Raw genomic sequence first — 230,686 nt, forward strand, 5'->3', positions numbered from 1 at the left:
AGCTTTTATTAATAGCCACGTTCAATGCCGTTTCTGAGTTCAACGTCGTTTCTTCGTTTGCCAGAGCTGAAACGCCTTCACTGAACACTGTGTTGTCGGTTAACTGATAAGTATAGTTACCGCCAGCATAGGCTAAGGCTTTCGTCGCACGCCCACCTTCATAAAACTCATCATGGCGAACACCTGGACCAAATTCCACCCGCAGATTATGCAGTGGTGTGGTCATAATCTGACGACCATAACCCGTGGTTAAAACTGAGCGGGAATCAAAACCGTTATAGCGGTCATTCAACCAGCTGGCTTGTCCAAACAGGTAATTTCGATCAGTCAAATTATAGCGAGTACGGCCACCTAACTGATAACGTTCGGAAGAGCGTTCATTGTTGGCGCTGGTATTACGGGCTGCCCCCCACAAGCTATAAGCGGTGTTAGGCTGGAACCAGGTTAACGTTGAGTTGGCAGTCAATGTTGAGTTAGTGGTATTGCCTGACTGGGCGGTATAGCCTGCTTCAACGGTACCATCGAAGCTCTTTTTGGCTGTGGCTGGATCGTCTAAGGCAGTAAAAACAGTCGCGTCAGCAATAACTGAGGTGCTGATGAGAGATAAAGCGAGTGTGCTGATATAGAACGGCAACGCCCTGGTATGACGCAAAGAAAACATAATAGGTCCATGGTGAAGAAAATGATTTTTGTGATGCGGCACGCATTGTAGCAGTTGTGATCCTACTTACTCAGAAGATATTTCGGATTGAATAATTAATTATAATAAGACGGATTTTTTGATGAGTTCATTCTTAAAATGTAATAAACAGCAAAAATCTGCACTTGGATACAAACAAAAGAAATAAATGAAAGGGCCAGAATTGCTCTGACCCCTAATTTAGTACTTACCCGTTTTTACATAAAAGTGGTGACTAACACGTAGCCGGTGATGCATGAACAGATAACACCGATAAGGCCTGGAATAATAAAGCTGTGGTTAATAATAAATTTGCCAATTTTGGTAGTGCCTGAGCGGTCAAAACCGATACAAGCCAGATCACTCGGATAGGTTGGCAGAACAAAGTAGCCATAAGCCGCAGGGAAAAAGGCTATTAGCATTTTAGGATCAACACCCAACTGCAATCCCATTGGTGCAATGGCAGTAAGCGCTGCGGCCTGGCTATTAACCAATTTTGAAACCAGGAATAGAACAATGGCGTAGGTCCACGGATGACCTTTCACCACATCTTCCAGCACGAGTTTCAGATCCCCCATATGGGCCTGGAAGAAGGTATCACTCATCCAGGCAACACCAAATACTGAGAATATGGCGACCATACCGGCTTTGAATACTGCGCCGTTAGAGATATCGCTGGGTTTAACTTTACAACCAATCAGAATAACGGCACCGGCAATCAGCATCATCATCTGAATAACCAGATTCATTGATAATGACTGCATTTTGCCTTTAACTTCAAAAGCAGGGCGCAGGTCTGCAAACGCACCGAGTAATACCACTAACGCGATAGCAACGAAAAATATCCCGGTCGACCAATAAGCTTGTTTCGGGAAAACCTGATTTAACAAAGTATCTGTTGAGCCATAGATAAAGTCGCGCTGTTCAGGGTCTTTGATTCTTGCCTGGAAATCTGGGTCTTTATCCAGATCTTTACCGCGGCGTAGGCTCCACAATGCAGCCATCAAAACACCAACTAAAGAAGCGGGGACTGATACGGCCAGAATCTCCAGAATACTATAAGCCTGACCTATACCGTGATTAGCACCAATAATTGATACTAATGACACCACCGCGACCGATACTGGGGAGGCTGTAATTGCCATTTGCGAGGCAACTGATGCCACCGCCATTGGCCGCTCCGGGCGGATACCTTTTTTAATGGCAATATCGGAAATAATAGGGAACATGGTATAAACAACATGTCCGGTGCCACATAAAAAGGTTAATGACCACGTTGTAAAGGGTGCTAATAGCGTAATGTGCTGAGGATGTTTTCGTAATAATCGTTCAGCAAATTGCATCATTACATTTAAGCCACCGGCAGTTTGTAATACAGCAGCACAACCGATAACGGCTAATATTGTCAGCATCACATCGACAGGGGGTTTACCTGGTTCGAGGCCAAAGATAAAGGTCAGAATAAATAAGCCAATACCACTTATTAACCCCAGCCCCATGCCCCCATAGCGTGTCCCAACTAGCAGACAGAGAATTATAATTATAAATTGTAGTGTTATCATAATATTACCTTGCTTCCAACATGAATGAAATTCCGTTGTATTTAGCCGGTTTTAAGCAATGGACATGGCTCTTACTCATTTTTATCTATCAGAGCACAGGTGAATTGATTAAAACCTTGCTAATATCAAGGCTATATTGTTTAGTTATGTAATTAATTAAATCTGAGATCTGTCTCTGTTTTTATATCAGATCTGACTTTTCTAATTAATTAAAGTGGAATTGGCTGACGTTAATAGAATATAAGATTCGGTTGTGAAAATAATGTATTAATATTGTTTTAAATAAATTCATTAATAGCACAATGGCGCAACATATAAACATATTCCAGGCTGAAATAGTCGCTAGTTAATTCCCAACTTCTCCTTTAGGAGTTTTAAGTAACGTCGACTCACAGGAATATGTTTACCACTGCGGGTAATAACTTCGGCAGAACCGTTATCCATCAGTTGTATCTCGCCCAGCTGTTCAGTATTAACCATATATTGGCGATGGCAGCGGACAAAAGGAGTTTTCTCTTCCAGCGTTTTGAGTGATAGCTGGGTATAACCCGATTGTATGGTTCCGACTACATGCACACCGCTCAGCTCAGAGCTGAGATATTCCACTTCCTCAATTTTCAGCAAAAAAATACGGTTATGACCAGAGCAAGGAATATGGCGTAGCATCGGTTCTGTGATTTTATGTAAATTATTATTTACACTAAAGCTTCTTCTTAGGCGAACGAGCGTTTTGGCTAACCGTTGCTGGTCGAGCGGTTTTAACAGATAGTCAAAGGCATGCTCTTCAAAAGCACGGATAGCATATTCATCGTAGGCGGTAACGAACACGATCTGCGGCATCTTTTCTGGATTGAGCATCGAAGCCAACTCCAGACCATTAATTCTCGGCATTTGGATATCGAGAAATATCACATCGGGTTGCAGGCGTTGGATTGCGGGGATAGCTTCCAAGGCGTTGCTACATTCGGCGACGATCTCAATATCATGTTCTTCACTTAATCTCTCGCGTAAATCTTCACGCGCAGGTTGTTCATCGTCGACGATGATGACTCTTAACATACGGCCTCCACAAATTTTCCGCATTTTATCATGGCCTCAGGGGCAGGTTAGGAGCATCTGCAGAAACTGCGACTTACCGCAAAAGTCAGAACAAAATATGCCTGTAAATATGCGGGTAATTATTTATTTACACATATGGATTGAAATGTTTACACATCGTGATATTGTGGTGGCCTCAAACGACAAACACGCTAAACGACATCCGCTAAACAGAGACAGGTAAAGAATATGATCATGCAAAAAGATGCGCTCAATAATGTCCACATCAGTGCCGAACAAGTACTGATAACGCCGGAAGAACTGAAAAATCAGTTTCCATTGAGCGACAATGATCAGTATGCGATTGCTAGCGCGCGCAAAACCATTGCTGACATTGTTCAAGGACGAGATCCTCGCTTATTAGTGGTATGTGGTCCCTGTTCTATTCACGATGTAGATGCGGCTCTGGATTATGCGCGTCGTTTGAAAACGCTTTCTGCACAATTAAGTGACAGCCTGTACATCGTGATGCGTGTCTATTTTGAAAAGCCGAGAACCACTGTCGGTTGGAAAGGTTTAATCAATGATCCGGCAATGGACGGCTCTTTTGATGTGGAAAGAGGGTTACATATTGCACGTCAATTATTGCTGGATTTAGTCGGCATGGGTCTGCCTCTGGCAACTGAAGCGCTGGATCCGAATAGCCCACAATACTTAGGCGATTTATTCAGTTGGTCAGCTATTGGTGCGCGCACCACTGAATCGCAAACTCACCGTGAAATGGCTTCGGGTTTGTCGATGCCTGTTGGGTTTAAGAATGGTACTGACGGCAGTTTGGGCACGGCTATTAATGCCATGCGTGCCGCCGCTATGCCACACCGTTTCATGGGGATTAACCAGTCGGGCCAGGTTTGCTTATTACAAACACAGGGAAATCCACACGGTCATGTAATTTTGCGCGGCGGTAAAACACCTAATTACAGTGCGCAAGATGTCGCGCAGTGTGAAAAACAGATGCAGGATGCGGGACTCATTCCATCCTTAATGATAGATTGCAGTCATGGTAATTCGAATAAAGACTACCGTCGTCAGACTGCGGTCGCTGAATCTGTGGTTGAACAGATCAAGGCTGGCAATCGTTCTATCACTGGTGTGATGCTGGAAAGTAACATTCATGAGGGTAATCAATCTTCTGAGCAACCACGCGCTGATATGCGCTACGGTGTTTCAGTGACCGATGCCTGTATTGATTGGGACAGTACCGAAACCCTGTTACGAGGCATGCACCAGGAATTACGTTCAGCGCTGGCGGCACGGACTGCAGAGGAAAAGTAAGTATGGTGGCTGAACTGACCGCTTTACGTGATCAAATTGATGAAGTCGATAAAGCACTATTGGATTTGCTGGCAAAGCGCCTGCATTTAGTCGCAGAAGTAGGTGAAGTTAAAAGCCGTTATGGCTTGCCTATTTATGTTCCAGACCGTGAGGCGGCGATGTTGGCCTCACGCCGACAGGAAGCCGAGGCTTTAGGTGTTCCACCTGATTTGATTGAAGACGTATTGCGTCGGATAATGCGAGAGTCTTATACCAGCGAGAATGACAAGGGGTTTAAGACACTATGCCCGCAGCTGCGTCCGGTGGTTATCATCGGTGGAGAGGGGCAGATGGGGCGCTTATTTAGTCGGATGCTCACACTGTCCGGTTATCAGGTAAAAACACTTGAGCAACAGGACTGGGCACAGGCTGAATCTATTCTGGCAGATGCCGGGATGGTGATTGTCAGTGTGCCCATCCATATCACTGAAGAAGTGATAGCCCGATTACCAAAATTGCCGTCAGATTGCATTTTATTGGATCTTGCTTCAGTCAAAAATAAGCCGCTGCAAGCTATGCTCGCCGTTCATGAAGGGCCGGTGGTGGGATTGCACCCAATGTTTGGGCCTGATGTAGGCAGTTTGGCCAAGCAGGTTGTAGTGTATTGCGATGGACGTGACCCTGAAGCCTATCAGTGGTTGCTAGAGCAGTTGCAGGTGTGGGGCGCGAGATTACATCGTATTAGTGCGGTTGAGCATGACCAGAATATGGCGTTCATCCAAGCATTGCGCCATTTTGCGACCTTTGCCTATGGGCTACATTTAGCAGAAGAAAATGTACAGCTTGAACAGCTATTGGCGCTCTCTTCACCCATTTATCGGCTGGAACTAGCAATGGTAGGGCGACTATTTGCCCAAGATCCACAGCTTTACGCCGACATTATTATGTCATCGGAAGATAATCTGGCGCTGATTAAACGCTATTACAAACGTTTTGGTGAGGCGATCACCTTGCTTGAGCAAAGTGACAAACAAGCCTTCGTGCAAAGTTTCCAGAAAGTTGAGCATTGGTTTGGGGATTATGCGGAGCGCTTCTTGGTGGAGAGCCGTTCATTATTGCGTCAGGCGAACGATAACCGCCAGTAAATCGAATCTATCACTTGCCTGTTTCAAAAAGTCATCCCGACAGTATCGGGGTGACTTTTTGCTATTTAAACCCGTCATACTTCAAGCTGCATGTGCGTTGGCTACGCTCGTTACTCGGCCCGTCCATGGGCCTCGCCTCTGCGAGGCCGCTGCAAACAGCGTTCAAATCGGTTCCCGACCGATTTGTCACCCGAATCACTTACTTATGTAAGCTCATCGGGATTAATGAGCCTCATCCTTGAGGCTCACCCTGCGGGCTAGCATAAATGCTGTTCAAATCGGTTCCCAACCGATTTGTCATTCGCTTGCCGCCTTCCTGCAACTCGAATTATTTAGGGTATAAGGAGGGGAGAAGGGGGTTAACTCGGATTGACCGGAACCACGTTTTCACTTGGGTAGCAGCCTAATACTTTTAATGACCGAGTTATCGGCGTCAGATCCGCCAGCGCTTTTTGCATAGATTCAGAACGCAAGTTAGCCTGTACATCGATATAAAACATCTCTTCCCACGGATTGCCATTTATTGGCCGTGATTCAAGCTTCGTCATGATGATACCGTGATCTCTCAGTACCAGTAGCGCTTCAACCAATGCCCCTGATTGTTGCCCTGTCGCCATAATTAAGGTGGTTTTTGCCGGGAGCTGGTCAGAAACATCAATAGCTTTACGGGCAAGAATAATAAAGCGAGTGATGTTCTGCTGCTGATTCGCCAGATTGTGTTCCAACACCTGCAAATTATAAAGCGCACCACCGGCTTCACTTCCTAGTGCCGCTGCATGTGGTGAGTTCAATTGCGCCACTTTTTCCATTGCCGCAGCCGTGCTTTCGCAATACTCGATTTTCCAATGGGGAAAACGGTTTATGAACTGGCTACATTGCTGGAAAGGTTGAGGATGGCTGTAGACGGTTTTAATTTGACTCAGATCTGTTTCAGTCGCGACCAGAACACAGTGATCGATAGGATTAGTTATTTCCCCGACAATCGATAAACTGGTGTGTTGCAGCAAGTCATATACATCATTGATGGAACCTGAGCTGGTGTTCTCTATCGGCAATACGGCGTAATCCGCCTGGCCGGTTTCTACTTGAGTAAAGATATCCTGGAATTTTTGGCAACCACACTCAATCAATTGTTCAAAGTGACGAGCTGCATATTGGCGCGCTGCCAGATGTGAGTAAGAGCCTTTTGGACCAAGGAAGGCGATACGGGCTGAGTGCTGGGCGGTTTGATTTAGCTGGTGTTGTAACAGTGCCTGCTGAGTCAATACTGAATCTTCAATAATCAGCTGGAACAGGCGAGTGATATAGAAGCCATCAAGATCATAAGGTTTGGCGGCGGTAATGAGCGCATCCAGCAAATTACGCTCACGTTCTTTATCGCGGATCGGGCGGTGATGAAGTTGTTTGGCTTTAGCCACATCTACCGCTAATTCACGCCGTTCTGCCAGCAATGCCAGTAGTTTTAAGTCTAGTGCGCTGATGCGTTCACGTAGCACCAGTAATGGATTATCGGTCATAGGGATTTGCCTTATTATTTTTTCTAAATGATTACACCCTAAATAATTCGAGTTGCAGGAAGGCGGTAACTAAGCGAATCCCCAAAAGCTTACATAAGTAAGTGACTGGAGAAGCGAAGGAAGCCAACGCACATGCAGCTTGAAGTATGACGGGTATTTATGCATAAAAAAAGCCTCCCGACGTGGGAGGCTTTGTTGTTCGTCTTCGCATTCTTTATCACACGACGAAACGCCTCCCAATCAGGGGAAGGTAAAAAAGAATGCGAAGAAAAACACTTTATTAATCATTGTTGCTGGCTACCTGTTTTAATTCTGAGTGAGACAATATGTAATAGCTAAAATAATCAGACTCTAAATTAACCGCCAGTCTGAATTGCTGTCAATAAAAAACGCGCTCGAAAGCGCGTTAGATCCGAAATGAGATGGATTATGCCGGCTATTGTTCTTGCTCGGATTCTTCTTCCTCTACATCTACTGACTCCAGATTAGCTTCTTTAACACTGCTTGCTGCGCGACGAGCCTCACCTTTGTGTTGCACTTTATTTAATTGGCGTTCTAGTTTGGTGATCAGTTCATTAATTGCAGCATACATATCATCATGTTTGGCACTGGCAACCAAGGGGCCCATCGGTGTACTGATTGTGGCGTCTGCAACAAATCCTTGCGGATCTTTAGACAGTACAATATGTGGGTTTATCAACTGGGCCTGCCATTTATCCAGTTTGGTGAGACGGTCTTCGACATGTTTACGGATTGCTGGGGTAATATCCATTTGTTTACTGGTGATGTTGACTGTCATATGACTTACCTCTCTGTCTACTCCATCTTGGATAACTTCAGCATACCTCGCTTTTTACCAAAATGTATGATCAAGATCACTAATTTTTGTCACTTTTTGCAAAGGTCGTGGGAACTGTGATTTAACGTCAGTAATAGGCGCAGAGGGCTTGAATCATTGATCAGAATGCCGCATTATCGATAAGTTATGTCGCATGGATATAGTCAAAAACGGCATTATTTTTACGATTTAAGTAGGATCTCAGCGCGATAGTCTGTGGGCATGAATCTCTGCGGTTTGTGGCTATCAAGACGGAATTGAAAGCGGCAGCCTAAGCTGCCGTTTGTTATTTTATCATTCCAGACTTATTTTGTCGCGACAGACTATATCAGGCTGGGTTCGCTGCTATTATCTTGGCAACTTTGTCTGCCTGAGCATTCAGTTGCAATTGTTTATAAGCATTTTCCATCAACGGCAGCGCATCGCGAGTTGCTTGAGTATCAGGATAATCTCTCAACATTTGTTCAACACGGTTAACTACCGCGACGTAAGCGCCTCGTTTAGTGTAATATTGCGCCACGGCCAGTTCATGCTTGGCCAGACGATTTTTCAGGAACATCAGGCGTTTTTGCGCGTCAGTTGCGTATTGGCTGTTTGGATAGCTTTGAATCAACTGGTTAAAATCGCGGAATGCGGCCTTAGCGTGTTGCGGATCGCGGTCTGAACGATCAATCCCGAAGAAGCCTTGCAATGCGCTGTCATCCAGAGCCATGTCAGTCAAACCACGCATATATAATACGTAATCGATGTTAGGATGTGTGGGATTGAGGCGCATAAAGCGATCGATTGAGGCTTGCGCCAACGGGAGATCAGCAGATTTATAATACGCATAAATCAAATCAAGCTGAACTTGTTGGGAGTAAGGCCCGAAAGGATAGCGGTTATCTAACGCTTCTAGTTGCGTAATGGCTCCCTTAAAGTTACCGTCCTGCAGTTTTTGCTGAGCGGTAGCATAGAGCTCAGAAGGCGGGTTATCGGGAACCACGTCCTTGTTACTGGAGCAACCGGTCAGCACCAGGCTCAACGTGGCGGCAGCCACCAGATATTTCATACGCGTCATGACGTTTTGATTATCCTCGAAGTGTTATTCCGGGAGACTGTCCGTTAAGCTCCCGACAAAGATCTAGATACAATAGCACATTATATTAAACGGCATCGCCGTCAAAACCCAACGTTAACGAACAAGAAGCTGCATATGGCACAACAAGTACAACTCAGCGCAACGGTGGCCGAATCACAACTCGGTCAACGGTTAGATCAGGCTTTGGCCGAATTGTTCCCTGATTATTCAAGATCTCGCATAAAAGAATGGATCTTGGAAGACAAGGTGACTGTAAACGGTAAAACAATTAACAAGCCTAAAGAAAAAGTGTTGGGTGGTGAGCTCGTCGCAATTGACGCGCAAATTGAGGAAGATGCCCGCTGGGCGCCTCAAGAAATCCCACTGGATATCGTCTATGAAGATAACGATATTCTCGTTATTAATAAACCCCGTGGCTTAGTCGTGCACCCTGGCGCCGGTAATCCAGACGGCACCGTTCTGAATGCATTGCTCTATTATTATCCAGAAATCATGGATGTCCCACGCGCGGGTATCGTACATCGCCTGGATAAAGACACCACTGGTTTGATGGTGGTGGCGAAAACTGTTCCGGCACAAACTCGTTTGGTGGAAGCGCTGCAAGCGCGTGAAATTACCCGTGAATACGAAGCGGTGGCAATCGGCAATATGACAGCTGGTGGCAGAGTTGACGAGCCTATTTCTCGTCACTCTACCAAGCGGACACATATGGCTGTGCATCCGATGGGTAAACCGGCGACCACGCATTATCGTATTATGGAGCATTTCCGTGCTCATACTCGTTTGCGCTTGCGTTTAGAAACGGGCCGTACACACCAGATCCGTGTGCATATGTCTCATATCAACCATCCGCTGGTAGGTGATCAGCTGTATGGCGGCCGTCCACGTCCACCGCGCGGTGCCTCTGATTCCTTTATTGCTATTCTGCGCGGCTTTGACCGCCAGGCGCTGCATGCAACTATGCTGCGTTTGTATCATCCAATCAGTGGCATTCAAATGGAATGGCATGCGGCATTACCAGAAGATATGGTTGAGCTGATTAATGCGCTGAAAGCCGATACTGAAGAATTCAAAGATCAGATGGATTGGTAATGAACAAGCTGATACTTCCCGACTGGCCGATGCCTGCCACTGTGAAGGCATGTAGCACCACCCGTCATGGTGGTATCAGCGAATTCCCTTATGATTCATTAAACCTTGGCACCCATGTCGGGGATATTGCCGCTAGTGTGGTTGCAAATCGCCAATCTTTAGTGGAGCAAGCAGGATTGCCGCAAATGCCTGTTTGGCTCGAACAGGTGCACGGCACTCGTGTCCTGCATCTGGACGGCAAGACTATTTCTGATGTACAGGCCGATGCGGTATATAGCCGAGTTGCTGGGCAAGTTTGTGCGGTAATGACTGCAGATTGCCTGCCTGTGCTGTTTTGCTGTTTAGCCGGTGATGAAGTAGCTGCCGCCCATGCGGGCTGGCGTGGGCTTTGCGCTGGCGTTCTGGAACAAACGCTCACTCAGTTCAATGCCAATCCTGCTTCTATCATGGCGTGGTTAGGCCCGGCAATTGGCCCGCAGCAGTTTGAAGTGGGTGAAGAGGTTAAACAGGCATTTATCCAAATCGACGGACAATTCGCGACTGCGTTCACACCTTCCGGCTCTAAATATCTTGCCGACATCTATTTATTAGCTCGATTGCGGCTACAGGCCGTAGGTATTCACGCTATATATGGCGGTGATCGCTGCACAGTGACTGAAAAACAACATTTTTTCTCTTATCGGCGTGATGGAATCACTGGACGTATGGCAAGTTTAATCTGGCTGATATAACCTATTGAATTAGGACGATCCGCTGGCGCATGACGTTGTACTTTAAATATAGTGTCGAAATAACCTTGAAAATTTGAGGGATGACCTCATCTAATCTCCAGTAGCAATTTTGACCAATATTGGAGGTGTTATGCGTCTGGATCGTCTTACTAGCAAATTCCAGCTTGCCCTCGCCGATGCCCAATCTTTAGCTCTTGGGCGCGACAACCAATTTATTGAACCGTTACATTTGATGAGCGCACTGCTCAATCAGGATGGGGGGACGGTTCGCCCATTGTTGACCTCGGCGGGTATTAATGTCGCCAGTTTGCGCAGCGACATTGAGCAAGCATTAGGTCGTCTTCCACAAGTTGAAGGGACTGGCGGTGATGTTCAGCCATCAAATGAGCTAGTCCGTGTATTGAATCTTTGCGACAAATTAGCGCAAAAACGTGCAGATAAATTTATTTCGTCAGAACTGTTTGTTCTGGCCGTACTTGAAGATCGCGGTACTTTAACTGACATGTTAAAGGCAGCCGGAGCAACAAAAGATAAAATAAATAAGGCAATCGAAGATATGCGTGGTGGTGACAAAGTTGATGACCAAGGTGCTGAAGACCAGCGTCAGGCATTGAAAAAATTCACTATCGACCTGACTGAGCGGGCGGAGCAAGGCAAGCTCGATCCGGTTATTGGCCGTGACGAAGAGATTCGCCGTACTATTCAGGTACTACAGCGCCGGACTAAAAATAACCCGGTGTTAATTGGTGAACCTGGTGTTGGTAAAACAGCCATTGTTGAAGGTCTGGCGCAACGAATCGTGAATGGTGAAGTGCCAGAAGGCCTGAAGCATAAACGTGTGCTTTCATTAGATATGGGCGCACTAATTGCAGGTGCGAAGTATCGTGGTGAGTTTGAAGAGCGCTTGAAAGGCGTGTTGAATGATTTATCAAAACAAGAAGGTAGTGTGATCTTGTTCATTGATGAGTTGCATACCATGGTCGGTGCCGGGAAAGGCGACGGGGCGATGGATGCCGGCAACATGCTGAAACCTGCATTAGCACGCGGTGAATTACATTGCGTTGGTGCCACAACACTTGATGAGTACCGTCAATATATAGAGAAGGATGCGGCGCTAGAGCGGCGTTTCCAGAAAGTGTATGTTGCGGAGCCAACTGTTGAAGACACTATCGCCATTTTACGTGGGCTGAAAGAGCGCTATGAACTGCATCACCATGTGCAGATAACTGACCCGGCAATTGTGGCTGCGGCAACGCTATCTCACCGCTATATCTCGGATCGTCAGTTACCGGATAAAGCTATCGACCTTATTGACGAGGCCGGTTCTAGTATCCGTATGCAGATGGATTCAAAACCGGAATCATTGGATCGCCTGGAGCGCCGGATTATCCAATTGAAACTGGAACAGCAGGCATTGAAGAAAGAATCTGATGATGCCAGCAAAAAACGTCTGGAAATGCTCAATACCGAATTAGAGCAAAAAGAACGTGAATATTCAGAGCTGGAAGAAGAGTGGAAGGCAGAAAAAGCTGCCCTCACCGGAACTCAGAATATTAAAACCGAACTGGAACAAGCCAAAATCAGCTTAGAGCAAGCTCGTCGTGTGGGCGATTTGGCGCGGATGTCAGAACTTCAGTACGGTAAAATTCCTGAGCTGGAAAAACAGCTAGCAGCGGCAACGGCGCTTGAAGGGAAAACCATGAAGTTACTGCGTAACCGGGTGACGGAAGCAGAAATTGCGGAAGTGCTGGCGCGCTGGACGGGTATTCCTGTATCTCGCATGCTGGAAAGTGAGCGTGATAAGTTGCTGCGCATGGAACAGGATCTACATAAACGCGTGATTGGGCAGGATGAAGCTGTTGAAGCCGTATCCAATGCTATCCGCCGTAGTCGTGCTGGGTTATCAGATCCGAACCGCCCAATTGGTTCCTTCTTATTCTTAGGGCCAACAGGGGTTGGTAAAACCGAGTTGTGTAAAGCGCTGGCAACCTTCCTGTTCGACAGTGATGATGCCATGGTGCGTATTGATATGTCCGAGTTTATGGAAAAACATTCCGTTTCTCGGTTGGTTGGTGCGCCTCCAGGCTACGTGGGTTATGAAGAAGGTGGTTACCTGACAGAAGCGGTGCGCCGTCGCCCTTATTCTGTCATTCTGCTGGATGAGGTAGAAAAAGCGCATCCGGATGTATTCAACATTCTTTTACAGGTGTTGGATGACGGGCGTTTGACTGACGGGCAGGGTAGAACAGTCGACTTCCGTAATACGGTGGTCATCATGACCTCTAACCTCGGTTCAGATTTGATTCAGGAACGTTTCGGTGAAAGAAGTTATAGCGAAATGAAGGAAATGGTGATGGAAGTTGTCACTCACCACTTCCGCCCTGAATTTATCAACCGTATAGATGAGGTTGTGGTCTTCCACCCACTGGGCCGAGCGCATCTGGCTTCAATTGCCAGTATCCAACTGGAGCGCCTGTACAAACGGTTGGAAGAACGTGGCTATCAGGTCACTATTACTCAGCCTGCGTTGGAGTTCTTGGGCGAGACTGGCTTCGATCCTGTTTATGGTGCGCGGCCATTGAAACGTGCAATCCAGCAGGAAATCGAGAATCCACTGGCGCAACAGATACTTTCCGGCAAATTAATACCGGGAGTCCCTGTTACTCTTGATGTGGAAAATGGGCATATCATTGCTAAACAGTAATGGTAAATCCTTGAGGGGGCGAGAAATCGTCCCCTTTTTGTTTTCTTTTTCACCGTATTTCGTGTTTTTGCCGCATTAGTGAGCGGTTGAAAATTTTTTTGAAATTAGGGGTTGCAGGCTGTCAGGAACTCCCTATAATGCGCCTCCACTGACCGGGAACAACGAAACAGACTTCGCCGGGTCAGGAAGAGAAATGATTGAGTTTGACTTCGAAAGAAACCAAATAAACTCTTGACTCTTCAGCGGGAAAGCGTATTATCTGCCTCCCGCGTTACCGTAAGATTCGCCGCAAGGCAAACGGGTAACGAACGCTCTTTAACAATTTATCAGACAATCTGTGTGGGCACTCGCAAGACGATATCGAAGCCTGTTTCGACAGGCAGAAGCAATATCAAAGTCTTGAAGAGTGACCAAAGCAGTACACATTTGAACTTCGGTTCGAATGCATATTTGCAGAAAGTAATCTTTGAGCATCGCTATGTTAATTCATAGCAAATCAAACAAATCTTAAATTGAAGAGTTTGATCATGGCTCAGATTGAACGCTGGCGGCAGGCCTAACACATGCAAGTCGAGCGGCAGCGGGAAGTAGTTTACTACTTTGCCGGCGAGCGGCGGACGGGTGAGTAATGTCTGGGAAACTGCCTGATGGAGGGGGATAACTACTGGAAACGGTAGCTAATACCGCATAACGTCTTCGGACCAAAGTGGGGGACCTTCGGGCCTCACGCCATCGGATGTGCCCAGATGGGATTAGCTAGTAGGTGGGGTAATGGCTCACCTAGGCGACGATCCCTAGCTGGTCTGAGAGGATGACCAGCCACACTGGAACTGAGACACGGTCCAGACTCCTACGGGAGGCAGCAGTGGGGAATATTGCACAATGGGCGCAAGCCTGATGCAGCCATGCCGCGTGTGTGAAGAAGGCCTTCGGGTTGTAAAGCACTTTCAGCGAGGAGGAAGGCCAATAACTTAATACGTTGTTGGATTGACGTTACTCGCAGAAGAAGCACCGGCTAACTCCGTGCCAGCAGCCGCGGTAATACGGAGGGTGCAAGCGTTAATCGGAATTACTGGGCGTAAAGCGCACGCAGGCGGTTTGTTAAGTCAGATGTGAAATCCCCGCGCTTAACGTGGGAACTGCATTTGAAACTGGCAAGCTAGAGTCTTGTAGAGGGGGGTAGAATTCCAGGTGTAGCGGTGAAATGCGTAGAGATCTGGAGGAATACCGGTGGCGAAGGCGGCCCCCTGGACAAAGACTGACGCTCAGGTGCGAAAGCGTGGGGAGCAAACAGGATTAGATACCCTGGTAGTCCACGCTGTAAACGATGTCGACTTGGAGGTTGTGCCCTTGAGGCGTGGCTTCCGGAGCTAACGCGTTAAGTCGACCGCCTGGGGAGTACGGCCGCAAGGTTAAAACTCAAATGAATTGACGGGGGCCCGCACAAGCGGTGGAGCATGTGGTTTAATTCGATGCAACGCGAAGAACCTTACCTACTCTTGACATCCACGGAATTTAGCAGAGATGCTTTAGTGCCTTCGGGAACCGTGAGACAGGTGCTGCATGGCTGTCGTCAGCTCGTGTTGTGAAATGTTGGGTTAAGTCCCGCAACGAGCGCAACCCTTATCCTTTGTTGCCAGCACGTAATGGTGGGAACTCAAAGGAGACTGCCGGTGATAAACCGGAGGAAGGTGGGGATGACGTCAAGTCATCATGGCCCTTACGAGTAGGGCTACACACGTGCTACAATGGCAGATACAAAGTGAAGCGAACTCGCGAGAGCAAGCGGACCACATAAAGTCTGTCGTAGTCCGGATTGGAGTCTGCAACTCGACTCCATGAAGTCGGAATCGCTAGTAATCGTAGATCAGAATGCTACGGTGAATACGTTCCCGGGCCTTGTACACACCGCCCGTCACACCATGGGAGTGGGTTGCAAAAGAAGTAGGTAGCTTAACCTTCGGGAGGGCGCTTACCACTTTGTGATTCATGACTGGGGTGAAGTCGTAACAAGGTAACCGTAGGGGAACCTGCGGTTGGATCACCTCCTTACCTCAGATACGCATTGCGTAGTGTCCACACAGATTGTCTGATGAATGTAAACGAGCAAGAGCACCTGTTGATGAGGGTGATGATTGTGTTGTAAGGCCTCGGTATCGAGTTTTTACTGCATCAGTCGTTCGAATGTGTCACCACATTCTCACCTTTACACAAAAATACTGAATCCATGATTCAGTAGAAATTTTTGTGTCCCCATCGTCTAGAGGCCTAGGACACTGCCCTTTCACGGCTGTAACAGGGGTTCGAATCCCCTTGGGGACGCCACTCCGATAATGAGTGAAAGACATTATCAACCGGTTCTTTATGAACTCAAAAGTATCTTAAAGATGACTTTAACAAGTCGTGTTTAAGATATTGCTCTTTAACAATCTGGAACAAGCTGAAAATTGAAACAATACAGCTGAAACTTATCTCTCCGTAGAAGTACTGAGATAAGGATTAACCTGTATTAGAGTCTCTCAAATAATCGCAATGCCAATGTGTTTATCATTGTTGCAGTGTGAGCGAGAAGATACTCAGCAAGGCGTACAGCGCACAGCAACCGGAGTGAACGCTACGTTCATGAAGATTGCGCGCACTGCACAACGACGCAGAGTGTGTTCGCAGCCACACCAATAAAGAAGAAACATCTTTGGGTTGTGAGGTTAAGCGACTAAGCGTACACGGTGGATGCCTAGGCAGTCAGAGGCGATGAAGGGCGTGCTAATCTGCGAAAAGCGTCGGTAAGGTGATATGAACCGTTATAACCGACGATACCCGAATGGGGAAACCCAGTGCAATTCGTTGCACTATTGCATGGTGAATACATAGCCATGCAAGGCGAACCGGGGGAACTGAAACATCTAAGTACCCCGAGGAAAAGAAATCAACCGAGATTCCCCCAGTAGCGGCGAGCGAACGGGGAGGAGCCCAGAACCTGAATCAGCATATGTGTTAGTGGAAGCGTCTGGAAAGTCGCACGGTACAGGGTGATAGTCCCGTACACAAAAATGCATACGTTGTGAGTTCGATGAGTAGGGCGGGACACGTGACATCCTGTCTGAATATGGGGGGACCATCCTCCAAGGCTAAATACTCCTGACTGACCGATAGTGAACCAGTACCGTGAGGGAAAGGCGAAAAGAACCCCGGCGAGGGGAGTGAAATAGAACCTGAAACCGTGTACGTACAAGCAGTGGGAGCACCTTCGTGGTGTGACTGCGTACCTTTTGTATAATGGGTCAGCGACTTATATTTTGTAGCAAGGTTAACCGAATAGGGGAGCCGTAGGGAAACCGAGTCTTAACTGGGCGAATAGTTGCAAGGTATAGACCCGAAACCCGGTGATCTAGCCATGGGCAGGTTGAAGGTTGGGTAACACTAACTGGAGGACCGAACCGACTAATGTTGAAAAATTAGCGGATGACTTGTGGCTGGGGGTGAAAGGCCAATCAAACCGGGAGATAGCTGGTTCTCCCCGAAAGCTATTTAGGTAGCGCCTCGTGAACTCATCTTCGGGGGTAGAGCACTGTTTCGGCTAGGGGGTCATCCCGACTTACCAAACCGATGCAAACTCCGAATACCGAAGAATGTTATCACGGGAGACACACGGCGGGTGCTAACGTCCGTCGTGAAGAGGGAAACAACCCAGACCGCCAGCTAAGGTCCCAAAGTCATGGTTAAGTGGGAAACGATGTGGGAAGGCACAGACAGCCAGGATGTTGGCTTAGAAGCAGCCATCATTTAAAGAAAGCGTAATAGCTCACTGGTCGAGTCGGCCTGCGCGGAAGATGTAACGGGGCTAAACCATGCACCGAAGCTGCGGCAGCGACACTTAGGTGTTGTTGGGTAGGGGAGCGTTCTGTAAGCCGTTGAAGGTGACCTGTGAGGGTTGCTGGAGGTATCAGAAGTGCGAATGCTGACATAAGTAACGATAATGCGGGTGAAAAACCCGCACGCCGGAAGACCAAGGGTTCCTGTCCAACGTTAATCGGGGCAGGGTGAGTCGACCCCTAAGGCGAGGCTGAAAAGCGTAGTCGATGGGAAACAGGTTAATATTCCTGTACTTGGTGTTACTGCGAAGGGGGGACGGAGAAGGCTAGGCTAGCCGGGCGACGGTTGTCCCGGTTTAAGCATGTAGGCGGAGCGACTTGGTAAATCCGGTTGCTTATCAACGCTGAGGTGTGATGACGAGCCACTACGGTGGTGAAGTAGTTGATGCCAAGCTTCCAGGAAAAGCCTCTAAGCATCAGGTAACATTAAATCGTACCCCAAACCGACACAGGTGGTCAGGTAGAGAATACTCAGGCGCTTGAGAGAACTCGGGTGAAGGAACTAGGCAAAATGGTGCCGTAACTTCGGGAGAAGGCACGCTGGCATTAGGTAAAGGGACTTGCTCCCGGCGCCGAAGCCAGTCGCAGATACCAGCTGGCTGCAACTGTTTAATAAAAACACAGCACTGTGCAAACACGAAAGTGGACGTATACGGTGTGACGCCTGCCCGGTGCTGGAAGGTTAATTGATGGGGTCAGCCGCAAGGCGAAGCTCTTGATCGAAGCCCCAGTAAACGGCGGCCGTAACTATAACGGTCCTAAGGTAGCGAAATTCCTTGTCGGGTAAGTTCCGACCTGCACGAATGGCGTAATGATGGCCAGGCTGTCTCCACCCGAGACTCAGTGAAATTGAACTCGCTGTGAAGATGCAGTGTACCCGCGGCAAGACGGAAAGACCCCGTGAACCTTTACTATAGCTTGACACTGAACATTGAGCCTTGATGTGTAGGATAGGTGGGAGGCATCGAAGTGTGGACGCCAGTCTGCATGGAGCCAACCTTGAAATACCACCCTTTAATGTTTGATGTTCTAACTCGGCCCCATAATCTGGGGTGAGGACAGTGTCTGGTGGGTAGTTTGACTGGGGCGGTCTCCTCCCAAAGAGTAACGGAGGAGCACGAAGGTTAGCTAATCACGGTCGGACATCGTGAGGTTAGTGCAAAGGCATAAGCTAGCTTGACTGCGAGAGTGACGGCTCGAGCAGGTACGAAAGTAGGTCTTAGTGATCCGGTGGTTCTGAATGGAAGGGCCATCGCTCAACGGATAAAAGGTACTCCGGGGATAACAGGCTGATACCGCCCAAGAGTTCATATCGACGGCGGTGTTTGGCACCTCGATGTCGGCTCATCACATCCTGGGGCTGAAGTAGGTCCCAAGGGTATGGCTGTTCGCCATTTAAAGTGGTACGCGAGCTGGGTTTAGAACGTCGTGAGACAGTTCGGTCCCTATCTGCCGTGGGCGTTGGAAGATTGAGAGGGGCTGCTCCTAGTACGAGAGGACCGGAGTGGACGAATCACTGGTGTTCGGGTTGTCATGCCAATGGCATTGCCCGGTAGCTAAATTCGGAAGAGATAACCGCTGAAAGCATCTAAGCGGGAAACTTGCCTCGAGATGAGTCTTCCCTGGGGCTTTAAGCCCCCTGAAGGAACGTTAAAGACTATGACGTTGATAGGCTGGGTGTGTAAGTGCAGCGATGCATTGAGCTAACCAGTACTAATGATCCGTGAGGCTTAACCTTACAACACCAAAGGTGTTTTGTATTTGAGAGATAGATATTGATTTTCAGCGAATGTTCCGAGATTGGGCTGGCTGGCTGTGTGAATGATTGCATAGCGGGTTAGTTTAGACAGAATTTGCCTGGCGGCCATAGCGCGGTGGACCCACCTGAACCCATGCCGAACTCAGAAGTGAAACGCCGTAGCGCCGATGGTAGTGTGGGGTCTCCCCATGCGAGAGTAGGACACTGCCAGGCATCAAATCAAGCCGAGACCCCATGCCAAAAGCGTGGGGTTTTTGCTATGTGGGAAATAAAAAAAACGATAGAAATAGTTTTTTTGCGTGGATTTTTGTGCGTAAAAAGCCAAATAAAAGAGAAGGCTACCCTGTCGGGTGTAATGCCAGTCAGTTAAGCAACTGACTGGCATTTTTGTTCCTGGCTTTTCCATATTTATACGGCCTTTCCTTCACCACCCTCGGGAAGGCTCTTTCTCTTCTTATCGGTAACTTCACCATCTGCGCCATGCTCTCCATATCCCGCATCAGTTCCGGGATACGACCTGGTGAAGCTCCCTGCAGCGTCATCAGCATCCGCATCACCATCCCGCACGATTCTGAGAAGCTCAGCTGATTCGGCCAGTATCCTTTCAGCGCTCCCGTCATCTTAATCATCTGATAACGCACCAGATTATAGCCCAGCAGTACTCCCCATAGCTCCTGCTCAACAAGCTCCGGCTTTTTACTCCGCAGCGTCAGCCTGCTCAGTTGCATTGTCTGTTTGCCAGACCACGCCATCCACGGCCAGCAACGTCAGGCCGCACCAGTGAGGATGGGTGACGGAGCCATGCCACAGCTGCGCCGTTTGTGAGAATACCCGGCGAACAGCCTCGCTTCCCAGCCTTTGCCGTGCCTGGATAACGGCGCTGGGGGCCACGAAGGGGCGGTCGCCCGGCAGCATGATATCCAGCCGGTTAACGATTTGATGAAGAGGTTCTTTACGCTCGAGCGCCATCCCGACAATGCACCAGACCATCATTTCCAGCGGCAGGCGGCGCTTGCGCAGAGTCACCATGCCGGATTCGGCAAGACAACGGGAGATGAGCTGGGGGTCGAGGTAATCTCCCAGTGTGGTCAGTGGGTTACGCAGTGAGTCGTAGCGGGAAACGAGATCAAGAGCCTGTCCGATGTGCATAAAAAAATCCGGAAACGAAGAACATTTCTGGATTCTTACACAACCACTGGATCGGTCAACCGATCCTTAACTGATCGGCATTTTTGTTCCTGGCTTTTCCATATTTATACGGCCTTTCCTTCACCACCCTCGGGAAGGCTCTTTCTCTTCTTATCGGTAACTTCACCATCTGCGCCATGCTCTCCATATCCCGCATCAGTTCCGGGATGCGACCTGGTGAAGCTCCCTGTAGCGTCATCAGCATCCGCATCACCATCCCGCACGATTCTGAGAAGCTCAGCTGATTCGGCCAGTATCCTTTCAGCGCTCCCGCCATCTTAATCATCTGATAACGCACCAGATTATAGGCCAGCAGCACTCCCCATAGCTCCTGCTCAACAAGCTCCGGCTTTTTACTCCGCAGCGTCAGTCTGCTCAGTTGCATTGTCTGCTTGATTTCCCGGTAACCCAGCTCAATTTCCCAACGATGACCGTACAGATCCGCCATCTCTCCCCCGGGATAACGCATCGTATCTGTCATGGATGTCAGCAGGTGGTACACCTTCCCTTTTCGGGTGATGGTCAGCAGGCGGGCTGTCATTTCAGCCCCCAGCTCGGGCCACTTTTTCCGGGCCTGTGGGCTGGTTTTCAACTTCACCAGATGATCGCCTTTTCCCAGTTTCCGTATCTCTTCATACTGTGCGCCTTTCTTCAGCGGGATCATCCAGTGGCGGTGCTCGCCGGCCTGGCTCCAGGCATTCAGAAGCCCCAGTGAGTAGTAGCCTTTATCCATCAACGTCAGTGTGTTATCAGCAGTCTGGTCTATCAGTTGCTCAGCCAGCGTGTATTCGCTTTCTTTCATCGTACCGAAGGCCGCCGCTGTTAACAGGTGGCTGGTCAGTTCCATCTGGCAGACCATTTTCACCTGTGGGTAAAGGCCCGGTTGTCCGGCATAAGTCTGGCGCGGGAAGGCGGTATCGTTCTCTGGCGTATCTGGTGTTCGCCAGACCACGCCATCCACGGCCAGCAACGTCAGACCGCACCAGTGAGGATGGGTGACGGAGCCATGCCACAGCTGCGCCGTTTGTGAGAATACCCGGCGAACAGCCTCGCTTCCCAGCCTTTGCCGTGCCTGGATAACGGCGCTGGGGGCCACGAAGGGGCGATCGCCCGGCAGCATGATATCCAGCCGGTTAACGATTTGATGAAGAGGTTCTTTACGCTCGAGTGCCATCCCGACAATGCACCAGACCATCATTTCCAGCGGCAGGCGGCGCTTGCGCAGAGTCACCGTGCCGGATTCGGCAAGACAACGGGAGATGAGCTGGGGGTCGAGGTAATCTCCCAGTGTGGTCAGTGGGTTACGCAGTGAGTCGTAGCGGGAAACGAGATCAAGAGCCTGTCCGATGTGCATAAAAAAATCCGGAAACGAAGAACATTTCCGGATTCTTACACAACCACTGGATCGGTCAACCGATCCTTAACTGATCGGCATTAACCCTGTCGGGTGGCCTTTTTTGTTTTATGGTTCTGAGACGACCCGAGCATGATATTCGACAAGTAGGGTAACGCTTCAATTGACTGCCTGATAGAGGCTATAGCCAGTCACCGCGCCTGCGACATCCCAGGCAAAGTCTTTCCAACTCCAACCAGTACCACCTTGGCGGCTATCATATAGCTCTTTGCCCGCGCCGATACCTATCGAAAATAACAGGCCGAAATTACGGCTTCTTGCATCAGACCAATTCTGATGTTCGCCATAGGCTGTACCCGCAGCAGCAAGTGCGGCAGAAGCAAAGAAATGTTGTGCTTTATCCTTCCCTGTCCAACTGTCATTGGCCGTATGGGTACATGCAGAACTGGCGAAAAGTAGCGGGGCAAGAATTAAAGGGCGAAGATAAGGTGAGTACCACATGCAGTCTCTCCCTTGGTAAGAGACAGAAAACCCGGCATAGTTGAAGTGAACCCCATTTATTGGACACTTTTCCTGGCGGTTGACATGGCCTGATTTCGGTACTGCACCGGACTCAGGCCGTTTAATTTTACTTTGATCCTTTCGTTGTTGTAGTAATGGATATACTCATCCACCGCTTTTTTCAGTTGTTCTACATCTTCGTATTTTTCATTGTGCCAGCATTCAGTCTTCAGCAGACCAAAAAAGTTTTCTATCACGGCATTATCCAGGCAGTTGCCCTTGCGCGACATACTTTGCTTTACTTCGCCAGACCCCAGCCTTTTCTGATAGCTTGCCATCTGATATTGCCAGCCCTGATCCGAGTGAAGTACAGGTTCATCGCCTGAGTTCAACTTCTGTAGCGCATCATCAAGCATTTTATCAATCAGGTTCATTCCGGGATGCGTATCCATCTGCCAGGCAACGACTTCGCTGTTATACAGATCCAGCACGGGTGACAGATACAGCTTTTTACCCCTGACGTTGAACTCGGTCACATCCGTTACCCACTTCTGGTTAGGGGCTTCGGCAGTAAATTTTCGAGCAAGTATATTAGGGACCACTTTACCGTAGGCACCCTGATATGACTGATATTTTTTACGACGCAGGTTAGATGCAAGCTGCTGTTGCCGCATGAGTTTTCGTACGGTTTTATGGTTAAGACTTCCGCCCTCATTGCGTAGGGCCAGCGTTATTCTGCGGTAACCATAGCGACCTTTATGATGGTGAAACAGGGTTTTTATTCTTTGTTTCTCATCCGCATAAGTCTCTTCACGACCACTGGATTTTACCTGCCAGTAGAAGGTGCTGCGCGGAAGATCGGCCACGTAAAGCAAGGTCGCAAGTTTATACAGATGCCTTAATTCAGTGATTATTCGCGTTTTTTCCGCTGCTTCTCCTGAATCAAGGCACGCAGCTTTTTTAAGTAGGCGTTCTCTGCACGCAGATATTCCAGCTCTTCTTCTATGCTACGGAACTCCGGGTAAGGGGCCGTTGCTTCCTGAGCAGAATGCTTTTTCTTCCCTGACATAGTCGGTCGTCCTCTGGGTTTGTTGCGAAGCGCAATAATACCCCCTTCGCGGTAAAGTCGCGCCCATCTGTTGATGGTGCAGGCTGTCGCAATGTTGAATTTTGCGGCCGCTTTGCGGGAGGACTGATGATTATCCTGCATCCAGAGAAGTACCGACCCTTTGAAGGCAGCGGAATATTTTTTGGTCGTGATGGTGAAGCCATTCTCTCCGCTGGCTTTCCAGTGCTCGGTCCAGAGGCGAACCGTGCCGTGGTCAAGGCCAAATAGTCGGGCGGTACGCCTGGCTCCATCATCACTGTTGAGGAAGTGGAGAACAACCTGACGCTTGAATTCAGTTGTGTATTTTCTTTTACCCATTAAACGCAAAACCCCTACTCGCTGGGTGTCCAACTTTCGGGGTTCACTTCATAGTCCCGGGTTTTTTGTTTTAGATTTACAGAATGCGACTAATCAGCCGGTCGATACGAATTCTGCGTAAGCGACGGATCAGCTTACGTACCTTGACCGGATATTGCTGAATATTCTCAAGTTCAAGGTAGTGTGAAACAATTTTAGTATGAGTTCTAATACATTCCAGCTCTTTTGCACGCTGCTCATGCATCTCATGCTTAGGATCGTGGATCAAAATGGCATTTTCCAGATCCAGACGCCATGCTCGTGGGTTCAGGTTATTACCCGTAATCAACTGCCAGTTATTATCTACCCACATTCCTTTGAGATGATAAGTATTGTCGCCATCTTTCCATAAACGAACAATCAGTTGGCCATTATCCACAAAGCGCTGTAAGCGGCTGAGGAAGCGGCGCAAGTTGATTTCATATAAGTATGGCAATGCGCCTATGATTTTAAACGGTTGATCTTCGGGAATATAAAAATCGTTTGCTGTTTTGTCGCCAACAATAATCTCAACCTGTTTACCTTCGCGCAGCAGATAAATGATATTGCGAACTAACAATGCAGGTAGATTGAAGTAGGGGGTGCAGATAGTGAGGCGTTCATCTGCGGAAGCCATTAAATGATGAATTGTCTTGTTGAGTTGGCTTTTTTTACCTAGCCCAACCAACGGGGTTACTGCTAATTCATCATTACCAGCCTGTGCTGGGAATTGATAACCGATATCTCGCAGTGATGAGCGAAACTGCCGGGTTTCGTTTTTGATCTCGGGATTAGTCGGTCGATCGGTGCGATCGAGACGTTGAACAGCACCTGCGCTCAGAATCCGCTGCTTCACATAATCAACCATAATATTGGCCAATGATGGATTTGTGATTAATTGGTAGCGATCATAGCGATACTTATCATTTTGATAGAGATAGACGTCATTGATGCTGGCACCGCTGTAAATAACGGTGTCATCAATGACAAAACCTTTCAGATGCAATACGCCAAGGGCTTCGCGGGTATTCACCGGGACACCATAAACCGGAACACAGACGTCTGGATGCTTCTCTGCCATCTCACAATACCAATCTGCATTAGTATTAACGGCGGCGGCCCCAATACGGCCACGCTGCGCACGGTGCCAGTCTACTAATACACAAATTTCTAGCTCAGGATACCGCTGCTTCGCCTGATAGAGGGCATTCATCACATCACGGCCTGCATCATCCTGCTCAAGGTAAAGCGCCACCAGATAGATACGTTTGGTCGCCTGGCCTATCAATTCCAGCAGAGTAGAGCGGAAAACCTTGGGGCAATAAAGCGTTTGGACATCATCAACTGGCTGGGGGAGTTTGGGCAGTTGTGCAAGGTGTTGTTGATGTTTGCTACGTTTGAATTTTGACAACATCACAGTGCGCTTCTTCTCTTGTTATTTGATGGCAGAACCGCCATATCCAAAAAAACACTAATCCATAGAGTCGGGCGATAATACCACTACTTTTCCGGATTGTGCGCAAGTTTTGCCAACCGTAGACCGAATCACTTATCTATGTGGGCTATATCACAGTGATTCATGTTATTGAAATCAAAGTGTCAGCTCTAGATTAACGATCCCATCCTCCATCTGCACATCAATACTAAAACCCAGTTTTTTCGCCAACCCTATCATGCCGCGGTTGTTGGGCATAGTGACCGCGGTTAGGCGTGTTAAGCCGTGGCTGCGGGTGTACTGGATCATTTTCTCAAGCAATTCTCGTCCCAGCCCCAGCCCTTTTAGATCCGAGCGCACCAATACGGCAAACTCCGCATCAATATTGTCAGGGTCGGACAGTGCGCGCGTAACGCCAATGATTTCCGGCCCTGCCGCAGTTTGGCGCACAGCAACAAAGGCCATCTCACGATCATAGTCAATTTGGGTCATATTCGCCAAATCGTCGTGACTGAATTCGTTGATTTCGCTGAAGTAGCGATAATAGAGATCTTCTTTAGTCACTTGATCGATAAATAATTTTAGTAGCGGTTCATCTTCCGGCAAGATGGAGCGAAACAGGCAATCAGATCCGTCTTTTAGCACCACGGTTTGTTCTAACTCGTGTGGGTAGGGGCGAATTGCCAGCCGCGCTTGTGGGTCACCAGTAACAGGTGCCAACTGCATTGATACATCCAGTAACGTGAACTCACTGCCAGAAGCAAGCACGGGATGAATATCTAAACGTGAGATTTCAGGGCAATCAAGAATCAGGTTAGAGACTTGCACCAGCAAGCGACTTAGCCCCGGGATATCCAAAGGTTGCAGTGAACCACGGTTACGGATTTTTCCACCTTTGACCGCCTGAATAATCAGGTAGCGGGCTAATGCCATATTCAGTGGCGGTAATGCAACGGCGGCCTGTGTTTCATGGTGCCATTCAATACCGCCTTCCCCTAGCATAATCAGTGGGCCGAAGATGGCATCTTGCTCGACAGCAATCCGCAGCTCCTGTGCTCCAGCACGGTTTGCCATACTTTGTACCAGTAAACCGTCGATACGGGCTTGAGGATAAGTCCGTTTCACGCGATCGAGGATATCGTCTGCGGCTCGTTGCACTTCCATTGCGGTACGCAGGTATAACATGACTCCCTGAACTTCTGACTTGTGCACAATATCTGGCGAGCGGAGTTTGATAGCCACCGGGTATCCTAGCTGCTCGGCGATGTGTACCGCTTCAACACTATCACTGGCAATCCAGGTTGGTAGCATGCTCAGGCCATAGGCTTCAAGAATCGGCTGCACTTCATGGGTATCCAGTTGAGTTGTTCCTTCTGCCAGCGCCTGGCGAATTAACTGGTGTACATGCGCAGTATTGGCAGTGAGGCCGATAGGTAGCGCAGGTGTTTCTTTCAACTGTTTTTGGTTGCGGCGGTATTCTACCATGTGCATAAAAGCAGTAATGGCCCCTTCCGGGGTGCGATAGGTCGGGATACCGGCTTCCGTGAATAAACGCCGGGCATCTTGTGATGAATATTCACCGCACCAGTTAGTTAGCAAAGTAATGCGCTTGCCACGTGGGTGCTGGCGGATGGCCGATATCAATAACTCAGCTGTTTTACTGCCTGGTGCCGCAGCACTCGGTGAGTGGATCAGCAGTAGCGCATCATAATCGGTACTGTCCAATAAGGGTTTAAGCGCCGCTAAATAGCGCTCGGCGCTAGCATCATCTCGCAGGTCTATTGGGTTACGTAAGGAAACAAAAGGAGGTAGCGCTGCACTCAGCGCGGATTGGGTGCTATCAGAGAGTGTAGCCAACTTACCGTTACGGCTAATTAACTCATCTAATGCCATCGCCGCTGGGGCTGCCCCATTACTCACAATTAGTAGCCGCTCACCGCGCAGTGGATGCATATGACTCAGCGTTTCGACTGCCGAAAATAGCTCGTGAGTATCCTGAACCCGTAACAGGCCAGCACGTTGAATAGCGGCATCATAGGCGGCGTCCAACCCTTGCTGACCATTGAGTAACTGTTGGGCGCGTTGGCTGCGGCCACTTTTTACCACCAGAATTGGTTTATTGCGTGAAGCACTACGTGAAGCCGATAAGAAGCGACGTGCATCACTAATATGCTCGATATACAACATGATCGCGCTGGTTTTACCGTCTCGGGCAAGGAAGTCGAGTAAGTCATCGACATCAATATCCAGGCTATCGCCCAGCGCAATAAAATAGGAGAATCCCACTTCCCGTTGCTGTGCCCAGTCCAAAATGGTGTTAGCTACCGCCGCTGACTGGGAGATAAACGCCAGTCGGCCTTTTTTGATAGGAACTGGCGAGAAGCTGGCATTTAACCCTTGCCACGGTGCCAGCAAACCTAAGCTGTTTGGGCCAAGCAGGCGTATGTGGTGACGCTGCGCGCAGGCTTTTAGCTCAGGAAATTGTTCAGTTGCCGCCGACAGGATAATCACAGCCTTACAGCCTCGGGTACCCAAATCCTCCAGCAGAGTGAGGTTACGGCGATCATGGGTACATAAAATGGCTAAGTCAGGCGTGATGGGCAGGCTGGCGATATCGGCGTAAGCCAACACACCGCAAACTGCTTTATGAGTAGGGGTGACAGGGAGGATTGGGCCATTGAACCCGCCATCCAGCAGATTACGCATCATCAGAAAACCTGCACGCTCCGGTTTTTCAGAGGCACCAATAACGGCAATAGACTTCGGGCGTAGTAGTGCTTCTAATCCACGTTGGCTCATATTATCCCCGTCATCTTTCAAGTTGCATAAGTTAGAGGCTGCTTTACTGATTTTATGCGATATCTTCGATACTTGCTGTGACTCGGCCCACTGGATGATGAGGTTTTCCGGCTAAATATTGCTGACGGAAATAATGAAAATGCGCGGTTAATCCATCCGCTGCCTGAATATCACCGGCTTGTTGCAGCAGGGCGGCGGCAACCTCGACAGTACAATGTTGTTCCGGGCGTTGTGCTTCACGCAATAGATAATCCGAGGTGTTGCTGACATTCAGCGACAACATAGGTAGTTCGGAAAGATAAGGGCTTCGGCGGAACATTTTTTTAGCTTCAGTCCAGGTACCATCCAGTAAAATAAATAACGGTGGTTTATCGCTAATAGGTAATTGATTGAGTACCTGCCGGTCAGGGTCGGCATATTTTTCCGGAAAGACCACATAAGGCTGGCGAGAAGAGTCGCGTATTGCGGCTAACAGCTCAGGATCAACTTCTGTTCGCGCCCAGAGGAAGGCTTGAGTGTTTGGCAGAATATCAGCAATTAGGCGGCCGGTATTACTGGGCTTAAGGGGTTCGGTATCAAACATGATCAGGCAAAAGCGGCTGCTGGCCGGTTGTGGTTTGATGGTGTCACACAAACAAAAACGCTCAGTCAGCAGGCAGCCTTGGCAGCGAATAGCGCGGCAACCACGGGCGCGATACGGGCGGGTAGACGCGGATAACCGCTGCTGGCGTAACCGCAGTACTGCATTTCCCGTCGTTATGACCGTAGGCAAAGCCTGGTCGGTAGTAGATGATTCAGTCACGACGGACTCCTGAAGAAATAGCGCTATTCTAATCAACCCCGGTGCTCAGTCATACCATAAAAGAAAAAACAACGCCCCAACAGAAAACTGTCAGGGCGTGGGCTTTATCGGGTAGTTGAACGGCCCCGAATGGTGATAAATGAGTTAAACTAGCTTAGCGGGCAGCGGGTTCCACTGATAATTGCTCATTTAGCCAATTATCAAAAGCTGCCTTTGGCAATGCGCCGCTAAGCATATCGACCATTTTGCCGTTTCGATACAGCATAATGGTGGGAATGCTGCGGATACGGAAACGAGTGCTGAGTGCCGGTTCTGCTTCAGTATTGACTTTAACAAAGCGAACTTTTGCGGCGCGCTCTGCGGCAACTTCTGTAAAAATGGGCGCGAAGCTGCGGCAAGGGCCACACCAAGGAGCCCAAAAGTCGATGACGACCGGCAGGTCATCTTGTAGCAGTTTATCCAGTGTTTCGGCGGTGGCGTTAATGACGCTGCCATCAAATAAAGAGTGGCCGCAGCGCCCACATTTAGCGCCGTCATCAATACGTGCTTCAGGTAGGCGATTCGTCGCCATACAAGCTGTACATACCGTATTCATAAATTAGCCTTTATTTTGTATCTGAGTAGATTAAGAGAAACCAGACAGTCAATATGAGCTGAATTGTTTCGTTGTTGTTATCTATTATGGGTATAAATGAAGTCATTGCCAAAATGGTTTATTCGATGAATACGATAGTTGCTAGCTTTTAGCGCTTGCTTATGGCTAACCGAGCAGACATCAGGTAATCTTCGCGCCCTGCGCGTTGGTGGAGAAGACAATGAACGATTCATTTAGTGGCAAAAACGGCAAAGTTAAAGTGATGTACGTCCGCAGTGACGAAAACAGCAGCGACGACCGTAACAGCAATAACCGGGGTAAAAACCCGCGTCCGGCAGGCAAAGGTCGTCCGGGTGATAATGCAGGTCGGGGCAGTTCACCGCGTAATAATGACTCACGTCGTAACGATTCCGGCCGTAATGAACGCGTGAGTCCTGGCCGTCCGGCGCGTTCTGATAATAATGGCCCTTACGATTCACCGTGGAAAACTGTGTCTCGTGCGCCATCAGAAGAACCTGAGTTTGATCACGGTGGCATCAGTGGCAAAAGCCATGTGGATCCGGCGCAATTGCGTCGTCAGCGGGCTGAAGAAACACGCGTTTATGGCGAAAATGCCTGTAAAGCGCTGTTTGAAAGCCGCCCAGATGCTATCGTGCGCGCCTGGTTTGTGCAGTCAGTTACCCCACGTTTTCGCGAAGCGCTGAAATGGATGGCGGCTAACCGCAAGGCTTATCATGTGGTTGAAGAAGATGAGCTGGCAAAAGCGTCTGGTACTGAACACCACGGTGGCGTGTGTTTCCTGATTAAGAAACGTCAGGGTTTGGATGCAGAAACTTATCTGCAACAGCAAACTCAGGCGAAAGATGGCATTGTAAAAGATTGTGTACTGGCACTGGAAGATGTGGGTAACCCACATAATCTGGGCGGCATTATGCGTACCTGTGCGCACTTTGGTATTAACGGCGTGTTGCTGCAAGACCCAGCGATGCTGGAGTCTGGCGCGGCAGTTCGTACAGCAGAAGGTGGTGCGGAGCATATCAAAGCAATCAATGCTGATGATTTCCTTTCTGTGTTGGATACTTTCCGTAAAGCTGGCTACACCATCGTGACCACCTCAAGCCATAAAGGTGTCAGTCTGGCAAAAGCTGAACTGCCAGCTAAAATGGTGCTGGTTTTAGGGCAAGAAAGTGATGGCCTAACCGACAGCGCCTGGCAGCAGGGTGATGTGAGTGTGTCTATCGGCGGTACTGGCAAAGTCGAAAGTTTGAATGTGTCAGTCGCGACAGGTATTTTGCTGTCGGAGTGGTGGCGTCAAAATCAGGCCTAACCCATTATTCTTTGGGTCTGTGACTGCAATATAAAAATAAAAAGGGCGTTGATGATAAGTCTGCGCCCTTTTTGTTGCTCATGACCCGTCCTAAATAGCGTTGACACATTTAACTCGTACACTGAGGAAAATGTGATGAACCAATATGTTAAACGTACGCAACGCGATTATCCTCTATCCTTTAAATTGGCCGTTGTCGAACAGGTCGAAAAAGGTGAAATGACATACCGCCAGGCGCAAGACCGCTACGGTATTCAAGGCCGTTCTACCGTCCTGACGTGGCTACGCAAGTTCGGTCAACTCGACTGGCTTTCTCCCTCTCCTGCAAGAATGTACGGAATTAACATGCCCAAAATGCCTCTTACTCCCGAACAGCGAATCAAAGAACTCGAACAGCAACTTGCTGAATCAGAAGTCAAAGCGCAGTTTTTTGAAGCGGTTGTGAAGGTCATGAACACGGAGTTCGGAGCCACACTGACAAAAAAGCAGTTGGCCACGTTATCACGCAAGCGCAAACGCCGGGACTCACAGTAACGCGCGCTTGCTGGTTCATGGGGATTAGCCGACAGGCGTGGTATCAGTCTTTGCAGCGTGAACGCGGAAGAGAAAAACAGGCACAGCGCATCGTTGAGCAAGTGACGGCCATCCGGTTACAACAGCCCCGGTTGGGTACGCGTAAATTGCATTACTTGTTGCGACAACAAGCAGAACCGGCGCTGCATGTTGGCCGAGATCGCCTGTTCCAGATACTGCGTTGCTCGCGGTTACTGGTGATGCCTAAACGTGCCTATCATAAAACGACAAACAGCCATCATCGCTTTTACCGTCACCCTAACTTATTGAAGTCAGGAGCAAATCAGGTTATTGCCAGCCACCCGGAACAGGTATGGGTCGCGGATATCACTTACCTTCCCCTGCGGACAGGAACGGCGTATGTGAGTCTGGTCACTGACGCCTGGTCGAGAAAAATCGTGGGATATCATGTGCATGAAAGTCTGCACACCCGCCATGTAGCCGTTGCGCTCAAAATGGCGCTGGTGAGCAGGCGCACAGCATCTGCGCTGATACATCACTCAGACCGGGGTATCCAGTACTGTTCAACAGAATATCAGGCGTTACATCAACGTCACGGTGTCATCTGTTCGATGACGGATGGATATGATTGTTATCAGAATGCGCTGGCGGAGCGGGTCAATGGGATATTAAAACTGGAATATCTGCTGGTTAAGCCGAAAGATATTGGTCAGGCAAGAAAGATGGTCAGGGAGTCAGTGGAAATCTACAACACGCGGCGACCGCATCTGTCGTTAAAATACAAAACGCCCGATGAAGTTCATCAGGCGTTTTAAGGCTGAAAAGTGTCAACCTATATCAGGACTAGTCATCAGCATTGTCTGTTAGTGCGCACCGCCGCCGCCTCCACCGGAGGTAAATGGCGGTTTGGCAAACCACACCAGAGCCAGTAGCAACAGGAACACTCCAGCCGAGAGCCAGAAGATCTCATTGGCAGAGATAATCAGTCCCTGATTGGTAATTTCTCGCGCCAGGTAAGCCGACGCTTGCTGCTGGTTCATCCCCAGCTTCTCTAAATCCTGATACATCTGTGTGGCATTCGGGTTAAACGGATTAACAAACTCCGTCAACTGCGAATGGTGCATCGACTCTCTTTGCGTCCACAACGTGGTGGTGATTGAGGTACCAATCGACCCGGCCAATGTTCGCAGGAAATTAGACAAACTGGATGCTGCCGCCATACGCTCCGGCGGTAAGCCGGACAAAGTAATCGCTGTCAGTGGCATAAAGAAGCAGGCAATAGCAAAACCTTGTACAAACTGCGGCCACGCCGAGGCACCAAAGTCCATTCCCGGTTCGAATGTATATGCTCGCCAGTAGAAACAGACCGCATACATAATGAAACTGAATGTGACTAACTGCCGCATATCAATGCGATGCGAGAAACGTCCAATGATAGGTGACAGCAACACCGGCAAGATACCCACTGGCGCTGATGCCAGACCGGCCCAGGTGGCGGTATAGCCATACACCTCCTGTAGTAGCTGCGGCAACAAGACAATTGCGCCAAAGTACAACATATAGGCCAAGCTGATACACAAACAACCAATAGTAAAGTTTCTCGATTTGAATAATGACAAATCAATCACCGGATGGTCGTCGGTTAGCTCCCACACTATCAGGAAGGTAATGGCAATCACGGCAATGACCGTCAGGACGATTATCTCGGTTGAGTTAAACCAGTCCAGCTCCTTACCTTGGTCGAGCATGATTTGTAAGGCACCGATACCCACCACCAATAATACCAATCCCACGGTATCAATAGGTTTGATTTCGGTTTTGGTCTCTCGTCCTTTCAGCGTACTGCCGGCCATCAAAATGACGACCAGTCCGATCGGGATGTTGATAAAGAAGATCCAGCCCCAGTGATAGTTGTCACTGATATAACCGCCGAGGATCGGCCCAAAGATTGGGGCGACAACAATAGTCATCGACCACAATGCCAGGGCCATACTTCGCTTCGCGGGCGGGTAGTTATTCAGGAGTAAGCTTTGTGACAATGGGATCAATGGGCCTGCGACCAGCCCTTGAATGACCCGGAAGAAGATAAGCATCCCCAGGCTGTTTGACACGCCACATAGCCATGAAGCCAGTGCAAATAACCCGGTTGACCACAGAAACAATCTGACTTCACCGATGCGTTTTGCCAACCAACCGGTGATCGGGATGGAAATCGCATTTGCCACACCGAATGAGGTGATAACCCATGTGCCCTGGGAGTTGGACGAGCCAAGATCTCCGGCAATCGTCGGAATAGCCACGTTTGCAATGGTGGAATCCAGCACCTGCATGAAAGTCGCTAATGATAATGCGACCGTCATCCAGGCTAGTTGGGCACCCTCAAGCGGTTTTTGTGCCACAGAGGCCTCCGGCGCGCTTAACTTGCATTTGCATCAACATTAACCCGCATTCGCATGAACAATGTCGCTAATCATTTGATTAACTGGCGCTAAATCCAATGACAGCGCATTGGTGACAAATGCCGGTTCTTTGCGCACGTTTTGCGCTAACACCTGGCCGTCGGTATCGGCGGTGTCTACCCTAACGGTGGTTGATAAACCAATACGTAGCGGATGTTCAGCCAGCTGTTTGGCATCCAGTTCAATACGCACCGGCAAGCGCTGAACCACTTTGATCCAGTTGCCGGTGGCGTTTTGGGCGGGTAGCAGTGAGAAGGCGCTGCCTGTTCCCATATCCAGACCGACAACTTTCCCTTGGAAGACGACATCGTCACCGTAGAAATCAGTCACTATCGTGGCGGGTTGACCAATGCGCATATTGGCCAATTGTGTTTCTTTAAAGTTAGCGTCAATCCACATTTCATTAGCCGGAATGACCGCCATCAATGGCGCACCATTGGCAATTTCAGCGCCCACTTGCACACTGCGACGCGAAACAAAACCGGTAATTGGGCTGACAACTTTGGTGCGTTGCAGGGCGAGCCAGGCATCACGCAGTTTGGCCGCAGCTTGTTCGACCGCCGGTTGTTTTTCCAAAGGTGTATTCAGCACCAGCGCCTGATTGGCGTTGTATTGCGCAATCGCCACATCCAATGAAGCTTGTGCTGCATCGACGGCATCACGGGCGTGTTGCAGTTCTTCACGACCAATTGCATCAACAGAACCCAGCACCACACGGCGTTTCAGGTCATTTTGTGCTTTACTCAGTTCAGTTTTCTTCAGCGCAATATTGGCTTGATACTGTTTGCTGTTAATTATGAGCTGGTGGGTTTGGCGCACGGTATTTGCCAGTGCAGTTTTCGCCTGTTCGTAAGCTTGTTCCGCATCGGTTGGATCAAGTGTTAATAGCACATCGCCACTTTTGACCAGATCAGTATTTTCAAAATTAACGCTGACCACACTGCCAGGAACCTGTGACATTATCTGTACCTGATTGCCCGAAACATAGGCATTATCAGTCTCTTGGTGATGACGCAGCACCAGGAACCAATAAATAAGGTAAGCCACCCCAATAATAATAAAAATACCCGTCAGTAAGAGCAGCACGCGTTTACGTTGCTTCTTTTTATTCTGCGGTTGTTGCGGCACTTGAGCTTCCGCGTTTGTGCTCATGGTCTTCCCCACATATTATATTGTTTTATTTTGTGAACCATCACTGACGGGGGCCTGATAGCCACCACCGAGTGAACGGATCAAACCAATCTTGGCCTGCAATAAGTTGTTGCTGGCATTGAGTTCTGATTGCTGCTGTTGCAGGTATTGCGACTGGCTAATCAACAGTTCATCGCGCCCGATAATCCCTGCCGTATATCGAGCGTCGGCGACGTTATAAACCTTCTGCATAGATTGCGATGCGGATATAGCTTGCTGTAGCTGGAGTTGACTGCTTTGTTGGATGGTGATGGCATCCGCCGTTTCCCGCACAGCATTGAGGATGGTTTGGTTATAGGATTCAACCGCTTCATCATAAAGGGCTGATTCCTCGCCTAACTTACTGCGCAACGCGCCAGCGTGGAAAATGGGCAGTGAGATGGCTGGAGCAAAGTTCCATGCCTGACTGGCCGCTTCCAACAGATTAGGGTTGGTGCCCTGGAAGTTAGTGGTAGATAGCCCGGCAAATCCGGTAATGGATAAGCTGGGATAAAACTCTTTACGTGCCGCTTTAACTCGCTGGTCATAAGATTCAACCAGTTGGCGCTGAGCAGCAATATCCGGCCGTTTGCCCAATAAATCCGTGGTCAGCTCGCCTTTAGGGGCCAGGCGGGTGATATCTGGTAATGGCACCTGGCGTAAATTTTGTGTGGCATTCGGGCCTTGCCCTGTCAGCGCTGCCAACTGATGTTTCAGTTGTTCACCTTGAGATTGCAGTTGAATGATTTGTTGTTTGGCCGTATCCGCCTGAGCTTTTGTTTGCTGTGGGATTTCAATGCCATAGATGCCCGCCTGATATTGCTTAGTGCGCAGTTCAGCCAGACGATCATTATTATCGACTTCCTGCTGCAACACATTTTGCAGGGCAAAATTACTCTGTAATTGGTAATAAACCGATGCCACTGAGCTGGTTAGTGTCAGCGCGGCCTGCTGCTGTTCTGCACGGGCAGAATTAACTTGTGCATTGGCGGCATTGACCCGATTGCGGTATTTACCCCACCAATCAAACTCATAGCTAAGATTCAGGCCAAGAATATTGGAGGTTTCATACAAGGGCTTGTCAGGATACGACTGCAAGAACGGTTGTAGTGTATTTTGCGAAACCTTTTCTCGTTTACTGCTACCGTTGAGGTCCAGGTTGGGGCCATTTGCTGCATCAGCCTGACCCACTACGCTTTGTGCTTCACGCACCCGTGCCGCCGCTTGTTTAAGCGAAGGCGAGGTTTGTAAGCTTTGGGACATCAAAGCATCAAGTTGGGGATCTTCCAGTACCCGCCACCACTGAGGACTGAGTGCCAACGAGCTGACTTTGGGTTGCGCCAATTGCAGTTGTTGGTTATCCAGCATTTGAGACTGAGGAGCAATATTATCGCTTGAGGCGCAGCCCGCCAGTATGAGTACGACGAGCAGGGGCGCGAGTCTCCAGCTATGTGGGGATGACATAGTGATTTACCTGGATAAAGTTATGTATCTGGATAGAACCGGTGGAATTACTGTTCCGGTATTTCCATTTGGTCCAAACGCGTCAGCAACTTGCGCGTCAGCGTTTCAAGCTGTTGCTGCTCGTCGGCGTCCAGTGTTGACCAAAGAAAATGCAGACACTTATGTTGTGGGGGAAGTAGCTGATTTAAAAACTCAACGCCCGCCTCGGTCAGATGTAAATGCAAACAACGGCGGTCATTGTGGCTTTCACGGCGTTCAATCCAGCCTTTCTTTTCCAACTCGTCAGCAATACGGGTGGCATTGGTGCGTGAAGACCCCAGTGCGGCACTGAGTTCTGACGGCTGAATACTGTGGCTCTCTTGTGCTTCCAGTGTAATTAGCGCCATAAACAGGGTCTCGTTAATCCCTTGTGCTTTCAGCATCTTATTGCGATTTTCCAGCAACTTACTGTGCATATGCATACATAAGCGCGTCAGCAGAATTTCTTGGTAAGGGAAATCTTTCTGACGTTTGGCACGAGAGTTAAGCATCTGTTCGATGGGACTAAAGGAACTTTCCATTATAAGGAGCCTCATTAATTTCAAATGGTACAGTAACGGTAGTGACTAATAATGTAAACGGGTTAATAAGAGAAAAATTTAGCAATTCGTGTTATTCAGTCACTGTGTGTGAATAATTAGTATTATTAATTGTAAGGATATTGTGTTTCAGTTCACAATTCAGGCAAATTGTTATGCCAAAATCATCAGTAATTTGAATGTCAGACCGTAACTGAGTGCTCCCAGTAAGGTGGCGAAGATAATACTGTTGGTTTTATAAAAGCATCCACAGATAACTAAAAAACCAATTAGTGTAGGAATTAATTTCTGTGGGTTATGCACTATCTCCGGGGTACTGGAAACCACCAACAACGCACAGATAGAGGCGATCCCGATGCTGTCTAGCAACAGGGAGACTTTCCCTCGTTGCAGGCCTGCTTGTTTACGGGCAGGCCCCAGGCGCAGCGGCAGATAACGAAACAGGTAATTGACCGTTCCCACCACCAAACCAATGATCACAACATCCATATTCATGGCTTCGGCTCCTCTTTATCACTCTCGTTATTTTCTATAACGGTCTCGGGGACGGGTTGGAGCAGGGCTGCCAGGCATCCGCCGCCAATACCGGCTAAAATAGCCACCGGAATAGAGAACAGCAGCACGCCCAGCAAGGCTCCGGTCAGTGAAGCAATAACGGTAAGGCTGTATTGGCGTTTGAACGAGGCCAATAAGAAGCTGAGGAATAGCGCCGGGAGCATAAAGGAGAGTGATGCTTCAATCGCCGGGTAATTTTCCAGCGGCCCATGACCAAACATCGCGCCGATAGCGGTGCCAGCTACCCAAGACAACCAAGAGGTGAACGCGATGCCAAGCATCCAGTTTTCACTCCAGCGCCGTTGATCTTTCATTAGCTTGGTTGTTGCGGCGGCAAACACTTCATCAGTAAGACCAAAGGCCCACAGCGCCGTTTTTTTGCCAGATAACCTGGTTACAATGCGGTGTTTCAGTGCTGGCCCGTACAAGATATGGCGGACATCCATAGCCATCACGGTCAAGGCGGAAACCCACAATGACATCCCCGCGCTGAGCAGGGCGGTAATAACGAATTGGCTGGCTCCGGCATAAATAATGCAAGAAAAGAAAATAGCTTCCCACGGAGTAAAGCCAAGTTTTACCGAACTCAAACCAAAGGCAAAAGCAACGGGTAGATAACCGATAACAATCGGTAGGCTATCGGTTATTCCTTCAATAAAGGTGGCGGTCGGCTGGGCCGTCGAGGGGGAGTCGGTGGTTTGGCTTTGCATAGGGTCAGCTATCGGTAATTTGGGTTACGGGATAATAAAAGTTAAGTAACATTACCAGAGTGGTAATTGTCTTAATACCCTATAACCCAAATTTATATCTCAATTGATTATTAGTTAGCTAACTAATTAAGATTACTCGACCGGTTGATTAGCAGGGGGATCAAAGCGTTTACCAGCCAACCAGGTGGTGATGTTCAAGATACATAGCACCAGTCCGGCAAGCGCCACACCATACCAGCCTGCATGTTGATAGGCGGCGGCTGAAATCAGGGAACCTAATGCCCCACCAATAAAGTAAGTGGTCATATAACCCGCAGTTAAGCGATTTCTGGCTTCTGGCATCATGCGGTATATCACGCTCTGATTGGTGACATGCACCCCTTGAACGGCCAGATCTAACACGATAATCCCGATTATCAGTGCAGTGATTGAATGCTGTCCCAGGGCTATTGGGATCCATGACAACAGCAATAATATCAAACCCACGCTGGTGGTTATCCGCGCCTTTCCTTTATCTGCCAACTGACCAGCTTTGGTGGCCATTAATGCACCCGCCGCCCCGACCAAACCAAATAGCCCGATCGTGGCTTCTGAATAGCCAAAAGGTGGCGAAGCCAGCAGGAAAGCCATTGACGTCCACAAGACACTAAAGTTGGCAAATGACAGTGCACCCAGTAAGGCGCGGGTGCGCAGCACTGGGGTACGGATAAATAAAGAAAATATTGAGCCGAGCAACTGACCATAATTGAGGCCGGAATGTTGCTTATAGCGCGGCAGATAGCGCCATAGAATCAACGCCATGATTATCATCAATACACTGGCAACCCAATAAATGGTACGCCATCCCCCGATGGAGGCCAATGCGCCCGCCACCGTTCGTGCCAGTAAAATACCCAACAATAGGCCGCTCATGATAATACCGACCACTTTACCGCGTTTTTCCGGTGCAGCTAGTGTGGCGGCTAAGGGCACCAGCAATTGCGCCACCACCGAGAACAAGCCGGTGAGGGCGGTGCCGACAATCATCATCGCGAGGTTTTGCGACATCGCGGTAATCAGCATGCCGCCTGCCGCCAGCAGAGTCATACCGACAATCAACCCGCGCCGCTCAAACATATCCCCCAAAGGAACCAGGAACATTAACCCCACCGCGTAGCCTAACTGAGCCGCCGTTACGATGAAACCGGCCTGATTGACCGAAAGGTTAAAGGCTTGTGCGATGGTTTCCAGCAGTGGCTGGGCATAATAGTTGCTGGCAACCGCCAGTCCGGTAGCGACCGACATCAAGACAATCAATGCTGGGCTTAAACCGGCGTTTTCGGTTTTTTGTGTCATAGCGAATTATTCTGAATTGAAAAGAGCGACAGTATTAGATAAATAAAGGTGATAAACCAATAGATAAATTTTACCTCACTTTAATTCAGTTTAGTTTTGGGTAGGTTTGGTTGATGGTTGATGGTTGATGGTTGATGGTTGATTAAGTGATTTAGTTCGGTTGTTAGAGTATGGGATCTGATTTCGGTTGATAGACGTTCAGTTATCACCTTACCTCTGCGGCTTCAACCGAGCAGGAGGGCATCCCTGCCCAAGCGCGCTTTTCGCCGAGGTATTCGTCCCGTCCTTGGGACTCACCCCTTCGGGGCCACTGCAAGCAGCGTTCAAATCTGCTCCCGGCAGATTTGTCCATGTCCGCTCACTCTACCCTCCATTCTTGTCGGCAATATTCCTGATTGCGCTCAAAATCAAAACCACGGTTTTTGACCTTGATGTTAAAAGCACATTTGAGCCGCCGAGTGAAGAATGAAGGTAGGACGCGAGGCATGGATGCCGAGCGAGGGCCGCTTGAGCATGGATGCGAATCGGCCCGGTCCGTCAGCGAAATGATGAGTGAGGGAACCCACGCAGTGGGCAAGCGATACGGGCGCAAGCGCGGGATTCCACAAGGGGGCCGCAGCCCCCTTTGGCGGTTGAGGCGGCAATGGTTAAGTTGACTCAGGTGCTTTAACAACCGAACCTGATCATCAAACCAAACCAAACCAAACCAAATTCACTCCGAAATTAAACTCACATGCGCTGCCACAATCCGCCAGCCGCAGGGCAGCTTAACCTCGCTAAAATCGGGTAGCAGTTCAATTTACTCTTCTGTCTATCCTCAGCGCTTAAGATTGTGTCGTGGTTAACTTACAACAACAAAAACTTATCGCTATCGTAGAAAGCCGGAAACCTTTCCCGATAGGCCTGTAAGGTTTCTAAAGACAACTCCGCATCCAGTTGCGCCGCTTGCCTTGGTTCTGTCTGGGCCAGAATCTCGCCCAGGGCATCCAAAATCACACTATCCCCCTGATAATGATGACCATTATCATCATCACCAACCCGATTACAGCCAGCGACATAAGCCTGATTTTCTATTGCTCGTGCCGCCAATAGAGTTTGCCAATGTTTAGCGCGGGCGGTAGGCCAGTTAGCGACATACAGAGCTAAATCATAATCTTGCTGATTGCGCGACCACACCGGAAAGCGCAGGTCATAACAAACTTGCGGCAGAATTCGCCAGCCGCGCCACTCAACAACTTTACGCTCTTTACCCGCCAGGTAGTGATGGTGCTCACCAGCCATACGGAATAAGTGGCGTTTGTCATAGTGATGGATTGTCCCATCTGGCTGCACCAACAGAAAACGGTTAACTGCGCCGTCAGGGGTATTCAGAGCTACGCTGCCGCCAATCAGAGCATCGGTGCGCACCGACCAATGGCGTAACCAATCAATGACCTCGTTTTCTGGCAATGCATTTTCAGCGGCATTCATCGCAAAACCGCTGGTAAACATTTCCGGCAATACAATCACATCACGCTGCTGTATGGATTCCAGCAGCATGTCAAAGTGGCGTAGATTCGCCTGAGCATCCAGCCACACCAGCGGTTGTTGCAGCAGAGTTAGTTTTAAAGTTGACACAATCGCTCCGCAGCAGCATCCAGCGTGGCATCCTGTTTGGCGAAGCACAACCGGATCAATTTATGGGGGAACGGGCCTGCGCAGAATACTGATAAAGGTATCGCGGCGACACCTACGTGTTCGGTGAGCCATTTGCAGAACTCTACATCGTCGAGATCAGAAATAGCGCTGTAGTCGGCCAACAAGAAGTAAGTTCCTTCACTGGGTAGAATGTTGAATCGGCTGGCTGACAGCGCATTGACGAATCGATCGCGGCGCGCGCGGTAGAATTCCGGCAATTGTTGCCAATGTTCCGGTTCGCTATTAAGCATGTCAGCCAGTGCAAATTGAACTGGAGTGCACACCGAAAATGTCAAATATTGGTGAATTTTGCGCACTTCGGCACTGATCGCCGCAGGGGCGATGCAATAACCCGCTTTCCAGCCGGTCATATGAAAAGTTTTGCCGAAAGAGGAGACCGCAATAGCCCGCTGGCGCAATTGTGGATGAGCCAACACACTGGCATGGCCTGCCGCGCTGAAGCAGATGTGTTCGTATACTTCATCACTGAGAACATAGATATTGCGCTCAGCAATCACTTGCCACAATTGTTCAAAATCTGCTGCGCGCCAAACTGTTGCCGAGGGGTTATGTGGCGTATTCACAATCACCAATCGGGTGCGTTCAGATATCAAATCAGCAAACTCAGCCCAGTCGGTGTTGAATGCGGGAGGTTTAAGCGCAATGCGTTTGAGTATTCCGCCGGCCAATTTAACTACTGGGGCATAACTGTCATAGCTGGGATCAAAGCAAATAACTTCGTCGCCTGGGCGCACCAGCGCGGTGATGGCGGCAAAGAGTGCTTCGCTGGCACCGGTGGTGACAGTGACTTCGCTATCGGCATCGGGTTGCCAGCCATAGATTTTAGCTGTTTTCTCGGCGATGGCGGTGCGTAGCGGTGCGACGCCGGTCATGGGAGCATATTGGTTTGCGCCCTGACTAACATGATAGGCTAATCGTTGTTTTAAATAATCTGGGCCATCAAAATCAGGGAAGCCTTGCGACAGGTTAATTGCTTGATGTTTTTGCGCCAATGCACTCATTTGCGTAAAGATTGTGGTGCCCTGTGCGGGTAATTTACTGTCTGGAATAAAAGATAAAGTGCTCATGGCAGGTGAATACTCCTGGCGCTGTATGTTGCTGTCAATATAACACGATGTTAAGATTTGGCAATCAAGACGCTTAGATGTTTAAACGGCTAAATGACGAAATTGGCTAAGCATAGATAAAATTATGCTAATGATTTTTTTGCGCTAACAAATGTCGTCATGCCGATTGCAGTGGCAACATGCCATAGCACATCAACACCACAACAGGGATATGCAATGACAGAAAATGTACAACTCGGCGCGCTGCTAGCCGCCTGCCACTGGATTGGCGAGAAGGGCTGGTGCCCAGCGACCGGCGGCAATATGTCCCTGCGGCTAGATTCCGCTCAATGTCTGGTTACGGAGTCGGGCAAAGATAAAGGGAGTTTGACCGCGGATGATTTTTTGCTGGTGGAGACGGCCAATAACCATGTTCCCAGCGGGCGCACCCCGTCAGCGGAAACTGGCCTGCATACCCTGCTTTATCGGCTGTACCCTGAAATCAATGCGGTATTACATACTCACTCGGTGAATGCTACGGTGCTATCGCGCGTCGAGCGTAGCAATGAGTTGGTATTGCACGGCTACGAGATGCAGAAATCCCTCTCGGGGCAACGCAGTCATCTGGATAGCGTGGTGATCCCCATCTTCGATAATGATCAGGATATCCCGGCCTTGGCACAGCGAGTTGCCGCGCTGGCTGATAATCATCCATTACGTTATGGTTTTTTGGTCCGTGGGCATGGTTTGTATTGTTGGGGAAATAGTGTGTCTGAAGCCCGCCGTCATTTGGAAGGGCTGGAGTTCCTGTTCCAGTGTGAACTGCAACGCCGTCTGTTGGATGCCAATTTTAAACTGGGGGCAAAATGATTCAGGCAATAGTGACCGATATTGAAGGCACCACTACCGACATCCGCTTTGTCCAGCAAGTGTTGTTTCCATATGCTCGTGAGCGGCTGACGCCTTTTTTACGTGAACATCAGCAGGATGAAGAGGTTGCGAACGCATTGCTCAGCTTGCGGCGTGAGGTTGAACAACCGGATGCAGATATTGAAACTCTGATTACCACATTGCACAGTTTTATGGATGAAGACCGCAAATCTACTGCGCTAAAAGCCATTCAGGGCATTATTTGGCGCAGCGGTTATCTGCAAGGTGATTTTCGTGGCCATCTGTACCCCGATGTTACGCCGCAACTGGCTGATTGGCAGCAGCAAGGGCTGAAGTTGTATGTCTATTCATCCGGTTCGGTTGATGCTCAGAAATTATTGTTTGGTTACAGTGATGCAGGTGATTTACAGCCATTATTCAGTGGTTATTTTGATACCCATGTTGGGGCAAAGCGCGAAGTGAGCGCTTACCAGAATATTGCTCATCAGCTGGCTATTGCCCCGCAAGCATTGCTGTTTTTATCTGATATCCGCCAAGAATTGGATGCCGCACAGCTTGCCGGTTGGCAGACTTGTCAGTTGATTCGAGATCTTCCCGACAGCGAAAGCCGTCATCTCCAAGTCAGCCGTTTTGATGAAATAGACATAGAGGGTTTTACAGCATGAGCGGATTAACCATTTTTAGTGATGAGCAGCCAGAACAGCCGCTGTGGCAAAGCCGAGATGCTGAGGAAATTCAACAGCAATTGACCGCTATTGGCGTACGATTTGAGCGCTGGCAGGCGGATCGCGAACTGGGCGAGAACCCACAACCGGACGCTGTGATTGCAGCTTATCAGCATGAAATTGACCGGCTGGTAGCGGAAAAGGGCTATCAAAGCTGGGATGTGATCAGTATGCGTCCTGATAATGAGCAGCGTGAAGTATTGCGCGAGAAATTCTTATCAGAACATACCCACGGTGAAGATGAAGTGCGTTTCTTTGTCGAAGGAGCCGGGTTATTTTGCTTGCATCTCAATAGTAAGATTTACCAAATTCTTTGTGAAAAGAATGATTTACTGTCAGTTCCAGCGGATACACCGCATTGGTTTGATATGGGTTCTAAACCGAATTTTACCGCTATTCGGGTATTTGATAATCCAGAGGGTTGGGTAGCGCGTTTTACCGGCGATAAGATAGCTGACTCGTATCCGCGTCTGGATTAATCCCCTTCGTCCTTAAAGCCGCAGGGGTGTTAGCTACGCTCGCTTACCCGAATCACTTACTTGAGTAAGCTCATCGGGATGCGTTCGCTTGCTGCCTACCTGCGACTCCAATGACTTTGGGGATAAAATTTCAAATACTGCTTAATTCTTCGGCTGGAAGAATCCTGCGGCTACTTGTCCTGGCGTGATAACACCGCTATCCAGCACCCAGCCACTGATTAATGCGGCTGGGGTAACATCAAACGCCGGGTTATACACCGGCGCATTCGCAGGTGCCCATTGGCAATGGCCGAAACCGCCTGATACCCCTTTGACTTCGCTGGCATCCCGTTGCTCTATGGGGATGGCCGCGCCATTTGGGCAGTCAGGATCATGAGTGGTATGCGGGGCCGCTACGTAGAATGGAATGCGGTGATAATTCGCCAATACGGCCAAACTGTAGGTACCAATTTTATTCGCTACATCGCCATTCGCCGCAATGCGATCAGCGCCCACCCAGACGGCATCGACTCTGCCCTGAGCCATCAGGCTGGCAGCCATCGAATCACAAATTAATTGATATGGAATCCCTAATTCGCCTAGTTCCCAAGCGGTTAAGCGACCACCTTGCAGCAATGGGCGGGTTTCATCTACCCACACCTGCTTGATCTTACCTTGCTGATGCGCTCTCAGTAACACGCCGATAGCAGTACCAATGCCCGCAGTAGCGAGCCCGCCGGTATTGCAGTGGGTGAGTAAGTTGCTGTCAGGCTTAACCAATTGCACCCCATGCTGGGCAATCCGCTCACATAACTCGCGGTCTTCCTCTACCAGACGCAATGCTTCGTGAGTCATGGCTGCGACCCAGTTAGCCTGCAATAACGCCTGCTGCATCCGCGCTAGATTATTCATTAAATTCACGGCGGTTGGACGCGATTCTCGCAGCGCAATCAGTGCTTGTTCAAGCTGGGCTTGCGGCAAACCGCGCTCTGCCAACAAAGCCAACAGCAGGCTGGCTGATAAGCCAATCAATGGCGCGCCGCGTACGCGCAGCGCTTGAATATGCTCAATCAGCAATTCCACCGTATCGGCGGACAGCCATTCCTGGCGTTGTGGCAAGGTTTGTTGGTCAAGTATCCACAGCTTCCCATCAACAATCTTTAAGCTGGTCGTTTGTAAATCAAGCGTGTTAAGCGTCTGCATTGTCAGTTAAATCCATGTTGCGTTATTGCATCTGGTTTCTTATTCTGCCAACATATCTTACGGATGTGTAGACGTCTATATGGTTTTACGCCTAAATATGGATTTTTTTGCTCGAACAGGGAATAATTTCACGGCTAAGCAAATGGTTGGCGGTGAGTGAATCAGAATCAGATAAAGAATAATGAGGTTGAAGATGTCGCGCTACCATACATTTACTGCTGCGGATGCCGTTGAATATGCTCGCCAATTTGGTCAAATAGCTGATCCATTGGCGCTGGTGACAGCCGACGAAATTGGCGATGGGAATCTCAACCTGGTGTTTAAAATCCGTGATGCTGCGGGGATGAGTCGGGTGATTGTTAAACAAGCACTGCCTTATGTGCGTTGTGTGGGAGAGTCTTGGCCGCTGACCCTGGATCGCGCCAGAATAGAAGCCGAAACTCTGTTAACCCACGGCCAATTTTGCCCACAACATACGGTTAATGTTCTGCATCACGATGCAGAGCTGGCGGTGATGGTTCAGGAGGACTTATCTGATCACGAAATCTGGCGCAGTGAATTGGTGAAAGGAAAATACTATCCGCAAGCGGCGGGGCAATTAGCTGAGTATTTAGCGCAAACTTTATTCCATACTTCCGATTTTTATCAGTCGGCTCAAGCTAAAAAGGCCGCGGTCAGTCGCTATACCAACCCAGAATTGTGCCAAATTACCGAAGATCTGTTCTTTACTGATCCCTACATTGATCATGAGCGTAATAATTTCGATCCGGCTCTATTACCCGAGGTGCTGGCATTACGTCAGGATGATGCACTCAAGTTGGCTGTTGCTTCGCTAAAGCACCGTTTTTTGAGCAAAGCTGAAGCATTGCTGCACGGTGATATTCACAGCGGTTCCATTTTTGTCGCTGATGGCCGCTTGAAAGCCATCGATGCCGAGTTTGGTTTCTATGGCCCGATAGGTTTTGATGTGGGCACCGCACTGGGTAATTTACTGCTCAACTATTGTGGTTTGCCGGGGTTAGCTGGCCCAAGGGACGCCGCGGCGGGCCGTGAACAGCGGTTGAAAGATATTCATATTTTGTGGGAAACCTTCTCCCACCGTTTTCTGGCATTATGCGAGGAAAAAACACAAGATTCAGCGCTGGCAACGGCGGGTTACGCTCGGTTATTTCTCCAGCAGGTTTGGCAAGATGCAGTGGGATATTGTGGCAGTGAATTGATCCGACGTACCATTGGGCTGGCCCATGTGGCTGATCTGGATAGTATCGCTGATGATGAGATGCGCCGGGCATGTCAGCGGCATGCTTTGAGTTTGGGGCGTACTTTGATTTTGGCCGCGTCACGTATAGATAGCATTGATGATTTGATTGCTCGTATTAGACAGAATGGATAGCAAAGATTATTTATAGCCCAACGCGATAGTTATTTGAATGAAAATACAGTAACCCCTTAAGTAATACGGGGTTAATGTTGATGACAAGCCCATGTTATCGCACCGAGACTGGCGGGGCGGCTGTACCGATGGCCGCTCCGACGGCTCACGCCGTTACGACCCATTCGGCACATTTCCCCGCTTATCAACTTTGTCAGCAGTCTGAACCTCGTTAAGTAATACGGGTTTTTTATTATGTGAATTACTATTAGGTATGGTATTTTTAAAAATATAAAATAGCATATTTAACATTTGGATAAAAAATTGATGATTCTGTTATTTTAAAAAAAGTATTAATTTTTTTGCTGTCATGATTGGTTTTATCTATAACTTATAATTTTTATGCAATTAATTGCAATAAATATTATTTAGAAGGTTTGTTCTGTTTTTAGGTTATGTATTTCATTTGGTTGCGTTATTACTCGGCTATTTATAATAAATAAAACCAATCCAATAAGTCGTTTGAATTAAATGTAATTATTATTTTATGTTGATTATGATATATCTACCACAAATAACTATTTGTTATAAATATGAACTGAATATTAGTCTGAAACAATAGAGAACCCTCTTTAGGGTATTTATAATTATTGCAGTTAGCACGTTCTGTTTAATTTTTATAAAAACACAACTAAAAATCGACCCTAATGGGCCAGCGTTAAATAACTTATTTTTTTATTTAAACTGGCATTGTCATCATGCTAAGCAGGCGTATTTTATGCGATATTTTTATTATCCAGAAAAATCACGGCATCAGAATAATTTTAGCTTTACGGTAATAATATCAACCCTTTTTTTTTGTTCGCAGGCAGTTTCCGCTCCTCAGGTAATAAATGTACCTAATGCGGGTACGATTAGTAACGAAATACGGCAAACCACACCGGAAGCATTACTTGCACCACAGAAGGCTGAAGTTAAACTTTCGCCTTTGATTTCGCCCCCTTCACCAGGTCGTACTACAGCGACGGAAACAATCATTTTACGTGAAGTTAGATTTGAGGGGGATACTCAGTTATTACAGACTGCTGCCGGAAATAATAAAGCGCTACGTGGAGTCATTATTCCCTGGCTAGGGCAGAGATTAGCCTTTAACGATTTGCAAGCCATGACTTTGGCGGTCACTCGTTTCTATCGACAACAGGGATTCGTTGCCGCTCAGGCAATATTGCCGCCACAAACTATTCGTGAAGGTATTGTCGTCGTTCGTATTATTGCTGGCCGATTAGATAATCCGGAAGTCAATAATCTGAGTCGGCTGAATACTGACTTTGCTGCTGCTATGATTGAAAGTAATAGTTGTGGTAAAGAAGTGGGAATCTTTGGCAATAAAGATTGTGCGGCTTCCCCAGCTGAATTATCTCGCCTTGAAAGAACCGCCCTCATTCTTAATGAAATACCGGGAGTTGATGCGGCTTTGGCATTAAAGCCAGGAACCCAATCGGGAATGACGAGAATTTATGCTGATATTACCCCAGGACAGGCTGCAATGGGCTATATCGGCATAGATAATCAAGGTAATGATTACTCTGGTCATAATCGGTTATTAGCCGGAGGGGCTGTTAATAATCCAACAGGATGGGGGGATCAATTACGAGCCGATTTTATTTTATCCAGCTCGGCAGATGTATTCAATGGTATGTTGGACTACAACTTTCCCATTAATACCTATGGCACTCGCGCAGCGCTTAATTATAGTTACCTGGATTATACCCTGAAGGGGCCTTTCGAAATATTGGATGCTCGAGGTCATTCTAACAGTTGGGGTATTAGTCTGAGTCATCCGTGGATACGTAATTCAGCGGCGCGGATTGATGCGAATGCGGGTTACCATCAGAGCAGAATGCGTGATGCACTGATTCTATTACCGGAACAAAAACGTAATTTGGATGCCGGTGAGTTTGAGATTGATGGCACTTTTTCCGCAGTGCCACGCGGGTTAAGCCATTTTAATTTACTGGGCACCGCAGGTCACCTTTCATTGGATGACGAATTTAGTCAGAGCACGAATTCATTGACCGGTATTAGCGGTACTTTTGCCCGCTTTAATTATCGCGCGGGTCATGATCAGGGTTTTGGCCCTTATTTCTCTTTCTTCAACCAATTTACCGGTCAAATGGCCAGTAAGAATCTTGATAGCTCACAAAAACTGCTGTTGGGAGGGCCATTGGCGGTTCGGGCTTACGGTATTGGCGAAGGAGCGGTGGATAAAGGCACGCTTTTTACCACCGAATTACGGACTCGTTGGCAACCCCCGTTTCTAGATTGGGCTGGTGCGGGCAATCAAATCACGGTTGCGGCATTTTTTGACCAAGGATGGGGATCCTATTTTCGCCAGCCTATCGAGGGACTGACGGGAAATAATATCAACCTGTCAGGCTTTGGTGCCTATATCGCTCTCTCTCGTCCGGCAGATTATTTCTTGAATCTGACTTGGGCACATCGCACCGGCCAGGCTGCAACTTCTCAACCGGATAACGACCAACTTTGGCTTAGCGCTTACAAGTTGTTTTAGCGCTTATCGGCATATTTGTCAGATTTAATGGACGTGAAGAATGAACAGTAAATTATACAAACTTATTTTCTGCCGTCGGTTGGGATGCTTAATTGCTGTGGGAGAATTTACCCGAACTTACGGTCGATCATTTTCGTCTTTCGGCAAAAAAATTATTAATGATAATCATACGAGGGCTGGAAAATTAAGTCACCTGGCTATCCTGACAGGATTGGCTCTCGGCATATTACCCCTACTGGTATTTGCCCACCCTTCATTGCCGGTGAATGGCAATATTGTGGTCGGTCAAGGGAAGATGGATGTTAATAACACCACTCTTACTATCACTCAGCAAAGCGATAAGTTGGCGATCAATTGGGGCAGTTTTGATATTGCGCAGGGAAACAACGTTATTTATAACCAGCCAGGGCAGCAGAGTATCGCGCTGAACCGGGTACTCGGCCGCGATGCATCACAAATATATGGCAACCTGAAAGCTAATGGTCAGGTTTTTTTACTTAATCCGAATGGCATTCTATTTGGTAAAGGTGCGCAAGTTGATGTCGGTGGTTTAATTGCCAGTACTAAATCAATGTCTAATCAGGACTTTATTAGCGGGTGCTATACGCTGACCAGCCAAAAACAAGAAGGCAAACTGGTTAATCAGGCTAATTTGCGCACCACGGCAGGTGGTTATATCGCATTGATTGGTCAGCAGGTTGATAATCAACCATCCGGTGTTATCAATACGCCGCAAGGGAAAGTGGCATTAGCGAGTGGCAGTCGCGTCATCCTTAATTTGGATCGCGGCAACTTACTCGGGGTGCAAGTTCAAGGTGAGCAAGTCAATACTTTGCTACAAAACGGTGGGTTGATTCGGGCTGATGAGGGGGTTATTCAACTGACCGCGCAGGGTAAAGAAATGTTGATGAATACCGTGATTGATAATACCGGCATTTTGCAGGCGCGTGGTTTGTCAGAAAAAAATGGTGTTATTTACCTTAATGGTGGCAATGAAGGGGTGGTGAGTCAGCAGGGGATGATTAATGTCAACAGTCAGCAGGGACGTGGCGGGAATGTTATCCTAATTGGTGAAAATATACATTTGGTTGCTGCAAGCAAAATTGATGCGCGTGGGGACGAGGGCGGGGGAAAAGTGCTGGTCGGTGGCGACTGGCAGGGCAAAAATAAGCTGATAAAGAATGCTCGTTCAGTTGTGATGGACAAAGGTGCGAATATTGATGTTTCCTCCACACATCAAGGGGCTGGCGGCACCGCAGTTTTGTGGTCTGAACATTACACCGGTTTCTATGGTGATATTCATGCCCGAGGTGGGTCACTATCAGGTGATGGTGGGCAAGTTGAAACATCCAGTCAGCGCAATTTGCAGTCTTTTGGTCGGGTTGATGTCAGTGCGATTATGGGCAACACGGGCAGATGGTTACTCGATCCGGCAGAGGTAAATATTGTTGGTAGTGGTGCTGAAAGTGGAGTATCGGTTCAGATAGGTGATATCCCTGCCGGATATGCAAAGAATGCGCAGGTTTTCACGCCAATGGCCAATGTTACGCAAATATTGAACACCAGTATCAATGCACAACTCGATAAAGGCACCAATGTCACGATTACCACCAGTAATGGCAGTTTAACGAATTGCCGTTGGTGTAATATTACCCTGCAAGCTGATATCAATAAAATAGCCGGTGGCGATGCTACTCTGACTTTACAGGCTGACGGTAATATTGTTAGTAATGGCCATAATATTACGGCGACTACGGGAAAACTAAACCTTAATTTATTATCGGGAGACTCGATAGTAGATTCGATAATTACATTGAATAATAGTGATGTGTTATTAAATGGCGGGGATTTACTGATGAAACATGCCAATGAAAATAATGCCGCGCGCATCAGTATTATGGGGGGGCGATATCAGGTTGGCAATCTAACCCTGGAAGGTAATACCGGGATGGCATCCTACGTGGGCGTCAATATTAGTAATTCCGCTAATATAAGCGTGGCAGGTGAAACTCGTATAAGCGGTGAAAGTAGTAATGCTAATCAGCAAGGATGGCGTGGTATTGATATATCCGGTGATTCAGTTTTTGCTGGGAAAGGTGATATGTCATTTACTATGAAATCTAATTCCAGAAGTTCGTGGATGGGAACATTCACTAATGCAACTATTGCTGGCGATAAGAATATCACCTTCCAGGCTAATGCCAATGGTAGTACCTCAGGAGGAGTCGATTTTACTAATGGAAGCCTTGTTTCTAAGTCTGGCAATATTTCATTTGATATTAATGGCGAAATTATCACTCAGACTAGTTTTGGACTGCGAATTCAAGGTTCAAAAGTTAGTGGCAATAATGTTAACGTTGAAATAAACACTAAAGGAGTTGATGGCTTTTTACTCAGAGATAGTCATATTACGGCAACCGCAGGTAATATTAGTGCAAATGCCACGACTACCCATAAAGGGCTTTGGATTTCAGGTGATACTGATCTGAATGCCAGTAAAAATATCAAGTTGCAAGGCGTGACCACTAATTCGACGACGGTAGGTGCTGATGCAATAAAGATCAACGGTAACTCCAGTAGTGTTCAGGTCAATATGGCTGCCGGTGGCAATATCTCTATGGTGGCAGTTAATAAAGGAACTGAAGTCGGAAGTACTATTTCCGCAGATTATACTAATATAAAAGCTCAGGGCGGGGATTTTAATTTAAATATCAGTGGGGTAAAAGGTAGCCCTTTTAGTAATGTCAATATCAGTGCTGATAATATTATATTGAATGGCAATATCAGCGATAACGATGCGGTAGTAATGACAAATACTTTTCTTGCGGCTAAAGGTGATATTAAAGCTAATTTAAGCTCACCAAACCATAAGGCATTATATTTTAAAGGTAATGGTGGTATGAGTGCAGGGCAGAATTTATCTGTAGCTGTTAATACCTCAGGCGCGAGTGTTGAAGCGGTGACAATTACTGGAATCGCATCTAATAGAATGAACGTTACAGTAGGAAGAGATATATCAATAATAGCCAATAATCATGGGAACATGACAGGGGCTGGTATTGGTGTTGATTATGTCAATTTTGAAGCAAAAAACGGAAACTTCACAGCAAATAACAATGGTTCAAAAAGTATTGGTATTGCCAATGCAGACATTAGAGCAAATGAAGTTAATTTGATATCTAATACGAGTCGCGCTGATGGGATGGTCATCCGCGAAGCTAATATTACGACATTGACGGGAAATATTAATGCCAATGCAACTTCAACGAATAGAGGGATTGTTATCAGGCAAAATACAACCTTAAGCGCACAAAAGGAACTTATGTTAGTGGCTACAAGCAGTGCCGCAAGTGAAGCCATTATAGTCCAAGGGTTATCAGACGAGTCACGTAGTCATTTAGTTGCACAAGGGAATATCAGCTTAAAAGGCAGCAATAGCAAAGGCTCAAACTCGCGTTCATCCGTTAATCTGGCGAATGTTAGTTTGACCTCTGTTGGGAAGAATATTGATATTAATAGTTCATCAGTCGGTGATGGCGATGTTTATTTTAACAATGTCGATCTTAATGCCGCGTTGGGGAATGTTACGGTTTATGGTGAAGCACTATCAGCGTTATCCACTGCCACAAATTCTGTATTAAGTTTGGGCGGAAATAACAGTATCAAAGCGCTAAATGGCTTACTTATTGGCAAAGCGATTAATACTACCCAAGGCGCAGGTACCCTATTTAGAGCCAATGGCAGCTTATCCGTTGCAGGGAATATTGCTATCCAAGGTGAGACCGGTGGCACCGGTGCAATTCGTAATGGTATTGCGTTTTATGGTGCCAATACACTTAATATTGCCAAGGATAGCCAGTTATCTCTTCTCGGTGAAAATACAGGTTCACAAATTACTGCGGGCGGAAATGGTATCAGCTATCTAAGCCCTAAAACATTAACTATTAATAATAATGGTTCTTTAACAATGGAAGGGCGATCAACCAGTGGTACCGGTATTAATTTCCCTATTGGTAATAATACAGTTGTATTAAATGGTGAAGGTGACTCGCTAATTAAAGGTAGCAGTGTTGCTGGCAGTGGGGTGGCTATTTCCGGTATGGTTAATAATAGTAGCGGCCCTGTCACGATTGAAGGAAGCAGTACTGATGGCTCTGGGGTTCATTTGTTCAGTGCCGAGCATCAAATTAACCGTATTAATGTGACTGGCAGTTCAATCCAGGCTGAAGCCCTACGTATCAGCGGTAATGCCACCATCACGGATACTGCACTGAGCGGCAAATCAATTAATGGCAGTGGCATCAAAGTTGATTCATTGCCTGGTTCTGGGGTTATCACCCATGTCGTACTTGATAATGCCGCGCTCAATGGTAGTAGTACTCATGGCATAGGGGTGGAGATAACCAGTGATATAAACGGTATTCATCAGAGTATTATTAATGGCACCACTGATGGTATCGGTTATGGCATTGATATTGATAAGAATTTACATGTTACAGGTACCAGTGAAACGGATCTGCTCACTTTACAAGGGGTTGCGACGATGGGCAGTGGTACTGGGATAAAGCTCAACGGTAATAACGATTTAAGCAATACCAGTTTAAATGGCGCGGCTGTGGATGGTATTGCATTAGATCTTTCCGATTCATTGACTAATAGCGGCAATGCTCGACTAAACGGCACTGCTTCAGGTGATGGCATCGGGGTGCAGATTAATGGAACACTTAGTAACGGTGTCGTCAACGGAACTTCAGCCAGCGGGGTGGGGGTGCAGGTTAGTGGTTCGCTAGATGATAGCCATGTTACTGGCATTTCGGCCAGTGGTAGCGGGGTGAAAGTTGACGCTGAAACTGTTCTTAACAATACGATGCTTAAAGGTACCAGCACTGATGGTATTGGTGTGGAAATCACTGCCAATCTATCAGGTTATTACGGTAGCTCAGTGCAAGGTAATGTTACCGATGGCACCGGGGTGAGGATTGATAGAAATACCCTCCTTGTGGGTGGGGACACGGACGATTTGTTGGTTATCAATGGTAATGCGACCGGGGATCAAGGCCGCGGTATTCAGCTTAATGGCAATAACACCCTGGATAACACCACATTAGCCGGTAATGCCAGCGATGGTACAGGTATTGATATCGACGGCCCGCTGACTAACAAAGGCAATAGCACAGTTGATGGCAAAGCCACGGACGGCGACGGCGTGCAACTGAACGGGGCCATTTCAGGTGGTACGGTCAACGGGACTTCAGATACCGGTTCCGGTATCAAGGTTGATGGTGACAGTGAACTTGATAATGCCACGCTGAACGGTAACAGCCCGGATGGCAAGGGTATCGAAATCGTAGCTAATCTAACCGGCAATCATGGCAGCGCGGTGCACGGTGAGACCGCCGAGGGTAGCGGGGTGGATATTGGCCAGAATGCCACCCTCACTGGCGGTGGAACCAACGATCTGCTGGCTGTCACTGGCAACGCCAGCGGCGATGTCGGTACCGGCGTGCAGCTCGACGGTAATAATACCCTGGATAACACCACATTAGCCGGTAATGCCAGCGATGGTCATGGTATAGAGGTAACCGGCCCGGTATCCAGTACCGGTAATACGACGATTAATGGTAATACTGTTGGTGATGGTTATGGTGTTCATATTGATGGCCCAATGAGTGGCGGTTTGGTAAATGGCAATTCCGCTAATAATCACGGTATTTACCTCAATGATTATGCAGCGATAAATGATATTACGCTCGGCGGGAATGCTGGATCTGGTAAGTCACTGATGTTTATAGTATTGCCGAAAAATATTGGTGGCAATGTCACTATCAATGGCAAACCGATTGATAAAAATAGCGTTGGCGGTAGAACCAAATCTGGCTCAACACTAATATCAACACCTGCATCAACCTCAGCTCCAACCCCAACCTCAGTTCCAACCCCAACCTCGCTCCTGACTCCCATACTGATATCTGGAGAAAATACAATATCAGAGCAGATAACGCAGCCTCAGGAGATAAGTAAACATGGCTCATTAATGATGAAACGAAACCAGATCCTCAGCTCTCTTGACGAACAAATTTTACCGCCGCTTGTGGTGACTGAATCTGAGCGTGATATCGCGGCCAACATCAGTGTCGTGGTTTGTATCCCAGAAGGGGAAACCACTGAGAGTGGGCCTTGCGAGACGCATATTTTAGGTAAATGGAAGCCCTTAACCCAGACCGCTAAGCAGAAGTGACGGGCTTGTTAACTCGCTAAATTTACTCGTAAAGTCGTGATATCAAAGTGACAAGGAGAGCTGATAATGGTGGATAAGACGGTTGAGGTATCACAAGAGGCAGAGAATTCGACAGCTTTTTCATTGCCTTATTTCGAATTTTTAGTGTGTGTACGGCGTTATGAAGAAGCGGGGCGATTACTGATATTAATGCTGGAGCAACTGGACACTCAATATGGTCGCTGGGATGTTTTTTCGCTTAAGCAACAATCGATACAACAACAGGAACATTATTGTAATCGGCTCGCGGCAGCTATTGGCAACTTATTTTCTGATCCTGGATTTGTGTTATCGGAAAAAGGATTCTTACAACTTATTAATTTCCATCGTTGGATTGCATTAATTTTCGCAGCGTCCCCATTTGGTCATGCCGATCACGTCATTACTAATCTTAATCAGGCCGGTGAGGGATGTGCTCATCCTCTTCGCTTTGAGCAGAATAATTTTCTTAAATTTTGTGTCATGTATTTACCAGAATCCGGTATTCCTCTACAACCCGAGATATTATGGCAATTTAATCCCAATGCAGCGGCAGCCTTATTTCTGGCTTTATTGTCCCCGCGAATTTTACCCAGCACAGTGGGGCACGCAAAGCGTGAGCTTTTATTGCGATGGTTACCGGAACGGTTGTTAACTCTCGATAGCCTTGAACATCTACCAGAACGTATCTTGCATGATGTTTATATGCATTGCAGTTATGCTGATATGGCTGAAAAACATGCTATCAAACGCAGTATTAATTTCCACTTACGCAACACACTATTACACAATGGTCTATCTGATAATCACTTATCACCGCCATCACGCGATAAGCCATTGATGCTGGTTATTCTTGAATGGTTTAACAGCGGTCATTCTATCTATCGCACTCATTCCAGTACCTTACGCGCGGCGCGCGAGCAGTTTTCTACTCATGGTGCCACTATTATTGATGCAACCGACGCAATAACCCAGGCTGTGTTTGATGACTTTACTGAGGTTAATCGAGCGGGGGCGGTCGAGGCCATTGTGGCATTAACGCAACAGTTGCTGCCCGATGTTATCTATTTCCCCAGTGTTGGCATGTTCCCGCTCACCATTGCACTGACTAACCTGCGCCTGGCCCCTTTGCAAGTGATGGCCTTGGGGCACCCTGCGACTACTCATTCTGATTATATTGATGCAGTTTTAGTAGAGGAGGATTATTTAGGTGATATTGCGTGTTTCTCAGAAAAAGTTGTCTCATTGCCTAAAGATTGCCTGCCCTACGTGCCGCCCGCCAATATTAGCCAGCCGGAACCCATATTACATTTTGCTGAGCGGCCAGCTGTACATATTGCTGTTTGTGCTTCTGCCATGAAAATTAACCCTCGCTTTTTAGCCACTTGTGCTGAAATCACTCGGCAAACATCAACATCGGTGGTATTTCATTTTCTAGTGGGGTTCTGTTGGGGAATTACCCATCGGGTGATGGAAAAAGCCGTTAATGATATTCTTCCTCAAGCCAGAGTTTATGAGCATTTGGGGTATCTGGATTACTTACAGGTTATTAATCAGTGTGACCTGTTTATCAACCCATTTCCCTTTGGTAATACCAATGGGATTGTTGATACCGTGCGTCAGGGTTTACCCGGTGTGTGTCTAAGCGGCACCGAGGTTCATGAGCATATCGATGAGGGGTTATTTCGTCGTTTGGGGTTAGATGAAGAGTTAATCGCGCATGATTTGGCAGAATATATTGCAGTAACAGTACGGCTGATTTCAGATAAAGAGTGGCGTCAGAGTTTACGCCAACGCTTGTTACAGATTCAGCCTGATAATGTGTTGTTTGCCGGAAAACCTGAGCAGTTCGGACTGATTGTTCGTGGCTTGCTGGCAGATAAAAAAAGCCCCCGGTAAGGGAGGCTGAGGTTAATGACAAAGTGCCCGTAACGGTGAAAACAGGCAGATCGTAAAGACGCCGTAAACCCTTCCCTGGGGGCTCGACCCGCGCCGTCCCTGGCGCGGACGCTTTACTCTTCTACCTGCCTTCACCTTGCAAGATCGAGTTATCGAGGTTTGTCAGCAGTCTGAGCCTCCGGTAAGGGAGGCTTTGGTATAGAGAGTTAGACACTCACATCAATGAGATTAGACCGTTATGCCGCTTCAATTTGCCGTGGTTTCGCCGGCTGTTTTGCCACGGGTTTGGTCGCCAGTGCATCCGCTTCGAATTCATCGACATTAATAGAGCGCAGGCGGCTATGCTCTGCTTTGGTCAGTATTGCGGCTTCCTCAGCATTGATTTTCCCTTCAGCCAGCGCGCGTTTAGCGAGCTTATCCAGTCGGGTAAATGGCAAGCTCTTGCCCGCTTCTTTACTCAGGCGCTTATGAATCGGCTCTGCTGCAATCACATCCTGCAATGCCGCTTCCAGTAAACCAACCGGATTAAACTCGCTCGGTGTCAGATATTGACCACGGCCAATACGGCTGCGGGTGGCTGACGGTATTTGCAACAGTTGCGCCAACTGGTGATCCAGGCGGTCTGATGGGGCCTGATGAGCGCGTCCGAATGGGAAGACAACAAACCGCATTAACCCGGCAATAAAGCCATTCGGGAAGTTACGCAGCAAATCATCCAGCGCTTGTTCTGCCTGATTCAGTGCATCTTGTACCCCCCAATGCACCAGTGGCAGATCTTCTTTTTGACGGCCCTCATCTTCAAAGCGTTTCAAAGTGGCCGAGGCCAGATACATTTGGCTAAGAATATCCCCCAAACGGGCAGAAATTCGTTCGCGACGTTTCAGACTCCCCCCTAGCACACCCATCGAGACATCAGACAACAAGGCCAGGTTGGCGCTCAAGCGGTTCAGATGCTGGTAATAACGACGAGTACTGTCTTTGGTCGGCGTGGCACTGGTGCGGCCATTGGTCAGCCCGAGCCAGAAACTGCGGACTTTGTTGCTACCTACATGACCCAAGTGGCCGAATAGCGCTTTGTCAAAAGCGGCAACATCATTCGATTGCGCAGCCGCCATTTCATCCAGTACAAACGGGTGGCAGCGGATAGCGCCCTGACCGAAGATAATCATACTGCGGGTCAGGATATTCGCGCCTTCCACGGTGATACCAATGGGGGCTCCTTGATAACCACGGGCGACGAAGTTGGCCGGGCCAAGGCAGATACCTTTACCCCCGGCGATATCCATCGCATCCATAACTGCGCGTTGACCACGATGTGTACAGTGATACTTAACAATGGCAGATAACACCGCCGGCTTCTCACCCAACATAATGCCGCTGGTAATCAAGGTGGCTGCGGCATCCATCACATAGGCGTTACCGGCAATGCGTGCCAACGGCTCTTCAATCCCTTCCATTTTACCGATTGAGATTTTGAACTGACGGCGAATATAAGCATAAGCGCCGATACCCATCGCCACGCTTTTCAAGCTACCAGTGGCATTGGAAGGCAAGGTAATACCGCGCCCTACAGACAGGCATTCCACCAGCATCCGCCAGCCCTGACCTGCCATTTTTGGCCCGCCAATAATGTAATCTATCGGTACAAAGATATCGTTACCGCGGGTTGGGCCATTTTGGAACGGTACGTTCAGCGGGAAGTGACGATGGCCGATCTCCACCCCTGGGGTATTGGTGGGGATAAGCGCACAGGTAATCCCTAAATCAACCGTTTCGCCCAGCAGATGCTCAGGGTCAGACAGTTTGAATGCCAGCCCGAGCACTGTGGCGATGGGGGCGAGGGTTATATAGCGCTTGTTCCAGGTCAGGCGCATACCCAGCACCTGTTTGCCTTGCCATTCACCCATACAGACTGTGCCGGTATCCGGAATGGCACCGGCATCTGAACCGGCTTCCGGACTGGTCAGGGCGAAACAAGGAATCTCGTCACCGCGCGCCAATCCTGGCAAATAATGATTTTTTTGCTCTTCAGTTCCGTAGTGTTGCAGTAATTCTCCGGGGCCGAGGGAGTTGGGTACGCCGACGGTGATAGCCAATATGCCAGACACACCGGACAGTTTTTGCAGTACCCGCGCCTGAGCATAGGCTGAGAACTCAAGGCCGCCGTACTCTTTCTTAATGATCATCGCGAAGAAGCGATTCTCTTTCAGATAGGCCCACAGCTCTGGCGGCAGGTCAGCCAGTTCATGGGTAATTTGGAAATCATTAGCCATACGACAGGCTTCTTCAACCGGCCCATCAATAAATGCTTGTTCTTCTGCGGTTAATTGCGGTTTTGGATAGTTGTGCAATTTTTTCCAGTCTGGTTGGCCCTGAAATAAATCACCTTCCCACCATGTGGTTCCCGCATCAATCGCTTCTTTTTCAGTACGCGACATGGCTGGCATGACTTTACGGAACATGCGCAGTGCCGGTGCTGAAAACAGGGATTGGCGCAGTGGTGTGAGTGTCAGAGGCAGCAGAACAATCACCAGTGGCAGTAATGCCCAGTATGACCATAACTGTGCAGCCCCCATCGCTGCGGTATAAACCACAAGAATCAAACTACTGAGGTACAGGTTCACCCGGTGATAGAACAGCACACCAATAAGAACCAGCAAGGCAACAATGCTTAGAACCATCATAATGAAGCTCCTGAGATGTAGGAGGTCTGACCTGTTGAGTGATACATTTGTTGTAGTTCATCTCATTATATTTATCAATACCATTACATGTTATTTACAACTCATCTCACAAATTGGCAGCACTAACCGCTAAAACTGTTTCGGCTAATCCAAAACCGTACTGGCTAATTCATCACAGCGCTTCTCGCAGTTTATGCTATCCGGTACACTGACTGAGGAAGAATAATGATGCCATAGGACTATAAAGAGGCTCCCATGTACCACGATTTAATCCGCAGTGAACTGAATGAAGCAGCAGACACACTGGCAAACTTTTTGAAAGATGATGACAATATCAATGCTATTCAGCGCGCAGCCGTATTACTGGCTGATTCTTTTAAAGCGGGTGGTAAAGTATTGTCATGCGGTAATGGCGGTTCCCATTGTGATGCCATGCATTTTGCCGAAGAGTTGACCGGCCGTTACCGCGAAAACCGCCCAGGTTATCCGGCAATTGCTATTTCAGATGTCAGCCATATCTCTTGTGTCAGTAACGATTTTGGTTATGACTACATTTTCTCGCGTTATGTTGAAGCTGTAGGCCGTGAAGGGGATGTATTGTTAGGTATTTCCACTTCAGGTAATTCAGGTAATATCATTAAAGCCATTGAAGCCGCGCGTGCTAAAGGCATGAAAGTCATCACTCTGACAGGTAAAGATGGCGGCAAAATGGCGGGTTCTGCGGATATCGAAATTCGAGTTCCTCATTTCGGCTATGCAGACCGTATTCAGGAAATTCATATTAAAGTGATTCACATCTTGATTCAGTTGATTGAAAAAGAGATGGTAAAAGCTTGATGTGCCAAGGTGATCAACGATAGTCGTTATCTCGTTGGTCACCTTGAGATTGAGTGAAGGGTTCGGCTATTGCAGCCATATTTAGGTGCTCGGAGGAATATATGTGCGAACTGCTCGGGATGAGCGCAAATGTTCCAACGGATATTTGCTTTAGCTTTACCGGCCTGGTGCAACGGGGCGGGGGAACTGGCCCACATAAAGATGGCTGGGGGATTACCTTTTATGAAGGTAATGGCTGCCGCACGTTTAAAGATCCTCAACCCAGTTTTAATTCACCTATTGCCCGATTGGTACAAGATTATCCGATTAAATCCTGCGCGGTGGTTTCCCATATCCGTCAGGCAAACCGTGGCGAAGTGGCATTAGAAAATACCCATCCCTTTACCCGCGAAATGTGGGGGCGAAACTGGACTTATGCCCATAACGGCCAACTTAAAGGCTATCGCCAATTGGATACCGGAACGTTCCGGCCTATCGGTCAAACAGACAGTGAATATGCTTTCTGCTGGCTGCTGAATCAACTGGCAAAACGCTACCCGCGCACACCGAGTAATTGGCCCGCCGTATTTCGTTATATTGGCACCCTATGTGAGCAATTGCGCGCCAAAGGGGTGTTTAATATGCTGCTCTCGGATGGGCGTTTTGTGATGGCGTTCTGTTCAACTAATTTATATTGGATAACGCGCCGTGCGCCTTTTGGCAAAGCGACTTTGCTGGATAGGGATGTTGAAATAGATTTTCAACGCCAAACCACACCTAAAGATGTGGTTACGGTGATCGCTACTCAGCCTCTAACCGGTAATGAAACCTGGCACAAAATTGCACCAGGTGAGTTTGCATTATTCTGTTTTGGCGAGCGTATTTGATTTCGTCAGCGCATCTGATTTTGTCATCGCATACTGCGATGTCGGTGTACTGGAGGTCGGCGGGCGGCTAAGCACATACTGCCCGTTGATGACAGAAACCGAAGGCGGCATGCGGTTCTTAGCAAAATACTCATAACCCAGCTGCAATTGACGCCAGAAGCTATAATCCGAAGAGTTACGGTGGCGTTGCATATTTTGTTCAGTCATGCGGAAGGGATAGATACTGATATCCACTTTTTCCTGACCAAAGATAAATGCCGTTTGCACGTAGTTAAATATCTCGTCCATATAGGCATCAGTCATTGCATAACAGCCGATTGATTTGCAAGCGCCATGGATCATCAGATATTTCCCTGAATAACCTTGCGACTTATCATAATCATTTGGGAAGCCAATATTGATAGCCCGATAAAACTTACTGTCGGGTTTTAAATGGCGCATATCAATAGTGTAAAAACCTTCCGGGCTCTTAAAATCCCCTTCACGGCGTTTTGGGCCAAGTCCACCTGAGAATTCACAGATACGGTAGCTTTGCACCAAACGATACTCACCTTGTAACCTGGCATATAATTCCAGAGTACGTTCTTCTTTGAAGATTTGAATATAGACCGATGACCCTAGTAATTGCTGTTTTAGCTCTTTGGATACCGCCACCGGCTCACTGGCTGAACTGGTGAAGGAGGCCGCAGGCAAACAAATTATCATCGCAAACATTATCGTCACGAATGACGGCGCGATTTTGCCCATTCTTATTCCTACTTATTTTTATAGATGCCACTGACTTTCTGATTTATAGGCGCAGATTATCAGTCAGAAAATTTTTAGCAATATATGTTTTGTATAAAATAAATACAAAATCGTTAAAGATGAATCAACAATACGATTTTACCGAATATATACAAAATTTAGCAGTAAATTATTTGTGTTTGCTTGACTCAAGTCACTGCATTTATCAGACAGTGCAGGGTGGCAAATGCTAAAATTGCTCACTGCTGATGGCTCGCTCAGTTATTGGCTGTTTCGCTATTTAGGCTTCGATAACATCCAATAAGGGTATCAGATATTAATATCTGCGACTCTTTCGGTCAGTATTTATGTTTGTGTCATGGATTCGGTATTAAGACATCGTTATATGCAAGATCTTATCTTTACGCCGCTGTACGCTTTGGGATTATGTGCAGCATGTGATAAAACTAATAAAGTCGTTTAACCCTATGATAAAAATAAAGAAAGGACTTAACCTCCCCATCGCTGGGGCACCAGTGCAGGTAATCGAAGAGGGGCCAGACATTCATTATGTGGCTTTACTTGGTGAAGAGTATGTTGGGATGCGTCCCTCTATGTTGGTTCAAGAAGGCGATTGGGTAAAGAAAGGTCAGGCGCTATTTGAAGACAAAAAGAATCCAGGTGTGATGTTCACCGCCCCTGCCAGTGGCAAAGTCAGTGCCATCAATCGTGGTGAGCGGCGGGTTCTGCAATCTGTGGTGATTGAAATTGACGGGGACGAGCAAGTTCCGTTTGAACATTATGAGGAGTCTTCTCTCAATCAACTGAGTGATGAACAAGTGCAGCGTCACTTGCTGGCATCGGGTTTATGGACTGCTCTGCGTACCCGCCCTTTTAGCAAAACTCCTGTTCCTAATAGTCGCCCGCGGGCCATTTTTATCAGCGCCATGGATACCCAACCATTGGCTGCCGACCCGCAAGTGATAATTGCCACCGAGTCTGAGGCCTTCAATCATGGTTTAACTATATTGGCCCGTCTGACTGAAGGGAAAGTGCATGTTTGTCATGCGCCGGGGCAGGCCGTTGCCAGCTATCAGAACGCACAGGTGACTTACAATGAGTTCTCTGGCCCGCATCCTGCTGGTTTGGTAGGAACTCATATCCATTTCCTTGAGCCGGTCAGTCTGAACAAAACGGTATGGCATGTGGGCTATCAGGATGTGATTGCCATCGGCAAATTATTTACTCGTGGTGAGCTGTGGACAGATCGTATCGTCTCACTGGCTGGGCCGCAGGTGGAGCAGCCGGTTTTACTGCGAACTCGCCTTGGGGCCAGTTTATCTGAACTGACTGCCGGTCGACTGAAAGAGGGGGATAACCGCATTATCTCCGGTTCCGTGCTCAGCGGTACTGCTTTCTCTGCCACTCATGGCTATCTCGGGCGTTTTCATCAACAAGTGTCTGTCATCCGCGAAGGGCGAGAAAAAGAGCTATTCGGTTGGGTGATGCCGGGGCGTGATAAATATTCGATTACTCGCACCACATTAGGCCATTTCTTCAAGCACAAGTTGTTTGCTTTCTCCACGGATATGCATGGTGGGGAGCGCGCGATGGTGCCGATTGGTAACTATGAGCGCGTTATGCCTCTGGATATTTTGGCCACTCATTTGCTGCGTGATCTGCTAGCTGGCGATACTGACAGCGCCGCAGCGCTTGGATGTCTGGAATTGGATGAAGAAGATTTGGCTCTGTGTACATTTGTCTGCCCCGGTAAGTATGAATATGGGCCGGTATTGCGCGACATACTGACCAAGATTGAGCAGGAAGGATAACCGATGGGCCTGAAAAGTTTTCTTGAGAAAATAGAGCACCACTTTGAAGCTGGTGGCAAGCTTGAGAAGTATTACCCGCTGTATGAAGCTGCGGCCACCATTTTTTATACCCAAGGTAAAGTGACACCGGGTGCCTCTCACGTTCGCGATGCTATTGATCTGAAACGAATGATGATTCTGGTGTGGCTGGCGGTATTCCCGGCGATGTTCTGGGGGATGTATAACGTCGGTGGGCAGGCGATACCGGCGTTAAACCAACTCTACAGCGGCGCAGAACTACAACAGATTATTGCCAGTGACTGGCATTATCGGCTGGCGCAACTACTGGGCGCATCACTCGCCCCCGATGCCAATTGGGTGAGTAAAATGGTGCTCGGCGCTGTTTATTTCCTGCCGATTTATGCCGTGGTATTTGTGGTGGGCGGTTTTTGGGAAGTGGTGTTTTCCATTATCCGCAAACATGAAATTAATGAAGGTTTTTTTGTTACCTCGATTCTGTTTTCCCTGATAGTCCCCCCGAGCTTACCATTATGGCAGGCGGCGCTGGGGATCTCTTTTGGGGTAGTGATTGGCAAAGAGATCTTCGGCGGTACTGGGCGCAACTTCCTTAACCCGGCACTGGCGGGGCGTGCTTTCCTATTCTTTGCTTATCCGGCACAAATATCGGGTGACCTGGTTTGGACTGCTGCAGATGGTTTTTCGGGGGCAACGCCTTTATCGCAATGGAGTGTTAACGGTAGCCACAGTTTGGTCAATACCGTCTCGGGTCAACCTATCACTTGGATGGATGCCTTCCTTGGTAATATTCCCGGTTCGATTGGCGAAGTATCTACGCTGATGATTCTTATCGGTGGGGCCATTATCCTCTTCGGTCGCGTGGCGTCCTGGAGAATCGTGGCTGGGGTCATGATTGGCATGATAGCAACCGCCTATCTGTTTAACTGGGTCGGCTCCACAACCAACCCGTTATTCGCCATGCCGTGGTATTGGCATCTGGTGCTCGGTGGCTTTGCCTTTGGCATGATCTTTATGGCGACTGATCCGGTATCCGCTTCCTTTACCAATAAAGGTAAGTGGTGGTATGGCGGCTTGATTGGTGCGATGTGTGTATTAATCCGCGTCGCCAATCCTGCTTATCCGGAGGGAATGATGCTGGCGATTCTGTTCGCTAACCTGTTTGCGCCACTGTTCGACTATGTGGTTGTTCAGGCCAATATCAAGCGGAGGAAAGCCCGTGGCGAATGATAAACCAAGAAATAATGACAGCATCGGTAAAACACTGCTGGTGGTCATCGTGCTCTGTCTGGTGTGTTCTGTCATCGTGGCGGGTGCCGCAGTAGGTTTGAAAGCTAAGCAACAAGAACAGCGCTTACTTGATAAGCAACGCAATATTCTGGCAGTGGCAGGATTACTGCAACCGAGAATGCCAGCAGAAGAAGTACAGCGTGAGTTTACGCAGCGGATTGAACCGCGCCTGCTGGATTTGCAGAGCGGTGAGTTTATTCAACAAGATCCGGCAACCTTTGATCGCGTGCAGGCACTGCGTGATAACCAAATGAGTATTGCGCTGACACCAGCACAGGATATGGCCGGTATTCGCCGTCGAGCGAATGTGGTTGAAATTTATCTGGTGCGCAGTGAAAGCGGGCAGGTCGATAAAATTGTGTTACCGATTTACGGTTCTGGTTTGTGGTCAATGATGTATGCCTTTGTTGCTATCGACACTGACGGTAAAACCGTACGTGGTATCACCTATTACGATCAAGGTGAAACCCCTGGGCTGGGGGGGGAAGTTGAAAACCCGATTTGGCGTAACCAATGGATTGGCAAGCGGTTATTTGACGATCAAGGGCAACCGGCTATTCGTATTGTTAAGGGGCGAGCGCCTGCTAACGATCCCCATGCAATAGATGGTTTATCTGGTGCGACGCTGACATCCAATGGGGTACAAAACAGCTTTGACTTTTGGCTCGGTGAAAACGGCTTTGGCCCGTTCCTGAAAAAAGTGCGTGAAGGGGGGTTAAAAAATGGCTGATAGCAAAGAGATTAAACGGGTCTTATTGGGGCCGTTATTTGATAACAACCCGATTGCGCTGCAAATTCTGGGCGTGTGCTCTGCTTTGGCAGTCACCACCAAATTGGAAACGGCTTTAGTGATGACACTGGCGGTAACCTTGGTTACAGCATTCTCCAGCTTCTTCATCTCATTGATTCGCAATCATATTCCAAACAGCGTACGTATCATTGTTCAGATGGTGATTATTGCCTCATTGGTCATCGTGGTGGATCAGATTTTGCGCGCTTATGCCTATGAGATATCCAAACAGTTATCAGTATTTGTTGGCCTGATTATCACTAACTGCATTGTGATGGGGCGCGCAGAAGCTTATGCAATGAAATCCCCACCAATCGAAAGCTTTATGGATGGCATCGGCAATGGCTTGGGCTATGGCGTGGTGTTAGTGCTGGTAGGTTTTGTCCGTGAGTTGATTGGCTCCGGTAAATTGTTTGGTGTGACGGTGCTGGAAACTGTCCAGAATGGCGGCTGGTATCAGCCTAATGGATTGTTCCTGTTGGCACCTAGTGCATTCTTTATTATTGGCTTGCTGATTTGGGGCCTGCGAACCCTAAAACCTGCGCAGATTGAGAAGGAGTAATTGATGATGGAACATTACATCAGTCTGTTTGTCCGCGCAGTGTTTGTTGAGAATATGGCGTTAGCATTCTTTCTGGGAATGTGTACTTTCCTGGCAGTTTCCAAGAAAGTCTCGACCGCCTTTGGCCTTGGTATTGCGGTAACCGTCGTCTTGGGAATCTCTGTGCCTGCTAACAATTTGGTTTATAACCTGGTTCTACGGGATGGCGCATTAGTTGAGGGTGTTGACCTCAGTTTCCTGAATTTTATTACCTTTATTGGCGTTATCGCCGCCATCGTACAGGTGCTGGAAATGATCCTGGATCGGTATTTTCCCACTCTGTACAACGCACTGGGTATTTTCCTGCCACTGATTACAGTGAACTGCGCCATCTTCGGTGGTGTGTCGTTTATGGCACAGCGTGATTATAACTTCCCTGAATCCATCGTTTATGGATTTGGTTCCGGTATCGGTTGGATGTTAGCCATTGTCGCGTTAGCGGGTATTCGTGAAAAAATGAAATATGCCAATGTGCCTGCGGGCTTACAGGGGTTAGGGATCACCTTTATCACCACCGGACTGATGGCCTTAGGGTTTATGTCTTTCTCCGGCGTGAACCTATAAAGGCAGGAATAATTCATGGAAATAATTCTAGGCGTAGTGATGTTCACCCTCATTGTCTTGGCATTGACGGTGATGATTTTATTTGCCAAGTCAAAGCTGGTGAATACTGGTGATATTACAATTGATATAAATGAAGATGCAGATAAGAGTTTCACTGCTCCGGCAGGGGACAAGCTGCTCAATATGCTTTCCAGCCATGGCATATTTGTTTCTTCCGCGTGTGGCGGTGGCGGCTCTTGTGGGCAGTGCCGTGTGACGATTAAAGAAGGCGGTGGAGATATTTTGCCCACCGAGCTTTCTCATATTTCAAAGCGGGAAGCCAAAGAAGGTTGTCGGCTGGCATGTCAGGTTAGTGTGAAACAGAATCTGAAAATTGAATTGCCGGAAGAGATCTTTGGGGTGAAAAAGTGGGAATGTGAAGTTATCTCTAATGATAATAAAGCCACATTTATCAAAGAGCTGAAGCTTAAAATATCGGATGGCGAGGTGGTGCCATTCCGTGCCGGGGGCTTTATCCAAATTGAGGCTGAACCCCATTCGGTAAAATACGCTGATTTTGATGTGCCTGAGGAATATCGTGGCGATTGGGATAAATTCAATTTATTCCGGTTTGAATCAGTAGTGGCGGAGCCAACAGTGCGCGCTTATTCAATGGCAAACTATCCGGAAGAGCACGGTATTATCATGCTAAACGTGCGTATTGCCACGCCGCCACCATCAGTACCAGATGCTCCACCAGGAATCATGTCTTCCTATATTTGGTCGCTAAAACCGGGTGACAAAGTGGTGATTTCCGGGCCGTTTGGCGAGTTTTTTGCCAAAGATACTGATGCAGAAATGGTCTTTATTGGCGGCGGCGCGGGTATGGCACCAATGCGTTCGCATATTTTTGATCAACTTAAACGGCTGCATTCAAAGCGCAAAATCAGCTTCTGGTATGGTGCGCGTTCACGGCGCGAGATGTTTTATGAAGAAGATTTTGATCAGTTACAGGCTGAAAATGATAATTTCCGTTGGCATGTGGCTTTGTCTGACCCGCAGCCAGAGGACAATTGGACGGGTTATACTGGCTTCATTCATAATGTGTTATTAGAAAACTACCTTAAAAATCACCCAGCACCTGAAGATTGCGAATTTTATATGTGTGGTCCGCCAATGATGAATGCGGCAGTCATCAAGATGCTGAAAGACCTTGGTGTGGAAGATGAAAACATTATGCTCGATGATTTTGGTGGCTGAGTTGGCACCACTCGGATTTCTACATAAATTGGGGATATTGTGCGAAAACATATAATGCATTGGCTAATGGCTGCTGTGGGGGTTTTGTTGCTAACAGGCTGCGGCCCTGAGCAAATCAACCTCGAAGGTAAAACTATGGGCACCTCATATTCAATTAAGTATGTGAGTGACTCATCAACCTTCAGCCCGAAAAAGTTACAACAGGAAATAGATCGTCAACTGGAGCAAGTTAATGATCAAATGTCGACTTATCGGCCGAATTCCGAACTGAGCCGTTTCAATAAAAGTCAGAAAGTGGATACGCCATTTCCTGTTTCTATTGCTACCGCCAAGGTGGTGCGTGAGGCTATTCGTATTAACCGCCTGACTGACGGAGCGTTGGATGTGACTGTCGGGCCGTTGGTTAATCTATGGGGTTTTGGCCCAGAAGGACGACCCAATGTAGTGCCTACTGATGCTGAGCTCACCAAACGCTGGGAATGGGTTGGTATTGATAAACTTGCCGTAGAAAATGGTGCTTTAATCAAACGTATTCCTGAACTGTATGTTGATCTTTCTGCTATAGCTAAAGGATATGGGGTCGATGTTGTTGCCGAATATTTGGAGGCGCAGAATATCGATAACTATATGGTCGACATTGGCGGTGAGGTTCGGACTCGGGGCAATAATGGGGAGAATAAACCTTGGCGCATTGCTATTGAAAAGCCTGTTGCAGGGTCAGAGCAAAGTGCGCAAGAGATTATCGAACCTGGTCGAATGGCTATCGCAACTTCTGGTGATTACCGTAATTACTTTGAACAGAATGGCGTGCGCTATTCACACACCATTGACCCTGCTACTGGTCGGCCGATTAACCATCGCTTAGTTTCCATTACTGTTTTAGACCCAAGCTGTATGACCGCTGACGGGCTTTCGACTGGATTAGGTGTGCTTGGGCCGGAGCGAGGAATGGCATTAGCTAATTTATTGGGCATTCCGGTATTTATGATAGTGAAAACTGATGATGGTTTTGAAGAACGCTCTTCAGAGTCGTTCAAATCTTATCTGCAAAAGCGGCTGTGACAGGAGAGGGATATGTTAACTGTTTTTATCGCGTCCTTTGTCTTTTTTCTCTTGGTCATTGCTGGGATGTCGCTGGGTTATATCGTAAAACGTAAAACTTTACAGGGCAGTTGTGGAGGCATTGGTGCTTTGGGGATGGAGAAAGTGTGTGATTGCCCCGAGCCTTGTGATTCGCGTAAGAAACGGTTAGCTAAAGAGGCCGCACGCCAGAAAGCTTTGGAACAGTATCGTATTCTATAGTTGGGTTCTAAATTGCCTTTCCGCATGTAAAACCCCTCGCTCAATAAGGATTTTAGCGAGGGGTTTTATTTTTTTATATCCTAAATAATTGAGTGACAGGAAGTCAGCACACATGCAGTTTGAAATATGACGGGTAGAGTTATTTATTGTCGTGGACTATCTTTTTAAATTGGCTTGGAGAGTCGACCATGACACCATTAGCACCTAACTCTTTTGCTTTCTTATAATCTTTAGGAGTATTAATTCCGAAGAAAATAATATGTGCATTTGTATTTTTACGGAAACAATCAACGGCTTCTTTGTCCCAGCTTAAAATAGTTTTAGAACGCCCCTCACCCAGAGAATATTTTTCCACAACTTCGACTTCACGATGTAACTCCAGCCCATACCAACGTTCTTTATTATCATCGGGTAACTGGCATTTATGGTCCATGACAATGTTAGCTAATTCAGTGCGGGTGGTATTACGGCTTTCAAAACGCTTAATTTTTTCGGATTTATCGCTGGCCTCATTGACCTTATCCAGCGCATTTAAATACTTATCTTCGGTTGAATAGACTCGGGTTCTGCCTAGCCTGTTTTCTTCACCTTTAGTGGATGCTTCCAGTGTTTTTTGTAGTGCTTTGGCAAACGCAACAGGATTTGCATCTGGTGATTTAATGTCGAGGTAAAATGTTGTTGTTGGGAATGCTTTCAATACGTCATCCAGCGTAGGAATACCAATGCGTGAAGCTGATTTAGGTTGAATATTATGTTTTTCATTATAATTAACGCTGGCATCAACTTGGGCAAGTTGTTGTGCAGTATAGTCAGAAACCTTCCCCGATTTATTGGTTAATTCCTTAAGATCAGCAGGGCGATACAATACCGGAATATTGTCCTTTGATAACTGTAGTGTTATCCAGATTGCATCTGCGCCATTAGCCAATGCTTTTTTGATGGCTGGAATCGTATTTTCAGGTGCATCGGCTGTTCCACCACGATGGGCAATAATTTGTGGTGACTGGAGGTGTGTTGTTGAGTTGACTGAATTAGCATGTGTTACAAAAGTAGCAGAGAGTAATATAGTTGCCATGATATAATTTCGCATAATATTTAATTTCCATCCATTGACTGGTGATGAGTTGTTGCAGGGTGATGTTAATCATATAGCCAATATTATTCGGCTTTGTCGAATTTAATGATTTTTTATTAAAAATAAATGACAAAAATGGAAAAAAAGCCAATAACAGAATTCAATTCTGTTATTGGCTAATTTGGTTGCCATATTGATTAGGATAATCATGATTATCGGCTATGGCGAATTAACGTCTTATATTATTAAAAGAAGTATTTGGCGCTAATTTCTCTCAGACAAAAGTGGTTTATCCATCTGAACCAGAAAATTCTGTAAGAATCTTAAAAAACATTAGTGAAGCATGCAAAGGTTGTATTAATGTTACCTGTAATTTTATTGGGTGGTCGCGCCCCTAAGTATCAGGTCCTAAGAAGGAATGCAGTGTGTCGAAATTGCGAGTGGGTGTGATTTTTGGCGGTAAATCGGCTGAACATGAAGTGTCATTACAGTCGGCCAAGAACATCGTAGATGCGATTGATAAAGAAAAATTTGATGTAACGCTGTTAGGTATTGATAAACAAGGTAAATGGCATGTTAATGATGCATCTAATTACTTGTTAAATGCAGAAAACCCAGCATTGATTTCTCTGAACCATTCAAATAAAAATGTCGCGCTGATCCCAGGCCAAGAGCATCAGCAGCTGATTGCTACCGATAATGCCTCTGCATTGGCTCAGTTGGACGTCATTTTCCCGATTGTCCATGGGACATTAGGGGAGGATGGATCCTTGCAAGGCCTGCTACGGATGGCAAATATTCCTTTTGTCGGCTCCGGTGTTGTGGGTTCTGCGGTTAGCATGGATAAAGATATCACCAAGCGTTTATTGCGTGATGCTGGGTTGAATATCGCGCCATTTATTACCCTGACACGGGCGAATAAAGATAACTATCGTTTTGAGCAAGTTACGGCAAAACTCGGGTTACCTTTATTTGTAAAGCCAGCAAATCAGGGCTCCTCGGTTGGTGTGAGTAAAGTGCGTAATGCATATGAATATGAGCAGGCGGTAGCATTAGCCTTTGATTTTGACCATAAAGTGTTGGTGGAGTCGGCTATTGTTGGGCGAGAAATCGAATGTGCAGTGATGGGCAATGATAATCCGCAAGCCAGTTTGTGTGGTGAAGTCGTCATTAGCGACGAGTTTTATTCCTATGACACAAAATATATTAATGAAACTGGTGCTAAGGTCATTATCCCTGCATCAATAGACAGTGCCGTCAGTGATAATATTCGGGCAGTCGCTTTAGCGGCTTTTCGCGCACTTGAGTGCCGTGGTATGGCTCGGGTCGATGTCTTTTTAACAGCTGATAACACTATAATTATTAATGAAATAAATACCCTTCCTGGATTTACCAATATTAGTATGTATCCTAAATTGTGGCGCGCTACAGGGGTTGGCTCGACGGAATTGATCACCACACTGATTGAGCTGGCTTTAGAACGTCATCAGCAAGATAAATCGCTAAAAAGTTCTATTATTAAGTAACACTGACTATCAGAATTCAATGATAAAAAGCTGCCGTGCGCAGCTTTTTTATTGAGATGTCATGTGTATACAATCAATTTGACAAAATGTCATAAAGTGACAATACTTCAATTATGAAACTAACAGAAGATCAACTCCTGTTGCGGGAGAGCAAAAAAATCGTTGAAGCACTGGGCAAAACATTTGCACCCTTAGTGGAATTTGTCTTGCACGACCTGACTCAGCCTGAACATGCTATTGCGGCGATTTCAAACAACTTATCCGGTCGGGAAGTCGGCGAACCAGCGACTGAACTGGGCTTGAGCCGTATTGCTGATCCTAACTTCCCTGAGGTCATCCTTAACTATCCGAACCAATTTCCTGATGGCCGTCCGGCAAAAAGCACATCAATTGGCCTGAAAAATAGCAAAGGAGAGTTTATCGGGGCTCTCTGTCTGAATATGGACATCTCCCTGTTTTCTGCCGTTAGTGCCAGCTTGTCACAGCTGACACAAACTATGCCCACCGAAATTCAAGAGTCTTTGGCATCACCTCGCCTTGAGATGTTACGGACTCAGTTGGAACAATTTGCAGCGGCGCACAATACCACGCCACGCGCACTGAATCCGGCACAGCGGCGTGAAATTGTCCGTCAATTGGCACAGGCCGGTTTGATGGATTTGAAAAATGCCCAGACCGTGGTTGCTAATAATCTGGGTGTCGCCCGCTCGACTGTCTATACCTATCTCCCTACTGAAGGAAACTGAAGATGGCCCCATTAGCAATCTGTTACGACGATATTGTTCAAGCACATCAGCGGATTACTGGGGTTGCGCTCAAGACTCCGGTTTTGACCTCATCCACTGCCAATGAGCAGACCGGCGCGCAGCTGTTTTTTAAATGCGAAAATTTCCAGCATATGGGGGCATTCAAATTTCGAGGGGCCTATAACGCGCTGGTGAAATTATCGCCGCAACAGCAAGCAAAAGGGGTTATTGCTTTCTCGTCGGGTAATCATGCACAAGCTATTGCTTTGTCGGCTCGTAAATTAGGGATTCGCGCTGTTATTGTCATGCCTAAAGATTCTCCAGCGGTCAAAATTGCGGCGACCCGTGGCTATGGCGGCGAAGTGGTGCTGTATGACCGCTACCTTGAAGATCGCGAAGCTATTAGCAATAAACTGGCACAGAAACAGGGGCTAACCTTAATCCCGCCATACGATTATCCGGATGTGATGGCCGGCCAGGGGACAGCGGCGAAAGAATTATTTGAAGAAGTGGGTGAGTTGGATGTGCTGCTGGTACCACTTGGGGGCGGGGGGCTGTTGTCTGGTTGTGCCACAGTCGCCAAAGCGCTTTACCCCAATTGTCAGGTGATTGGGGTGGAACCTGCCGCGGGTAATGATGGGCAACAGAGTTTCCGCAGTGGAAAAATTGTTAAGATTGAAACGCCAGTGACCATTGCGGACGGTGCACAAACAGCGGCTTTGGGTCACTACACTTTCCCGGTCATTCAGGAGCGAGTTGATAATATTCTGACTGCGACTGATGATCAGCTAATTTCTGCGATGAAATTTTTCACCAGTCGAATGAAGATTGTGGTTGAGCCCACCGGCTGTTTAGGGGCTGCGGTGGCTTTTGGTGACCAGTTGGATCTGCGCGGTAAACGCGTTGGGGTCATTATTTCGGGCGGTAATGTCGATTTAGCGCGTTTGGCCCACTTTATTGATAAGCTTTGATGATGTCTCAGCCTATCTTGATAAATTCAACATCAGGCCTGCCGCCGGCGGGCCATTATAGCCATGCTGTCTGTGCCGGGGGGATGATCTATCTCTCCGGTCAATTGCCTGTCACGCCACAGGGGATGGCCTTATCAAATCAACCTTTCGATATTCAGGTTAAGCAGGTATTTACCAATATTGAGGGGATACTCGCGGATTGTCATTGTACTGTAAATAATCTGGTTCAGGTGCGCGTTTATTTGTGTGATATCGCACTATGGTCACATTTCAATGCGCTATATGCTGATTGGCTGGGGCCACATAAACCGGCTCGCTGCATAGTACCGGTGCCAGTTTTGCATCATGATCTGGCCTTGGAAATTGAAGTGGTTGCGCTCCTTCCTACCTAGTTTTTCGCCGTCATACCATTGGTGTGATGAGGATTTAGGATAATCTTGAATTTTTCCGATTTAACTGTATTCTTATACAGTGGTTTGGTCGGGGGAATAAACATGCGAAAAATTATTCATGTCGATATGGATTGCTTCTTCGCGGCAGTCGAAATGCGTGACGATCCCAGCTTGCGTGATATTCCTATTGCGATTGGCGGTAGCCGTGACCGACGCGGTGTTATTAGCACCGCCAATTATCCCGCCCGCCGTTATGGGGTTCGCAGTGCGATGCCCACCGCGATGGCATTGAAACTTTGCCCGCAACTGAAAGTGATCCCCGGCCGAATGGCGGCGTATAAAGAAGCTTCGCAGCATATTCGTGAGATTTTTGCGCGCTATACCCCATTAATTGAGCCACTTTCGCTGGATGAAGCCTATCTGGATGTCTCTGATTGTCAGGCATGCAGTGGTTCTGCCACATTAATAGCACAAGAAATCCGCCAAGCCATTGCGATGGAGCTTAATTTAACGGCTTCTGCCGGTATTGCCCCTATCAAGTTTTTAGCCAAGATCGCGTCTGATTTAAATAAACCCAATGGTCAGTATGTGATAACCCCGGATCAGGTATTGCCTTTCTTGCGCGACTTACCGCTAAGTAAAATCCCCGGGGTGGGTAAAGTGACCGCAAAACGTTTACAAGAGCTGGGGCTGATAACCTGTAGTGATGTACAAAACTATTCGCAGGCAGAATTATTAAAGCGTTTTGGTAAGTTTGGTCATGTGTTGTGGGAGCGCAGCCACGGCATTGATGAACGTGAAGTTTCTCCTGATCGTTTACGTAAATCAGTTGGAGTCGAGCAAACGCTAGCCGAAGATATTCATGATTGGGAAAGCTGTGAGTCATTGATTGAAAAGCTTTATATTGAGCTGGAGACTCGCCTTCGCAAAGTCAGGCCAGATCTGCACATTGCCCGGCAAGGGGTGAAACTCAAATTTCATGATTTTCAGCAAACGACACAAGAACATGTTTGGCCACAGCTGAATAAAGCCGATTTATTACAAGTGGCACGGACAGCATGGAATGAGCGGCGCGCAGGGCGTGGGGTTCGACTGGTCGGGTTGCATGTCACGTTGCTCGATCCACAACTTGAGCGGCAATTGTTGCTGAGTTGGGAATAGCGCTGAAAATAGTATGAAAAAAGGCGAACCATTAGGCCCGCCATTATTGGTATTGAAAGTTAGCTAGTTCAGCTTATGCGCGCTCAGGAATCGCTTTCAGCAACGCCGTCAGCAATTGCCAATATTGACCCACGCTTTCGATATGAACTTGTTCATCCGGTGAATGTGGCCCAGTCATGGTTGGCCCAATCGACACCATATCCATATCTGGATAAGGTTTCTTGAACAAACCACATTCCAGACCGGCATGAATCACCATGATATTAGGTGTTTTGTTAAACAGCTTTTGGTAGGTTTCCCGCACCAACGCCATCACCGGTGAGCTTGGATCTGGCTGCCAGCCAGGGTAGCCGCCTTTTGGTGCAGTTTTAGCGCCAGCCAACTGACCAATAGCTGTCAGCATACCGACGACGTAATCTTTACCGCTGTCGATCAGGGAACGAATCAGGCAAATGATTTCTGCTTCGTTTTCATTCATGGTAACCACACCCACATTCAGTGAGGTTTCAACCACGCCTTTCACCGCATCACTCATACGAATGACACCGTTTGGTGTGGCATTCAATAAAGCGATCAGGTGCTGCTGCGTCTCTTTGGTCAGCGCTTTGGCATCAATAGATGTTGGTTCAAGCAGTACAGTCAGATTTTTTTCAACTGCGGCCAGCTCATTTTTCAAGGTGGCCAGGTACTCTTGGCTCAGGCTTTTCAGCTGATCGACTTTGTCTGCAGCAATTGCCAGAGTCACAGAACCTTCACGTGGGATGGCATTACGCAGGGTGCCGCCATTCAAATCCAGTACCCGCAGGTCTAACTCTTTGGCATGATCGAACAGGAAACGAGCCAGCAGTTTATTGGCATTGCCGAGTCCTAAATGGATATCAGCCCCTGAGTGACCACCTTTCAAACCCTTAATTGTCAGTTTCAGCGTCTGATAACCCGCAGGGACTGCTTCGCGCTTCAGGGCCAGAGTGGTGATGAAATCAATACCACCAGCGCAACCCATATAGATTTCGCCTTCCTGCTCGGAGTCGGTATTAATTAAAATATCGGCTTGTAACCAGTTAGGTTGCAGACCAAATGCGCCATCCATGCCGGCTTCTTCGGTCATGGTCAGCAGCACTTCCAACGGGCCATGCTCGACGCTATCGTCAGACAGTACCGCCAGCGCAGAGGCCATACCAATGCCATTATCAGCCCCTAATGTAGTGCCACGGGCTTTAACCCATTCACCGTCGATATAAGGCTGAATAGGATCTTTGGTAAAGTCATGCACCGTATCATTATTCTTCTGCGGAACCATATCCAGATGGGCTTGCAGGGCCACGGGCTTGCGGTTCTCCATCCCCTTAGTAGCAGGCTTACGCAACAGGATATTACCGACCTTATCACGCTCGGCATGCAGACCTTTTTCTTTGGCCCACGTCATAATATGTCGAGCCAGCGCTTCTTCATGGTAAGACGGGTGAGGGATCGAGCAGATTTTTGCGAAAATATCCCACAACGGCTGAGGCGAAAGTTGAGACAGTTCAGACACTGTAAGTCTCCTGTAACAGCATTCTCATATCGGCAACCTCACAGTAGAGATGTCAGAGATGCTATTGGGTTGATGACTAAAGATTTTAAGGGTGGTGATACACCGCCATTAAGATGGCGAGATAGTTTGAGAATATCACTTTCATGGGTATTACGCGCGTATCGCCGCACAATAACTGTAACTAACCTGATTAATTAGCCGGATAATTGCTGGTTTTTATCCGGCTGGCTCTCTATAATCTCGCGCAACCTTTTTTCCCCTTCTGAACCATGGCAAGCCACTTCTATACTGGCTGGGATTACACTTTATGAGCGAAAAATACGTTGTTACCTGGGATATGTTGCAAATTCACGCCCGCAAATTGGCAAGCCGTTTATTGCCTGCTGATCAATGGAAAGGCATCATCGCGGTTAGCCGTGGTGGCTTAGTACCAGCGGGTATTCTGGCGCGTGAGCTGGGTATTCGTTATGTCGACACTGTTTGTATCGCCAGCTATAACCATGATAACCAAGGTGAGCTTAAAGTCCTGAAACGTGCTGAAGGCGATGGTGAAGGCTTTATCGTGATTGATGACTTAGTTGATACTGGCGGTACCGCGAAAGCTATCCGCGAAATGTATCCGAAAGCACATTTTGTCACCATTTTTGCCAAACCTGCTGGACGCCCATTAGTTGATGACTATGAGGTTGATATTCCGCAGGGTACCTGGATTGAACAGCCTTGGGATATGGCGGTAACCTTCGTTGCCCCACTAAGCGCTAAGTAATTTAACCCTTTATATACCCAATAGATTTCGAGATGCAGGAAGGCGGCAAGCGAGAGCGTCCCACTGAGCTTATACGAGTCAGTGATTCGGGTGATTGAGCGTAGTTAACACACCAGCAACTTGAAATATGAAGGGAATAAATGCCCGGTGCCTACCGGGCGTTTCATTTTCCCCGCAGTATGAGTACACTTGACTCCATCTGAGCAGCCCTAAAGGGCTTGAATCACGGCTTATGGAGGCTATTGTTATCATGGCACAAGCCAACCTTTCTGAAATCCTGTTCAAACCAAAATTTAAGCATCCTGAAACCTCAACGCTAGTGCGGCACGCCCACTGCAATCAGGCAATGAATGTTCATTCGGCGCTGGATGGTGACACAACCAGTCATTGGTATCGCATGATCAACCGTCTAATCTGGACCTGGCGTGGTGTTGATCCGCTTGAAATCGAAGAGGTATTGTCACGCATTGCTTGCTCTAAAGCGGAACACAGCGATAACGAACTGCTCGATACCGTGGTGGGTTACCGCAATGGCAACTGGATTTATGAATGGGCCCATCAGGGGATGCAATGGCAGCAAAAAGCCATGGAAGAAGCTGACCCAATGAATGCCGGCCAGTATTGGTTGAATGCGGCAAATTTATACAGCATTGCCGGTTATCCACATCTGAAAGGGGATGAGTTGGCTGAGCAAGTGGAGGTGCTGTCTAACCGCGCACATGAAGAAGCGGCTAAACATCTGCCTTACACCTTGAAAGAACTCAGTTTTGATATTTCTGATGGCGGTACGCTTACCGGGTTCCTGCATATGCCGACTATCGGCAGTGCGCCATTTCCAACTGTACTGATGTGCGGTGGGCTGGATACTTTGCAAAGTGATTATCATCGCCTGTTCCGCGACTATCTGGCCCCCAAAGGAATAGCGATGTTGACCATCGATCTGCCATCCGTCGGGGCTTCATCAAAGTGGAAACTCACTCAGGACACCAGCTTCCTGCATCAGCAAGTGTTGCAAGCATTGCCCAATATTCCGTGGATTGATCACCTACGCGTCAGTGTTTTTGGTTTTCGTTTCGGTGCCAACGTGGCAGTACGTTTGGGTTATCTGGAACCACAACGTGTACGTGCCGTGGCGTGTCTTGGGCCAATTGTGCATCATCTTTTGTGCAACGCGGATAGCCAGCGAAAATTACCTGATATGTATATGGATGTGATGGCCAGCCGCTTGGGCATGGCGGATGCCGCAGACGAAATACTCAGAGCAGAAATGAACCGCTACTCTTTAAAAACCCAAGGGTTATTAGGGCGGCGTTGCCAAACTCCTATGTTGGCTGGTTTCTGGGAAAACGACCCTTTCAGCCCGAAAGAGGAAGCTAAACTCATTTGTTCTTCTTCTGCCGATGGCAAATTATTATCCATATCATCAACACCGCTGTATGACAATTTCCATCGCGCATTATTGCAAACCAGCCAGTGGTTAGAAGATAAAATGCGTTAATGAGTTGCTAATTTTTAACAGTTTGCTAAAAAGGTGAGTCTACATAAGGAGATTTAAGAATGACGTCAACCAGTGCTCATCCTAAAAGCAAGCTTATGAAACGTTTTGCAGCTTTAGGGCCATACCTGCGTGAAGGGCAGTGCCAGAACGACCGATTTTTCTTTGATTGTTTGGCTGTGTGCGTCAATGTGAAGCTTGCTCCAGAAAAGCGCGAGTTCTGGGGGTGGTGGATAGAGCTGGAACCGGCGGCTGATCATTTCACCTATGTTTACCAGCTCGGCCTGTTTAATAAAGATGGCGACTGGAAAGCGGAAAAGATTAAAGATCCTGAAGTACAAGAGAAACTGGAGACCACATTACGTGGTTTCCATAAACGCCTCGCCGAGATGCTGACTTCCATTGAAATGAGATTGGAGCCAGCCCAAGATTTTAGCGAGCAACCGGTTAAGTTGTCGGCATAAATATAGACCTGTTTAACTGGCATTGCAGGCTTGTACTCAACCTGCAATGCCAATTAAGATGCTGATCCGCAAAGTGCTTGGCATAACGTCTCCCACCTGTTAAAAAGACTCCTATACCCTTTCTTTTATTCTTACATCCCAACGGCAGAAAAATTATGAGTGGCAGCCAGACATTGGTTGTGAAATTGGGGACAAGTGTCCTGACTGGCGGTTCCCGTCGGCTTAATCGTGCCCATATTGTTGAACTGGTGCGCCAGTGCGCCCAGCAACACGCAAAAGGTCATCGTATTGTTATTGTCACCTCTGGTGCCATTGCAGCAGGGCGTGAACACCTGGGTTATCCAGAATTACCCGCCACTATTGCTTCAAAGCAATTGCTCGCCGCTGTCGGGCAGAGCCGGCTGATTCAGCTTTGGGAACAACTGTTCTCAATCTATGGGATTCACATCGGCCAGATGTTGCTGACCCGTGCTGATTTAGAAGATCGTGAGCGGTTTTTAAATGCCCGCGATACCATGAATGCTTTGCTGGATAACCGCATAGTGCCGGTTATCAATGAGAATGATGCTGTTGCCACTGCTGAAATCAAAGTTGGCGATAACGATAATCTCTCTGCATTGGCGGCGATTCTGGCTGGTGCCGATAAGTTGCTGCTACTGACAGACCAGGCCGGGCTATACACTGCTGATCCACGTAATAATCCGCAAGCTGAATTAATTCGTGAAGTGCATGGTATTGATGATGCTTTGCGCGGGATTGCAGGCGACAGTGTCTCTGGTCTTGGCACCGGTGGCATGGCGACAAAATTGCAGGCTGCTGATGTCGCTTGTCGTGCCGGTATTGATGTCGTGATTGCTGCGGGTAGTCAAGTGGGTGTTATTGCTGATGTGATTGAGGGAACGCCCGTTGGCACTCGATTCCACGCGCTGGAAACACCACTGGAAAACCGCAAACGCTGGATCTTTGGTGCACCGCCAGCCGGTGAAATTACCGTCGATGATGGCGCGGTAACCGCGATAATGGAGCGCGGCAGCTCGTTGCTACCAAAAGGCATTCGCAGTGTGGTGGGGAACTTCTCTCGCGGCGAAGTTATCCGTATTCGTAATCTCAGTGGGCGCGATTTGGCTCACGGCGTGTCACGCTATAACAGTGATGCCTTACGTATGCTGGCGGGGCACCATTCGCAACAAATCAGTGAAATCCTCGGGTATGAATATGGCCCGGTGGCTGTTCATCGTGACGATATGATTGTCAGCTAAGGAGCAAGCATGAGCATGCTGGAACAGATGGGGAAAGCCGCTAAACAGGCTTCCTGGCAATTGGCAATGTTGAGTACGGCAAAGAAGAATCAAGCTTTGGCGGTGATTGCCAATCTGCTGGAATCTGAAAGTCAGGCTATTTTACAGGCCAACGAACAAGATATGGCGGCTGCCCGTGACAGCGGTATGAGTGAGGCGCTGCTGGACAGATTGTTGCTAAGTCCTGCACGTTTAGCCGCCATTGCTAATGATGTGCGTCAGGTATGTCGCCTGAATGACCCTGTTGGCCGGGTTATTGACGGTAGCTTACTCGACAGTGGCTTAAAACTTGAGCGCCGCCGCGTCCCGCTGGGAGTGATTGGTGTCATTTATGAAGCACGCCCTAATGTGACGATTGATGTGGCCAGCTTATGCTTGAAAACGGGTAACGCGGTTATTTTGCGTGGCGGTAAAGAGACGCACCACACCAATCAGGCAACAGTGAAAGTTATCCAGCAAGCGCTGGAGCAATGTGGTTTACCACCCGCTGCGGTGCAGGCGATTGAAAGCCCGGATCGTGAGTTAGTGACTCAATTACTGCGGATGGACAACTATATCGACATGTTGATCCCACGCGGCGGAGCGGGCTTACATAAATTGTGTCGTGAGCAATCGACCATTCCGGTTATCACCGGCGGCATCGGTGTTTGCCATACTTTTGTCGATGAAAGCGCGGATTTTGAGAAAGCCTTATTAGTCATTGAAAACGCTAAAATTCAGCGGCCAAGTGCATGTAACTCATTGGAAACCTTGCTTGTCCACCAAGAAATTGCCGCGCGTTTCCTACCGATATTGAGTGATAGAATGCATGCCTTTGGTGTGACACTGCATGCCAGCCCGCAAGCTATGCCGTTTTTGGTGGAAGGTAAAGCCAGGGTCGTGGCGGTAGAAGCCGCTGATTATGATGACGAATGGCTATCTCTGGATCTCAATGTGGAGATTGTGGCTGACATCAATGCAGCCATCGGCCATATCCGTGAACATGGCACCAGTCATTCTGATGCTATTTTGACGCGCTCACTCGGCAACGCTGAACATTTTGTTCGCGCGGTTGATTCATCAGCCGTTTATGTCAATGCCAGCACGCGTTTCACTGATGGTGGCCAGTTTGGCTTGGGCGCAGAAGTGGCAGTCAGTACACAAAAACTCCATGCTCGTGGCCCAATGGGGTTGGATGCATTGACAACCTATAAGTGGATTGGTTACGGCGATGATTTAGTTCGTAGCTAATTTATTAGAATCGGCGCTATTCAGTAAAGCGATATTTGGCATCCGCCAATGTCGCTTTATTTTTAAATTTAATCCAGCGGATGGCGTTTAAGATAATAACTTATTTTATAATCAGCCGGGTTAAAGGTAATTACCGAGAAATCCACAATCACCCCATCCGTGGTATTCGATACCGCCAATAATTGCAGTAATAACGTACGCGGATCACAATGGAGCTGCAAAGCGAATTCCTGACTGGCTACAATCGGTAAAAAAGTTTGCCGACAACCTTCAATTTGGTAATTAGCCTGTTTTTCAATAAAGTCATACTTTGATGATTCAAGATGGTGGTAGGTTAAATCTGGCATCAGCGTCACGGGCAAATAACTTTCTTCTATCTGAATGATCTGTTTATCGGCATAGCGTAATCGCTTGATATAATATGTTTTGTCATCTTGTTGGATATTTAATTGGCTGGCAATAGCCTGCGGAGCTCTGATGATTTTGAATTCAGATACCTCCGTATGGGGTGTTTTTCCGAGCATTCTCATGTGTTCAGTAAAACTATTCAGATGATTATTATCGTGTTTAAGATCTTTCCCGATAATAAAGGTGCCACGACCTTGCTGACGCTCTAATAAGCCATCCTGAATTAAAATATCCAATGCCTTTCTGACTGTCATTCGTGACGCACCAAAACGTTCAGCTAACTGAATTTCAGAGGGTAAGCAATCACCCACGGAAACATCCTGATGATTTATTAGCTTTCGGATATTAGTGACTAGATTTTTATATACCATTTTCATACCTATTTGGGTGGAGATACTCATCACGAATGTGTTTTCAACTATTTGATAAATAGCCGATAAAATTCTGTTGGTATAAAAAACATCTCAAATGTCTAACTTTTATGAAAATAATATACAAGTATGACTAGTGATTTAATGCAATCGTGATCACATATTTTTATCAATCGTCAAATCATAACCTGCCGATTCCATAGAGTGATGACTGTTCATACTCAAGAGGGAAGCGGTCATGTTAAGTTCGTTTAATCGGTTTGGCGGGGCAATGCTCGGTGCGGTGCTACTCTTCCCTTTTGCCGGGATGATAGTCGGTCTATCTTTGGTACTGCAAAATCCAACCTTTGCCAGCCCAGATGGTCTATTTTTCCAACTATTGAAAATTATTGAATCCGGCGGTTGGACGGTATTCAATAATATGGGGTTGTTATTTGCTGTTGGCTTACCAATTAAATTGGCAAATAAAGCGCCAGCCTCTGCTTGTTTAGTCTCATTAATTACTTATCTGACCTTTAATGCTTTCCTCGGGGCAATGTGTGAAGTCTGGGGCGCACATTGGGGGGTTAATTTCGCACAAGAGACCGGCGGCACCAGTGGTCTGGCGATGATTGGTGGCATTAAAACGCTGGATACCAGTGTGATTGGTGCAATTCTGTGTGGCAGCCTGGTGACCTGGATACATAACCGCTATTACTCAACTGAATTACCTGACTATATCAGCATCTTCCAGGGCGCAGCTTTCGTTAATATTCTTGGTTTTATTGTCATGCTGCCGCTGGCTTTTATAACATTAATGCTATGGCCAAAAGTACAGTTAGGCATGATTTCATTGCAAGGTTTCATTTTGCATGCCGGTAATTTTGGTATCTGGTGTTATATCTTCCTGGAAAAGATCTTATTGCCTACCGGCCTGCATCACTTTGTTTATAGCCCTTTCCAATATACTGATGTCGCTGTACCTGGTGGTACCACACTGTATTGGCTAACCCATTTGCAAGAATTTAGCCAATCGACCGAACCGTTAAAACAGCTATTCCCGGCTGGCGGTTTTGCCATGCAGGGCAATGGGGCGGTATTTGGTGGTTTGGGAATGGCGTTGGCAATATACAGTACGGCAAAACCAGAAAATAAAGCCAAGGTTGCTGGGTTACTGATCCCGGCGACCATTACCAGCATGTTTATCGGTATTACTGAACCGCTGGATTTTACCTTTCTGTTTATTGCTCCGGCGTTATTTGTAGTCCATGCCATGCTTTCCGCTACCATGACCGTGGTGATGTATAGCTTGGGTGTGGTGGGGAACTTTGGTTCTGGAATACTTGAGTGGGCAACACAAAACTGGATTCCAATGTTCAGTAACCACGCCAATGTCATGATTACCCAAATTATTGTCGGCCTTATTTTTAGCGGTATTTATTTCCTGATATTCCGAGTTTTGATTCTGAAATTTAATTTCAAAACCTTGGGGCGTGAAGATAGCGATCTCAAGCTTTATTCAAAACAAGATTATAAACAAAAAGGCGAAAGTCAGGGTAATGAGTTCCAACAGCGTGCCAGTGCTTATTTAGAAGCCGCTGGTGGGAAAGATAATATCGCGAGTTATACCCACTGCTTTACTCGTTTGAGATTAGTGGTAAAGGACATTAGCCGGGTTCAGCCCAGCACTGCATTCAAAGCCTATTCCGCGATTGAGGTTTATAAAAATGGCAATGATGTGCAGGTGATTGTTGGCAACAATGTGACGCATATTTATGAACAATTTGCTGAGTTGATGAATTAAGGAGTTTTTAGATGAAAAAGTCATCCATTTTGATTGCTGGTGGTGGTTCAACGTATACACATGGCATTATTCTTATGCTACTGGATAATTTACATCGTTTCCCTATTTCGGAAATAAAACTGTATGACAATGACGGCCCACGCCAGGAGATTGTCGCCAAAGCTTGTGAGATTATTCTGCGTGAGCAATCAAGCGGAATAAAGTTCTCCTATACCACCGACCCCAAAGCTGCTTTTAGTAGTGTTGATTTCGTGATGGCACATATTCGGCAAGGCAAACTTCCGATGCGTGAGAAAGACGAAAAAATCCCAATGAAATATGGCTGTGTTGGGCAGGAGACTTGTGGCGCGGGGGGAATTGCCTATGGTATGCGTTCTATTAGCGGGGTGTTGGAGATTCTTGATTATATGACGGAATATTCTCCGAATGCCTGGATGCTAAATTACTCAAACCCGGCTGCTATTGTTGCTGAGGCGACGCGCCGCTTACGGCCGACGGCTCGTATTTATCATATTTGTGATATGCCTATCAGTATTGAAGAGGCAATGGCTAAAATACTGCACTATCCTTCTGCGGCAGATTTAGAAACTCGTTATTACGGACTCAACCATTTTGGCTGGTGGAGTTCGGTACGTGATAAAGCCACTGGCGAAGACTTAATGCCGAAATTGGCCGAACACGTAAGACAATATGGTTATGCTGATGAGCAAGGCGAGGGTAAAGAAGAGATCAGCTGGAATGAAACTTTTGCTAAAGCGCGGGATAGTTTTGCACTAGACCCCAGCAGCTTCCCAAATACCTATTTGCAATATTATTTGTACGGCGACGATATGGTGGCACATACCTCACCTGACCATTCCCGAGCTAATGAAGTGATGGAAGGCCGGGAAAAGTTCGTGTTTGATGAGTGCCGCAAAATTATTGCAGAGAGGAGTGCTGCTAATACTCAACTCAAAATTGATGAACATGCGTCTTATATCGTCGATTTGGCACAAGCTATTGCGTTTAATACCAAGCGTCGCATGTTATTGATTGTGCCTAATAAAGGCGCTATCAGTAATTTCGATAATGATGCGATGGTGGAAGTGCCTTGTCTGGTTGGGTCTGAGGGGGTAGAGCCATTGGCTATTGGTGATATTCCGACTTTCCAGCGCGGCCTGTTATATCAGCAGCATGCGGTAGAAAAATTGGTGGTAGATGCGTGGATTGAAAAGTCCTACCAGAAATTGTGGCAAGCACTGACATTGTCCAAAACTATCCCAAGTGCCAAAGTCGCGAAGCTGATTCTAGATGATTTAATTGAAGCGAATAAATCCTACTGGACCTTGAATTAGCTCTGACAAAACACCGTTACGGTCTATTTAGGCTGTAACGGTGTGCCTAATCAGCGTGTGGCCACACCAGGGACTCACATTTCATTTTATAAAATAATAACTAAAGTTTCGCCAAAATCTGCCGATAACGATGTCTGATATTTATATGCTTATTAATAATAGTCTGGGTAGCCAGAGCAATAAATTAAAGATGGGGATGGCTGGTGAGCGAAACGTCTAAAGAGAATTTTGTAAAAAAAAATAAATTAGCGATCTGTGCAATTCTTCGTGATTTAAAGAAGAATGATACAGCAGTGATGATAGTTCATGCTCGCGGGCAATTTATTAGCCGTATTCTGGATGTCGTTCCTGAGACGAATCAATTTATTTTTGATTTTGGCAGTGTAGCTCATGAGAACATTGCGGCACTTGCTGCCAGCCAACTGACAATCATTGCAGAGCCGACAGGTGCAAAAATTGAATTTACCTGCAATCCACTGAAAGAAATACAGTATTTATCTTTACCCGCTTTTAGTACCTCCATTCCTGACAGCCTTTACTTTATTCAACGTCGGGAATATTTCCGGGTCAATATTCCTCAATGGCCTGCCTATTATTGTGCAGGGAAATTCGCTGATGGTAGTAAATTCTCATACACATTAGCCGATGTTTCTTTGGGAGGAATGGGAGTGTATGCCGTGAAAGGCAGTGAATTCCCAGTCCAAAATTGTGGCATCCTGCGTGATGTGTCAGTCGATTTATGTGGTTTTGGTATTTTTAAGTTGGATTTGCAGTTTATCCGAGCTATCGATAAACAAGTGGTGAATAACAAAGGTGAAACTCTCACGATGCAGCGCCTGAGTTTTAAATTCCCGCGTTTAAGCCCCATCCAGGAAAAAGGATTACAAAGGGCTATTTTTGAACTGGAAAAACAGCAAACGGCCAAAGCGCGAAAATTCCAGGACAATATTTAGTTTCTGAAACACCTGCTGCCTGTGTAATTGTACCCAGACAGCAGAACTGACAATTTCCTCTCTGGTTATGTTTATAACCATTTGTTTTATTTCCCTTATTTTATGCTCTGATCCGTATTTCTTTCTTTGGGCTATAGTTAATACTATTCAGCTTTGTTGCTGCTGTATGTTTATGCATAACGTCAGCCTTTACTCGCCTCTTTTTTGACTGTTCGTTGTTATGTATCAGTCTTTTGCTTTCTACCTTCACTCAGCATCTTTGACAGCATTCTGCCTGTAAGGGGGTTTTCTGTTCAAGACCATGCGGCTATCCCCGATTTTTTGTTACGCAGATTGCCATAAGACTGTATGAGCACCCGACCAGAAAGGTACCTATGAAATCATTTCTAAAGACTATTCTTGGGCAACGATCCATTTTGGGATCACGAACGACAGTCACACCCTGGCATAATTTAGCGCCGGTCAGAGAAGAGTTATTCAGTGTCGAGCGGTTGGAGCAACATGCCGAAAGCCTTGCCAAAGCACAATCGATAACAACTCACCCACCACGGGTGTCTACTTTGCATGCCCGGCTGGATGATAATGCCGATACCTTACTGGCGGCATATCGGGCCAGTGCCGCAGAGTTAGAAAAAGGCCGTGCGGTAGTACCTGCGGCTGAGTGGTTGCTGGATAATTATCATCTGGTTGAAGAACAGATCCGCGAGATCCGCGACGATTTACCGCCGGGCTATTACCGCCAATTGCCCAAACTGGCTGATGGGCCATTTGCTGGTTACCCGCGGGTATTGGGTATTACCTGGGCCTTTGTCGCACACACCGATAGCCATTTGGACCCCGAGGTATTGTGCCGTTTTATTATGGCCTATCAGCGTGTTCAACCGCTGACTATCGGTGAGTTATGGGCGGTCGCGATTACACTGCGTATTGTGCTGATAGAGAACTTACGCCGCCTTGCCGACCAGATTACGCAAGGGCGTAAAGCGCGTGCAGATGCCGAAGCACTGGCAAATCGGTTATTGGCAGCAGGGGATCGCCGGTTAGCTCTAGAGTCCGATATTGCGATGCGTTCAACGGAGCCATTATCTGAACAATTTGCATCTCAGCTGGCAAAACGGCTGCGCGATCAAGACCCGCGCACCACACCAGCACTGGGATGGCTGGAAGACCGCCTGAAGTTACAAGGAGTTACGATCAGCGAAGTGGTACAGCATGCCCAATTACGTCAGGGGGCGTCTAATGTTTCAGTGCGAAATGTGATTACCAGTATGCGGATGATTTCGGATATTGATTGGGCTGATTTATTTGAGAGTGTCAGTCTGGTAGATGAATGTTTACGGCAAGGAAGCGCCTTTGCCAGTATGGATTTTCAAACCCGCAATCTGTATCGCAGCGCCATAGAGCAATTATGCCGTGGCTCGACTTACACTGAACTGGAGATTGCCAACTTTGCCTTACAAGCGGCGCAGAATGCGGTAACCACCGCGGAACCGGAAAATGTCGATCGCTGCCGTGACCCCGGTTATCACTTGATTGGTGCTGGGCGTCGTGAATTAGAGAATCAGATCCGATTCAGCCCCTCAATGCGATTATGGTTCAGCCGCCTAAGTATCAGTCTGGGTGTCGGCGGTTACATAGGGGCGATTTTACTGGTTACGGTGGGATTGCTGGCATTGGCATTGTGGGCGCTCTCTTTCCCAGGTTTGACCGTCGGATGGTTGGTGCTATTTGCCTTAGTCGGGTTTATTCCGGCGACTGAAGTGGCAACAGCGTTGGTTAACCGCGTCATTACCTGGAGCTTTGGTGCCACGATTTTGCCGGGGCTGGAACTGACCAGTGGTGTCCCCGATGGGTTGCGAACCTTAGTGGCGGTGCCCACATTATTGACCAGTAAAGCTGATTTACTGGAGCAAATTGAGCAACTGGAAGTCCATCATTTGTCGGGTACTACCGGCTCTCTGACTTTTGCGCTGCTGCTCGATGGGGTTGATGCTGATACGCAGGTATTGCCGACTGATGGCCCATTATTGGCTTTGGCTGACGAAGCTATTGCCCGACTAAATCAACAATATGGCCCCGGTCCGGCTGGCCCGCGTTTCCTGTTACTTTATCGTCAGCGCATATTTAATGAGAGTGAAAACCGCTGGATGGGCTGGGAGCGCAAGCGAGGCAAGTTGCATGAGCTTAACCGCCTGTTACGTGGAGCAACAGATACCTCATTTATTGCCACTGCGGCTGGTGAACCGCAGGTGCCTACAGGTGTTCGTTATGTGATTACGCTGGATGCTGATACCCGCCTTCCGCGTGATGCGGCGCTGCGTTTAATCGGTAAAATGGCACATCCACTTAATCGGCCACGCTTTAGTGTTGATCAACAACGGGTTGTTGATGGCTATGGCATTCTTCAGCCGCGAGTGACATTGGCATTGCCAATGGGAAAAGGCGGTTCATTGTATCAATGGGCCTTTTCCGGCCCCGGCGGTATCGACCCTTATGCCGCTGCGGTTTCAGATGTTTATCAGGATATGTTTGGTGAAGGTTCCTACACCGGCAAAGGCATTTATGATGTTGATGCGTTTGAAGTCTCACTGGCAGGTAGAGTGCCGGACAATACCTTACTCAGCCATGATCTGTTTGAGGGGGTTTTTGCCCGTGCAGGCTTAGCTTCAGATATTGAAGTGGTTGAAGAGTCACCGGCACGCTATGACGTCGTTAGTAAGCGCCAACACCGCTGGACGCGGGGCGATTGGCAGTTACTGCCCTGGATTATCAAACCATCCATTATCAAACATAGTAAAAACAATCAAAGTATCCCGCTGCTGGGCCGTTGGAAGATGGTTGATAACCTGCGCCGTTCACTGGTTGCCCCTTTTACCTTGTTGTTGCTGGGAGGCTGTTGGATGCTCCCGATGCCAGCGGCATGGGTCGGCGTGCTAGTGGTGATAGTGTTGGCTGCCTTGCCCTCTTTATTGCCGATTTTGTTTTCATTATGGCCATCTCAAAATACTCGACTTAGTAACCATTTACGCTCTTTATTAGATGATGCCAAACGCGCCGGTAGCCAGATATTACTTTCGTTGGTCTTTTTGGCTGACCATGCCTGGCAAATGGCAGATGCTATTGGGCGCACACTGGTTCGCCTGTTTATAACACATCGCAATTTGTTGGAGTGGACGACGGCGGCCCAATCCGCAGGCAAGCCGCGCCCCGGTTTAGCCGGTTTTTATCGTCATATGGCCGGTGGTACATTATTCGGTTTGCTGATGGCCGTCATTGCACTGATTGTCTCTCCCGCCGTCTGGCCGTTGATTTTGCCTTTTGCGCTACTTTGGCTGTTTGCCCCTGCTATTGCATTGTGGGCCAGTCGCGCCCATCAGGTGGTATCGCATAAACCGATGACAGGGGAAGATATTCCTGAGCTGCGGCTGATCGCCCGCCGTACCTGGCGTTTCTTCGAAACTTTTGTCACGCCTGATGAGAATATGCTGCCGCCTGATAATTTTCAGGAGGACCCAAAACCGGTGGTGGCACACCGCACATCCCCGACGAATATGGGCCTGTATTTGCTCTCAACTGTGGTGGCCCGTGATTTTGGTTGGGCGGGGACGTATCGCACCTTGGTACGGCTGGAAACCACTTTTGAAACCTTTCATAAATTGGCGCGTTTCCGTGGGCATTTCTTTAACTGGTATGGGACGCAAGATCTGCGCGCACTGGAACCGGCTTATGTTTCCTCCGTTGACAGTGGGAATCTGGCTGGGCATTTGATTGTACTGGCCAATACCTGTGAAGAGTGGGCCGCAGAACCCTTAGCGGCCAACGGGGCCAAGGGATTGATGGATAATCTGTTGCTGGCTGAAGCTGCGTTTAGGCAACTCCCGCCGGGTGATGCTGATTTTAAACGAAAACTCTGGGCTGTCCTGGAACAAATTCGCCTGGATTTAAAAGATGTTGGCGAAGCTGAAATGTTACCGCTGGCGTTGAAACCTCTGTTAGCGAAAGCCACTGCGATGGTGCACGGTGTCGCTCGCCCAATCGATGATCATGCCTTTATTGATTTGAGTTATTGGATTGAGGCGCTGATTGTTGCTGCCGCAGAACATGAATATGACCAACAATTGACCCAAGAGGTGCAGGATCAGGTCAATGACCGATTGCTCAAATTAGCAGCCGAAGCTCGTCATATGGCGCTGGCGATGGATTTTGCTTTCCTACTCGATCCTGAACGCAAGTTACTGTCTATCGGCTATTCGCTGGCGGATAACAGCCTTGACCCGAGTTGCTATGACTTACTGGCTTCTGAAGCGCGACTTGCCAGTTTGTTCGCTATCGCTAAAGGGGATGTGCCGACGCGGCATTGGTTCCGTTTAGGGCGGGCTGCAACCCCAATCGGCAAAGGTGCGGCGCTGATTTCATGGTCAGGTTCGATGTTCGAATATTTGATGCCGTCATTAGTGATGCGGGCACCCGCAGGGAGCTTATTAGAGCAAACCAATCAATTGGTGGTTGAACGGCAACAGGCTTATGGGCGTAGCTTGAATATCCCGTGGGGGATATCTGAGTCGGCATACAGTGCGCGCGATATCGAGTTTACCTATCAATATTCTAATTTTGGTGTGCCGGGGCTTGGCTTAAAACGCGGCTTATCAGAAAACACCGTCATCGCGCCTTATGCGACGGGGCTGGCTACCATGATTGACCCTCACGGCGCATTGCAAAACTATGAGCGGCTGGTCGATATGGGGGCGCTGGGGCGTTATGGTTTTTATGAAGCGTTAGATTTTACGCGCTCCCGATTGCCGGAAAACCAGCCGGTGGTGATTGTGCGCAACTATATGGCGCACCATCAGGGGATGACCATTGTGGCTATCGCCAATACCTTGCAGCAGGGCCGGATGCGTAATCGCTTCCATCATGAACCGATGATTCAGGCCTGTGAGTTATTGCTACAAGAACGCATGCCGCGCAATGTGGCCATTGCCTACCCACGTACCGAAGAAGTGTTGCTATCAGCGGTGGCGGACAGCGCGTTGCCCACCGTGCGTCGCCTGTCTTCACCAGTTATCGGGCCGCCGGTCACTCATCTATTATCCAACGGGCGTTATGCTGTGATGTTGACCACCGCAGGGGCCGGCTATAGCCGCTGGTTGGATGTTGCCGTCACCCGCTGGCGAGAAGATGCTACCTGTGATGATTACGGTTCCTTCATTTTCCTGCGCGATTTACGCAGTGGTCGCAGTTGGTCGGCTGGGGCACAGTTGGCCGCTAGTGATAATGCGCATCGCGAGGTGATTTTTGGTGAGGATCATGCTGAGTTTATCTGTCGCGATGGCACACTTACCAGCACCATGAATGTCCTGATTTCCAGCGAAGATGATGGTGAAGTTCGTCGCGTTTCGTTGCTGAACACCGGTCGCCGTGCTCGCGAGATTGAACTGACCTCTTATGCTGAAGTCGTGCTTGCGGCAGCCTCGGCCGACAATGCTCATCCGGCATTCGCCAAAATGTTTGTCGTGACCGAGTTCTTACCGGAGCTGGGGGCCTTAATTGCCACTCGTCGGCCTCGGACGGCGCAAGAGCCACAGGTCTGGGCGGCGCATTTTGCGGTGGCTGATGGCTTGCCGATGTCTGCATTGCAATATGAATCGGACCGGGCAAAATTTATTGGCCGTGGTAATCGGGTTGTCACCTCAACAGCACTACAAGCAGGGGTGTCACTGTCAAATACGGTGGGGACAGTGCTCGATCCGATATTCTCGTTGCGCCAAAGCTTACTGGTTCCGGCCGGTAAGACTATCACGGTCTCTTTCTGGACTCTGATTGCCTCTTCAAAAGAAGATTTGCTGGATATGGTGGATAAACACCGTGATCGTAGCGCGTATGATCGTGCTAAAACGCTGGCCTGGACTCAGGCTCAGGTGCAATTGCGCCATCTGGAAATTAAAGCGGAAGAAGCCGCTGATTTTCAGCAACTGGCTGCGCCGATTTTGTATGCCGATGCCCGTTTCCGCTCGCCGTCCACAACTATCATGCGGGGCGCGGGAATCCAGTCAATGTTGTGGTCGCAATCAATCTCCGGCGATTTACCGATAGTCTTACTGCGTATTGAAGATATCGAAGACATTGAGCAAGTGCGGCAATTACTGCGCGCCCATGAATACTGGCGTATGAAACGTCTGGCTGTTGATCTGGTTATCATCAACGAGCGAGCCTCTTCGTATGTACAGGATTTGCAAATCGCCATTGAAACTGCGGTGCGCAGCAGCCAGTCGCGCCCTCGTTTTGGCGATGAACTTCGCCAGGGTTCTGCATATGCTTTGCGAGCTGATCTGATGAGTGCCGAAACACGCGCATTATTGCGCTCTGTCGCGCGAGTGGTGCTCTCAGCCCGTTATGGCACATTGGGCAATCAACTGAATCATCTATTATTCGCGCAGGATAAAAAGGTGGTTCCGCCGGCTAAAAAATTATTCACATCTGATAATCGATTGATTTATAAAGATAAAAAATCAGGTTTTTCTCTGGTTAAATCAGCCAATTCACCGATGACAGCACAATTGCCACTAGCGAAAACATTATTACCGCAACCGGATAATTTGGAATTCTTTAATGGGCGGGGCGGCTTTGCTCAACAGGGGCGGGAATATGTCACTTGCCTCAATGACGGGGAAAATACACCGGCGCCCTGGATTAATGTTATTGCCAATCAGGCCTTTGGTTTCCAAGTTTCCGCGAGCGGCAGTGGTTATACCTGGGCTGAAAACAGTCGGGAAAACCAGATAACGCCGTGGTTAAATGATCCAGTTATCGATTCATCTGGTGAATGCCTCTATCTACGCGATGAAGATTCCGGCCAACTGTGGAGCCCGACGGCGCTGCCTATCCGTGATGGTGGCAGTTACATTGCTCGACATGGCCGTGGTTATAGCCGATTTGAGCATCAGGCTAATGGTATTGGTATGGCGCTGCTGCAATATGTGCCGCTGGCTGACCCAATCAAAATATCTCGCCTGACATTACATAATATGTCAGATACACCACGGCGCATCTCAGTAACGGCCTATGCTGAGTGGGTACTGGCGACATCGCGTGGTGCCACTGGGCCATTTATTATCACCGAAATGGATGATACAACCGGCGCGATGTTGGCGCGTAATCCGTGGAGTACCGCTTTCCCCGGTAGAATTTCTTTTTCCGACCTTAATGGGCAGCAGAGTCGTTGGACCGCTGACCGAAGTGAGTTCCTCGGCCATTATGGCAATAGTGCTGCCCCATTTTCGCTGCTGGCAAAAATACCACTATCTGGCGTGACAGGGGCGGGATTCGATCCCTGTAGTGCGCTACAGCAGACCATTGAACTGGCCGCCGGTGAGCAGGTTGAAGTGGTGTGGTTTATAGGGCAGAGCCCTTCTGTGAGTGAAGCGCAGGCGTTAATTATGCGCTACCGCGCCGCCAATCTGGATGTCGTACTGACTGAGGTTATTGAATACTGGCGTACGGTGTTGGAGGCAGTTCAGGTGAAAACGCCGGACAGGCAAATGGATATCATGCTCAATGGTTGGCTGCTGTATCAAACACTGGCATGCCGGGTCTGGGCACGGTCGGCGTTTTATCAAGCCAGTGGCGCTTACGGATTCCGTGACCAACTACAAGATGGCATGGCGCTCACCTTTGCTCTGCCGGAGACAACTCGTCACCATCTGCTACGTGCGGCCGGGCGACAATTTATTGAAGGCGATGTCCAGCACTGGTGGTTGCCACATTCAGGGCAGGGAGTGCGCACCCGAATCTCTGATGATCGGGTATGGCTCTCTTATGCGACAGCCACTTATATTCTTGCCAGTGGCGACGGCGCGGTACTGGATGAAATTGTGCCCTTCCTCGAAGGGCCGATATTGCATCCGGGCGAACACGATGCCTTTTTCCAGCCATTGGTGGCGCAAGAAACCGCCTCACTGTTTGAACACTGCGCCAAAGGTTTGGATCAATGTATTGAACTGACGGGAGAACTGGGTCTGCCATTGATGGGAACGGGTGACTGGAATGATGGGATGAACCGGGTTGGTGAGGAAGGAAAAGGCGAAAGTGTTTGGCTAGGTTGGTTGCTGGTGGCAACGCTGAAAATGTTTATTCCACTGGCAAAAGAGCGTGATCCGCAGCGGGCCAACCAATGGCAACACCATCTTACTGGCTTAATCGCGGCATTGGAGCGGGAAGCGTGGGATGGTGAGTGGTATCGGCGTGCCACCTTTGATAATGGCAGTTGGTTGGGGGCCAAAGAGTGCGAAGAGTGCCGCATAGACTCTATCGCCCAATCATGGGCGGTGCTATCTGGAGCGGCAGATCCGCAGCGGGCAGTGCAGGCGATGGCCTCGCTCGAACATCATCTTATTCGCCCTAACGATGGCATGGCCTTGTTGTTCACTCCACCGTTCGACAAAACCCCTGACGACCCCGGTTATATTAAAGGTTATCCGCCGGGATTACGGGAAAATGGCGGCCAATATAGTCACGCTGCGATGTGGGTGATTTTTGCTTTTGCCGAGTTAGGGGAGGGGGATAAAGCCCGTGATTTGTTTGCATTACTTAATCCAATAAATCATGGGAATACCCCGGCGGGAATTGAGCGTTACAAAGTTGAACCTTATGTGGTCGCTGCTGATGTTTATTCTGTCGCACCTCACGTTGGGCGTGGTGGCTGGACGTGGTATACCGGCTCAGCAGGCTGGATGCATCGTGCCGGTATTGAAGGCATTCTGGGGATTCGGCGAGAAGGAAAAGAGTTAGTCATTAATCCTTGCATTCCAGCCAGTTGGCAGGGTTTTGAAGCGACTGTTAACCTTGCCAACACGCGCTATGCCATTCGTGTTGAAAGCCCAGCTCAGCGCTGTCAGGGGATCAGTTCTGCGACACTGAATGGCTCGCCTATCTCCTCTCAACCGGATGGATTACGGGTAGCGCTGGACGGTGGAGAGTACGAACTGATTATTATTTTGTAGCTAATATCAGCCGAGTCGGGATAGTCAATCAGCGTTATCTCGACTTAACAAAATAAAAGCTGAAAAATATGTTGAATTATCATGCAACTGCCCCAATATTATAAACTGAACAATAAGGAGGATTAAGTATGGGGATCAGTGAGGAAGAGAGTATCCGCCGTTTGACTGATGAGAAAAGTTCTATTGGTCATTCGGCTAAATGGGTAGCAATTATATCTGCTGTCTATTTCGTTATTATGCTGTTTTATCAGCATGAATTAGGTGTATTAACCTTGGCAGGTGGGATTTTTGTTGTGTCCTTCTCAATCTGGATGAAGAAGCGCCAGAAAGTGAAGTCTTACAAGGATCAACTGCAACAGATGGGTGATGACAAAATGGTTTAATCTCATGCCCACACTTCGATTAGACTGATTTATCAGAGGAACAGCAGGTAACAATCCTGATGAACTGTTCGTCCGATTATCAGCCTTTTATCTATTTTCGCTTGCTGACCTGCCAGCGCATTCTTAATATTGCCTTTATCTCTATTATGATTTGTCCATTGGTTGTAGCGATTTGGACATATTAAACCCCGTTATCACAAATTTCATTTGCTCATATAATCTCTTCGCCTGTGGGTTATCCGCCGCGACGCGTAGCTTTATCTCAAATATATCTTGAGCCACCAGCAATTTTTCCAATTCTTGTAAACAGGCCGAACCATATCCTTTGCGCTGACACTGCGGCAGCACATAAAAATCTTTAATAAAGGCCGCGCGATCATTTTCGCCTAAACCAAACCATAAATAGCCCACCAGTTGACTATCTTGGCCGATATTGCTTTTATTTTCGATGCAATACAAATGCTCGTCAGGGCTATTAACACCCTCTGGTAGATAGCTATCAAAGCTATGGCTGGCATGAGCGATGGCCTGTTCGCTGCTATAGCCACTGTTGGACGATAAATCTTGCGCATATTCGGTAATAAATAAATTCCGATAGTCGCTAAGTTCCTCAGCACGCATCTCTCTGAGTACGATCATGATGTTTCCCTAGTGTAAACACGCTATTGTGATTGTTCAGTCTTGGGTAGAGTAGATTTAATTCGGAATAAACATTTTAATGCTTTTTAGGTAATAAGATAGATAAAGTAAATCAGATGGTTAAATCATAAAATGGGGATGTAATGATGACGCAAAATAGCCACAAAGATGCCGTTGAACGGCAGTTTGGTGATCAGGCAAATGCCTATTTAACCAGTACGGTTCATGCTCAAGGTAAAGATTTACAGCGCCTGGCAACACGACTACAACCCCACGGTGATGCTCGTTTACTTGATCTCGGCTGTGGTGCGGGGCACGCCAGCTTTACCGCGGCGGCGGCGGTAGAATCAGTGGTTTCTTATGATCTTTCAGCACAAATGCTAGATGTTGTCAGCCGGGCTGCTACGGATAAAAAGCTGACTAATATTGAAGTAAAGCAAGGGTTAGCTGAATCATTACCCTTTGATGATCAGAGCTTTGATATTGTCATCAGCCGCTATTCAGCTCACCACTGGCATGATGTGGGCCAGGCTTTGCGCGAAGTTAAGCGGGTATTACGGCCTGGTGGCAAGGTGATATTTATGGATGTCGTTTCTCCTGGTCATCCCGTGTTAGATATCTATCTACAAACTGTGGAGGTTTTACGTGATACGTCACATGTTCGTAATTACGCTCCTGGCGAATGGCTAGCACTGTTTACCGAGGCAGGATTGATCATTAATGAAGTGACGTCTGATCGGTTATATTTGGAGTTCAGTAGTTGGATTGCCAGAATGCGTACACCGACACATTTCGCTACTGCCATCCGTGAGCTACAAAAATCAGCATCTGATAGCGTAATTAATCATTATGAGATTCAACCTGATGGTTCTTTCACCAGTGATATTATGATGATTGTTGCAAAGCGTATCTAAATATATATAAATGGGCGGCGGTATATTATACTGGCGTCCTTCTTTTTTATTCATATTCTCCTGCGACATAGGCGACATAGATATTTTTATTTCCTCCTTATTCTCCTCACAATGATTAGTCTTCTTTACACAGCATTACGTCCCCTTGCATTGGTTCACTCATAATTAACCTCACAAAGACATTACATATAACCTGCCAGTTGGAGCATATTATGAAACTATTACCAGTCATCGCAGCTGCACTTATTGCTACCGCATCATTCGCCACTATGGCCGCGCAGGAAGTCAGTTCAGAACAAGCAATCAAATTGCAAAGTATCGGGGTTATTTCTCTTTCTAATGTCAGTGGGTCACCGACGGATGTGGAGTCAGCACTGAAGGCGAAAGCGGATGCTGATGGTGCCAGCCACTACCGAATTATTGGTATCAGTAACCCCGGTGATTCGAGTAATTACAGTGCCAGCGCTGAAATTTATCGTTAATTCTTTATTGTCAGTAAGTGTTAACGAAATAGTTAGATACAGTATTAATATTGATTAAAAGCCCGATATGACAATGGTTATTTATTATTATATCGGGCTTGATTGTTTTAGTGTTGCAAGTATTCATAAAGACAAATTTCTTCTATTTATAGACTAAAAATAGTTAACTCTTAGAGCAATCTTAATGAGAACTTAAGGAAAATAAGGTGTTATTGTAGTCCATCCGGGTTTCCGAGGAGCGGCTATGCTAAACACTGTCCGGCGTAATTTTAAAAGTCAGTTTTCTTATTTACAGCGTTTTATTGCCTCACCACGTACCGTTGGTACCTTGGCCCCTTCCTCGCCTTGGTTATGTCAGGCGATGTTGAATCAGGTAGATTGGAAAAAAAGTCTTAATATCGCTGAGCTAGGGGCGGCTGATGGAGTGCTGACCAAGCGTATTTTGTCGCATATGTCAGAAAGCTCGCGCTTGCAGGCTTACGAAATCCAGCCTCATTTTGTGCATTCTCTGCATCAGATTAATGACTCTCGATTGCAGGTCGCATTCCGTTCTGCTGAACAATTGGATCAAGATTACGATGTGGTGTTTTGCTGTTTACCATTATTATCAATCCCGACCAAGATAAGTATCAAGATATTACAACAGGCCCAGCAGCGCTTACGAGCCAACCAGGGGGTTTTGGTGTTATTCCAGTACAGCCACCTTTCCGAGCCTCTATTATCCCGTTATTTCACCTGGAAAAAGATCCGCGTCGTGCGTAATTTCCCGCCAGCTTTGGTCTATATTTGTCAGCCTCGTTAGAGGCTCAGTCTGGTTATTACCCTCAGCTAAATTGCACTATTCTCTCTGGCTTGTCAGCGGATTATCAGACGAAAAGCACAATTTTCTCTATTAATTAGGGGGTGGCTAAGGGGGACTTTCTGCTGTTTTTCTTTCATCTCCTGATGCAATAAGCAATACAATTGAAAATATCAATGATAATGATTACCATGCGCACTTGTTTTTTTTGATTATGTGATCTGCATGCGCTATTTTCAAATTCTATTGGTTTTTTGTCTGTCAAGTTTCACTCTCACCAGCCAGGCAAAAAGTGTTACCGATATTCTCGGTCGTCAGGTCATCGTACCGGATAACCCGCAGCGTATTATTCTGGGTGAAAGCCGGATGTTATATACATTGGCGTTATTAGAACCCGGCAATCCTGCACAGCGTGTTATTGGTTGGCCCGCAGATCTTGAGCGTTTTGATGCGCAAAGCTGGCAGCTTTACACCCAAAAATTCCCCGAAATCGCCAAGATTCCAATGATTGGCAGTGGAAATATTCGTCAGATCAATGTTGAGAGTTTAATCCAATTACAACCTGATCTGATTATTCTGCCGCGATTTGCTCGTGCCGAGGGCGATGATGGGACACTTGCTGGCCTGACTAAAGCCGGTATTCCGGTTATCTATGTGGATCTGCGGGTCGATTTATTAAAACACACCGTTCCCAGTATTAAACTTTTAGGAGAGGTGCTTAATCGCCAAGCCCGTGCTGAGCAATTTATCAATTTTTATCAACAGCATATGCAGCTTATCCAGCAACGTCTCGCCAATTATCAAGGGCGAAAGCCGACAGTTATGCTGCATTTGCATCTTGGGCGACGAGAAAGTTGTTGTACCACAGCCTCTAAAGGCAATCTTGGTGACCTGATTGCTTTTGCTGGGGGCGATAATATCGCCGTTTCTCGTATTAATACTGTTTATGGTGAGCTGAATCCAGAAAATATGCTGCAAGCCAATCCCGATATTTATATTGCAACTGGCATGGCAGGCCCGACAGGAAAACGCTTCTCAAATTTACAATTAGGGCCGCTGGTTAATGCCGAACAGGCGCAGCACAGCTTCCAACAAGTGCTATCAGAGCAACCGATCCTCTCTCATCTTAACGCGGTAACCCAAGGGCGGGCCTACAGTATCTGGCACAATTTCTACCTCAGCCCCTACCACGTTGTGGCGGTAGAAATGTTTGCAAAGGCCTTCTATCCAGACCTCTTTGCCGATATCAATCCGCAACAAACTTTCCAACAATTATATCAACAATTTTTGCCGTTACCTTTTTCAGGGATTTATTGGAGTCAGTTAGAAAATGAAAATAATTAAACGCCAGCATATGTACTGGTGTAGCCTGCCGCTGCTTGTTATGGGGCCAATTGCCCAAGCTGCTGATTCTCAAACAGCAACTAAAAATAGCGAAGAAAAAACCAAAATAGTGGTGATTGGTCAGCAACGTGAAGCTGACACACAAAGCTATCAGCCAACCAGCAGTGTTACCGGAACGCGCACTGAAACCAATCTGCTGAATGTGCCGCAGGCGGTTAACGTGGTTCCGCGGCAAGTATTACGTGACCAGGCAGCAAGAAATATTGATGAGGCGCTGTATAACGTCAGTGGTATTACTCAATCTAATACATTAGGTGGCACACAAGATGCCGTGATGAAGCGAGGGTTTGGTGATAACCGTGATGGCTCCATCTTGCGCGACGGCGTGCGCTCAGCTCAGGCTCGTAATTTCACCCCCACCACGGAGCGGGTCGAAGTTTTGAAAGGCCCGGCCTCAATGTTATATGGTATGGGGGAGCCGGGTGGGGTGATCAATATGATTACCAAGAAGCCACAGTTAGTGCAGCAAACACATATTGAAGGGTGGGGCAGCAGTTTTAAAGGCGGCGGCGGGCAGCTGGATGTCACTGGCCCATTGGGCCAATCCGGTTTTGCGTATCGGATGATTGTCGATCACGATGAGACTGATTATTGGCGCAACTTTGGTCGTAATCGTCAAACAGTTGTTGCGCCAGCGGTTATGTGGTTTGGTGACACGACCACAGTGCGTGTGGCTTACGAACATATGGAGTATCTCACCCCCTTTGATCGCGGCACTATTATTGATAGCCGCACCGGGAAACCGGTCAATACTCCGCGTGATCGTCGCTTTGATGAAGCCTATAACGCCACTCGTGGTGATCAGGACAATATCACGCTGCAAATTGATCAGGTGCTGAATGATAATTGGAAAAGCTCTCTGACCTACGCCTATAACCGCAATCGTTATAGCGATAACCAGGCTCGTGCATTATTGCTAGATCCCATTACCGGCGTATTGAGTCGTCAGGCCGACGCCACTGCCAGTGCGGTTAGCCGCGCTCAGGCCGTGCAAATGACACTCAATGGTGACCTTGACTTGGGCGGCATGGGCCATCAGATGCTCTTTGGTTTTGATTATGAAGATAGCCGCACATATCGTGGCGATATGATTCGCGGTAAAAAGAACTCAAACTTTAATATCTATGATCCCGTATATGGTTTGATGCCACCGTCAACGGCAGTCAGCGCTAAAGACAGTGACCAGCGTGAAAACCTGAAAAGCTACGGCTGGTTTATGCAAGATTCCATTGAGTTGACCGATAAATGGATTGTACTGGCAGGTTTACGTTACGATCGTTTTGATGTTTTTGCGGGTAAAGGCCGACCATTCATCACCAATACTGATAGCTCTGACAGTAAGTTAGTTCCCCGTGCCGGAGTAGTTTATAAGCTGACGCCAGAAGTCTCTTTATATGGTAGTTACAGTGAGTCTTTCAAACCTAATTCATCTATCGCCACCCAGATAGATTCGCTGCCGCCAGAGCAAGGCCAATCCTGGGAAGTCGGGAGTAAAGTGGAATTAGTCAATGGCGTGACGGGGACTTTGGCGCTGTTTGATATTGCAAAACGTAATGTCATGGTCAATGAGTTAGTTAATGGTGAAACCATCACTCGTACCGCAGGTCGTGTGCGTTCGCAAGGGGTTGAATTAGATATCGCTGGGCAGCTGACCGATAACTTAAGCGCGATTGCCACTTATGCTTATACTGATGCCAGAGTAACAGAAGATCCTGATAATAAAGGCAATCAGATGACTAATGTGGCTCGTAATAGCGCCTCTGTATTTCTGACGCAAGCATTGGGATCTACCGGTTGGCAGGGTGGTGATGATTTACGAATAGGCGCGGGTGCACGTTATGTCGGGCGGCGAGCCGGTGATGCAGCCAACAGTTTTACCTTAGATGACTACACGGTGGCCGACGCCTTTATCTCTTATTCATTACCTATCAGTAATTATCGGGTGAAATGGCAACTCAATGTGAAGAACTTCCTGGATAAAACCTATTACCCATCCAGTGGCGGTAATTTGCGCGTTGCTGTTGGTGAGCCTCGACAGTTTGTTTTGCGCGCCAGTGTTGATTTCTAATTCCGGTTATCAGCCGATGTGCATTGATGCTGCATATCGGCTGATAGTGCAATAGGCTATCCATTAGCTGTATCGTTAATTTTACAATGTTGTAAAGTTTGCACTGCCCTCAATTATAGGTATCATTTGCATCTACAGCGTAGGGCTGAGTGTTAATCCAGTTTAAGCGGCCAATAATAGTGGCCGGTTTTTTGATATCGAGAATTTATCCTTAAAAGCGGATGCGAAAGGACTTTCAAGTAATGACACAGACTATCTTTATGGTCGGCGCGCGCGGTGCAGGTAAGACAACAATAGGGAAAGCGTTAGCACAGGCGTTGGGATATCGCTTTATTGATACAGATTTGTTTATGCAGCAAACTTTGCAGTCGAGTGTAGCCGAAATTGTTGCCCGCGAGGGGTGGGATGGTTTCCGTCTGCGAGAAAGTATGGCCCTACAGACCGTAACCGCGCCTAAAACAGTGGTTGCTACCGGCGGTGGTGCGGTGTTATCCCATGATAACCGTACATTTATGCGCCAGCACGGGATGGTTATTTATTTGCGCGCATCAGCGAATGTATTGGCAGAACGATTGGCGGAAGATCCGGAAGATGCCCAGCGGCCAAGTTTGACTGGCAAACCGATTGTTGAAGAAATGCTGGATGTGTTAGCCAGTCGGGAGCCGCTCTATCAGGAGGTTGCTCATCATGTGCTGGATGCCACTCAACCGCCAGAAGAGGTTGTTGAGCAGATTTTGTACATACTGGCTGATGAGAAGGTTAAATAGCCAGCCGGTCTAATTTGTAAGATACGTGCTTTATGGAATGAATCGCTCGCCTATCTGATTGCCGGTTAATTATACGAAGAGTACAATTATCACCTACGTAATCATTTTGACGTAAATTACTTGCGTCAATCAATGCCTCTTATGGCAAGGCCACCAAGGCGGGCCGATGAAAACCGTCAAATTGTTTATCCATCAACACACCAATTTTATGCCGGCATTTTGGTCAATATTGATTGTGGTGTTTGAAACTTCGCTGGCGCTGTACATTCTCCGCAATCTTTAATATCACCTCATTTTCGTACTATGAACCTTCACCCTATATGCTGTGAAGGTGTTTTCTGGTCGCTAAATCGTATGCTTTCTCCGCAACCACAGCAGTGAATCCGGTTATGATCCCATTTCGCCATAATAATCAGTGACAGACCATTTATAGTGACTCTAATATGAAAGCTCAATTTTGAATTAAGACGCGGGTGCAAAACTATGCTGAAATTTAATGAGTATTTTACCGGGAAAGTGAAATCTATTGGTTTTGACAGTGACAGCATTGGACAGGCTAGCGTTGGGGTGATGGAAAAGGGCGAGTACACCTTTAGTACCGCTAAACCGGAAGAGATGACGGTAATCACCGGTAGCTTAAAAGTATTGATCCCTGGTTCATCCGGCTGGGAAGTTTTCAATCCCGGTGAAACTTTCTATGTCCCCGCGAACAGTGAATTTAACCTGCAAGTGGCTGAAGCATCTTCGTATCTGTGTAAATACTTGAGTTAATTTATTCTTTGAATTTGCCCTCTCAAATGTCGAGAGGGCTTATATATTTGGCGCTTAAAGCTACGGCGATATTAGTGCTGGGCTTCACCACCCAAGGCTTCAATCAGATTTTTAATCAGAGCAGCCAACTCGCTGGTCATCAGAATAAAATCGGCATCGAAACGTTGAGCAAAATCTTCCTGATCAATATCTTCGTTTTGCTCACGCAAGGTATCTGAGAATTTCAGGCGTTTTAGCGAACCGTCATCGGACAGAACGAGCTGAACACGCTCTTGCCAATCCAGCGCCAGCTTAGTTACCAGTTTACCCGCTTCTATATGCACCGCGATTTCATCACTGAACAGATCCTGTTTCTTACAGCGGATCACGCCACCATCTTCCAGAATAGCTTTCAATTCAGCTTCATCCATCAGTGCAAAGCCAGACGGTAATTCTTTGCTACGAACCCACTCAGTTAAAGTCAGTTCAATCGGATTTTCTAACGTCAGCGGAACGACCGGTAAAGAGCCCAGGCTTTTACGCAGTAATGCCAGGGTATCTTCAGCACGCTTGGCACTGGCCGCATCGACCATAATCAGGTCATTGACGGTATCAATCCATAAGAAAGTTTGATTAAAACGGCTAAATGCACGTGGTAATAAACTGTGCAAAACCTCATCTTTTAATGAGTCTTTTTCAGTTTTCTTCAGCTTGCGATGCTGTTCACCTTCCAACCGTTCAATTTTGGCTTGCAACTCTTGCTTAATGACTGGCGATGGCAAGATTTTCTCTTCTTTTCGCGCACAAATGACGATTTGGCCATTAACCGTATGGGTTAAGGCATCGCTGTGTGAACCCATCGGTGATACCCAACCGGTTTTTGCCATATCCTGACTGCCGCATGGTGTGAAACTGAAGGCGCTTAACTGTTTCTCCATTTCATCCGCAGACAGCGAAACTTCCCGGCTCAAACGGTAAACCATTAAATTCTTAAACCACAGCATAGTGTTATCCCTGGCTCGGGCGCGCCTGGAGCGCGCGAGTTAATCAAACGCAGGGCGGCATGATAACGAATTGAGGCGTTGGCCCCTAGTAAAAGAATAAGAAAAAAACAGTGCTGCGGGGTAACTCACTGAAGCTGATTCATATCTCACAGGATTCAAATACGACAAAACGCAAAATTGCGTGTGCCAGAGATTGTGTCGTAGCGAGGTATTGTCCAAACTAAAAGATGCGGATTCTTATTATCGTGATTTCCCTGAACTGCCGGAGTATATGCAGATATAGACGGGTTATCACCATCGTCACACCACAAACAATCCTGTCGATGAGGTAAGGCGCTATGCGCATTGGTATAGATCTGGGTGGCACCAAAATAGAAGTTATTGCTTTAGCAAATGATGGGCTGGAGCTTTTCCGTAAAAGGGTCGATACCCCACGCCATGATTATCAAAAAACCTTGCAGGCAATTGCGGGATTAGTCGCCGATGCAGAAAAGGCTACTGGGGTGCAGGGCAGTGTTGGCGTGGGTATCCCAGGGACACTTTCTCCTTTCACCAGGAAGGTGAAAAATGCCAATTCAGTTTGGCTAAATGGACAAGAGCTGGATAAAGACCTGTCAACGCTTCTCTCTCGTCCGGTGCGTCTGGCGAATGATGCTAACTGTCTTGCTGTATCGGAGGCAACTGATGGTGCTGGTGCTGGAAAGCATCTGGTATTTGCAGTCATTATTGGTACGGGTTGTGGTTCAGGTATTGCCATTGATGGGCGTGTGCATGCTGGTGGTAATGGTATTTCCGGTGAGTGGGGGCATAACCCATTGCCGTGGCAGGATGATGAAGAGCGGCAGTATCAACAGGAAGTGGCTTGTTATTGCGGAAAATCAGGCTGTATTGAGACCTTTGTCTCCGGAACAGGTTTTGCTACGGATTACTTTCGCCTGAGTGGTCAGCCACTTAAGGGTCATGAGATTATGGCGTTAGTTGAACAAGGTGAGGTGTTGGCTGAGCAGGTGATGGTCAATTACGAGCGTCGCTTGGCCAAATCATTAGCCCATGTTATCAACCTTTTTGATCCTGATGTTGTGGTATTAGGTGGCGGGATGAGCAATGTCGACCGTCTATATAAAACAGTAACTGCGTTAATTAGCCCTTGGGTATTTGGCGGCGAGTGCGAAACCCCGGTTCGTAAAGCTGTACATGGGGATTCTAGTGGGGTGCGCGGGGCCGCTTGGCTGTGGCCTGCCCTTCGTCCTTGACGCTACAGCGTTGTTAGCTGTACTCGCGCACCCGAATCACTTACTTATAGTTGATCTTAGTTATAAATAAGTTCATCGGGATTTGATCGCTTGCTGTGTGGCTGTAACTCTAAATGAGGTTAATGACAAAGTGCCCGTAGCGGCGAAAACAGGCAGATCGTAAAGACGCCGTAAACCCTTCCCTGGGCTCGAACCGCGCCGTCCCTGGCGCGGACGCTTTACTCTTCTACCTGTCATCACCTTGCAAGATCGAGTTGTTGGGGTTTGTCAGCAGTCTGTCTAAATGCTTAGTCTTGATTGACTCGGAAGATGTTATCTAAGCGGCTAACGCCCAATCCGTTGACTTTTTTCACTTTAATTTGCACTGGGATTCTGTCTTTCATCGCCTCGACATGGCTAATAACGCCAATGGTTTTACCCGATGCATTCAGGCTATCCAGGGCATCCAGTGCCGTATCCAGTGTCTCCGCATCCAAGGTACCGAAGCCTTCATCGAGAAATAGTGAATCAATACTGGTTTTATGGCTGACCAGATCTGATAGTGCCAAAGCCAGAGCTAAGCTGACCAGGAAGCTTTCTCCCCCTGACAAGGTGCGGGTGTCACGGATAGCATCCGCTTGCCAGGTATCCACCACTTGTAGTTCCAGCGCGTCACTGGTTTTACGCTGCAATTGATAGCGCCCATGTAGGCGGCTGAGTTGGTTGTTTGCCAGATAGACCAAATGATCGAGTGTCAAGCCTTGGGCAAACTTGCGGAATTTATCACCTTCTTTAGAGCCAATTAAGTGATTGAGATAGCTCCAGTCATCATATTGTTGCTGGCTATGTTCAATTTGCTCAAACAGTGCATGTTGGTTGCGACGGCGAATTATGTCACTTTCTAGCTGATTGCGTAATTCACCTTGCCGTAAGGTATTGGCTTTCAGTTGGGCCAGTAATTGTTCTGATTGCCGCTGTAATACCGCCAATTCAGATGTCTGATCGACGCCATCAGGGCAAGATTGTATCAGTTGAGCCAATGCTTCACTGGCTTGTTGGTGACGGATATTGGCCTGTTGCTGGTGCTCACTCAGTTGCTGTTGCAATTGCTGCAAACGCTGCCTTTCTTCCTCACTCAGGAGTGCAGCGGTTAAGGCTGCCTCATCATCAAATTCACTACTTGCCAGTGCTTGCCGTAATTCAGCTTGGGCTGTAGTGGCTCGTTGTTGATTTTGATTGCACTGTTGTTCTAGCCCCGTCAGTTCGCCGGAGAGTAAGTTAAGTTGAGATTGTGCTTGTTGCAGGGCTTGTGCTGTATTTTGTTGGGCCAGTTCTACTTGTTGCTGTTGTTGGCGCAATAACTGGCGGGCTTCCACCACACTGCGGTCACCAAATAGCGCCTGACGTTGTCGCTTTTGTTGCTGCAACAGTGTCTCGGTCTGCTGATGTTGTTGTGTGAGTATAGATAGCTGATCAATACACTCTTGCAGGTGGCGACGTTCATTTTCAATCTGCGTTTCCAGTGCTTTTTGCCCCAGTGCCAACTGTTGTTGTTCCTGCTGATACTGGTGCCAGCGCTGATTTTCCTCTTCCCGCAGTGCCAGCCAGCTCTGTTGTTGGTCTGCTTCAGGCATTGATAGCGATAACTCAGCCAGAGCATGGCTAAAGTCTTGACGTGTTTTTGCCAATTCAACCAGTTGGTGTTGATGTTGTGCATGCAACTTTTGGTGCGCTTGCTCGGCATCTTGTCGGCGCTGACTAATTAGGGCTAATTGCTGCTGATGTTTTTGCTGCTGCTGTTCTGCTTGAGTCAGAATATCTTTAGCTTGTTGATATTGCTGATTCAATCGTTCATATTCCGCCAGTTTTAGCTGACAGGTTTGCTCTGATTGTTCTTGTTGTTCCAACCAGGCTATTAAGGTCTCAGGTTCATTCAACGCAAATGTTAGCGTTAATGGTTGTGTCAGTGCATGCCATTGCTGGTGATAATCTGTCAGTTGCTGCTGGCTGTGCTGTAACTCTTGCTCCAGACGCAACTGTTGTTGCTGCATGCTGGCGACCTGAGTGCGTAATTCAGTTCCCGCAGTGAAAAGTTGTTCAACCTGCAGTCGCAGTTCTTCTACTCGCACCGCCGTTTCTGAGGGTTTTACTGCCTGATACTCAGTAATGGCAGGGTGATCCACTGCACCACATAATGGGCATGCTTCTCCTGGTTGCAGTTTGGCTCTTTCAGACTCTAACCGGACGATTTGTTTTTCGCGTTCCAGCAAAGTCTCCAGATCAGTCAGATGCTGTTTTTGTTGTTTATATAACTGACGTTTTTCTGCTAGCTGTTGTTCGAGTAATTGTAGTTGCTGCTGTTGGGCAATAAACTGCTGTCGCTGTTTATCATGCAACGCCTGAACTTGCTGCGCCAATGGCGATAATGCCGCTAATTGTTGTCGTACAGGCCGTTGTTGTTGTAGCTCAATGAGTTGTTGGCGTAACTGCGCGGAGGGCTGTTGTTGCTCCAGTGCTGACAATTGTTGCTGAATACTACCGGTCTGCGAGTGGGCTTGTACTAATGCAGCTTGTTGCTGTTTATCTTGTTCATTCAGTGTGTCAATTTGCTGTTGTAAGGTCGCCAGTAACATGGCCTGCTGTTGCAACTGCTGTTCGCTTTCAACTGATTGTTGTTGCTGCATGTGTAATTGGCGGAACTGCTCACGCCACAAAGGCAGGTTTTTTTCCCAGTGTTGATGGTGGGCATACTGCTGGGTGTACTCAGTCAGTTGTTGCAGGCGCTGGTAAGCTAGCTTGAACTGTTGTTCATTTAGTTCAAGCTGTTGTTTACTCTGCTGTTCTTTGGTGCGTAACTGTTCCAGTTGCGTACCTAGTAGCATTAATGAGTGCTGTTGTTGAGCAATAAGGTTATCCAGCGGAACGACTTTTTGCTCGATCAGTGTTTCTTGCTCATGTTGATTAGTTGCGTGTTGCTGGCGGGCAAGATTGGCTTGCTCCAGCGCCTGAGTCAGTGGCGTCAGTTGTGTTTGAAGTTGCTGTTGCTGCTGCGTCAGTGTGGTGATACGCAGTTGTATCTGCTGCAAATCCTGTAGGCTACGGGAACACTCGCGTAATAGGGGGCGTAACTTTTCTGCTGGTTCACTACGGGCCAGGCGTTGCAGTTCGGGTTGTGCTTGCAGATATTCTTGCTCAATAATTTTCTGCTGCTGTTGATATTCCAACACATTTTTTTGCTGTTGCTGCCATCCGATGAGCCAATTTATTTGCTTTTGATTTACCCGCTGTTCTGAAGCAAGCTGCTTTTCTTGTTCACCGAGTACATCTAATTGTTGCGCCAGATCTGCACGCTGCTCTTCATTTAGCAGTTCAATACCGCTGGCGCGTTGATGCAATGCATCTAGTGCGATCTTGGCTTGCTTATGTTGCTCAAATACGTGTTCAGATAACCGACCATAGATGTCAGTGCCGGTTAACTCTTCCAATAATTCCGCGCGATCATTGGCATCAGCATTGAGAAATGCCGCAAATTGCCCCTGTGACAGCATCATCGATTTGGTAAATCGGCCAAAATCCAGCCCGGTGATTGCGGCAACCATATCAAGCTTATCGCGCACTTTATCGGCCAGAATCTTGCCGTTTTCGCATAGCGCCAACTCAACTTTAGGCGCTTGCAGATTTCCTTCCGAGCTATTTTTAGCGCGCCGTTGGCTCCAGAAAGCACGATAACGCGTTCCTTTTACCTCAAACTCGACTTCAGCCAGTGACTCCGCCGTGTGGCGAGTCATCAGTTCGTTTTGGCTGGGGGTGACATTCAACCGCGGGGTCTGGTGGTATAATGCAAGACAAATGGCATCGAGCAGGGTGGTTTTCCCTGCCCCAGTCGGGCCGGTTATCGCGAATAAACCGTTGCTGGCAAAAGGTTCGGCGGTGAAATCTATCTTCCATTCACCCTGTAGAGAATTAATGTTTTTCAGCCGTAGACTTAAAATTCTCATGCAGATTGCTCCTCTGCGGTATCTTTACCTTGCGTGATATCTTCAACCACCAGATTAAACATCTGTCGCATGCGCTCTTGGCGTGGTGCGGCTAAATCCGCCTCTAGCGCCAGCCGGCGTTCAAATACATCAGTGACACTCAGTTCATTGAGTGTTTCCTTTTCCTGCCGCTCAATACTGTTATTACGCTGCTCTTTGCTGCGGCGTAAGAGTACCACCTCAACGGGGAGTTCTGCGGCTAATGCCTGAATTCGCCTTTGAATATCAGTGAGATAATCTTGTGTGGCAACTTCGATATCCAGCCACACCGGTAACCCTTGGTGGTCGGCAAATTTAGTCAACTGTTGCTCAATTTGCGCTAAGTCACCTTTGATTAATTGCATTGGTTGAAATTGTGGAATGAAGATTGGGGTCACAGAGGCTAATGTCTGCTGGGCAAACTCCACCAGATAAACACTTTTCTCTTTGCTCAGCTCATCAAAACTCAGGGCAATTGGCGAACCGCTATATCGGATATGTTCGGTTTTTGCTACTTGCTGAGCACGATGAATATGGCCCAGAGCAATATAATCTGCCGGGGGGAAAGCGTGGGCCGGGAAAGCATCCAATGTGCCGATGTAAATATCACGAACCGAGTCTGAGGTAGTGACCCCCACCGTAGTTAGGTGCCCGGTAGCAATAATCGGCAAGGGCAGGCCTAACTCGGTACGCAGCTCGACGGCTCGCTGATAAAGCGCCTGATAATGGGCAGCAATTGCTTCCTGCAACGCCAGTTGTTTCTGACCACCGGATTCACCCGCCTGACTGGTGACTAGATCTCGTGGACGTAAAAAGGGAATCGCGCACAGCAGCGCCGCAGGATGATTTTGGCGGTCTTTCAAAATAATAACCTGTTGATCCAAATTGCTGCTGGCGCAGGAAATGACTGTGGTATTCAAATAAGAAAGCAAGCCGCGAGATTCATTCAGCGTTGATACTGAATCATGGTTGCCCCCCAGAACAACCAACTGGCAGTTCGTCGGCTGTAGTTCAACCACGAAACGGTTATATAGCTCACGTGCATAGCTAGGTGGGGCGCCGGTATCAAAAATATCACCCGCCACAATCAGCGCATCTACCTGATTTTCTTTGATCTGTTCTATGAGCCAGTGCAGGAATGCCTGATGTTCAGCCGCACGGCTTTTGGTAAAGAAATGCTGGCCCAAATGCCAGTCAGAGGTATGAATAATGCGCATAAATCTCCCGCTCGGGCCGGTCGCCATGTAAAGATAATGGCGCTGATTATAAACGCTGCCTGCTGGATGTCGCGGCTAAAAAAAGGCTGTGAGGGAAATCTCCGAGACGCCTCGCAAACTTGAGTGCTGCATTTTGCATTTATCATGAAATTTATCACTATGCTTATTGCTTGCCAGAGGGGGATGTTTTTCATAAAAATGTCACAAAACTGACGCATAATGACTTCCGAAATCAAATAGTGACCACTAACTTACTGGCAGGGTTGATGATGGCAAGACGCATACTGGTAGTTGAAGATGAAGCACCAATCCGTGAGATGGTGTGCTTTGTGTTGGAACAGAATGGCTACCAACCGTTAGAAGCCGAGGATTACGACAGTGCAGTCACTCGTTTGTCCGAGCCTTACCCTGATTTAGTGTTGTTGGACTGGATGTTACCTGGCGGCTCGGGTATTCAGTTTATTAAACATATGAAACGTGAAGCTCTGACCCGAGATATTCCGGTGATGATGCTGACAGCGCGTGGCGAAGAAGAAGACAGAGTGCGTGGTTTGGAAGTGGGGGCGGATGACTATATTACTAAGCCTTTTTCACCCAAAGAGCTGGTGGCGCGTATCAAAGCGGTTATGCGCCGGATATCGCCAATGGCGGTTGAAGAAGTGATTGAAATGCAAGGGTTGAGCCTTGATCCCTCCTCACATCGGGTTATGGCCAATGATCAAGCGTTGGATATGGGGCCGACCGAATTTAAATTATTGCACTTTTTCATGACTCATCCGGAGCGCGTTTACAGCCGTGAACAGTTGCTTAATTATGTTTGGGGCACTAACGTTTATGTAGAAGATCGCACCGTTGACGTGCATATTCGTCGGCTACGTAAGGCGCTGGAAATTGATGGCCATGACAGAATGGTACAAACTGTCCGGGGAACCGGATACCGTTTCTCAACGCGCTACTGAGTTTTCAGGGCCGGAGAATTCGTTGTGTTAGAACGTTTATCATGGAAAACGCTGGCTTTAGAGCTGGCTCTTTTTTGTCTGCCCGCATTACTGTTAGGTGCCTTTATCGGGTACCTTCCCTGGCTATTATTGGTCTCGGTTATTGCGGCGCTGGTGTGGAATTTCTATAACCAACTCAAATTATCTCACTGGCTGTGGTTAGACCGCAGCATGACGCCACCTTCAGGGCGTTGGAGTTGGGAGCCTTTATTTTACGGCTTGTACCAGATGCAACTGCGAAATCGCCGCCGGCGTCGTGAGTTGGCTTTACTTATCAAACGCTTTCGCAGTGGTGCTGAGTCTTTACCTGATGCGGTGGTTATGACGACCATTGATGGCAATATTTTCTGGTGTAATGGTTTGGCTCAGCAATTACTCGGCTTCCGTTGGCCGGAGGATAACGGCCAACATATTCTCAACTTGCTGCGTTATCCCGAATTCCGTCAATATTTGCAACAACAAGAATTTTCCCGCCCATTGACCCTGCAACTCAATAATGGTTATTACGTTGAGTTCCGGGTGATGCCTTATTCAGAAGGGCAATTGCTTATGGTGGCTCGTGATGTTACCCAAATGCGTCAGTTGGAAGGGGCGCGGCGTAATTTCTTTGCCAATGTGAGCCACGAACTGCGCACTCCCTTGACGGTGTTACAGGGATATCTGGAAATGATGCACGACCAAGAGTTGGTCGGGCCATTACGAGATAAAGCGCTAGGGACGATGCAAGAACAGACCAAGCGCATGGATGGGCTGGTAAAACAATTATTGACGTTATCGCGAATTGAAGCTGCACCTAATGTGGATATGAATGAGCAGGTCGATATTCCGCGCATGCTGAAAATGCTGCAACACGAAGTGCAAGCGCTGAGTAATGGGCGTCATGAGATCACCTTCCGAATTAATGAGCAATTGAAGGTATTCGGTAACGAAGATCAACTGCGCAGTGCGGTTTCCAATCTGGTTTATAATGCAGTCAATCACACCCCTGATGGCACCAAAATTGAGGTGTGCTGGCAGCAAACACCTCAAGGGGTGCAATTTCAGGTGAGTGACAATGGACCGGGTATTGGCCCTGAACATGTGCCACGCCTGACCGAGCGCTTCTATCGGGTGGACAAAGCCCGCTCAAGGCAAACCGGTGGTAGTGGCTTGGGGTTGGCAATTGTGAAGCATGCTTTGAGCCATCACGATGCGCGTTTGGATGTGATGAGTGAAATCGGTTTGGGGACGAGATTTATCTTTACCTTGCCGAATCGGTTGATTGTTCCGACGGTTTTAACCGAGAATGCAGTCAAATCCTAAGACTGTATGGATATCAAACTGATGAGATGGGGAAAACTAGCGCTGTTGCCTGCTCTGCTAGGGTTTAGCTGCGGCGTCCTGGCACTCCCTGTCGCGGTATCGCCGGCCACAGTGGTCGATGCGCCAAAGCCAGATACTCTGTCTGGTAATCTTTCCAGTGTCGGTTCTGACACTTTGGCTAACTTGATGTCTTTATGGGCTGATGATTTCAATCATCATTACCCCGGCGTTAATTTGCAAATACAGGCGGCAGGTTCCTCAACCGCTCCTGCGGCACTGGCAGCAGGGGCCGCTCAACTCGGCCCGATGAGCCGGCCAATGAAAGCGGCTGAAACCATGGCGTTTACTGAGCGTTATGGCTATCCACCACTTGCTGTCCCTGTCGCAGTGGATGCATTGGTGGTTTTTGTCCATCAGGATAATCCACTAGATAAACTAACCTTATCTCAGCTTGATGCTGTATTTTCGCAAAATCGTCGTTGCGGGGAATCCCATCGCATCCAACGTTTTGGCGAACTTGGGCTAGAAGGGCGCTGGGCTGAACGCTCGATACAGCGCTATAGCCGAAATTCTGCCTCCGGTACCTATGGCTTTTTCAAACAACTGGTGCTGTGTGGTGGTGATTTTTCAAATAATATCAATGAATTGCCTGGGTCCGCTTCCGTTGTGCAAGCTGTCGCTGGTTCACTGAATGGTATGGGTTACGCCAGCATTGGTTTTCGAAACAGTGGTGTTAAGCCATTGTCTTTGTCGGCGAACGACCAGGATTATGTGATGCCAACGGCTGAGAATGTTAAAGATGGCCGCTACCCTCTATCTCGCTATCTGTATATTTATATTAATAAAGCACCGGGCAAGCCGTTGGAGCCGTTGACTGCGGCCTTTCTTGAGCGCGTTTTGTCACCAGAAGGGCAAAAGCGCGTGACTCATGACGGCTATTTGCCCTTGCCCCCTGAGATCCTGAATCACACTCGAAAAGAGTTGGGTTTTGCCTATTAATTTGGCAGATTATTAGGGTGTATCTGCCGTAATCTGTTAACGGTTGGGTATAAATGATACAAATCATATGATGTGTATTTCTCGAAATCTGGCATGATTAACTGCTTTTTAAATATTGTATGGATGAAGACTCTGCTTTTGTGATCCCGACTTGCCTTTCTCCGCTATAAACGGTCTACTTACCGCCGTTGTTGGCCTATTCCACCTGCAAATAACTTCAAAAACACTGCATACTGACGAAATAGATTGCTTATTAACCGCCGGAGTTTGCGTTTATCAGAGCTTTGTATCGTTTCGATCACGTCGGAAAGCCACAACTTAGGACTTTTTCTTTTGATCATTTAACTAGGCAACGCACATCACTATGAGTCATCGTTTATCGTCTAAAGATATTATGGCATTGGGCTTTATGACCTTTGCCTTATTCGTTGGGGCCGGCAATATCATCTTCCCGCCGATGGTTGGTTTGCAATCGGGTGAACATGTGTGGTGGGCCGCTTTGGGCTTCCTGATTACCGCCGTTGGATTACCGGTCATTACTGTTATCGCGTTGGCTCGAGTGGGCGGCGGTATTGATGCTCTGAGTACCCCAATTGGTCGCGGTGCTGGTCTGGTACTGGCAACTGTTTGTTATCTGGCCGTTGGTCCTCTATTTGCCACCCCGCGCACTGCGACAGTTTCCTTTGAAGTCGGTATTGCGCCTTTAACGGGTGATGGCCCACTGCCGCTGTTTATTTACAGTGTGGTCTACTTTGCACTGGTTATCGGAATTTCCCTGTATCCGGGGCGTTTGCTCGACACGGTCGGGCATATTCTCGCGCCACTGAAAATTTTAGCACTGGCTATTTTAGGGATCGCGGCTTTGATTTGGCCTGCTGGTCCGCTGATTCCGGCCACTGATGCATATCAGAATGCCGCGTTTTCTTCTGGTTTCGTCAATGGCTATTTGACCATGGATACCTTGGGTGCTTTGGTGTTCGGTATCGTCATCGTCAATGCAGCGCGTTCACGTGGTGTAGTTTCTGCTGGCTTGCTGACGCGCTATACCATTTGGGCCGGTTTGATTGCCGGTATCGGTTTGACGCTGGTTTATCTGAGCTTGTTTAAGTTGGGGTCAAGCAGCGGTGGTTTGGTGCCTGATGCGCAAAATGGTGCGGTGGTATTGCATGCCTATGTTCAGCACACCTTCGGTGGTTTAGGCAGCGTGTTCCTGGCTGCATTGATTTTCATCGCCTGTATGGTGACTGCAGTGGGCCTGACTTGTGCCTGCGCTGAATTCTTTGCCCAGTATTTGCCGCTGTCATACCGTGCACTGGTATTTATCCTCGGTATCTTCTCAATGATGGTATCGAATTTGGGGCTGAGCCATCTGATTCAGATTTCCATCCCGGTGCTGACGGCTATTTACCCGCCATGCATTGTGTTGGTGCTGATGAGTTTCACTTTGCGCTGGTGGCACCATGCTCCACGTATCGTAGCTCCGGTCATGTTGGTCAGTTTATTATTCGGTATCCTTGATGCGGTAAAGGCCTCGACCTTTGCACAATATCTGCCGGAATGGACTCAGCATCTGCCATTGGCTGAGCAAGGTCTGGCATGGTTATCACCATCCCTACTGGTATTCGTCGTCGTAGGGTTGTACGATCGCCTGTGCTGTCGCCAGGTCGTTGCTGCCAAGCAATAACTGCACAGTTATCGAGTATTTTTAGCCACGGCTCATCCCCGTGGCTTTTTGCTGAAAAAAGACGGGATAAAGTTCATGGAATTACCAGTCAAAAATAAGCTGAAACGCGGCCTGACGACACGCCATATCCGTTTTATGGCATTGGGGTCAGCAATAGGTACCGGCTTATTCTATGGTTCGGCTGATGCAATAAGAATGGCGGGGCCAAGCGTATTATTGGCGTACCTGATTGGTGGTGTGGTGGCATTTATCATCATGCGCGCCTTAGGTGAAATGTCAGTTAATAACCCACAGGCCAGCTCTTTTTCTCGTTATGCGCAAGATTACCTTGGGCCAATGGCGGGCTATATCACCGGCTGGACTTATTGCTTTGAAATTCTAATTGTTGCTATTGCCGATGTGACCGCATTCGGTATCTATATGGGGGTCTGGTTTCCGGACGTGCCGCACTGGATATGGGTATTGAGTGTTGTCCTCATCATTGGTGCAGTCAATATGATGAGTGTTAAGGTGTTCGGCGAGCTGGAATTCTGGTTCTCATTCTTCAAAGTTGCCACCATCATCGTTATGATCCTGGCCGGTATTGGTATCATTGTCTGGGGTATCGGTAATGGTGGGCAGCCGACCGGTATTCATAATTTATGGACTAACGGTGGCTTCTTCAGTAACGGTTTTGTTGGCATGATCCTGTCACTGCAACTGGTGATGTTTGCTTATGGTGGGATTGAGATTATCGGGATTACTGCTGGTGAAGCAGAAGATCCGAAAAAGTCTATTCCGAAAGCCATCAACTCAGTGCCGTGGCGTATCCTGATGTTCTACGTCGGTACCCTGTTTGTCATCATGTCTATTTACCCATGGAACCAAGTGGGCACTAACGGTAGCCCGTTTGTGCTGACCTTCCAGCATATGGGGATTACTGTTGCTGCGGGGATTCTGAACTTTGTGGTTATCACTGCATCATTATCAGCCATTAACAGTGATGTGTTCGGTGTCGGCCGTATGCTTAACGGGATGGCAGAGCAGGGCCATGCGCCAAAAGCCTTTGCTGCGATTTCTAAACGCGGTGTGCCTTGGGTTACGGTGTTGGTGATGATGGGAGCCATGCTGACGGCGGTTTATCTGAACTACATTATGCCGGAAAATGTGTTCCTGGTTATCGCTTCACTCGCGACCTTTGCGACCGTCTGGGTGTGGATTATGATCCTATTTTCCCAAATTGGTTTCCGTCGCTCGTTAAGTAAAGATCAAGTGAAAGCGCTCGATTTCCCGCTGCGTGGCGGCACCTTTACTTCCGTGCTGGCTATCATTTTCCTGGTGTTTATCATTGGGCTGATTGGCTGGTTCCCAACGACTCGCGTCTCCCTGTATGTCGGGTTAGTGTGGATAGCTTTATTGCTGGTGGGATATTACTTCAAGGTAAATCATCAGAAGAAGAAGGCGAACGAGCTGAAAGTCGCAGAGTAATAAGTTAATGACAAAGCGCCCGTAGCGGTGAAAACAGGTAGATCGTAAAGACGCCGTAAACCCTTCCCTGGCGCGGACGCTTTACTCTGCTACCTGCCTTCACTTTGCAAGATCGAGTCGTTGGGGGTTGTCAGCAGTCTGAAGCCGGGGATATCCCGGCTTTGTTGTCTCTTTATTTAGCCATTCAATAGTTCTCTCCGCCCCCGACCTCATCCTCAATATTTATGCTGACAGATGAGGGGTATTCCTCCGCAACATGGCATTGTTTCTATCGACTTATTTATACAGGTGAATGTGTCGCGGCGTTAATGTCTGCACCAGATAGCCTTAACAGTAATCGTTTGGGTTAAAGCAGGAGAGTTTTATGCTGAGTGGTTGGCATCTACCGGTCGCGCCTTTTGTCCGTCTACGGGGCGATGCGTTACATATTACACTGTGGTTACATGGAGAGTGGTTGCAGGGGGATAATTTACCTGCACAAGTTTTCTTACGCTGTGAGCCGGATAATGAAGAGTGGCTGCTCACCATGAAGGGTGAACTGCACGATGGTTTCTGGCGTTATCGCGCATCATTGCCATTACATGAAGGTCAGCCAGCACGGCGCTATTGCTTCAAGTTGCTGTGGAATGATGATCAACTGTGGTTCGGCCCGTTAGGTTTTTCGATAGTTCCTCCGGCGCAATTGGCTCAGTTTGCTATCGAGCTGCCAGACAGTGGCCCTGATTGGGTTGCCGATCAGATTTTTTATCAAATTTTCCCCGATCGTTTTGCCTCGAGTTTGGGTGAACATGGTGTGAAGGATGGCAGTTATACCCATCATGCTGCTGGTTGCCCGGTATCGCGTCGTGAATGGCAGCAACCATTGGATGATGTGAATGCTGCCTCGACATTCTATGGCGGCGATTTGGTCGGTATTTGCCAAAAACTCCCCTATCTGCAACAGTTGGGTGTGACTGCACTTTATCTCAACCCGATTTTCACTGCACCCAGTGTACATAAATACGATACACAAGATTATTATCAGGTTGATCCTTACTTTGGTGGCGAAAGTGCTTTCTTGCAATTACGCAGCGCTACCCGTGATGCTGGCATGAAATTGGTGCTCGATGGTGTGTTTAACCACACCGGTGATTCCCATCATTGGTTTGATCGCCATCAGCAAGGAGAAAATGGTGCCTGTCATCATCCAGATTCACCTTATCGGGGGTGGTTTAATTTCTTCCCCGATGGCCGGGCGCTGGATTGGAAGGGTAACGCCAGCTTGCCGAAACTCAATTTCACAAGTGAAGATGTGGTTAACCAAATTTATCGCGCCGAAGACAGCGTGGTGCGCCATTGGTTAAAACCGCCTTACAGTATTGATGGCTGGCGGCTGGATGTGGTGCATATGCTGGGGGAAGAGGGCGGGGCAAAAGGGAATTTGCATCATTTGGCGGGTATTTATCAGGCGGCGAAAGAAGAAAACCCTCAGGCCTATATTCTGGGTGAGCACTTTGGCGATGCGCGAAATTGGCTCCATGCTGGAGTAGAAGATGCAGCCATGAATTATATGGGGTTTGCCCTGCCGGTACGCAGCTTCCTGGCGGGTTGTGATGTCGCTTATCATCCAATACAACTCAGCGCGGAGGATTGTGCCTATTGGATGGATGAATATCGTGCCGGATTACCTCATGGGCATCAGCTGCGTTTATTTAATCAATTGGATAGCCATGATACTGCCCGTTTTATCACTTTGCTTAATGGCGATAAAACGCGGATGCAAATGGCCTTGATATGGCTATTTAGCTGGATTGGCGTGCCCTGCTTATTTTATGGCGATGAGATTGGCCTCGATGGCGGCAATGATCCCTTCTGCCGCAAACCTTTCCCGTGGGACGAAGCATTGTGGGAGGGTGACTTGCTGAAATTGTGTCAGCGGATGGCAGCTTTACGGCACAAAAGTTTGGCACTGCGACGCGGTGGCTGCCAGGTTATTCATGCCAATGGCGATTCTCTGGTCTTTATTCGCAGTTATCAGCGTGAGCGAGTGATGGTAGCCATCCAGCGCAATCGTGCCAGCGATATCTTCTTACCCGTATCTCCTTTACTGAATGTTGCTCAGTGGCAGCGTTTAGAAGGGGGATCAGAACTGGATCTCACTGACTCAGGTGTCAATCTGCAATTGTCTGGTGAAAGTGTCACATTGTGGCGTGGTCAATCTTAGTGATTGGCCATAGTGAGCGCTAACTCAAGAGTTAGTGACGCAGTGTGGGATATTAAAAGCGGCTAAGCGCCGCTTGAGGTTAATGACAAAGTGCCCGTAACGGTGAAAACAGGCAGATCGTAAAGACGCCGTAAAATCGTCCCTGATGGCTCGACCCGCGCCCTCCCTGGCGCGGACGCTTTACTCTTCTACCTGTCTTCACCTTACAAGATCGAGTTATCGAGGTTTGTCAGCAGTCTGAAGCGGCTAAGCGCCGCTTTTTCTTTGGTTGAAATACTATGTATATAACGAGTATAGATAGTTGTCAGGTAAATTCACCGAAGGGAAAATATGATGAGCACAGCGAAAAGACAGGCATTGATAATCGGGGCCTCTCGGGGATTGGGACTGGGTTTGGTTGATGAGCTTAACCGCCGTGGCTGGTCGGTCACCGCGACCACACGCGGTGTAGCAAAAGATACTGCTGCACATGCGGCCCATTGGCTAACATTGGATATTAACCAACCGGACAGTATCAAAACATTCTTACCACAGATACAGGGCCAAACGTTTGATCTGATTTTTATTAATGCCGGTATCTCCGGGCCGGAGCATCAATCCGCGGTTGATGCCAAACCGGAAGAGATTCTCGAATTATTCCAGACCAATGCGATTTCTCCCATCCGTATTGCCCAGCTGTTGCTGGCACAGCGTAATCCTACTCACAGTGTATTAGCCTTTATGTCTTCACAACTGGGGAGTCTTGGACATAATGCTTCAGGCCATAAGCCTTTGTATTCAGCCAGTAAAGCTGCATTGAATATGATGACGCGCAATCTGGTCGCCGAGGTAGCGGACCCCTCGCTGACAGTGTTATCTATTCATCCAGGTTGGGTAAAAACAGATATGGGCGGGGATGCAGCACCACTAACAATAGCGACCAGTGTGAAAGGGGTGGTTGACCAAATAGAGCGTGCTTCCGGTAAGGGCGGTCACGGCTTTATTGATTATCAAGGGCATACTCTACCGTGGTAATCTAAGCAGATGAATTCCCCCATCGATATATTGATGGGGGATGAGTCAGATTAGTAAGCCATCACTCTCAGTAACCGATGGCGGCACCCGCTGGGCGGCGAACATCATTAGCCCCATACAAGTAACCCTCTCTCACTTTCCCTGAGACGGCAGAATCATTGCCCGAATTGGCAGGGCTGACACCCTCAACACCCGCTAATCCGACCAAAATTAACTCGGCAGCTCCCCAAGGATTCTGCTCAACCATTTTATATCCCATTGTTTTCAAGATATTAAGGCTGTCTGCGGATACCCCACGCTGCTCGTAGTAAACTTCATCGGGCAGCCATTGATGATGGATGCGTGGTGCATCTACGGCCTCTTGTGGTGCCATACCGTGGTCAATCACATTCAATGCGGTTTGCAAGGTAATGGTGATGATTCGTGAACCGCCCGGTGAACCTAATACCATAAATGTCTTACCATCTTTGGTCACCAGTGTCGGGCTCATAGACGATAGTGGGCGCTTACCGGGGGCGATAGAATTGGTTGCTCCCTGCACTAGACCATACAGGTTTTGCTCACCGACTTTGACGGTAAAATCATCCATTTCATCATTCAGGAAAAAGCCGGTACCCGGCGCAATGACGACTGCACCAAAGCGACCATTCACCGTATAGGTAGTAGAAACGGCATTGCCATCATGATCGACGATAGAATAGTGAGTTGTTTCAGGTTTCTCATGCGGCTGCATGCCCGGCTGAACTTCTACCGACGGCGTAGCCTTATTGGCGACGATTTGCTTGCGAATATCAGCGGCATAACTTTTACTCAGCAGGCGGTCAATCGGGTTTTTAACAAATTCGGGGTCGCCGAGGAACGTATTACGGTCCATATAGGCATGGCGCATCGCTTCTGTCAGCGTATGAATATAAGCGGCAGAGTTAAAGCCCATGCTCTTCAGGTCATATCCCTCAAGGACATTCAACGTCTCACATAAGGTTACGCCACCGGAGCTAGGTGGCGGAGAAGAAACGAATTTATAGCCACGGTAGCTACAGGTAATAGGGGCGGTTTCGGTGATTTTATAATTGGCAAAATCGGCAGCAGTCAAAATACCTCCGCCTTTTTTAGCTGCCGCTTCAACTGCTTGCGGTATTTTCCCCTGATAGAAAGCATCTGGCCCTTTCTCCGAGATAGCTGTCAGAGTATCAGCCAGATCAGCTTGAATCAGACGATCACCCGGTTGCAGCGCTTCGCCATTTTTACGTAGGAAAATACGAGCTGATTCAGGATCTTGGCGGAAGCGTTTAACCGTTGTGTCAAGAATATCCGTGTCAGCACGAGTTAACACAAAGCCTTCCTGTGCCAGTTTGATCGCCGGAGCCATGACTTGCTGGCGGGTTAATTTGCCGTATTTCTTTTGCGCACTGTCCATGCCCAATACAGTACCTGGAACACCGGCAGCCAGATAACCATACAAACTGGCGTCTTTGGTGACTTTGCCCTCTTTATCCAGATACATATCGGCACTGGCAGCGGCAGGGGCGGTTTCACGGAAGTTTATAAATGTGTCTGTTCCATCTGCAAGGTGAATAGTCATAAAGCCACCGCCACCAATATTGCCACAACACGGATTTACTACTGCTTGCGCATAACCCACAGCAACCGCGGCATCAACTGCATTTCCGCCCATTTTTAAAATATCGGACCCAACCTGTGAAGCCAGATACTGGGATGTCACCACCATGCCATTTTTTGCTTCTACTGCGGGTGTTGAGGCCGCATGCAGTGCTCCACTGACCAATAAAGCCAACGCAGCCAAGGGTTTGTTCCATTTTTGCAGATGCATTCTGACTCCTGTTATTACCTGCCCGCTGGGGGTTACCCAGTCATTTTTTGTCTGGCAGCTTAAAAGCGCTGCTTAGGGTGTGCGCAAAACACACGCCAGTAATAAATAATAGCAGAATTAATGTTTATGGCTGCTAATTAATTAGCGGCGAAAGGAGGCGTTGTCAGTTGTTGCCCGGCAGATGGGGTGATTTATGCTTGAGGGAAATCAAGATAAGTAAAAATAACTTATTGAAAATAAATAAGTATTCACGATCTTGATAAGATGGGAATGGAAATGATTATTATATAAACTCTGCGGCGGGTGCTTGAAGCTGTCTGCTTTGGGCATTGTTTGAATCAGTGCTGTAAGTGTCTTGGTAAAAAACAGTTGTTGTCATAAAGCAGATAGGAAAAAGCCCCGTACTGACGTTAATCAATACGAGGCTCCCTAATGCCTGGCAACATTACGCTAGCTTCTTACCTGCTGAAAGGCAAAACATGGAGGCCAAATATGCCACAAAAATATCCCCTTCTTACTTGAAATTACAGCGTTGTTAGCTGCTCTCGTTCACCCGAATCACTTACTTATGTAAGCTCATCGGGATTTACTCGTTTGCCGCCTGGCTGCAACTCCAATTACTTTGGGGATATATCAGTATTGTTGGTATGTCGTCGTTTGGTTTTATATCAGCATAAAAAAAGCCAGTCAGTGTGAACTGACTGGCTTGATACCCCTGAGCAAATCAGGAGCGGCATAAACTGTTATTACAGTTTAGAGGCGTTTTCAGACAGGTATTTAGCTACGCCATCTGGAGATGCGCCCATACCTGCTTTACCTTTTTCCCACTGAGCAGGGCAAACGTCGCCGTGTTCTTCGTGGAATTGCAGTGCGTCAACCATACGCAGCATTTCGTCAATGTTACGGCCCAGTGGCAGGTCGTTAACCACTTGGTGACGAACAACACCGTTTTTGTCGATCAGGAAAGAACCGCGCAGTGCAACACCTGCATCTGGGTGCTCAATGCCGTAGGCTTTCTGAATTTCACGTTTGATATCAGCAACCATTGGATATTTAACTTCACCAATACCGCCTTTATCGACCGGGGTTTTACGCCATGCGTTGTGTACGAATTCGGAGTCAAAAGAAACACCAACAACTTCAACGCCACGTTTCTGGAATTCTTCGTAACGGTGGTCGAAAGCGATCAACTCTGAAGGACAAACGAAAGTGAAGTCCATAGGCCAGAAGAACAGGACAGCAGGGCGGCCGTTCAGGTGTTTTTTCAGGTTGAAGTTTTCAACGATTTCGCCGCTACCAAGAACAGCAGCTGCTGTAAAATCAGGGGCTTGACGAGTTACCAGAACCATAAATTACTCCTGTTAATTAGGGATGGATTAACCAGTTGTCTTAAAAGTATCGGCACAGCATAGGTATTTAAGCGGGATGAATAAAGGGATAAATACCAATTGCTGTGATAGCTTTTACCTATTGTTACAACGATTTTTGTTTCTTAGTCTTGCTAAGATACCCATTCTTACAGAAAGCGCAAGTGACTTAGAATCAATAACCATACAATAAAGAATGTTTTAATCTAAATTTGTTTATCTTGTGCCTGTGACATCATTGCAGGATAAAAAGCCCAAAACAACTGCTCTAATGGCTGATAGTGTTGTTCTATATCGTGAAATGACCCTGCAAGTGCTGCCAGCTTTGGCCGTCGGTTAGCCATACCTTGCAACACATCAGCTATAAAGGGTAGTTCAGCGTAGCGTTCCAGCCAACGCTCTGGCCACAGATAGGCATTGAGGTTCTGAAAGCGAGCCGGTGTCAGGGGTAAATGTGGCAAAATTTGGCATTGCGCGTGCTCGATAAAATCGGGCAGCGAGCAGTCAGGCATCAGTTTATCCCAGTTGCGTGACAGAAAATGATCCCATAATACATCCAGAGTAATAGGTGCAACCCGGCGATAGTCCGCACTAAAATAGCCACGGGCCTCTTTCACTAATGGCAATGTATCAGTCATCACATCAACGCGGCGATGCATCATGATGCCAGCGACTATCTCAGGGGAGTATTCCCCTTGTGGATTACCGCGCACAAAATCGGCCAGCAAATTGCCCAATAAAGAGCTGTCTGCCAGTGTTGCAAGATGGAGGTGAGCAAGAAAATTCATGCGTTGAGTATAATGCAAATAGCCGCTAACTCTCCTTATTTCTTGCAGCCAGCCGTTCAGGGTTCTAGACTAGCCGCCTATTTTTGTGAACCTGCCCCTCATATCTGTGGGCTGGGTCTGTTCTGATATAAAGTGGAAAGCCATGCGCGTTGCCGATTTTTCTTTTGAGCTACCAGAATCTCTTATTGCCCATTACCCTCAGCCCCAGCGTAGCGGTTGCCGCTTATTGTCACTGGATGGCCCAACGGGAGCACTAACGCACGGCATTTTTACTGATTTGCTGGATAAACTGGTGCCCGGTGATCTGCTGGTATTCAATAATACGCGGGTTATTCCGGCGCGTTTATTTGGCCGCAAAGCCAGCGGCGGCAAGCTTGAAGTATTGGTCGAGCGCGTTTTGGATGATCACCGTGTTCTGGCTCATGTCAAAGCGTCAAAAGCGCCTAAACCCGGTACTGAGCTGCTGCTGGGTGACGATGAGAGCATCCATGCCACCATGCTGGCACGCCATGACACACTATTTGAGTTGCGTTTTGACGATGAGCGGGATGTTTTCACTATTTTGGATGCAGTCGGCCATATGCCTTTGCCTCCTTATATAGACCGACCTGATGAGGATGCCGATCGCGAGCTATACCAAACGGTATACAGCCAGCGCTTGGGGGCAGTGGCAGCGCCGACCGCCGGTTTACATTTTGATGAACCGATGTTGGCCGCTTTGCGGGAAAAAGGCATTGAGATGGCTTTTGTTACCTTGCATGTCGGCGCGGGTACGTTCCAGCCAGTGCGAGTCGAAACAATTGAAGATCACATCATGCATTCTGAGTATGCAGAAGTGCCGCAGGAAGTGGTTGATGCAGTTCTGGCCTGTAAGGCCCGTGGCAATAGGGTTGTTGCGGTGGGTACCACATCAGTACGTTCATTGGAAAGTGCCGCCAAGGCGAGTGATAATGGCCTGATTGCCCCTTTCTTTGGTGATACCAAAATCTTTATTTATCCGGGTTATCACTATCAGGTTGTTGATGCATTAATAACCAATTTCCACTTACCTGAATCAACATTGATAATGTTGGTTTCTGCTTTTGCTGGTTATAAAAATACTATGAATGCTTACCAGCAGGCGGTTGCAGAGCAATATCGCTTCTTCAGTTACGGTGATGCCATGTTTATCAGCCGTAACCCACAGGCAAGCACAGAAATGATATCCCTGAATAGTACGGATAATCAGTAGCTTATGCCGATCCTTTTTTTTGGGAATTATATCCCCTAAATCTGCATATGTGATTAACCCCTGAAACACCCGGAGCCAGGCGCTATCTGTCTCCGGGGTAAACGTTGGTTAATGGCCTTTGGCCGCTTCTTCAATCAACGCAATGATTTCATTGGGATGGGAAGCCAGAGAGGCATGGCTGGAGTCCAGACGAATGGTTTTCTTCGGTTTCATCCGTTCAGTAAACCACTGCTGAGTTTCTGGCGGGATCATATGGTCCTGATTGGAAATCTGATACCAACTAGGTATGGTTTTCCAGGCCGGTTCTGCCGAGGCGTCTTCAAAGCAACGGCCTGAGGTCGGCTTTTGCGCGGCAGTCATAATGATGGCTTCGTTTTTGTCTAAGTCGTGACAGAAACTTTCGTGGAATTTTTCTCGCTTAATCCAAAGAAAACCATCCGAGTCTGGAACAAGATTGGCCGCCCCCAAAGGGGGGGCGCGGAGTTGGAAAATACTGCCAAGGCTTTCGCCTTTATCCGGTGCAAAAGCGGCAACAAAGACCAGCCCAACCACATGAGGCAAGTCACCAAGTTGGGAAATCACCATCCCCCCATAAGAATGACCAACCAAAATGGTGGGGCCTTCCAATGAAGCTGCCAGCTTTTTTGTTCGTTCCACGTCATCTGCCAATGATGTCAGTGGGTTTTGTACTGCGTATACCGGATAATTTTTGTTGTGTAGCGTAGGAATAACATGACGCCAGTGAGAACCGTCGCCCCATGCGCCGTGTACTAATAGGATATTCGGTTTTTTTGTCATTTATTGCCCCGTATTATCAGCAGGAATAATGAGAATAGGGTAGTGGACAGGTGGATATCTACGGTGCCACAGATTCATGAAAAGTATAGTTCAGGTATAACTTTTTATGGAAATATCGACCTATTCCCGCGGTTAATGTTATCCACCAAGACGACAAAGTATTATCGATAAAGTGGCACACAAAATTATAGAATTGCGCATATAACGATAAGTGCTACTTAAGCCGTCTGGCTTGTGTCGCGGGTTAGTCAGTTGCTATCATGCGCTCCTTTTAATCACGCACCAGACTGTTTCTCTGATGCTGGAGGTTATGTGAAGTACGAATTACAAAAAACTGATGGGCGCGCCCGTCGTGGCCGTCTGGTATTTGAACGCGGTGTCGTAGAGACCCCGGCATTTATGCCGGTTGGTACCTACGGCACAGTAAAAGGGATGACCCCGGAAGAGGTCAAAGAAACCGGCGCACAAATCCTGCTGGGGAACACTTTCCATCTTTGGTTGCGCCCTGGTCAGGAAATTATGAAGCTGCACGGCGACTTGCATGATTTTATGCAGTGGCACGGCCCTATCCTGACTGACTCAGGCGGCTTCCAGGTATTCAGCTTAGGGGCGATGCGCAAAATCAAAGAAGAAGGGGTGACTTTCCAGAATCCGATCAATGGAGACAAAGTTTTCCTTAGTCCGGAAAAGTCGATGGAAATTCAGTACGATCTCGGTTCTGATATCGTGATGATTTTCGACGAATGCACTCCCTACCCAGCTGATTGGGATTATGCGAAACGTTCGATGGAAATGTCATTGCGTTGGGCCAAACGTAGTCGCGACCGCTTTGATGAATTGAACAATAAAAATGCTTTATTCGGTATTATTCAGGGTGGCGTTTACGAAGATTTACGTGATGTATCGGTAAAAGGGCTGGTAGATATCGGTTTTGATGGTTACGCTGTGGGCGGCTTGGCGGTAGGTGAGCCAAAAGAAGATATGCACCGTATTTTGGAACATGTCTGCCCGCAGATTCCAGCAGATAAACCACGCTATTTGATGGGCGTTGGGAAACCTGAGGATTTGGTCGAGGGTGTACGTCGTGGCATCGACATGTTTGACTGCGTTATGCCAACACGTAATGCTCGTAACGGCCATTTGTTTGTCACTGACGGAGTGGTAAAAATCCGTAATGCCAAACACAAGAGTGATACAGCAACGCTGGACGAGCATTGTGATTGCTACACTTGTCGCAATTATAGCCGTGCCTACTTGCATCATCTTGACCGTTGCAACGAAATACTGGGCGCACGCCTGAATACCATTCATAACCTGCGTTACTATCAACGCTTAATGGCGGGTTTACGTCAGGCTATTGAAGAAGGTAAATTAGAGAGCTTCGTTGAAGATTTCTATGGTCGGATAGGAAAGCCTGTTCCACCACTATCTCCACAATTAAGTGATTGATTTTAAAATTATTGCCTTTGCAATTATGGGCTAAACGGTTAGGATTTTGCGGTTGCTGATTTTAACACACTGATTTCACACTATTGATATTGATAACAATGAGGGAATTTTAATGAGTCTTTTCATTTCCGATGCTGTCGCATCCGCTGGGGCTCCGGCTCAAAGCAGCCCGTACTCTCTGGTGATTATGCTGGTGGTATTTGGTCTGATTTTTTACTTCATGATCTTGCGTCCACAGCAAAAACGTGCCAAAGAACACAAAAAACTGATGGATTCTATTGGTAAAGGTGATGAAGTGCTGACCACTGGTGGTTTACTTGGTCGTGTTACTAAAGTTGCGGAAACTGGTTATATCGTTATCGCACTGAACGACACCACTGAAGTGATGATCAAACGTGACTTCGTTGCTGCCGTTTTACCGAAAGGTACAATGAAAGCTCTGTAATTTTCGATTTTCCCGAAGGGAATTGCCGTGTTAAACCGTTATCCTTTGTGGAAGTATCTGATGTTGATCGTGGTGATCTTCGTCGGTCTGCTATACGCACTTCCCAACCTTTATGGTGAGGATCCGGCTGTTCAAATCACTGGTGCGCGAGGAATCGCCGCCAGTGAAACAACGCTGGTCCAAGTCCGTGACGTTTTAGAAAAAGACAACATAGCGAGCAAGTCTATTGCACTGGAAAATGGTGCAATCTTGGCTCGCTTTAGAGATCCTGACGTCCAGCTGCGCGCTCGTGAAGCACTGATGGCTGCGATGGGGGACAAATACGTAATCGCGCTGAACCTTGCTCCAGCAACCCCTTCGTGGCTTGCAAAATTGGGTGCAGAGCCGATGAAGCTTGGTCTTGACCTGCGTGGTGGTGTGCACTTCTTGATGGAAGTGGATATGGACACTGCGCTTGGCAAGTTACAAGAGCAAACGATGGATACTCTGCGCAGTGATTTGCGTGAGAAAAATATCCCGTATGCGACGGTGCGTAAACTGGATAATTATGGTGTTGAAGTGCGTTTCCGCGATGATAAAACTCGCGATGATGCTATCAGCTACCTTTCTCCTCGCCACCGTGATCTGGTGATTGGCTCCAATGGCAGCAATACCTTAAAAGCTGTGATGAGTGATGACCGTCTGCGGGAAGCGCGCGAATATGCCGTTCAGCAAAACATTACTATTCTGCGTAACCGGGTTAACCAATTAGGTGTAGCCGAGCCGTTGGTTCAGCGCCAGGGTTCAGATCGTATTGTCGTTGAGTTGCCGGGTATTCAGGATACTGCACGTGCCAAAGAGATTCTTGGTGCGACGGCAACACTTGAGTTCCGTTTGGTCAATAGCAATGTTGATGCTTCTGTTGCTGCCTCCGGTCGTGTACCGGGCGATTCTGAAGTCAAAAACACGCGTGAAGGCCGCCCGGTTGTCTTGTACAAGCGCGTTATCCTGACCGGTGACCATATTACCGACTCCACTTCCAGCACTGACGAATATAACCAGGCTCAGGTTAATATCTCGCTCGATAGCGCCGGTGGTTCTGCTATGTCTAATTTTACCAAAGACAATATCGGCAAGCCGATGGCGACTTTGTTTGTAGAATATAAAGACAGCGGTAAAAAAGATGCTAATGGCCGAGCGGTTCTGGTTAAGCAGGAAGAAGTTATCAACGTCGCGACCATCCAGTCTCGCTTGGGTAACAGTTTCCGCATTACCGGTATTGATAATCCGGCTGAAGCTCGTCAGCTTTCTCTATTGCTGCGTGCTGGTGCATTAATTGCACCTATCCAGATTGTGGAAGAACGCACTATTGGGCCAACTTTGGGTTCTCAGAATATTACCCAAGGTTTGGAAGCTTGCTTGTGGGGCTTGGCGGTTTCTATCCTGTTTATGGTGATTTACTACCGTAAATTTGGGGTGATTGCCAGTACTGCGCTGTTGGCGAACCTGGTGTTGATTGTGGGCGTGATGTCTCTGTTACCGGGGGCGACATTAACCATGCCGGGTATTGCCGGGATAGTGTTGACCCTGGCGGTAGCAGTTGATGCTAACGTTCTGATTAACGAGCGAATAAAAGAAGAGTACAAGAACGGGCGGACGATTCAGCAAGCGATTCATGAGGGGTACAAAGGTGCTTTCTCAAGTATCGTCGATGCGAACGTAACGACACTTATCACAGCCATTATTCTTTATGCTGTGGGTACCGGTTCGATTAAAGGCTTTGCCATTACAACGGCAATCGGTGTTGTAACGTCAATGTTCACCGCAATAGTCGGTACTCGTGCCATCGTCAACCTGCTTTACGGCGGCAAGCGCATTAACAAGCTGTCTATTTGAGGAGTACGTTGTGGCACAGGATTATACTGTTGAACAACTGAACTATGGCCGTAAAGTCTATGACTTTATGCGCTGGGATTATGTTGCTTTCGGCGTCTCATTGCTGTTGTTAGTGGCATCCATTGTAGTGATGTCCACTAAAGGGTTTAACTGGGGTCTGGATTTCACCGGTGGTACGGTGATTGAAATTTCCCTGGAGAAACCTGCGGATCTGGACCAACTGCGTGACACATTGGAAGCCGCGGGCTTTGAATCGCCAATTCTGCAAAACTTTGGTAGCACCCGTGATGTGATGGTTCGTATGCCACCCGCCACCGGAACTGCCGGGCAGGAATTGGGCAACAAAGTCATCTCTGTTATTAATGAGTCGGTTGATAAGAATGCATCGGTAAAACGTATTGAATTCGTCGGACCAAGTGTGGGTAGTGATTTAGCCCAAGCAGGCGGCATGGCGTTGATAGTCGCGTTACTGTGTATTCTGGTTTATGTCGGTTTCCGTTTTGAATGGCGTCTGGCGCTGGGAGCGGTTATCGCCTTGGCGCATGACGTGGTTATTACCATGGGGATCTTGTCGTTATTCCATATCGAGATTGACCTAACCATCGTCGCTTCATTGATGTCGGTTATTGGTTACTCACTTAACGACAGTATCGTGGTATCAGACCGTATTCGTGAGAACTTCCGCAAGATTCGCCGCGGTACACCTTACGAAATCATGAACGTGTCTCTGACTCAGACCTTAAGCCGTACTATCATGACCTCTGCAACCACACTGATGGTGGTATTGATGCTGTTTATCTTCGGTGGTGCGATGCTGCAAGGCTTCTCACTGACGATGCTGATCGGTGTATCCATCGGTACAGTTTCATCCATCTACGTCGCGTCCGCGCTGGCGTTGAAACTGGGTATGAAACGTGAGCATATGTTACAGCAGAAAGTCGAGAAAGAGGGCGCAGATCAGCCTTCAATCCTGCCTTAAGTCGTAAACGATAGAACGAAAATAAGCCCTGATACCGGTATATAGCGGTATCGGGGCTTTTTTTCGACCTTCTCAATGTGTTATCGCCCGATTGTAAAGTTTGGTTAGAACTGCAAAAGGAGTGGTTGAAGCCTTTTGATTCGAAACCTGCTGCATCAAACTCACCATAGCTTAATCAACATAAACTGCCGCTTCCACCCTTTGTTGTCGCGGCAGTTCGCGGTAAACTGTCGCTAAGTTTAAGCTCACCTATCAGGAAGCGCTATGCATTGCCCGTTTTGTGCCGCTGTGGATACCAAAGTCATTGACTCCCGTCTGGTGAGCGATGGTTCGCAAGTGCGCCGTCGCCGCCAGTGTTTAGATTGTAATGAACGCTTTACCACTTTCGAAGTGGCTGAACTGGTGTTACCGCGCGTGATTAAAAGTGATGATGTACGCGAACCCTTTAATGAAGAAAAATTACGCCGTGGCATGCTAAAAGCATTGGAAAAACGGCCGGTCAGCTCAGATGATGTTGAAACGGCAATCAGTCACATTAAATCTCAGTTACGCGCCACCGGCGAGCGCGAAGTGCCCACCAAGATGGTTGGTAATCTGGTGATGGAAGCACTGAAGCGCCTGGATAAAGTGGCCTATATCCGCTTTGCTTCGGTGTATCGCAGTTTTGAAGATATCCGCGAATTCGGCGAAGAAATTGCCCGCTTGCAGGATTAATCAACATAGTCGTCAAAGCCGTTAGCCCCCAGCTAATTACCACAGCATAAAAGTAAGGAAAGCCATGCAGCCCGATGAATTCTATATGGCCCGTGCCTTTGAGTTGGCGCGGCTAGGGCGTTTTACTACGTCACCGAACCCCAATGTCGGGTGTGTGCTGGTGCGCGATGGCGAGATTGTCGGTGAGGGCTATCATTTGCGTGCTGGCGAACCTCATGCCGAGGTGCATGCTTTACGGATGGCGGGTGAAAAAGCGCGTGGCGCTACCGCCTATGTCACCCTTGAGCCATGTAGCCACCACGGGCGTACGCCGCCATGTGCTGATGCTTTGCTTACTGCCGGTGTAAAACGCGTGGTAGCCGCGATGCAGGATCCTAATCCGCAAGTTGCCGGGCGCGGGTTATATAAATTAAAACAGGCTGGGGTTGAAGTTGACCACGGTTTGATGCTGGCGGAAGCCGAAGCGGTTAATCTCGGCTTCTTGAAACGGATGCGCACGGGTTTTCCTTATCTGCAATTGAAAATGGCTGCATCCCTGGATGGTCGCACCGCAATGGCCTCGGGTGAAAGCCAGTGGATTACCTCGCCACAAGCGCGTCAGGATGTGCAGCGTTTTCGGGCGCAAAGCTCTGCTATCCTTAGCACCAGTGCCACCGTATTGGCTGATGATCCTGCGCTAACCGTGCGCTGGCAGGAGCTGGATGCACAAACCCAGGCGCTGTACCCTCAAGATGCACTGCGCCAGCCGGTTCGAATTATTGTCGATAGCCATAACCGCGTGACGCCACAGCATAAAGTCATTCAGCAAGACGGCCCGTGTTGGTTAGCTCGAGTTGAGGCAGATGAGCAGTCATGGCCTAACAATGTCGAGCAATTGTTGCTACCACGTCATGGCAATGGGGTAGATTTAGTCTTATTAATGATGCAATTAGGTAAGCGGCAAATTAATTCTGTTTGGGTTGAAGCCGGGCCACAATTTGCGGGCGCGCTTTTGCAGGCGGGTGTGGTTGATGAGCTAATTCTGTATATTGCGCCAAAATTGTTAGGCAGCGATGCCCGTGGGTTATGCCAGTTGACTGGGTTAACGCAACTAAGTGATGCCCCTGAATTCGTATTTAGCGAGGTTCGTCAGGTGGGGCCAGACTTACGACTGCGCTTGAAACCGAAGTATTAATGAAATTATCTGGCAGGGATTCCCTCTGCTAATCATAGTCTTGCCAGTGTTTTACAAATGCGCAGGGGCAGGGCGTGAAAGAATATGATAGAATCCGCCCCCCTGCGGGGTATGAACCCATATTGAGGAAAGCTATGAACGTTATCGAAGGTGTTGTTGCTACTCCTAATGCCCGCGTGGCGATTGCAATCGCGCGTTTTAACAACTTTATCAACGACAGCCTGCTGGAAGGTGCCATTGATGCCCTGAAACGCATTGGCCAGGTAACGGATGACAACATCACTGTTGTTTGGGTTCCGGGTGCTTATGAATTGCCGCTGGTTGCTAATGTGTTAGCAAAAACAAATCGTTACGATGCGGTGATTGCGCTGGGTACGGTTATCCGTGGGGGCACTGCGCACTTTGAATATGTTGCTGGTGAAGCGAGTTCTGGCTTATCAAGTGTAGCTATGAACAGCGATATTCCAGTAGCTTTCGGTGTGCTGACCACAGAAAGTATTGAGCAGGCAATTGAGCGTGCCGGTACTAAAGCAGGTAATAAAGGTGCAGAAGCTGCCCTGACCGCGCTTGAAATGATTAATGTAATCAAAGCTATTAAAGGCTGAATTTAGTTAAGTTAAGGGGAATTCCGTGAAACCTGCTGCTCGTCGCCGCGCTCGTGAGTGCGCTGTTCAAGCGCTCTACTCTTGGCAGTTGTCTAAAAACGACATCGCTGATGTTGAATTACAGTTCCTGTCTGAGCAGGATGTCAAAGATGTAGACATCGCCTATTTTCGCGAATTGCTGTCTGGGGTTGCCGTTAACGCAGCATCTCTGGATGCGCTAATGGCGCCTGTTCTTTCTCGCCAGCTCGAAGAATTAGGTCAGGTTGAAAGAGCCGTTCTGCGTATTGCGCTGTTTGAACTGAGCAAACGTGATGATGTCCCTTATAAAGTGGCGATCAATGAAGCGATTGAACTTGCCAAAACGTTCGGTGCTGCTGATAGCCATAAGTTCGTCAACGGGGTGCTGGATAAAGTCGCTCCGACGGTACGTAAGCGAAAGTAACTCGTTACATTAACGACTTGAATTGGGGCCGGTTTCCGGCCTTAATTTATTGATCAGTTAACATTTCTGGAATTGTATTATGGCATGTGGCGAATTTGACCTCATTGCCCGCTACTTTGACCGGTTCAGAAGTAATCGCCGGGATGTAGAACTGGGTATTGGAGACGACTGCGCACTTCTTACAGTGGCAGAGAAACAGCTGTTGGCCATCAGTACAGATACGCTGGTGTCTGGTGTTCATTTCCTTCCGGATATCGATCCGGCCGATCTCGGATACAAATCTTTAGCGGTAAACCTTAGCGATTTAGCGGCTATGGGTGCCGATCCTGCCTGGTTATCTCTCGCACTGACCCTTCCTAATGTCAATGAAGACTGGCTGCAATCATTCAGTGATAGCTTGTTTGATCAGCTTAATTATTATGGCATGCAATTGATTGGTGGTGACACCACCCGTGGGCCATTGAGTCTGACGTTAACCATCCAAGGTTTAGTCCCAGAAGGGCGAGCATTGAAGCGGGCTGGTGCTCGGATCGGTGACTGGATCTATGTGACAGGTACCTTGGGTGACAGTGCAGCTGGTTTGGCTATTTTGCAAAATGGGCTGCGGGTTGATGATGAGGCTGACAGAGAGGCGCTCATTCATCGCCATTTGCGGCCACAACCCCGAGTCCTACAGGGGCAGGCTTTGCGCGACCTTGCCAGCTCTGCCATTGATATCTCCGATGGCTTGATTTCTGACTTACAACATATCCTCAAAGCCAGTGGTTGCGGTGCCCGTATCGAATTGGATGCTTTGCCCTATTCGGATGCACTCAAAAATCAGGTAGATGCTGAACAAGCTTTACGCTGGGCGCTGAGCGGTGGTGAAGACTATGAATTGTGCTTTACCGTGCCGGAAATAAACCGCGGTGCACTGAAGGTTGCATTGAGTCACACTGGGGCCAGCTATACTTGTATTGGTCAGATTGGCCCACAATCGGAAGGGGTTAAATTCTTCCGTGAAGGTAAGGCGGTTGAGATGAATTTACGAGGTTTCGACCATTTCTCGGCAGGTAAATCTCATGGATGAAGCCAAGCGTCGTCTGCGGTTATCTAATCCGTGGCACTTATTGGCAACCGGTTTTGGCAGCGGATTATCGCCGTGGGCACCAGGCACCATGGGATCAATTGCAGCCATTCCTTTCTGGTTGTTATTGATTCAGTTACCCTGGCAACTCTATTCTCTGGCGGTGATGTTTAGCATCTGTATTGGTGTCTATATCTGCCATCGCACCGCCAAAGATATGCAAGTTCATGACCACGGCAGTATCGTTTGGGATGAATTTGTCGGAATGTGGATTACCTTGATGGCATTGCCGGTCAATGATTGGCAATGGGTCGCTGGTGGTTTTGTGGCATTCCGCATTTTTGATATCTGGAAGCCTTGGCCGATCCGCTGGTTTGATCGTAACGTTCACGGCGGCATGGGGATCATGGTGGATGACATTATCGCCGGGGTGGTTGCGGCGGCAATTATTTTTGTCGTGGGGCACTACTGGCCAATCGATTTGTTCTACTGATACCCGTCATCTTTCAAATTGCAGGTGTGTTGGCTGCGTTCTCTTACCCGAATCACTGACTTATGTCAGCTCATCGGGATGCACTTACTTGCCGCCTTCCTGCACCTTGAAATCTATAGGGTATATGTGTGGTCATCTTTCAAATTGCAGGTGTGTTGGCTGCGTTCTCTTACCCGAATCACTGACTCATGTCAGCTCATCGGGATGCGCTGACTTGCCGCCTTCCTGCAGCTTGAAATCTATAGGGTATATGTGTGGTTATCTTTCAAATTGCAGGTGTGTTGGCTGCGTTCTCTTACCCGAATCACTGACTCATGTCAGCTCATCGGGATGCGCTTACTTACCGCCTTCCTGCACCTTGAAATCTATAGGGTATATGTGTGGTCATTTTTAAAATTGCAGTTAAGAGCCTAACCAAGGGAAACACTCCGTTCGGGTCGTAGCGGCGAAAGCCGCCGGAGCGCCCGCCCTTGGCTCACGGTGTTATCTGTCTGAGTTACTCCAGCCACGCTTCAATCTGACTCTGTATTCCCGCGGCATCCAAACCAAATTCTGCGCGCATTTCATCCTGTTCACCTTGTGGAACAAAATGGTCTGGTAAGCCGAGATTTAATACTGGCACTAACTGGCGTTTTGCCATTAGTAGCTCATTCACACCACTGCCCGCGCCGCCCATAATGGCATTTTCTTCAACGGTAACCAGTATCTGGTGGCTGGCAGCCAGCTCCAGTACTAACTCTTCATCTAATGGTTTAACGAAACGCATATCAACCAGTGTGGCATTCAGATTGTCGGCTACGATTTGCGCCTGAGCGAGCAATGTTCCAAAGCATAGAATGGCCACTTTTTCACCTTCGCGGCGCACGATCCCTTTACCAATCGGCATTATTGCCAATGGTTCAAGCACAGCACCAGTACCATTGCCACGCGGGTACCGTACCGCCGCTGGCCCGTTGTGGTGATAGCCGGTGTGCAGCATCTGGCGGCACTCGTTCTCATCACTTGGAGTCATGATGGCCATGTTAGGGATGCAACGCATAAATGATAGATCGAATGCGCCCTGATGAGTTTGACCATCTGCACCCACCAAACCACCTCGGTCAATAGCGAACAGTACCGGCAGGTTTTGGATGGCCACATCGTGGATCAACTGGTCATAGGCTCGTTGCAGGAAAGTCGAATAGATGGCAACGATAGGTTTGTAGCCACCGATAGCCAGACCGGCGGCAAAGGTCACCGCATGTTGTTCAGCTATCGCTACATCAAAATACTGTTGTGGATATTCACGCGAGAAGCGCACCATCCCCGAGCCTTCGCGCATGGCGGGAGTGACGGCCATTAACTGGCTGTCTTTAGCGGCGGTTTCACATAACCATTCACCAAAAATCTTGGAGTAGGTGGGTATATTGCCTTGGCTTTTTGGCAGTGTGCCGGAGGCCGGATCAAATTTTGGTACCGCGTGCCAGCCGATGGGATCTTTTTCAGCCGGTGCGTAGCCTTTGCCCTTTTTGGTCATGATATGCAACAGTTGTGGGCCTTTCAGGCTACGCATATTTTTCAATGTTTGCGTCAGCGCTTGCACGTCGTGACCATCAACCGGGCCGATATAATTAAAGCCTAACTCTTCAAATAAGGTACTGGGTACTACCATGCCTTTCAGATGTTCTTCGGTACGTTTCAGCAAATCTTTAATCGGCGGTAAACCCGAAAATGCTTTTTTGCCACCTTCACGTAGACTGGTGTAGAGTTTGCCAGATAATAACTGCGCCAAATGGTTATTCAGGCCGCCTACGTTTTCGGAGATAGACATTTCGTTATCGTTAAGAATAACCAACATGTCTGAGTGAATATCGCCTGCATGATTCATGGCTTCAAAAGCCATACCAGCCGTGATAGCACCATCACCAATCACACACACGGTACGCCGTCCTTTACCTTCACGCTCCGCAGCTACCGCCATGCCTAAGCCAGCACTGATGGACGTTGAGGAGTGACCGACAGAAAGGACGTCATATTCACTTTCGCCACGCCAAGGGAAAGGATGCAAACCATCTTTTTGGCGAATAGTCCCTATTTGTTCGCGGCGGCCCGTCAATATTTTGTGCGGATAAGCCTGATGGCCGACGTCCCACACCAAACTATCAAACGGCGTGTTGTAGACGTAATGCAACGCGACAGTCAACTCGACCACACCTAACCCTGAGGCAAAATGCCCACTGGATCGGCTGACAGAGGCAAGCAAATACTGCCGCAGTTCATCACATAACTTCGGCAGACTTTCTTTCGGCAACATGCGCAGTTCTTCGGGATTTTCTGCAAGTGCCAATGTCGGGTATTTGGCTATATCAAGACTCATTCGATGCTCATATCAAAAGGTTAAGTAGGCATTGACTCACTGCCAGCATATTTCTAGTTATCACGCTCAATAATAAAGCAGGCTAACGCCTGTAATGGCGCTGTGTTATAGGATTGCGCCGACAGCGCATTCAGGGCGCTAACTGCTTCCTGATAAAGATCGATAGCTTTGGCTTTGGCGCAATCTAGCCCCATAAGGGCCGGATAAGTGCTTTTCCCGTGTTGCTGATCAGAACCTTGGCGTTTACCAATTGTAGCTGTATCGCCGATAACGTCTAAAATATCGTCTTGCACTTGAAAGGCCAGACCGATTGCATTTGCATAACGGTCAAGTAAGGGCAGAGCTTCGCGCCCAGAGGCACCAGCAGCCAGCGCACCGAGACGAACTGCGGCACGAATTAGTGCACCGGTTTTATGACGGTGGATCTTCTCAAGATCATCCAGTGTTATCTGACGGGATTCTGCTGCCAGATCCAATGCCTGGCCGCCGCACATACCGGCAACACCGCTGGCATGGGCTAATTCTGCAATCATCGACAGCCGATCTTTATCAGCCACATCGGGCATTGGTGCTTCTGCCAGGATAGAAAATGCCAGCGTTTGCAGGGCATCACCGGCCAGAATGGCATTGGCTTCACCAAACTTCACATGGCAAGTCGGTTGCCCACGGCGTAGATCATCATCATCCATCGCCGGTAAATCATCATGAATTAATGAATAAGCATGGATACATTCAATTGCCGCCGCAGGGGCATCCAGACTGGTCAGTGACAGACCGAACATTTGGCCGGTGGCATAAACCAGATAAGGGCGCAGCCGCTTACCACCCAGCACAGCGCCATAGCGCATGGCCTCTACCAGATCACTATTACCAAAAGGGAGCGGCGCAATGAAATCCAACAGAGCCTGATTGACTCGCTGCTGATGTGCGGCAAGCTGTTGATTAAAATCAACTGAGGAGGGGGTGTTAGACATAAGACTACTCAGCATCCGGGGGGGTGAAAGGGGCGAGTGGCGCATCAACGTCATCACTCAGGAGAACCTGAACGCGCTGTTCGGCTTGCAATAATGTCTGCTGCCCAAGACGCGCTAATTGTACGCCTCGTTCAAATTCATTTAACGCTTCTTCCAGCGGGAGTTCACCTGACTCCAGGCGAGTAACGATTTGTTCCAGTTCGCTGAGCGATGTCTCAAAACTGGCGGTTTTGGTTTCAGGTGATGCGGCTTTTTTCGGCATAGTTTTTATTCGACTCGATATTTTTTATGAAACGTAACCTTGATGGCGCGTACGTCTTTTTTCTGCTTACAGAGAGCAACTCTTCAGGTCAAAAGCTTATTACCGGCTATTCTAGCGGATAATGAAGGGGAAATCGTGACGTTTAAGTCTGGTTTTTAGTACGCAGCCGCACATCATATAGTGATATACTCCACGGCTTGCATATTTTCGCTGACACCTTTGACTGTTGCTATTGATAGCGACGCCATCACTCCATAACCAGACAACTAAAGACCGCCATGAAGTTTATCATTAAATTGTTCCCAGAAATCACCATCAAGAGTCAATCTGTGCGATTGCGCTTCATTAAGATCCTCACCACCAATATTCGCAACGTATTGAAAAACCTTGAGGACGATACCCTCGCGGTGGTTCGTCATTGGGATCATATTGAAATCCGCACTAAAGATGACAATCTTGGCCCACAGATTTGTGATGCCCTGACTCGTGTCCCAGGGATTCACCATATTCTTGAAGTGGAAGATCGCAGCTACACCGATATGCACAATATTTTTGAGCAAACGCTGGAAGCTTATCGCGAAACACTGGTCGGAAAAACATTCTGTGTTCGGGTAAAACGTCGTGGTAAACATGAATTTTCCTCTGGGGATGTCGAGCGCTATGTCGGTGGTGGCCTGAACCAACACATAGAAAGTGCCAAAGTTAAACTGACCCATCCTCAGGTGACCGTTCATTTAGAAATTGATCAGGACAAACTGACATTGATCAAGGCGCGTCATGAAGGATTGGGTGGTTTCCCAATTGGTACGCAGGAAGATGTTTTGTCTCTGATTTCAGGTGGTTTTGACTCCGGTGTGTCCAGCTATATGCTGATGCGTCGTGGCTGTCGCGTGCATTATTGTTTCTTCAATCTTGGTGGCTCTGCCCATGAGATTGGGGTGAAGCAAGTGGCTCATTATCTGTGGAATCGTTTTGGTAGCTCCCATCGGGTGCGTTTTGTTGCCATTGATTTCGAACCGGTGGTGGGCGAAATCCTCGAAAAAGTCGAAGATGGTCAGATGGGCGTGGTGTTGAAACGTATGATGGTGCGCGCAGCGTCTCAGGTGGCAGAGCGCTATGGCGTGCAGGCGCTAGTCACCGGTGAAGCACTGGGACAGGTATCCAGCCAGACACTGACCAATTTGCGTTTAATTGATAATGCCTCTGACACCTTGATCTTGCGCCCGCTGATTTCTCATGATAAAGAGCACATCATCAATCTGGCGCGTGAAATCGGTACCGAAGATTTCGCTAAAACCATGCCAGAATATTGCGGCGTGATTTCAAAAAGCCCGACAGTGAAAGCAGTTAAGGCCAAGATTGAAGAAGAAGAATCTCACTTTGATTTCTCCATTTTGGATCGAGTGGTCAGCGAAGCCAAAAACGTCGATATCCGTGAAATCGCCGAACAAAGTCGTGAGCAGGTGGTTGAAGTTGAAACTGTGGCTGAATTGGCGGATACCGATGTGCTGCTGGATATTCGTGCTCCTGATGAGCAAGATGAAAAGCCACTGAAGCTGGACGGGATTGAAGTCCGTACATTGCCGTTTTATAAACTGAGTACGCAATTTGCCGATTTGGATCAGAGCAAGAGCTATCTGTTGTATTGCGACCGCGGTGTAATGAGCCGTTTACAGGCGTTGTATCTGCGTGAGCAGGGGTATACCAATGTAAAAGTGTACCGCCCTTAAAGGTGATAAGTTAACGGCTACTGCGCTTTGCCATTCTGAGCTTGCGCAGTGCTCGCCGCCGTCACGTACTGCGTGTACGCTCCGTTGGCTATGCGCTGGGCGCACCCAGACTGACTTTGCTCGCGACGCCTTGTGCAGGATGTTAACGGCTACTGCGCTTTGCCATTCTGGGCTTGCGCAGTGCTCGCCGCCGTCACGTACTGCGTGTACGCTCCGTTGGCTGTGCGCTGGGCGCACCCAGACTGACTTTGCTCGCGACGCCGCCTGCAGGATGTTAACGGCTACTGCGCTTTGCCATTCTGGGCTTGCGCAGTGCTCGCCGCCGTCACGTACTGCGTGTACGCTCCGTTGGCTGTGCGCTGGGCGCACCCAGACTGACTTTGCTCGCGACGCCTCGTGCAGGATGTTAACGGCTACTGCGGCTTCAAGTCCGAAGGGTATAGTTATAAATCCCTGGCGGTAGTACCAACTGCCAGGCGATCTCTTCTGCTTTTTCTCGTCCGAGCAATAAAAAAACAATCTTTAGCGCGAAATCGATGGATGTTCCTGGCCCCTGGCTGGTGACCAGATTGACTCGCCGATCATAAACAACACGTTGATCCATCCATTTTGTTGAATCAATTTTGTCTTTTAATGCCGGGAAACCAGTCATATTGCCCACTGGGAATAACTTGTGATGCTCAAGCACGAAAGCGGGGGCGGCGCAAATGGCGGCAACCAAACGACCCTCCTTATGCGTTTGCTCTACAGTAGCAACTAATAATGGGCTGTCGCGAAAACATTCCGCTCCCTTAATGCCACCTGGCAGGACAACCACATCAAACTTTTGATCGGCCACATCCACCAGGCGGGTGTCGGCCAGTAAACGGACACCGCGTGAACAGACGATTTCCAATGCGCCGTCACTGGCGACACTGGCTGTTGTGACATTAATCCCTGCGCGCACCAGAATATCAATGGTGGTGACGGCTTCGGTTTCTTCACTACCAGGAGCCAGGCAAACCAGCGCCGATACGCTCATACTCATTTTCCTTACGTTTAATTAAATCATACAACCGGGCATTCTCTGGCAGAGTCATACCGTGATTCCTGGCGCGCCGCAGTAAGTAACCGGTGATGTAGTCAATCTCAGTATGCCGCTGGCAACGCAAATCCTGTAGCAGTGACGAGATATTATCGGCGGTACTCTGAATAACATTGTTGACGTAGCTAAGCAGGCTTTCTGTTGAGGTATGATAGCCCTCCATCTCCATCACACTGGCGACCTCAGCGCATAACTGCTCAATCAGCTCTGGATAGCGCTGCAAATCACCATTACGGCAGTTATACAGGCCGGTAAGCGGATTAATCACGCAGTTTACTGCCAGTTTCTGCCAGCAGGCCGCCGAGATATCATCGTGCCAGGCCACGTCCGGCAACGCCTGATGTAACACATCTGCCAGGTTACTGATATCGGTTGCAATAGGAGACATCGGGCCAATATGGGTGATACCGCTGGCGACATGGACAATTGTGTTGCCATCACGGCGCGCAGCATGGGTGGTCACACCGTGGAGAAAGAGATGCTCATCTCGGGGTAATTCTTCCTGCGTACCCATCCCATTATGTAGCAGTAAAATCTTACATTCGGGATTAAGCTTAGGCAGTAAGGCCATGATTGCGCTGGAAACTTGCCACGCTTTTAAGCAAACCAGTAATAGTTCACTTTTCGACAAATGCTCAGGATCGTTAGTGGGGAGATTTTGATTGAATGCCTCGCCGCCTAACAATATGACATTAACTGAACAGAAGGGCTGTGGCACACGAAGCCAGCCTTGCACATCGTGACCCTGCTGGTAGAGCGCTGATAACCATAACTGCCCGAGAGCTCCGCAACCAAGCACAGTAATTTTCATTGAGACCTCCTTGGTGTAGGCGGAAAGCATACTGCTTGTTTCTAAGTGTTATGCTTTGATTATACCCTAAATAATTCGAGTTGCAGGAAGGCGGTAAGCGAGTGAACCCCCAAGATCTTACATCAGTAAGTGACTGGGGTGATTGAGCGCGGCCAACGCACATGCAGCTAGAAGTATGACGGGGATATAGACTTTTTGGTCCTTAAACGCAGAGTTAGCTATATATTGGCTCTGCTAAGAACAAAGTGTAAGTTGAGTAATTGTCAGCGGCTTGGCTTTGTCTGTAGGGATAAAGCGGTTATTATGCTCGCCATTCATCTTATCAGGAGGAGGGAATATGCCATCTTTCGACATCGTATCTGAAATTGATATGCAGGAAGTGCGTAACGCAGTTGAAAACGCCACCCGCGATCTGGCGAACCGTTGGGATTTTCGTAATGTTCCAGCGAGTTTTGAGTTAAATGAAAAGAACGAAAGTATCAAAGTTGCCAGTGAATCTGATTTTCAGGTCGAGCAACTGTTGGATATTTTACGTGCTCAACTGACTAAGCGTGGCATTGAAGGGGCGGCTCTGGAGATCCCGGAAGAAATGGATCGCAGTGGCAAAACCTACAGTGTGGAGGCCAAGCTGAAGCAAGGTATTGAAAGTGTGCAGGCGAAGAAGCTGGTTAAGCTGATTAAAGACAGCAAGCTGAAAGTTCAGGCACAAATTCAGGGCGAACAAGTTCGGGTCACCGGCAAAGCCCGTGATGATTTGCAGAGTGTGATGGCATTAATTCGTGGTGCTGATTTGGGCCAGCCATTCCAGTTCAATAACTTCCGCGACTAATATTTAGCTAAATTAGGTACAAAAGTATCGATCACTTTTGTACCTGCTTTTGTTTATATCGCGTTGACCAATTCTTCTAGCTGGCGGCGATTGGTTTTTTTGGTATCCACTTTGATATAAGCGCTGCGCTCGGCTCTCACCACTACCGCTTCAGTGACACCAGGTTGTGCTCTAATTCGTTCTTCTAAGGCTGAGTCTTTTACCGCTAATTCGGACAAGGTAATTCGCAAGCTACTGACATAAGGTGGCTCTTGCATCGTGGCGCTCACGCCAAACCACACCAGCGCGATAACAGCCCCAGCGGCAAATACCATACTTGCTCCTTCCATACCAAAAAGCCATCCGCCTAAACTGCCACCAATAGCCACACCAATAAACTGGCTGGTGGAGTAAATCCCCATAGCTGTACCTTTATAGCCTGCTGGCGATTCTTTACTGATCAATGATGGCAATATGGCTTCCATCACGTTGAAAGCAATAAAGAATAACTGCACTCCGGCAATGATGACCCACAGCTGTTGCCCGGCAGACCACAGCACCACTTCGGCGGCAAACAGCACAGCAACACAGCCCATAAAGACCTGCTTCATCCGGCGTTTGACTTCAGCATAAATAATAAACGGCACGACTGCGGCGAAGGAAACCAACATGGTCACCAGATAGACAATCCAGTGTTGGGCTGGAGCTAAACCTGCACTGGCCATCATCTGTGGTAAAGCAACGAAGCTCGACATCAATAAGATGTGCAAGCACATGATGCCGAAATTGAGTTTGAGTAGCCGGCTGTTATTGAGTACTTTGCTCACGCTACCTTTGACGATACTGGATTCGCGGTTAAGCACATGGCTATCGGCATCCGGTACCACGGCTAATGTAATAACAATACCTAATAGCGCCAGTATCGCTATTGCCCAGAACAGGGCATGCAAGCCAAAAGCGTGAGTGACAATCGGCCCCAGCACCATCGCGATGGCAAAAGTAATACCAAAGCTAACACCAATAAATGCCATTGCTTTGGTGCGGTTTTGCTCACGAGTTAAATCAGACAGCAGTGCCATGACTGCGGCGGCAATGGCACCAGAGCCTTGCAGCGCGCGACCCAGAATGATGCCCCAGATAGAATCACTTAGTGCGGCAATCACACTTCCCAGTGCAAATATCAGTAGGCCACCGACGATCAGCGGCTTACGGCCAATACGATCAGAAACCAGCCCAAATGGAATCTGAAAAATGGCCTGAGCCAGACCGTAAATGCCAATGGCGATACCAATCAATGCTTCGCTGGCACCGGAAAGCGCCATGCCATAAGTGGTGAGAACGGGGAGAACCATAAACATGCCGAGCATGCGCAAAGAAAATACCGTACCCAGCCCCCAGGTTGCCCGGAGCTCTAGCGGGGTCATTTTATTGTCGTTCATTACCACCTCAAAAAAACATTCTGCGCCATTGTAATGATGTTAGGGCCAGTGGGTAAATCTATTGATGTTTAGAATGTATTACAGGCGAGTTTTTAGATAACAGTAGGGTAGCGAAGAAATAAAAAATGGCTGGTAGGAATAGCCCGCCAGCCATTTTTATCACAACAGGGTTGAAGTTATCCGACGTAAGTCAGCAATCCAGCCGAGGAAGGAACATTGAAATCAACCGACATCATGACGCTCAATGACGTAATGGCAATGATAGAAAATACAAATAGTTTTCTCGCCCATACGCTGTCATTGGTCGCTTTATAACCGCGCAATGCCATACCCAACCACCAGACACTTACCGCAGCAGCGACAACCAGGTATTTGTAACCGGCATAGCCACTTAAGGTCAGCATCAAGGTGGCAACCATAAATGCCAAGATATAAAGGGTAATATGGTTTTTGGTGACCGATATTCCTTTTATTACCGGCAAAACCGGAATGTTGGCAGCTTGATAATCCTTAAAGCGGAAAATCGCGATGGCATAAGAGTGTGGCATTTGCCACAGGCTGAAGATAAGCAACAGGATCAAAGCACCCATATCGAACTGCCCGGTAACGGCACAGTAACCAATCACTGGAGGTGCGGCACCTGATAAGCTGCCAATCAATGTGCCGTAGACGGATTTTCGCTTCATGTAGAGGCTATAAACCCCGACATAAATCACGAAACCAATTACAGCCAGCCACATGGCTAACGGGTTAGCGCCAACATAGAGCAGCAGCATGCCAGCAATACCCAGTATCGAAGCATAAATCAGGCTCACTTTCGGATCGATAAGCCCTTTTACCAGGACACGATTCTTCGTTCTCTCCATGATGCGGTCGATATCACGGTCGATATAGTTGTTAAATACACACCCGGAGGCAACAACTAACGAGACACCGAACAGGGTGGCGAGAAAAAGTGGGTAATCAATCACGCCTTTGGAAGCGAGGAGAAATCCCCCAACGACAGAAATTAAATTGCCGAAAATAATTCCTGGTTTAGTTACTTGCAGGTATTGCTTAATCATCACATGCAGCTCTTCAGTCAACCATCATATTGATGTTGAGGTTGTACATAATCCAGAGTGAGCCCACAACAACGATTGCGATAATCATGGCGGTGAACAGGAACGCCACCAGATTCCAACGTTCTTCGGACGATCCATTCATATGCAGGAAGTACACCAGGTGCACGATAATCTGCACCACGGCTAAACCGACCACAGTGGCCAGAATAGTCGTATGAGAGGCGGTACCACTCATCACCATAGCGAATGGAATAACTGTCAGAATAACCGACAGAATGAAGCCAATAAGGTATGACTTCAAGCTACCGTGGCTGGCTCCACCGTGAGTCGTTGTTGAATGACTAGATGTTGGATGGCTCATCACATAGCTCCTAACAGATAGACAACGGTGAATACGCAGATCCAGACCACATCCAGGAAGTGCCAGAACAAGCTCAGGCACATCAGGCGGGTACGGTTCGTTTCATTCAGGCCGCGTTTTGCTACTTGAATCATCATAATGATGATCCAAACCAAGCCAGCGGTAACGTGAATACCGTGGGTGGCAACCAGCGCGAAGAAGCTAGACAGGAACGCACTGCGATCCGGGCCGTAGCCTTCAGCAATCAGGTGATGGAATTCATAGATTTCCATTGCCACAAAGCCCAGACCGAACAGGAAGGTCAGACCTAACCAGGTGTTAACCTGGTTTTTGTGGCCTTTGTTCATGCCCAGCATAGCGATGCCGTAAGTAATACTACTGAACAGCAACAGGAAGGTTTCAACCAGAACAAAGTTCAAGTCGAAGATATCCCGGCCTGAAGGGCCGCCAGCTGTCCCGTTTACCAGCACTGCATAAGTTGCAAACAATGTTGCAAACAAAATGCAGTCGCTCATCAGGTAGATCCAGAAGCCGAAGACTTTTGTCGCTCCTGCATCGTGATGCCCATGCTCTGCATGGGCGACGTTATGGTTAGTCAGAGTTTCAGTTGACATGATTCACGCCTGCTTTGCTGATTTGTTCATGATGAAGATCTTCAATGCGCTCCACTTCTGCAACTGGCACATAGTAATCAACATCCTCGTCGAAGCTTTTCACAATCCAAGTCACAATCATGCCGACGAAGCCAACAATGGCCAGCCACCAGATGTACCAGATCATGGCAAAGCCGAAGATCAAGCTGAAGCCAGCAATAATCACACCTGCACCGGTATTCTTCGGCATGTGGATTTCTTCGTATTTCGCTGGGCGTTTGTATGCTTCGCCTTTCTCTTTCATATCCCAGAATTCGTCACGGTCAGTCACTTCAGGTACAACGGCGAAGTTATAGAACGGCGGTGGGGAAGAGGTAGACCACTCCAGCGTACGGCCACCCCATGGGTCACCAGTCAGATCGCGATTTTGTTCGCGGTCACGGATACTGACGAACACCTGGATAACCTGACACAAGATACCGCAAGCAATCAGTGCTGCACCGCCTGCTGCTACCATCAACATCGGGTGGAATTCCGGGTTGATATCCTGGCTCAGACGACGGGTCATCCCCATAAAGCCCAATACGTACAGCGGCATAAAGGCAACGAAGAAGCCGATAATCCAGAACCAGAATGCACGGATGCCCCATTTCTCATTCAGCGTAAAGCCGAAGGACTTAGGCCACCAGTAAGTCAGGCCAGCGAAGCAACCGAACACCACACCACCGATAATCACGTTATGGAAGTGAGCAATCAGGAACAAGCTGTTATGCAGCACGAAGTTTGCGCCCGGTACCGCCAACAGAACGCCGGTCATCCCACCAATAGAGAAGGTGATGATGAAGCCAACAGTCCACAGCATCGCGGAGTTAAACTGAATACGGCCTTGGTACATGGTGAACAGCCAGTTGAATATTTTCACCCCGGTCGGGATAGAAATAATCATCGTCGCTATACCGAAGAAGGCGTTAACGTTGGCACCTGACCCCATAGTAAAGAAGTGGTGTAGCCAAACAATAAACGACAGTACGGTAATCGCGATGGTTGCCCAGACTAAAGAGGTGTAACCAAACAGACGTTTTCTTGAGAAGGTCGCAGTAACTTCGGAGAATACCCCGAATACTGGCAGCACCAGAATGTACACTTCCGGATGGCCCCAGGCCCAAATCAGGTTGATGTACATCATCATGTTGCCACCCATATCATTGGTAAAGAAATGGGTGCCAAGGTAGCGGTCCAGAGTCAGTAACGCGACGGTCACAGTCAAGATCGGGAAAGAAACGATAATCAAAATGTTGGTGCAAAGTGCCGCCCATGTGAAGACAGGCATCTTCATCATCGACATGCCAGGCGCACGCATTTTCAAAATAGTGGCGAAGAAGTTAACACCGGTCAGCAAGGTACCTAAACCAGAAATCTGTAGACTCCAGATCCAGTAATCGACCCCGACCCCTGGGTTGTACTCTTTACCTGACAGTGGCGGGTAGGCCAACCAACCGGTTTGCGCGAATTCACCGACCCCCAGAGAGATGTTAATTAACACCACCCCGACGACAAAGAACCAGAAACTCAGGGAGTTCAGGAACGGGAAGGCAACGTCACGAGCACCGATTTGTAGCGGTACGACCACGTTCATCAAGCCCACTACGAAAGGCATCGCCATGAAGAAAATCATGATAACGCCGTGAGCGGTGAAAATCTGATCGTAGTGATGAGGCGGCAGGAAACCAGCTTCACCAGCTGAAGCAAGTGCTTGCTGACTACGCATCATGATGGCATCGGCAAAACCACGCAGAAGCATGACCATGGCGACCAGAATGTACATGATACCGATTTTCTTATGGTCAACCGAGGTCAGCCATTCGCTCCATAACCATTTCCACTTACCGAAATAGGTCAGGAGGGCAACAAGAGCCGCCCCGCCCAGAACAATTGCAGCAACGGTAACCATAATGATTGGTTCGTGTAGCGGAACCGCATCAAGTGTTAATTTTCCCAACATCGTTTTATTCCTCGGCTCCGGCGTGAGCGGCGTGTTCGCCCATATCCATGCCCTGGCTCATATCCATACCTGAATGGGTATCATCGCCTTTCTGGTGCATGTTCATATCACCCATAAACTTGCCAATAATTCCTTTAAACAGCTCCGGTTTAACACTGGAGAAATACTCAACCGGGTTATTTTCGCTCGGTTCAGCCAGTTTATTAAAATCGTCAGTAGTATTCAGAGTGTTCGGCGATTTTTTCACCTGTGCGACCCACTGGTTGAAGTCTTCCTGCGTAGGTGTTGCGATCGCAGTGAATTTCATACCAGAGAAGCCTTTGCCACTGAAGCTACTGGAAATACCATTGTATTTACCGGCTTCGTTGGCAATCAGATGCAGTTTGGTTTGCATCCCGGCCATCGCATAAATCTGCCCGCCTAACTGAGGGATAAAGAACGAGTTCATGACCGAGTTAGAGGTGATTTTAAAGTTCACCGGAACATCAGTAGGGAAAGCCAATTCATTTACTGTAGCGATACCTTGCTCTGGATAGATAAACAGCCATTTCCAGTCCAGGGAAACTACTTCAATAGTGATGGGTTCTTTACCCGCTACTTCGAGCGGCTTGAACGGGTCAAGTTCGTGGGAGGTTTTCCAGGTTATCGTTGCCAAAATAGCAATGATAATGATTGGAACAGCCCAGACAACAAGCTCAATTTTGTTGGAATGGGACCAGTTTGGGGTGTAGGTCGCACTTTTGTTGGACGCGCGGTACTTCCATGCAAAAGCAAACGCCATAAAAATAACCGGAACTACGACGATCAACATTAAACCGATAGCAGTAAGTATCAGTGTTTTTTGCTCGACTCCGATTGCGCCTTTGGGATTCATCAATACCATATCGCAACCACTGAGCATTACCGTGGCTGCTAATAAAGACAACATACCCATATTTTTAATGTATTTCTTAAGTCTCATCTAACGACCTCAATTACAAAAGGGCTCTATTGTCGTTTCATGTGTACGGGCATTTTACGGGAAGGTTGCAGGACTGTAAACATGCTTAAGATTGTGTCAGCGGCTTGTTGACACTTTATGTTAAGGGGGTCACAGATGTTACCTTGCGTGACAATTTATTAATCGCAACAATATGTTGGCGAAGGTGGGGGGCTGTAAAACGGCGGATGTTAAGGAAAAACAACGGTTATTACGCTTTTATTTACGGGAAATACTGATTTTTATTTATTACCTGGACTTATTTTATGTAAATAATATGTAATTCCACGGTAAATTAAAAACTATTCCGGGGTGCTAAAAATAGGTACCCCGGAATCATTTAGCTAGAAATTATATTTAATGGAATACACGATACCATCTTGTAAAAAATCTTCGCCTAATTTGTTATAAGCATAACGGTACTGAATACCCGTGGTGAATTGTTTAATTGGTGTCCACCAAAGTGCCAGAGCACCGTTCACCCCATTACGACCACCGTTACCTGCGGCATAGCGCTCAGCTCGGTTGAACTCCAGTTCGTTCCAGTTGGTGATGCTGAAGTTTTCGTCGAATGCAGTAAAGTCATAACCGGCAACCCAACCCACCACATAACCGTTATTACCTGAGTAATAAGTCTGATCAACATAGTGTAGCGCAACAAAGGGTTTCATCCACACACCGGCAACAGTGGCGTTGTAGCCGATACCGTACAAGGTATTCACTTCATGGAAGTTACTGTAATCGTTACCCTCAGCACTTGGCAGTGAGTAAGTGCCATAAATATGGCCATAAAGGTTGAAACCAGAATCGCCTAAATAGTAGCGACCGGTTGTTTTAAAGGTATAACGCTGGTTATCGCCTGGTTGTGCTGTTTTCGAATTGAATGGGTTTTCTAAATCAAAGAAACCGTAAATCTCGCCCCAGCTATAACCTGCACCACCTTCCAACTCAATATACGCAAAGTCATCTTTATGTGAAGAGTCACCGGATTTATGCGTAGTGCTGCGAGTCCAGTCAAGGTAGTTCATGCTGATATTAGCAAAACCCCACTGATATTCAGCTTGGACGGCCGGAGCCAAAGTGATCGCAGTCAGCGCCACAGCGCCGATAAGAATTTTACGCATAAATGCCTCTGTGTGGTTGAAAGATGCCAGAAGAAATAAAAGGACACAGTCCTTAACAAAAAGTGCGCTCATCATAGTCTCAGAGCACGAAAGGATAAGTAGTTGAAAGTGATATAGATCTCGTTTTGTGAATAATATTTTGCAAGTGTTACTTAAACTTGTGAGTTATATCAAAATAATGCTGAGAAAGTGTTCAGGTGGTTTGTTTTGCAACCATAAAAAAAGCCGGCACAAGTACCGGCTTTCATAAAATGTAGTGGTTTATTACGCTAATTTCTCACGTCTAAGTGCAAGATAATCCAATACGCCACCCAGAACCATACCAACCACACTGAGCTGAATGCCACGCAGTAGCAGTGTATCGGCCACATCTGAAGCTGACGTCCAATCTAATGCGTTACATATGAGTAAAATAAGCCATGCAGCTAATAATGCGCAGCCAATGGTTAGAAAACGCAATGCCCACCGATAAGCTGTTTTAAACTCTGTTCTGGGCATAAATTCATCGGTTTTTTGTGTGTATTCCAATGTCTGGCGGCAGATATAGAGCAGTAAGAGTCCAGGAATGGCAGCAGCAATAGAGAATAAATAGAACAATGGCCAGCCATGTGTTTCAACAAACCACCCCGCTATCGGGCCAACATATACCCGACCAACAGCAGAGAGTGCTGATAACAAAGCAAATTGAGTGGCCGAGAAAGATTTGTTGCAAAGCGTCATCAACAGAGCCACAAAGGCTGCCGTTCCCATCCCACCACACAGGTTTTCCAGAAATATGGCGCTGCCCATGGAGAAGATATTTTTATCTGTAATGGATAGCAGCCAATAACCAATGTTGGATATGGCTTGTAAAATGCCAAATATCATCAATGCCCGGAATAAACTCAGGCGTTGCATCAGCAAACCGCCATACAGTGCGCCAATAATGGTGGCGATTAATCCCAGGGTTTTATTGACCAACCCAACTTCGCCAGCATCGAATCCGACTCCTCGGATCAAAAAAGTGGTACTTAAGCTAGCCGCAAAAGCATCACCCATTTTGTACAATACGATAAGCAGCAGAATCAGCCAGGCATTGTTGCGACCAAAAAAATCACGCAACGGCTCGACGATTGCCTGTTCCAGGGTTTTCGGCGGAGCAATACGAATGTCGGGTTCTGGGGCAAATAACGTGGCAAATACCCCAATGAGCATTAACCCGGCCATCAGCCAGTAAGTGGATTGCCAGCCGAGATAACGATCCGCTATCCACAGTGCCAGCCCACCAGACACCAACATGGCGAGGCGATAGCCCAATACCGAAACTGCGGCACCGGTACCGCGCTCTTCCGCTGTAAGTAAATCGGTTTTATAGGCATCAAAAACAATATCTTGCGATGCAGAACAGAATGCAACCAGCACGGCGATAGCGGCCAACCACCATAAATGTTTAGCCGGTTCCATAAAGCCCATGGCGATAATGGCTACAATTAATAACAGCTGACTGATGATCAACCAGCCACGGCGACGCCCCAGAAAGGAAGGAGTGTAGCGGTCCATCAGTGGGGACCAGAGGAACTTAAAAACGTAGGCTTGGCCGACCAGCGAAAAAATACCAATAGTTTTCAGGCTGACGTTTTCAACCGTCATCCAGGCTTGCAATGTCCCGCCTGTCAGGGCTAAAGGGAGGCCTGAGGCAAATCCCAACAACAAAAGAACAAGCGAATTACGTTGGGTAAAAAGGTTCGAATAGCGATTGGGCATGTGAGACCTACGTGCTCCACCCTATCGGCAGGGCGGAGCATTCTGTTAAGCAGTAATAATGTTAAGCAAAGAGCAGATTAGCGGGCATTTTGTTTGATAAAGCTGCTGACGCTGGTGTCTTGCGCCATATCTGCAATAACATCACTCAACACGGTATTAACAGCATTAGTGATTTTTTCGTTAGTCGCAGTGAATGCACCCTGAACGTTATAGCTGGCGCGGTAGTTTTTAACCTGCTTGTTGCCGTTTTTCGCGGTAGCAGTGATAGAAATATCGGCTTTGGTGGTGATGTTGTAGCGAAGGTTGCCTTCTTGCACATCAGCGAACAGTTGATTCACGACAATTTGCAGGTCAACCGGCGCATTAGTGCCAATCATATAACCACGGGCAGTCATTTGTTTTTCAAGCACTTCTTGTAACAGGAAACGCAGATCCCGAGATGGTGTTAATACCACCAGTTGGCCATCACGATTCACTTTAGCCAGGGCAGCATCTTGGCGCTGATCGGCACCATTAATACTGATAGTCACTCCCATCAGTGTTGGGTCTTGGGGGGGGCAAGACGACTTTCGGGGTAACGTTCAAGGTGTTGTTACTGGCAGCACAGCCCGCCAGTATAAAAACAGCCAACAGCGGGAAAAGAATTTTCTTTAGCATGTTCACTTTCTCAATAGTTATGGAATTCTTTAATAATCAGAGCGGGATAGCAGCCATGTTATTTTGCGAGTTTGCAGTGGCGACATCATAGCACTGCGAGTGGCTGGTGGAAGATCCCGATGGAGAGAAATTCACCAAAAAATGCGTTTTTCCCCCGAATGGCCTGTCATTTAATTTAAAGCCCTTGCAAATTGCATTTTGGTTGATGAGAAGAAGAGCCTTTTCGCCAGAACCGGTCGCAGTGAGATATTCGGGATATTTTGTATCTGAAATGTTATAAAACAGCGAAAATACACTAATATTGCAATAGAGAGTGGGCAGTTTTCTGCCTCAGCAGTAAGGAGAGCATGATGATTTTGATTCGAGAACAAATTGAAGAAAAACTAAAAGCGGCATTCGAACCGGATCATCTGGAGGTAATTAATGAAAGTTACCGCCACAATGTTCCTGCTGGTTCGGAAAGTCATTTTAAAATTGTGATTGTTAGCAATAAATTTCAAGATCAACGCTTTCTCAATCGCCACCGTGCGATTTATAGTGCATTGGCTGAGGAGTTGGCGAGCACTGTTCATGCGCTGGCCTTACACACTTACACCCTGAAAGAGTGGGCTGGATTGCAAGACACTGTGCCAGCTTCGCCCTCTTGTCGTGGTGCGGGGGCATTGGCTCAGTTGCCAGATTAATTAAATCGGGCTGATAACAGTAGTCATTCCGATATGATTTAGGGTATTAGTAGGTGAGAATTTTGCAGGCGGCCCTAGAGCCGCTTGTGTTTCTATATAGGCGACATCTTCATTTCATTAGTGCGCCACAGGAGTTTTAGCCGAGGGAACGATTCACGCGTGAATTTTACCGCGACAACATTCGCTTGCTTTCCTCGACTCATACCTTGTGCGCCGCTATAATGTCGCGTCTTATTTTTCCGGAATGGTTTCGGGACGCTTCTGACATCTGGGATACTCGGTTCTGTTTAATGCGGCCGTCCCGGTTCTTAGAGGGTGTTTTCAGAGTTCGCATCATTCCTGAAAGTGGAGTGGTGCTGCTTCGTTTGCAGCTTCTGGAGTTGACCGAGCACTGTGATTTTTTTGAGGTAACAAGATGCAAGTTTCTGTTGAAACCACCCAAGGCCTTGGCCGCCGTGTAACAATTACTGTTGCTGCTGACAGCATTGAAAAAGCCGTAAAAAGTGAATTAGTTAAAGCTGCTAAAAATGTTCGTATCGACGGTTTCCGTAAAGGCCACGTGCCAATGAACATCGTTGAACAGCGTTACGGCGCATCTGTTCGCCAGGACGTACTGGGTGATCTGATGCAACGTAATTTCGTTGACGCGATCATTAAAGAAAAAATCAACCCAGCTGGCGCACCTAACTATGTGCCGGGCCAGTACAAAGAGGGTGAAGATTTTACTTATTCCGTTGAGTTCGAAGTGTATCCGGAAGTTGAGCTGAAAGATCTGGAAAGCATTGAAGTAGAAAAGCCAGTTGTTGAAGTAAACGACGCTGACGTTGATACCATGCTGGAAACTCTGCGTAAGCAACAAGCTACCTGGAAAGAAACTGACGCTGCAGCAACTGCTGAAGATCGCGCAACTCTGGATTTCACCGGTTCTATCGACGGTGAAGTTTTCGAAGGCGGTAAAGCGACTGATTTCGTGTTAGCAATGGGCCAGGGTCGTATGATCCCAGGTTTCGAAGAAGGTGTAATCGGCCATAAAGCCGGTGAAGAATTCACCATCGACGTAAACTTCCCAGAAGATTACCACGCAGAAAACCTGAAAGGTAAATCAGCTAAATTCGACATCGTGTTGAAGAAAGTTGAAGTGCGTGAGCTGCCAGAACTGACTGAAGAATTCATCAAACGTTTCGGCGTTGCTGATGGTTCAGTAGCAGGTCTGCGTGCTGAAGTGCGTAAAAACATGGAACGCGAGCTGAAAGGCGCGGTACGTAACCGTGTTAAAACTCAGGCAATCGACGGTCTGGTTAGCGCGAACGAAATCGATGTTCCAGCTGCACTGGTTGAAGGTGAAATCGACGTTCTGCGCCGCCAGGCTGCACAGCGTTTCGGTGGTAACGAGAAACAAGCGGCTGAATTACCACGTGAATTGTTCGAAGAACAAGCTAAACGTCGCGTTGTTGTCGGTCTGTTGCTGGGCGAAGTTATCAGCCAGCACGAACTGAAAGCCGATGAAGATCGTGTTAAAGCTCTGATCGAAGAAATGGCTTCTGCGTACGAAGATCCACAAGAAGTTATTGAGTTCTACAGCAAAAACAAAGAGCTGATGAACAATATGCGCAACGTTGCTCTGGAAGAACAAGCAGTAGAAACTCTGCTTTCTAAAGCCAAAGTAACTGAAAAACCAACGACCTTCAGTGAGCTGATGAATCAGACCACTACGGCGTAATGTTTTTTAGCGTATCAAACTGGATATAATTTATCTGGTGTATTGAAAAAGCCCGTAGCCCTATGGTCACGGGCTTTTTCTTTTAGTAACAATTATCCCTCAATAGTATGATTAATCTGGCATGTTTCGCTGCAATCTGCGCTATATTTGAAAAGTAAAATGAAGTGCTCAACAGATAAATAATCAATAGGGCGCCGCGATTACGGCAGAAATGGTGGGCAGTTTTCAGGTTAAAAAGAGGGTTGTTAGGCTAAAAAAATATCGCTGGGGCTTGAAAATGAATATTAATCCCCCAATTAATCTAACAGACGTTCATATGAAACACTGGCTGATTACCGCCGTCAGAATAGGTCTGGATAACCGGACTGTTTGCACGCATGAACATAGTCATCATTCCTTATCTCAAGTAGAATCGGTTATGAATGGCGCCAAAGTAAATTCTATTAGGAGACGGTAATGTCATACAGTGGCGAACGAGATCAATTTGCACCTAACATGGCTCTGGTGCCAATGGTGGTTGAGCAGACTTCACGTGGGGAACGTTCTTACGATATTTTCTCCCGTCTGCTGAAAGAGCGTATCATTTTCCTGACAGGCCAGGTTGAAGACCATATGGCCAATCTGATCACAGCGCAAATGCTGTTTCTGGAAGCAGAGAATCCAGAAAAAGATATCTTCCTGTATATCAACTCACCGGGTGGAGTGATTACTGCTGGGATGTCAATTTATGACACCATGCAATTCATCAAGCCGGATGTCAGCACGATTTGTATGGGCCAGGCATGTTCAATGGGTGCATTCCTGTTGACTGCGGGTGCTAAGGGTAAACGTTTCTGCTTGCCGAATTCACGGGTCATGATTCACCAACCGTTGGGCGGCTTCCAGGGGCAAGCTACAGATATTGAAATTCATGCCAAAGAGATTTTGAAAGTGAAATCACGCATGAATGAACTGATGGCAAAACACACGGGTAAATCTCTTGAAGAAATAGAGAGAGACACTGAGCGTGACCGTTTCTTGTCAGCTGATGAGGCTGTAGAATACGGTTTAGTTGATTCTGTGTTCACCCGTCGTGACTAACGACTTATTTCTGTGAGCCGATATACTATAGTGAATGTAACGAGAACAAACCCTGGTGCTGAATAAGGCCTAATTGCGTATTGTTTGTACACTACCCATTATATCGGCTGTCCGTTGAAAGCTAACGTGGCGTACAGAAATAGCGAGAATAGTCTCCCTGTCGCATATTTTCAGATGTGGCAGATACTGAAGAAGAGGTTTACTGATGACAGATAAGCGCAAAGACGGTTCTGGAAAGCTGCTGTATTGCTCTTTCTGCGGCAAAAGCCAGCATGAAGTGCGTAAGCTAATTGCCGGGCCGTCAGTGTATATCTGCGATGAATGTGTCGATTTGTGTAACGACATTATTCGCGAAGAGATCAAAGAAGTTGCGCCGCACCGGGAGCGTAGTTCGCTGCCAACGCCGCATGAAATTCGTCGCCATCTTGATGATTATGTCATTGGGCAGGAACCGGCGAAAAAAGTGCTGGCTGTTGCTGTGTATAACCATTACAAGCGGTTACGCAATGGCGATACCAGTAATGGTATCGAGTTGGGTAAAAGTAATATTCTGCTGATTGGTCCGACGGGTAGTGGTAAAACGCTGTTAGCGGAAACATTGGCTCGCTTCCTGGATGTGCCGTTTACGATGGCAGATGCGACCACACTGACCGAAGCTGGTTACGTGGGTGAAGATGTTGAAAACATCATTCAGAAGCTGCTACAGAAATGTGATTACGACGTCCAGAAAGCGCAACGTGGCATCGTCTATATCGATGAAATTGATAAGATTTCACGTAAGTCTGATAACCCATCCATTACTCGCGATGTTTCGGGTGAAGGTGTGCAGCAGGCGCTGTTGAAATTGATCGAAGGAACTATCGCTGCCGTACCACCACAAGGTGGTCGTAAGCATCCACAGCAAGAATTTTTGCAGGTTGATACCTCTAAGATTCTGTTTATCTGTGGTGGCGCTTTCGCGGGCCTGGATAAAGTTATCGGGCAGCGCATTAACACCGGCAGTGGTATTGGCTTCGGGGCCACGGTAAAAGGCAAGTCAGAAAAGGCGACAGAAGGCGAGTTATTGCGCCAGGCTGAGCCGGAAGACTTGATTAAATTCGGTTTAATCCCTGAATTTATTGGTCGTTTACCAGTGGTTGCAACCTTGAGTGAATTGAGTGAAGACGCACTGATTCAGATCCTGAAAGAACCGAAAAATGCGCTGACTAAACAATATCAGGCATTGTTCAATCTTGAAGGTGTGGAACTTGAGTTCCGCGATGAAGCGTTGACCGCTATTGCCAAGAAAGCGATGGCCCGTAAAACAGGTGCTCGTGGCCTGCGTTCTATCGTAGAAGGTGCTTTGCTCGATACCATGTACGATTTACCGTCAATGGAAAGTGTGGAAAAAGTGGTAGTAGATGAATCAGTTATTGCTGGTCAATCTGCACCAATGCTGATTTATGGCCAACCGGAAGCCCAAGCTTCTGGCGAATAATTAGCCAAATAATCCAGATGGTTAGTATGACAATGGGGGATTTTATCCCCCATTTCTTTTTCCTCGCATTGTAATCGTTGAATGTAAGACATTCGTCCCCATATACTCAATTACCTATTTAGTGAAACTCGTGATGACTCGTGTTTCACGAGATTCCCAGTAATCTGGCGGAAGCTAAACTAAGAGAGAGCTCTATGAACCCTGAGCGTTCCGAACGCATAGAAATCCCCGTATTGCCTCTGCGCGATGTGGTGGTTTATCCGCATATGGTGATCCCACTGTTTGTTGGCCGGGAAAAGTCGATTCGGTGCCTGGAAGCTGCAATGGACCATGATAAAAAAATCATGCTGGTTGCGCAGAAAGAAGCCTCGACGGATGAGCCTGGTATCAATGATCTGTTTTCAGTCGGCACCGTAGCCTCGATTCTACAAATGCTGAAATTACCTGATGGCACGGTAAAAGTGCTGGTTGAAGGGCTACAGCGTGCGCGTATCACCACGCTTTCCGACAGCGGCGAGCATTTTGCTGCTCAGGCGGAATATCTTGAATCGCCGGTAATGGACGATCGTGAGCAAGAAGTGTTGGTTCGCACGGCGATTCATCAGTTTGAAGGCTATATCAAACTGAACAAAAAGATCCCACCGGAAGTTCTGGCATCGTTGCACAGCATTGATGATGCGGCACGTCTGGCAGACACTATTGCGGCACATATGCCGTTGAAATTAAATGATAAACAAGCTGTTCTGGAAATGTTCGATGTGACCGAACGTCTGGAATATCTGATGGCAATGATGGAATCCGAAATCGATCTGTTGCAGGTTGAAAAGCGGATTCGTAATCGTGTCAAAAAGCAGATGGAAAAGAGCCAGCGCGAGTACTATTTGAATGAGCAAATGAAAGCCATTCAGAAAGAACTGGGCGAGATGGACGATGCACCTGACGAGCATGAAGCGCTAAAACGCAAAATCGAAGCGGCCAAAATGCCGAAAGATGCCCGCGAAAAAACCGAAGCTGAACTGCAAAAACTGAAAATGATGTCGCCAATGTCGGCGGAGGCCACTGTGGTTCGTGGTTACATTGATTGGATGTTGCAGGTGCCGTGGAACAGTCGCAGCAAAGTTAAAAAAGACTTGGTAAAAGCGCAGGAAGTTCTGGATACCGATCATTACGGCTTGGAACGCGTTAAAGATCGTATTTTGGAATATCTCGCAGTCCAGAGCCGGGTCAGCAAAATCAAAGGGCCAATCTTGTGCCTGGTAGGGCCTCCTGGGGTGGGTAAAACCTCGCTGGGGCAATCTATTGCTCGGGCGACAGGCCGGCAATATGTGCGTATGGCGCTGGGTGGGGTACGTGACGAAGCAGAGATCCGTGGTCATCGTCGTACTTATATTGGCTCTATGCCGGGTAAATTGATCCAGAAAATGGCGAAAGTTGGGGTGAAAAACCCACTCTTCTTATTGGATGAGATCGATAAAATGGCATCCGATATGCGTGGTGATCCGGCGTCAGCATTGCTGGAAGTGTTAGACCCAGAGCAAAACGTGGCATTTAACGATCACTATCTGGAAGTGGATTACGATCTGTCGGATGTGATGTTTGTTGCAACCTCTAACTCCATGAATATTCCGGCGCCGTTGCTGGACCGTATGGAAGTGATTCGTCTGTCCGGTTATACCGAAGATGAGAAACTCAATATTGCCAAGCAGCATTTGCTGCCAAAACAATTTGAGCGCAACGCCATTAAGAAAGGCGAACTGACCATCGATGACAGTGCGATTATGAGCATTATCCGTTATTACACCCGCGAGGCCGGGGTGCGTAGTCTGGAGCGTGAAATCTCCAAACTGTGTCGTAAGGCAGTAAAAAATCTACTTATGGATAAAACGGTTAAACACATTGAAATTACCGGTGACAACCTGAAAGACTTCCTGGGCGTACAGAAAGTCGATTATGGTCGCGCAGACACTGAAAACCGTGTCGGTCAAGTGACTGGCCTGGCATGGACAGAAGTGGGTGGTGATTTGCTGACCATCGAAACCGCATGTGTGCCGGGTAAAGGTAAACTGACTTACACCGGCTCATTGGGCGAAGTCATGCAAGAATCCATTCAGGCTGCATTGACCGTGGTGCGTGCGCGTGCAGATAAATTAGGTATTAACCCTGATTTCTACGAAAAACGCGACATCCACGTGCATGTGCCAGAAGGGGCGACGCCGAAAGATGGGCCGAGCGCAGGTATTGCGATGTGTACAGCATTGGTTTCTTGTTTGACCGGTAACCCGGTGCGGGCAGATGTTGCAATGACCGGTGAAATCACCTTACGTGGGCTGGTATTGCCAATTGGTGGTTTGAAAGAGAAATTGTTGGCCGCTCACCGTGGTGGGATTAAAGTTGTGCTGATTCCAGATGATAACAAACGTGATCTGGAAGAGATTCCAGACAATGTTATCGCCGATCTGGAAATTCATCCGGTTAAACGAATTGATGATGTTTTAGCCATTGCTTTGCAAAATCCTGCCTTCGGGGCACAGCCGGTGGCGTCAAAATAGTGACGGATCGCAAGAAGTATTGATAAAACTGATGCTGGTAAGTGAAATGCTACTTGCCAGCTATTTTTTGTGCCGCTAAGTTAGTTCGTCTGTCTGGTAAAAGTTTAAGTCTTTGGGCTGCTTGCTAAGGTCAGACAGGATTGATATAACAGCTGCGCTGTCGTGTTGTCCGTAGGGATTTTCGGCGCGACAATAGAATTTTAAAGGGGATGAAAGAGTGAATAAGTCACAACTGATCGACAAAATTGCCGCAGGTGCTGATATTTCTAAAGCGGCCGCTGGGCGCGCATTGGATGCAATTATTGCTTCTGTTACTGAATCTTTGAAAGAAGGGGATGACGTAGCTCTGGTTGGTTTTGGTACTTTTGCAGTACGTGAGCGTTCTGCACGTACTGGCCGTAACCCTCAGACAGGCAAAGAAATCAGTATTCCAGCAGCCAAAGTACCAGGCTTCCGTGCCGGTAAAGGCCTGAAAGACGCTGTAAACTGATTGCCGCGTCAATTCTCACCTGTGTTTGTGTTAACAATAACCTGACGCAGTTGAGTTGGTAGGGTAAGATACAAGGCGCATCGTTAATGATGCGCTTTTTTTTCGCGCAGCAGCATGAAGGGCTGTCGCAAGGAATGCTGGGTTTATTTAGACCTGCGCAACAGTTTTTATCCATATTACAGCGGAGTATTGTCACATTATGATGGACAATTTACGCGCGGCTGCTAATAACGTCGTGCTCAAAATCATTCTGGCCCTGATCATGTTGTCCTTTATCCTGACTGGGGTTGGCAGCTATCTGATTGGTGGCTCCAACGACTTTGCTGCCAAAGTTAATGGCCAAGAGATTAGTCGTGCTCAGTTAGAACAGGCTGTACAGAGCGAACGTGGCCGCTTGCAACAGCAATTGGGCGAACAGTTCTCCGCGTTGGCCGCGAACGAAGGTTACATGCTGCAACTGCGTCAGCAGGTGCTTGGCCAGTTGGTCAACAATATGTTGCTCGACCAATATGCTAAAAAATTAGGCCTGACTGCCAGTGACGAACAAGTGAAAGATGCTATTCGCCAGGCACCTTATTTCCAGACTGATGGTAAGTTCGATAACAACAAATACCTTGAGCTGGTCAATCGAATGGGCTACACCCCAGATCAATTCGCTCAATTACAGCGCCAGCAGCTGATTAATCAGCAATTGCTACAAGCCTTCGGTGATACTGGTTTCGTCCTGCCTGTCGAAGCACAAGCGATGTCAGAGCTGATTTTGCAGCAACGTGAAGTCCGTCTGGCAACGCTAGACCTCAAAGCACTTCAAGCGCAGCAGAAAGTCACAGATGAAGAACTGCAAGCCTATTACGATCAGAATAAAAATAGCTTCATTGCACCGGAACAGATGAAAATCAGTTTCATTGCAATGGATGCTGCGGCGATGCAGGACAAAATTACTGTTACTGAAGAAGATATCGCCGCGTATTACGACCAGCATAAAAGTACTTATACTAAGCCTGAGCAACGCAACTACAGTGTCATTCAGTTTAAAACTGAAGCTGAAGCCAAAACTGCATTGGATGAGCTGAAAAAAGGTGCTGATTTTGCTGCCATCGCAAAAGAGAAATCGACTGACATCATTTCCCGCAAAAATGGCGGCGAGTTGGGTTGGTTAGAACCGGAAACAACAGCGGATGAGCTGAAACAAGCAAATCTGACTGAGAAAGGTCAGTTGTCCGATGTGGTGAAATCTTCTGTGGGTTACTTGATTGTTCGTCTTAACGATATCAAACCTGCGCAGGTAAAACCGTTGTCAGAAGTTCATGATGCGCTGGCTAAACAGGTTAAGCAGGAAAAAGCGGTTGATGCATACTACGCCTTACAACAAAAAGTGAGCGAAGCGGCTACCAGCGATAACGAGTCCCTGGCTTCGGCTGAGGAAGCCGCGGGTGCGAAAGCTAAGCAAACTGGTTGGTTTACCCGTGATGCGGTGCCTGCTGAGGTTAACTTCAAGCCTGTGGTGCAAGCCATCTTTGAGGGTGGTTTGGTAGGTGAGAACGGCGCGCCTGGCAGCAACTCTGATGTCATCACAGTTGATGGCGACCGAGCTTTTGTTATCCGCATTGACGGCCACAAACCTGAGGGTATTGAGCCATTTGATCAAGTTCGTGATCAGGTTGCCGAGCTGGTAAAACGTCAGAAAGCGGAGCAATTAGCTCGTGTTGATGGTGAGAAGATCCTGACTGCGCTGAAACAAGGTAAAGGCGAAGAAGCTATGAAGGCCGCTGGTATCAGCTTCGGTGAGAAGAAAACCTTGTCACGCGCGCCAGATGATGACCAATTAGTGCAGACTATCTTTGCCTTGCCTCATCCACAAAAAGACCAGCCGGTATATGGCTTGTCTCAGGATCGCCAAGATAACATCGTATTGATCGAACTGTTATCGGTGACTCCGGGTAAATTGCCGGAAGGCGAAATGAAGAATTTTATTGCTAAGATGGAAGAGGGGGCTAGTGGTGTGACCTTTGATGCACTGATGGCGAATCTGCGTAAACAGGCCACTATCAAGATGGGCCCTGCGGAGCAGCAACAACCTCAATAAGCCTCGCATTGATTTGCAATTGGATGTAACAACGAAAGGTCGCTTTGGCGGCCTTTCGCATATCTAAAATCTGCCCTTTGCGACAAATTGGAGGCTCAGGCAAGGTAGGTATGCTGTCAAACACAAGGAGGATACAGCATGAAATTCATAGGAAAATTATTTGTCATCACGGCATTACTAGCAGGTTTTAATATTCAACCTTTGGCTTATGCCGCCCCAAGCTCCGCTGAGGATAAAGTTCTCAACCCGTCAGTATCAGGTAAGGCTACAACCAAGGCAAATATCGTATCGAAAACCCTCGAGAAAGCCACGCATGATAAAATGGTCGTAACAGCCACCACTGGCCATTTACAGGATAATCCACCGAGCCAAATCAATATTAATAGTGCAGATGCGGAACAGTTGGCGCAGTCCCTCAGCGGGATTGGCAGGAAGAAAGCGGAAGCAATTGTTAACTATCGTGAGCAGTTCGGCTTTTTTACTGATGCAGAGCAGCTGCTTGAAGTGCCAGGGATTGGACCCTCTTTCTTAGAAAGAAATCGCAGCAAGCTTAGAATGTAAATAGAGTCAGAAAAACAGATATCGCAGTCAGGCAGATGTTGTGTTTGCCTGGCTTTTTCACCAGGAACAACTCTCAGTCTTTCATAATGTAAGTCGCAACTGTCAGGTAAAACTGTGATGTTGATCCGGATTATATAATAAGCACGCTATGAAGTGATTTTCCTCTGCTAGGCTTTCTTTTTGAGGTCATACCAGTTGTAGCTATCATTCTATAATAACAACTCATTGTCTGGAGAAGCTCGCCGCATGCATACTCATATTAGAGTCAGGGGTTTTCATATTGATGTTTTTCAACATGTTAATAATGCCCGCTATTTAGAGTTTCTCGAAGAAGCCCGCTGGGAATGGCTTGATGGAGAGCCAGCTGCACAATGGATGGCTGAAAATCAAATCGCTTTTATCGTGGTTAATATCAATATTAACTATCGTCGGCCTGCGGTTTTGGGCGATCTGTTACGGATCGATAGTCAACTATTAAGGTTGAATGGAAAAAGTGGTGTGATGAAACAGACTGTCACGCTAGAGCCTGATTCTATTTCAGTGGCTGATGCAGAGCTGACTTTTGTGTGCATCGATTTGCGTAATCAAAAGGCATTACCCATTGATGGGGAATTACGCGAAAAACTTCAGGAGTTTGTTAATCGTGGTTTATAAAAAAGGGATCGTGCTTAATAGGGCTCTACCTCGCTCTGGAGGAGGTAGAGAAAGTCAGCTCGCCGCTAGTGTATGGCTTAAAGCGGTTAAACCAGCCCGGTTTTTTGTTTTAGGCTTAATATGACTTTAGGCTTATTAGCCAGATAGAACTCTAACCCTTTGGCGCGTAAGTGGCAGGCAGCACATTGACCGCAACCATCACCTTGAATCCCGTTATAACAAGTTAATGTGTCATGACGGATACGATCGAGTTGCTGATAGTAATCCGCCAACGCCCATGTTTCGGCTTTATCCAGCCACATCAGCGGGGTGATAAAAGCAATATCACGGCCAATACCTAAATCTATGGCATGGTTAAGAGCCTTAACGAATTCATCTCGGCAATCTGGGTAACCCGAAAAGTCTGTCTCGCAAACACCAGTAATGACAGCCTGAGCTTGTACTTGATAAGCATAAATAGCAGCCAGTGTCAGAAATAGAATATTACGGCCAGGAACGAAGGTGCTGGGAATAGAATCCTCCCCCTCTTCACTGTAAGACGGTACAGGGATGTTGTCACGGGTCAGGCTACTGACAGCTAACTCATTAAGCATGCCGACATCCAGTACTTTATGCGCTTTAGCTCCAAGTTGGATTGCCAGTTCACGAGCAACATCGATTTCAGCACGATGTCGCTGGCCATAATCGAAGGTAATGCAGTGGACTTCATCATACTGCTGTAATGCTTGAATCAAGCAGGTGGTGGAATCTTGTCCACCACTAAAGACAACTACGGCACGTTTCATACTGTTACCTCGTACAGCTGTGAGCCTTAAAGCGCAAATCTCACAGCAAAATTGAAAACTGGCAGTATGGTACTTAGATAGCGCAAGAAAAGGTAGCTACCGGAGTTTGGTTATCACGTCGCAGTCGCAGGGAGCCACGCCTGACTGAAGTCGAACCAACCGTAAGCTGTTAATGTCACACCATTAATTCGTGGTGGAGCATTGACCTGATATTGATAGTTGAACAGAGGTAGAATCAATCCGGATAGCATCAGATCATTATAATGCTCTCGTAATTGGTGATGCCGCTCTGAAGCCAGCTCTATTTGCTGAATATGGGTCAGTGTTTTTTGCTGCTGCTCCCACTGTGATGGTGACAGGATGCCACGCCACAGGGGATCAAGTCGGAGCCAGCTTTCCATTGCGGCCTCTGGTGATTCACCAACCAAATGGTCTGCTAATAATAAATCAGCCTTTTCAATTTGGTGGCTATCTTTCCACTGTTTATCGTGGCTGGAACGGATTTCTAATGTGCAGCCCTGCGCTGCCAATACAACTTTTAGCTGCTCGGCGACACTTTTAAGCTCCATTGGCGGTTGATATATCAGTATCAGGTGAGCTGGCAATGGCGAGTCATTATCAGATGCAAACCGTGGGATGGGCCAACCCGGCAACATTTCATGGCTTGGAGTTATGATCCCGCGCCGGATTGATAACTCCTCTAATATACCTGAGGTTTGCACTAACATCAGTAACCTAGCGAGTTGCTGAGAAGTCATATTGCTGCGATGCTGATTAACTGCCAGATAGCAAAACCCCAAGCTCATACTGCGTTGAACAGGGCGTGCTAAAGGGAAGTCCTCTTCCTGACCGATGGTAATACGCACCGGATGTTGGCAACTACCGTCGGTTGATTGCACCATTAGGTTCGGGGTTATCCAGTATTCAATGATTTCCAGATAAGGGTGCTGCAAATGGTAGAACTCATGTTGTTCTAACCGCACCAGATGCTGTTCGAAGGTCGCCAATTTAAACGGGCCGGCACCCAGCAAAGGATGGTCTGGATGAAATAGCCGGCAGGGTAAATCAGCCAATCGATGAGCCAACCAGTAGTCCGGCTGAGAAAGGGTAAACTGTAGGCATAGGGCGTGGGGTAGGGTAATGGTCAAAATATTGGTAAAACTTGGCTGGCTGCGGGTATTGGCACGCAATAGCTTGAGTGTTTGCAATAATTGCTGACCATGAAGGCGCTCCCCATTATGCCAACGCAACTGGCTGCGTAAAAAGAATTGCCAGGTCAAACCATCATCACTGACTTGCCAGTGGTGAGCCAGATCCGGTTGGGGTTGTGGGCAACCGGTATTAAAACGAGTCAACCCCGCGTGCAAGGTGTAAATCAGGTGCTGCTCTGCCCGGCCCGTGGCGGTGAGTGGATTTAACGGCTCAAGCATACGGTAATATGGAATACGTAATACTGGGCTGTCTGCTTGCCACTGCCCCCCCATATGAGGGTTCAGCAACGCCTGTAAACGTTCAGGTTCCAGTTGAGCCAATTCGAGCGCAGCCTGATGATCACCTTGTTCGAGAAACGCCTGCATATAGGTTGCCCGAAGTGTATCGGGGCTTTTCAGGCATTGTAGTTGTGCGCGTTTGCCCCGGCCCACTTGTGAATGCCAACTGAGCCAGCCATTTGCCTGTAACTGTTGTATTAAGGTGCGAGTGTGGCGTTCACTGCAAAATAGCAAACTTGCGACTTCACTTACTGTCGTCGAAGCCAGGTTTTCTCCGAACTTTTGGAATAAGCGCTGATATTGGGTAAGTCGGTGAATAATGCGCATGCTAAATCCGGAATAGTTTAAATTATTTGTTCACTATTAGTTCCGTAAATACTACGCCATAATTTTATACATACCACCAGTTTCACTCTTAGTGAGGTTTTGAATGTACCGTTTAGCTGCTTTTGATATGGATGGAACCTTACTGATGCGTGACCATCGAATTGGTGGCGCGACATTGAATGCGTTACACCAGTTAGTGGACAACGGGATGATCCTGACATTCGCTACCGGTCGGCATTGCCTTGATATGAAAGGGATTCTATCTCATTCGGGTATTAACGGTTATTTAATTACGGGTAATGGCACACGGGTGTGTGACATGGATGGCATGCATTTAGATGGTATGGATTTGCCGGCAGAATTGGTGGAGTTTGTGCTGCGTACCCCCTGGCAGACCAATGCCGGCATTCATATCTTCCGCGATGATGGCTGGTTTACTGATTACAATGATCCCGCGTTATTGGCAGCCCATAAAACCAGCAGTTTCCAGTTCCAACTGACCGCGCTAGATGCATTACCGAAGACGGGTAATCACAAAATTTGCTTTATTGCGCCACATCAGGAACTGGCCGAACTTAAGATTCAGCTTGAGCAACAAATGGGTGATCAAGCCGATTTCTGTTTCTCAGCCGTCGATTGCCTCGAAATGCTACCTCGTGGTTGTAACAAAGGGGCTGCTTTAGAGCGATTGAGCCATCATCTTGATTTAACCCTGGCTGATTGCATGGCGTTTGGCGATGCGATGAATGATAAAGAAATGTTGTCGCGAGTCGGTCGTGGGTTAGTCATGGGAAATGCATTACCGCAACTGAAACAAGAGTTACCTCAGTTACAGGTTATTGGTCGCTGCGAGGAACAAGGCGTAGCTCATTATTTGCAACATTGGCTAAGTTCACCACACCTCACCTATTCCCCCGAATTCTGAGGTATATCCACGGGTTATTAGTGCGATAAAACTAATAACTTTGAGGGTAGCTATTAGCCAGCCGGATAACCATCCGGTTTTTTTTATTCTGAAAGGGGCCGGTTTACGGCCCCGTTTATCACGATATTACAGATTGTTTAATTCATCACGATATGGCGTTAAATCGCCGATATTGTTGCTGACCCATTGAGGGTCGTAATAAGTATCGAGATAACGCTCACCGCTGTCGCACAGTAACGTCACGATAGCGCCGGTTTTACCTTGCTCGCGCATCTGCTTAGCGAGTTGTAATGTTCCCCAAACGTTAGTGCCGGTTGACGCTCCCACTTTGCGGCCCAAAATGCCTTCCAGCCAATGGATGGTAGCAACGCTGGCTGCATCAGGAACCCGCAACATACTGTCAATCACTTCTGGAATGAATGATGGCTCCGCTCGCGGCCGGCCAATACCTTCAATACGGCTGCCACAACTGCCGGTTACGGTACGGTCACTGTGACAAAAACAATCATAAAAAACGGAGTTTTCCGGATCGACCACCATCAGTTGGGTGTCATGCCCTTGATAGCGAATGTAGCGCCCCAAAGTGGCTGAGGTGCCGCCGGTACCTGCGCTCATCACGATATAGTCAGGTACGGGGAAAGGTTCGCGCGCCATTTGGCGGAAAATGCTATCGGCAATATTATTATTGCCGCGCCAATCAGTTGCCCGCTCAGCATAGGTGAACTGATCCATATAGTGGCCGTTAAGTTCATGCGCCAATTGCTCGGAGGCAGCATAAATTTGCCCGGCACTTTCAACAAAATGACAGCGGCCACCATACAAGGAGATTTGCTCCACTTTACGCCGGGCAGTGCAGCTTGGCATTACCGCGATAAAGGGCAAACCAATTAAGCGAGCAAAGTAGGCCTCCGACACCGCCGTGCTCCCAGATGAAGCCTCGATTATCGTTGTGTCTTCTTTAATCCAGCCATTACATAAGCCATAGAGGAACAATGAACGGGCCAAACGGTGCTTTAAGCTACCGGTTGGATGCGTGCTTTCATCTTTTAAATAGAGATAAATGCCAGGGAATGCAGGCAGATTAAGGCGAATCAGGTGTGTATCAGCGGAGCGTTGAAAATCGGCTTCTATTTCGCTGATCGCATTTTTTACCCAAGTGTTGGTCATTTTTATGGCCTGCGATGTAGGTAGTAAACTAATGATGACTAGATTAACGGTTATTAAAGAAAAAAACGTTGCCATTTTTCCTTCTTTATCGCCAAATGGTAGAAATTTATTCTATGGTTGCTCGCTATGTTAGATAAAACTGACCGTAAACTTCTGTGCATGTTGCAAGAAGATTGCACGCAGTCGCTGCAAGTACTGGCCGAAGCCGTCAATTTGACCTCTACACCCTGTTGGAAACGTTTGAAGCGCCTTGAGGATGAGGGGTTTATTCGTGGGCGCGTGGCATTACTAGACAGTGAAAAATTAGGATTAGGACTCACCGCATTTGTACTGATCAAGACACAGCAGCATAATAGCGGTTGGTATCAGGAGTTCGTCGAGTTCACTAAGCAGATGCCAGAGGTGCTGGCCTTCTATCGCATGGCGGGGGAATACGACTATTTGATGCAGGTCGAAGTTGCCGATATGAAAAGCTATGACAGTTTTTACAAACGTATGGTTAACGGTGTTCCAGGGTTGATTGATGTGACTTCGAGCTTTGCGATGGAAAAGATTAAATACACCACCGTGTTGCCAGTACCTGAGTGATAACCCGCTATGGTTCAAACAGCTGAAGTGTTGGCTGCCTGGCATCTATTGGATATAAAAAACCATTTTAACGATGATATTCTATACCCTAAATAATTCGAGTTGCAGGAAGGCGGCAATTAAGCGAATCCCCAAAAGCTTACTCACGTAAGTGACTGGGGGGAACGAAAGCAGCCAACGTACATGCAGTTTGAAGTATGACAGGTATACTTCCTTGTCGCGTTTAGCGAACAAATACCGATGTTATTCGGTGTCAGATCATGGATAAAACTGCGTGAGATTGTTTGCACAATTAGGCTGGTATTTCCGCCGTGAATGGCGTCGCTATGTAGGTGCTGTGCTGCTACTGATCGTTATTGCTATTTTGCAATTATTGCCCCCTAAATTGGTCGGGGTAATTGTCGATGGCATCAGCACCAAACAGATGTCGACCAATATGTTATTGGTATGGATTGGCGTGATGCTGGTGACGGCCATCGTGGTATATTTGCTGCGCTATGTTTGGCGAGTGTTACTTTTCGGGGCCTCCTATCAATTGGCCGTGGAGTTACGGGCGAATTTTTATCGCCAACTTAGCCGCCAGGCTCCTGGGTTCTATTTACGTCACCGTACTGGCGATTTAATGGCACGCGCCACGAATGATGTTGACCGCGTAGTTTTTGCCGCAGGTGAGGGCGTATTGACGCTAGTAGATTCGCTGGTGATGGGGTGTGCGGTGCTGATTGTCATGAGCACGCAAATCAGTTGGGAACTGACCTTGCTGTCATTGCTTCCTATGCCAGTCATGGCGGTGGTTATCAAATATTACGGCGATCAACTGCATCAGCGTTTTAAGTCAGCTCAGGGAGCATTTTCAGCTCTGAATAATCAGGCGCAGGAAAGCCTCACCAGCATTCGCATGATCAAAGCCTTTGGTCTGGAAAACAGTCAGTCGCAACAATTTGCGAAGGTTGCTGAGGAAGCGGGTGCCAAGAATATGTATGTCGCTCGTATTGACGCCCGTTTTGATCCAACCATTTATATTGCTATCGGTATCGCAAATTTATTAGCCATCGGTGGTGGTAGCTGGATGGTGGTCAATCACAGCATCACCTTAGGGCAGTTAACCAGCTTTGTGATGTATTTGGGGCTAATGATCTGGCCGATGCTGGCACTGGCGTGGATGTTCAATATTGTTGAACGCGGCAGTGCTGCCTATAGTCGTATCCGCAGTTTGCTGGAAGAAGCGCCAGTCGTGAAAGATGGCGACATCGCATTATCAAACGATCGCGGTACTTTAGCGGTGAATATTCGTCATTTCTATTACCCTGAAGCTGAAAAGCCCGCTTTACACGATGTATCACTGAAATTGGCACCGGGGCAGATGTTAGGTTTATGTGGGCCAACGGGTTCCGGCAAAAGTACCTTATTGGCATTAATTCAGCGGCAATTCGATATTGATGACGGCATGATTTGTTATCAAGGGCATCCGCTGTCTGATATCCGTTTGCATGACTGGCGCGGGCGTTTATCGGTGGTTAGTCAGACACCTTTCTTATTCTCTGATACGGTCGCGGCTAACATTGCTTTAGGTAAACCTGATGCCACTCAGGATCAAATCGAACGCGCTGCTCGTTTAGCCAGCGTACATGAAGACATCCTGCGTCTCCCACAAGGATATGACACTGAGGTGGGTGAGCGCGGTGTGATGCTGTCTGGTGGGCAAAAGCAGCGAATTTCTATTGCTCGGGCATTGTTGTTGGATACTGAAATTCTGATTCTTGATGATGCACTTTCTGCGGTTGATGGCCAAACCGAACATGAAATCTTAAAGAATCTGCGCGAGTGGGGCGAGCATCGTACTGTGATTATCAGCGCCCACCGCCTTTCTGCTTTAACTGAAGCCAGCGAAATTCTGGTGTTGCAGCATGGTGGGGTGATGCAACGCGGTACGCATAATGTATTGGTGAATCAGTCTGGCTGGTATCGGGAAATGTATCGCTATCAACAATTAGAGGCAGCATTGGATGACGGTGAGTCGGAGGCCAAAACCGATGAGTAAAGTTCAGCAACTTTGGCCAACCCTCAAGCGCCTGCTTTCTTATGGCTCCCCCTATCGCAAGCCATTAGGGCTGGCGGTGCTGATGCTGTGGGTTGCTGCAGCAGCCGAAGTCAGCGGCCCACTGTTGATCAGCTATTTCATTGACCATGTAGTGGCGAAAGGCACGTTACCTTTGGGATTAGTCAGTGGGCTGGCCTTGGCTTATTTGCTGCTGCAATTGCTGGCAGCCGCATTGCACTATTTTCAAGCATTGCTGTTTAATCGCGCGGCAGTCGGTGTGGTTCAAAGGCTCAGGATTGAAGTGATGGACGCAGCTTTGCGTCAGCCTCTCAGTGCTTTTGATACTCAACCTGTCGGGCAATTGATTTCCCGCGTAACCAACGATACCGAAGTCATAAAAGATTTGTATGTGATGGTGGTGTCGACGGTATTGAAAAGTGCGGCGTTAATTGGTGCAATGTTGGTGGCGATGTTCAGTCTGGATTGGCGCATGGCGCTGATTTCTATTTGTATTTTTCCTACGGTACTGGTGGTTATGGCGATTTACCAGCGCTACAGCACGCCAGTTGTGCGTCGGGTGCGGGCCTATGTGGCCGATATTAACGACGGCTTTAATGAAGTCATTAGCGGGATGGGCGTTATTCAACAGTTCCGCCAGCAGGCGCGTTTTGGTGAGCGTATGGAGTCTGCCAGCCGTGCACATTATAAGGCGCGGATGCAAACATTGCGTCTGGAAGGCTTTCTGCTGCGCCCGTTACTGAGCCTGTTTTCTGCCATGGTGCTATGCGGTTTATTGCTGCTTTTCGGTTTCAGCCCGGAAGGTTCAGTCGGGGTTGGGGTGCTATATGCATTTATCAACTACCTTGGCCGCCTCAATGAGCCTTTGATTGAATTGACATCACAGCAGTCGATTTTGCAACAGGCGGTGGTCGCGGGAGAGCGTATTTTCGATTTGATGGACCGCGTCCAGCAAGGATATGGTAGCGATGATCGCCCGCTGACCAGCGGCCATATTCAAGTGAAAAATGTCAGCTTTGCTTATCGCCACGATAAAATGGTGCTGCAAAATATTTCCCTTGATGTGCCTTCACACGGCTTTGTCGCTTTAGTTGGGCATACCGGTAGTGGCAAGAGTACCCTGGCAAATCTGTTAATGGGCTATTACCCAGTGCAGCAAGGCGAGATTTTGCTTGATGGTCGCCCGCTGGTCGAATTATCACATCAAACTTTGCGACAGGGCGTTGCTATGGTGCAGCAAGACCCAGTGGTATTGGCTGATTCGTTTTTTGCCAATGTGACATTAGGTCGTGATATTAGTGAGCAGCAAGTGTGGGATGCGCTGGAAACTGTGCAACTGGCCTCGCTAGTCCGAGCGTTGCCTGATGGACTACACAGTTTGCTTGGGGAGCAGGGCAACACGCTATCCGTCGGGCAAAAACAGCTATTGGCGATGGCACGCGTATTGGTGCAAGCGCCACAAATTCTGATTTTGGATGAAGCGACCGCCAATATTGATTCGGGCACTGAACAGGCCATTCAGCGGGCATTGCAGTTGATTCGCAAAAACACCACGCTGGTGGTGATAGCTCACCGCCTTTCAACGATTGTCGATGCTGATACTATTTTGGTATTGCACCGTGGTGTGGCTGTTGAGCAGGGTAAGCATCAAGAGTTGCTAGCTGCACATGGGCGTTATTATCAAATGTATCAGTTGCAATTAGTCAGTGAAGATTTGGCAGCTATTGATCAAGTCGAAACTGCAGTCAGTTAAAGAATAAGCGATGGGGTCAGCGGCTCCATCACTTTTCGCCATTCCACTGATATTAATTTTCATTTCAGTCAATAACTCTGCCACTGCCTATTAGGAATAAGCTGCCGCACCATAATCAGGCAAAACCATAGCGCGAATATACCGCAGTGCACTTCTGTGACGCGTGTCGCACTATTTTGGTGCGCAAAAACTGTTCAATCCACTCTATTTCGTCACACCGCTATTGTGCTGCGTATCTCAACCCCCATCAGTTCGCCATTTCAGTATTAAATTCTCGTCAATATTATTTATGGCATAGCCTTTGCTTTACTTGTTTTAAGAAAAGTAAATGTTTTAAGAAAGGTAAGTGTTTTGTAGAAGATAAGTATTTCGTGGCCGACATAAATTCGACTTAATTCGAGAAGGGGCAAATATGAAGCTGGTTACCGTGGTTATCAAACCATTTAAGTTGGAGGATGTGCGCGAAGCCTTGTCCTCAGTAGGTATTCAGGGGTTGACCGTAACCGAAGTGAAAGGATTTGGTCGCCAGAAAGGGCACGCAGAACTCTATCGGGGAGCGGAATACAGCGTCAATTTCTTACCCAAAGTGAAAATTGATATTGCGATTGCGGATGATCAATTAGATGAAGTGATTGATGTTATTAGTAAGGCCGCTTATACCGGAAAAATTGGTGACGGCAAAATTTTCGTTGCTGAATTGCAACGTGTTATTCGCATCCGTACCGGCGAAACAGACGAAGCAGCACTGTAATTTGCAGGCTCAAATTTAGTGAATAGGGATGGGTTGATGATGAAAAAACTTTTATCCGTGTTGGGCCTGAGTTCGGTAGCGATGCTGCCTTCTTTGGCAATGGCTGCTGCACCGGCAGTGGCTGACAAAGCAGATAATGCCTTTATGATGATTTGCACCGCGTTGGTGCTGTTTATGACCGTGCCCGGTATTGCCCTGTTCTACGGCGGCCTGCTGCGTTCCAAAAACGTATTGTCAATGATGACTCAGGTCATGGTGAGTTTTGCGCTAATTTGTGTCTTATGGATTTTGTATGGTTACAGCCTGGCGTTCAGTACGGGCAACGCGTTCTTCGGTAACTTCGATATGGCGATGCTCAAAGGTATCGGCCTGACCAGCTTGAGCGGCACCTTCTACCAATATATCCATGTGGTATTCCAGGCTTCCTTCGCCTGTATCACAGTAGCTCTGGTGGTGGGTTCATTTGCTGAGCGTATCCGTTTCTCTGCGGTACTTATTTTTGCTGTGCTGTGGTTCACCTTCTCATACCTGCCAATGGCGCACATGGTATGGGGCGGCGGTTTCCTGGCAATGGACGGCGCACTGGACTTTGCGGGCGGTACTGTAGTGCATATTAACGCCGCGATCGCGGGGTTGGTTGGGGCTTACTTACTGGGTAAACGTGCCGGTTTTGGTAAAGAGGCATTTAAACCTCACAACTTACCAATGGTGTTCACCGGGACGGCAATTCTGTATATCGGCTGGTTTGGTTTCAACGCCGGTTCAGCCAGCGCCGCTAACGAAATCGCTGCATTGGCTTTCTTGAATACTGTTGTTGCAACCGCAGGTGCCATTCTTTCCTGGGTATTTGCTGAGTGGATTTTGCGTGGCAAGCCGTCTTTGTTAGGTGCATGTTCAGGTTGTATCGCCGGTTTGGTTGCGATTACACCTGCGGCAGGTACTGTTGGTGTCGGTGGCGCACTGATTATCGGCTTAGTGGGTGGGGTTGCCGGTCTGTGGGGGGTGGTGCTGCTGAAGAAATGGCTGCGGGTCGATGATACCTGCGACGTGTTCGGTGTCCACGGCGTGTGCGGGATTGTCGGTTGTATCCTGACGGGGGTCTTCACCTCTGCTTCATTGGGCGGCACAGGTTATGCAGCTGGCGTCACTATGGGTCATCAAGTGGGTGTACAGTTGTTCAGTGTGGGGGTGTGTTTGGTCTGGTCCGGTGTGGTTGCTTTCGTTGCCTATAAAATTGCTGACCTGGTGGTTGGCCTACGGGTACCAGAAGAGCAAGAACGCGAAGGTCTGGATGTCAACAGCCACGGCGAAAATGCTTATAATCAGTAAGTTAATAATATCAGTAAGTTATCGCTGATAGTAGAATAAATAATAATGATGTAGCAGAATAAGGGGCGATGGGGACATCGCCCTGAGGTTAATGACAAAGTGCCCGTAACGGTGAAAACAGGCAGATCGTAAAGACGCCATAAACCCCTCCCTGGGGGCTCGACCCGCGCCCTCCCTGGCGCGGACGCTTTACTCTTCTACCTGCCTTCACCTTGCAAGATCGAGTTCTCGAGGTTTGTCAGCAGTCTGGGGGCGATGGAGACATCGCCCTTCTATTTTTTGTTATGAACGATTTTTTGCTATAACCGATGTAAACGAATCACACCTTCCTGCACCGTAGAGGCAACCAAGACCCCTTCCCGGTTATAGATTTGCCCGCGAACAAAGCCACGAGCACCTGAAGCTGAGGTACTTTCTACCGCATACAACAACCAGTCATCAAGACGGAATGGGCGATGGAACCACATGGAATGATCGATTGTGGCGATTTGCACCCCCGGTTCAAGGAACCCAATTCCATGAGGCTGCAAGGCCGTCGGTAAGAAATTAAAATCAGAGGCATAACCCAGTAAATATTGATGAACTCGCAAGTCATCCGGCATTTCGCCGTTAGCCTTAAACCAGACATAGCGATTGGGTTCCGCTGTCGAACCTTGCAGTGGGTTGTGGAATTTCACCGGACGCATTTCAATCGGTTGATGGCCGATAAATTTATCCCGCACTTTCTCGGGAATTAAATGGGCAAATTTGCGGGCGATGTCTGTTTCAGACATTAATCCCTCCGGTGGTGGGACGTCCGGCATGGTATTTTGGTGCTCAAAACCCTCTTCCTGACTCTGGAATGACGCCGTCATATAAAAGATAGGTTTACCATTTTGAATCGCACTGACCCGACGGGCGCTGAAACTGTTACCATCGCGCAGTGTTTCTACGTCATAAATGATGGGTTTGCTGCTGTCCCCCGGACGTAAAAAATAGCTGTGAAATGAATGGACCACTCGATCAGTGGGGACAGTTTGTTTTGCCGCATAAATCGCCTGACCGACAACTTGCCCCCCGAAGACCTGGCGTAAACCTAGATCTTCACTTTGGCCACGGAAGATCCCTTCTTCAATTTTTTCAAGAAAGAGTAGATCGAGCAATTTTTTTAATGCCTGGCTCATGTTGTGGCCCCTGGTGGTTGAGTTCGTACACAGTGTGCTGAATCATCAGGGCTATCGTCAATATATTGCTGTGAAACAGCTGTGCGGTTGAAGCTAGCCTTATAAGGAATAGTCTGATAAATGGCTTAATCGGGAGGGAAACGGCAGGGACTAGCAGATTGTGCTATAATTAGCTTGCTAGGTGGTTGAAGCCACTTATTAAACGCGAGTTTTTTTGGATAGAACTCGCATCTTAATAATAAGAAGGAGTGCGACCTATGAAACCTTGGCAATCAAAAAAATTCTGGCAGATCGCGGGTGGGGCAGCATTGGTAGTCAGTTTAGCTGGGTGTGCCCACAAAGGGGCTGATGTTCCCGTTCCGGCTTCAGCAGGAATCACGACAGCCGCTGCGCCTATTGCGCAACCTGCCGTACAAGGGACAGTGAATATCCGCGAGCGCATTGCCTTGCCACCTGATGCTGTCGTTACGGTGACGCTGTCGGATGCCTCACTGGCTGATGCGCCAACGCGAGTTATTGCTCAGAAAGCGATTCGTACCGAGGGTAAACAAGCGCCCTTTACTTTTACCTTGCCGTTTAACCCAGCTGAGATTCAGCCAAATGCGCGGATCATTGTGAGTGCAGCCATTACCCATAATGGTCAGCTAATGTTTATCACTGATACCATCCAGGAAGTGATTAACAATGGTACCGGTACTCAGGCTAACTTGCTGCTGGTTCCTGTGACTTCTGTGGCTATTGAAACTGCTCCTACCGCTACAATGACCGGCACTGGAACGATACAGTAACTTTCGACTGGCTTTATGCGCTACAGGGCATAGTTCCCTGTGGCGCTGAAGCTAGCTGTATTGCCAACGATATTGCTGTAAATCAATCCGCCCGGCAGGGCTTATTTCAATACCTTCCGCCAGCAATGCATTTTTCTGCCTGAGATAATCTTCTCCAATTAACGATATTTCGCCATGGCGATTAATCACCCGATGCCAGGGTAAAGTAGAGCCTTCAGGTAAGCGTTTCAGAACACCACCCACCTGGCGCGCTGCTCTGGGGGAGCCTATCAGCCGGGCGATATCACCATAGGTAGTCACTTGCCCGTAAGGGATAGCTGCCACAACGTGAAATACCCGCTGACGAAAGCTGTCCATTTTACTATGTTCTGCTGCGTCACCCGGTTTTTTTAGTTCTATTTTTGTTGTTGTCACTGCGTCCTCTTTCTGATCTGTTTTCACTACACATGGTCATGGAGAGATAGTAAGAAATAGAGTGGGATAAATAGAATGAAGGCAATAAATAACATTATCAGCGCATTTTTTGCCAGAGGAAAATAGGTTTAGGCCTAACTTTGAACCGCCTGGGCAAGAAACCACCAGTTAGCGCGTGTTGTCTTGCTATTTCGAAGTCCATAGCCGATAATGCCCACCGCTCCAGAGTATAAGGAGCCGTTAACGACAATGGAGGCCCTGTTGGTTCTCCCGCAACACTAACTTGTGAACTCGGTCAGGTCCGGAAGGAAGCAGCCGCAGCAGGCGAGGTGTGTGCCGGGATGTAGCTGGCAGGGCCTCCACCATTTCTGATGAATCAATATTTCACTTGAGCGCCGTAGGTGAGGAGTATCGTTCACACAAGCGCAAACATCATCAACTGATGACTGAATGATAAAATAAGAATATTCTCATTTATTTACAGGTTGAATTTTCTATTTGCATTTTAATTTTAGCCAATAATTAATAATATCTCTAAATTATTAGCAGTCAGGCAGGTTTTTAATAAATTAAATAGCACGTAAGAGCTTACTACTTAAATACTTTGATAACGCATTGGGCCATATCTAAACACAGGTATGCAATAACGCGGGATTAAAGTTAACCTTCAATACCGTAGTTCTATCAAGACGTTTGTCTAACATTAAACACTTACAACCCGCTTACTGCATTGAAGCCGATAACGATTATCGGCTCAACGTTGTGTGTCTTAACCAGCGTTAAGCAGACTATTTCACATGTTGCCATACAGTAGGTGGAATTTTATCATAAAGTTTATTCATTGTGAGTTCAGCTAAGCGGTGGTCTGCTGCTGAGTAAAACAATTCCAGCTCATCGTCAGAAAGTTCGTACTTATTTTTTTCAATTACACGTTCCAATGTATCAATAGTCGTACATTTTCTTAAACGCATCAGGTAGTCAGTTTTTGTCATGGTGTTTTTCTTCTCAATATAAAAATAATATAGGGAAACTATCCCTTAAGTTTTCATCAGGGTACAGATGTATTCCCCTGAGAAAAGTCTGAATAAACGCTCTTTGGTTTTTTGCCAGCGCTGCAATTCCGGATCATTGATTCCGTAACTACTAAACAGAGTATATGTGTCGTCTAAATATTCTTCCACTAACTCTGAAAGGTCGCCGCCATCCGGGTATTTTATTTTAAAACTCATCACAAATGAAGCTATATGCTCGATCAAATCATTGAGTTGCAGGTTTACGGCTGAAGTTGGATCATTTACCCAGCCATGATGGCTATCACCAAGGGTAGCAATGCCTTCATCATACAAACTCTCGCACAGGAACTTCAATTGGGCAACGTCATGCCGCTTAGGTGAGTACTCATCCATATCATCCCCTCCGTAAACGCTTAATTCGGTGTTGATAACACAATGTGAGTAGATCGGTAATCATATAAATGCAGAGGCTTATCAGAAACTAAATAAACTGGTCTTGCTATTAATATAAATCATTTCTCCGCTCACCGCGCAACTTTATTACTTAATCTTACAATTCGTCAGCGGTTGAAGGTCTGTCATTGTTAATTATATCAAAGATGATTTTTTGCGGATGTACAATAAATGTTACAGTATTTGTTAGTAAATCTTCAGTGTTGATATCCAAACAGGGGTTGAAGATATACCACCTATAACAGTAACTCATTGAATAACAGTTATCTTTCAAAGCGGAAATATCAAGAATTTCTAATGAGCCTTCTGTGTACTGTGCATTTTCAGAATAATACATTAAACCGGAAACTAAACTTCCTTCAATTTCACGAATATTATTTCTGATAGCATCCGTTAGTAATGAAATCGGGTAACACCCTGAGGGGAAGTCCCCAGCTATTTCATTGTTCATTAATTGTCCGCTCATGGTGACAAGATTAATTCATTAGCGCATTGCCATTGCCACAAAAAATGCGATAACAATTTTTTTGAGTCACTACGCGTATGATTTGAATCAAAAAAATCAAATTTAATGAGACTTATCAACTTAACTGGCGAGTTAACCCTCAGTGGTGTTATTAACACCGCCATCTTCAATAACGCCATATGGCAATAAAATAACAATTCCCAAATAGTCATCCTCATATTTACGACTATTACTTACGATTAATTCAACCTACTTCTATTAATTTAGAATGCTATGCGGATTTGATCAAGAGGTGGGGCCGCCGCATGGCTTATTTTTTATTGCATAATTTACTGTTTTGCGAGCACGAGCGAATAGTTCTGCTGTTAGATTACCAAAATTCAGCAGGTACTCACCAGTCAGCCCTCAGTAAAGATAGTTTAATTTACTGTAACTAACTATGAGAGTGTTGTGTGTTTTATCAACAGCGGCAGGTTTGCTTCCCCCTTATGTCCATATTGTGCAGGTATCCCGTCATAGCTTGTTACTTTTGAAATCGGTAAGGCAACGATGTGCGCTTGAATTTAATAACTTATTGTGATGTTATATCATTTCAATAAATTGCCTATTCTTTCTGACATGAATAAATTCACTGCTCGGTTTACCCCACTGCCACATTGGACATTGTTCTCATTATCTTCTTTGCAGCGCATTGCCGGTGTTGCTTTGCTTTGTGTGTTGCTGTGGTGCGCTATTTATTGGGCGACTATATTGCCATGATAAATCTGAAGAATACTGAAATTGGATATGGTAATCATGCTCTGACACCGCCTATTGATGGCTGTTTTGTTGCCGGTTCGCTTACCGCCATTATCGGGGCAAATGGTGCGGGTAAATCCACTTTGCTTAAAACTTTGGCAGGACTACAACCGGCCGTAGCGGGACAGATTACCTTTACCGGCGGGAGAGTTCCGCAAATGGCCTACTTACCGCAACAAGCCGAATTAGACCGGCAGTTTCCTATTGTCGTTCAAGATGTTGTTGCCATGGGGTGTTGGCCCCAAAGTGGGTTACTCGGCGGGATTAATCATCAATCCAGACAACGAATTAACCTGGCATTGAGCGCGGTCGGAATGCAGGATATGGCTCGTCAGCCTGTAGGTGAACTTTCCGGCGGGCAGTTACAGCGGGTGTTATTTGCGCGTCTTTTAGTGCAACAAGCGCAATTGATTTTATTGGATGAGCCTTTTACTGGGATCGATAGCCAAACTGTCGGATTGCTGCTTGAGGTTATTCATCAGCTACATACTGAAGGGCGAACCATCATTGCTGTCTTGCATGACATGTCGATGGTGGAAGAACATTTTCCTCATGCTTTATGGCTAACACCTCAAGGCCATTGCTGGCAGTCCGCAGAGCAGGTTTTAGTACAGTGGCATCACTCGCACGGCTCATCTTGCTCCTTTTCTTCGCGGCCCAGCATATTAAGAGCAATCAATTTATGACGTTGTTTCATTTACTTGCCGATCCTTTTATGGATTTCGGCTTTATGCGACGAGCATTGGTGGCCTGTTTAGCTTTGTCACTCAGTTCAGCGCCTCTAGGGGTTTTCTTATTATTAAGACGAATGAGTTTAGTCGGTGATGCCCTGTCACATACGGTATTGCCGGGGGCGGCTATTGGATATCTGATTTCAGGTATGTCGTTGGTTGCGATGGGAATTGGTGGTTTTATTGCCGGGCTTGCGGTTGCCATGATGTCGGGCTGGGTGAGTCGCCGAACACTGTTAAAAGAAGATGCCAGCTTTGCCGGTTTCTATCTTGGTTCTTTGGCTTTGGGGGTCACCCTCGTCTCTTTGCGCGGTTCCAGTATGGATCTGCTGCATGTGTTGTTCGGTTCTATTTTGGCGGTTGATACCAACGCCATGACTATGGTTGGTGTTATCACTACATTTTCCATGCTGGCATTAACCGCCATTTATCGCGCATTGGTGGTGGAGTCATTTGACCCCGTTTTTCTACGGGTGAGTATGGGGCGCTGGTTGATGGTGGTTCATGCGCTATTTCTGTCGTTGGTCGTCCTTAATTTGGTGGCTGGATTTCAGATCTTAGGCACTCTGATGTCAGTCGGATTAATGATGCTACCGGCAGCCAGTGCGCGTTTTTGGGCCAAAAATTTGCCGCAAACACTGGGGATCGCCATGACGATCGGCATGATTGCCAGCATCATCGGTTTACTGTGGTCTTATTACGCCTCATTACCTGCCGGGCCCGCGATTGTTTTGAGCGCCAGTTTAATTTTCTTTTTATCTATTTTATTTGGAACGCGTGGTGGTGTGCTAGCCACCGCGCGCCGTTGAGAACTATTTATTATTGAGAACCCCGTGTCATTAAAGGAGAGTTAAATGAAGTATTTACCTATTAGTTTGGCGGTAGCTGCCCTACTGTCAAGCCCACTGGCGATGGCCAAAACGGTTGCAGCCGTTGCCAGTTTTTCTATTTTAGGTGATATCGTCCAGCAGGTTGGCGGCGAGCACGTCAATGTGGTTACCTTGGTTGGGCCAAATGGTGATCCACATGGTTTTGAACCTACGCCGAAAAATAGCAAACAATTGTCCAAAGCTGATGTGGTGTTTGTCAGTGGATTAGGGTTGGAGGGGGGGTTAGAAAGGTTGATCACCGCCTCGGGGTATAAAGGACAGGTCGTGATTGCATCTACCGGGGTTGATACCCGTAAGATGGATGAGGAAGGCAAAATGGTGACGGATCCCCATGCATGGAACAGTATGGCGAATGGTATCAAATATGCTAACAACGTAATGAATGCATTGATTGCCGCCGATCCAGAAGATGCAGACTATTTCCGCAAGCGTGGAGGAGAATACATTCAGCAACTGGAAAAACTGGATGCTTATGCCAAAGCGCAGTTTGCCGCAATCCCTGCCGGGCAGCGAAAAGTGCTGACCAGCCATGACGCATTTGGCTATTTTAGCCAAGAGTATGGGGTTAACTTCTTGTCACCAGTCGGGTTTTCCACCGAGTCTGAAGCCAGTGCCAGTGGGGTTGCTGCGCTGATTAACCAAATCAAAAAAGAGAAAATAAAAACCTATTTTATTGAAAACCAAACTGATCCACGCTTGGTAAAACAAATTGCCGAAGCCAGTGGTGCACAAGCCGGCGGAGAGCTTTATCCAGAGGCGTTATCTGCTGCTGGCGGCCCGGCAGCAACCTATGCGCAAGCGTTTAAACACAATGTGGATACCCTTGTCGGTGCCATGAAGTAATAATAGGATGAAATTTGCTCAGCCTCGAAGGGAACCAAGGGCTGAGTTCTCGAACCTTTGATGACAAATAGAAAAGCCCCATTGGGCAGCAACGGGGCTTTTTAGTAGCAGGTAATACACTCAACATCAACGCTTCTTATGGGTTCCTCCCTGAACCGCTTTAAAACGTGGATTACTTTTGCAAATAACATACACCCGACCACGACGACGGACGATTTTGCAATCGGGATGGCGGTTTTTTGCCGAACGTAATGAACTCAATACTTGCATAATTACTCTCAGAATTAGCTGGCTTTTTTGGTCAGGAAACTGCCGTAACGCTGATGGAAACGCGCGGCACTGCCTTCTTTTGAAAACTCTTTTTGTTTACCGGTGTAATACGGATGCGACGCTGAAGAGATATCCAATGTGACGTAAGGATAGGTCTGACCATCGCGCTCAATGGTGCGCGCTGTGGCGATAGTTGAACCGACAGTGAAATAAGTGTCTGCACTGGTATCGTGAAAAACCACAGTTCGGTAGTTAGGATGGATGCCAGGTTTCATATGAACTCCACTTGTTATGTTATACTATAACAATAATTATGCTCCTTTCGATTTTCAGTTTCAAGTCTGAGTTTCAAATCCGAATAAATAAAAAGCCCGCAAAGCGAAATTTGCGGAGAGGTTAATGACAAACTGAGCATCAAGCCAGGTGCGTGAAGGGGGGACTGCCCCTAGGAGCGCTTCGGTCGCTTACGCGACTACGACCCCAACGGAGCATTTCCCCTTCAATCGACTTTGTCAGTAGTCGGTTCGCAAACCGCAGTTTGCGGACTTGTTAAGCTAGGTGATGTTGTTATTGGCGATTAAGCGACCACGTGTAAGCCAAGCACAGCAAAGATATTCGCCAATATACCGACGACAATGGCCGCAATCGGGCCTGCCGCCAGTTTCATAACCGGACGGCCACAAATTTCGTTGAGGATATACAAGCTGACCACCACGAAAATGCCGGTACCGGGCCAGATCTGATTTGCCGCATTAACCCCGCCCACTAAAAGTGCAATTTCAAGAATTTGCGTCATGGCGGTACGAATATTATCACCGGACATTTTCAACGACGGGAAGCGGTTCATCGCCTTACCAATTCGACTCAAACTGGTGATCTCGACCCCCATTGCCCCCGCGCCCAGTATGCCAGCCACCACTGGGTTAGGTGCCAGATAGCCTAAGCCGAGGAACCAGTCACACCAGCCATTAGTGCCATACACACCGCTTATCATTGCAGTCGTAATAATCAGTGGCATGAAGGCGAGTGCTTGGACAATTGCCACTATGGCCGCAGAGGTAATTTGCCCTTTTCCGAGTAATGCTGCTGCAATCGGTTCACCCGCAATCCAGTGGTAGTGGGCAGTGATGGTAATCAATGCGGCCATTGGCAACAGATAAATCGCGTTTTTCCGGATGCGATTAATATTATCATCAAACAGGCTATGTTCTATTTCTTCGCCGTGGCGTTTATCGCGGGAAGCAAAGAACAGCAAGCAAATCATACCAAACAGCATTGCAATACCTTCCGGGCTGAGCGCGACTTCATTACCAGCAATGGTTACTGGGTTAATTCGCTCAATCACCACACGGGCCAGGAAGGCAATAATGATGGTGATTAACCCGGCTTTCTTACCGAATTGATAACCGACAGCAATGGCAGGGAAGGCCACAAATGCATAAATTATCGGATCACCCACCGAGGCGAGGGCATCAAGGAAGTTGACCGGTAGATAACTGAAACCTTTAATCAATCCATCCAGCGCAATAGTGATTAAAGCACCATAAACTGTGCCAATTAATACAGCTAACTTAGTATTATTCAGTGATACCCCAATAATATCTGCGGTTAGCAAAACGATATGAATAACGATAATGCCGGTTGCCAATGTAATCGGCATGGCGAAACCAGTAATAAACCCGATGCTGATAGCAAAAGATATGCCCGCCAGCTCTTTCCGGCTCATATTGCCGTTCATGAACTCCGGCATAATAGGCCGCAATCCATCGTGATACACCGCGATAGATTTATTGGCGAGAAAGGTGGCGTACCCCCCCATTAGCGAGAAAAGAATAATCTTGACTAAATTAAACGATTCCATATCACGACCCCATCGGGGCCAATGAGCCCCAGGCTAATTTGTTTATTATTGTTGTCAGTTGTGTCAGTCTTTTTAGAATAAAATGAATGACAGTAATAGATTTGCAGTATTATTTTTCAGCCAATAAAACGGCACATAAGGCTTTAACAGAATTTTCAACACGGTCATTGGTAAAACCGAATGCTTTTTTCCCCTGATCTATCAATTGGCTGATATTGGCTTCTGAGGGTTGGGTCAAAGCATTGGCTATTGTGGCGCACTTATCGCGCCCAATCAGGGCATAAGCCATAGCCAAAGCACCACCGGCACCGCTTTGGCAAGCTCCTACGTAATAGTCGAAGCTGCCATTTTTGACTTTCATCGCGGCATCCATGTCGGTAAATATGTCAGAGGTGATTTTCCCCGCACCATATTTAATTAAACAGTCTTGTATTTCGTTTTTATTCAACTGCCCACCAATAGCAATTTTAAACATTATGACTTCCCCTTAAGTACCCTGAATATATTTTAAATAATCTGAATATATTCCATTATTTGCTGGCTTCAGTAAGTTGTCGCCAGAAAGAGTGACCGTTTTGTGGAGCAATTGCCGCGAAAAACTCACAGGCTGTCGCGCCAACATCTGACATAGTTTCCCGGATCCCCAGGTGGATGGCTTTCTGCTGTGAATGTTTCATTCCCGGATGATAGACCAGTAATGGAACTTGCTCGCGAGTGTGCTTGCTGTGGCCGATTGTTGGGTCGTTACCATGATCGGCCATCACGACCAGACAATCACCGGGTGCCATGGCTGCGGTAATTTTTCCTAACATGTTATCGACTAATTGCAGGCGTTCTGCATAGCGTGCAACATCTTGCCCGTGGCCTGCCAAGTCAGTTTCCTGAATATTGGTACAGATAAAGGCACTACCCGCGTGTTGCACTTCTGCTAATGTGATATCCAAAATAACTTGGGAATCAACCAATTGTTGGTAACTTCTCCCCGCCGGATTGGCAACAATATCCGCGACTTTACCCACCAATACTGTGGGAATATTCACTTTCTCAAGCTGATGAGGCACCTGAACATCGGCATCGACACCATAACCGAGATGAATAACCTGAAAACCGGTATCGTAAACACCGGATTTTGGACTGTTAATGCCAATATAATGTTGTTGCTTAACTTCAGCTGCACTGATGATTGCCTGGCTATTCATCAGTTGCCCTCCGTAGGCGATAACGCGGTTTACTTCCACACAACCGCGAACTATCCGACCTATCTTTTCGACCTGCTCAAAATCAATGGCATTTAAATTAGCACAAATATTAAATACTTGACCTAAATCTGCCTCAAGATTATCGCCAATTGCGACGCAGTTATTGACCCATAGAAATTGTAAATCACTGCTATCATCAGGCGCACTGTGCTTTTCAACCTGATAACCTTGTTGGCGTAATGCATCAGCAACACGTGACCTTACGGTGGAGAACGGCATGCTTAAGGGCGCGCGGGGCAGGGTACCCATGATTTCTTGATGACCCATAAAGGTATCACCACCTTCATGTTGCAATAGTGCGACACCAAAACTGGCCAGTGGGTTGTCTTGCATCACGCTGTCCTGAAAATCAGGAGAGCCGATATGCAAGGCGTTGAGTAACCCCAGCTTCTCTAAAGTGGCTAAATGCAATTCCGGGTAAGCTTGTAAAATATGGGCACAAGTATTCGCTCCCAGATCCTGTGGACGCACGTCAGAGACATCAGGCATGGCACCCACACCAAAGCTGTCGATGACCAGTATAATAAACTTACTCATAACCCCTCCTGTCCTGTGGACGTTGGAATGGTATTACCCTGACTATCAAAAATTCCGAGCAATGTGGGTTGACCGGATTGGATACCTGCGACCAAGACCACATCACTGCGGGTAACGAAAATTTGTGTACGAAAGCACATCACCACCGGGCTGCCGATGGCGAATGGCTCGGTAAGACCCAGTGTATAATCAATGCTGTCATTGGCTGGACTCACTACTTTGGCGGCATGCCACTGTTGGTCATACACCAGCGCATTGCTTAAATGGCCGCGCCGATAGTATCCGCCACCATAGCAATAACTTTTGCCTTGATGGCAATGGGAAACTTCAGTCAGATACAGCATGGCGACATGCTCGGGCTGATTACCTGGTTGGTTAGAGGGCATGGTTCCGGTTAAAGAGTGACCCGGTTCGGCGTGCGTTACTCCCCATTTAGCCAATTGCGGCAAGCTTTCAACCCCGGTGGCGGAAGGGCCATTAACCTGCTCAACCTGTATGCCCTGTTGCTCAAGAATACTTTTTGCTTCAATCAATGTGCTGAGATTTGGGCTAGGCAGTGTCTTGCCTTTTTCATTATCAAAAAGCATGCAAGGGAAATGCGTGACACCCACCAAACGGATGCCTGGTATTGTTTTTATTTCACGGATAACGGTGGGTAATTCATCCAGAGAGAACCCCGCTTCCTGGCCGGGATAAACCAGGTCGCCGTGATGACAAACCTTTAATAACAGGGCTTGTTCTTTATTTTGACGCACGGCTGCAGCAGCAATTTCGCGTGCTTTGTCAATACTGTAAACAGTAATGACCTCGGGTTGGCGGGATACAACTTCATCCACCATTGCGCTGGGAATTTGAACTAAATGGCCGACGTGGGCGACCGGCAAGTTATATTGATAGAGTTGACGTGCTTCTTTGAAATCTACCGCGACGATACCTTGGTAGCCACATTCCAGCAGGATCTTGCACAGTAGTGGATTGCGGCCAAACTGCTTACTCATCAGATAAAGAGTAATGCCATAACGTGTTGCTGTTTCCAGCAGCAAACGTGCATTCTGTTTGACCTGATCAACGTCAATAACATAGCTGTCAGGTCTAACCACCCCTTGTTTCCAGAGTAAAAGAGCGACTTCTATCAGCGCTGGATTTTGTTTTTGTAATGCTTTCAGTAGCATATTAGATCCCTATATAACGCTATCTTATTTTCATTTTTTTGAATATTTAATGAACGCTAAAATATTTAGCACGCCGTCTGCTGCGCAAGGTGCAGGCCATATAGATTTGCTAATAAATATCCTACTTCGTAATCGGGCACTTGAAAGGTAAACAGTGAGAGTAGGTCGTTATTAATTTCCCTGATATTGGCAAAAACGGCTGTGGTTTCGATCTCTTTTAATATTTCATCATCGATAGCCGGAATAACTTGCCCCTGACTCGCTCGCATCAGCGCATTTGCCATATGAGTGATCAGCATTTCTCCCTGGGAATGGCGAATAGATAGTTGCCAGTGTTGTTCCAAACGAGTGAGAACATTCAGCATCCCGAAGTAGACAGTAGAATCAATAACCTGCGCGTCATATAAAATTTTTAATCTCGTTTCCATTTCTTTATCTTCATTTTTATGAATATTTGTATCATAGTAATTTATTGTACGGCTGCAAATGCTCAAATCGTTATTTGGTATATTGATCACAATATAATCATTCGCACGAAATTGGCTGCTTCAGTGTGGCGATAGCGCCCTGTTTTCTGCTGAGGCGATGCTGCAGAGATTGATGGGAGATAACGAAAAAGGCCGCATTGGCGGCCTTTTAAATATGACATCATGGGTTACCAGTCAGGTTTACTTCACCTTATGGTCAACAGCATGTGCATGTTCTACATCTTCATTTTTCCGGCTGAAGCGGCGGCGAACCACCACGAAGAATACCGGAACAAAGAAGATAGCCAGTACGGTAGCGGTTATCATACCGCCCATAACACCTGTACCAACCGCATTTTGTGCACCAGAACCTGCACCGCTACTGATTACCAATGGTAGAACCCCAAGGATAAAGGCCAGTGAGGTCATCAAGATTGGGCGCAGACGCATACGTACCGCTTCCAATGTTGATTCCACCAAGCCTTTGCCTTCTTTATCCATCAAGTCCTTAGCGAACTCAACAATCAAGATGGCGTTCTTGGCCGATAGCCCGATAGTGGTCAACAAGCCTACCTGGAAGTAAACGTCGTTATTCAGGCCACGCAGAGAGGCTGCCAATAACGCACCGACCACACCCAGCGGTACCACTAACATAACGGAGAATGGAATCGACCAGCTTTCATATAACGCTGCCAGACACAAGAACACCACAATCAGTGAAATGGCGTACAGCGCCGGAGCTTGGTTACCGGACAGACGTTCCTGATAGGACATACCCGTCCAGTCATAGCCGATGCCGCTTGGTAACTTAGACGCCAATTCTTGCATCAGATCCATCGCCTCACCGGTACTTTTACCCGGTGCAGCCTGACCCAGAATTTCCATGGATGGCAAGCCGTTATAACGTTCGAGTCGCGGTGAGCCATATTCCCATTTGGCGCTGGAGAAGGTGGCAAATGACACCATCTGACCGGCATTGTTACGGACATACCACTTATCAATATCACTCGGCAACATACGGAATGGCGCATCAGCCTGCACGTAAACTTTCTTCACACGACCGCGGTCGATAAAGTCATTTACATAGCTGCCGCCCATTGCTGAACCCAGGGTGGTATTGATATCAGAAATAGCCACACCCAGAGCTTGTGCTTTTTCCTGATCCACTTCGACTTTGAACTGCGGCGTATCTTCCAGACCGTTAGGACGCATACCTACCAACATATCCGGGTGTTGCGCCGCCATGCCGAGCAGTTGGTTACGTGCTTCGGTTAACTTTTGGTGTCCTACGTCACCCTGGTCAATTAACTGGAAGTCAAAGCCGGTAGCTGTACCCAGTTCCACAATTGCTGGCAAGTTAAAGGCAAACACCAAACCGTCTTTAATTTGCGAGAAAGCAGCAGAAGCACGGGCAACAATCGCTGGAACTTTGTTTTGCTCGCCAGGGCGTTCATCCCAGTTTTTCAAACTCACGAATGCCAAACCGGTATTTTGACCCTGACCACTGAAACCGAAGCCGTTAACGGTAAATACTGAGTTAACAACATCTTTTTCTTTGTCGAGATAATAATCAGTAACCTGATCCAGCACTTTTTGCGTACGTTCTTGGGTCGCACCTGCTGGCATTTGCACCATAGTCAGGAACACGCCTTGGTCTTCTTCCGGCAAGAATGATGTCGGTAAGCGCAGGAACAGCACACCCATACCAATCACGATGGCCAGATAGATAACCAAATAACGCCCGGTACTGCGCAGGATGTTGCCAACACTGTCGGTATAGTGGTGGGTACTTTTCTCGAACATGCGGTTAAACCAACCGAAGAAGCCGGTTTTCGGGCCATGTTCGCCTTTGGCGATCGGTTTTAACATGGTGGCGCACAGTGCTGGCGTCAGTATTAATGCCACCAGAACAGAGAGCACCATGGCCGAAACGATAGTGATAGAGAACTGACGATAAATCGCCCCGGTTGCACCACCGAAGAAGGCCATCGGGATAAATACCGCTGACAGCACCATCGCGATCCCCACCAATGCGCCCTGGATTTGCTCCATGGATTTCTTGGTGGCTTCTTTCGGTGGTAGCCCTTCCTCTTGCATCACACGTTCGACGTTTTCTACCACGACGATGGCGTCATCCACCAATAGCCCTATCGCCAACACCATCCCGAACATCGTTAGGGTGTTTATCGAATAGCCAAAGGCCGAGAGAATGGCGAAAGTCCCCAGTAATACTACCGGAACGGCAATCGTTGGAATCAACGTCGCCCGGAAGTTTTGCAAGAACAGGTACATTACCAGGAACACCAGGATAATGGCTTCTACCAGTGTTTTAACCACTTCGTTGATGGAGATTTTAACGAACGGCGTGGTGTCATACGGGTAAACCACTTTCAACCCTGCCGGGAAGAACGGCTGTAATTTTGCCAATTCGGCTTTTACTGCCGCAGAGGTGTTCAGGGCGTTAGCCCCTGTTGCCAACTTAATACCTATACCCGCTGCTGGCTTACCATTATAACGGGCAATAATGTTGTAGTTTTCAGCACCTAGTTGAACGATAGCCACATCTTTCAAGCGAACCTGTGAACCATCGGTGTTGACCTTCAGCATGATTTGGCTGAATTCTTCCGCATTGGTCAGACGGGTCTGAGCAATAATGGAGGAGTTCAGTTCTTGCCCTGGAACTGGCGGTGTACCACCTAATTGGCCGGCGGCAACCTGGTTGTTCTGCACTTTAATGGCGTTAATAACATCAACCGGCGTCAAGCCGTAGTTATTTAGTTTGTGCGGATCCATCCAAATACGCATCGCGTATTGGGAACCAAATAACTGAACATCCCCCACACCTGCGGTACGGCTGATCGGGTCTTTAACGTTAGAACCTACATAGTCGGCGATATCTTCCTGTTTCATGGTGCCGTCTTCAGAAATAAAGCCGGCAACCATCAGGAAACTACTACTGGACTTTTCAACGCTCACACCTTGCTGCTGCACTTCTTGCGGCAGTAAAGGCATGGCTAATTGCAGTTTGTTCTGCACCTGAACCTGAGCAATATCGGGGTCAGTGCCTGAGTTAAAGGTCAACGTCAACTGCACGTTACCGGAGGAGTCACTGCTGGAAGACATATACAGCAAGTTATCGATACCGTTCATGTTCTGTTCGATAACCTGCGTAACTGTATTCTGCACCGTGGTCGCATCGGCGCCAGGGTAGTTGGCGGAGATTGAAATTGCCGGTGGCGCAATGGTCGGATATTGCGCTACAGGTAACTTCATTATCGCCAGGCTACCGGCCAACATAATTATGATGGCGATAACCCAGGCGAAAATAGGGCGATCAATAAAGAACTTAGCCATGAATTACCGGCTCCTTTTAAGACTTCTTCGCTGTGTCAGCCGGGGCTGCTTTTTGTTCTGTCTCAGTAACTTCCTGCACTTTCACCTGCACGCCCGGTCTGATTTTCTGCAAGCCGGAAACGATCAGACGGTCGCCTGCTTTCAAGCCTTCAGTTACCAACCATTTATTGCCGATAGCCTGATTAGCGACCAGTGTGCGTAACTCAACTTTGTCATCAGCACCAACAACCATTGCCGTTGCTTCACCGCGTGGGTTGCGCGTCACACCTTGTTGAGGCACTAACAGTGCATCAGGGCGGACACCTTCATCCAGACGGGCGCGGACAAACATCCCTGGTAATAACGCTTCATTCGGGTTAGGGATGATAGCGCGGATAGTGATGGATCCTGTGGTTTCATCTACGGTCACACCAGAGAACTCCAAGGTACCGGTTTCGGCATACTCAGAGCCGTTTTCCAGTAACAAGCGAACTTTGGCTTTACCGTTTTCCTGTTTCAGAGTGCCATCAGCCAGCTCTTTTTTCAGGCGCAGGAACTCATCACTTGACTGAGTTACATCAACATACATCGGGTCAAGTTGCTGAACTGTTGTCAAAGCAGTTGCCTGACCACTGGTCACCAATGCACCTTCAGTCACTGAAGATTTACCGGTACGGCCACTGATTGGCGAGGTCACCTGAGTATAGGCCAGGTTAATGCGGGCACTTTCTACTGCCGCTTTTGCCGCAACTACTGCTGCATTAGCTTGCATAGAATTAGATACCGCCTGGTCATACTCTTGCTTACTGATGTAGTTGGTACCCAGCAATGGTTTATAGCGATTAACTGTCAGACGAGCGATTTCAGCCGCAGCTTGTGCCTTAGCTAAGTCACCTTTGGCGCTGTCATAAGCAGCCTGATAAGTGGCTGGGTCAATTTGATAAAGGGATGTTCCGGCGGTGACATCACTGCCTTCAACGTAGTTACGTTTAAGAATAATACCGCTAACTTGCGGACGAACTTCTGCAACACGAAATGCGGACGTGCGGCCAGGCAATTCGGTTGTGATATTCAGTGGTGCTGCTTTTAATGTCACAATGCCGACTTCAGGTGCCTGTTGAGCATGGGCTTGCGCCGCATCTTTGTCATTACATCCTATAAGTACTAAGCTGCCTGAAAGTACCAGAATTGCAGCCAGAGGCATTACCCCTCTGTTTTTGCTCATAGATAAACCTCAAGTGTCCGATTTTTAATTTAATTCAATGGATCACAAGCTTTAAAACCCATTGCTGCGTAAATTATATGTGCGTGCTATGGTACATACATTCGTGAATGTATGTAAATCGCACCCCCTCGAAAAAACAACGCTATGGCACGAAAAACCAAACAGCAAGCCGAAGAGACCCGGCAACAAATTTTAGATGCCGCAGTGCGGGAATTTTCTGCGCACGGCGTTTCAGGCACTTCACTTACTGATATTGCTGTCGCCGCAGGTGTCACCCGAGGCGCAATTTACTGGCACTTCAAGAATAAGGTAGACCTATTTAACGAAGTCTGGGAGTTATCAGAGTCTAAAGTTGATCTGCTCGAATTAGAGTATCAGGCAAAATATCCTGATAATCCACTCCGTATTCTGCGTGAAATACTCATTTATGTGCTTGTTTCTACGCGAGAGGATTGCCGGCGACGCGCTTTGATGGAAATTGTGTTCCATAAATGCGAATTTGTCGGAGAGATGACCTCTTTCCACGATGCACGTAAAGTCCTTGATTTAGCTAGTTATGAGCGAATTGAATCGGTTTTGCAAGGCTGTATTGATGCTAATCAGCTGCCCGTCAATCTTGATACCCGCCGTGCTGCGATTATTATGAGAGCCTATATTACAGGTTTGATGGAAAACTGGCTTTTTATGCCAGAAAGTTTTGATATAAAACAAGAGGCACCGGTATTAATTGATGCCTATCTGGATATGTTAGCCCACAGTCTCTCATTGCAAAAAGAGATAAATAGCAAGGTATCGGATTAACTGGAAAAATTTATATGAGCGATAAAACGAATTCACTGGTCGTCATTGCCAATGGTGCGGCGTATGGACAAGAGTCGTTATTTAATGCGTTGCGTTTATCCATCGCATTGAAAGAACAGCAAGGCGATCTCGATTTACGTTTATTTTTAATGTCTGATGCGGTTATTGCCGGCCTTCAAGGGCAGCAGCCAGCAGAAGGTTACAATTTACGGCAGATGTTGGAAATTCTCACGGCACAGAATGTTCCGGTTAAACTCTGTAAAACTTGTACCGATGCGCGTGGGATAACTGGATTAGCGTTGGTTGATGGAGTGGAAATCGGCACTTTGGTTGAATTGGCCCAATGGACGCTGGCTGCCGAGAAAGTGCTGACGTTTTGAGTGACCAGAGCGCTTCTGATTTTGATTTTCTCAATCAACCGTTATTGCTATCTGTTACATACTGTTCAAGAGTAAATGCGTAACTGCTCGCATTAATGACAGCTATTCATGACCGGAAAAACTTTTCTTATTATGACTCGAGACTGAACGTGATAGGATTTCACTCTCTCTGTTGAAATGAAGTTCAAATATGAGCAGCAGATTTCCTAATCCAGATACTTTGTCATTTTCGTTGTTATCAAGCGCCTTTTTATTGCGCCTGCAAACAATGATTATCCTGCTTATAATATCATTGCTAATTTCACCGGCGATTTTCGCGGCTGGAATGAATATAGATGTGCCAACGCGCAGTGAAGTGCTGAGTCAGTTGGATGCATTATCAAAACAAAAAATATTGTCACCCGCTGAAAAGTTATCGCAGCAAGATCTGACCAAAACGCTGGAATACCTTGATACCATTGAGCGTACCAAGCAGGAAGCCGCTCAACTTAAACAACAATTAGCACAAGCTCCGGCGAAGTTGCGCCAGGCGACGGAAGAGCTGGATGCGCTGAAGAACAGTTCAGCCGATACTCTGACCCGAGAATCTCTGTCTAATTATTCTTTGCGCCAATTAGAATCTCGCCTAAATGAAACTCTGGATGACTTACAATCTGCCCAAGAAGATCTTTCGGCTTATAACAGCCAGCTAATCTCCCTGCAAACTCAGCCAGAACGCGTGCAGAGTGCTATGTATAACGCGTCGATGCGATTAATGCAGATCCGCAACCAACTCAATGGATTGGCTCCGAATCAAGAAATTTTACGGCCCACCCAACAGCAAGCGCTATTGACTGAACAAGTCATGCTAAATGCGCAGCTGGATTTACAACGTAAAAATCTGGAAGCCAATACCACCTTACAAGATTTACTGCAAAAACAGCGGGATTACACCACTGCGCATATTAATCAGTTGGAGCGTTATGTCCAGCTACTGCAAGAGGTGGTGAGCGGCAAGCGGTTAATTCTTTCGGAGAAAACAGCCAAAGAAGCGCAAGCGCCCAATGATGCGACTGATATCCAAAATGACCCCTTGGTTAGCCGTGAGTTGGCGATAAATAAAGAGTTGAGCCAGCGGTTGATTAACGCCACTAAAGAAGGTAACACGCTGGTACAACAGAATATCCGGGTCAAAAACTGGCTGGATCGTGCATTGCAATCTGAACGTAATTTAAAGGAGCAAATTACCGTTTTACGTGGCAGCTTGCTGCTTTCCCGTATTCTGTATCAGCAGCAACTCAACTTACCTGCGTCTGGGCTGATTACCAATATGGGGCCACGCATCGCTGATTTGCGCCTGGAACAATTTGAAATTAATCAGCAGCGTGACCAGCTATTCCAGGGTGATGACTACATTCAAACCCTGATGACTGACAGTAAAGAAAAAGTCAGCCCTGATGTTGAAGACGCACTGGGGCAAATAGTTGATATTCGTCGCGAATTGTTAGATCAATTGAATAAACAGCTGGGCAATCAACTGACTCTGGCAATTAACCTGCAAATTAATCAGCAGCAGTTATTGAGTGTTAATGAGTCACTGCAACATACACTGACACAGCAAATTTTCTGGGTTAGTAGCAATAAACCGATGGATTGGTCTTGGCTAAAAGCATTACCGGGAGCAGTGAAAGCTGAGCTGAGTAATTTTAATTTTACCCTGTCATGGAATGATGTATTAGCAGGATTAATGAAATCACTGGTATTCCTGATACCAATGCTGATTGTGGTCGGGGTGATCCGCTCACGCTACAAAATCATTAATAAACATCTGGATAGTCTGGCCGCTGATGTCGGGCAATTAAAACACGACAGTCAAATGCACACACCGAAAGCCATCATGCTCACCTTGCTGAAAGTGTTGCCAGGGTCTCTGATCATATTGGGTGTAGGTTATTGGTGTTTGCGTTCAGATTTTAATCTTAGTGATTTCTTCTGGAGTTTCTTCCAACGTCTGGCTCTGTTCTGGCTGGTGTTTGACCTGACATATCGCATGTTATCGCCAGGCGGCATTACCGAGCGGCACTTTATGATAGCCGCTGACCGATGCGCCCATTATCGACGTCAAATGGTGCGGTTGGGGGCTGCATTGCTGCCGGTTATCTTCTGGTCAGCCTTGGGGGAGAAAAGCCCACTTCGGTTGGTAGATGATGTTATCGGGCAGGTGGTTATTGTTATTGCTTTGGCATTGTTGGCGCTGTTTGTCTATCCATTCTGCCGTGATAGCTGGCGTGAGAAAGATTCTCATGCGGTTCGACTCGTGATAGTCACCGCCATTGCGGGAACGCCGATCATATTGATTGGATTAATGGTTGCTGGGTATTTCTACACAACTCTGCAACTGGCAGGCCGCTGGATTGATAGCCTCTATTTATTATTCCTGTGGAATATCATTTACCTGACGGCGATTCGTGGATTAGGGGTTGCGGCACGGCGTTTAGCCTATCGTCGAGCCATCGTCCGGCGACAAAATCTGGTGAAAGAGGGGGCTGAGGGTGGTGAGCCGGTCGAAGAACCACCGCTGGCTCTGGAACAAATTAACCAGCAGTCATTGCGTTTGACCACTATGGTTCTGTTCCTGATTTTCGCCACTTGTTTCTATGCCATCTGGGCTGATTTGATAACGGTTATCTCCTATCTCGACAGTATCTCTTTGTGGCATTACACCACAACCGTGGCGGGCGCGAGTGTTTCTCAGGCGGTTACATTGGGAAATATGCTCGTGGCATTAATGGCGCTAGTGGTTGCTTATATCCTGACGCGCAACCTGCCCGGATTGCTTGAGGTGGTGGTGTTGTCGCGGTTACAGCTACGTCAGGGCACCTCTTATGCCATCACCACTATTTTAACTTATCTCATTACCGCTATTGGGGGGATAACTGCACTCAGCTCTCTCGGGGTATCGTGGGATAAACTGCAATGGCTGGTTGCGGCGCTGTCAGTTGGTTTGGGCTTTGGTTTGCAGGAGATTTTTGCCAACTTTGTCTCCGGTTTGATTATTTTGTTCGAACGCCCCGTTCGTATCGGCGATACCGTAACCATTGGCACTTTCTCCGGCAATGTTAACAAAATCCGTATTCGTGCCACCACGATCACTGATTTTGACCGCAAAGAGGTGATTATTCCGAATAAGGCCTTTGTTACCGAGCGCCTGATCAACTGGTCGCTATCAGATACGATTACCCGGATTATTATTAAAGTTGGTGTTGCGTATGGCTCTGATTTAGCGAAAGTTAAAGAGATATTGCTAAAAGCCGCTCATGAGAATCCGCGGGTTATGACTGACCCTGAGCCTCATGTATTCTTCCTCAACTTTGGTGCCAGTACTCTTGATCATGAATTGCGTGTGTATGTGCGCGAATTACGTGACCGTAGCTATACAGTGGATGAATTGAATAGCGCGATTGATAAGTTATGTCGCGAGAATGACATCAACATTGCGTTTAATCAGTTGGATGTGTATTTACACAAACCTGATGGCACTGAAATTCAAGAGGTAAGCCGGCCTTTTGATACGAAAGAATTGCCCTCTGTACCGTCGGAGAAGTCGGCAATTGGGGATACCAAACCTGATTTACCGGATATCAACAAGCCACTCGCTTAAGACTGTTAGGTAGGGGAACGGTGAATTCAGACGTTTTGCATGCAACGAACCACAACAAGGCGATATTTGATGGTATCGCCTTGGCTAAACATCAGAAATAACCGGGTCAATCAGATGTTTGATTGCGTAGCTTACGCTGATAATCAAGTTGCACGATAGCTAACGCTGCCAGTGCTGTTTCCGGCGCTATCTCATTGCATTCCAGCAAGTAGATAAGATCTACTGCCAGTTGCAGTTCTGGTGAAGCTTTTTCAACTGACATAATCTGGCCAATATTTGATTTTCAGTGAGTGAGGAAAGTCGGATGGGGATAAGTTACTGCCAGTTCCCACCTAACTTGATTTCAATTCATCTACCCAATAGATTTCAAGCGGTACTCAGGTGGCTAGTGAGAAAACCCGATAAGTTCACATAAACACGGCACATGGGGGATTGAACCAGCTAACCCCTGCAACTTGAAACAAGGTAGGTATAAACATTATAGAAAAGTATTCGCTATCGAAACCTTAATGATTCAAAAAATGTGACAAATATTCAAAAACCGTTCTCTTTCTTCTCAATACTGCGTTCTATTTTTATCAGTGCCTGCCGGCAGCGCATTAAACGGCCCTCCAGTGCGGCGAGTTCTTTCTGTATCTTCTGTTGCTCGGTCAATAAATTTTGCTTACCCAGTTGGCTCTCTCTGTCCTGAATCATGGCCAGTATTCGCCGCTCATAATCTTGATGCTCAGCCAGCTTGTGGTAAGGGTCTAACTTATTATACTTGGGTTCAGGGTTAGTTTTTCTCAGTTTTTGAGTGGCTAACTCTCTTTGTAAGGCGGATATTTGTGCGACCAGCTTTTCAGCTAAAAAGGCGACCTGCTGTGTGCGATTTTCTGCAACGACCTGTTTTAATTGGGCCATGTTTTTGTGTACTTCCAGTAGATAATCGCGAAAACGGTTACCATGATTACCAAATAATTTCAGGTCAAAACGGGCCTGCTGAGAAGGCATGTTAGCCTGTGGGCCAACCTGTGCCGATAATGCCTCAATTTGGCTTTCAAGCACCTGTAATAGCTTTTCTGTACTCATGGCGCTTCTCCTGGGGGATTTTTCCGCCAGCTTGCCTTTGAATGTCGATACTTACAAGCGAGGGGCGGTTAAAACGCTATGTTAGTGGTAATAATGCCAATAATATCTATTGATGATGACCAGTGCATGCGTTAATGATAGGGCCACATTAAGAAATATTATAAAGGGAGTGTATGTCTCGTTGGTTGTTGATAGCTTTGGGTTGGCTGGCAGTGGTTTTGGCAACCTTAGGTGTTGTGTTGCCTCTGTTACCCACGACGCCGTTTTTGCTACTGGCAGCGTGGTTTTTTGCACGATCCTCTCCCCGTTTTCATCATTGGCTGCTTTATCGTTCATGGTTTGGTAGTTACCTACGCACATGGCAGCAACATCGGGCTTTGCCTCCAGGCGCTAAATGGAAAGCAATATTGGTGACGGTGCTCACGTTCGCTATTTCGCTCTGGTTGGTGAAAATTTGGTGGGTCAGAGGCATCTTGCTGGTGATATTGACGCTATTGTTGACCTTTATGCTACGGATGCCAGTTATTGACCTATCGCAACAAAAAAGGCCCTGAGTCGCTCACATCAGTTGCATTTTAATGCCAGTTTGCATAAATTTGAGCGTTTTCGTGCGCGGGATAATCCCTCGTTGTGTCCTTAGGGTTAAGGATGCAGTAATTTAATCTATCAAGACCAGAGTTAACTGGTAGAGCAAGTTACTCAGCTGATGACATTTTAGCATCGACTGGCCGCGCTTTAGTATGTACAACAGTTTTATCAGGCACAAATTATGACCGCTACTGCACCTAATACAGCACAACAGCTTAAATATATTAAAGACAGTATCAAAACTATCCCCGATTATCCAAAAGCGGGAATACTGTTCCGTGATGTGACCAGTTTGCTGGAAGATCCATTAGCTTATGCCGCCAGCATTGAGCTGTTGACTGAGCGCTATCTGGATAAGGGCGTGACTAAAGTCGTGGGCACTGAAGCGCGTGGTTTTCTGTTTGGTGCGCCAGTGGCTTTGTCTCTTGGCGTTGGCTTTGTTCCAGTCCGTAAGCCGGGCAAGTTACCGCGAGCCACCATCAGCGAAAGCTATGAGTTAGAATACGGTACTGACAAACTTGAGATCCACACCGACAGCATCAAACCGGGCGATAAGGTCTTGGTTATTGATGACTTACTGGCGACTGGTGGGACAATTGAAGCGACAGTTAAACTTATTCGCAAACTAGGTGGCGAAGTCACCGACGCCGCATTTGTGATTAATTTACCCGATTTGGGTGGCGAAGCTCGCCTGAATGATCAAGGTATTACTTGCTACAGTCTGGTTGATTTCTCCGGCCATTGATTGTACTGAAAATATCAGCCTCGCTGTCAGTAGTGAGGCTGTGTTAGCATGACCCTCTATATTATTCAACTTCTCCGGTATTAATGAGCTATCAGGTCCTTGCCCGTAAGTGGCGCCCCAAAACGTTTGCAGACGTCGTTGGTCAGGAACATGTCCTGACGGCGTTGGCTAATGGCCTTTCATTAGGGCGTATTCATCATGCCTATTTATTTTCTGGCACCCGTGGGGTAGGTAAGACCTCTATTGCCCGGTTGTTAGCCAAAGGCCTCAACTGCGAAACGGGCATTACTGCCACTCCTTGTGGTACCTGTGCAAATTGCCTGGAAATTGAGCAAGGCCGTTTTGTTGATCTGATCGAAATCGATGCGGCCTCGCGCACTAAAGTCGAAGATACCCGCGAACTGCTGGATAATGTCCAATATGCGCCGGCTCGTGGCCGCTTCAAAGTCTATTTGATCGATGAAGTGCACATGTTGTCACGGCACAGTTTCAACGCATTATTGAAAACTCTTGAAGAACCGCCAGCCCATGTGAAATTCTTGCTGGCGACAACCGATCCGCAGAAGTTACCCGTCACCATACTTTCTCGCTGCTTGCAGTTTCACCTAAAGGTCATTGATGTTGAGGTGATTCGTGCCCAGCTCGAAAAAATACTGTTAGCCGAGCAAATCAGTAGTGATGCCAGAGCATTGCAATTACTGGCGCGCGCCGCTGATGGCAGTATGCGCGATGCGCTCAGTTTGGCTGATCAGGCCATCGCGATGGGGGATGGGCATGTCACTACCGCCACCGTCAGCCAAATGTTGGGAATATTAGATGACGAGCAACCGCTGGCGATTATTGAAGCGTTAGTGAGTGCCGATGGCGCGCGAGTGATGGCCCAGCTTGAGCAAGCGGCATCACGCGGTGTTGACTGGGAAAATCTATTAGTCGAAACCTTAAGTTTGCTGCACCGCATTGCGATGGTGCAGTTATTGCCTTCCATGCTGGATAATCACTACGCGACTATTGAGCCGCGATTACGCGAGTTGGCGCGAACACTGCCGCCGACAGATATCCAGCTGTACTACCAGACATTGCTGGTGGGGCGAAAAGAGTTGGCATATGCCCCTGACCGCCGCATGGGGGTCGAAATGACTTTATTGCGCGCCTTGGCGTTTCACCCTAAAGCGATAATTGCCGAGCCTCAGAAGGTACCAGTCAGTGCTCCTGCGGCGATAACGGATAATACGCCAGCGCCGCAGCAACATTTTCAGGCCCCGTCATCTACCCAACCTGCGCCACAGCATGAGGCCCCGCCACTAGGTGCCACTGCGCCGGTTAACACCGAGCTTCCGGACGCTACCGCGCAATTGTTGCAAGCACGCACGCAGTTATTGCGCAAGTCGGGGACGACCCCACCAAAAAAGAATGAGCCGGCAGCGCCAGGAAAAGCGCGGCCGGTAAACTCAGCGCTGGAGCGTTTAGCTTCGGTGACTGAGCGCAGCCAGCAGCGCCTGGCCGCCAAATCCACGGAAGAGAAGAAACCGGCGAAGAAAGAAGCTTATCGCTGGACGGCGCAGAATCAGCCAGAGGTGCCAGCAGAGCCGGTAGCGACACCAAAAGCATTGCGATCTGCATTGGAGCATGAAAAAACGCCGGAACTTTCTGCTAAATTGGCTCAAGAAGCGATGGTGCGCGATCCTTGGGCAGCAGAAATTGATAAATTACACATTCCCAAATTGGTGCAACAACTTGCGCTGAATGCATTTAAAGAAGAAATAGAACCGGGTAATATTCGCCTTCATCTGCGTTCTGCGCAGCGCCATTTAAACTCGCCCTCGGCACAACAGACGTTGGCAGACGCATTGAGTAAATTACACGGCAATACAGTCACACTAAGTGTTATCGAAGATGATAATCTGGCGGAGCGTACCCCGTTAGAGTGGCGGCAGGCCATTTATGAAGAAAAACTGGCACAAGCACGCCAGTCAATTATTGCGGATAATAATATTCAGACGCTGCGTCGTTTCTTCGACGCCGAACTGGATGAAGAAAGTATCCGACCGGTTTAACCGCTGCGATAAGTGCATGGTGCACTGACGCGGCCCCTTGCTATGAGAGATGACTATGTTTGGTAAAGGCGGTATTGGCAATTTAATGAAGCAAGCCCAGCAGATGCAGGAAAAAATGCAGCAGATGCAGGAAGAAGTCGCCAAATTGGAAGTTACCGGTGAATCTGGCGCGGGCTTGGTAAAAGTGACTATCAATGGGGCGCATAACTGCCGCCGGGTTGAAATCGATCCAAGCCTGTTGGTCGAAGAAGATAAAGAGATGCTGGAAGATTTGATTGCAGCGGCTTTTAACGATGCTGCTCGTCGCATCGATGAAACGCAAAAAGAAAAAATGGCTTCGGTATCAAGTGGTATGCAGTTACCACCAGGCTTTAAGATGCCGTTCTGATGCAAACCAGCCCACTCCTTGAATCATTGATGGAGGCGTTGCGCTGCTTGCCGGGCGTTGGCCCGAAATCGGCGCAACGTATGGCATTTCAATTGCTACAGCGGGATCGTAGCGGTGGAATGCGCCTGGCACAGTCATTGACGCGCGCAATGTCTGAAATTGGTCACTGCGCTGACTGCCGTACCTTTACCGAGCAAGAGCATTGCACTATTTGCTCTAATCCGCGGCGGCAAAAAAATGGTCAAATCTGCGTGGTCGAAAGCCCGGCAGATATTCATGCCATTGAGCAAACGGGCCAGTTTGGCGGGCGCTACTTTGTGTTGATGGGGCATTTATCTCCCATGGACGGCATAGGCCCCGGTGATATTGGTTTGGATTTGCTTGAAAAACGGCTGGAAACTGAAACTATCAGTGAAGTCATACTGGCGACCAACCCGACAGTCGAAGGGGATGCAACCGCCAACTATATTGGTCAGATGTGCGGCCAGTATGGTGTGTTAGCCAGCCGGATTGCACATGGTGTACCAGTCGGCGGTGAGTTGGAAATGGTTGATGGTACCACCCTATCTCACTCATTAGCGGGTCGTAATCCCATTAAGTACTAGTTTCAGCAAGTCCCCATCCTATTTAATCTGGTGGGCGATGTTTTGTTATTGATTATCATATGAATAATCTCATCCATGATGTTCAATCAATCGCCCCTGATTCTCTGTTTTTTCTGTATTAAGGCTTGAAAGCTGCCGCACTTGACCCCATTTGTTACTCACTGTTCGATTTTATCTATACCCGTCATCTTTCAAATTACAGGTGTGTTGGCTGCACTCGTTCACCCGAGTCACTGTCTGGAGTCAGCTCATTGGGCTAACAGGCTTGCCGTCGGCCTGTATTTTTGAAATCTATAGGGTAACCCTGTCGGTAATTTGGATTGAGGTAATTAATGAGTATGAAAGGTCAAGAAACCCGTGGATTTCAGTCAGAAGTAAAACAACTTCTTCATTTGATGATTCACTCGCTTTATTCCAATAAAGAAATTTTCTTGCGCGAGCTTATCTCTAACGCCTCTGATGCGGCAGATAAACTCCGTTTCCGCGCACTGTCTCACCCAGAATTGTTTGAAGGTGATGGCGAGCTGCGTGTGCGTTTATCTTTTGATAAAGAAAAGCGTACTTTGACCCTAAGTGATAACGGCATTGGTATGAGCCGTGAAGAAGTCATTGATAATCTCGGTACTATCGCGAAATCAGGAACTAAAGCATTCCTCGAATCTATCGGCTCAGACCAGGCTAAAGATAGCCAATTAATTGGCCAGTTTGGTGTAGGTTTCTATTCTGCTTTCATCGTGGCAGATAAAGTCACTGTTCGCACCCGCGCAGCTGGCGCACCGGCAGATGCAGGTGTGTTCTGGGAATCAGCAGGTGAGGGTGATTACACCATCGCCGATATTACCAAAGAAGATCGCGGCACAGAAATTACCCTGCATTTGCGCGAAGGTGAAGATGAATACCTTGATAACTGGCGCTTGCGTTCTGTTATCAGCAAATATTCAGACCATATTGCACTGCCAGTCGAAATCGAAAGCAAAAATGAAGAAGATGGCACTGTCACTTGGGAGAAAATCAACAAAGCCCAGGCGCTGTGGACTCGCGGTAAAGCTGAAATAACTGACGACGAATACAAAGCATTTTACAAACATATTGCTCATGACTTCACAGACCCACTGATTTGGAGTCATAACCGCGTAGAGGGTAAGCAAGAGTACACCAGTCTGCTGTACATCCCGGCGCAAGCACCTTGGGATATGTGGAATCGCGACCATAAGCACGGCCTGAAATTGTATGTACAGCGCGTGTTTATCATGGATGACGCTGAGCAGTTCATGCCGAATTATCTGCGTTTTGTTCGCGGCCTGATTGATTCCAATGATCTGCCGCTGAACGTTTCGCGCGAGATCTTGCAAGACAGCCGTGTAACGCAGAACCTGCGCAGTGCGTTGACCAAACGGGTACTGCAAATGTTGGAAAAACTGGCTAAAGACGACGCTGAGAAATATCAGCAGTTCTGGCAACAGTTTGGTATGGCGCTGAAAGAGGGGCCAGCGGAAGACGGTAGCAACAAAGATACCATTGCCAAGTTACTGCGTTTTGCTTCGACCCATACTGATAGCTCCGCGCAGACCGTGTCGCTAGAAGACTATGTCAGCCGCATGGCCGAAGGGCAGGAGAAGATTTATTACATCACTGCGGATAGCTATGCTGCGGCCAAGAACAGCCCGCACCTGGAACTGTTCCGTAAAAAAGGCATTGAAGTCTTGCTGTTGTCCGATCGTATTGACGAATGGATGATGAGCTACCTGACTGAGTTCGATGGTAAAGCTTTCCAATCAGTCAGCAAAGCAGATGACTCATTGAACAAATTGGCCGATGAAGAGCGGCCTGAACAGCAAGAAGCGGATAAAGCGCTGGAGCCTTTTGTCGAGCGTGTGAAAACGCTGCTGGGTGAGCGTGTAAAAGATGTCCGTCTGACCCACCGTTTGACGGATACTCCGGCCATTGTCACCACCGATGCGGATGAAATGAGCACGCAAATGGCGAAATTGTTCGCCGCTGCTGGTCAGCAGGCACCGGAAGTGAAGTACATCTTTGAACTGAACCCGGAACATAGCCTGGTCAAACGTGCTGCTGATGTGGCTGATGATACGCAGTTCGCTGAATGGGTTGAGTTATTGCTGGATCAAGCGCTATTGGCTGAGCGGGGAACCTTAGAGGATCCTAACCAGTTCATTCGTCGAATGAATCAGTTATTAACCGCTTAATTTAGTATTGGAACGCCTCGAACAGATAATGTGTCCGGGGCGTTTTTATTTTAATGAATTAAATTTTTATCCTGCCTGTTTTTGCCGATCCAATTCCACTAACTCGCCTCGTGCGCCTTGAGCCAACCCCCCTGAAAATGGTAAGGTTGCTTGTTTCCGCAATTTTGATTTGTTTACGTAAAAATACATAGAAAAACTACATAGCAAGGGGATTTACGCAATGCGTATCATTCTGCTGGGCGCTCCGGGCGCTGGTAAGGGTACTCAGGCTCAATTCATCATGGAGAAATACGGTATTCCGCAAATCTCTACTGGTGATATGTTGCGCGCCGCTGTAAAAGCAGGTTCTGAGTTAGGTCTGAAAGCGAAAGAAATTATGGATGCCGGCAAGCTGGTCACTGATGAGCTGGTTATCGCATTGGTTAAAGAGCGCATTACACAGGACGATTGCTGTGACGGTTTCCTGCTAGATGGGTTCCCGCGTACCATTCCTCAAGCTGATGCCATGAAAGAAGCGGGTATCAAGGTTGATTATGTACTGGAGTTTGATGTTCCGGACGATCTGATTGTTGAGCGTATCGTCGGGCGCCGGGTACATGCGGCTTCAGGTCGGGTTTATCACATTAAATTCAACCCACCGAAAGTTGAAGATAAAGATGATGTCACTGGCGAAGATCTGACCATCCGTAAAGATGATCAGGAAGCAACAGTGCGCAAACGTCTGGTTGAGTATCATCAGCAAACGGCACCATTGGTTTCTTACTATCGTAAAGAAGCTGATGCAGGTAACACACAATATTTTAAACTGGACGGAACCCGTAAAGTAGCAGAAGTCAGTGCGGAACTGGCGACTATTCTCGGTTAATTCTGGATGGTAAGATAGTCAAGGCGGCCTAAGGTCGCCTTTATTATTTTACAGATACAGCTGAAACTGAATAAACGGCGTAATACACAATAAGGACTCCTGCATGAAGCAAAGCAAGCTTGGCGTACTGATGGTTAATCTGGGAACACCGGATGCCCCGACACCGCAAGCAGTAAAACGCTATCTGGCTGAGTTCTTGAGTGATCGCCGGGTAGTTGATACTTCACCGTGGTTGTGGTGGCCTTTGCTACGTGGGGTAATTTTACCGATTCGATCCCCGCGCGTGGCAAAACTGTATCAATCTGTCTGGATGGATGAAGGCTCTCCTTTATTGGTCTATAGCCGTCGTCAGCAAAAAGCCTTGGCAGAACGTATGCCAGAAATCCCAGTAGAGTTGGGGATGAGTTATGGCTCACCGAATCTGCCAGATGCTATTGATAAACTACTTGCGCAAGGTGTGACCAAGCTGGTGGTATTACCGCTTTATCCGCAATATTCTTGCTCGACCAGTGCGGCCGTCTGGGATGCTGTTGCCCGCATTTTGCAAGGCTATCGCCGTTTACCGTCGATTTCTTTTATCCGCGATTATGCTGAGCATCCCGCCTATATTTCAGCGCTAAAACAAAGTGTTGAAAACTCTTTTGTGCAACATGGTAAACCAGACAGATTAGTCCTGTCTTTTCACGGTATTCCTAAACGCTATGCGCAATTAGGGGATGACTACCCACAACGCTGTGAAGACACCAGCCGCGCTTTACGTGCTGAAATAGCCTTACCGGCAGAGCAAATCATGATGACATATCAATCACGTTTTGGTCGTGAGCCGTGGTTGACCCCATATACCGACGAAACCTTAAAAAGTCTGCCCTCTCAAGGTGTTAAACATATTCAACTTATATGCCCCGGTTTTTCTGCTGACTGCCTGGAAACATTGGAAGAAATCAAAGAACAAAATCGAGAGATTTTCTTACATGCTGGCGGCGAGAAGTTTGAATATATCCCTGCATTGAACGATGACAAGGGGCATATAGACCTTTTAGAACAGTTGGTTAGGGATCATTTGTCGTGTTAGTGGCTAAATAAGCTTAGGGTAACTATATTCATATTTGATGAAATAATTACATATGAATGATTTTTTTTCAAATTTCACACACATTTCTGAGTGTTTTTTATTCTATAAATCAGAAAAAACCGAATTGATATTGCTATATTTTCGTGATGCTAATTAGTTGTGGATTGTGAAATATCCAAAAATGATATGTTTCACATTTTTCTTGTAATGATGAGGTATATGTTGGAAAATTAAGACTATATTATAATTTTTTATGTTTTTCAGAAAGCGCCGTTTAGCCGTTTAGCCAACTGAATCAGCGATATGGCTCTAGGTAAGACTTTGGGTTACAAGATTTTTGCTAAGAATTCAGTGTATTGGTAGCTGTGAGCCAAGGGCGGTAGCGTGCGTATTTCATGTTATTTATTAAAAATTTTCCCGGATATGTTTTTACAATGAAGGTAATTGATTTATTGTATTTATGATGTAACCAGAATGGCCATTATCTTTTCATATTAGACAACTGAAATATTTATAGTCCTTAATTATATTTTTAAGTTTTTTGTTTCAAAATAAAATATTATAAGGCGAAGTCAATTCTCTAGCGTAATTAAGTTTAATATATTGTTATTCGTCAATAAAAAAAATAACTTCTCGCATTGAAGTAGTATACGTTTAGCTAGACGTATTTATAATCTCAGTATTCTCATCAAATATTAGCGATATTAAAATATCTTTTAGCTAAAAGATATCTACTTTTTATTTTTTTACTATCAAAATAATTATTAATGGAGTGTAAAGTGAAAGCAGTTATTCTTGCTGGTGGTTTGGGGGCTCGCCTTAGCGAAGAAACAGTAATTAAGCCAAAACCCATGGTTGAAATCGGTGGGATGCCTATTTTGTGGCATATTATGAAGCTTTACTCATCATATGGAATAAATGACTTTATAATTTGCTGTGGTTACAAAGGTTATGTAATAAAAGAATATTTCGCTAATTATTTCATGCATATGTCTGACATTACTTTCTCTATGCGTGATAATGAAATGAAAGTACATCAGAAGCGTGTGGAACCATGGAATGTGACATTAGTTGATACTGGCGAGCATTCAATGACTGGCGGGCGCTTGAAACGAGTTAAAGATTATGTCAAAGATGATGATGCTTTTTGTTTTACGTATGGCGATGGTGTCAGTGATATTAATATTTCTGAATTGATAAATTTCCACAAAAGCCATGGTAAGAAAGCGACACTAACTGCAACCTATCCTCCGGGTCGTTTTGGTGCATTGGATATTGAAAATAAGCAGGTACGCAGTTTTAAAGAAAAACCAAAGGGTGATGGTGCGTTAATTAATGGTGGATATTTTGTTTTATCCCCTAAAGTTATAGATCTGATTGATGGTGATAAGTCTATTTGGGAACAAGAACCACTAATGATATTGGCTGATAATGGTGAGTTAATGGCCTATGAACATACGGGATTCTGGCAGCCAATGGATACTTTACGCGATAAAATTTACCTACAGCAATTGTGGGAAGAAGGGCAAGCTCCTTGGAAAGTTTGGGAATAAATATCATGATTAATGAAAAATTTTGGCAAGACAAACGTGTTTTTATCACCGGCCATACTGGCTTTAAAGGTAGTTGGCTGAGCTTATGGCTGCAAAATATGGGAGCCAAAGTGAAAGGTTATGCTTTGGACGCACCAACAAAGCCAAGTTTATTTGAAGCAGCCAACGTTGCGGATGGTATGATTTCGGAAGTAGGTGATATTCGTAATTATGCTCAGCTACTCAAGTCAATCAACGATTTTAAACCTGAAATCGTTTTTCATATGGCTGCACAGTCTTTAGTCCGGTTGTCATACTTAGAACCGGTTGAAACTTATTCGACAAATGTTATGGGTACTGTCTATTTGTTGGAAGCTCTTCGACATGTAGGAGGAGCTAAGGCTATTGTTAATGTAACTAGTGATAAATGTTACGAAAATAAAGAGTGGGTCTGGGGATATCGTGAAGACGAAGCAATGGGGGGATATGATCCTTATTCAAATAGTAAAGGTTGTGCCGAGTTAGTTACTTCATCATATCGAAATTCATTTTTTAATCCGGTTAAATATGAACAACATGGTACAGCATTAGCGACAGCACGTGCAGGTAATGTTATTGGCGGTGGTGATTGGGCTTTAGACCGTGTGGTTCCAGATATGCTACGCGCATTTGAGAACTCTGAGCCTGTTATTATACGGAATCCATATGCTATACGTCCTTGGCAGCATGTTTTAGAACCCTTGTCAGGTTATTTATTGTTAGCTCAACGATTATATATTGATGGAATTAAATATGCTGAAGGCTGGAATTTTGGCCCTGATGACACAGATTCTAGCCAAGTACAAAGTATTGTTGATAAAATGGTAAAATACTGGGGAGGAGATGCTTGTTGGCAGTTAGACGATCATGAACATCCACATGAGGCAAATTATCTAAAACTGGATTGTTCTAAAGCAAAGGTTTTATTGGGCTGGCAGTCTCGATGGAATCTAGATTGCACTTTAGAATATATTGTTGCATGGCATAAAGCGTGGTTACGCGGTGTTAATATGCATGAATATAGTATTGTTGAAATTAATAAATATATGGCTAGTAAATGATATGGTCTATATAACTAGTCTTGTTAAGTAATAGTGAGCGTTAAGAAAGACTATATTATTAAATTATTGTTTCAAATGGCATTAAATTAATTTTGCTACCGCAAGAGGGGATTTAAAATATTCATGATTATAAATATAACTGAACTTAATATAAGTGGTTGTTATCTGATTGAGTCACCAATATTTTCTGATGAACGAGGCGAGTTTGTTAAAACTCACCATCAAGAAATCTTCAAGAATTTTGGTTTAGAAATTCCTTCTGCCGAGGAATATTATTCAAGATCCAAGAATAATGTTATCCGTGGTATGCATTTTCAGCAGTATCCCGATGATCATAATAAGTTGGTGTTTTGTCCTGAAGGTGAAGTGCTAGATGTATTTTTAGATATTCGAAAAGATTCAAATACATATGGCCAGTTTATGAGTTTCATACTAAATCCGCATAACAGACGGAGTATATTTTTAGCAAAAGGAATAGCTCATGGTTTTCTTTCTATGAAAGATAATACTCTCATTGTATGTAAAACAAGTACTGTTCATTCTCCTAGCCGCGATTCGGGTATTCATTGGAATTCTTTTGGATTTAAGTGGCCAGTAGAAAATCCTATTATTTCTGATAAAGATAGAAATTTAGATTGTTTTTTTTAACTTTAATATCAAAATTTGGCTGACAGAGTGATATGAGAATATTAATTACAGGTGCCAGTGGATATATTGGTTCGAATTTGGCTTGCTATTTGAATAGCAATGGATTTGAGGTTTTTGGGTTAATAAGAAGTGAAGTTGTTGATGAAAATAAAATAAAACTTTTGTCCGGTGTTAAATTAGAGATATTGGATGAAAAAAACTTATGCTCTTTGGTCGAAAATATTAATCCCGATATAGTGATCCATATAGCATCGCTTACTTCTGTCACCCATGATTACTCAACAATAGAAAATTTACTCAGAAGTAATATTGAATTCCCTACGAAACTACTTGAAGCCATGGAGGTTGCAGGGGTTAAAAAATTCATTAATACAGGAACAACATGGCAAAATTACAACTCTGCCGATTATGAGCCAGTTAATTTATATGCTGCGACGAAGCAAGCATTTGAAGATATATTAAAGTATTACATTTTTGCGAAAGGTTTTAGTAGTATTACACTCAGGCTTTTTGATACTTACGGGCCTAATGATACAAGAAAAAAACTTATACCATTACTTGATAGATTGGCTGAGACTAAAGAATCATTAGATATGTCTGAAGGAAATCAAGAGATCGAGCTAGTACATATAAATGATATTTGTTCGGCGTATAAAACTGCAATACTAAAACTTCAAGATGGACAACCAGGATATGCTAACGTGTATTCAGTGGATACAGGTTCAAGAATGAGCTTAAAGAAATTAGTAAAACTTTATGAAAAGGTTAATGATGTGACTCTAAATATTAATTGGGGGGCTAGGCCGCCACGAGAAAGAGAGATTATGCGGCTTTGCACTAATTTAACAGTATTGCCTAATTGGTCTCCAACTATCCCTTTAGATGAAGGTATTAATAAAAAAAACAGATAATTATTATTTATAATGAGTAAGGATTATTACTGGAATTACCAATTTATATGTAGTGGTGACATGGTTTGAATAATATAAAAATATCATTTTGCATTCCGACCTATAATAGGTCAAGTCTATTATCTGAATTAATAGAAAGTATTGTTTCTCAATGTAAGGATAGAAATGATATAGAGATTTGTATTTCTGATAATGCATCTGATGATAATACAATTGAAATGATTAACAATTGGATTAAGAAAACTCATATCTCGATAGTTTACAATGTAAATAAAACTAACCTTGGGGCGGACATAAACTTTCTGTTAGCTCCTAAGTTAGCATCCGGTAAATATTGTTGGTTATTTGGAAGTGATGATAAATTGTTTCCTGGAGCTATCGATTATTTAGAAGATTTCTTAGAACTAGATAATGATATATATTTAGTCGAGCGCACTGAATATGATTTTAACTTTGCTAAGGTAAATCGTGCTGGTAGGAGATGGATGTCTACTGGTAGTAGAATATATAATTCAAATAATAAAAATGAATTATTAGACTACTTTTCCAATAGTATTTCAATAGGGGCAATATTTAGTTTTTTAAGCTCTAACATTGTAAAGAGGGCTAGATGGGAAGCCATAGAATTTGATGATAATTATATTGGGAGTGCATATCCACACGTATATATACTATTGTCTATATTGAATGAAGGCGCAGTTGTTAATTATATAAATAAGCCTTTAGTTATGTGCCGTGGAGATAATGACCATTTTTCAAAAGACGGTGTAATAAATAGAATTGAGCTAGATTTTAGAGGTTTTTTAAGTTTTTCAGATGAATTTTATAGTAATCAGTCACAAATTAAATCGAAATTCAATAGCATATTATGCCATGAGAGACCATTCTTAAAGACAATTGCTGTTGTATCAACGATAGGAACTAAAGAAGAAAAGGAAAGGATAAGAGGGTACTATAATAAATTAGGGATGAGTAATATTGTTATCCATTTTATTTATTTATTGAAGCCGTTGCTAAGATTAAGTAAGTATATAAGAGATGGTTTTTTAAATTGGAAAATAGATAAATAACTAGTCTGATTAGAGATGATTAAATTAATTAAATGATAAAAAATACATATGAAAAAATATTGCTTAATAAGTCATTAAATAAAGCTTTGAGAAATTCGGGATGGCTTATTTTCGATAAAATAGCGAGTCTAACGATTGGTCTTTGGGTCGGTATTCTTTTGGCAAAGTATCTCGGCCCCGCTAATTATGGTCAGATCGTATATGCAGTAACATACGTTACATTTTTCCAAACTATCAGTATTCTTGGGTTGGACTCAATTGTTGTTCGAGATCTATCCAATGGCGTAGAAAAATGCTCTGCTATAATTAGTACGATTTTTACAGCTAGATTTTTAATGTCTATGGTATGTTTAATTATTGCAATTTCTCTAGCTTATAATATCATGCCAGATAAGAGGCTTATACTATCTATTATATCTCTAAATATACTTTTTTCGGTCGGGAGCGTATTTGATTTATGGTTTCAAAGCCAGAGTAAAAGTCGTTTGACTATTTGCGCTAAATTAATATCCTATATTTTCTGCGCACTAGTTAAAATATTTATGATTTACTTACATGTCGAACTAATTAATTTTTCAATCATAATTGTTATAGAGGTTTTACTATATTCAAGTATACTTTATTTTCTAATGAATAAAAATTATAGTGAAATAAAAGTATCGCTAAGTATTAATAGTGTTTATTTGAAGAGTGCTTTAAAAGAGTCATGGCCTCTAATGTTATCTGCATTTTCTGTAGTGATATTTATGAAGTCTAATATATTATTCATTCAACATATGTTGGGTGATAATTACGTTGGAATTTATTCTGTTGGCGCAAATTTAGCAGAATTAACATATTTCTTCCCTGCGATCATAGTCACCAGTTTTTTGCCTATCTTAGCAAAGTTAAAAGAAAAAAATATATCTGAGTATCATTTGTTTTTTCATAGACTGATGTTTTTCATGTGGTGGGGCTCTATTTTTATAGTGATTGTCTTTGGAGGTATAGGGTATTTTTTAATACCATATATATATGGTATTAAGTTTGAACAAAGCAAATATATTTTTATCATTCATGTGATTACATTAATTCCTGTCTGTGTTGCAAATGCTCAGTATATATGGATTATAAATGAAAGAAGAAGCAAGATGTTTCTTGTCCAAACGCTCACGTGTGCCTTTTTAGCTATCACATTAAATTATTTTCTAATAAGAAAATTGGGACTCATTGGTGCTCCAGTTGCAACTTTAATTTCACAGCTTTTTCAATGTCTGATTTTAATTTCATTTTTATCAAAGAATCTTTTTAAGATAACAATACAATCTTTATTATGGAAATAATTTATTGTATGAGGAGCTACTCGCTACTATGTTAAGTATTTGTATTCCAAGTTATAATAGAGCTAATTACTTATTAAAAGCACTGAATTCTATATATTCGCAAAATAATCACAGTATGAACTTTGAGGTCTGCATATCTAATAATTGCTCTTCAGATGATTATTCAAAAGTTGAAGATTACATAGATGAAATAAATCAGTATAATATAAGGTATATTATTCAGGAATCTCCTCTCTCAATAGATGATAACATGCATTATGTTACCAAGATGGCTAGAGGTGATTATATATATTTTCTTGGCGATGATGACTATTTCTATTCAGATGCATTTAATAAATTGGAAGAATTGTTGCTCAAAAATGATGTTGATTTGGCAACGTTCAATGCAACTATTATTGATGCAAGCGATAATATAGTAGGTTCTCATTTTAATATTGCACCCCATAAGTACGACTGCTTTGATGATGCTTTCCTTGAGCTTTGTGATAAAACATATTTTGGTGCTGTTCTAGTTAAGCGAAAATATTTATCTGATAATTATTTCAATCTTTTAGCTGGTTCGTCGCATGCATATTGTTGTTTCTGGCTAAATATGCTTAACAGAGAATGTTGGAATTTTAATATCATTATACCGGATTTCCCATGCGTATATATGAGGAGGGCTGAGAAGTTTTATAATTTAGCAAGTGTGCATTACAACGATATTTTTATTTATTTTAAGGTATTCCATAATAGTCTTAAAATACCGATGGCTAGAAAATTAAACGAAATATATTTAGCTAGTTATATAAAGAAAACTTATAGTATACGGTTTATGGTGCTGGTTTTTAGGAGTTCTGCAAAATTTAATGGTATCTACATTAGTAAACACAATGAGTTAATTTATGTTAATCCAAGTTTATTTTTTATTAAAAAACTAATCGCTAGAGTCTTGTCAGTTGATGTGGTTTATTATATATCCAAGTTTATATATAAAAAATTCAGATCAAAATAATTTTAGTAAAAGATACTGCATATTAGATGTGTGTTTTATATTCTTCATATTGTTAGACTCTTATGCGACTTTTTTTGATAAATTAGCCATATTAAATCTTAATAAGAAAGTATAGTTCATTGCTAACATATAAAGTATATCCTTATCACTTTAATAAAAAGCTTCAAGATTAAGGTTAGATAATGAATTTTGTTTCTGTCGAAAACTATGTTTTAGTCACAGATGGAGTGCTTCCTAAATATCTGTTTTTGATTATTACTTTTTATATATTTTGCATGATTGTTTTGATAAATGAAGTGAATTCTAAAGTATCATCTTTAATTTTATTTTTTTACCTTTTTATTTTAAGTTGTTTCTTCTCTTTAAATGGTCCAGATAAAGGCTCTTACTCTTATTTTTATACATATCTAGTAAATTTCTCAGATATATTTTCAACATTAAACACAGTAGACTCTCCTCTATATTATATCTTAATGGTTAGTGTTAAGAGTTTAGGGGCCAGTTATGAAATGTTTTTTATTTTTCAAAATATACTAATTTGTTTGGCATTGCTTTTTTTGTGTTTGAAAATAAAAAATGGAATTTATGTTGTTTTTTGGCTTTGGTTTACTCATTTATTAATCCCTTTTTCTGTAAGAAGTCATTTATTATTATTTTCTGTACCATTACTTTATTATATTAGTAATAAATGGGGGGGGCGGGATCGTTGCATTATTGTCTGTTGCATTACATCCATTAATGGCTATATTCCCTTTGGCTTATTTTTATAGAAATAAACTTTCACTGATAAAATATTTAGTCATAGTAGGTGCAGTGCTTTTAATTTTCTTTGATTATTTTTATAATAAATTTTCATCGTATATACTTGATAGTAAGAGTTATTTTAATGATAGTAGTGCCTTTTATATTTCTCCCATTTTTGAATTTATCGAGTTTACTATTTTTTACAATGCACTAAAGAAATCCTCTATCTCAATATCATTTAATACTAAATTACTCCTGATATTACCAATATTTGTTTCTTTACTCTCAATATATCTACCGACATTAGGTCGATTTGGATTCGCATTTGACCTCATGTATGTCTTGGTTTTATTAAATTATAACTTAAAAATATCGAAGTCGATGTGGCTTCTCCTCTGCCTCATAGCCTTTGTACGTTTCGCAAAAATTATATAATGCAGGAGTATTATATTATATGATCCCTTCTTTTAGTGACCCATTAAACACCTTCTCTACAGGTGTGACTTTTCTTAAAAGTATTTTATTTAAAGAAAGTGTTGTAAGTAAAAATATATATTCAAAACTATATTTATTTACACGTTTTTTTTCTAAAAATAAATGCGAAAAGGTTGTATTTATACCTATTGAATATAAGTGTCTGCTTGCGCACAAGGACGATATTATAATATTACCAGATGATTCTTTGAGATCAATTCAAAGTATTGCTAAAGTTAGATTTGCTAATAGATCATATTTGAAGTTTACATATCAAGTTTATCGATATATTATTACATATATCCTGATAAGTTCTTTGCGCCGGTGTGTGCTCTATACCGTTTCAAAAGATGATGAGACTTCCTTAAAAAGGAAGTTCCCTAAAAATAATATAAAATATCTCCCTCATCCAATCCAAGCCAGATATAATTTGGGACGAATAAGTGATTTTACTCTTAATGTGAAAACCATAGGTTTTATTAATTTGCAGAACCACTATTCTGTAGATGCAACAAATTTTCTTTCTTATAGTGATTTAACTGAGCTTAAAAATAAAACTATAATCTTTCATGGCTCAGCCAGCAAAAATTGGTTTCAGAAGGCTAAAGAACTATATGTCGGAGTTGATTTTATTGAAAAAAGATATATTGAAGACTTTGATACCTTTTTTGATAGTTTAGATCTTGTCATTATGCCTCTAGATGCTGGTGCGGGGGTTAAAAATATCTTGCTAAACTCTGTGTATAAAAACAAATTAGTTTTTGGTACGAAAGAAGCTTTTTCAGGAATCCCTGAACACTTAGCAAAACCTTTTATAATTAATAGTATAGGTGATATTAATGAGAAACTAAAAAAAATGCTCTCTTTAGAGAAAGATTTTTTTAGACTAAGAGAGTACATTTTAGAGCATCACACAATTGAAAATTTCAAATCTGCTTTATGCGAGTAAGCTACATGATTGACGATATTGATGTATCTGTGGTTATTCCTGTCTATAACGCTGAGCGTTTTATTCGTACTGCTATTAGCTCGGTTTTATCTCAGGAATATGTAAATATTGAAGTGATAATAATTGATGATGGCTCTACTGATTCTAGCGGTAAAATAATACAATCAATAAATGATGACAGAATAAAATATTTCAAAAAAGAAAATGGAGGAATTGTATCTGCTCTTAATTTTGCGATACCTAAAGTTCATGCAAATATAATTGCTAGAATGGATGCTGACGATATAATGGAACCATTAAGGTTAAGAAAACAACTTGACTATATGGCAAGGTATAACTTAGACGTTGTTGGTGGGAATATTAAGTTAATCGATGAAAATGACCGTATTATTGGAAGAAAAAAATTCCCGACTAATCACTTCGATATAATATCATCATTACCTTTTATTAACCCTCTTTGTCATCCTGCAACCATGATTAGGACGGCCGTATTAAAAAAAGCTAATGGGTATAGTTTAGGCACCGATGGAGCAGAGGATTTTGATTTATGGTGTAGATTATCGAGAGTATGTACTTTTGGGAGCGTCCCTGAGGATTTACTTTCCTATAGATTAACATCTAACAGTATATCTCAAACATTACATTTACATCGAATATCTTTATGTACTAATTCTATTAGAAAAAATATTCCTAACGCTCCAATAGTTTTTTATTCGTTTTCTTTGTATCTTTCAAAATCACTTGCTGTCCTTATTTATGCAGCTAAATATGCTTATATTACGAAATTTAAATCTTTCTATTATATGATTTCTGGATTTATCAGAGCATTAAATTTCTCATTTAAAATACATAAGGGAAAAAATGAGTGTTAACGTTCTTGTACAAGGGGGATTAGGTAATCAATTATTTCAGGTGGCATGGGCTTACTATTTGAAGGATAAGCTAAAGTTCGATGTTAATTTAAATGTGCATCTTTTTTATCAACAAAGGCAGCATTCTTCTGTCAGCTTTTTCTCCTTGCTGGGAGAATTAGAAACTATTCCTATTTCAGAAGAAAGAATACTTACTTTTAATGATGACCTACTATCTAAAATTATTAGATTTTCACTAAGAAAAATGAAGATTAATCATGTGCCAAATATTTTGATATATGATTATGATGCTTTAAGTAGTTTAGACGATTGTTTGAAGATACCAATGCCTAATTATCACTATGGATATTTTCAATTTCCAGATGCTGCGCTATATTCTTCGGATTTTTTGAGAGTTAGCATAGCGAATAAACATGGCAATCTCATGGGAGATATTGGTAATAATATATCTGATCATGTTGGTATTCATATCCGCAGAGGTGATTTTGTTACATCCAGCAGCAAGTTACATGTTGCTAGTGATATTGAATATATAAGTAATGCAATTGAAAAGTTTCCGGGTAGACGTTTTATGGTTTTTTCAGATGATATTGATTGGTGTAAAAAACATTTACCGAAAATTAGTTCAATTGATTATTTTTCTGGGAAATCAGCAATCGAAGATTTTATTGGATTGATGTGTTGCCAAGATTATATCTTGAGTGGAAGTACTTTTAGTTGGTGGGCCGCCATTCTTAATGGAAATAAATCAACTAAAGTTATTATTCCAAATTCAGATGCCCAGTTTATGTCTGAGCAATCTAATAAAAAAATCGGTTGGAATTATGAACGAGTGTAAAAGTGTTTGTATTATACAAAACTCAATAAAGACCGTTGTTGTGTTTAGGCTATCATATATTAAACAGTTACTATCTCGTGGGCATAAAGTATACTGTATTGCACCTAACGATGACAATGAGTCAGTTGATTGTCTAAAGAAATATGGTGTTATAGTTATTACTACGGATAATGAACGTCTTTTATATAGATATTTTTTTATTAACCTATCATTGCTGTGGGTTTTATTCAAAGAGAAGTTTAAATTAACTGTGTCTTGTCATTTTCTTGTTACATTTATTTTCTCTATCCCATCAATTTTCTTTGCAAGAAAGACTGTTTGTTTTATTGAAGGTATCGGGACTTTTTTTACAAAAAATAAAGGTTTTCTCAATATATTGAGATTATTGCTGACAAGAGGTGTTGGTAAAAGAATCTTCATGAACAAATATGAGAAGAATTTACTTGGTTGTGATGGTGATTTAGTGCTAGGTGGTATCGGCGTTGACATTGAGAGTTTTTGTTATAGCTATAAAATAAAAAAATGCTCGAGAAAAATAGAACTACTCTATGTTGGACGTTTAGTTGAAGATAAAGGTATTTTTTATATTATCGAGCTAATCAAGCATTTAAAGTTGGCTGGTGTAGACTTTACTCTTAATGTTGTTGGTGATACTTACCCTGCTAACCCATCCTCTCTGACAGAAGATGATATAGCTAATTTAAAAGCTGAGTTTGAGGAAGACATAATTTTTCATGGCTATTTGTCTGATCTTCGTCATATTTATGCAAAAACTGATGTTTTGCTTCTTTTGTCTAAACATGAAGGTTTTCCTGTCGTGGTTATGGAGGCTAACGCATGTGGTATTCCTGCAATATGTTATGCTGTGCCAGGCTGTATTGATGCCATTGAACATGGGGTCAATGGCTTCCTATTTAATGAGGGTGAAATCGAAGATATTGTGAAATTAATTAGCACTCAAAATTTTTCTTTATTGGCAACACAATGTCGTAATTATGCAGAAAAAAATTTCAATCAAGTAATCAAGAATAGAGCTATTATTGAGGCGATAGAATCGTTATGAAAAAGGCATTAATCACAGGTATTACTGGCCAGGATGGATCTTATTTAGCTGAGTTTTTGTTAGAAAAAGGCTATCAAGTTCATGGTATTAAACGCCGTTCATCTTCTTTTAATACAAGCCGTATTGATCATATTTATCAAGACCCTCATGAAGTAAACCCTCATTTCTTTTTACATTACGGTGACTTGACTGATACTTCTAATCTAATCCGCCTGGTAAAAGAAATTCAACCTGACGAAATCTATAACTTAGGTGCTCAATCTCATGTGGCTGTTTCATTTGAATCACCTGAGTATACCGCAGATGTAGATGCTATGGGTACATTGCGTTTGTTAGAGGCAGTACGTATCAATGGGTTAGAACATAAAACTCGTTTTTACCAGGCTTCTACGTCAGAGCTTTACGGCTTGGTTCAAGAAATTCCGCAGCGAGAAACCACACCATTTTATCCCCGCTCTCCGTATGCAGTTGCGAAGATGTATGCTTACTGGATTACAGTAAATTACCGTGAATCCTATGGCATGTATGCCTGTAATGGAATTTTATTCAACCATGAATCTCCTCGCCGTGGGGAAACGTTTGTTACTCGTAAAATTACTCGGGCTATTGCTAACATAGCACTCGGATTAGAAGATTGCTTGTATCTAGGGAATATGGATTCTCTGCGGGATTGGGGCCATGCGAAAGATTATGTTCGTATGCAATGGATGATGCTGCAGCAAGACCAACCTGAAGATTTTGTTATTGCAACTGGTAAACAGATTACGGTTCGCGAATTTGTTCGGATGTCTGCAAAAGAAGCGGGAATAGAAATTGAATTTTCAGGCAAAGGAATTGATGAGATTGCTACTATATCTGCAATCAGCGATGAGTATGCAACTTCAGCAAAAGTAGGTGATATTATTGTTCGAGTCGATCCTCGATACTTTCGCCCTGCTGAAGTAGAAACACTTTTAGGTGATCCATCGAAGGCCAAAGAAAAGTTAGGCTGGGTTCCCGAGATAACTGTTGAAGAGATGTGCGCTGAAATGGTCGCTGGCGATTTACAGCAGGCTAAGCAGCATGCTTTGCTCAAAGCCAACGGTTTTGATGTATCCATTACTTTAGAGAGCTAATACTGATGGTTATGAAGCGCGTATTTGTGGCAGGGCACCGAGGCATGGTTGGGTCAGCGATTGTCCGTCAGTTAAAAGGTCGTAGTGATATTGAATTAATTCTTAAAGCCCGCGCAGAATTAGATTTAATGTCTCAATCAGCTGTGCAGGCATTTTTTACTGCGGAGGCAATTGATGAGGTTTACCTTGCAGCGGCGAAAGTAGGAGGAATCCAGGCCAATAACAATTATCCCGCAGAATTCATTTATGAAAACCTGATGATCGAATGTAATATTATTAATGCAGCTCATATGGCGGGCATACATAAATTACTTTTCCTCGGTTCATCATGTATTTATCCCAAGATGGCGGACCAGCCTATGAGCGAGTCGACACTGCTTACTGGCGTGCTGGAACCAACGAATGAACCTTATGCAATCGCCAAGATAGCCGGTATTAAATTGTGTGGAATCGTACAATCGGCAATATAACCGTGATTACCGCAGCGTGATGCCAACTAATCTCTATGGTGAAAATGACAACTTCCATCCTGATAATTCTCATGTTATTCCTGCATTGTTACGTCGGTTTCATGAAGCAAAAATGCGTAATGACAATGAAATAATTGTTTGGGGAAGTGGTAAACCGATGCGCGAGTTCTTACATGTAGATGATATGGCTGCTGCCAGCATCTATGTGATGGAACTGGCAGATGATATCTATGCTGCTAATACTCAGCCAATGTTATCGCATATTAATGTTGGAACGGGTATTGATTGTACTATTCGTGAATTAGCAGAAACGATTGCTCAAGTGGTTGGCTTTTCAGGTAAATTAGTTTTTGACTCAAGTAAACCAGATGGCGCACCTCGTAAGCTGATGGATGTAAGTCGTTTGGATAAATTAGGCTGGCGGTATCAAATTTCCTTGGAAAAAGGTTTAAAGATGACCTATCAATGGTTCTTGGATAATCAAAATAACTTTAGGAAGTAACTGCGCATGCTATTACCTGTAATTATGGCTGGGGGGGCTGGCAGCCGCTTGTGGCCGCTATCTCGAACCCATTACCCCAAGCAATTCTTGGCTCTTACGTCAGAGTTGAGTATGTTCCAAGAAACCTTACTTAGATTGGGAAATCTCCCCCATCTTTCACCATTAGTGATATGTAATGCAGAACATAGGTTTATTATTGCTGAGCAACTTAGGCAGCAAAATTTATTGCATAGCGGCATAGTATTGGAGCCTATTGGGCGTAATACAGCACCTGCAATTGCCTTGGCTGCGCTACTTGCCACATCAAATGGTGAGGACCCGATATTATTGGTACTAGCAGCTGATCATGTCATACAGGATAAGCCTGCATTCATTAGTGCTATTCAACTTGCAGAGCCTCTTGCAGAAATGGGTAAGTTGGTCACTTTTGGAATAGTTCCTAATACACCTGAAACTGGGTATGGCTATATCCGACAAGGTAAGCAGATCGAAGGAGGAGCTTTTCAGGTTGACTCTTTTGTCGAGAAACCTGATTTAGCCAAAGCAGAGCAATATTTATCATCTGGTGATTATTACTGGAATAGTGGGATGTTTGTATTCAAAGCATCTCGTTATTTGCAAGAGTTGGAAAAGCATCGGCCAGATATTTTTGAAGCCTGTAAAAGTGCCATTGCCGGACAACGCAAGGATCTAGATTTTATTCGCCTTGATGAGGCTGCATTTTACAGCTGTCCCGATGAGTCCATCGATTATGCAGTCATGGAAAGAACAAGCGATGCTGTCGTGGTTCCGATGAATGCGCAATGGAGTGATGTCGGGTGTTGGTCTGCGCTCTGGGAAATCAATGATAAAGATAGCCATGGTAATGTGGTTCGTGGCGACGTATTAACGGAAGATACAAACAATAGCTATATCTACTCTCAGAATAGATTAGTAGCCACTGTCGGTATTAATGATTTAATTATTGTCGAAACCAAAGATGCTTTATTGGTGGCGAATAAGAATAAAGTTCAAAGCGTTAAAGAAATCGTTGGGCAACTTAAACTTGGCTCGCGACTTGAATATCTCCAGCATAAGGAAGTCTATCGACCTTGGGGGTCGCATGATGCGATTGCTGAAGGTGTCCGATATCATGTACAGCATGTAACAATCAAACCGGGACAACGGACTGCGACTCAAATTCATCATCATCGAGCTGAACACTGGGTTGTCGTCTCTGGGACGGCCAGAGTATATAGAGACAACGAAAGTTATTTAGTGACAGAGAATGAGTCAACCTATATTGCTGTTGGAGTGGCTCACTCTATTGAGAATCCAGGAAAACTTCCTCTGGAAATTATAGAGGTTCGTACTGGAAGTTACTTAGAAGAAGATGATATTGTTCGAATTGAGCATAAAAATATAGAGCTAGAAATCATGAGTGCACTAAGTTGTTTTAAAGCCTACGATATTCGTGGTCGATTAGGTGATGAATTAAATGAAGATATTGCTTACAGAATAGGCCGGGCATACGGCGAGTTTGAAAAGCCTAAGAGAGTAGTCGTTGGTGGCGATGTCAGATTGACCAGTGAAAGTCTAAAATTAGCACTGTCGCGTGGTTTACAAGATGCCGGTGTTGATGTATTAGATATTGGTTTATCTGGTACGGAAGAGATATATTTTTCAACTTTCCATTTAGATGTTGATGGTGGAATAGAAGTAACTGCCAGTCATAATCCAATCGATTATAATGGTATGAAGTTAGTTCGAAAGAACGCTTGCCCTATTAGTGGTGATACTGGTTTACGAAATATCCAGCATTTAGCAGAAATTAATAAATTTCCACCAGTAGAACCATCAATGAAGGGTAGTTATGATAAAATATCGATTATTGATGACTATATTGACCATTTGATGGGATATGTAAATCCGTCTTTATTTAAGCCCTTGAGGTTAGTTGTTAATAGTGGAAATGGCGCTGCAGGGCATGTAATTGATGCGTTAGAGAAACGCTTTACTGCTTTAGATATTCCTATTACCTTGATTAAAATCCATAACGAGCCAGATGGCACTTTCCCTCATGGTATTCCCAATCCATTATTACCTGAATGTCGGCAAGATACAACGGATGCGGTGTTAGCCAATGGTGCTGATATGGGGATCGCTTTTGATGGTGATTTTGATCGCTGCTTCTTTTTTAACCATAACGGGGATTTTATTGAAGGGTATTATATTGTAGGTCTTTTGGCTGAGTTCTTTCTTCAAAAAGATGGTTTTAGTAAGATAATTCATGACCCACGTTTAACTTGGAATACAATAGATATTGTCAATTCTTCCGGAGGAAAAGCGATAATGTCTAAAACTGGCCATGCTTTTATTAAAGAGCGCATGCGGAAAGAAGATGCAATTTATGGTGGTGAAATGAGTGCTCATCACTATTTTCGTGATTTTGCTTATTGTGACTCAGGAATGATTCCATGGTTACTTATTTCAGAGATTATATCTGTCAAAGGAAAGAGTTTAGAACAATTAGTAAAAGAACGTATGAAGGCCTATCCTGCGTCAGGAGAGATAAATTCCCTACTAATTGATCCAATATCTGCGATTGCAAGAGTTCGTGCTGCATATGAAGCCAAGGCTATTAAGATTGATGAGATCGATGGCATTAGTATGGAGTTTGCAGAGTGGCGCTTCAATTTACGTAGTTCAAACACGGAATCTGTTGTTAGATTAAATGTTGAATCAAGGTGTGATACTAAACTAATGAACGAAGAAACTTCAAATATTTTACGCATATTAAGAGAGTGATTATGATTTCTATTTGACTTGTTGAATAATATTTTTGTATCAATGATAAAATAGGATATTTATGTCTATATTAATTACTGGTGGTGCTGGATATATAGGTTCTCATACAGTGCTTACATTGTTGGAACAAGGAAGGAATGTTGTTGTTCTTGATAATCTAATTAATTCATCAGCAGAGTCCTTAGCCAGAGTCTCAAAGATTTGTGGACGAAAACCTAATTTTTATCATGGCGATATACTTGATAGATCATGTCTTAAGCTTATTTTTTCAAGTCATAAAATTGATTCGGTTATCCATTTTGCAGGTTTGAAATCAGTAGGTGAGTCAGTTGAAAAACCTATTGAGTATTATCAAAACAATGTAGTTGGTTCTATTACTTTACTTGAGGAAATGTGTTTAGCTTAATGTCAAAAAATTAATATTCAGCTCTTCAGCAACAAGTATATGGTGAGCCTGAATTCGTTCCGTTGACTGAAAAAGCTAGAATTGGCGGGACGACTAACCCATATGGCACTTCAAAGTGATGGTAGAGCAAATATTAAAAGATTTCTCTTTAGCTCATCCCGACTATTCAATAACAGCGTTGCGTTATTTTAATCCAGTAGGCGCTCATCCTTCTGGTTTAATTGGTGAGGATCCTAACGGAAAACCCAATAATTTATTACCATTCATAACCCAGGTTTGCCATTGGCAAATTATCTAAACTATTAGTGTATGGTAATGACTACGATACACCAGATGGGTCTGGTATTAAGAGATTATATTCATGTTATGGATCTCGCTGAAGGGCACCTTAGTACTTTAATTAACTTGACCTCAGGATTTCGTATATACAATTTAGGAACCGGAGTTGGCTATTCTGTTTTTGCATATGATTAAGGAATTTGAGCGTATTACGGGTAAGAATATTCCATTTTGACATTGTTAGCCGTAGGCCTGGTGATATAGCTGAGTGTTGGGCAAGCCCTGAACTAGCACATCTAGAGTTAGTTGGTATGCAAAAAGAACTTTAGTTGATATGCTTCAGGACGCTTGGAAATGGCAAAAAATGAATCCTAATGGTTATAACTGTTAGTTATTATTTACAATGTTTTTCTTAATTTAATTGGTATGGGTAAAATTGATGAGTGATAGATCACAGGGTAATGATAAAAAACCATCCCCCGTTTGGAAAGTATATATTGCCTTCAAATAAAGAAGAAGTAGACCTTATAGAGATAATTTCAATAATATTTAGATCATCCAAGTTGATCTTTATTGTACTCGCTATATTTACTCTTGTGGGTGGAGGGGTTGTGTTTTTTTTCTCCAAAAGAATGGACTAGTTATGCAATAGTATCAGTTACTTCTGATGGTAAGATGCAACCACTTGAATCTATTGAGTCATCATTATCAGTGCTTAATATTGATTTGAATATTACCGCAGATGATCTGCTCCATGGATTTCAGGAAATACTACTCTTCTAAAGATATGTTGAGTAAATATATGTCCAAAGAGAAGGTTAACGCTAATAATTTTGCTGGGTTAAAGGCAAGAATATAAATTCAGATAGTGATGTTAAAGGTAATTACATTCTTACTTATAGTTCTAATTTAGAATATGGGTTAAAAGATGTTTTCACAGGTTATGTTAATTATATTAACCGGAAAGTTAATGATAATCTTAATGACCAAATTAAATTCACCATAGATACAGCTAAAAAGATGGCCACTGAAGAAATATAATTTAGCTTTACAACAGGTTGAGAATGAACATAAAAATCAGAATCCAGAGATTAGAATACGCAGCTTCGATAGCTAAAGCGGCTGGTTTGCAGAAGCCAGCTATTGGTGCATTTGATATTTCTGCTAGTAGTAATAATTATCCAATATCCATGGGGTATGATTTATTAAATAGGCAGCTAGAAATTGAGAGGTCTATAACTGATCTCACAAGTGTTAATGCTGATTTATTGAATAAAAAACTCTACCTGAATAAAATAACCGCATTACAACCTGTTGTTATAGATGTCCCAACATTTAATTACTTGCAGGAGCCATCGGATCCACTACAGCATAGTGTCCCATCTGAACCAAATACTTCAAAATAGTAGAAAAGGTTTATTGACGATTATTTCATTTAGTTTTATTGGTTTAATTGGTTCTATTACATTTGTATTGATGCGTTTTTTTGTTCGTGAGCGTCATAATTCCAGATTAGAACCACCAAAAAAATAAATTTATTATGCTCAGATAAAGAACTGTCGTGTTATAAAATACTAATTTTTTCATACGTATGCTTAATCTATCAGCGTATATTATGCTTACTGTAACAGACTATTTTGGTATTACTACTTATGTATGCCAGAGATTTTATCTCTGGTCTCCTTTTTTTATCTTCCCATTTCAATTTTTTACTCAAAACAATGAAATTTCCTGGTAAACGCAAATCTAAGCACTATTTTCCTGTTAATGCTCGTGACCCTTTATTGCAACCGGCTCAGACAGAAAATGAAGTGAGCACCTCTTATATCGTTGGTATTGATCAGACGCTAGTTGATATTGAAGCAAAAGTCGATGAGGGCTTTATTGCGCGTTATGGTCTGAGCCAAGGGCACTCTTTGGTTATCGAGGACGAAGTTGCTGAACGCCTTTATCAGGAGCTAACCGCTAATGGCTTAATAACGCATGAGTTTGCGGGGGGAACCATTGGTAATACGTTGCACAATTATTCTGTTTTGGCTGATGACCGCTCTATTTTATTAGGTACGATGTGTAGCAATATCAAAATTGGTAGTTATGCCTATCGTTATTTGTGTAATACCTCTAGTCGCACTGATTTGAACTATTTACAGGCAGTTGATGGTGCGATTGGTCGCTGTTTCACTCTCATTACGGATAATGGCGAGCGCACATTTGCGATCAGTCCCGGTCAAATGAATCAGCTACGACCGGAAAGTATCCCTGAAGATATTATCGCAGGGGCATCGGCATTGGTTCTTACCGCTTATTTGGTGCGTTGTAAAGCGGGCGAGCCAATGCCAGCGGCTACAATGCAGGCCATCAGTTATGCAAAGAAATATAACGTTCCTGTCGTGATGACACTAGGGACAAAATACGTTATTGCAGATAATCCGCAGTGGTGGCGTGATTTTCTTAAAGAAAACGTCTCTATAGTGGCGATGAATGAAGATGAAGCTTA

184 protein-coding genes, 1 tRNA gene, 3 rRNA genes, 1 other RNA gene, 5 pseudogenes and 2 other annotated features (2 of these 196 only partly in view) are annotated in these 230,686 nt (G+C 46.5%); of the genes and pseudogenes, 123 read left to right on the forward strand and 71 right to left on the reverse strand.

The window, feature by feature from the left end:
- The 3 genes from FGL26_RS20335 to btsR form a co-directional block, all read right to left on the reverse strand.
- Window positions 1–661, reverse strand: the 5' portion of a protein-coding gene (locus FGL26_RS20335) for a DUF481 domain-containing protein (protein WP_005167436.1). It extends 107 nt beyond the left edge of the window; 661 of the gene's 768 nt are visible here — the first part of the coding sequence; it begins with the start codon at window positions 659–661; the stop codon falls past the left edge of the window.
- 236 nt (window positions 662–897) lie between these two features.
- Window positions 898–2,241: an anaerobic C4-dicarboxylate transporter gene (locus FGL26_RS20340; RefSeq protein WP_005167439.1), complete on the reverse strand. Its 1,344-nt coding sequence runs from the start codon at window positions 2,239–2,241 to the stop codon at window positions 898–900.
- A gap of 342 nt (window positions 2,242–2,583) precedes the next feature.
- The gene (gene btsR, locus FGL26_RS20345) at window positions 2,584–3,300 is read right to left on the reverse strand and encodes a two-component system response regulator BtsR (protein ID WP_005167441.1); all 717 of its coding nucleotides are present in this window, start codon (window positions 3,298–3,300) and stop codon (window positions 2,584–2,586) included.
- A 234-nt stretch (window positions 3,301–3,534) separates the two neighbouring features.
- Here btsR and FGL26_RS20350 point away from each other — a divergent pair, with 234 nt between their 5' ends.
- A complete protein-coding gene (locus FGL26_RS20350; RefSeq protein WP_005167443.1) occupies window positions 3,535–4,614 on the forward strand; it encodes a 3-deoxy-7-phosphoheptulonate synthase in 1,080 nt (359 codons plus the stop codon).
- A gap of 2 nt (window positions 4,615–4,616) precedes the next feature.
- The gene (tyrA, locus tag FGL26_RS20355) at window positions 4,617–5,738 is read left to right on the forward strand and encodes a bifunctional chorismate mutase/prephenate dehydrogenase (protein WP_005167445.1); all 1,122 of its coding nucleotides are present in this window, start codon (window positions 4,617–4,619) and stop codon (window positions 5,736–5,738) included.
- Window positions 5,739–6,097: 359 nt separating this feature from the next.
- Here the strand turns inward: tyrA and pheA are convergent, their stop codons facing one another.
- The 3 genes from pheA to bamD all read right to left on the reverse strand — a co-directional run bounded on the left by pheA (window position 6,098) and on the right by bamD (window position 9,153).
- Window positions 6,098–7,255: a bifunctional chorismate mutase/prephenate dehydratase gene (gene pheA, locus FGL26_RS20360; protein ID WP_005167446.1), complete on the reverse strand. Its 1,158-nt coding sequence runs from the start codon at window positions 7,253–7,255 to the stop codon at window positions 6,098–6,100.
- 163 nt (window positions 7,256–7,418) lie between these two features.
- Window positions 7,419–7,544: a sequence feature (Phe leader region), on the reverse strand.
- A gap of 147 nt (window positions 7,545–7,691) precedes the next feature.
- Entirely contained in the window at window positions 7,692–8,054 is a 363-nt protein-coding gene (gene raiA, locus FGL26_RS20370) for a ribosome-associated translation inhibitor RaiA (protein WP_005166518.1), read from the reverse strand.
- A gap of 367 nt (window positions 8,055–8,421) precedes the next feature.
- Entirely contained in the window at window positions 8,422–9,153 is a 732-nt protein-coding gene (gene bamD / locus FGL26_RS20375; RefSeq protein WP_005167447.1) for an outer membrane protein assembly factor BamD, read from the reverse strand.
- A gap of 135 nt (window positions 9,154–9,288) precedes the next feature.
- Here bamD and rluD point away from each other — a divergent pair, with 135 nt between their 5' ends.
- From rluD to rrf, 7 genes are all read left to right on the forward strand, one after another.
- Window positions 9,289–10,266: a 23S rRNA pseudouridine(1911/1915/1917) synthase RluD gene (gene rluD / locus FGL26_RS20385; protein ID WP_005166515.1), complete on the forward strand. Its 978-nt coding sequence runs from the start codon at window positions 9,289–9,291 to the stop codon at window positions 10,264–10,266.
- On the forward strand, window positions 10,266–10,997 hold the full coding sequence (gene yfiH / locus FGL26_RS20390) for a purine nucleoside phosphorylase YfiH (RefSeq protein WP_005167449.1): 732 nt from the start codon (window positions 10,266–10,268) through the stop codon (window positions 10,995–10,997). Before rluD ends, yfiH begins: the two co-directional genes overlap by 1 nt.
- Before the next feature lie 130 nt (window positions 10,998–11,127).
- Window positions 11,128–13,701 (forward strand): ATP-dependent chaperone ClpB, encoded by a 2,574-nt coding sequence (gene clpB, locus FGL26_RS20395; RefSeq protein WP_005167451.1) that lies wholly within the window; start codon window positions 11,128–11,130, stop codon window positions 13,699–13,701.
- A 509-nt stretch (window positions 13,702–14,210) separates the two neighbouring features.
- A 16S ribosomal RNA gene (locus FGL26_RS20405) occupies window positions 14,211–15,753 on the forward strand.
- Window positions 15,754–15,950: 197 nt separating this feature from the next.
- Window positions 15,951–16,026 (forward strand) — tRNA-Glu (locus FGL26_RS20410).
- Between the two features lie 378 nt (window positions 16,027–16,404).
- A 23S ribosomal RNA gene (locus tag FGL26_RS20415) occupies window positions 16,405–19,311 on the forward strand.
- A gap of 118 nt (window positions 19,312–19,429) precedes the next feature.
- A 5S ribosomal RNA gene (gene rrf / locus FGL26_RS20420) occupies window positions 19,430–19,545 on the forward strand.
- Together the 16S, 23S and 5S rRNA genes with 1 tRNA gene alongside form the textbook arrangement of a ribosomal RNA operon.
- Window positions 19,546–19,694: 149 nt before the next feature.
- On the opposite strand, the pseudogene FGL26_RS20425 reads toward rrf, so the two are convergent.
- The 8 genes and pseudogenes from FGL26_RS20425 to trxC all read right to left on the reverse strand — a co-directional run bounded on the left by FGL26_RS20425 (window position 19,695) and on the right by trxC (window position 29,450).
- Window positions 19,695–20,481: pseudogene (locus FGL26_RS20425) on the reverse strand (transposase domain-containing protein).
- Between the two features lie 55 nt (window positions 20,482–20,536).
- Complete coding sequence (locus FGL26_RS20430) at window positions 20,537–21,874, reverse strand: IS4 family transposase (protein WP_011815237.1); 1,338 nt, start codon at window positions 21,872–21,874, stop codon at window positions 20,537–20,539.
- Between the two features lie 159 nt (window positions 21,875–22,033).
- A complete protein-coding gene (locus FGL26_RS20435; protein WP_011816956.1) occupies window positions 22,034–22,375 on the reverse strand; it encodes a YfiM family lipoprotein in 342 nt (113 codons plus the stop codon).
- Window positions 22,376–22,431: 56 nt separating this feature from the next.
- A protein-coding gene (locus FGL26_RS20440) for an IS3-like element IS1664 family transposase (RefSeq protein ID WP_102990149.1) occupies window positions 22,432–23,801 on the reverse strand; the annotation gives its coding sequence in 2 pieces (ribosomal slippage) (window positions 22,432–23,339 and window positions 23,339–23,801; 1,371 coding nt in all).
- A gap of 76 nt (window positions 23,802–23,877) precedes the next feature.
- Entirely contained in the window at window positions 23,878–25,230 is a 1,353-nt protein-coding gene (pssA, locus tag FGL26_RS20445) for a CDP-diacylglycerol--serine O-phosphatidyltransferase (protein WP_371836884.1), read from the reverse strand.
- Window positions 25,231–25,410: 180 nt separating this feature from the next.
- The gene (locus FGL26_RS20450; RefSeq protein ID WP_005167461.1) at window positions 25,411–28,053 is read right to left on the reverse strand and encodes a bifunctional acetate--CoA ligase family protein/GNAT family N-acetyltransferase; all 2,643 of its coding nucleotides are present in this window, start codon (window positions 28,051–28,053) and stop codon (window positions 25,411–25,413) included.
- Window positions 28,054–28,105: 52 nt separating this feature from the next.
- Window positions 28,106–28,855 (reverse strand): tRNA-uridine aminocarboxypropyltransferase, encoded by a 750-nt coding sequence (locus tag FGL26_RS20455; protein ID WP_005167462.1) that lies wholly within the window; start codon window positions 28,853–28,855, stop codon window positions 28,106–28,108.
- A gap of 154 nt (window positions 28,856–29,009) precedes the next feature.
- Window positions 29,010–29,450, reverse strand: a complete 441-nt coding sequence (gene trxC, locus FGL26_RS20460; RefSeq protein WP_005167463.1) for a thioredoxin TrxC — start codon at window positions 29,448–29,450, stop codon at window positions 29,010–29,012.
- Between the two features lie 220 nt (window positions 29,451–29,670).
- On the opposite strand from trxC, the gene FGL26_RS20465 reads away from it, so the two are divergent.
- Together FGL26_RS20465 and FGL26_RS20470 are read left to right on the forward strand one after the other, a co-directional pair.
- Window positions 29,671–30,777, forward strand: coding sequence for a tRNA/rRNA methyltransferase (locus FGL26_RS20465; RefSeq protein ID WP_005167464.1), 1,107 nt, complete (start codon window positions 29,671–29,673; stop codon window positions 30,775–30,777).
- A gap of 135 nt (window positions 30,778–30,912) precedes the next feature.
- A protein-coding gene (locus tag FGL26_RS20470; RefSeq protein WP_102990434.1) for an IS3 family transposase occupies window positions 30,913–32,126 on the forward strand; the annotation gives its coding sequence in 2 pieces (ribosomal slippage) (window positions 30,913–31,255 and window positions 31,255–32,126; 1,215 coding nt in all).
- Between the two features lie 48 nt (window positions 32,127–32,174).
- Here the strand turns inward: FGL26_RS20470 and emrB are convergent.
- The 9 genes from emrB to FGL26_RS20525 form a co-directional block, all read right to left on the reverse strand.
- Window positions 32,175–33,710 carry a multidrug efflux MFS transporter permease subunit EmrB gene (gene emrB / locus FGL26_RS20475; protein WP_005165015.1) on the reverse strand — a complete coding sequence of 512 codons (1,536 nt, stop codon included), beginning with the start codon at window positions 33,708–33,710 and terminating at the stop codon, window positions 32,175–32,177.
- Window positions 33,711–33,749: 39 nt separating this feature from the next.
- Window positions 33,750–34,922 (reverse strand): multidrug efflux MFS transporter periplasmic adaptor subunit EmrA, encoded by a 1,173-nt coding sequence (gene emrA, locus FGL26_RS20480; protein ID WP_005167472.1) that lies wholly within the window; start codon window positions 34,920–34,922, stop codon window positions 33,750–33,752.
- Window positions 34,923–34,937: 15 nt separating this feature from the next.
- Entirely contained in the window at window positions 34,938–36,404 is a 1,467-nt protein-coding gene (locus tag FGL26_RS20485; RefSeq protein WP_005167475.1) for an efflux transporter outer membrane subunit, read from the reverse strand.
- Between the two features lie 47 nt (window positions 36,405–36,451).
- A complete protein-coding gene (gene mprA, locus FGL26_RS20490) occupies window positions 36,452–36,964 on the reverse strand; it encodes a transcriptional repressor MprA (protein ID WP_005165011.1) in 513 nt (170 codons plus the stop codon).
- Between the two features lie 171 nt (window positions 36,965–37,135).
- Window positions 37,136–37,477: an L-valine transporter subunit YgaH gene (gene ygaH, locus FGL26_RS20495; RefSeq protein WP_005165010.1), complete on the reverse strand. Its 342-nt coding sequence runs from the start codon at window positions 37,475–37,477 to the stop codon at window positions 37,136–37,138.
- Entirely contained in the window at window positions 37,474–38,247 is a 774-nt protein-coding gene (locus FGL26_RS20500; protein ID WP_005167477.1) for an AzlC family ABC transporter permease, read from the reverse strand. Before FGL26_RS20500 ends, ygaH begins: the two co-directional genes overlap by 4 nt.
- 132 nt (window positions 38,248–38,379) lie before the next feature.
- Window positions 38,380–39,582 carry an MFS transporter gene (locus FGL26_RS20505; RefSeq protein WP_005165008.1) on the reverse strand — a complete coding sequence of 401 codons (1,203 nt, stop codon included), beginning with the start codon at window positions 39,580–39,582 and terminating at the stop codon, window positions 38,380–38,382.
- Between the two features lie 846 nt (window positions 39,583–40,428).
- Window positions 40,429–41,199, reverse strand: a complete 771-nt coding sequence (locus FGL26_RS20520) for an amidohydrolase (RefSeq protein WP_005167478.1) — start codon at window positions 41,197–41,199, stop codon at window positions 40,429–40,431.
- Entirely contained in the window at window positions 41,187–42,347 is a 1,161-nt protein-coding gene (locus FGL26_RS20525; protein WP_005167479.1) for a pyridoxal phosphate-dependent aminotransferase, read from the reverse strand. The genes FGL26_RS20520 and FGL26_RS20525 overlap by 13 nt, the downstream gene beginning before the upstream one ends.
- A 216-nt stretch (window positions 42,348–42,563) precedes the next feature.
- Between FGL26_RS20525 and FGL26_RS20530 the strand changes: the two genes are divergently transcribed.
- From FGL26_RS20530 to FGL26_RS20540, 3 genes are read left to right on the forward strand one after another with little or no spacing between them, the layout of a single operon-like run.
- Window positions 42,564–43,196, forward strand: a complete 633-nt coding sequence (locus tag FGL26_RS20530) for a methylthioribulose 1-phosphate dehydratase (protein ID WP_005167480.1) — start codon at window positions 42,564–42,566, stop codon at window positions 43,194–43,196.
- Window positions 43,193–43,882, forward strand: a complete 690-nt coding sequence (gene mtnC / locus FGL26_RS20535; RefSeq protein ID WP_005167481.1) for an acireductone synthase — start codon at window positions 43,193–43,195, stop codon at window positions 43,880–43,882. Before FGL26_RS20530 ends, mtnC begins: the two co-directional genes overlap by 4 nt.
- Entirely contained in the window at window positions 43,879–44,421 is a 543-nt protein-coding gene (locus tag FGL26_RS20540) for a 1,2-dihydroxy-3-keto-5-methylthiopentene dioxygenase (RefSeq protein ID WP_005167484.1), read from the forward strand. The genes mtnC and FGL26_RS20540 overlap by 4 nt, the downstream gene beginning before the upstream one ends.
- 141 nt (window positions 44,422–44,562) lie before the next feature.
- Here FGL26_RS20540 and mtnA read toward each other — a convergent pair whose 3' ends face one another.
- Window positions 44,563–45,603, reverse strand: a complete 1,041-nt coding sequence (gene mtnA / locus FGL26_RS20545; RefSeq protein ID WP_032912606.1) for an S-methyl-5-thioribose-1-phosphate isomerase — start codon at window positions 45,601–45,603, stop codon at window positions 44,563–44,565.
- A 193-nt stretch (window positions 45,604–45,796) separates the two neighbouring features.
- Here mtnA and mtnK point away from each other — a divergent pair, with 193 nt between their 5' ends.
- The 5 genes from mtnK (at window position 45,797) to FGL26_RS20565 (ending at window position 57,702) form a co-directional block, all read left to right on the forward strand.
- Window positions 45,797–46,996 (forward strand): S-methyl-5-thioribose kinase, encoded by a 1,200-nt coding sequence (mtnK, locus tag FGL26_RS20550; RefSeq protein WP_005167488.1) that lies wholly within the window; start codon window positions 45,797–45,799, stop codon window positions 46,994–46,996.
- 80 nt (window positions 46,997–47,076) lie between these two features.
- Complete coding sequence (locus tag FGL26_RS21795; RefSeq protein ID WP_255265351.1) at window positions 47,077–47,211, forward strand: hypothetical protein; 135 nt, start codon at window positions 47,077–47,079, stop codon at window positions 47,209–47,211.
- A gap of 542 nt (window positions 47,212–47,753) precedes the next feature.
- Window positions 47,754–49,547 (forward strand): ShlB/FhaC/HecB family hemolysin secretion/activation protein, encoded by a 1,794-nt coding sequence (locus FGL26_RS20555; protein WP_005167492.1) that lies wholly within the window; start codon window positions 47,754–47,756, stop codon window positions 49,545–49,547.
- 40 nt (window positions 49,548–49,587) lie between these two features.
- Window positions 49,588–55,785, forward strand: coding sequence for a two-partner secretion domain-containing protein (locus FGL26_RS20560; RefSeq protein ID WP_072013159.1), 6,198 nt, complete (start codon window positions 49,588–49,590; stop codon window positions 55,783–55,785).
- A gap of 66 nt (window positions 55,786–55,851) precedes the next feature.
- Window positions 55,852–57,702, forward strand: coding sequence for a hypothetical protein (locus FGL26_RS20565; RefSeq protein ID WP_005167495.1), 1,851 nt, complete (start codon window positions 55,852–55,854; stop codon window positions 57,700–57,702).
- A gap of 236 nt (window positions 57,703–57,938) precedes the next feature.
- Here the strand turns inward: FGL26_RS20565 and fadE are convergent, their stop codons facing one another.
- On the reverse strand, window positions 57,939–60,386 hold the full coding sequence (gene fadE, locus FGL26_RS20570) for an acyl-CoA dehydrogenase FadE (protein WP_005167497.1): 2,448 nt from the start codon (window positions 60,384–60,386) through the stop codon (window positions 57,939–57,941).
- A 255-nt stretch (window positions 60,387–60,641) separates the two neighbouring features.
- On the opposite strand from fadE, the gene lpcA reads away from it, so the two are divergent.
- Window positions 60,642–61,223 (forward strand): D-sedoheptulose 7-phosphate isomerase, encoded by a 582-nt coding sequence (gene lpcA, locus FGL26_RS20575; protein WP_005167499.1) that lies wholly within the window; start codon window positions 60,642–60,644, stop codon window positions 61,221–61,223.
- A 101-nt stretch (window positions 61,224–61,324) separates the two neighbouring features.
- Window positions 61,325–62,089 carry a class II glutamine amidotransferase gene (locus FGL26_RS20580; protein WP_005160484.1) on the forward strand — a complete coding sequence of 255 codons (765 nt, stop codon included), beginning with the start codon at window positions 61,325–61,327 and terminating at the stop codon, window positions 62,087–62,089.
- On the opposite strand, the gene dpaA is transcribed toward FGL26_RS20580, so the two are convergent.
- Window positions 62,063–62,836 carry a peptidoglycan meso-diaminopimelic acid protein amidase gene (gene dpaA / locus FGL26_RS20585; protein WP_005167502.1) on the reverse strand — a complete coding sequence of 258 codons (774 nt, stop codon included), beginning with the start codon at window positions 62,834–62,836 and terminating at the stop codon, window positions 62,063–62,065. The genes FGL26_RS20580 and dpaA overlap by 27 nt on opposite strands.
- 467 nt (window positions 62,837–63,303) lie before the next feature.
- On the opposite strand from dpaA, the gene FGL26_RS20590 reads away from it, so the two are divergent.
- Genes FGL26_RS20590 through nqrM form a run of 8 tightly spaced genes read left to right on the forward strand, consistent with a single transcriptional unit; the run spans window position 63,304 to window position 70,448 of the window.
- Window positions 63,304–64,647, forward strand: coding sequence for a Na(+)-translocating NADH-quinone reductase subunit A (locus tag FGL26_RS20590; protein WP_005167503.1), 1,344 nt, complete (start codon window positions 63,304–63,306; stop codon window positions 64,645–64,647).
- A gap of 3 nt (window positions 64,648–64,650) precedes the next feature.
- The gene (locus FGL26_RS20595; RefSeq protein ID WP_005167505.1) at window positions 64,651–65,892 is read left to right on the forward strand and encodes an NADH:ubiquinone reductase (Na(+)-transporting) subunit B; all 1,242 of its coding nucleotides are present in this window, start codon (window positions 64,651–64,653) and stop codon (window positions 65,890–65,892) included.
- Window positions 65,882–66,682 carry a Na(+)-translocating NADH-quinone reductase subunit C gene (locus FGL26_RS20600; protein WP_005160492.1) on the forward strand — a complete coding sequence of 267 codons (801 nt, stop codon included), beginning with the start codon at window positions 65,882–65,884 and terminating at the stop codon, window positions 66,680–66,682. The genes FGL26_RS20595 and FGL26_RS20600 overlap by 11 nt, the downstream gene beginning before the upstream one ends.
- A complete protein-coding gene (locus FGL26_RS20605; protein WP_005160493.1) occupies window positions 66,675–67,304 on the forward strand; it encodes an NADH:ubiquinone reductase (Na(+)-transporting) subunit D in 630 nt (209 codons plus the stop codon). Before FGL26_RS20600 ends, FGL26_RS20605 begins: the two co-directional genes overlap by 8 nt.
- A gap of 6 nt (window positions 67,305–67,310) precedes the next feature.
- Entirely contained in the window at window positions 67,311–67,907 is a 597-nt protein-coding gene (gene nqrE / locus FGL26_RS20610; RefSeq protein WP_005167508.1) for an NADH:ubiquinone reductase (Na(+)-transporting) subunit E, read from the forward strand.
- A gap of 15 nt (window positions 67,908–67,922) precedes the next feature.
- Window positions 67,923–69,146 carry an NADH:ubiquinone reductase (Na(+)-transporting) subunit F gene (gene nqrF, locus FGL26_RS20615; protein ID WP_032912609.1) on the forward strand — a complete coding sequence of 408 codons (1,224 nt, stop codon included), beginning with the start codon at window positions 67,923–67,925 and terminating at the stop codon, window positions 69,144–69,146.
- 39 nt (window positions 69,147–69,185) lie between these two features.
- Window positions 69,186–70,208, forward strand: a complete 1,023-nt coding sequence (locus FGL26_RS20620) for an FAD:protein FMN transferase (RefSeq protein ID WP_072092340.1) — start codon at window positions 69,186–69,188, stop codon at window positions 70,206–70,208.
- A gap of 12 nt (window positions 70,209–70,220) precedes the next feature.
- Window positions 70,221–70,448: a (Na+)-NQR maturation NqrM gene (gene nqrM, locus FGL26_RS20625; RefSeq protein WP_005167513.1), complete on the forward strand. Its 228-nt coding sequence runs from the start codon at window positions 70,221–70,223 to the stop codon at window positions 70,446–70,448.
- A 139-nt stretch (window positions 70,449–70,587) separates the two neighbouring features.
- Here nqrM and FGL26_RS20630 read toward each other — a convergent pair whose 3' ends face one another.
- Window positions 70,588–71,538: a glycerophosphodiester phosphodiesterase family protein gene (locus tag FGL26_RS20630; protein ID WP_032909263.1), complete on the reverse strand. Its 951-nt coding sequence runs from the start codon at window positions 71,536–71,538 to the stop codon at window positions 70,588–70,590.
- 410 nt (window positions 71,539–71,948) lie between these two features.
- Between FGL26_RS20630 and ddlA the strand changes: the two genes are divergently transcribed.
- The 5 genes from ddlA (at window position 71,949) to dinB (ending at window position 76,319) form a co-directional block, all read left to right on the forward strand.
- Complete coding sequence (gene ddlA, locus FGL26_RS20640; protein ID WP_005167516.1) at window positions 71,949–73,049, forward strand: D-alanine--D-alanine ligase; 1,101 nt, start codon at window positions 71,949–71,951, stop codon at window positions 73,047–73,049.
- Window positions 73,050–73,162: 113 nt separating this feature from the next.
- Complete coding sequence (locus FGL26_RS20645; protein ID WP_005167518.1) at window positions 73,163–73,795, forward strand: helix-turn-helix transcriptional regulator; 633 nt, start codon at window positions 73,163–73,165, stop codon at window positions 73,793–73,795.
- 2 nt (window positions 73,796–73,797) lie between these two features.
- A complete protein-coding gene (locus FGL26_RS20650; RefSeq protein WP_032912614.1) occupies window positions 73,798–74,766 on the forward strand; it encodes a threo-3-hydroxy-L-aspartate ammonia-lyase in 969 nt (322 codons plus the stop codon).
- Window positions 74,766–75,158, forward strand: coding sequence for a RidA family protein (locus FGL26_RS20655; protein WP_005167522.1), 393 nt, complete (start codon window positions 74,766–74,768; stop codon window positions 75,156–75,158). The genes FGL26_RS20650 and FGL26_RS20655 overlap by 1 nt, the downstream gene beginning before the upstream one ends.
- Before the next feature lie 102 nt (window positions 75,159–75,260).
- Complete coding sequence (gene dinB / locus FGL26_RS20660; protein ID WP_005167525.1) at window positions 75,261–76,319, forward strand: DNA polymerase IV; 1,059 nt, start codon at window positions 75,261–75,263, stop codon at window positions 76,317–76,319.
- 73 nt (window positions 76,320–76,392) lie between these two features.
- Here dinB and pepD read toward each other — a convergent pair whose 3' ends face one another.
- The gene (pepD, locus tag FGL26_RS20665; RefSeq protein ID WP_005167527.1) at window positions 76,393–77,853 is read right to left on the reverse strand and encodes a beta-Ala-His dipeptidase; all 1,461 of its coding nucleotides are present in this window, start codon (window positions 77,851–77,853) and stop codon (window positions 76,393–76,395) included.
- A gap of 307 nt (window positions 77,854–78,160) precedes the next feature.
- Here pepD and gpt point away from each other — a divergent pair, with 307 nt between their 5' ends.
- The 5 genes from gpt (at window position 78,161) to proA (ending at window position 83,106) form a co-directional block, all read left to right on the forward strand.
- Complete coding sequence (gpt, locus tag FGL26_RS20670; protein WP_005167529.1) at window positions 78,161–78,619, forward strand: xanthine phosphoribosyltransferase; 459 nt, start codon at window positions 78,161–78,163, stop codon at window positions 78,617–78,619.
- 250 nt (window positions 78,620–78,869) lie between these two features.
- Window positions 78,870–80,117 (forward strand): esterase FrsA, encoded by a 1,248-nt coding sequence (frsA, locus tag FGL26_RS20675; protein WP_138060270.1) that lies wholly within the window; start codon window positions 78,870–78,872, stop codon window positions 80,115–80,117.
- A gap of 59 nt (window positions 80,118–80,176) precedes the next feature.
- Window positions 80,177–80,578, forward strand: a complete 402-nt coding sequence (gene crl, locus FGL26_RS20680) for a sigma factor-binding protein Crl (RefSeq protein WP_005167534.1) — start codon at window positions 80,177–80,179, stop codon at window positions 80,576–80,578.
- Window positions 80,579–80,733: 155 nt separating this feature from the next.
- Window positions 80,734–81,837, forward strand: coding sequence for a glutamate 5-kinase (proB, locus tag FGL26_RS20685; protein ID WP_005167536.1), 1,104 nt, complete (start codon window positions 80,734–80,736; stop codon window positions 81,835–81,837).
- Window positions 81,838–81,852: 15 nt separating this feature from the next.
- Entirely contained in the window at window positions 81,853–83,106 is a 1,254-nt protein-coding gene (proA, locus tag FGL26_RS20690; RefSeq protein WP_005167537.1) for a glutamate-5-semialdehyde dehydrogenase, read from the forward strand.
- A gap of 68 nt (window positions 83,107–83,174) precedes the next feature.
- Here proA and FGL26_RS20695 read toward each other — a convergent pair whose 3' ends face one another.
- The gene (locus FGL26_RS20695; protein WP_071530589.1) at window positions 83,175–83,885 is read right to left on the reverse strand and encodes a GntR family transcriptional regulator; all 711 of its coding nucleotides are present in this window, start codon (window positions 83,883–83,885) and stop codon (window positions 83,175–83,177) included.
- 238 nt (window positions 83,886–84,123) lie between these two features.
- Here FGL26_RS20695 and FGL26_RS20700 point away from each other — a divergent pair, with 238 nt between their 5' ends.
- The 5 genes from FGL26_RS20700 (at window position 84,124) to FGL26_RS20720 (ending at window position 97,337) form a co-directional block, all read left to right on the forward strand.
- Window positions 84,124–85,668, forward strand: coding sequence for an alpha-glucoside-specific PTS transporter subunit IIBC (locus FGL26_RS20700; RefSeq protein ID WP_005167539.1), 1,545 nt, complete (start codon window positions 84,124–84,126; stop codon window positions 85,666–85,668).
- An 11-nt stretch (window positions 85,669–85,679) separates the two neighbouring features.
- Window positions 85,680–87,002 (forward strand): 6-phospho-alpha-glucosidase, encoded by a 1,323-nt coding sequence (locus FGL26_RS20705; protein WP_005167540.1) that lies wholly within the window; start codon window positions 85,680–85,682, stop codon window positions 87,000–87,002.
- 203 nt (window positions 87,003–87,205) lie between these two features.
- Entirely contained in the window at window positions 87,206–87,955 is a 750-nt protein-coding gene (locus FGL26_RS20710) for a flagellar brake protein (protein WP_005167541.1), read from the forward strand.
- Window positions 87,956–88,329: 374 nt separating this feature from the next.
- On the forward strand, window positions 88,330–96,954 hold the full coding sequence (locus FGL26_RS20715) for a GH36-type glycosyl hydrolase domain-containing protein (protein WP_138060271.1): 8,625 nt from the start codon (window positions 88,330–88,332) through the stop codon (window positions 96,952–96,954).
- Window positions 96,955–97,082: 128 nt separating this feature from the next.
- On the forward strand, window positions 97,083–97,337 hold the full coding sequence (locus FGL26_RS20720) for a hypothetical protein (protein ID WP_005160536.1): 255 nt from the start codon (window positions 97,083–97,085) through the stop codon (window positions 97,335–97,337).
- 144 nt (window positions 97,338–97,481) lie between these two features.
- On the opposite strand, the gene FGL26_RS20725 is transcribed toward FGL26_RS20720, so the two are convergent.
- A complete protein-coding gene (locus FGL26_RS20725) occupies window positions 97,482–97,976 on the reverse strand; it encodes a GNAT family N-acetyltransferase (protein WP_005167543.1) in 495 nt (164 codons plus the stop codon).
- Between the two features lie 143 nt (window positions 97,977–98,119).
- On the opposite strand from FGL26_RS20725, the gene FGL26_RS20730 reads away from it, so the two are divergent.
- The 7 genes from FGL26_RS20730 to ppnP all read left to right on the forward strand — a co-directional run bounded on the left by FGL26_RS20730 (window position 98,120) and on the right by ppnP (window position 105,181).
- A complete protein-coding gene (locus FGL26_RS20730) occupies window positions 98,120–98,890 on the forward strand; it encodes a class I SAM-dependent methyltransferase (RefSeq protein ID WP_032902516.1) in 771 nt (256 codons plus the stop codon).
- A gap of 212 nt (window positions 98,891–99,102) precedes the next feature.
- Window positions 99,103–99,372 carry a YdgH/BhsA/McbA family protein gene (locus tag FGL26_RS20735; RefSeq protein WP_005167548.1) on the forward strand — a complete coding sequence of 90 codons (270 nt, stop codon included), beginning with the start codon at window positions 99,103–99,105 and terminating at the stop codon, window positions 99,370–99,372.
- Window positions 99,373–99,616: 244 nt separating this feature from the next.
- Window positions 99,617–100,174 carry a class I SAM-dependent methyltransferase gene (locus tag FGL26_RS20740; protein ID WP_005167550.1) on the forward strand — a complete coding sequence of 186 codons (558 nt, stop codon included), beginning with the start codon at window positions 99,617–99,619 and terminating at the stop codon, window positions 100,172–100,174.
- 222 nt (window positions 100,175–100,396) lie between these two features.
- Complete coding sequence (locus tag FGL26_RS20745) at window positions 100,397–101,515, forward strand: ABC transporter substrate-binding protein (protein ID WP_005167552.1); 1,119 nt, start codon at window positions 100,397–100,399, stop codon at window positions 101,513–101,515.
- Complete coding sequence (locus FGL26_RS20750; protein WP_011816920.1) at window positions 101,502–103,643, forward strand: TonB-dependent siderophore receptor; 2,142 nt, start codon at window positions 101,502–101,504, stop codon at window positions 103,641–103,643. The genes FGL26_RS20745 and FGL26_RS20750 overlap by 14 nt, the downstream gene beginning before the upstream one ends.
- A 242-nt stretch (window positions 103,644–103,885) precedes the next feature.
- Window positions 103,886–104,410, forward strand: a complete 525-nt coding sequence (aroL, locus tag FGL26_RS20755; protein ID WP_005167558.1) for a shikimate kinase AroL — start codon at window positions 103,886–103,888, stop codon at window positions 104,408–104,410.
- Between the two features lie 483 nt (window positions 104,411–104,893).
- Window positions 104,894–105,181, forward strand: coding sequence for a pyrimidine/purine nucleoside phosphorylase (gene ppnP, locus FGL26_RS20760; protein WP_005160560.1), 288 nt, complete (start codon window positions 104,894–104,896; stop codon window positions 105,179–105,181).
- 71 nt (window positions 105,182–105,252) lie between these two features.
- Here ppnP and rdgC read toward each other — a convergent pair whose 3' ends face one another.
- Window positions 105,253–106,164: a recombination-associated protein RdgC gene (rdgC, locus tag FGL26_RS20765; RefSeq protein ID WP_005160563.1), complete on the reverse strand. Its 912-nt coding sequence runs from the start codon at window positions 106,162–106,164 to the stop codon at window positions 105,253–105,255.
- A gap of 338 nt (window positions 106,165–106,502) precedes the next feature.
- On the opposite strand from rdgC, the gene mak reads away from it, so the two are divergent.
- Window positions 106,503–107,417 (forward strand): fructokinase, encoded by a 915-nt coding sequence (gene mak / locus FGL26_RS20770; protein WP_005167562.1) that lies wholly within the window; start codon window positions 106,503–106,505, stop codon window positions 107,415–107,417.
- A 287-nt stretch (window positions 107,418–107,704) separates the two neighbouring features.
- Here the strand turns inward: mak and FGL26_RS20775 are convergent, their stop codons facing one another.
- Window positions 107,705–111,394 (reverse strand): AAA family ATPase, encoded by a 3,690-nt coding sequence (locus tag FGL26_RS20775; RefSeq protein ID WP_005167564.1) that lies wholly within the window; start codon window positions 111,392–111,394, stop codon window positions 107,705–107,707.
- On the reverse strand, window positions 111,391–112,629 hold the full coding sequence (gene sbcD, locus FGL26_RS20780) for an exonuclease subunit SbcD (RefSeq protein ID WP_005167567.1): 1,239 nt from the start codon (window positions 112,627–112,629) through the stop codon (window positions 111,391–111,393). The genes FGL26_RS20775 and sbcD overlap by 4 nt, the downstream gene beginning before the upstream one ends.
- A gap of 269 nt (window positions 112,630–112,898) precedes the next feature.
- On the opposite strand from sbcD, the gene phoB reads away from it, so the two are divergent.
- The 6 genes from phoB (at window position 112,899) to malZ (ending at window position 121,282) form a co-directional block, all read left to right on the forward strand.
- A complete protein-coding gene (phoB, locus tag FGL26_RS20785) occupies window positions 112,899–113,588 on the forward strand; it encodes a phosphate response regulator transcription factor PhoB (RefSeq protein ID WP_005160580.1) in 690 nt (229 codons plus the stop codon).
- A 24-nt stretch (window positions 113,589–113,612) separates the two neighbouring features.
- On the forward strand, window positions 113,613–114,929 hold the full coding sequence (gene phoR, locus FGL26_RS20790) for a phosphate regulon sensor histidine kinase PhoR (RefSeq protein ID WP_138060272.1): 1,317 nt from the start codon (window positions 113,613–113,615) through the stop codon (window positions 114,927–114,929).
- Window positions 114,930–114,950: 21 nt separating this feature from the next.
- Window positions 114,951–115,928 carry a PstS family phosphate ABC transporter substrate-binding protein gene (locus tag FGL26_RS20795; protein WP_005167570.1) on the forward strand — a complete coding sequence of 326 codons (978 nt, stop codon included), beginning with the start codon at window positions 114,951–114,953 and terminating at the stop codon, window positions 115,926–115,928.
- A gap of 364 nt (window positions 115,929–116,292) precedes the next feature.
- On the forward strand, window positions 116,293–117,612 hold the full coding sequence (brnQ, locus tag FGL26_RS20800) for a branched-chain amino acid transport system II carrier protein (RefSeq protein WP_005167571.1): 1,320 nt from the start codon (window positions 116,293–116,295) through the stop codon (window positions 117,610–117,612).
- Window positions 117,613–117,687: 75 nt separating this feature from the next.
- Window positions 117,688–119,079 (forward strand): proline-specific permease ProY, encoded by a 1,392-nt coding sequence (proY, locus tag FGL26_RS20805; protein ID WP_005167572.1) that lies wholly within the window; start codon window positions 117,688–117,690, stop codon window positions 119,077–119,079.
- A 364-nt stretch (window positions 119,080–119,443) separates the two neighbouring features.
- Window positions 119,444–121,282: a maltodextrin glucosidase gene (gene malZ / locus FGL26_RS20810; RefSeq protein ID WP_005167573.1), complete on the forward strand. Its 1,839-nt coding sequence runs from the start codon at window positions 119,444–119,446 to the stop codon at window positions 121,280–121,282.
- A 24-nt stretch (window positions 121,283–121,306) separates the two neighbouring features.
- Here malZ and FGL26_RS21985 read toward each other — a convergent pair whose 3' ends face one another.
- Window positions 121,307–121,429 carry a gluconate 5-dehydrogenase gene (locus FGL26_RS21985; RefSeq protein WP_100219638.1) on the reverse strand — a complete coding sequence of 41 codons (123 nt, stop codon included), beginning with the start codon at window positions 121,427–121,429 and terminating at the stop codon, window positions 121,307–121,309.
- A gap of 186 nt (window positions 121,430–121,615) precedes the next feature.
- Here FGL26_RS21985 and FGL26_RS20820 point away from each other — a divergent pair, with 186 nt between their 5' ends.
- Entirely contained in the window at window positions 121,616–122,296 is a 681-nt protein-coding gene (locus FGL26_RS20820) for an SDR family oxidoreductase (RefSeq protein ID WP_005167574.1), read from the forward strand.
- Between the two features lie 67 nt (window positions 122,297–122,363).
- Here FGL26_RS20820 and ggt read toward each other — a convergent pair whose 3' ends face one another.
- The 3 genes from ggt to FGL26_RS20835 all read right to left on the reverse strand — a co-directional run bounded on the left by ggt (window position 122,364) and on the right by FGL26_RS20835 (window position 126,282).
- Window positions 122,364–124,127 carry a gamma-glutamyltransferase gene (gene ggt, locus FGL26_RS20825; protein WP_005167575.1) on the reverse strand — a complete coding sequence of 588 codons (1,764 nt, stop codon included), beginning with the start codon at window positions 124,125–124,127 and terminating at the stop codon, window positions 122,364–122,366.
- Between the two features lie 746 nt (window positions 124,128–124,873).
- On the reverse strand, window positions 124,874–125,476 hold the full coding sequence (locus FGL26_RS20830) for a peroxiredoxin C (RefSeq protein ID WP_004707520.1): 603 nt from the start codon (window positions 125,474–125,476) through the stop codon (window positions 124,874–124,876).
- A gap of 224 nt (window positions 125,477–125,700) precedes the next feature.
- Window positions 125,701–126,282 (reverse strand): acyl carrier protein phosphodiesterase, encoded by a 582-nt coding sequence (locus FGL26_RS20835; protein ID WP_005167576.1) that lies wholly within the window; start codon window positions 126,280–126,282, stop codon window positions 125,701–125,703.
- Window positions 126,283–126,424: 142 nt separating this feature from the next.
- Between FGL26_RS20835 and queA the strand changes: the two genes are divergently transcribed.
- On the forward strand, window positions 126,425–127,513 hold the full coding sequence (gene queA / locus FGL26_RS20840) for a tRNA preQ1(34) S-adenosylmethionine ribosyltransferase-isomerase QueA (protein ID WP_005167578.1): 1,089 nt from the start codon (window positions 126,425–126,427) through the stop codon (window positions 127,511–127,513).
- Between the two features lie 108 nt (window positions 127,514–127,621).
- Here the strand turns inward: queA and FGL26_RS20845 are convergent, their stop codons facing one another.
- Complete coding sequence (locus tag FGL26_RS20845; protein WP_005167580.1) at window positions 127,622–128,311, reverse strand: alpha/beta hydrolase; 690 nt, start codon at window positions 128,309–128,311, stop codon at window positions 127,622–127,624.
- A 312-nt stretch (window positions 128,312–128,623) separates the two neighbouring features.
- Here FGL26_RS20845 and tgt point away from each other — a divergent pair, with 312 nt between their 5' ends.
- The 10 genes from tgt to pgpA all read left to right on the forward strand — a co-directional run bounded on the left by tgt (window position 128,624) and on the right by pgpA (window position 137,553).
- A complete protein-coding gene (tgt, locus tag FGL26_RS20850; protein WP_005166606.1) occupies window positions 128,624–129,760 on the forward strand; it encodes a tRNA guanosine(34) transglycosylase Tgt in 1,137 nt (378 codons plus the stop codon).
- A 112-nt stretch (window positions 129,761–129,872) separates the two neighbouring features.
- Window positions 129,873–130,205 (forward strand): preprotein translocase subunit YajC, encoded by a 333-nt coding sequence (gene yajC / locus FGL26_RS20855; protein ID WP_005166605.1) that lies wholly within the window; start codon window positions 129,873–129,875, stop codon window positions 130,203–130,205.
- Between the two features lie 27 nt (window positions 130,206–130,232).
- Window positions 130,233–132,080, forward strand: a complete 1,848-nt coding sequence (gene secD, locus FGL26_RS20860; RefSeq protein ID WP_005167583.1) for a protein translocase subunit SecD — start codon at window positions 130,233–130,235, stop codon at window positions 132,078–132,080.
- Window positions 132,081–132,090: 10 nt separating this feature from the next.
- Window positions 132,091–133,059, forward strand: a complete 969-nt coding sequence (gene secF, locus FGL26_RS20865; RefSeq protein WP_005167586.1) for a protein translocase subunit SecF — start codon at window positions 132,091–132,093, stop codon at window positions 133,057–133,059.
- 264 nt (window positions 133,060–133,323) lie between these two features.
- Window positions 133,324–133,773: a transcriptional regulator NrdR gene (nrdR, locus tag FGL26_RS20870; protein WP_004716459.1), complete on the forward strand. Its 450-nt coding sequence runs from the start codon at window positions 133,324–133,326 to the stop codon at window positions 133,771–133,773.
- A 64-nt stretch (window positions 133,774–133,837) separates the two neighbouring features.
- Window positions 133,838–134,947 (forward strand): bifunctional diaminohydroxyphosphoribosylaminopyrimidine deaminase/5-amino-6-(5-phosphoribosylamino)uracil reductase RibD, encoded by a 1,110-nt coding sequence (ribD, locus tag FGL26_RS20875; protein WP_005167588.1) that lies wholly within the window; start codon window positions 133,838–133,840, stop codon window positions 134,945–134,947.
- 134 nt (window positions 134,948–135,081) lie between these two features.
- Window positions 135,082–135,552: a 6,7-dimethyl-8-ribityllumazine synthase gene (gene ribH / locus FGL26_RS20880; RefSeq protein WP_005166502.1), complete on the forward strand. Its 471-nt coding sequence runs from the start codon at window positions 135,082–135,084 to the stop codon at window positions 135,550–135,552.
- A gap of 25 nt (window positions 135,553–135,577) precedes the next feature.
- A complete protein-coding gene (gene nusB / locus FGL26_RS20885) occupies window positions 135,578–135,994 on the forward strand; it encodes a transcription antitermination factor NusB (RefSeq protein WP_005166503.1) in 417 nt (138 codons plus the stop codon).
- Between the two features lie 79 nt (window positions 135,995–136,073).
- On the forward strand, window positions 136,074–137,063 hold the full coding sequence (gene thiL / locus FGL26_RS20890) for a thiamine-phosphate kinase (RefSeq protein WP_005167590.1): 990 nt from the start codon (window positions 136,074–136,076) through the stop codon (window positions 137,061–137,063).
- Window positions 137,056–137,553 carry a phosphatidylglycerophosphatase A gene (gene pgpA, locus FGL26_RS20895; protein WP_005167592.1) on the forward strand — a complete coding sequence of 166 codons (498 nt, stop codon included), beginning with the start codon at window positions 137,056–137,058 and terminating at the stop codon, window positions 137,551–137,553. Before thiL ends, pgpA begins: the two co-directional genes overlap by 8 nt.
- Before the next feature lie 496 nt (window positions 137,554–138,049).
- Here the strand turns inward: pgpA and dxs are convergent, their stop codons facing one another.
- From dxs to xseB, 3 genes are read right to left on the reverse strand one after another with little or no spacing between them, the layout of a single operon-like run.
- A complete protein-coding gene (gene dxs, locus FGL26_RS20900) occupies window positions 138,050–139,909 on the reverse strand; it encodes a 1-deoxy-D-xylulose-5-phosphate synthase (protein WP_005167595.1) in 1,860 nt (619 codons plus the stop codon).
- Window positions 139,910–139,962: 53 nt separating this feature from the next.
- On the reverse strand, window positions 139,963–140,883 hold the full coding sequence (ispA, locus tag FGL26_RS20905) for a (2E,6E)-farnesyl diphosphate synthase (RefSeq protein ID WP_005167598.1): 921 nt from the start codon (window positions 140,881–140,883) through the stop codon (window positions 139,963–139,965).
- A 4-nt stretch (window positions 140,884–140,887) separates the two neighbouring features.
- Window positions 140,888–141,145: an exodeoxyribonuclease VII small subunit gene (gene xseB / locus FGL26_RS20910; protein ID WP_005167601.1), complete on the reverse strand. Its 258-nt coding sequence runs from the start codon at window positions 141,143–141,145 to the stop codon at window positions 140,888–140,890.
- Window positions 141,146–141,423: 278 nt separating this feature from the next.
- Here xseB and thiI point away from each other — a divergent pair, with 278 nt between their 5' ends.
- Window positions 141,424–142,875 (forward strand): tRNA uracil 4-sulfurtransferase ThiI, encoded by a 1,452-nt coding sequence (thiI, locus tag FGL26_RS20915; protein WP_005163544.1) that lies wholly within the window; start codon window positions 141,424–141,426, stop codon window positions 142,873–142,875.
- Window positions 142,876–143,299: 424 nt separating this feature from the next.
- Here the strand turns inward: thiI and yajL are convergent, their stop codons facing one another.
- Window positions 143,300–143,896 carry a protein deglycase YajL gene (yajL, locus tag FGL26_RS20925; RefSeq protein WP_005167603.1) on the reverse strand — a complete coding sequence of 199 codons (597 nt, stop codon included), beginning with the start codon at window positions 143,894–143,896 and terminating at the stop codon, window positions 143,300–143,302.
- A complete protein-coding gene (gene panE, locus FGL26_RS20930) occupies window positions 143,859–144,770 on the reverse strand; it encodes a 2-dehydropantoate 2-reductase (RefSeq protein ID WP_005167606.1) in 912 nt (303 codons plus the stop codon). Before panE ends, yajL begins: the two co-directional genes overlap by 38 nt.
- 337 nt (window positions 144,771–145,107) lie before the next feature.
- On the opposite strand from panE, the gene FGL26_RS20940 reads away from it, so the two are divergent.
- Window positions 145,108–145,599 carry a YajQ family cyclic di-GMP-binding protein gene (locus FGL26_RS20940; protein ID WP_005167608.1) on the forward strand — a complete coding sequence of 164 codons (492 nt, stop codon included), beginning with the start codon at window positions 145,108–145,110 and terminating at the stop codon, window positions 145,597–145,599.
- 53 nt (window positions 145,600–145,652) lie between these two features.
- Here the strand turns inward: FGL26_RS20940 and FGL26_RS20945 are convergent, their stop codons facing one another.
- The 9 genes and pseudogenes from FGL26_RS20945 to FGL26_RS20985 all read right to left on the reverse strand — a co-directional run bounded on the left by FGL26_RS20945 (window position 145,653) and on the right by FGL26_RS20985 (window position 155,540).
- The gene (locus FGL26_RS20945; RefSeq protein WP_032909246.1) at window positions 145,653–147,017 is read right to left on the reverse strand and encodes an MFS transporter; all 1,365 of its coding nucleotides are present in this window, start codon (window positions 147,015–147,017) and stop codon (window positions 145,653–145,655) included.
- A gap of 176 nt (window positions 147,018–147,193) precedes the next feature.
- Window positions 147,194–148,081, reverse strand: a complete 888-nt coding sequence (gene cyoE, locus FGL26_RS20950; protein ID WP_005163530.1) for a heme o synthase — start codon at window positions 148,079–148,081, stop codon at window positions 147,194–147,196.
- Between the two features lie 13 nt (window positions 148,082–148,094).
- Window positions 148,095–148,442, reverse strand: a complete 348-nt coding sequence (locus tag FGL26_RS20955; protein ID WP_005167623.1) for a cytochrome o ubiquinol oxidase subunit IV — start codon at window positions 148,440–148,442, stop codon at window positions 148,095–148,097.
- Complete coding sequence (locus FGL26_RS20960; protein WP_005163525.1) at window positions 148,442–149,056, reverse strand: cytochrome o ubiquinol oxidase subunit III; 615 nt, start codon at window positions 149,054–149,056, stop codon at window positions 148,442–148,444. The genes FGL26_RS20955 and FGL26_RS20960 overlap by 1 nt, the downstream gene beginning before the upstream one ends.
- On the reverse strand, window positions 149,046–151,037 hold the full coding sequence (cyoB, locus tag FGL26_RS20965) for a cytochrome o ubiquinol oxidase subunit I (RefSeq protein WP_005163523.1): 1,992 nt from the start codon (window positions 151,035–151,037) through the stop codon (window positions 149,046–149,048). Before cyoB ends, FGL26_RS20960 begins: the two co-directional genes overlap by 11 nt.
- 4 nt (window positions 151,038–151,041) lie before the next feature.
- Entirely contained in the window at window positions 151,042–151,998 is a 957-nt protein-coding gene (gene cyoA / locus FGL26_RS20970) for a cytochrome o ubiquinol oxidase subunit II (protein WP_005167626.1), read from the reverse strand.
- A 362-nt stretch (window positions 151,999–152,360) separates the two neighbouring features.
- Window positions 152,361–153,140, reverse strand: coding sequence for a nucleoside-specific channel-forming Tsx family protein (locus FGL26_RS20975; RefSeq protein WP_011816898.1), 780 nt, complete (start codon window positions 153,138–153,140; stop codon window positions 152,361–152,363).
- Window positions 153,141–153,404: 264 nt separating this feature from the next.
- The gene (gene ampG / locus FGL26_RS20980) at window positions 153,405–154,883 is read right to left on the reverse strand and encodes a muropeptide MFS transporter AmpG (protein ID WP_005167629.1); all 1,479 of its coding nucleotides are present in this window, start codon (window positions 154,881–154,883) and stop codon (window positions 153,405–153,407) included.
- A 77-nt stretch (window positions 154,884–154,960) separates the two neighbouring features.
- Window positions 154,961–155,540: pseudogene (locus FGL26_RS20985) on the reverse strand (lipoprotein).
- A 353-nt stretch (window positions 155,541–155,893) separates the two neighbouring features.
- On the opposite strand from FGL26_RS20985, the gene bolA reads away from it, so the two are divergent.
- From bolA to FGL26_RS21035, 9 genes are all read left to right on the forward strand, one after another.
- A complete protein-coding gene (gene bolA, locus FGL26_RS20990) occupies window positions 155,894–156,223 on the forward strand; it encodes a transcriptional regulator BolA (RefSeq protein WP_166792493.1) in 330 nt (109 codons plus the stop codon).
- Between the two features lie 415 nt (window positions 156,224–156,638).
- Window positions 156,639–157,943 (forward strand): trigger factor, encoded by a 1,305-nt coding sequence (gene tig / locus FGL26_RS21000; protein ID WP_005163508.1) that lies wholly within the window; start codon window positions 156,639–156,641, stop codon window positions 157,941–157,943.
- A gap of 456 nt (window positions 157,944–158,399) precedes the next feature.
- The gene (gene clpP, locus FGL26_RS21005) at window positions 158,400–159,023 is read left to right on the forward strand and encodes an ATP-dependent Clp endopeptidase proteolytic subunit ClpP (RefSeq protein ID WP_005167636.1); all 624 of its coding nucleotides are present in this window, start codon (window positions 158,400–158,402) and stop codon (window positions 159,021–159,023) included.
- A gap of 205 nt (window positions 159,024–159,228) precedes the next feature.
- Window positions 159,229–160,500: an ATP-dependent protease ATP-binding subunit ClpX gene (gene clpX, locus FGL26_RS21010; protein WP_005167638.1), complete on the forward strand. Its 1,272-nt coding sequence runs from the start codon at window positions 159,229–159,231 to the stop codon at window positions 160,498–160,500.
- A 194-nt stretch (window positions 160,501–160,694) separates the two neighbouring features.
- Window positions 160,695–163,049 (forward strand): endopeptidase La, encoded by a 2,355-nt coding sequence (gene lon / locus FGL26_RS21015; protein ID WP_032912626.1) that lies wholly within the window; start codon window positions 160,695–160,697, stop codon window positions 163,047–163,049.
- Between the two features lie 217 nt (window positions 163,050–163,266).
- Complete coding sequence (hupB, locus tag FGL26_RS21020; RefSeq protein WP_004392663.1) at window positions 163,267–163,539, forward strand: nucleoid-associated protein HU-beta; 273 nt, start codon at window positions 163,267–163,269, stop codon at window positions 163,537–163,539.
- Between the two features lie 199 nt (window positions 163,540–163,738).
- Complete coding sequence (gene ppiD / locus FGL26_RS21025) at window positions 163,739–165,625, forward strand: peptidylprolyl isomerase (protein WP_005167642.1); 1,887 nt, start codon at window positions 163,739–163,741, stop codon at window positions 165,623–165,625.
- Window positions 165,626–165,763: 138 nt separating this feature from the next.
- A complete protein-coding gene (locus FGL26_RS21030) occupies window positions 165,764–166,186 on the forward strand; it encodes a ComEA family DNA-binding protein (protein WP_005167644.1) in 423 nt (140 codons plus the stop codon).
- 246 nt (window positions 166,187–166,432) lie between these two features.
- Window positions 166,433–166,840, forward strand: coding sequence for an acyl-CoA thioesterase (locus FGL26_RS21035; RefSeq protein WP_005167645.1), 408 nt, complete (start codon window positions 166,433–166,435; stop codon window positions 166,838–166,840).
- A gap of 86 nt (window positions 166,841–166,926) precedes the next feature.
- Here the strand turns inward: FGL26_RS21035 and queC are convergent, their stop codons facing one another.
- Both queC and FGL26_RS21045 read right to left on the reverse strand, forming a co-directional pair.
- The gene (gene queC / locus FGL26_RS21040; protein WP_005167647.1) at window positions 166,927–167,625 is read right to left on the reverse strand and encodes a 7-cyano-7-deazaguanine synthase QueC; all 699 of its coding nucleotides are present in this window, start codon (window positions 167,623–167,625) and stop codon (window positions 166,927–166,929) included.
- A gap of 113 nt (window positions 167,626–167,738) precedes the next feature.
- On the reverse strand, window positions 167,739–169,442 hold the full coding sequence (locus tag FGL26_RS21045; protein WP_005167649.1) for an SgrR family transcriptional regulator: 1,704 nt from the start codon (window positions 169,440–169,442) through the stop codon (window positions 167,739–167,741).
- A 103-nt stretch (window positions 169,443–169,545) separates the two neighbouring features.
- On the opposite strand from FGL26_RS21045, the gene cof reads away from it, so the two are divergent.
- Window positions 169,546–170,367, forward strand: a complete 822-nt coding sequence (cof, locus tag FGL26_RS21050; protein WP_005167650.1) for an HMP-PP phosphatase — start codon at window positions 169,546–169,548, stop codon at window positions 170,365–170,367.
- 126 nt (window positions 170,368–170,493) lie between these two features.
- On the opposite strand, the gene FGL26_RS21055 is transcribed toward cof, so the two are convergent.
- Entirely contained in the window at window positions 170,494–171,534 is a 1,041-nt protein-coding gene (locus FGL26_RS21055; RefSeq protein ID WP_005167652.1) for a PLP-dependent cysteine synthase family protein, read from the reverse strand.
- A 126-nt stretch (window positions 171,535–171,660) separates the two neighbouring features.
- On the opposite strand from FGL26_RS21055, the gene FGL26_RS21060 reads away from it, so the two are divergent.
- From FGL26_RS21060 to amtB, 5 genes are all read left to right on the forward strand, one after another.
- Window positions 171,661–172,122, forward strand: a complete 462-nt coding sequence (locus tag FGL26_RS21060) for an Lrp/AsnC family transcriptional regulator (protein ID WP_005163482.1) — start codon at window positions 171,661–171,663, stop codon at window positions 172,120–172,122.
- A gap of 274 nt (window positions 172,123–172,396) precedes the next feature.
- The gene (locus FGL26_RS21065) at window positions 172,397–174,163 is read left to right on the forward strand and encodes a SmdA family multidrug ABC transporter permease/ATP-binding protein (RefSeq protein WP_005167654.1); all 1,767 of its coding nucleotides are present in this window, start codon (window positions 172,397–172,399) and stop codon (window positions 174,161–174,163) included.
- Entirely contained in the window at window positions 174,156–175,934 is a 1,779-nt protein-coding gene (locus FGL26_RS21070; protein ID WP_005167657.1) for a SmdB family multidrug efflux ABC transporter permease/ATP-binding protein, read from the forward strand. The genes FGL26_RS21065 and FGL26_RS21070 overlap by 8 nt, the downstream gene beginning before the upstream one ends.
- A gap of 412 nt (window positions 175,935–176,346) precedes the next feature.
- The gene (gene glnK, locus FGL26_RS21075; RefSeq protein ID WP_002208627.1) at window positions 176,347–176,685 is read left to right on the forward strand and encodes a P-II family nitrogen regulator; all 339 of its coding nucleotides are present in this window, start codon (window positions 176,347–176,349) and stop codon (window positions 176,683–176,685) included.
- A 39-nt stretch (window positions 176,686–176,724) separates the two neighbouring features.
- Window positions 176,725–178,014 (forward strand): ammonium transporter AmtB, encoded by a 1,290-nt coding sequence (gene amtB, locus FGL26_RS21080; RefSeq protein WP_005167660.1) that lies wholly within the window; start codon window positions 176,725–176,727, stop codon window positions 178,012–178,014.
- Window positions 178,015–178,313: 299 nt separating this feature from the next.
- Here amtB and tesB read toward each other — a convergent pair whose 3' ends face one another.
- A complete protein-coding gene (gene tesB, locus FGL26_RS21090; RefSeq protein WP_005167662.1) occupies window positions 178,314–179,177 on the reverse strand; it encodes an acyl-CoA thioesterase II in 864 nt (287 codons plus the stop codon).
- Between the two features lie 257 nt (window positions 179,178–179,434).
- Between tesB and FGL26_RS21095 the strand changes: the two genes are divergently transcribed.
- Window positions 179,435–179,965: a YbaY family lipoprotein gene (locus FGL26_RS21095; RefSeq protein ID WP_005167665.1), complete on the forward strand. Its 531-nt coding sequence runs from the start codon at window positions 179,435–179,437 to the stop codon at window positions 179,963–179,965.
- A 51-nt stretch (window positions 179,966–180,016) separates the two neighbouring features.
- On the opposite strand, the gene FGL26_RS21100 is transcribed toward FGL26_RS21095, so the two are convergent.
- Window positions 180,017–180,322 (reverse strand): MGMT family protein, encoded by a 306-nt coding sequence (locus FGL26_RS21100; protein WP_032901164.1) that lies wholly within the window; start codon window positions 180,320–180,322, stop codon window positions 180,017–180,019.
- A gap of 316 nt (window positions 180,323–180,638) precedes the next feature.
- Between FGL26_RS21100 and ffs the strand changes: the two genes are divergently transcribed.
- An RNA gene (gene ffs, locus FGL26_RS21105) (signal recognition particle sRNA small type) lies at window positions 180,639–180,735 on the forward strand.
- Window positions 180,736–181,167: 432 nt separating this feature from the next.
- On the opposite strand, the gene ymoA is transcribed toward ffs, so the two are convergent.
- From ymoA to FGL26_RS21120, 3 genes are all read right to left on the reverse strand, one after another.
- Window positions 181,168–181,371, reverse strand: coding sequence for an expression modulating protein YmoA (ymoA, locus tag FGL26_RS21110; protein ID WP_002208622.1), 204 nt, complete (start codon window positions 181,369–181,371; stop codon window positions 181,168–181,170).
- Window positions 181,372–181,416: 45 nt separating this feature from the next.
- Window positions 181,417–181,785 (reverse strand): Hha toxicity modulator TomB, encoded by a 369-nt coding sequence (tomB, locus tag FGL26_RS21115; RefSeq protein WP_005167670.1) that lies wholly within the window; start codon window positions 181,783–181,785, stop codon window positions 181,417–181,419.
- Window positions 181,786–181,942: 157 nt separating this feature from the next.
- A complete protein-coding gene (locus FGL26_RS21120; protein WP_005167672.1) occupies window positions 181,943–182,296 on the reverse strand; it encodes a hypothetical protein in 354 nt (117 codons plus the stop codon).
- Between the two features lie 770 nt (window positions 182,297–183,066).
- Here FGL26_RS21120 and FGL26_RS21130 point away from each other — a divergent pair.
- From FGL26_RS21130 to FGL26_RS21140, 3 genes are read left to right on the forward strand one after another with little or no spacing between them, the layout of a single operon-like run.
- Window positions 183,067–183,795 carry a metal ABC transporter ATP-binding protein gene (locus tag FGL26_RS21130; RefSeq protein WP_032902542.1) on the forward strand — a complete coding sequence of 243 codons (729 nt, stop codon included), beginning with the start codon at window positions 183,067–183,069 and terminating at the stop codon, window positions 183,793–183,795.
- Entirely contained in the window at window positions 183,792–184,649 is an 858-nt protein-coding gene (locus FGL26_RS21135; protein WP_005167676.1) for a metal ABC transporter permease, read from the forward strand. Before FGL26_RS21130 ends, FGL26_RS21135 begins: the two co-directional genes overlap by 4 nt.
- 45 nt (window positions 184,650–184,694) lie before the next feature.
- A complete protein-coding gene (locus FGL26_RS21140) occupies window positions 184,695–185,573 on the forward strand; it encodes a metal ABC transporter substrate-binding protein (protein WP_005167678.1) in 879 nt (292 codons plus the stop codon).
- Window positions 185,574–185,699: 126 nt separating this feature from the next.
- Here the strand turns inward: FGL26_RS21140 and ykgO are convergent, their stop codons facing one another.
- The 9 genes from ykgO to acrA all read right to left on the reverse strand — a co-directional run bounded on the left by ykgO (window position 185,700) and on the right by acrA (window position 195,697).
- Window positions 185,700–185,843, reverse strand: a complete 144-nt coding sequence (gene ykgO, locus FGL26_RS21145) for a type B 50S ribosomal protein L36 (RefSeq protein ID WP_002208618.1) — start codon at window positions 185,841–185,843, stop codon at window positions 185,700–185,702.
- 14 nt (window positions 185,844–185,857) lie between these two features.
- Window positions 185,858–186,118, reverse strand: coding sequence for a type B 50S ribosomal protein L31 (locus tag FGL26_RS21150; RefSeq protein ID WP_005163438.1), 261 nt, complete (start codon window positions 186,116–186,118; stop codon window positions 185,858–185,860).
- A gap of 302 nt (window positions 186,119–186,420) precedes the next feature.
- Window positions 186,421–187,704, reverse strand: a complete 1,284-nt coding sequence (locus FGL26_RS21155) for a YhfT family protein (protein ID WP_005167681.1) — start codon at window positions 187,702–187,704, stop codon at window positions 186,421–186,423.
- A gap of 109 nt (window positions 187,705–187,813) precedes the next feature.
- Entirely contained in the window at window positions 187,814–188,179 is a 366-nt protein-coding gene (locus FGL26_RS21160) for a DUF2620 domain-containing protein (RefSeq protein WP_005167683.1), read from the reverse strand.
- Window positions 188,180–188,234: 55 nt separating this feature from the next.
- Window positions 188,235–189,500, reverse strand: a complete 1,266-nt coding sequence (locus tag FGL26_RS21165) for a phosphopentomutase (RefSeq protein WP_005167685.1) — start codon at window positions 189,498–189,500, stop codon at window positions 188,235–188,237.
- Window positions 189,497–190,672 (reverse strand): YhfX family PLP-dependent enzyme, encoded by a 1,176-nt coding sequence (locus tag FGL26_RS21170; RefSeq protein WP_032909239.1) that lies wholly within the window; start codon window positions 190,670–190,672, stop codon window positions 189,497–189,499. Before FGL26_RS21170 ends, FGL26_RS21165 begins: the two co-directional genes overlap by 4 nt.
- Window positions 190,673–190,737: 65 nt before the next feature.
- Window positions 190,738–191,100 (reverse strand): PRD domain-containing protein, encoded by a 363-nt coding sequence (locus FGL26_RS21175; protein ID WP_032902550.1) that lies wholly within the window; start codon window positions 191,098–191,100, stop codon window positions 190,738–190,740.
- Window positions 191,101–191,340: 240 nt separating this feature from the next.
- Complete coding sequence (gene acrB / locus FGL26_RS21180; RefSeq protein WP_005167694.1) at window positions 191,341–194,493, reverse strand: efflux RND transporter permease AcrB; 3,153 nt, start codon at window positions 194,491–194,493, stop codon at window positions 191,341–191,343.
- A 16-nt stretch (window positions 194,494–194,509) separates the two neighbouring features.
- The gene (gene acrA, locus FGL26_RS21185) at window positions 194,510–195,697 is read right to left on the reverse strand and encodes an efflux RND transporter adaptor subunit AcrA (protein WP_005167697.1); all 1,188 of its coding nucleotides are present in this window, start codon (window positions 195,695–195,697) and stop codon (window positions 194,510–194,512) included.
- Between the two features lie 144 nt (window positions 195,698–195,841).
- Between acrA and acrR the strand changes: the two genes are divergently transcribed.
- The 3 genes from acrR to mscK all read left to right on the forward strand — a co-directional run bounded on the left by acrR (window position 195,842) and on the right by mscK (window position 200,518).
- Entirely contained in the window at window positions 195,842–196,498 is a 657-nt protein-coding gene (gene acrR / locus FGL26_RS21190; protein WP_005167699.1) for a multidrug efflux transporter transcriptional repressor AcrR, read from the forward strand.
- A 14-nt stretch (window positions 196,499–196,512) separates the two neighbouring features.
- Window positions 196,513–196,878: a DsrE/DsrF/TusD sulfur relay family protein gene (locus FGL26_RS21195; protein ID WP_005167701.1), complete on the forward strand. Its 366-nt coding sequence runs from the start codon at window positions 196,513–196,515 to the stop codon at window positions 196,876–196,878.
- Window positions 196,879–197,068: 190 nt separating this feature from the next.
- The gene (mscK, locus tag FGL26_RS21200) at window positions 197,069–200,518 is read left to right on the forward strand and encodes a mechanosensitive channel MscK (protein ID WP_005167704.1); all 3,450 of its coding nucleotides are present in this window, start codon (window positions 197,069–197,071) and stop codon (window positions 200,516–200,518) included.
- 106 nt (window positions 200,519–200,624) lie between these two features.
- Here mscK and rsmS read toward each other — a convergent pair whose 3' ends face one another.
- Complete coding sequence (gene rsmS / locus FGL26_RS21205; RefSeq protein WP_005158164.1) at window positions 200,625–200,780, reverse strand: pleiotropic regulatory protein RsmS; 156 nt, start codon at window positions 200,778–200,780, stop codon at window positions 200,625–200,627.
- 272 nt (window positions 200,781–201,052) lie between these two features.
- Window positions 201,053–201,589 carry a primosomal replication protein PriC gene (priC, locus tag FGL26_RS21210; RefSeq protein WP_005167706.1) on the reverse strand — a complete coding sequence of 179 codons (537 nt, stop codon included), beginning with the start codon at window positions 201,587–201,589 and terminating at the stop codon, window positions 201,053–201,055.
- Between the two features lie 173 nt (window positions 201,590–201,762).
- Between priC and FGL26_RS21215 the strand changes: the two genes are divergently transcribed.
- The 28 genes and pseudogenes from FGL26_RS21215 to FGL26_RS21345 form a co-directional block, all read left to right on the forward strand.
- Complete coding sequence (locus FGL26_RS21215) at window positions 201,763–202,143, forward strand: DUF454 family protein (protein ID WP_005167708.1); 381 nt, start codon at window positions 201,763–201,765, stop codon at window positions 202,141–202,143.
- Window positions 202,144–202,358: 215 nt separating this feature from the next.
- Window positions 202,359–202,922: an adenine phosphoribosyltransferase gene (gene apt, locus FGL26_RS21220; protein ID WP_005167709.1), complete on the forward strand. Its 564-nt coding sequence runs from the start codon at window positions 202,359–202,361 to the stop codon at window positions 202,920–202,922.
- Between the two features lie 83 nt (window positions 202,923–203,005).
- Entirely contained in the window at window positions 203,006–204,976 is a 1,971-nt protein-coding gene (gene dnaX, locus FGL26_RS21225; protein ID WP_005167713.1) for a DNA polymerase III subunit gamma/tau, read from the forward strand.
- Window positions 204,306–204,370: a sequence feature (DnaX frameshifting element), on the forward strand. (Overlaps the previous gene by 65 nt.)
- Before the next feature lie 55 nt (window positions 204,977–205,031).
- A complete protein-coding gene (locus tag FGL26_RS21230) occupies window positions 205,032–205,364 on the forward strand; it encodes a YbaB/EbfC family nucleoid-associated protein (protein ID WP_005158176.1) in 333 nt (110 codons plus the stop codon).
- Entirely contained in the window at window positions 205,364–205,969 is a 606-nt protein-coding gene (gene recR, locus FGL26_RS21235; protein ID WP_005167715.1) for a recombination mediator RecR, read from the forward strand. The genes FGL26_RS21230 and recR overlap by 1 nt, the downstream gene beginning before the upstream one ends.
- Before the next feature lie 338 nt (window positions 205,970–206,307).
- Window positions 206,308–208,176 (forward strand): molecular chaperone HtpG, encoded by a 1,869-nt coding sequence (gene htpG, locus FGL26_RS21240; protein ID WP_005167717.1) that lies wholly within the window; start codon window positions 206,308–206,310, stop codon window positions 208,174–208,176.
- Window positions 208,177–208,396: 220 nt separating this feature from the next.
- A complete protein-coding gene (adk, locus tag FGL26_RS21245) occupies window positions 208,397–209,041 on the forward strand; it encodes an adenylate kinase (RefSeq protein ID WP_005167718.1) in 645 nt (214 codons plus the stop codon).
- Window positions 209,042–209,144: 103 nt separating this feature from the next.
- A complete protein-coding gene (hemH, locus tag FGL26_RS21250; RefSeq protein WP_005167719.1) occupies window positions 209,145–210,113 on the forward strand; it encodes a ferrochelatase in 969 nt (322 codons plus the stop codon).
- Window positions 210,114–210,892: 779 nt separating this feature from the next.
- Entirely contained in the window at window positions 210,893–211,666 is a 774-nt protein-coding gene (gene rfbF / locus FGL26_RS21255) for a glucose-1-phosphate cytidylyltransferase (RefSeq protein ID WP_170219571.1), read from the forward strand.
- A gap of 5 nt (window positions 211,667–211,671) precedes the next feature.
- Window positions 211,672–212,745 carry a CDP-glucose 4,6-dehydratase gene (rfbG, locus tag FGL26_RS21260; RefSeq protein WP_005167723.1) on the forward strand — a complete coding sequence of 358 codons (1,074 nt, stop codon included), beginning with the start codon at window positions 211,672–211,674 and terminating at the stop codon, window positions 212,743–212,745.
- Between the two features lie 123 nt (window positions 212,746–212,868).
- Window positions 212,869–213,393: a dTDP-4-dehydrorhamnose 3,5-epimerase family protein gene (locus FGL26_RS21265; RefSeq protein ID WP_005167727.1), complete on the forward strand. Its 525-nt coding sequence runs from the start codon at window positions 212,869–212,871 to the stop codon at window positions 213,391–213,393.
- 32 nt (window positions 213,394–213,425) lie between these two features.
- Window positions 213,426–214,304 (forward strand): NAD-dependent epimerase/dehydratase family protein, encoded by an 879-nt coding sequence (locus tag FGL26_RS21270; RefSeq protein ID WP_005167728.1) that lies wholly within the window; start codon window positions 213,426–213,428, stop codon window positions 214,302–214,304.
- Between the two features lie 65 nt (window positions 214,305–214,369).
- On the forward strand, window positions 214,370–215,374 hold the full coding sequence (locus tag FGL26_RS21275; protein ID WP_011816872.1) for a glycosyltransferase family 2 protein: 1,005 nt from the start codon (window positions 214,370–214,372) through the stop codon (window positions 215,372–215,374).
- Between the two features lie 32 nt (window positions 215,375–215,406).
- Window positions 215,407–216,696 carry a flippase gene (locus FGL26_RS21280; RefSeq protein ID WP_005167732.1) on the forward strand — a complete coding sequence of 430 codons (1,290 nt, stop codon included), beginning with the start codon at window positions 215,407–215,409 and terminating at the stop codon, window positions 216,694–216,696.
- A 28-nt stretch (window positions 216,697–216,724) separates the two neighbouring features.
- Window positions 216,725–217,690: a glycosyltransferase family 2 protein gene (locus FGL26_RS21285; protein ID WP_005167734.1), complete on the forward strand. Its 966-nt coding sequence runs from the start codon at window positions 216,725–216,727 to the stop codon at window positions 217,688–217,690.
- A 182-nt stretch (window positions 217,691–217,872) separates the two neighbouring features.
- Complete coding sequence (locus tag FGL26_RS21735) at window positions 217,873–218,460, forward strand: hypothetical protein (RefSeq protein ID WP_241999474.1); 588 nt, start codon at window positions 217,873–217,875, stop codon at window positions 218,458–218,460.
- Window positions 218,461–218,888: 428 nt separating this feature from the next.
- Window positions 218,889–219,857 (forward strand): hypothetical protein, encoded by a 969-nt coding sequence (locus tag FGL26_RS21295; protein ID WP_005167736.1) that lies wholly within the window; start codon window positions 218,889–218,891, stop codon window positions 219,855–219,857.
- Between the two features lie 5 nt (window positions 219,858–219,862).
- Window positions 219,863–220,729 carry a glycosyltransferase gene (locus FGL26_RS21300; protein ID WP_005167737.1) on the forward strand — a complete coding sequence of 289 codons (867 nt, stop codon included), beginning with the start codon at window positions 219,863–219,865 and terminating at the stop codon, window positions 220,727–220,729.
- Window positions 220,719–221,567 (forward strand): alpha-1,2-fucosyltransferase, encoded by an 849-nt coding sequence (locus tag FGL26_RS21305; RefSeq protein WP_005167738.1) that lies wholly within the window; start codon window positions 220,719–220,721, stop codon window positions 221,565–221,567. The genes FGL26_RS21300 and FGL26_RS21305 overlap by 11 nt, the downstream gene beginning before the upstream one ends.
- A complete protein-coding gene (locus tag FGL26_RS21310; RefSeq protein ID WP_005167739.1) occupies window positions 221,554–222,630 on the forward strand; it encodes a glycosyltransferase family 4 protein in 1,077 nt (358 codons plus the stop codon). Before FGL26_RS21305 ends, FGL26_RS21310 begins: the two co-directional genes overlap by 14 nt.
- Window positions 222,627–223,745 (forward strand): GDP-mannose 4,6-dehydratase, encoded by a 1,119-nt coding sequence (gmd, locus tag FGL26_RS21315; protein ID WP_005167740.1) that lies wholly within the window; start codon window positions 222,627–222,629, stop codon window positions 223,743–223,745. The genes FGL26_RS21310 and gmd overlap by 4 nt, the downstream gene beginning before the upstream one ends.
- A gap of 5 nt (window positions 223,746–223,750) precedes the next feature.
- Window positions 223,751–224,717: pseudogene (gene fcl, locus FGL26_RS21320) on the forward strand (GDP-L-fucose synthase).
- A gap of 6 nt (window positions 224,718–224,723) precedes the next feature.
- Window positions 224,724–226,109: pseudogene (locus tag FGL26_RS21325) on the forward strand (mannose-1-phosphate guanylyltransferase/mannose-6-phosphate isomerase); the annotation flags it as partial.
- A gap of 24 nt (window positions 226,110–226,133) precedes the next feature.
- Window positions 226,134–227,504, forward strand: coding sequence for a phosphomannomutase CpsG (cpsG, locus tag FGL26_RS21330; RefSeq protein WP_005167745.1), 1,371 nt, complete (start codon window positions 226,134–226,136; stop codon window positions 227,502–227,504).
- Window positions 227,505–227,565: 61 nt separating this feature from the next.
- Window positions 227,566–228,580, forward strand: a pseudogene (gene galE / locus FGL26_RS21335) (UDP-glucose 4-epimerase GalE).
- A gap of 70 nt (window positions 228,581–228,650) precedes the next feature.
- On the forward strand, window positions 228,651–228,830 hold the full coding sequence (locus tag FGL26_RS21740; protein ID WP_241999475.1) for a Wzz/FepE/Etk N-terminal domain-containing protein: 180 nt from the start codon (window positions 228,651–228,653) through the stop codon (window positions 228,828–228,830).
- A gap of 423 nt (window positions 228,831–229,253) precedes the next feature.
- Window positions 229,254–229,595, forward strand: a complete 342-nt coding sequence (locus FGL26_RS21745) for a hypothetical protein (RefSeq protein WP_241999476.1) — start codon at window positions 229,254–229,256, stop codon at window positions 229,593–229,595.
- A 315-nt stretch (window positions 229,596–229,910) separates the two neighbouring features.
- Window positions 229,911–230,686: the 5' portion of an inosine/guanosine kinase gene (locus FGL26_RS21345; RefSeq protein ID WP_005167753.1), read on the forward strand. The gene runs 529 nt beyond the window's last position; 776 of the gene's 1,305 nt are visible here — the first part of the coding sequence; its start codon is at window positions 229,911–229,913; the stop codon falls past the right edge of the window.

Origin of the sequence: Yersinia enterocolitica subsp. enterocolitica (genome assembly GCF_901472495.1) — a bacterium.
Classification (GTDB): domain Bacteria; phylum Pseudomonadota; class Gammaproteobacteria; order Enterobacterales; family Enterobacteriaceae; genus Yersinia; species Yersinia enterocolitica.

What these genes read in the sequence shown, in the direction of transcription:
- tyrA (WP_005167445.1), top strand. Translation starts at nt 4,617, where the DNA reads ATGGTGGCTGAACTGACCGCTTTACGTGATCAAATTGATGAAGTCGAT.
- FGL26_RS20340 (WP_005167439.1), bottom strand. Translation starts at nt 2,241, where the DNA reads ATGATAACACTACAATTTATAATTATAATTCTCTGTCTGCTAGTTGGG.
- nqrF (WP_032912609.1), top strand. Translation starts at nt 67,923, where the DNA reads ATGGAAATAATTCTAGGCGTAGTGATGTTCACCCTCATTGTCTTGGCA.
- FGL26_RS20955 (WP_005167623.1), bottom strand. Translation starts at nt 148,442, where the DNA reads ATGAGCCATCCAACATCTAGTCATTCAACAACGACTCACGGTGGAGCC.
- FGL26_RS20730 (WP_032902516.1), top strand. Translation starts at nt 98,120, where the DNA reads ATGATGACGCAAAATAGCCACAAAGATGCCGTTGAACGGCAGTTTGGT.
- frsA (WP_138060270.1), top strand. Translation starts at nt 78,870, where the DNA reads ATGGCACAAGCCAACCTTTCTGAAATCCTGTTCAAACCAAAATTTAAG.
- FGL26_RS20645 (WP_005167518.1), top strand. Translation starts at nt 73,163, where the DNA reads ATGAAACTAACAGAAGATCAACTCCTGTTGCGGGAGAGCAAAAAAATC.
- btsR (WP_005167441.1), bottom strand. Translation starts at nt 3,300, where the DNA reads ATGTTAAGAGTCATCATCGTCGACGATGAACAACCTGCGCGTGAAGAT.
- dinB (WP_005167525.1), top strand. Translation starts at nt 75,261, where the DNA reads ATGCGAAAAATTATTCATGTCGATATGGATTGCTTCTTCGCGGCAGTC.
- htpG (WP_005167717.1), top strand. Translation starts at nt 206,308, where the DNA reads ATGAAAGGTCAAGAAACCCGTGGATTTCAGTCAGAAGTAAAACAACTT.
- queA (WP_005167578.1), top strand. Translation starts at nt 126,425, where the DNA reads ATGCGCGTTGCCGATTTTTCTTTTGAGCTACCAGAATCTCTTATTGCC.
- thiL (WP_005167590.1), top strand. Translation starts at nt 136,074, where the DNA reads ATGGCATGTGGCGAATTTGACCTCATTGCCCGCTACTTTGACCGGTTC.
- yfiH (WP_005167449.1), top strand. Translation starts at nt 10,266, where the DNA reads ATGAACAAGCTGATACTTCCCGACTGGCCGATGCCTGCCACTGTGAAG.
- FGL26_RS21285 (WP_005167734.1), top strand. Translation starts at nt 216,725, where the DNA reads ATGTTAAGTATTTGTATTCCAAGTTATAATAGAGCTAATTACTTATTA.
- FGL26_RS21310 (WP_005167739.1), top strand. Translation starts at nt 221,554, where the DNA reads ATGAACGAGTGTAAAAGTGTTTGTATTATACAAAACTCAATAAAGACC.
- FGL26_RS21035 (WP_005167645.1), top strand. Translation starts at nt 166,433, where the DNA reads ATGCATACTCATATTAGAGTCAGGGGTTTTCATATTGATGTTTTTCAA.
- FGL26_RS21735 (WP_241999474.1), top strand. Translation starts at nt 217,873, where the DNA reads ATGAATTTTGTTTCTGTCGAAAACTATGTTTTAGTCACAGATGGAGTG.
- tesB (WP_005167662.1), bottom strand. Translation starts at nt 179,177, where the DNA reads ATGAGCCAGGCATTAAAAAAATTGCTCGATCTACTCTTTCTTGAAAAA.
- FGL26_RS21745 (WP_241999476.1), top strand. Translation starts at nt 229,254, where the DNA reads ATGAACATAAAAATCAGAATCCAGAGATTAGAATACGCAGCTTCGATA.
- FGL26_RS20560 (WP_072013159.1), top strand. Translation starts at nt 49,588, where the DNA reads ATGAACAGTAAATTATACAAACTTATTTTCTGCCGTCGGTTGGGATGC.
- acrA (WP_005167697.1), bottom strand. Translation starts at nt 195,697, where the DNA reads ATGAGCAAAAACAGAGGGGTAATGCCTCTGGCTGCAATTCTGGTACTT.
- pheA (WP_005167446.1), bottom strand. Translation starts at nt 7,255, where the DNA reads ATGACCGATAATCCATTACTGGTGCTACGTGAACGCATCAGCGCACTA.
- mak (WP_005167562.1), top strand. Translation starts at nt 106,503, where the DNA reads ATGCGCATTGGTATAGATCTGGGTGGCACCAAAATAGAAGTTATTGCT.
- FGL26_RS21130 (WP_032902542.1), top strand. Translation starts at nt 183,067, where the DNA reads ATGATAAATCTGAAGAATACTGAAATTGGATATGGTAATCATGCTCTG.
- FGL26_RS20655 (WP_005167522.1), top strand. Translation starts at nt 74,766, where the DNA reads ATGATGTCTCAGCCTATCTTGATAAATTCAACATCAGGCCTGCCGCCG.
- cyoE (WP_005163530.1), bottom strand. Translation starts at nt 148,081, where the DNA reads ATGATTAAGCAATACCTGCAAGTAACTAAACCAGGAATTATTTTCGGC.
- lpcA (WP_005167499.1), top strand. Translation starts at nt 60,642, where the DNA reads ATGTACCACGATTTAATCCGCAGTGAACTGAATGAAGCAGCAGACACA.
- gmd (WP_005167740.1), top strand. Translation starts at nt 222,627, where the DNA reads ATGAAAAAGGCATTAATCACAGGTATTACTGGCCAGGATGGATCTTAT.
- trxC (WP_005167463.1), bottom strand. Translation starts at nt 29,450, where the DNA reads ATGAATACGGTATGTACAGCTTGTATGGCGACGAATCGCCTACCTGAA.
- priC (WP_005167706.1), bottom strand. Translation starts at nt 201,589, where the DNA reads ATGAGTACAGAAAAGCTATTACAGGTGCTTGAAAGCCAAATTGAGGCA.
- ggt (WP_005167575.1), bottom strand. Translation starts at nt 124,127, where the DNA reads ATGCATCTGCAAAAATGGAACAAACCCTTGGCTGCGTTGGCTTTATTG.
- FGL26_RS20835 (WP_005167576.1), bottom strand. Translation starts at nt 126,282, where the DNA reads ATGAATTTTCTTGCTCACCTCCATCTTGCAACACTGGCAGACAGCTCT.
- FGL26_RS20725 (WP_005167543.1), bottom strand. Translation starts at nt 97,976, where the DNA reads ATGATCGTACTCAGAGAGATGCGTGCTGAGGAACTTAGCGACTATCGG.
- aroL (WP_005167558.1), top strand. Translation starts at nt 103,886, where the DNA reads ATGACACAGACTATCTTTATGGTCGGCGCGCGCGGTGCAGGTAAGACA.
- adk (WP_005167718.1), top strand. Translation starts at nt 208,397, where the DNA reads ATGCGTATCATTCTGCTGGGCGCTCCGGGCGCTGGTAAGGGTACTCAG.
- clpX (WP_005167638.1), top strand. Translation starts at nt 159,229, where the DNA reads ATGACAGATAAGCGCAAAGACGGTTCTGGAAAGCTGCTGTATTGCTCT.
- FGL26_RS21070 (WP_005167657.1), top strand. Translation starts at nt 174,156, where the DNA reads ATGAGTAAAGTTCAGCAACTTTGGCCAACCCTCAAGCGCCTGCTTTCT.
- dpaA (WP_005167502.1), bottom strand. Translation starts at nt 62,836, where the DNA reads ATGGGCAAAATCGCGCCGTCATTCGTGACGATAATGTTTGCGATGATA.
- proA (WP_005167537.1), top strand. Translation starts at nt 81,853, where the DNA reads ATGCTGGAACAGATGGGGAAAGCCGCTAAACAGGCTTCCTGGCAATTG.
- FGL26_RS21045 (WP_005167649.1), bottom strand. Translation starts at nt 169,442, where the DNA reads ATGCGCATTATTCACCGACTTACCCAATATCAGCGCTTATTCCAAAAG.
- nrdR (WP_004716459.1), top strand. Translation starts at nt 133,324, where the DNA reads ATGCATTGCCCGTTTTGTGCCGCTGTGGATACCAAAGTCATTGACTCC.
- FGL26_RS20430 (WP_011815237.1), bottom strand. Translation starts at nt 21,874, where the DNA reads ATGCACATCGGACAGGCTCTTGATCTCGTTTCCCGCTACGACTCACTG.
- FGL26_RS21175 (WP_032902550.1), bottom strand. Translation starts at nt 191,100, where the DNA reads ATGGAAACGAGATTAAAAATTTTATATGACGCGCAGGTTATTGATTCT.
- FGL26_RS20845 (WP_005167580.1), bottom strand. Translation starts at nt 128,311, where the DNA reads ATGACAAAAAAACCGAATATCCTATTAGTACACGGCGCATGGGGCGAC.
- tig (WP_005163508.1), top strand. Translation starts at nt 156,639, where the DNA reads ATGCAAGTTTCTGTTGAAACCACCCAAGGCCTTGGCCGCCGTGTAACA.
- FGL26_RS20775 (WP_005167564.1), bottom strand. Translation starts at nt 111,394, where the DNA reads ATGAGAATTTTAAGTCTACGGCTGAAAAACATTAATTCTCTACAGGGT.
- FGL26_RS21270 (WP_005167728.1), top strand. Translation starts at nt 213,426, where the DNA reads ATGAGAATATTAATTACAGGTGCCAGTGGATATATTGGTTCGAATTTG.
- rsmS (WP_005158164.1), bottom strand. Translation starts at nt 200,780, where the DNA reads ATGTCAGTTGAAAAAGCTTCACCAGAACTGCAACTGGCAGTAGATCTT.
- FGL26_RS20705 (WP_005167540.1), top strand. Translation starts at nt 85,680, where the DNA reads ATGAAAAAGTCATCCATTTTGATTGCTGGTGGTGGTTCAACGTATACA.
- FGL26_RS20945 (WP_032909246.1), bottom strand. Translation starts at nt 147,017, where the DNA reads ATGAACGACAATAAAATGACCCCGCTAGAGCTCCGGGCAACCTGGGGG.
- FGL26_RS20650 (WP_032912614.1), top strand. Translation starts at nt 73,798, where the DNA reads ATGGCCCCATTAGCAATCTGTTACGACGATATTGTTCAAGCACATCAG.
- yajL (WP_005167603.1), bottom strand. Translation starts at nt 143,896, where the DNA reads ATGAGCGTATCGGCGCTGGTTTGCCTGGCTCCTGGTAGTGAAGAAACC.
- amtB (WP_005167660.1), top strand. Translation starts at nt 176,725, where the DNA reads ATGAAAAAACTTTTATCCGTGTTGGGCCTGAGTTCGGTAGCGATGCTG.
- FGL26_RS20960 (WP_005163525.1), bottom strand. Translation starts at nt 149,056, where the DNA reads ATGTCAACTGAAACTCTGACTAACCATAACGTCGCCCATGCAGAGCAT.
- FGL26_RS20565 (WP_005167495.1), top strand. Translation starts at nt 55,852, where the DNA reads ATGGTGGATAAGACGGTTGAGGTATCACAAGAGGCAGAGAATTCGACA.
- FGL26_RS21305 (WP_005167738.1), top strand. Translation starts at nt 220,719, where the DNA reads ATGAGTGTTAACGTTCTTGTACAAGGGGGATTAGGTAATCAATTATTT.
- queC (WP_005167647.1), bottom strand. Translation starts at nt 167,625, where the DNA reads ATGAAACGTGCCGTAGTTGTCTTTAGTGGTGGACAAGATTCCACCACC.
- FGL26_RS21140 (WP_005167678.1), top strand. Translation starts at nt 184,695, where the DNA reads ATGAAGTATTTACCTATTAGTTTGGCGGTAGCTGCCCTACTGTCAAGC.
- FGL26_RS21165 (WP_005167685.1), bottom strand. Translation starts at nt 189,500, where the DNA reads ATGAGTAAGTTTATTATACTGGTCATCGACAGCTTTGGTGTGGGTGCC.
- FGL26_RS20695 (WP_071530589.1), bottom strand. Translation starts at nt 83,885, where the DNA reads ATGGTATATAAAAATCTAGTCACTAATATCCGAAAGCTAATAAATCAT.
- dnaX (WP_005167713.1), top strand. Translation starts at nt 203,006, where the DNA reads ATGAGCTATCAGGTCCTTGCCCGTAAGTGGCGCCCCAAAACGTTTGCA.
- FGL26_RS20820 (WP_005167574.1), top strand. Translation starts at nt 121,616, where the DNA reads ATGAGCACAGCGAAAAGACAGGCATTGATAATCGGGGCCTCTCGGGGA.
- FGL26_RS20555 (WP_005167492.1), top strand. Translation starts at nt 47,754, where the DNA reads ATGCGATATTTTTATTATCCAGAAAAATCACGGCATCAGAATAATTTT.
- apt (WP_005167709.1), top strand. Translation starts at nt 202,359, where the DNA reads ATGACCGCTACTGCACCTAATACAGCACAACAGCTTAAATATATTAAA.
- recR (WP_005167715.1), top strand. Translation starts at nt 205,364, where the DNA reads ATGCAAACCAGCCCACTCCTTGAATCATTGATGGAGGCGTTGCGCTGC.
- FGL26_RS20700 (WP_005167539.1), top strand. Translation starts at nt 84,124, where the DNA reads ATGTTAAGTTCGTTTAATCGGTTTGGCGGGGCAATGCTCGGTGCGGTG.
- panE (WP_005167606.1), bottom strand. Translation starts at nt 144,770, where the DNA reads ATGAAAATTACTGTGCTTGGTTGCGGAGCTCTCGGGCAGTTATGGTTA.
- FGL26_RS20750 (WP_011816920.1), top strand. Translation starts at nt 101,502, where the DNA reads ATGAAAATAATTAAACGCCAGCATATGTACTGGTGTAGCCTGCCGCTG.
- FGL26_RS21265 (WP_005167727.1), top strand. Translation starts at nt 212,869, where the DNA reads ATGATTATAAATATAACTGAACTTAATATAAGTGGTTGTTATCTGATT.
- clpB (WP_005167451.1), top strand. Translation starts at nt 11,128, where the DNA reads ATGCGTCTGGATCGTCTTACTAGCAAATTCCAGCTTGCCCTCGCCGAT.
- cof (WP_005167650.1), top strand. Translation starts at nt 169,546, where the DNA reads ATGTACCGTTTAGCTGCTTTTGATATGGATGGAACCTTACTGATGCGT.
- FGL26_RS20720 (WP_005160536.1), top strand. Translation starts at nt 97,083, where the DNA reads ATGGGGATCAGTGAGGAAGAGAGTATCCGCCGTTTGACTGATGAGAAA.
- FGL26_RS20715 (WP_138060271.1), top strand. Translation starts at nt 88,330, where the DNA reads ATGAAATCATTTCTAAAGACTATTCTTGGGCAACGATCCATTTTGGGA.
- ispA (WP_005167598.1), bottom strand. Translation starts at nt 140,883, where the DNA reads ATGTCTAACACCCCCTCCTCAGTTGATTTTAATCAACAGCTTGCCGCA.
- nqrM (WP_005167513.1), top strand. Translation starts at nt 70,221, where the DNA reads ATGTTAACTGTTTTTATCGCGTCCTTTGTCTTTTTTCTCTTGGTCATT.
- lon (WP_032912626.1), top strand. Translation starts at nt 160,695, where the DNA reads ATGAACCCTGAGCGTTCCGAACGCATAGAAATCCCCGTATTGCCTCTG.
- FGL26_RS21280 (WP_005167732.1), top strand. Translation starts at nt 215,407, where the DNA reads ATGATAAAAAATACATATGAAAAAATATTGCTTAATAAGTCATTAAAT.
- rfbG (WP_005167723.1), top strand. Translation starts at nt 211,672, where the DNA reads ATGATTAATGAAAAATTTTGGCAAGACAAACGTGTTTTTATCACCGGC.
- ppnP (WP_005160560.1), top strand. Translation starts at nt 104,894, where the DNA reads ATGCTGAAATTTAATGAGTATTTTACCGGGAAAGTGAAATCTATTGGT.
- FGL26_RS21795 (WP_255265351.1), top strand. Translation starts at nt 47,077, where the DNA reads ATGACAAGCCCATGTTATCGCACCGAGACTGGCGGGGCGGCTGTACCG.
- mprA (WP_005165011.1), bottom strand. Translation starts at nt 36,964, where the DNA reads ATGGAAAGTTCCTTTAGTCCCATCGAACAGATGCTTAACTCTCGTGCC.
- mtnA (WP_032912606.1), bottom strand. Translation starts at nt 45,603, where the DNA reads ATGCAGACGCTTAACACGCTTGATTTACAAACGACCAGCTTAAAGATT.
- FGL26_RS20500 (WP_005167477.1), bottom strand. Translation starts at nt 38,247, where the DNA reads ATGCAAAGCCAAACCACCGACTCCCCCTCGACGGCCCAGCCGACCGCC.
- ymoA (WP_002208622.1), bottom strand. Translation starts at nt 181,371, where the DNA reads ATGACAAAAACTGACTACCTGATGCGTTTAAGAAAATGTACGACTATT.
- xseB (WP_005167601.1), bottom strand. Translation starts at nt 141,145, where the DNA reads ATGCCGAAAAAAGCCGCATCACCTGAAACCAAAACCGCCAGTTTTGAG.
- FGL26_RS20485 (WP_005167475.1), bottom strand. Translation starts at nt 36,404, where the DNA reads ATGTCATCCCCACATAGCTGGAGACTCGCGCCCCTGCTCGTCGTACTC.
- cyoB (WP_005163523.1), bottom strand. Translation starts at nt 151,037, where the DNA reads ATGTTGGGAAAATTAACACTTGATGCGGTTCCGCTACACGAACCAATC.
- FGL26_RS21215 (WP_005167708.1), top strand. Translation starts at nt 201,763, where the DNA reads ATGTCTCGTTGGTTGTTGATAGCTTTGGGTTGGCTGGCAGTGGTTTTG.
- pgpA (WP_005167592.1), top strand. Translation starts at nt 137,056, where the DNA reads ATGGATGAAGCCAAGCGTCGTCTGCGGTTATCTAATCCGTGGCACTTA.
- ykgO (WP_002208618.1), bottom strand. Translation starts at nt 185,843, where the DNA reads ATGCAAGTATTGAGTTCATTACGTTCGGCAAAAAACCGCCATCCCGAT.
- FGL26_RS20350 (WP_005167443.1), top strand. Translation starts at nt 3,535, where the DNA reads ATGCAAAAAGATGCGCTCAATAATGTCCACATCAGTGCCGAACAAGTA.
- FGL26_RS20465 (WP_005167464.1), top strand. Translation starts at nt 29,671, where the DNA reads ATGAACGATTCATTTAGTGGCAAAAACGGCAAAGTTAAAGTGATGTAC.
- ppiD (WP_005167642.1), top strand. Translation starts at nt 163,739, where the DNA reads ATGATGGACAATTTACGCGCGGCTGCTAATAACGTCGTGCTCAAAATC.
- FGL26_RS20525 (WP_005167479.1), bottom strand. Translation starts at nt 42,347, where the DNA reads ATGAGCACTTTATCTTTTATTCCAGACAGTAAATTACCCGCACAGGGC.
- FGL26_RS21100 (WP_032901164.1), bottom strand. Translation starts at nt 180,322, where the DNA reads ATGGACAGCTTTCGTCAGCGGGTATTTCACGTTGTGGCAGCTATCCCT.
- FGL26_RS20540 (WP_005167484.1), top strand. Translation starts at nt 43,879, where the DNA reads ATGAGCGGATTAACCATTTTTAGTGATGAGCAGCCAGAACAGCCGCTG.
- crl (WP_005167534.1), top strand. Translation starts at nt 80,177, where the DNA reads ATGACGTCAACCAGTGCTCATCCTAAAAGCAAGCTTATGAAACGTTTT.
- bamD (WP_005167447.1), bottom strand. Translation starts at nt 9,153, where the DNA reads ATGACGCGTATGAAATATCTGGTGGCTGCCGCCACGTTGAGCCTGGTG.
- rluD (WP_005166515.1), top strand. Translation starts at nt 9,289, where the DNA reads ATGGCACAACAAGTACAACTCAGCGCAACGGTGGCCGAATCACAACTC.
- FGL26_RS20435 (WP_011816956.1), bottom strand. Translation starts at nt 22,375, where the DNA reads ATGTGGTACTCACCTTATCTTCGCCCTTTAATTCTTGCCCCGCTACTT.
- FGL26_RS20590 (WP_005167503.1), top strand. Translation starts at nt 63,304, where the DNA reads ATGATAAAAATAAAGAAAGGACTTAACCTCCCCATCGCTGGGGCACCA.
- FGL26_RS21055 (WP_005167652.1), bottom strand. Translation starts at nt 171,534, where the DNA reads ATGACCAACACTTGGGTAAAAAATGCGATCAGCGAAATAGAAGCCGAT.
- malZ (WP_005167573.1), top strand. Translation starts at nt 119,444, where the DNA reads ATGCTGAGTGGTTGGCATCTACCGGTCGCGCCTTTTGTCCGTCTACGG.
- FGL26_RS21030 (WP_005167644.1), top strand. Translation starts at nt 165,764, where the DNA reads ATGAAATTCATAGGAAAATTATTTGTCATCACGGCATTACTAGCAGGT.
- proB (WP_005167536.1), top strand. Translation starts at nt 80,734, where the DNA reads ATGAGTGGCAGCCAGACATTGGTTGTGAAATTGGGGACAAGTGTCCTG.
- gpt (WP_005167529.1), top strand. Translation starts at nt 78,161, where the DNA reads ATGAGCGAAAAATACGTTGTTACCTGGGATATGTTGCAAATTCACGCC.
- FGL26_RS20505 (WP_005165008.1), bottom strand. Translation starts at nt 39,582, where the DNA reads ATGACACAAAAAACCGAAAACGCCGGTTTAAGCCCAGCATTGATTGTC.
- sbcD (WP_005167567.1), bottom strand. Translation starts at nt 112,629, where the DNA reads ATGCGCATTATTCATACCTCTGACTGGCATTTGGGCCAGCATTTCTTT.
- ampG (WP_005167629.1), bottom strand. Translation starts at nt 154,883, where the DNA reads ATGCCCAATCGCTATTCGAACCTTTTTACCCAACGTAATTCGCTTGTT.
- FGL26_RS20745 (WP_005167552.1), top strand. Translation starts at nt 100,397, where the DNA reads ATGCGCTATTTTCAAATTCTATTGGTTTTTTGTCTGTCAAGTTTCACT.
- rdgC (WP_005160563.1), bottom strand. Translation starts at nt 106,164, where the DNA reads ATGCTGTGGTTTAAGAATTTAATGGTTTACCGTTTGAGCCGGGAAGTT.
- mtnK (WP_005167488.1), top strand. Translation starts at nt 45,797, where the DNA reads ATGTCGCGCTACCATACATTTACTGCTGCGGATGCCGTTGAATATGCT.
- FGL26_RS21150 (WP_005163438.1), bottom strand. Translation starts at nt 186,118, where the DNA reads ATGAAACCTGGCATCCATCCTAACTACCGAACTGTGGTTTTTCACGAT.
- emrA (WP_005167472.1), bottom strand. Translation starts at nt 34,922, where the DNA reads ATGAGCACAAACGCGGAAGCTCAAGTGCCGCAACAACCGCAGAATAAA.
- FGL26_RS21170 (WP_032909239.1), bottom strand. Translation starts at nt 190,672, where the DNA reads ATGCTACTGAAAGCATTACAAAAACAAAATCCAGCGCTGATAGAAGTC.
- yajC (WP_005166605.1), top strand. Translation starts at nt 129,873, where the DNA reads ATGAGTCTTTTCATTTCCGATGCTGTCGCATCCGCTGGGGCTCCGGCT.
- nqrE (WP_005167508.1), top strand. Translation starts at nt 67,311, where the DNA reads ATGGAACATTACATCAGTCTGTTTGTCCGCGCAGTGTTTGTTGAGAAT.
- cyoA (WP_005167626.1), bottom strand. Translation starts at nt 151,998, where the DNA reads ATGAGACTTAAGAAATACATTAAAAATATGGGTATGTTGTCTTTATTA.
- hemH (WP_005167719.1), top strand. Translation starts at nt 209,145, where the DNA reads ATGAAGCAAAGCAAGCTTGGCGTACTGATGGTTAATCTGGGAACACCG.
- FGL26_RS20450 (WP_005167461.1), bottom strand. Translation starts at nt 28,053, where the DNA reads ATGAGCCAACGTGGATTAGAAGCACTACTACGCCCGAAGTCTATTGCC.
- FGL26_RS21135 (WP_005167676.1), top strand. Translation starts at nt 183,792, where the DNA reads ATGACGTTGTTTCATTTACTTGCCGATCCTTTTATGGATTTCGGCTTT.
- clpP (WP_005167636.1), top strand. Translation starts at nt 158,400, where the DNA reads ATGTCATACAGTGGCGAACGAGATCAATTTGCACCTAACATGGCTCTG.
- FGL26_RS20940 (WP_005167608.1), top strand. Translation starts at nt 145,108, where the DNA reads ATGCCATCTTTCGACATCGTATCTGAAATTGATATGCAGGAAGTGCGT.
- FGL26_RS20630 (WP_032909263.1), bottom strand. Translation starts at nt 71,538, where the DNA reads ATGCGAAATTATATCATGGCAACTATATTACTCTCTGCTACTTTTGTA.
- phoB (WP_005160580.1), top strand. Translation starts at nt 112,899, where the DNA reads ATGGCAAGACGCATACTGGTAGTTGAAGATGAAGCACCAATCCGTGAG.
- FGL26_RS21295 (WP_005167736.1), top strand. Translation starts at nt 218,889, where the DNA reads ATGATCCCTTCTTTTAGTGACCCATTAAACACCTTCTCTACAGGTGTG.
- tomB (WP_005167670.1), bottom strand. Translation starts at nt 181,785, where the DNA reads ATGGATGAGTACTCACCTAAGCGGCATGACGTTGCCCAATTGAAGTTC.
- FGL26_RS21060 (WP_005163482.1), top strand. Translation starts at nt 171,661, where the DNA reads ATGTTAGATAAAACTGACCGTAAACTTCTGTGCATGTTGCAAGAAGAT.
- FGL26_RS20830 (WP_004707520.1), bottom strand. Translation starts at nt 125,476, where the DNA reads ATGGTTCTGGTAACTCGTCAAGCCCCTGATTTTACAGCAGCTGCTGTT.
- fadE (WP_005167497.1), bottom strand. Translation starts at nt 60,386, where the DNA reads ATGATGGTTCTAAGCATTGTTGCCTTGCTGGTTCTTATTGGTGTGCTG.
- proY (WP_005167572.1), top strand. Translation starts at nt 117,688, where the DNA reads ATGGAATTACCAGTCAAAAATAAGCTGAAACGCGGCCTGACGACACGC.
- FGL26_RS21120 (WP_005167672.1), bottom strand. Translation starts at nt 182,296, where the DNA reads ATGAACAATGAAATAGCTGGGGACTTCCCCTCAGGGTGTTACCCGATT.
- ygaH (WP_005165010.1), bottom strand. Translation starts at nt 37,477, where the DNA reads ATGAATATGGATGTTGTGATCATTGGTTTGGTGGTGGGAACGGTCAAT.
- brnQ (WP_005167571.1), top strand. Translation starts at nt 116,293, where the DNA reads ATGAGTCATCGTTTATCGTCTAAAGATATTATGGCATTGGGCTTTATG.
- thiI (WP_005163544.1), top strand. Translation starts at nt 141,424, where the DNA reads ATGAAGTTTATCATTAAATTGTTCCCAGAAATCACCATCAAGAGTCAA.
- mtnC (WP_005167481.1), top strand. Translation starts at nt 43,193, where the DNA reads ATGATTCAGGCAATAGTGACCGATATTGAAGGCACCACTACCGACATC.
- FGL26_RS21230 (WP_005158176.1), top strand. Translation starts at nt 205,032, where the DNA reads ATGTTTGGTAAAGGCGGTATTGGCAATTTAATGAAGCAAGCCCAGCAG.
- FGL26_RS20595 (WP_005167505.1), top strand. Translation starts at nt 64,651, where the DNA reads ATGGGCCTGAAAAGTTTTCTTGAGAAAATAGAGCACCACTTTGAAGCT.
- FGL26_RS20735 (WP_005167548.1), top strand. Translation starts at nt 99,103, where the DNA reads ATGAAACTATTACCAGTCATCGCAGCTGCACTTATTGCTACCGCATCA.
- FGL26_RS20605 (WP_005160493.1), top strand. Translation starts at nt 66,675, where the DNA reads ATGGCTGATAGCAAAGAGATTAAACGGGTCTTATTGGGGCCGTTATTT.
- FGL26_RS20580 (WP_005160484.1), top strand. Translation starts at nt 61,325, where the DNA reads ATGTGCGAACTGCTCGGGATGAGCGCAAATGTTCCAACGGATATTTGC.
- mscK (WP_005167704.1), top strand. Translation starts at nt 197,069, where the DNA reads ATGAGCAGCAGATTTCCTAATCCAGATACTTTGTCATTTTCGTTGTTA.
- FGL26_RS20530 (WP_005167480.1), top strand. Translation starts at nt 42,564, where the DNA reads ATGACAGAAAATGTACAACTCGGCGCGCTGCTAGCCGCCTGCCACTGG.
- acrB (WP_005167694.1), bottom strand. Translation starts at nt 194,493, where the DNA reads ATGGCTAAGTTCTTTATTGATCGCCCTATTTTCGCCTGGGTTATCGCC.
- dxs (WP_005167595.1), bottom strand. Translation starts at nt 139,909, where the DNA reads ATGAGTCTTGATATAGCCAAATACCCGACATTGGCACTTGCAGAAAAT.
- FGL26_RS21160 (WP_005167683.1), bottom strand. Translation starts at nt 188,179, where the DNA reads ATGTTTAAAATTGCTATTGGTGGGCAGTTGAATAAAAACGAAATACAA.
- FGL26_RS20795 (WP_005167570.1), top strand. Translation starts at nt 114,951, where the DNA reads ATGAGATGGGGAAAACTAGCGCTGTTGCCTGCTCTGCTAGGGTTTAGC.
- raiA (WP_005166518.1), bottom strand. Translation starts at nt 8,054, where the DNA reads ATGACAGTCAACATCACCAGTAAACAAATGGATATTACCCCAGCAATC.
- FGL26_RS20740 (WP_005167550.1), top strand. Translation starts at nt 99,617, where the DNA reads ATGCTAAACACTGTCCGGCGTAATTTTAAAAGTCAGTTTTCTTATTTA.
- glnK (WP_002208627.1), top strand. Translation starts at nt 176,347, where the DNA reads ATGAAGCTGGTTACCGTGGTTATCAAACCATTTAAGTTGGAGGATGTG.
- cpsG (WP_005167745.1), top strand. Translation starts at nt 226,134, where the DNA reads ATGAGTGCACTAAGTTGTTTTAAAGCCTACGATATTCGTGGTCGATTA.
- ribH (WP_005166502.1), top strand. Translation starts at nt 135,082, where the DNA reads ATGAACGTTATCGAAGGTGTTGTTGCTACTCCTAATGCCCGCGTGGCG.
- ribD (WP_005167588.1), top strand. Translation starts at nt 133,838, where the DNA reads ATGCAGCCCGATGAATTCTATATGGCCCGTGCCTTTGAGTTGGCGCGG.
- FGL26_RS21195 (WP_005167701.1), top strand. Translation starts at nt 196,513, where the DNA reads ATGAGCGATAAAACGAATTCACTGGTCGTCATTGCCAATGGTGCGGCG.
- FGL26_RS21155 (WP_005167681.1), bottom strand. Translation starts at nt 187,704, where the DNA reads ATGGAATCGTTTAATTTAGTCAAGATTATTCTTTTCTCGCTAATGGGG.
- acrR (WP_005167699.1), top strand. Translation starts at nt 195,842, where the DNA reads ATGGCACGAAAAACCAAACAGCAAGCCGAAGAGACCCGGCAACAAATT.
- FGL26_RS21095 (WP_005167665.1), top strand. Translation starts at nt 179,435, where the DNA reads ATGAAACCTTGGCAATCAAAAAAATTCTGGCAGATCGCGGGTGGGGCA.
- FGL26_RS21300 (WP_005167737.1), top strand. Translation starts at nt 219,863, where the DNA reads ATGATTGACGATATTGATGTATCTGTGGTTATTCCTGTCTATAACGCT.
- FGL26_RS20975 (WP_011816898.1), bottom strand. Translation starts at nt 153,140, where the DNA reads ATGCGTAAAATTCTTATCGGCGCTGTGGCGCTGACTGCGATCACTTTG.
- FGL26_RS21740 (WP_241999475.1), top strand. Translation starts at nt 228,651, where the DNA reads ATGATAAAAAACCATCCCCCGTTTGGAAAGTATATATTGCCTTCAAAT.